166 protein-coding genes are annotated in these 169,568 nt (G+C 49.3%); 10 read left to right on the forward strand and 156 right to left on the reverse strand.

Features of this window, described 5'->3' with window-relative positions; all coding sequences use genetic code 11:
• Nucleotides 1-330: 330 nt before the first annotated feature.
• From KQJ23_RS14240 to KQJ23_RS14255, 4 genes are all read right to left on the reverse strand, one after another.
• On the reverse strand, nt 331-924 hold the full coding sequence (locus KQJ23_RS14240; RefSeq protein WP_216479547.1) for an S-layer homology domain-containing protein: 594 nt from the start codon (nt 922-924) through the stop codon (nt 331-333).
• A 91-nt stretch (nt 925-1,015) separates the two neighbouring features.
• Complete coding sequence (locus KQJ23_RS14245) at nt 1,016-1,915, reverse strand: S-layer homology domain-containing protein (protein ID WP_216479548.1); 900 nt, start codon at nt 1,913-1,915, stop codon at nt 1,016-1,018.
• Nucleotides 1,916-1,984: 69 nt separating this feature from the next.
• Nucleotides 1,985-2,320 (reverse strand): four-helix bundle copper-binding protein, encoded by a 336-nt coding sequence (locus KQJ23_RS14250; protein WP_216479549.1) that lies wholly within the window; start codon nt 2,318-2,320, stop codon nt 1,985-1,987.
• Between the two features lie 123 nt (nt 2,321-2,443).
• Nucleotides 2,444-3,481 (reverse strand): CobW family GTP-binding protein, encoded by a 1,038-nt coding sequence (locus tag KQJ23_RS14255; protein ID WP_216479550.1) that lies wholly within the window; start codon nt 3,479-3,481, stop codon nt 2,444-2,446.
• Between the two features lie 198 nt (nt 3,482-3,679).
• On the opposite strand from KQJ23_RS14255, the gene KQJ23_RS14260 reads away from it, so the two are divergent.
• Nucleotides 3,680-4,189 (forward strand): MogA/MoaB family molybdenum cofactor biosynthesis protein, encoded by a 510-nt coding sequence (locus KQJ23_RS14260; RefSeq protein ID WP_216479685.1) that lies wholly within the window; start codon nt 3,680-3,682, stop codon nt 4,187-4,189.
• 90 nt (nt 4,190-4,279) lie between these two features.
• On the opposite strand, the gene KQJ23_RS14265 is transcribed toward KQJ23_RS14260, so the two are convergent.
• The 10 genes from KQJ23_RS14265 to KQJ23_RS14310 form a co-directional block, all read right to left on the reverse strand.
• Nucleotides 4,280-4,807, reverse strand: a complete 528-nt coding sequence (locus tag KQJ23_RS14265) for a hypothetical protein (RefSeq protein WP_216479551.1) — start codon at nt 4,805-4,807, stop codon at nt 4,280-4,282.
• A gap of 373 nt (nt 4,808-5,180) precedes the next feature.
• Complete coding sequence (locus tag KQJ23_RS14270) at nt 5,181-6,194, reverse strand: acrylyl-CoA reductase family protein (RefSeq protein ID WP_216479552.1); 1,014 nt, start codon at nt 6,192-6,194, stop codon at nt 5,181-5,183.
• A 49-nt stretch (nt 6,195-6,243) separates the two neighbouring features.
• A complete protein-coding gene (locus KQJ23_RS14275; RefSeq protein WP_216479686.1) occupies nt 6,244-8,550 on the reverse strand; it encodes a thiamine pyrophosphate-dependent enzyme in 2,307 nt (768 codons plus the stop codon).
• A gap of 266 nt (nt 8,551-8,816) precedes the next feature.
• The gene (locus KQJ23_RS14280; RefSeq protein WP_216479553.1) at nt 8,817-9,824 is read right to left on the reverse strand and encodes a 2-oxoacid:acceptor oxidoreductase family protein; all 1,008 of its coding nucleotides are present in this window, start codon (nt 9,822-9,824) and stop codon (nt 8,817-8,819) included.
• A 272-nt stretch (nt 9,825-10,096) separates the two neighbouring features.
• Nucleotides 10,097-11,551, reverse strand: a complete 1,455-nt coding sequence (locus KQJ23_RS14285; RefSeq protein ID WP_216479554.1) for a nicotinate phosphoribosyltransferase — start codon at nt 11,549-11,551, stop codon at nt 10,097-10,099.
• Between the two features lie 153 nt (nt 11,552-11,704).
• Nucleotides 11,705-12,484, reverse strand: a complete 780-nt coding sequence (locus tag KQJ23_RS14290) for an NUDIX domain-containing protein (RefSeq protein ID WP_216479555.1) — start codon at nt 12,482-12,484, stop codon at nt 11,705-11,707.
• An 80-nt stretch (nt 12,485-12,564) separates the two neighbouring features.
• Nucleotides 12,565-12,957, reverse strand: a complete 393-nt coding sequence (locus KQJ23_RS14295; protein ID WP_216479556.1) for a PaaI family thioesterase — start codon at nt 12,955-12,957, stop codon at nt 12,565-12,567.
• 145 nt (nt 12,958-13,102) lie between these two features.
• Nucleotides 13,103-13,564 carry a YlbF/YmcA family competence regulator gene (locus tag KQJ23_RS14300; protein ID WP_249529780.1) on the reverse strand — a complete coding sequence of 154 codons (462 nt, stop codon included), beginning with the start codon at nt 13,562-13,564 and terminating at the stop codon, nt 13,103-13,105.
• A 47-nt stretch (nt 13,565-13,611) separates the two neighbouring features.
• A complete protein-coding gene (gene miaB, locus KQJ23_RS14305) occupies nt 13,612-15,195 on the reverse strand; it encodes a tRNA (N6-isopentenyl adenosine(37)-C2)-methylthiotransferase MiaB (RefSeq protein ID WP_216479557.1) in 1,584 nt (527 codons plus the stop codon).
• A gap of 225 nt (nt 15,196-15,420) precedes the next feature.
• A complete protein-coding gene (locus KQJ23_RS14310; RefSeq protein WP_216479558.1) occupies nt 15,421-15,627 on the reverse strand; it encodes a DUF1657 domain-containing protein in 207 nt (68 codons plus the stop codon).
• Between the two features lie 197 nt (nt 15,628-15,824).
• Between KQJ23_RS14310 and KQJ23_RS14315 the strand changes: the two genes are divergently transcribed.
• The 3 genes from KQJ23_RS14315 to spoVAD are packed head-to-tail and all read left to right on the forward strand — an operon-like array spanning nt 15,825 to nt 18,204.
• The gene (locus KQJ23_RS14315) at nt 15,825-16,685 is read left to right on the forward strand and encodes a DUF421 domain-containing protein (RefSeq protein ID WP_216479559.1); all 861 of its coding nucleotides are present in this window, start codon (nt 15,825-15,827) and stop codon (nt 16,683-16,685) included.
• A gap of 14 nt (nt 16,686-16,699) precedes the next feature.
• The gene (gene spoVAC / locus KQJ23_RS14320; protein WP_216479560.1) at nt 16,700-17,185 is read left to right on the forward strand and encodes a stage V sporulation protein AC; all 486 of its coding nucleotides are present in this window, start codon (nt 16,700-16,702) and stop codon (nt 17,183-17,185) included.
• Nucleotides 17,186-17,187: 2 nt separating this feature from the next.
• A complete protein-coding gene (gene spoVAD / locus KQJ23_RS14325) occupies nt 17,188-18,204 on the forward strand; it encodes a stage V sporulation protein AD (protein WP_216479561.1) in 1,017 nt (338 codons plus the stop codon).
• 69 nt (nt 18,205-18,273) lie between these two features.
• Here spoVAD and pduL read toward each other — a convergent pair whose 3' ends face one another.
• From pduL to sucC, 96 genes are all read right to left on the reverse strand, one after another.
• Nucleotides 18,274-18,846, reverse strand: a complete 573-nt coding sequence (pduL, locus tag KQJ23_RS14330) for a phosphate propanoyltransferase (protein ID WP_216479562.1) — start codon at nt 18,844-18,846, stop codon at nt 18,274-18,276.
• A gap of 119 nt (nt 18,847-18,965) precedes the next feature.
• On the reverse strand, nt 18,966-19,832 hold the full coding sequence (locus KQJ23_RS14335) for a 2-oxoacid:ferredoxin oxidoreductase subunit beta (protein WP_216479563.1): 867 nt from the start codon (nt 19,830-19,832) through the stop codon (nt 18,966-18,968).
• The gene (locus tag KQJ23_RS14340; RefSeq protein WP_216479564.1) at nt 19,819-21,594 is read right to left on the reverse strand and encodes a 2-oxoacid:acceptor oxidoreductase subunit alpha; all 1,776 of its coding nucleotides are present in this window, start codon (nt 21,592-21,594) and stop codon (nt 19,819-19,821) included. The genes KQJ23_RS14335 and KQJ23_RS14340 overlap by 14 nt, the downstream gene beginning before the upstream one ends.
• Before the next feature lie 235 nt (nt 21,595-21,829).
• Nucleotides 21,830-22,774 carry a dipeptidase gene (locus tag KQJ23_RS14345; RefSeq protein ID WP_216479565.1) on the reverse strand — a complete coding sequence of 315 codons (945 nt, stop codon included), beginning with the start codon at nt 22,772-22,774 and terminating at the stop codon, nt 21,830-21,832.
• A gap of 116 nt (nt 22,775-22,890) precedes the next feature.
• Nucleotides 22,891-23,151: a stage V sporulation protein S gene (locus KQJ23_RS14350; protein ID WP_006286829.1), complete on the reverse strand. Its 261-nt coding sequence runs from the start codon at nt 23,149-23,151 to the stop codon at nt 22,891-22,893.
• Between the two features lie 106 nt (nt 23,152-23,257).
• Nucleotides 23,258-24,052: a TIGR00282 family metallophosphoesterase gene (locus tag KQJ23_RS14355; protein WP_216479688.1), complete on the reverse strand. Its 795-nt coding sequence runs from the start codon at nt 24,050-24,052 to the stop codon at nt 23,258-23,260.
• Nucleotides 24,053-24,153: 101 nt separating this feature from the next.
• Nucleotides 24,154-25,695 carry a ribonuclease Y gene (gene rny / locus KQJ23_RS14360; protein WP_044478432.1) on the reverse strand — a complete coding sequence of 514 codons (1,542 nt, stop codon included), beginning with the start codon at nt 25,693-25,695 and terminating at the stop codon, nt 24,154-24,156.
• A 248-nt stretch (nt 25,696-25,943) separates the two neighbouring features.
• Nucleotides 25,944-26,837 (reverse strand): regulatory protein RecX, encoded by an 894-nt coding sequence (locus KQJ23_RS14365; RefSeq protein WP_216479566.1) that lies wholly within the window; start codon nt 26,835-26,837, stop codon nt 25,944-25,946.
• Nucleotides 26,838-27,003: 166 nt separating this feature from the next.
• Nucleotides 27,004-28,065, reverse strand: a complete 1,062-nt coding sequence (gene recA, locus KQJ23_RS14370; protein WP_216479567.1) for a recombinase RecA — start codon at nt 28,063-28,065, stop codon at nt 27,004-27,006.
• A gap of 298 nt (nt 28,066-28,363) precedes the next feature.
• Entirely contained in the window at nt 28,364-29,629 is a 1,266-nt protein-coding gene (locus KQJ23_RS14375; protein ID WP_216479568.1) for a competence/damage-inducible protein A, read from the reverse strand.
• Nucleotides 29,630-29,641: 12 nt separating this feature from the next.
• Nucleotides 29,642-30,235, reverse strand: a complete 594-nt coding sequence (pgsA, locus tag KQJ23_RS14380) for a CDP-diacylglycerol--glycerol-3-phosphate 3-phosphatidyltransferase (protein ID WP_216479569.1) — start codon at nt 30,233-30,235, stop codon at nt 29,642-29,644.
• The gene (rimO, locus tag KQJ23_RS14385; RefSeq protein ID WP_216479570.1) at nt 30,232-31,560 is read right to left on the reverse strand and encodes a 30S ribosomal protein S12 methylthiotransferase RimO; all 1,329 of its coding nucleotides are present in this window, start codon (nt 31,558-31,560) and stop codon (nt 30,232-30,234) included. Before rimO ends, pgsA begins: the two co-directional genes overlap by 4 nt.
• 122 nt (nt 31,561-31,682) lie before the next feature.
• Nucleotides 31,683-32,174, reverse strand: coding sequence for a YajQ family cyclic di-GMP-binding protein (locus KQJ23_RS14390; RefSeq protein ID WP_216479571.1), 492 nt, complete (start codon nt 32,172-32,174; stop codon nt 31,683-31,685).
• Between the two features lie 42 nt (nt 32,175-32,216).
• Complete coding sequence (locus KQJ23_RS14395; protein ID WP_430522304.1) at nt 32,217-33,209, reverse strand: RodZ domain-containing protein; 993 nt, start codon at nt 33,207-33,209, stop codon at nt 32,217-32,219.
• A gap of 210 nt (nt 33,210-33,419) precedes the next feature.
• Nucleotides 33,420-34,187: a DUF3388 domain-containing protein gene (locus KQJ23_RS14400; protein WP_216479573.1), complete on the reverse strand. Its 768-nt coding sequence runs from the start codon at nt 34,185-34,187 to the stop codon at nt 33,420-33,422.
• A gap of 210 nt (nt 34,188-34,397) precedes the next feature.
• Nucleotides 34,398-34,652, reverse strand: a complete 255-nt coding sequence (locus tag KQJ23_RS14405; protein WP_216479574.1) for a DUF3243 domain-containing protein — start codon at nt 34,650-34,652, stop codon at nt 34,398-34,400.
• 137 nt (nt 34,653-34,789) lie between these two features.
• Nucleotides 34,790-35,557 carry an elongation factor P 5-aminopentanone reductase gene (gene ymfI / locus KQJ23_RS14410; RefSeq protein ID WP_216479575.1) on the reverse strand — a complete coding sequence of 256 codons (768 nt, stop codon included), beginning with the start codon at nt 35,555-35,557 and terminating at the stop codon, nt 34,790-34,792.
• 1 nt (nt 35,558) lies between these two features.
• Nucleotides 35,559-36,839 carry an EF-P 5-aminopentanol modification-associated protein YfmH gene (gene yfmH / locus KQJ23_RS14415; protein ID WP_216479576.1) on the reverse strand — a complete coding sequence of 427 codons (1,281 nt, stop codon included), beginning with the start codon at nt 36,837-36,839 and terminating at the stop codon, nt 35,559-35,561.
• A 3-nt stretch (nt 36,840-36,842) separates the two neighbouring features.
• A complete protein-coding gene (gene yfmF, locus KQJ23_RS14420) occupies nt 36,843-38,123 on the reverse strand; it encodes an EF-P 5-aminopentanol modification-associated protein YfmF (RefSeq protein WP_216479577.1) in 1,281 nt (426 codons plus the stop codon).
• Nucleotides 38,124-38,250: 127 nt separating this feature from the next.
• Nucleotides 38,251-39,081, reverse strand: coding sequence for a spore cortex-lytic enzyme (sleB, locus tag KQJ23_RS14425; RefSeq protein ID WP_216479578.1), 831 nt, complete (start codon nt 39,079-39,081; stop codon nt 38,251-38,253).
• 186 nt (nt 39,082-39,267) lie between these two features.
• A complete protein-coding gene (locus KQJ23_RS14430; RefSeq protein WP_249529781.1) occupies nt 39,268-41,955 on the reverse strand; it encodes an FtsK/SpoIIIE family DNA translocase in 2,688 nt (895 codons plus the stop codon).
• 71 nt (nt 41,956-42,026) lie between these two features.
• Nucleotides 42,027-42,251: a YlzJ-like family protein gene (locus tag KQJ23_RS14435; protein ID WP_216479579.1), complete on the reverse strand. Its 225-nt coding sequence runs from the start codon at nt 42,249-42,251 to the stop codon at nt 42,027-42,029.
• Complete coding sequence (locus KQJ23_RS14440; protein ID WP_216479580.1) at nt 42,248-43,015, reverse strand: ClpP family protease; 768 nt, start codon at nt 43,013-43,015, stop codon at nt 42,248-42,250. The genes KQJ23_RS14435 and KQJ23_RS14440 overlap by 4 nt, the downstream gene beginning before the upstream one ends.
• 207 nt (nt 43,016-43,222) lie before the next feature.
• On the reverse strand, nt 43,223-44,902 hold the full coding sequence (locus KQJ23_RS14445; RefSeq protein ID WP_216479581.1) for a ribonuclease J: 1,680 nt from the start codon (nt 44,900-44,902) through the stop codon (nt 43,223-43,225).
• 254 nt (nt 44,903-45,156) lie between these two features.
• On the reverse strand, nt 45,157-46,020 hold the full coding sequence (gene dapA, locus KQJ23_RS14450) for a 4-hydroxy-tetrahydrodipicolinate synthase (protein ID WP_216479582.1): 864 nt from the start codon (nt 46,018-46,020) through the stop codon (nt 45,157-45,159).
• Nucleotides 46,021-46,075: 55 nt separating this feature from the next.
• Complete coding sequence (gene dapG / locus KQJ23_RS14455; protein WP_216479583.1) at nt 46,076-47,296, reverse strand: aspartate kinase; 1,221 nt, start codon at nt 47,294-47,296, stop codon at nt 46,076-46,078.
• Nucleotides 47,297-47,419: 123 nt separating this feature from the next.
• Entirely contained in the window at nt 47,420-48,019 is a 600-nt protein-coding gene (locus tag KQJ23_RS14460) for a dipicolinate synthase subunit B (protein WP_216479584.1), read from the reverse strand.
• Nucleotides 48,019-48,915, reverse strand: coding sequence for a dipicolinate synthase subunit DpsA (gene dpsA, locus KQJ23_RS14465; protein WP_216479690.1), 897 nt, complete (start codon nt 48,913-48,915; stop codon nt 48,019-48,021). The genes KQJ23_RS14460 and dpsA overlap by 1 nt, the downstream gene beginning before the upstream one ends.
• 292 nt (nt 48,916-49,207) lie before the next feature.
• Complete coding sequence (gene dut, locus KQJ23_RS14470; protein ID WP_249529782.1) at nt 49,208-49,657, reverse strand: dUTP diphosphatase; 450 nt, start codon at nt 49,655-49,657, stop codon at nt 49,208-49,210.
• Nucleotides 49,647-50,900, reverse strand: a complete 1,254-nt coding sequence (locus KQJ23_RS14475; RefSeq protein ID WP_216479586.1) for a M16 family metallopeptidase — start codon at nt 50,898-50,900, stop codon at nt 49,647-49,649. The genes dut and KQJ23_RS14475 overlap by 11 nt, the downstream gene beginning before the upstream one ends.
• A gap of 117 nt (nt 50,901-51,017) precedes the next feature.
• A complete protein-coding gene (locus tag KQJ23_RS14480; RefSeq protein WP_216479587.1) occupies nt 51,018-52,007 on the reverse strand; it encodes a polysaccharide deacetylase family protein in 990 nt (329 codons plus the stop codon).
• Nucleotides 52,008-52,154: 147 nt separating this feature from the next.
• Complete coding sequence (gene pnp, locus KQJ23_RS14485; protein ID WP_216479588.1) at nt 52,155-54,260, reverse strand: polyribonucleotide nucleotidyltransferase; 2,106 nt, start codon at nt 54,258-54,260, stop codon at nt 52,155-52,157.
• Between the two features lie 268 nt (nt 54,261-54,528).
• Nucleotides 54,529-54,798: a 30S ribosomal protein S15 gene (gene rpsO / locus KQJ23_RS14490; protein ID WP_044478403.1), complete on the reverse strand. Its 270-nt coding sequence runs from the start codon at nt 54,796-54,798 to the stop codon at nt 54,529-54,531.
• 154 nt (nt 54,799-54,952) lie between these two features.
• Nucleotides 54,953-55,903, reverse strand: coding sequence for a bifunctional riboflavin kinase/FAD synthetase (locus tag KQJ23_RS14495; RefSeq protein ID WP_216479589.1), 951 nt, complete (start codon nt 55,901-55,903; stop codon nt 54,953-54,955).
• Between the two features lie 323 nt (nt 55,904-56,226).
• Complete coding sequence (truB, locus tag KQJ23_RS14500; RefSeq protein ID WP_216479590.1) at nt 56,227-57,147, reverse strand: tRNA pseudouridine(55) synthase TruB; 921 nt, start codon at nt 57,145-57,147, stop codon at nt 56,227-56,229.
• Nucleotides 57,144-58,121 carry a DHH family phosphoesterase gene (locus tag KQJ23_RS14505; protein WP_216479591.1) on the reverse strand — a complete coding sequence of 326 codons (978 nt, stop codon included), beginning with the start codon at nt 58,119-58,121 and terminating at the stop codon, nt 57,144-57,146. The genes truB and KQJ23_RS14505 overlap by 4 nt, the downstream gene beginning before the upstream one ends.
• Nucleotides 58,122-58,139: 18 nt before the next feature.
• The gene (rbfA, locus tag KQJ23_RS14510) at nt 58,140-58,493 is read right to left on the reverse strand and encodes a 30S ribosome-binding factor RbfA (protein ID WP_216479592.1); all 354 of its coding nucleotides are present in this window, start codon (nt 58,491-58,493) and stop codon (nt 58,140-58,142) included.
• 15 nt (nt 58,494-58,508) lie between these two features.
• Nucleotides 58,509-61,163: a translation initiation factor IF-2 gene (gene infB, locus KQJ23_RS14515; protein ID WP_216479593.1), complete on the reverse strand. Its 2,655-nt coding sequence runs from the start codon at nt 61,161-61,163 to the stop codon at nt 58,509-58,511.
• Nucleotides 61,156-61,479 carry a L7Ae/L30e/S12e/Gadd45 family ribosomal protein gene (locus tag KQJ23_RS14520; protein WP_216479594.1) on the reverse strand — a complete coding sequence of 108 codons (324 nt, stop codon included), beginning with the start codon at nt 61,477-61,479 and terminating at the stop codon, nt 61,156-61,158. The genes infB and KQJ23_RS14520 overlap by 8 nt, the downstream gene beginning before the upstream one ends.
• Complete coding sequence (rnpM, locus tag KQJ23_RS14525) at nt 61,472-61,789, reverse strand: RNase P modulator RnpM (RefSeq protein WP_216479595.1); 318 nt, start codon at nt 61,787-61,789, stop codon at nt 61,472-61,474. Before rnpM ends, KQJ23_RS14520 begins: the two co-directional genes overlap by 8 nt.
• Nucleotides 61,790-61,843: 54 nt before the next feature.
• Nucleotides 61,844-62,941 (reverse strand): transcription termination factor NusA, encoded by a 1,098-nt coding sequence (nusA, locus tag KQJ23_RS14530; RefSeq protein ID WP_216479596.1) that lies wholly within the window; start codon nt 62,939-62,941, stop codon nt 61,844-61,846.
• 96 nt (nt 62,942-63,037) lie between these two features.
• Nucleotides 63,038-63,499 (reverse strand): ribosome maturation factor RimP, encoded by a 462-nt coding sequence (gene rimP / locus KQJ23_RS14535; RefSeq protein ID WP_216479597.1) that lies wholly within the window; start codon nt 63,497-63,499, stop codon nt 63,038-63,040.
• A 152-nt stretch (nt 63,500-63,651) separates the two neighbouring features.
• A complete protein-coding gene (locus KQJ23_RS14540; RefSeq protein WP_216479598.1) occupies nt 63,652-67,977 on the reverse strand; it encodes a PolC-type DNA polymerase III in 4,326 nt (1,441 codons plus the stop codon).
• 154 nt (nt 67,978-68,131) lie between these two features.
• Nucleotides 68,132-69,583 carry a proline--tRNA ligase gene (proS, locus tag KQJ23_RS14545; RefSeq protein WP_216479599.1) on the reverse strand — a complete coding sequence of 484 codons (1,452 nt, stop codon included), beginning with the start codon at nt 69,581-69,583 and terminating at the stop codon, nt 68,132-68,134.
• Nucleotides 69,584-69,628: 45 nt separating this feature from the next.
• On the reverse strand, nt 69,629-70,903 hold the full coding sequence (gene rseP, locus KQJ23_RS14550; protein ID WP_216479600.1) for an RIP metalloprotease RseP: 1,275 nt from the start codon (nt 70,901-70,903) through the stop codon (nt 69,629-69,631).
• A gap of 168 nt (nt 70,904-71,071) precedes the next feature.
• Nucleotides 71,072-72,211: a 1-deoxy-D-xylulose-5-phosphate reductoisomerase gene (locus KQJ23_RS14555; protein ID WP_216479601.1), complete on the reverse strand. Its 1,140-nt coding sequence runs from the start codon at nt 72,209-72,211 to the stop codon at nt 71,072-71,074.
• 21 nt (nt 72,212-72,232) lie between these two features.
• On the reverse strand, nt 72,233-73,036 hold the full coding sequence (locus tag KQJ23_RS14560) for a phosphatidate cytidylyltransferase (protein ID WP_216479602.1): 804 nt from the start codon (nt 73,034-73,036) through the stop codon (nt 72,233-72,235).
• A gap of 20 nt (nt 73,037-73,056) precedes the next feature.
• Nucleotides 73,057-73,824, reverse strand: coding sequence for an undecaprenyl pyrophosphate synthase (gene uppS, locus KQJ23_RS14565; RefSeq protein ID WP_216479603.1), 768 nt, complete (start codon nt 73,822-73,824; stop codon nt 73,057-73,059).
• A gap of 72 nt (nt 73,825-73,896) precedes the next feature.
• Nucleotides 73,897-74,451, reverse strand: a complete 555-nt coding sequence (frr, locus tag KQJ23_RS14570) for a ribosome recycling factor (protein WP_044478386.1) — start codon at nt 74,449-74,451, stop codon at nt 73,897-73,899.
• A complete protein-coding gene (pyrH, locus tag KQJ23_RS14575) occupies nt 74,452-75,180 on the reverse strand; it encodes a UMP kinase (protein WP_216479604.1) in 729 nt (242 codons plus the stop codon).
• 124 nt (nt 75,181-75,304) lie between these two features.
• A complete protein-coding gene (gene tsf, locus KQJ23_RS14580; RefSeq protein ID WP_216479605.1) occupies nt 75,305-75,955 on the reverse strand; it encodes a translation elongation factor Ts in 651 nt (216 codons plus the stop codon).
• Between the two features lie 119 nt (nt 75,956-76,074).
• Nucleotides 76,075-76,773 carry a 30S ribosomal protein S2 gene (gene rpsB / locus KQJ23_RS14585; RefSeq protein ID WP_044478382.1) on the reverse strand — a complete coding sequence of 233 codons (699 nt, stop codon included), beginning with the start codon at nt 76,771-76,773 and terminating at the stop codon, nt 76,075-76,077.
• 210 nt (nt 76,774-76,983) lie between these two features.
• Nucleotides 76,984-77,583 carry an endolytic transglycosylase MltG gene (locus KQJ23_RS14590; RefSeq protein ID WP_216479606.1) on the reverse strand — a complete coding sequence of 200 codons (600 nt, stop codon included), beginning with the start codon at nt 77,581-77,583 and terminating at the stop codon, nt 76,984-76,986.
• Entirely contained in the window at nt 77,580-78,224 is a 645-nt protein-coding gene (locus KQJ23_RS14595) for a hypothetical protein (protein ID WP_249529783.1), read from the reverse strand. Before KQJ23_RS14595 ends, KQJ23_RS14590 begins: the two co-directional genes overlap by 4 nt.
• Nucleotides 78,225-78,269: 45 nt before the next feature.
• Entirely contained in the window at nt 78,270-78,587 is a 318-nt protein-coding gene (locus KQJ23_RS14600; protein WP_216479607.1) for a hypothetical protein, read from the reverse strand.
• A gap of 32 nt (nt 78,588-78,619) precedes the next feature.
• Nucleotides 78,620-80,029, reverse strand: a complete 1,410-nt coding sequence (locus KQJ23_RS14605) for a flagellar assembly protein A (protein ID WP_216479608.1) — start codon at nt 80,027-80,029, stop codon at nt 78,620-78,622.
• Between the two features lie 44 nt (nt 80,030-80,073).
• Entirely contained in the window at nt 80,074-80,862 is a 789-nt protein-coding gene (locus KQJ23_RS14610; protein ID WP_216479609.1) for a FliA/WhiG family RNA polymerase sigma factor, read from the reverse strand.
• Nucleotides 80,863-80,877: 15 nt separating this feature from the next.
• Nucleotides 80,878-81,297 (reverse strand): hypothetical protein, encoded by a 420-nt coding sequence (locus KQJ23_RS14615; protein ID WP_216479610.1) that lies wholly within the window; start codon nt 81,295-81,297, stop codon nt 80,878-80,880.
• 2 nt (nt 81,298-81,299) lie between these two features.
• Complete coding sequence (locus KQJ23_RS14620) at nt 81,300-81,797, reverse strand: chemotaxis protein CheD (protein ID WP_216479611.1); 498 nt, start codon at nt 81,795-81,797, stop codon at nt 81,300-81,302.
• Nucleotides 81,790-82,416 carry a chemotaxis protein CheC gene (locus KQJ23_RS14625; RefSeq protein WP_216479612.1) on the reverse strand — a complete coding sequence of 209 codons (627 nt, stop codon included), beginning with the start codon at nt 82,414-82,416 and terminating at the stop codon, nt 81,790-81,792. The genes KQJ23_RS14620 and KQJ23_RS14625 overlap by 8 nt, the downstream gene beginning before the upstream one ends.
• A gap of 3 nt (nt 82,417-82,419) precedes the next feature.
• Complete coding sequence (locus KQJ23_RS14630; protein ID WP_216479613.1) at nt 82,420-82,881, reverse strand: chemotaxis protein CheW; 462 nt, start codon at nt 82,879-82,881, stop codon at nt 82,420-82,422.
• Between the two features lie 54 nt (nt 82,882-82,935).
• Nucleotides 82,936-84,996: a chemotaxis protein CheA gene (locus KQJ23_RS14635; RefSeq protein ID WP_216479614.1), complete on the reverse strand. Its 2,061-nt coding sequence runs from the start codon at nt 84,994-84,996 to the stop codon at nt 82,936-82,938.
• A 29-nt stretch (nt 84,997-85,025) separates the two neighbouring features.
• On the reverse strand, nt 85,026-86,429 hold the full coding sequence (locus tag KQJ23_RS14640; RefSeq protein ID WP_216479615.1) for a protein-glutamate methylesterase/protein-glutamine glutaminase: 1,404 nt from the start codon (nt 86,427-86,429) through the stop codon (nt 85,026-85,028).
• 27 nt (nt 86,430-86,456) lie between these two features.
• Nucleotides 86,457-87,347 carry a MinD/ParA family protein gene (locus tag KQJ23_RS14645; protein ID WP_216479616.1) on the reverse strand — a complete coding sequence of 297 codons (891 nt, stop codon included), beginning with the start codon at nt 87,345-87,347 and terminating at the stop codon, nt 86,457-86,459.
• Nucleotides 87,344-88,708: a flagellar biosynthesis GTPase FlhF gene (gene flhF, locus KQJ23_RS14650; RefSeq protein ID WP_216479617.1), complete on the reverse strand. Its 1,365-nt coding sequence runs from the start codon at nt 88,706-88,708 to the stop codon at nt 87,344-87,346. Before flhF ends, KQJ23_RS14645 begins: the two co-directional genes overlap by 4 nt.
• Nucleotides 88,705-90,741 (reverse strand): flagellar biosynthesis protein FlhA, encoded by a 2,037-nt coding sequence (gene flhA / locus KQJ23_RS14655; protein WP_216479618.1) that lies wholly within the window; start codon nt 90,739-90,741, stop codon nt 88,705-88,707. The genes flhF and flhA overlap by 4 nt, the downstream gene beginning before the upstream one ends.
• Before the next feature lie 22 nt (nt 90,742-90,763).
• Nucleotides 90,764-91,822 carry a flagellar biosynthesis protein FlhB gene (flhB, locus tag KQJ23_RS14660; protein WP_216479692.1) on the reverse strand — a complete coding sequence of 353 codons (1,059 nt, stop codon included), beginning with the start codon at nt 91,820-91,822 and terminating at the stop codon, nt 90,764-90,766.
• A gap of 47 nt (nt 91,823-91,869) precedes the next feature.
• A complete protein-coding gene (gene fliR / locus KQJ23_RS14665; protein ID WP_216479619.1) occupies nt 91,870-92,664 on the reverse strand; it encodes a flagellar biosynthetic protein FliR in 795 nt (264 codons plus the stop codon).
• A 9-nt stretch (nt 92,665-92,673) separates the two neighbouring features.
• Nucleotides 92,674-92,943 carry a flagellar biosynthesis protein FliQ gene (fliQ, locus tag KQJ23_RS14670; protein ID WP_216479620.1) on the reverse strand — a complete coding sequence of 90 codons (270 nt, stop codon included), beginning with the start codon at nt 92,941-92,943 and terminating at the stop codon, nt 92,674-92,676.
• A 35-nt stretch (nt 92,944-92,978) separates the two neighbouring features.
• Nucleotides 92,979-93,743, reverse strand: a complete 765-nt coding sequence (fliP, locus tag KQJ23_RS14675) for a flagellar type III secretion system pore protein FliP (protein ID WP_216479621.1) — start codon at nt 93,741-93,743, stop codon at nt 92,979-92,981.
• Nucleotides 93,740-94,237 carry a flagellar biosynthetic protein FliO gene (locus KQJ23_RS14680; protein ID WP_346779403.1) on the reverse strand — a complete coding sequence of 166 codons (498 nt, stop codon included), beginning with the start codon at nt 94,235-94,237 and terminating at the stop codon, nt 93,740-93,742. Before KQJ23_RS14680 ends, fliP begins: the two co-directional genes overlap by 4 nt.
• A 53-nt stretch (nt 94,238-94,290) precedes the next feature.
• Complete coding sequence (locus KQJ23_RS14685; RefSeq protein WP_216479623.1) at nt 94,291-94,656, reverse strand: response regulator; 366 nt, start codon at nt 94,654-94,656, stop codon at nt 94,291-94,293.
• A 26-nt stretch (nt 94,657-94,682) separates the two neighbouring features.
• Nucleotides 94,683-95,918 (reverse strand): flagellar motor switch phosphatase FliY, encoded by a 1,236-nt coding sequence (gene fliY / locus KQJ23_RS14690; RefSeq protein WP_216479624.1) that lies wholly within the window; start codon nt 95,916-95,918, stop codon nt 94,683-94,685.
• Nucleotides 95,908-96,906 (reverse strand): flagellar motor switch protein FliM, encoded by a 999-nt coding sequence (gene fliM, locus KQJ23_RS14695; RefSeq protein WP_216479625.1) that lies wholly within the window; start codon nt 96,904-96,906, stop codon nt 95,908-95,910. The genes fliY and fliM overlap by 11 nt, the downstream gene beginning before the upstream one ends.
• Nucleotides 96,907-96,948: 42 nt before the next feature.
• Nucleotides 96,949-97,422, reverse strand: a complete 474-nt coding sequence (locus KQJ23_RS14700; RefSeq protein ID WP_216479626.1) for a flagellar basal body-associated FliL family protein — start codon at nt 97,420-97,422, stop codon at nt 96,949-96,951.
• Nucleotides 97,419-97,643, reverse strand: coding sequence for a flagellar FlbD family protein (locus KQJ23_RS14705; protein WP_044478357.1), 225 nt, complete (start codon nt 97,641-97,643; stop codon nt 97,419-97,421). The genes KQJ23_RS14700 and KQJ23_RS14705 overlap by 4 nt, the downstream gene beginning before the upstream one ends.
• A gap of 58 nt (nt 97,644-97,701) precedes the next feature.
• The gene (gene flgG, locus KQJ23_RS14710) at nt 97,702-98,523 is read right to left on the reverse strand and encodes a flagellar basal body rod protein FlgG (RefSeq protein ID WP_216479627.1); all 822 of its coding nucleotides are present in this window, start codon (nt 98,521-98,523) and stop codon (nt 97,702-97,704) included.
• Nucleotides 98,524-98,613: 90 nt separating this feature from the next.
• Nucleotides 98,614-99,003: a TIGR02530 family flagellar biosynthesis protein gene (locus tag KQJ23_RS14715; protein ID WP_216479628.1), complete on the reverse strand. Its 390-nt coding sequence runs from the start codon at nt 99,001-99,003 to the stop codon at nt 98,614-98,616.
• Between the two features lie 5 nt (nt 99,004-99,008).
• The gene (locus KQJ23_RS14720) at nt 99,009-99,518 is read right to left on the reverse strand and encodes a flagellar hook assembly protein FlgD (protein ID WP_216479629.1); all 510 of its coding nucleotides are present in this window, start codon (nt 99,516-99,518) and stop codon (nt 99,009-99,011) included.
• 19 nt (nt 99,519-99,537) lie between these two features.
• Nucleotides 99,538-100,950 carry a flagellar hook-length control protein FliK gene (locus KQJ23_RS14725; protein ID WP_216479630.1) on the reverse strand — a complete coding sequence of 471 codons (1,413 nt, stop codon included), beginning with the start codon at nt 100,948-100,950 and terminating at the stop codon, nt 99,538-99,540.
• Nucleotides 100,951-100,982: 32 nt separating this feature from the next.
• Nucleotides 100,983-101,870 carry a MotE family protein gene (locus KQJ23_RS14730; RefSeq protein ID WP_346779404.1) on the reverse strand — a complete coding sequence of 296 codons (888 nt, stop codon included), beginning with the start codon at nt 101,868-101,870 and terminating at the stop codon, nt 100,983-100,985.
• Between the two features lie 114 nt (nt 101,871-101,984).
• Nucleotides 101,985-102,428, reverse strand: coding sequence for a flagellar export protein FliJ (gene fliJ / locus KQJ23_RS14735; protein WP_216479632.1), 444 nt, complete (start codon nt 102,426-102,428; stop codon nt 101,985-101,987).
• A 10-nt stretch (nt 102,429-102,438) separates the two neighbouring features.
• Entirely contained in the window at nt 102,439-103,761 is a 1,323-nt protein-coding gene (fliI, locus tag KQJ23_RS14740) for a flagellar protein export ATPase FliI (protein WP_216479633.1), read from the reverse strand.
• Complete coding sequence (locus tag KQJ23_RS14745) at nt 103,739-104,605, reverse strand: FliH/SctL family protein (protein WP_216479634.1); 867 nt, start codon at nt 104,603-104,605, stop codon at nt 103,739-103,741. The genes fliI and KQJ23_RS14745 overlap by 23 nt, the downstream gene beginning before the upstream one ends.
• Nucleotides 104,598-105,614, reverse strand: coding sequence for a flagellar motor switch protein FliG (fliG, locus tag KQJ23_RS14750; RefSeq protein WP_216479635.1), 1,017 nt, complete (start codon nt 105,612-105,614; stop codon nt 104,598-104,600). The genes KQJ23_RS14745 and fliG overlap by 8 nt, the downstream gene beginning before the upstream one ends.
• Nucleotides 105,615-105,625: 11 nt before the next feature.
• Nucleotides 105,626-107,218, reverse strand: a complete 1,593-nt coding sequence (fliF, locus tag KQJ23_RS14755; RefSeq protein WP_216479636.1) for a flagellar basal-body MS-ring/collar protein FliF — start codon at nt 107,216-107,218, stop codon at nt 105,626-105,628.
• Nucleotides 107,219-107,252: 34 nt separating this feature from the next.
• Nucleotides 107,253-107,567 (reverse strand): flagellar hook-basal body complex protein FliE, encoded by a 315-nt coding sequence (fliE, locus tag KQJ23_RS14760; protein ID WP_216479637.1) that lies wholly within the window; start codon nt 107,565-107,567, stop codon nt 107,253-107,255.
• A gap of 38 nt (nt 107,568-107,605) precedes the next feature.
• A complete protein-coding gene (flgC, locus tag KQJ23_RS14765) occupies nt 107,606-108,061 on the reverse strand; it encodes a flagellar basal body rod protein FlgC (RefSeq protein ID WP_216479638.1) in 456 nt (151 codons plus the stop codon).
• Nucleotides 108,062-108,067: 6 nt separating this feature from the next.
• Nucleotides 108,068-108,475: a flagellar basal body rod protein FlgB gene (flgB, locus tag KQJ23_RS14770; RefSeq protein WP_216479639.1), complete on the reverse strand. Its 408-nt coding sequence runs from the start codon at nt 108,473-108,475 to the stop codon at nt 108,068-108,070.
• A gap of 374 nt (nt 108,476-108,849) precedes the next feature.
• Nucleotides 108,850-110,253: an ATP-dependent protease ATPase subunit HslU gene (hslU, locus tag KQJ23_RS14775; protein WP_216479640.1), complete on the reverse strand. Its 1,404-nt coding sequence runs from the start codon at nt 110,251-110,253 to the stop codon at nt 108,850-108,852.
• A 16-nt stretch (nt 110,254-110,269) separates the two neighbouring features.
• Complete coding sequence (gene hslV / locus KQJ23_RS14780) at nt 110,270-110,809, reverse strand: ATP-dependent protease subunit HslV (RefSeq protein ID WP_044478343.1); 540 nt, start codon at nt 110,807-110,809, stop codon at nt 110,270-110,272.
• 272 nt (nt 110,810-111,081) lie between these two features.
• Nucleotides 111,082-112,401, reverse strand: a complete 1,320-nt coding sequence (gene trmFO, locus KQJ23_RS14785) for a methylenetetrahydrofolate--tRNA-(uracil(54)-C(5))-methyltransferase (FADH(2)-oxidizing) TrmFO (protein WP_216479693.1) — start codon at nt 112,399-112,401, stop codon at nt 111,082-111,084.
• Between the two features lie 29 nt (nt 112,402-112,430).
• Complete coding sequence (topA, locus tag KQJ23_RS14790; RefSeq protein ID WP_216479641.1) at nt 112,431-114,533, reverse strand: type I DNA topoisomerase; 2,103 nt, start codon at nt 114,531-114,533, stop codon at nt 112,431-112,433.
• 89 nt (nt 114,534-114,622) lie between these two features.
• The gene (gene dprA, locus KQJ23_RS14795) at nt 114,623-115,711 is read right to left on the reverse strand and encodes a DNA-processing protein DprA (protein WP_216479642.1); all 1,089 of its coding nucleotides are present in this window, start codon (nt 115,709-115,711) and stop codon (nt 114,623-114,625) included.
• A gap of 123 nt (nt 115,712-115,834) precedes the next feature.
• On the reverse strand, nt 115,835-116,764 hold the full coding sequence (sucD, locus tag KQJ23_RS14800; RefSeq protein WP_216479643.1) for a succinate--CoA ligase subunit alpha: 930 nt from the start codon (nt 116,762-116,764) through the stop codon (nt 115,835-115,837).
• A 52-nt stretch (nt 116,765-116,816) separates the two neighbouring features.
• Nucleotides 116,817-117,977, reverse strand: a complete 1,161-nt coding sequence (gene sucC / locus KQJ23_RS14805; RefSeq protein WP_216479644.1) for an ADP-forming succinate--CoA ligase subunit beta — start codon at nt 117,975-117,977, stop codon at nt 116,817-116,819.
• Nucleotides 117,978-118,867: 890 nt separating this feature from the next.
• Here sucC and KQJ23_RS14810 point away from each other — a divergent pair.
• Nucleotides 118,868-120,457, forward strand: a complete 1,590-nt coding sequence (locus KQJ23_RS14810) for a YifB family Mg chelatase-like AAA ATPase (RefSeq protein WP_216479694.1) — start codon at nt 118,868-118,870, stop codon at nt 120,455-120,457.
• Between the two features lie 36 nt (nt 120,458-120,493).
• Here the strand turns inward: KQJ23_RS14810 and KQJ23_RS14815 are convergent, their stop codons facing one another.
• The 7 genes from KQJ23_RS14815 to rplS all read right to left on the reverse strand — a co-directional run bounded on the left by KQJ23_RS14815 (nt 120,494) and on the right by rplS (nt 126,121).
• Nucleotides 120,494-120,907 (reverse strand): YraN family protein, encoded by a 414-nt coding sequence (locus tag KQJ23_RS14815; protein ID WP_216479645.1) that lies wholly within the window; start codon nt 120,905-120,907, stop codon nt 120,494-120,496.
• The gene (locus tag KQJ23_RS14820; protein WP_216479646.1) at nt 120,904-121,203 is read right to left on the reverse strand and encodes an EscU/YscU/HrcU family type III secretion system export apparatus switch protein; all 300 of its coding nucleotides are present in this window, start codon (nt 121,201-121,203) and stop codon (nt 120,904-120,906) included. The genes KQJ23_RS14815 and KQJ23_RS14820 overlap by 4 nt, the downstream gene beginning before the upstream one ends.
• Nucleotides 121,200-123,206: a flagellar hook-length control protein FliK gene (locus KQJ23_RS14825; RefSeq protein WP_216479647.1), complete on the reverse strand. Its 2,007-nt coding sequence runs from the start codon at nt 123,204-123,206 to the stop codon at nt 121,200-121,202. Before KQJ23_RS14825 ends, KQJ23_RS14820 begins: the two co-directional genes overlap by 4 nt.
• Before the next feature lie 55 nt (nt 123,207-123,261).
• On the reverse strand, nt 123,262-123,879 hold the full coding sequence (rnhB, locus tag KQJ23_RS14830; RefSeq protein ID WP_216479648.1) for a ribonuclease HII: 618 nt from the start codon (nt 123,877-123,879) through the stop codon (nt 123,262-123,264).
• Nucleotides 123,880-124,121: 242 nt separating this feature from the next.
• The gene (gene ylqF, locus KQJ23_RS14835; RefSeq protein WP_216479649.1) at nt 124,122-125,009 is read right to left on the reverse strand and encodes a ribosome biogenesis GTPase YlqF; all 888 of its coding nucleotides are present in this window, start codon (nt 125,007-125,009) and stop codon (nt 124,122-124,124) included.
• A 15-nt stretch (nt 125,010-125,024) separates the two neighbouring features.
• Nucleotides 125,025-125,678: a signal peptidase I gene (gene lepB / locus KQJ23_RS14840; protein WP_216479650.1), complete on the reverse strand. Its 654-nt coding sequence runs from the start codon at nt 125,676-125,678 to the stop codon at nt 125,025-125,027.
• 98 nt (nt 125,679-125,776) lie between these two features.
• A complete protein-coding gene (rplS, locus tag KQJ23_RS14845) occupies nt 125,777-126,121 on the reverse strand; it encodes a 50S ribosomal protein L19 (RefSeq protein ID WP_216479651.1) in 345 nt (114 codons plus the stop codon).
• A gap of 441 nt (nt 126,122-126,562) precedes the next feature.
• On the opposite strand from rplS, the gene KQJ23_RS14850 reads away from it, so the two are divergent.
• Complete coding sequence (locus tag KQJ23_RS14850) at nt 126,563-126,715, forward strand: DUF1540 domain-containing protein (RefSeq protein WP_216479652.1); 153 nt, start codon at nt 126,563-126,565, stop codon at nt 126,713-126,715.
• Nucleotides 126,716-126,855: 140 nt separating this feature from the next.
• Here KQJ23_RS14850 and KQJ23_RS14855 read toward each other — a convergent pair whose 3' ends face one another.
• The 26 genes from KQJ23_RS14855 to KQJ23_RS14980 all read right to left on the reverse strand — a co-directional run bounded on the left by KQJ23_RS14855 (nt 126,856) and on the right by KQJ23_RS14980 (nt 153,945).
• Nucleotides 126,856-129,594 (reverse strand): carbohydrate-binding protein, encoded by a 2,739-nt coding sequence (locus KQJ23_RS14855; RefSeq protein ID WP_216479653.1) that lies wholly within the window; start codon nt 129,592-129,594, stop codon nt 126,856-126,858.
• A gap of 28 nt (nt 129,595-129,622) precedes the next feature.
• Entirely contained in the window at nt 129,623-130,510 is an 888-nt protein-coding gene (locus KQJ23_RS14860) for a carbohydrate ABC transporter permease (protein WP_216479654.1), read from the reverse strand.
• A 9-nt stretch (nt 130,511-130,519) separates the two neighbouring features.
• Nucleotides 130,520-131,410 (reverse strand): ABC transporter permease, encoded by an 891-nt coding sequence (locus KQJ23_RS14865; protein ID WP_430522306.1) that lies wholly within the window; start codon nt 131,408-131,410, stop codon nt 130,520-130,522.
• A gap of 84 nt (nt 131,411-131,494) precedes the next feature.
• Entirely contained in the window at nt 131,495-133,144 is a 1,650-nt protein-coding gene (locus KQJ23_RS14870) for a type 2 periplasmic-binding domain-containing protein (protein WP_216479656.1), read from the reverse strand.
• Between the two features lie 123 nt (nt 133,145-133,267).
• Nucleotides 133,268-134,908: a sensor histidine kinase gene (locus KQJ23_RS14875; protein ID WP_249529784.1), complete on the reverse strand. Its 1,641-nt coding sequence runs from the start codon at nt 134,906-134,908 to the stop codon at nt 133,268-133,270.
• A 6-nt stretch (nt 134,909-134,914) separates the two neighbouring features.
• Complete coding sequence (locus KQJ23_RS14880; protein ID WP_216479657.1) at nt 134,915-135,625, reverse strand: response regulator transcription factor; 711 nt, start codon at nt 135,623-135,625, stop codon at nt 134,915-134,917.
• A 405-nt stretch (nt 135,626-136,030) separates the two neighbouring features.
• Nucleotides 136,031-136,180, reverse strand: a complete 150-nt coding sequence (locus KQJ23_RS14885; RefSeq protein WP_216479658.1) for a hypothetical protein — start codon at nt 136,178-136,180, stop codon at nt 136,031-136,033.
• Between the two features lie 109 nt (nt 136,181-136,289).
• Nucleotides 136,290-137,036: a tRNA (guanosine(37)-N1)-methyltransferase TrmD gene (gene trmD, locus KQJ23_RS14890; RefSeq protein ID WP_216479659.1), complete on the reverse strand. Its 747-nt coding sequence runs from the start codon at nt 137,034-137,036 to the stop codon at nt 136,290-136,292.
• A 1-nt stretch (nt 137,037) separates the two neighbouring features.
• On the reverse strand, nt 137,038-137,556 hold the full coding sequence (rimM, locus tag KQJ23_RS14895; RefSeq protein WP_216479696.1) for a ribosome maturation factor RimM: 519 nt from the start codon (nt 137,554-137,556) through the stop codon (nt 137,038-137,040).
• A 96-nt stretch (nt 137,557-137,652) separates the two neighbouring features.
• Nucleotides 137,653-137,883, reverse strand: a complete 231-nt coding sequence (locus tag KQJ23_RS14900; RefSeq protein WP_044478320.1) for a KH domain-containing protein — start codon at nt 137,881-137,883, stop codon at nt 137,653-137,655.
• Nucleotides 137,884-137,905: 22 nt separating this feature from the next.
• Complete coding sequence (rpsP, locus tag KQJ23_RS14905) at nt 137,906-138,178, reverse strand: 30S ribosomal protein S16 (protein ID WP_044478319.1); 273 nt, start codon at nt 138,176-138,178, stop codon at nt 137,906-137,908.
• Between the two features lie 62 nt (nt 138,179-138,240).
• A complete protein-coding gene (gene ffh / locus KQJ23_RS14910; protein WP_216479660.1) occupies nt 138,241-139,620 on the reverse strand; it encodes a signal recognition particle protein in 1,380 nt (459 codons plus the stop codon).
• Between the two features lie 24 nt (nt 139,621-139,644).
• The gene (locus KQJ23_RS14915) at nt 139,645-139,998 is read right to left on the reverse strand and encodes a putative DNA-binding protein (RefSeq protein ID WP_216479661.1); all 354 of its coding nucleotides are present in this window, start codon (nt 139,996-139,998) and stop codon (nt 139,645-139,647) included.
• A 323-nt stretch (nt 139,999-140,321) separates the two neighbouring features.
• On the reverse strand, nt 140,322-140,966 hold the full coding sequence (gene trhA / locus KQJ23_RS14920) for a PAQR family membrane homeostasis protein TrhA (protein ID WP_216479662.1): 645 nt from the start codon (nt 140,964-140,966) through the stop codon (nt 140,322-140,324).
• Between the two features lie 106 nt (nt 140,967-141,072).
• A complete protein-coding gene (gene ftsY / locus KQJ23_RS14925) occupies nt 141,073-142,074 on the reverse strand; it encodes a signal recognition particle-docking protein FtsY (protein WP_216479663.1) in 1,002 nt (333 codons plus the stop codon).
• A gap of 22 nt (nt 142,075-142,096) precedes the next feature.
• Nucleotides 142,097-145,669 carry a chromosome segregation protein SMC gene (smc, locus tag KQJ23_RS14930; protein WP_216479697.1) on the reverse strand — a complete coding sequence of 1,191 codons (3,573 nt, stop codon included), beginning with the start codon at nt 145,667-145,669 and terminating at the stop codon, nt 142,097-142,099.
• A 159-nt stretch (nt 145,670-145,828) separates the two neighbouring features.
• Nucleotides 145,829-146,530, reverse strand: coding sequence for a ribonuclease III (rnc, locus tag KQJ23_RS14935; protein WP_216479664.1), 702 nt, complete (start codon nt 146,528-146,530; stop codon nt 145,829-145,831).
• A 12-nt stretch (nt 146,531-146,542) separates the two neighbouring features.
• A complete protein-coding gene (fabF, locus tag KQJ23_RS14940) occupies nt 146,543-147,781 on the reverse strand; it encodes a beta-ketoacyl-ACP synthase II (protein WP_216479665.1) in 1,239 nt (412 codons plus the stop codon).
• A gap of 119 nt (nt 147,782-147,900) precedes the next feature.
• Entirely contained in the window at nt 147,901-148,134 is a 234-nt protein-coding gene (locus KQJ23_RS14945) for an acyl carrier protein (protein WP_044478311.1), read from the reverse strand.
• Nucleotides 148,135-148,204: 70 nt separating this feature from the next.
• The gene (gene fabG / locus KQJ23_RS14950; protein ID WP_216479666.1) at nt 148,205-148,954 is read right to left on the reverse strand and encodes a 3-oxoacyl-[acyl-carrier-protein] reductase; all 750 of its coding nucleotides are present in this window, start codon (nt 148,952-148,954) and stop codon (nt 148,205-148,207) included.
• 71 nt (nt 148,955-149,025) lie between these two features.
• Nucleotides 149,026-149,967: an ACP S-malonyltransferase gene (fabD, locus tag KQJ23_RS14955; protein ID WP_216479667.1), complete on the reverse strand. Its 942-nt coding sequence runs from the start codon at nt 149,965-149,967 to the stop codon at nt 149,026-149,028.
• 39 nt (nt 149,968-150,006) lie between these two features.
• A complete protein-coding gene (locus tag KQJ23_RS14960) occupies nt 150,007-150,996 on the reverse strand; it encodes a beta-ketoacyl-ACP synthase III (RefSeq protein ID WP_216479668.1) in 990 nt (329 codons plus the stop codon).
• Entirely contained in the window at nt 150,993-151,991 is a 999-nt protein-coding gene (gene plsX / locus KQJ23_RS14965; RefSeq protein ID WP_216479669.1) for a phosphate acyltransferase PlsX, read from the reverse strand. The genes KQJ23_RS14960 and plsX overlap by 4 nt, the downstream gene beginning before the upstream one ends.
• A gap of 15 nt (nt 151,992-152,006) precedes the next feature.
• Nucleotides 152,007-152,576, reverse strand: a complete 570-nt coding sequence (fapR, locus tag KQJ23_RS14970; RefSeq protein ID WP_216479698.1) for a transcription factor FapR — start codon at nt 152,574-152,576, stop codon at nt 152,007-152,009.
• A 632-nt stretch (nt 152,577-153,208) separates the two neighbouring features.
• On the reverse strand, nt 153,209-153,382 hold the full coding sequence (rpmF, locus tag KQJ23_RS14975) for a 50S ribosomal protein L32 (protein WP_018750828.1): 174 nt from the start codon (nt 153,380-153,382) through the stop codon (nt 153,209-153,211).
• A gap of 47 nt (nt 153,383-153,429) precedes the next feature.
• Nucleotides 153,430-153,945 (reverse strand): YceD family protein, encoded by a 516-nt coding sequence (locus KQJ23_RS14980; RefSeq protein ID WP_216479670.1) that lies wholly within the window; start codon nt 153,943-153,945, stop codon nt 153,430-153,432.
• A gap of 316 nt (nt 153,946-154,261) precedes the next feature.
• Between KQJ23_RS14980 and KQJ23_RS14985 the strand changes: the two genes are divergently transcribed.
• Nucleotides 154,262-155,503, forward strand: coding sequence for a nucleotidyltransferase (locus KQJ23_RS14985; RefSeq protein WP_216479671.1), 1,242 nt, complete (start codon nt 154,262-154,264; stop codon nt 155,501-155,503).
• 50 nt (nt 155,504-155,553) lie between these two features.
• On the opposite strand, the gene KQJ23_RS14990 is transcribed toward KQJ23_RS14985, so the two are convergent.
• Complete coding sequence (locus KQJ23_RS14990; RefSeq protein ID WP_216479672.1) at nt 155,554-156,579, reverse strand: SepM family pheromone-processing serine protease; 1,026 nt, start codon at nt 156,577-156,579, stop codon at nt 155,554-155,556.
• A gap of 139 nt (nt 156,580-156,718) precedes the next feature.
• Between KQJ23_RS14990 and KQJ23_RS14995 the strand changes: the two genes are divergently transcribed.
• Nucleotides 156,719-157,936 (forward strand): nucleoside recognition domain-containing protein, encoded by a 1,218-nt coding sequence (locus KQJ23_RS14995; protein WP_216479673.1) that lies wholly within the window; start codon nt 156,719-156,721, stop codon nt 157,934-157,936.
• A gap of 17 nt (nt 157,937-157,953) precedes the next feature.
• Here the strand turns inward: KQJ23_RS14995 and coaD are convergent, their stop codons facing one another.
• A complete protein-coding gene (gene coaD, locus KQJ23_RS15000) occupies nt 157,954-158,466 on the reverse strand; it encodes a pantetheine-phosphate adenylyltransferase (protein WP_430522305.1) in 513 nt (170 codons plus the stop codon).
• Nucleotides 158,463-159,056: a 16S rRNA (guanine(966)-N(2))-methyltransferase RsmD gene (gene rsmD / locus KQJ23_RS15005; RefSeq protein ID WP_216479675.1), complete on the reverse strand. Its 594-nt coding sequence runs from the start codon at nt 159,054-159,056 to the stop codon at nt 158,463-158,465. The genes coaD and rsmD overlap by 4 nt, the downstream gene beginning before the upstream one ends.
• 602 nt (nt 159,057-159,658) lie before the next feature.
• On the opposite strand from rsmD, the gene KQJ23_RS15010 reads away from it, so the two are divergent.
• Complete coding sequence (locus KQJ23_RS15010; RefSeq protein ID WP_216479676.1) at nt 159,659-160,657, forward strand: CobW family GTP-binding protein; 999 nt, start codon at nt 159,659-159,661, stop codon at nt 160,655-160,657.
• Between the two features lie 197 nt (nt 160,658-160,854).
• On the opposite strand, the gene KQJ23_RS15015 is transcribed toward KQJ23_RS15010, so the two are convergent.
• The 7 genes from KQJ23_RS15015 to KQJ23_RS15045 form a co-directional block, all read right to left on the reverse strand.
• A complete protein-coding gene (locus KQJ23_RS15015; protein ID WP_216479677.1) occupies nt 160,855-161,250 on the reverse strand; it encodes a (2Fe-2S) ferredoxin domain-containing protein in 396 nt (131 codons plus the stop codon).
• Between the two features lie 12 nt (nt 161,251-161,262).
• Entirely contained in the window at nt 161,263-162,288 is a 1,026-nt protein-coding gene (locus KQJ23_RS15020) for an ABC transporter substrate-binding protein (protein ID WP_216479678.1), read from the reverse strand.
• 33 nt (nt 162,289-162,321) lie between these two features.
• Nucleotides 162,322-163,395, reverse strand: coding sequence for a methyltransferase domain-containing protein (locus KQJ23_RS15025; protein ID WP_216479679.1), 1,074 nt, complete (start codon nt 163,393-163,395; stop codon nt 162,322-162,324).
• 15 nt (nt 163,396-163,410) lie between these two features.
• Nucleotides 163,411-164,190, reverse strand: coding sequence for an ABC transporter ATP-binding protein (locus KQJ23_RS15030; protein ID WP_216479680.1), 780 nt, complete (start codon nt 164,188-164,190; stop codon nt 163,411-163,413).
• A complete protein-coding gene (locus KQJ23_RS15035; RefSeq protein ID WP_216479699.1) occupies nt 164,187-165,260 on the reverse strand; it encodes a FecCD family ABC transporter permease in 1,074 nt (357 codons plus the stop codon). The genes KQJ23_RS15030 and KQJ23_RS15035 overlap by 4 nt, the downstream gene beginning before the upstream one ends.
• 5 nt (nt 165,261-165,265) lie before the next feature.
• Nucleotides 165,266-166,009, reverse strand: coding sequence for a class I SAM-dependent methyltransferase (locus KQJ23_RS15040; RefSeq protein WP_216479681.1), 744 nt, complete (start codon nt 166,007-166,009; stop codon nt 165,266-165,268).
• Between the two features lie 217 nt (nt 166,010-166,226).
• Nucleotides 166,227-166,724, reverse strand: a complete 498-nt coding sequence (locus KQJ23_RS15045) for a hypothetical protein (RefSeq protein ID WP_346779405.1) — start codon at nt 166,722-166,724, stop codon at nt 166,227-166,229.
• A 354-nt stretch (nt 166,725-167,078) separates the two neighbouring features.
• Here KQJ23_RS15045 and KQJ23_RS15050 point away from each other — a divergent pair, with 354 nt between their 5' ends.
• A complete protein-coding gene (locus KQJ23_RS15050; RefSeq protein WP_216479682.1) occupies nt 167,079-167,336 on the forward strand; it encodes a type B 50S ribosomal protein L31 in 258 nt (85 codons plus the stop codon).
• A 284-nt stretch (nt 167,337-167,620) separates the two neighbouring features.
• Here KQJ23_RS15050 and KQJ23_RS15055 read toward each other — a convergent pair whose 3' ends face one another.
• The 3 genes from KQJ23_RS15055 to KQJ23_RS23790 all read right to left on the reverse strand — a co-directional run.
• Nucleotides 167,621-168,835 (reverse strand): CynX/NimT family MFS transporter, encoded by a 1,215-nt coding sequence (locus KQJ23_RS15055; protein WP_216479683.1) that lies wholly within the window; start codon nt 168,833-168,835, stop codon nt 167,621-167,623.
• Between the two features lie 83 nt (nt 168,836-168,918).
• Nucleotides 168,919-169,158: a NifU family protein gene (locus KQJ23_RS15060; RefSeq protein WP_216479684.1), complete on the reverse strand. Its 240-nt coding sequence runs from the start codon at nt 169,156-169,158 to the stop codon at nt 168,919-168,921.
• A gap of 287 nt (nt 169,159-169,445) precedes the next feature.
• On the reverse strand, nt 169,446-169,568 hold a 123-nt coding region (locus KQJ23_RS23790; protein WP_249529801.1), incomplete at its 5' end, for a hypothetical protein.

Genomic DNA, 169,568 nt, shown 5'->3' on the forward strand with positions numbered 1-169,568 from the left:
CAGTTATTGCTATGCAGCTTAGGCATAGCTATGTGCAGACTGCAGTGCAGTTGAACCCAAAGGCGAAGTAACCAGGGCATAAGTGTGAAGGGTTGTGAAGAAGCGGAGCGTTCGCCTTTGTGAGCGGATTTCTCCCTTGTTAGAACTTAGTCCAATCAGAGAAATCCGCGAACAACAGCGATCATAGCAACTCTTCACACGTTGCCCCCTCTAACTCGCCCTCGCTGTTACGCATTTTCCTGCAAATATGCCATGCCAATCTATTAACACAAATAGGGCCTCCCCCAGATTAAGTCTTTTTGGGAGGGCCCTATTTTTTTAGGAAAATGCCTATTTGCTCAACTCCAACACCCGAAGCATTCTCATGACCACAACGGCCGCTTGGGCCTTTGTCGCATGAGATTTTGGCGCAAGGCTGGTAGCGGAGACTCCGTTGATAATCTGCAGCTCCAGCAATCTTGCTACCGACTGCCTTGCAAAGACCGACACCTCTGACTGATCCTTGAATCCGGCAAGCATGGAGGCGTCCGAACCGGGACGTTTACCGGCAAAATAAACGGCATTATCCATCATAACCGCCATCTCCTGGCGTGTGATCAACGCCGAAGGATCAAAGATATCAGAGGTTCTCCCTTTGATCAAACCGTGCTCAACCGCCGCTTCAATCTCCCTCGACGACAGGTGATTCGCACCGACATCTGTGAACGTCAATGCCCCCGAGTCCAAATTCAGGCCGAGCGCATGGACCAGCAGCGATGCGAACTCTGCCCGGGTAATCTTCTGGTCTGCCCGGTAAGTCTTGGCCTCCGACGAGCTAACCATCTGCTTGGCAAGAATAGCAGCGACGTCTTTCTTCATCCATACCGGAACCCCGTCCGGAACTCCTGGACTAACCTGATACTTTACAACCCACTGTTTCCGCACACAAAAAGGCCGCCTTCCCGCATAGCAACGGAAAAAGACGGCTTTTTCAAACATCTCGGTTAGAGAACCCTCGCTCTAATTAAGCTGGTATTTATTTGGTTTCCTTCATTTCCTTGATTTCGATACTGTAGCCGCTGGAAATAAAGGTCTCAGTCTGGCTATCTGTAATCACCTGCGGATACATCATATCCGGGTCCGGAGACAGCAGCTCGTAGTGGATGATCGCCTTGCTGTCCTTGGTGAATTCTACCTTGGCTACCCGGATTCCATATCCAGGATTAGGCTGCTCATAACGAGTTAATACAACCTTGTTCACCTGATCATTCACCTTGGTGACAGCGTAGCTGACTCGATTGTTCTGCTGCTGCTCCAATTCCTTCTGCTTCTCTATAAATTGAGCGGCATTATACACCATGCGCGCTGCTTCAATTCTTGTCATTGAAGCTGTTGGATAAAATTTTCCGTTATCATCCAGCTCCGCTATTTTCATCACGAGAAGTCTTTGGATACTTCCGGAATACAGGACATTTCCCTGGTCTGCATCCTTCACATCAATATAAATTTTGATCAGCGGATAGTTGCCCGTGGCGTTAACCGCTTGATCCAGGATGTAGGCGAATTGCTCCTTGGTAAGCTCGGAAGTCCAGCTGAACTTCTCGGGCAGCTTGATTCCATTATCTTCGGCAATTGCCTTGACCTCACTGTACCATGGCTGCTTGAACTGATGATATTTCTTGGATGAAGCATCATCATTTGTTGCTTTAAGACCAAGTGCCTTAATGATCATGTACACGCCTTCAGCTCCGGTCAATTTGCCATGAGGGGCAAACTTATCCTTGCCAACGCCTTGGACGATCCCTTTCTTCTGAAGCGCTTCAGTGATGGTACTGTCTTTGCCTTTCACATCACTGAAAGCTGACGCTGAGGAGGCAAGAAGCAGAGAGCTTGACATCAAAAGAGCCGCTGTAATTTTAAGTTTATTTTTTTTCATTTTTAATCACCTCATCCCCAAGACGCGGCCTTCTCCGAAAAGGTTGCAAATTTTCCCTGACAAGGTTAATCAAGCTGCACCTATCATTTGGCGGCAAGCATCCGCACAACGGCGGCATGCCTCCGCACATTGGCGGCAGTGATCATGACTATGCTTCTCACATTCCTCCGCACATGCATCACAGGCTTTGGCGCACAATGCGCTGATTTCTAGCGCAAAGAGAGTATTCCGCGACAGGGCCTCGGCAGCAAAGGCACAAATATCCGCGCACTCTCGATCCAGTCGAATGCATTCCCGCAGCATAGCAAGCTCATATTCCTTCAGGCTGGATACATAACAATAGTTACACGCATTCATACATGCGAGACATGCTTCAATACATTCACGGTATTTTTCCTGAATCATGGCAGATTCCTCCCGATGTCTTTATTCAGTTCCTAACACTCATTCATGTATAACCGTCTTACCCTAATCCTGAAACGAACAGCAAGCACAAATCAACAGAAGATTGCAATCACTCGCAGGTTTTTATTCCGCATGCTTAATCTCCGCGCCCTCTTGATCCAGCTGTTCCAGAGCGGCCCGGATAAGCTCCTGGTCAAAATGCTCACCAATAAAAACAGCCACATCGGGCACTTGCCCCTGCGGTGTAATCTTCAAATAATCGCTCTCGCGATAAGCATATTGGAACAGAAAACGACTGGATGTATCGGAAAAATGAAGGATTCCCTTGGCCCGGTATACTTCTCTTGGAAGCTCCTTCATGAATCGCTCAAACTGGACGCTATTGACCGCTGCCTTGAAGTAATGCGTGTAGACGGTCACATGACTGTGAGAGTGATGGGTGTGATGATGATCCGGATGATTGCAATGCTCGCCATGAGGATGTTCATGTCCGCATTTGCCATGCTGATGATGATCCGAAGCATGAGGCTCGCCGACAGTCCTGTTCGTTAATAACTCATCCAGGTTCACATTACAGCGTACCGCTTCAAAGATCTTGGCGTGCGGATTCAATTTCATCAGCAGCTCCCTGGCCTCCTTTTGCTGCTCGGCGTTAAGCCGATCCAGCTTATTCATGACCAGCACGGAACCGCAGCGAATTTGCTCCATCATCAGACGATAGGTCTTCCCCTGCTGGGAAGCATACAGCTCCGAAAAATAAGCGGTATCCACAACGGTGATCATCGGTTTAATGTCCAGCTTCAAATAGAGGGAAGCCTCGGTTACTGCATCAAAAATCTCCATCGGATTGGCGGCCCCTGTTGCTTCAATGATTACAAGATCAGGCCGTTCATTCTGGATCAGCTCATAAAGCTCCATGCTGAGGTCTGCCCGAATGCTGCAGCAAATACAACCATCCAGCATTTCGGCCATCGGGACATCAGGACCCACCGCCAGGCCGTCGAGATTCACCTCGCCAATCTCATTCATAATCACCGCAGGCTTTAACCCCTGGTTCTTCCAATAGGATAACAACTTGCCTAATAAAGTCGTTTTGCCGCTTCCCAAAAATCCTGACAATATGTAAACAGGCGTAGCCTGTACATGCAATAATTCCTGCATTGTATTATAACCTCCGTTTTTTCGGCATCCTTTTCCATGAAAGCGAGTTTACACCAATAAGAGGCTTCGCGCAACCTGCAAACACCTAACATTTCTTTCAACCCATTGTGATAAGATAGTTATAGTGAGTGTTCAAAAAGTTAAGTTTTGAACTACCTCTTATATAAGAAAAATTACTTATTGGAGGATTACACCATGATGAGATCGGTTGATGAACATCGGCGGGAAGCGCCCAAGCAAGTGAAGTGCCTGGTCGTGACGGTATCTGACACCCGCGTCGCAGAGAATGATTACAGCGGGCAGCTTACGAAGGAGCTGCTGCATAGCCAAGAATATGAGGTTGTTGATTACAGAATCATTAAGGATGACTATGACGGTATCCGCCAACTGCTGAGAGAAGCCGTATCCAGCCGTAAGGTGGAGGCCATTCTGCTCAATGGCGGCACGGGCATTGCCCCGAGGGATAATACGTTTGAGGCCGTCCGCAGTCTGCTGAACAAGGAGCTTCCGGGTTTTGGCGAAATTTTCCGTTACTTGAGTTATACGGAGGATATCGGCGCCGCGGCGATATTAAGCCGGGCTATTGCCGGCACCATCGGAAATGTCGCTATCTTCTCCATGCCAGGCTCTCAAGGCGCCGTTAAGCTGGCCATGGAAAAGATTATTCTTCCTGAATTAAGGCATGTCATTAGAGAATTGAACAAGTAGCAATCATCGTCCAACAAAGCAATCCCTCTGTCCGGAAACAAACTCTGGTCAGAGGGATTGCGAATGAATCATGTGGAATCGATTGCGTCCTTATCGGGTCATCTGGTCCAGAGCTTGCTCAAAAGCCGCCTTGATATCATAGCTGTAATCGCTCTTATCGGTCCTGCTTGAAGTATACACCAGCGCCGTTTTCCCCCGCTCCGAAATCACCGTTGTCTCCTCTTGCTCCAGTGCTTTATTCCGGCTCTTCCCTCTATATAATTCTGAAATTTGCCGAATTCTTTCCTGTTCACTTGGATAGATGTGAACGATCACGTAATCCTTTGCACTCCCGTTGATAAAATAACTATAGCTCAGATTTCCCTCAAAGCCTTCAGAATAAGTCTCATGAGTCAGGGCGATTCCTCTCCTCCGGCATTCTTCCTTAATTGTCTTCAAAAAAGGCCCGTTCAGCGTTACCCCGCTGCTTCGTTGTCTGAGTTTACCTTCCTTGGCGCTTTTCATGCTGTACTTGTCCATTTCTCTGGCGGCAATTTGCTTAGCTCCCGCCCCACATCCAGAAGCGACCGTTAGGGATAGTACCGTGGCAATCATGATGAGCGTCCATCTTCTCGGCATCCTGATTCCTCCTTTATTTCGATGGGCAATCCATCCAATAATTGGGGTTAGCGTGTGTAATTCTGCTAATATTTATGCCGAGAAAATCATCGCCAAATACAAGAAGAGGCCTGGATCCTGTGCATACGCCCAGAATCAAGCCTCTAACGCTGCTCTATATAGGTTGAATTAATAAGTTTTACGTTCAGAGGGCAACGTGTGGAGTGTTCTTACGACCGCTGTTGTTCGCGGATTTCTCTGATTGAACTAAGTTATTATACGGTAGAAATCCACTCACAAAGGCGAGCGCTGACGCTTTATGCTTCCGAAGCAGCTTTCTTACAGAAAGCTTGTAACACCCCACACTTATGCCCATTATACGCAGTTTTTTAGTTCAATCTATATAATCACTCTTTACAGCAATTACCTGACGGCCAACCGCCTTACTGTCGATCACTTTCGATAAGGCTTCCGGAAGCTGATCAAGCTGATAAACGGAGGTCCACTCCTCCAAGGCTGTTACCGGCTTCCACTCTCCTGCCAGCAGCTCCCACAGGGCCAGGCGCTGCGGCATTGGACAAAATACCGAATCAATACCCAGCAGATTTACCCCCCGCAGGATGAACGGAAATACGGTGGTATCAAAATGCCCTCCGGCAGCCATCCCCGAAACAGCGATGGACCCGCCGTAAGAGACACTTTTCAGTAGATCACCGGTAAAGGCTCCGCCAACCGGATCTACGACGGCAGCCCATTGCTCTTTGCCTAATGCGCCCTTTGCTCCGGAGGCTGCTTCTTCACGGCTAAGCACCTGGCAAGCCCCCAAGCCAAGCAGCTTGTCAGTCAGCGCTGGCTTGCCTGTGACGGCCGTCACCTTGAAGCCGAGCTTAGCCAGTATCGATACCGCCATGCTGCCTACGCCTCCGGTAGCCCCCGCCACCAATACCGGACCGGAGTCCGGGGTCAGGCCATTAGCCAGCAGTCTTTGCACGGACAGAGCTGCCGTGAATCCGGCTGTACCGATCGCCATCGCTTCAAAGGCTGTCAGTCCCGGGGGAAGCGGCACCAGCCAATCGGCAGGAACCCGGGCAATTTCCGAATATCCGCCTTCATGACTAACACCCAATTCATACCCCGTGCAAATTACATTGTCACCGATTTTGTACCGTTCATCGTCAGAGGCGAGCACTTTCCCCGCCAGATCGATTCCCGGAATAAACGGATAGCGCCGAACAATTTTCCCGTCTGGAAGTGAAGCCAGTCCGTCTTTATAATTCACGCTTGAATAGTGAACCTCGATCAATACCTCTCCTGCCGGCAAATCGCTGAGTGCAATCTGCTCGATGCCTGTGCGAAATTCCGATTCATCCTTATGAACACGGAACGCGCGAAAATACTCCTTCTCCACGGTAAATCCTCCTTTTGCTTCTCTTCTACCTTACATGCCCGGCCGAAGACTACAGCAAAGGATGCTCATGTTTGGTCAGCAGGATTTGCCAACGGCGATTCACTTCACGCTCAAATTCATGCAGTGCAGCTTCATTCTCAGGCTTGAGCAAATGACGTGTCTTGCCCATGGTCTTCAGCCAATCAGTCAATGGCACCCGCTTGTCTTTATCCTCTGGATTATAGGTAATGGTTGTCTGACCATGCTCGACCTCATACAGCGGGAAGAAGCAGGAATTCACCGCTGCATCCACGATCTCTGTACCCTGATCATCCTTCGTAATCCAGTTCAGTGGACAGGCTATCAATATTTTACCATAGACCAGTCCTTCGTTCTGTGCGTACCATTGCGCCTTGGCCGCTTTCTTGACCAAATCCTGCGGGTAAGCTTCACTGCCGGTAAATACGTAAGGGATATTGGTAGCCGCCATAATTTGCGGTGTATCCTTGTGATGGAATACCTTTCCCTTCTGTACGGTACCGATATTGGACGTCGAGGTCCGGTGTCCGAGCGGAGTCGAATAAGAGAGCTGTGCTCCGGTATTCATATATCCTTCGTTATCGTACTCGACAATGATCATCCGATGATTCCGCAATGCTGCGCCAATCGCCGGCCCCATCCCGATGTCCATCCCGCCGTCGCCGGTAACCATGACAAACGTAAAGTCATCTTTCAAGCCAAGCTCATCGAGCTCTCCGCGCCGCTTGCGTTCCCAGAACATCTCGACAACACCGGACAGCGTAGCCGCGCCATTCTGGAACAGGTTATGAATATAAGTCGCTTTATGAGAGGAATAAGGATAGCCGGTCGTAACAACCATCGCGCAGCCGGTATGGAACAGGGCAACAATATCTCCCTCGATCCCTTTAAAGAACAGCTCCAAGCCCGAGAAAATGCCGCAGCCCGGACAAGCGCCATGCCCCGGAGCAATCCGCTTCGGCTTCTTCGTCAGCGCCCGCAGCGGCGGGATCCGCACGCCGAGCTTGCCGGTCTCTTCATTTTTTGTCACCGTGATAAGCCCTGTCTTCAGATCCTCGAATTTTAGCGGATTCAGTACCCGAGCTGGCGCCACATCCGGATTTCCCGGCGTATGTCCATAATAATCGAATGGCACTTCAACCCGGCCTTGTTTGGCGGCTTCAATCGCCAGCTCGAACAGATGCATGCCGTCTTCGGCATAGAACTCCTTACCGCCCAGTCCGTACACGCGGCTAATAACCTGGGTAGTATGGTTGCCATGGGTAAACAGCGCAGCCTTGATCTCATTGCTTATATTACCGCCATAAGCGCCGTAAGAGTCTGCCCGGTCTCCGATTGTAACCGCCTTGACATGCTTCAGGGCATCCGCAATTTGTTGTTGCGGGAAGGGACGGATGACATTCGGCGCAATCGATCCGGCCTTGATTCCTTGCCGACGCAGATCATCAACCACGTCCTTGATGATCTCGGAAGCCGAGTTCATCAGGAATACCGCTACTTCGGCATCCTCCATCCGATACGTATCCAGCATGCTGTACTTTCTGCCGGTCAGCGCTGCATACTCATCGGCAATCCGTTCAAATACCGCTTCCGCACGGTACATCGCCTGGGACTGCTGGTATTTGTTATTGATATAATCCGGTTCGTTCATGTAGGGTCCGACCGTAATCGGATTATTACGATCCAGCGTATGCGGGAACCCGGCCGGCGGCCGTTCTCCAACAAACTTGAGCACATCTTCACTGTTGGCAAAAGTATTCACACGCCGCTTTTGATGGGAGGTAAAATAACCGTCCGACGCCACAAGCACCGGCAATCGCACCTCTGGATCCTCAGCCAGCTTGAGCGCAATAATATTCATGTCATAGACCGACTGCGGATCCCGGCACATCAGGATCGGCCAGCCCGTGTTCAAGGCAAAATACAAGTCCGAATGATCACCGTGGATATCCAGCGGCCCGGAGACCGAGCGGCAGACCAGGTTCATGACCATCGGAAATCTGGTGCCGGCCTGTACCGGCATTTGCTCCAGCATATACATATACCCGTTGGCGCTTGTGGCGTTAAATACACGTCCGCCTGCCGTGGAGGCGCCATAACAGATTCCTGCCGAGCTATGCTCGCCATCAGAGGCAATCAGTTTGATATCATGCTGGCCATTTGCCTTCATAAGATCAAGGAATTGCGCTACCTCCGTTGAAGGCGAGATCGGAAAGTATCCCATAATATGATAATTGATTTGACTTGCGGCATAGGCCGCCATTTCGTTGCCTGACTCATATACAACCCGCTGCTCTACTGTTCCATGGGTTAATTCATGCTCTTGATCCAAATTCATCGCCATGATTGGTATACCGCCTTTCTTTTTTCCTAGAAATGTTCCTATTGATTCGTGTTCAAAAAGTTGGGTTTTCAGCACCGAGAAGGTTGTGAGAACCCGAAGAAGGAGGAACGGAGTGTAGGCAAAACCTACATGAGCAAAATGCTTCTAAAGGAAGCATACCTCGTAAGCATCCGCTCGGACTTCTAGAGTGAGCGCAAGATTCGATGTCGAATTAACCTCATGAATTACTTCGTGATCAAAAGATGACTTTTGAACAACCTCTATTGATTCACCAGATCAAACAAATGCGGCACCCGGTACTGTTCGCCGTATCCATCTTCTTCCCGTTCTCCGGACAGCGCGTCCGTCGGACAAGCATGGATGCACTTCAAACAGCCCTTGCAGTATTGATAATCAATGCCCATCAAGAACATTTGAGGACGCCCCTTCTTATCAGGCAGCTCCTCCCAGACAAAGCAATTGTCCGGGCAGACGTTGTCGCACTGGGCACAGTGAATACAGGACTCTGACTTGAAATGAGGAAGCATTCCTGAGCGGGAGATACTCAGATCCTTCAGCATGCTATTGCCCGGATTGATAACCAGACCGCCGATCGGCTGGGTTTCATATCCGAGCACCGGCGTGTCCGACCGAACAAATTCCGGCATCTGGATTCCTTCCGGCAGCTTAAAGGTCTGAATCTCAACCTCTTGATACCCGCGTTCAAAGGTTGCCAAAGCCGGTGCAACGGCTCCGGGGTACTTCTTCTCCAGCGACTTGCGGATGACCGTCTTCATCGTCTCGGGGTCCAGAAATGGACAGAGACGGAACATGGCCCCCAGCATCGCCATATTCACCTTGTTATTCTCTTCCAATGCAATTCCGGTGGCATCAATGACCGCAATCGTTCCGCCAACCAGCTTCAGCTTTTCCTTCAATTCCTCCGGCGTCTTCTTGGAATTAACCAATACGGTGCTGTCCTCGTAAATGCCGCTGATCACATTCACCGTCTTTGAAAGCGCCTCCTGAAAAATAGCTACCATATGCGGGCGCTCTACCGGCGACGTATCGCGGATCGGGGTCTTCAGATCACAAAACCGGATATGCGCCTTGACCGGCGAACCCTTCTTCTCCGATCCATAGGAAGAGAAGCTTACGCCTCCAAGACCGGCCCCCTCCACTCCTGCTTCGGCAAGCATTTTGCCTGCCAAGTTGGCGCCAAGTCCTCCGATCGACTCCAAACGAATTTCAAAAAAACCAAGTTGATTGAGCTTCGGCAGTTGTACCATTAGTCCGACGACTCCCTTCTTCGCTGCTGCGAATGAAATACGATTACACGATTAACATAGTTAAATTAGTCACACAAAAATAACCCTTGATTAATGTTTCAATTTATCACAATCGTGGTGTGACGAATGTAACAAATGTCATATGGACAATCTCAAATCAGGCACGATTGCGCAGATGTCATAAAAATCACAGAATGTCGAATTCTCCGTTTGAAATGGGCTAAAAATCTCGATTCCTGCGCTTTCCCGAGAAATAAAAAAAGCCGGCCGGATTACTCGTCCAGCTGGCTCATATATTCTTCAATCATTCGCTGCTTCAATTCCCAGGCTTCCTGACTCAAATTAACCCGATAGATCTCCGGATTCAGCTTACGCAAATACTCAGGCCAGAACATGTTCAACTGATCCCGATGGTGCTGCCGAATTTCCTGGAGGGCGGGTAATTGATAGACCCGTTCGCCGTCTATAAAGATCGGTCGCAGCATGGAGACAGCCTCATAGCTGCTGACCGTCTTCTTCATGTAAGGGTGCACCGGATCAAACAGACGCAGCTTCTCCCCCTCACGGGCCAATTGCTCATGCGGAAGGCAAATATAATCTGCAATCGCTTTTCCGCTCTCCTTGCTTACAATCCGCAGGACATCCTTCTTGCCCGGCGAAGTCACCTTCTCAGGATTGCCAGAGATCTTGATCGTAGGAGCCATCTCCCCGTCAAGCTCGCGCTCCACCAGCTTGTAAACACCGCCAAGCGCAGGCTGATCTGCTGCGGTGATCAGCTGTGTCCCAATTCCCCAAGTATCAATCTTCGCACCCTGGGCTTTGAGGTTAAAGACTGTATTTTCATCCAGATCATTGGATGCAACGATCTTGACATAAGACAAGCCCGCCTCATCGAGCAACTGCCGGGCCTGAATGGACTGATAAGCCAAATCACCGCTATCAATCCGGATGCTGCCGAGCCGCTTGCCCATCTTCTCCAGCAGCTCTGCGGTTTTAATCGCATGAGGTATCCCGCTATTTAACGTATCATACGTGTCGACCAGCAAGGAGACTTGATCAGGCAAAGCCTTGGCAAACACCTCAAACGCCTCTTGCTCCGATCCGAAGGTTTGCACCCAGGAATGGGCATGGGTACCTTTCGTAGGGATACCGAACATTTTGCCGGCCAGAAGATTCGAAGTAGCATCGAACCCGGCTATATATGCCGCTCTAGAGCCCCAGACCGCAGCATCCGCTTCCTGGGCTCTGCGCGTTCCGAATTCCAGAAGGACATCCTTGTCTGCAACCAGCTTGATTCTCGATGCCTTTGTAGCAATCAATGTCTGATAATTCATGAAATTAAGCAGTGCAGTCTCGATCAGCTGCGTCTCCAGAATCGTCCCTTCCACCCGAATCAGCGGCTCGTTAGGGAAGCAAAGATCGCCCTCCTGCATGGAGAGGATCGTTCCGCGAAACTGGAAGTTTCTCAACAGCTCAATAAATGCGGGATCGTAATTCTCTTCCTGCTCCATTAAGTAGCTCAAATCTTCTTCTGTAAAACGCAAATGCTCCACATATTTAGCAATCCGCTCCAGTCCGGCAAACACGGCATAACCGTTCCCGAACGGAAGCTTCCGGAAGTACGCCTCAAATACCGCCTTGCGGAGATGGGTGCCATGGACCCAATGGGCATACATCATATTAATCTGATATTTGTCTGTATGAAGCGCCAGGCTTTCGCTCTGCATGGTTCTTCTCCTCCTTGACTGAACATGTGCTGTTAAGAAGTATGCTTCCTTTGGAAGCATTTCGCTCATGTAGGTACTGCCTACACTCCGTTCCTTCTTCAGGTTCCCGCAACCTTCCCGGTGCTGAAAAGCTGGCCTTTCGAACTCACAATTTTAAGTATAGATAGATAACTGCGGCGTGAAGTCAGTAAATCTGTACAATTGCGCAGGACGCTGGGAGTACTGATTGGAAAGCATCGGCTTCCCCCCTTCATCCAGCACTTCCTCCAGAATGCCCTGGCGGCTGCGGGTAGATGTGATTTTTCGAATAAAGTTCAATTCGGCAAAATCAGGTACTACCGTCTGGATCACTTGGTAAAGCTCGCCGAGTGTAAATTGCGGAGGAAGAAACTGCTTCGCAATCGTTGTCTGAAGCATCTGCGCCTGAATCCGGCGGTAGGCATCCTCCAGAATTTCGCGATGGTCGAACGCTAGATCCAGTTCTTCCAATGCCTCCTGCATGGTAAACAAACCTACCTCCTGAGCATCATCCGCCGACTGCCGCTTCTCAAGCACCCATTCCTCGACGAGAGCGAAAAAGGCATGAGAGATAATCCAACCGCGGGGATCACGTCCTGGCTTGCTGTAGACCCCCAAATATTCGAGATGATGGCCATCAACTCCGGTTTCTTCCTTCAGCTCACGTCTGGCGGTCTCATATAAAGACTCGTCTTCCTGGGAAAAGCCCCCTGGCAATGCCCATGCGCCGGCAAACGGCCAGCTTCTGCGTCGGATAAGCATCACCTTAAGGTCAAAGCGGGGCAGCGACTTGGTGACCGCCTTTCGCTCCTGCCGGGTCAATGTGAACATCACAATATCTGCCGGAATTCCATCCGGTGTCCGGTACTTTTTCACTTCATTCATCGGCTTCTTCGGCCGCTCTCCACTACTCATCCTTATCACCACATCTGTGAGTTATAAACGCTGCGCAGATCTTCCTCGCAGTCGCTTCCTTCATAAACTGTTGGAATATTTCAGGCTTTCGGCACACGGAACGTTGCCGTCGAGATGCAGCCCAATACTCCTTCGGCATCCCGCACCTCCGCCCTAAGGGTCATTGTACGATAAGTTTCGTGCAATGGAAATGCAGATACCTTCAGTATACCTTTATGCATCGGCGACAAAAACTGGACATTTAAATGCGTCGTGACACCCAGCCTTCCCTTGACGGCTCCTACCAGCGTCCCCATCGACTGATCCATCATTGCCGACAGAACGCCTCCGTGAACGATGCCCATCGAGTTCAAATGGCGTTCGTCAGCGTTCAGCCCGATCTCCACCATCTGCTTGTCCGCCGAAATCAGCTCCATACCCAGGAGCCCCCAGAAGGAGCGCTCCTCCTTATCCATAATTTCTTTCCATTCCATGCGAAGACCTGCCTCCTGTCCGCTACAGGCCCTTTTCATAACTATTGTGTCTGTAGTCTTTTATGTAATATTTAGAGGTTATATTTGATTTGAATTGATTTTCATCAAAAAGGTGCGGAAGAAATCTTCCGCACCGACTTGAAATTCATTCCCCATAACCGGAAGTCGTTGCCGGCTCGCTCCCTGCTTCCACGTTTACCTTCTCCGAGACGGTATCCCGGATCACTGTAATAACGAGCTGCAGCAAGTAATTAATATCGCTCTGACTCTGCTGGAATTCAGTAACCAGCGGGATGCCGTCCAGTTCATCCTGAAGCTCGGCGATCTCCTGCTCGATCTTATCCACCATCGCTTTGTTCTGGAAGCTCTCGAAAGCAACAACCTCTTTCTGCTTCTTCTTGATCGTGGAGATCAGCTGCTGAATCCGCTCATGCTGTTGAATCATATGCTCAGCCTTCTGGAATTGGCGAACCTCCTCGCTTGTTCCTATCAGGCCTGCCAATTCTTTGGCCTTGGTCATAATATCATCACGAATGACCAGGTTGCGTGAATCATACGTTGGAATACCGCAATCCGTAAACTCCTGATGCTGATGTTGCTCTCCCAAAGGAATTCCCTCCTTATTTGATCATACCTGCATGAAAGGACCCGGCACTAGGCCGAAGTTACCGCTTCGGGAATCAGGCTTCCCTTGATGTACCATGTCATCGGATCCGTTATTTTAACCTGGACAAATTGTCCGATCAACTCCGAACCGCCTTCGAAATGAACCAGCTTGTTGCTGCGGGTCCGCCCGGACAAGACGTTGGAATTGTTCTTGCTCTCGCCTTCAACCAGCACCTCAACTACTTGATCCACCATCACATCGTTGCTTTGACGGGAATAATCATTGATCACTTCGTTAAGCTTCTGCAGCCTGACCTTTTTAACTTCCATCGGTACATTGTCGACCATTGCAGCTGCCGGCGTGCCTTCGCGCGGAGAATAAATGAAGGTGTATGCGGAATCAAATCCAACCTCCCGAACAAGCGAAAGTGTCTCTTCAAATTGCTCGTCCGTTTCTCCTGGGAACCCTACGATAATATCCGTAGTCAACACGACGTTCGGAACCGCCTTTTTGATCTTCCGGACAAGCTCCAGGAATACTTCTCTGGAATATTTCCGGCTCATCTTCTTCAATACTTCACTGCTACCCGATTGAACCGGCAAATGAATATGTTCAACCAGATTGCCGCCCTTTCCCAATACCTCCACAAGCCGGTCATCAAAATCCCGCGGGTGGGAGGTCATAAATCTAACGCGCGGAATGTCAATTTTCCGGATATCATCCATCAAATCGGCAAAGGTATAGCTGATATCGGTAAAATCCTTGCCATAAGCGTTCACGTTCTGTCCCAGTAAGGTAATCTCCTTGAACCCTTGACGGGCAAGCTCCCGAACTTCGGCAAGCACGTCATCCGGCCTGCGGCTTCTTTCCTTGCCTCGGGTAAACGGCACAATACAGTACGTACAGAACTTATCGCAGCCATACATAATATTGACCCACGCCCGCATGCCCTCGCGCTTCTTCGGCAGGTTCTCGATAATGTCGCCTTCCTTGGACCAGACCTCGACAACCATTTCCTTGCTGAACAGCGCTTCCTGAATCAAGTGCGGCAGACGATGAATATTGTGAGTTCCGAAGATCATATCCACAAAGCCATGTCTTTGCAGAATCCGGTTGACCACGCCTTCCTCCTGCGACATGCAGCCGCAGACGCCCAGCAGGAGACCTGGCTTCTCGGTCTTTAGATGCTTCAAATGTCCAAGCTCTCCGAATACTTTATCCTCCGCATTTTCGCGGATCGCGCAGGTATTCAAAAGAATAATATCCGCTTCCTTCCGATCCTCGGTCGCACGGTAGCCCATCTGCTCCAGCATTCCTTTGATCGTCTCGGAGTCATGCTCGTTCATTTGGCAGCCAAAGGTATAGACGATATAATGCTTGCCGATCCCGATGCCCTGCATTTCTTCAGGCACCGCATGGTCGTAATGCACCTGCACATCTTCCTTGCCGCGCTGCTTTTCCTTCCGTTGATTCGGCTCCGATAAAATCTGGATATCTCGTCCGCGGATCCGGATCTTCTTCCCATGCTCATCTTCAGAAATGATCTTAGCGTCCTTAAAGTCAAAATACTTGGAGTAATCCTTGTCCTTGGCAGATTTTAAGTCTGCTGGAGGCTGGCTCCCCTTCGTCATGCTGTTCACACCCTTTTATTTCGTAAAATCCCCAGCGATCTGGAATATCCAATAATTAGACATATCAATTAAAAATTATACCATATAACCGCGAGTTCAAAAAGTCAGCTTTTCAGTACCGAAAAGGTTGCGGGAACCTGAAGTTGGAGGAACGGAATGCGCAGCAAAAAGACCCGTTGTTGCCACGGGCCTTCCTTGTGCTTACTTCAATTCTATGCGCAAAATTTAGAAGCCTTTATATTGCGGCTCTTCATTTTCCAACTGCTGAACACGGCTCTCGACTTGCGTAACAATTTGTTGGGCTTGTTCCGCCGCATTGGTGAACAATGTTTTGGCCTCCTGATTCTGCGTGCCTAGAGCAAACTGCTCCAAGCTGGCTTGGGCGCTCTTCAAAGAGGCAAGTGTTGTCTTGACCTGAGATGCTACCGTCATTTTGCTTCACCACCTTTATGAACTGTTGGTCCTTTCCACCACTGACCGAGACATAATGTACCCTAAGCATAATAATGTTATTCATTACATAAATTTACTTTTTGACTTTATAGATAAAAGCTTCTCCCCTTACACATAATTGGATTAATCGGAACAGAAAAACATTTTGCGACGTGGTGATGAAAGGGGCTTTTGTTATGCCGTTATGGCTAGAAGTAGTAGTTCGAACATTGGCTTCAGCCCTAGTGCTGTTTATCTTGACAAGACTGCTCGGCAAGAGGCAAATATCCCAGCTGTCCTTCTTTGAATACGTAACCGGGATTACCATCGGCAGTATTACCGCCTATCTGTCCGTCGATGTCGATAACCACTGGTCGCTCGGCTTAATCTCGATGGGTGTCTGGTTCCTAGTCTCCCTAGGGATCGAGTATTTACAGATCAAGAGTGTGAAGGCCAGGAACTGGATCGATAGCAAATCAACAGTGCTGATTAAGGGCGGCAAAATTCTCGAAGAAAATTTGAAGAAAGAAAAGCTGACCAACGATGAACTGCTGGAACAACTGCGAAAAAAGAGTATTTTCCAAGCGGCCCAGGTAGAATTCGCCGTGATTGAGCCCGACGGAGAGATCAACGCCCTGCTCAAGAAAGAATATCAGCCGATTACCCCCTCCAGCCTGGGCGTTAAGGTCGCTCCTGAGCAAGAACCGCAGACGGTTATCGTTGATGGAAATATCATGGACGAGCCTCTTGCAACAAGCGGGTATTCCCGTCAGTGGCTGCATACCGAGCTGGAGAAGCTGGGTGTATCTCTGGACAATGTCAATATTGCGCAAGTGGACAGTTTTGGCCAGTTGTATGTCGATCTGTACGATGACATGGTTCAGATTCCTGAGCCCCAGGAGAGGGCCTCTCTCTATGCCCAGCTGAAAAAATGCGAAGCCGATCTGGAGCTGTTCGCGCTATCCACCGATGAGGCAGAAGCCAAGCAAATGTACGGCGAATGCTCGGAGAAGCTGCTCACCGTGATCACCCAGATGAAACCGCTGCTCACGCAATAAAGGAGAATAAGACAATGGCAAAAAAGAAAAACAAGAAGTTGACGCCCACGCAGCAGCAGTATCAAAGACTGGCTGCGGATATCGAACCAAAGCGGCCGATAGCAGCCAACTGCCTGAAGGCATTCCTTAGCGGCGGAATCATTTGTCTGCTTGGAGAATGTATCCGGCAAGCATTTGTTCACTTTGGCGGGTTCAGCGACAAAGATGCGGCAGGTCCGATGGTTGCCGTGCTGGTCATTGCGTCCGTTCTGCTGACGAGCTTTGGCGTCTATGACAAGATTGCTCAATGGGCCGGTGCAGGGACCGCTGTACCTGTAACCGGTTTTGCTAATTCTATGGCCTCAAGCGCCATTGAACACCGCCCGGAAGGGCTCGTCCTCGGCGTAGCTGCAGGTATGTTTCAGCTTGCCGGATCGGTAATCGTCTTTGGCACGGTCGCCGCATTTATTATCGGGATCATTTACGCGATTTTCGTTCCCGGTTATGCAGGAGGTCATTAACGATGTTAAAAGGACATCAAAGCTGGCACTTTGCCGGACGTCCCAAAATTATAAGTACCGCAACCGTTGTAGGACCTTTCGAAGGACAGGGGCCTCTGGGCGATGACTTTGATGTCATCCACGGAGATTTGTACATCGGCCAGGACAGCTGGGAGAAAGCCGAGAAAAAGCTACTGGAGGAATCCGCATCCCTGGCGATTCAACACGCAGGATTGACCAAGGAGCAGATCCAGTTTTTCTTCGGCGGGGACTTAATGAACCAGATCATCAGCAGCAGCTTTGCCGCCAGAACACTCGCCATCCCCTACATCGGCGTATTCGGTGCATGCTCCACCTCGATGGAGAGCTTGGCGCTGGCCGCTTACGTTGTTAATTCCGGAGGCGCCAACTACACGTTGGCAGGCACCTGCAGCCATAACGCCAGTGTCGAGAAGCAGTTCCGCTACCCCACCGAATACGGCTCACAGAAGCCCCCTACTGCCCAATTTACGGTTACAGGGTCAGGCTCTGCTGTTGTTTCTCTAGAGGGCCCTGCCGGTTCCCCCGTATTGACATCCGCTACCATGGGGCGCGTGATCGACATGGGGATCACCGACCCGTTCAACATGGGGGCGGCCATGGCTCCGGCAGCCGTCGATACGATTCAGGCACATTTTCGTGATTTACAAATCGAGCCGTCCTATTATGACCTCATCGTCACCGGAGATTTATCCAAGGTTGGTTATGAGATTGCCAATGAACTGCTCGAACGGCACGGCATTCCTATCAAGCAGACGACCTACAAGGATTGCGGCATGATGATCTATGACTATGAGAAGCAAAATGTACAGGCAGGAGCAAGCGGATGCGCATGCTCCGCCGTCGTCACTTACGGGCATTTGCTCCGAAAGCTCCGATCCGGTGAATTGAACCGGATTCTGGTTGTCGCTACCGGCGCCCTACTCTCCCCCTTATCCTTCCAGCAAGGCGAGAGCATCCCTTGTATCGCACATGCAGTCGCCATCGAGCGGGGCGGATAGTCCTAAACCATGACAAAGAGGCACAGGAGCTTTATACTCCTGTGCCTCTTGATATTCCGTGTATCGTTATTAGTCTACGATCTCAGCCGTGTCGCCATTGTTAGCGCCGGCCGCATTTGCTTCATCCGTATCAATGTGCATATCAAGTGCGAAATTATCGGATACGCGGGCAATGACATTCTCCAAGACCAAGCCGCGTTCGCCGCTCAAGCGAACCTTCAGCAGCTGCTTGTCCTTGATGCCCCACTTCTCAGCGTCCGAGGTATGAAAATGAATATGGCGAGCGGCAACAATGACGCCTTCTTGAAGTTCTATTTCGCCAGCAGGGCCTTTGATCTTAACGCCAGGTGTTCCGTCGATATTGCCGGATTCACGAACCGGTGCCTTCACGCCGATTGCAAAGGAATCCGTACGGGAAATCTCCAATTGGGAAGCCGGACGTGCAGGTCCCAAAATACGAACCTTGTCGAATTGCCCCTTAGCACCGATTACCGCTACCGTCTCATTAGCAGCGAATTGGCCCGGTTGGGACAATGGTTTGAATTCGGTCAACTGATAGCCTTGGCCGAACAGTGCCTCAATGTGTTCTTGCGTCAAGTGAATGTGACGCGCTGATACGCCGACTGGTACAATTTTGCTCATTTGTGATAACACTCCTCGTATATTCTCTGTATCGATGACGATTCACATCGTTACTTATTATACACCTATTTTAGCCAAAATGAAAAAGATGTCTGCAAATACAGACATCTTTTCAGGATTTATACAAATTCTGCAACAAGATTGTCAAACTCATTCTTCTCCAGATTCAACGGCTGATGTGCCAGCGGCTCCGCCTTGAATCCATGAATGAGATTCTCGTAGCTCTTCTTCTCCCGGTTCTGATAGATCAGGCCGGTAATCATGCTTCCGGTCTCCATCAGCTTGCCCATCGCCATCGCACGGTTAGCTGGATCATAATCCGGAACCGTATCCAGATTAATAATATGCTCCTTGAACCAATCATAGGTATTAACCTTATTAAAGGTAACGCAGGGGCTGAATACGTTGATCAGCGAGAAGCCCTCATGCTGAATGCCCTGCTCGATCAAGGACGTCAACTGCTTGATATCGCTTGAGAAGGACTGGGCTACAAAGGTTGCTCCTGACGCAATCGCAATCTCCAGGGGGGACAGTGTCGTCTCTACCGCACCCTCCGGCGTGCTCTTGGTCTTAAAGCCTTCACCGCTGCGCGGCGAGGTCTGTCCCTTCGTCAGACCGTAAATCTGGTTATCCATAACAATATAAGTGATATTAATATTCCGGCGAATCGCATGGACAGTGTGTCCCATCCCGATGGCGAACCCATCGCCGTCCCCGCCGGAGGCAATTACAGTCAAGTCACGGTTAGCCAGCTTCACGCCTTGCGCAATCGGAAGCGCACGACCATGAATGCCATGCAAACCGTAAGCGTTAATGTACCCTGAAATCCGGCCAGAGCAGCCTATACCGGAGATAACGGCAAGACTTTCCGGCTCCAGGCCGACATTCGCCGCCGCTCGCTGGATCGCCGCCTGAATCGAGAAATCCCCGCATCCAGGACACCAGTTCGGCTTGATGTTATTACGGAAATCCTTAAATGTTGCCATTCTTCACCAACTCCTCCTGTGCTTTGATCCCGGCCGCTTCTTGGCAGCGTTCGAAAATCTCCGCTGGCAGGAACGGGTTGCCGTCGTATTTCAGAACATTAACAATTTTATCGTGATATCCAACATTCAACTTGATCAGATTCGCCAGTTGACCTGTCGCATTATTTTCCAATACAACGATTTTCTTGGCCTTGGCCATCTGTGCGCGAACCTCTTCAGCCGGAAACGGATGAAGCAGACGAACGGTCATATGGTTGGAGGTAATCCCTTCCCCGTTCAACCGCAGACGAGCCTGGTCGATTGTCCCACCGGTAGAGCCCATACCCACGATCAGCAAATCCGGCTCCGCATGCGGAGCATGCAGATGGATCGGATTTTCAACCTCCAGCTTCGCAAGCTTGCGGAGCCGCTTATCCATCATCTTCTTGCGGTTCACAGGACTTTCCGATGGACGGCCTGATTCATCATGCTCAACCCCGGTCACGTGATGGATGCCATTCTTGTCGCCAGGCAGCACCCGCGGTGAAATGCCGCTTTCGGTAAAGGCATAACGGTTGAACATGCTCTGATCTTCCCGATCCGGGATATCCTTTACGATGTAACCGCGCTCGATCTGAATTTTCTCATAATCCAGCAATTCGCAGGATTGCTTACCCAGAGATAATTGCAGATCGGTCGCAAGAATGACCGGAACCTGATATTTCTCGGCTAAGTTGAAGGCCTGCACAGTATCATAGAAGCACTCTTCAATCGAGCTTGGAGCGAGCACAATCTTTGGAATTTCACCATGTGTTCCGTAGATCAGCGCATGAATGTCGCTTTGCTCCTGCTTTGTAGGAAGTCCTGTACTCGGACCGCCGCGCTGTGTATCCACAATGACGACCGGAATTTCGGTCATACCTGCAAGGCCGATCGCTTCCATCATCAGAGAGAGACCCGGTCCTGCCGAGGCTGTCATGCTGCGCACGCCGGCATAAGAGGAGCCGATGGCCATGGTTACCGCCGCAATCTCATCCTCCGTCTGGATGACGGTGCCGCCAAACTTCGGCAGCTTCTTGATCAAGTACTCCATAATCTCCGAAGCTGGAGTAATCGGGTATGCGCTCATAATCCGGCATCCCGCTGCAACGGCGCCCAGGCCGATCGCATCGTTACCGATCATAAACAGCTTCTGCTTTCCATCCGCAGGCTCCAGCTTGAACTGGTCGAGCGGACCGCCCGCGAGCTCCAGTACATAGTCTGCGCCCCGTTTAACCGCCTCCACGTTCTTCTCCACGATGGCAAGACCCTTGCGTCCGAATTCTTCCTCGACCGCTTTGTTAAACACTTCAAGCGGCAACCCCAGGAGCGCCCAGGAGGCGCCGGAAGCAACCATGTTCTTCATCAGCGAGGTTCCCAGCTCTTCAGCAATGCTGGTAATCGGCACCGCAAACAGCTTGGCGTTTACACCTTCCGGGACAACGGGATTGAACTTGGCATCCGCCACGATTACGCCGTTGCCATGCAGCTCATGCGAATTTAGATCGATCGTCTCCTGATCGAATGCGACCAATATATCCAGATCATCCGAGATCGAGCGGATCGGACTTGTGCTGATCCGGATTTTGTTATTTGTGTGCCCGCCTTTGATTCTTGAAGAAAAGTGACGATAACCATATAGATAATAACCCAGCCGGTTTAAAGCCGTTGAAAAGATTCGATCAGTACTTTCTACTCCTTCTCCCTGCTGCCCACCGATCTTCCAAGACAATTGACTAATCAAGATCGCCCACCCCTTTATTGGATCGCACAAAAATGAAATATAATAAGTGCTGACAGAACGTCCAACCTATGAAAAATATTATTTAAATCGAGACAAATGTGAACATTCTGTTTCAGAGTCATGTCAATTTTATGTCTGAATCAGACAAAAAGCAAGCGTTTTCTACCCTATTACATATAGTAGTTTTCGATGATATCCATATCATGATTGGATGAATTAAAGCGCTTTCTTATTTTCAGGGAAGCCAGCGCATCAAAAAAGCTCTTGCATTCCCGGATAACCAGCCTGTCACAAGCTCCTCCGGATAATATTTTAACAACAGATCGGCCCACTCCTCATATTTACCCGCATGCTCCAATCCCCTAACATGCTGATCAATTCCATCGAAATCAGATCCAAACATAATATGCTTCTCTCCGCCCAAGGCACACACATGATCCAGATGCGGTAAAATATCCATTCGCTCAACGGTCTTTGTCTGCTTCACAAACCAGGGGACAAAGGTGATACCGATCCTCCCATCCAGCGAGACAAGCGCGCGAATCTGATCATCCTGCAGGTTGCGGGAATGAGGGCATACCGTATACGCATTGGAATGGGAAGCAATCAGCGGCGTTCCGGCAGCCTCAGCCATACTCGCAAGCTCCCAGAATCCTTTTACCGATAAATGCGAGACATCCAGAATGATGCCAAGGCGTTGACAGAGGCGGACAAGCTCTCTTCCCGCCGGAGTCAGCCCTCCCCCTCTTGGTTCAAGAATGCCGTCGGCAGCCCAGTTGGCGTAATTCCAGGTGAGTCCCAGCAAGCGCACCCCCCGTTCATAGCAGACTTTTACATAATGCAGATTGCCCTCCAGTCCGTCCGCCCCTTCGATGGATAACAGTGCTCCTATTCTGCCCTGTCTCTCGGCCTCTTCCAGCTCTTGAGCCGTTCTGATCGGCATGATTCCTTGCGCAACAATCTCTGAGGCGTACAGGTCCAATTGATCCAGAATATGACCCATTTGCGGCTTGCCCAGCTTCTCCGACAGATAGATGGCAAAGCACTGCACCCCGACTCCGCCTTGAAGCATTCGCTTCACATTCACATCCAGCCGCTCATCATCGAAAAAATGGAGCTCCCGGTTGAGCTGAAGCTTGCTTAATGCATCACAATGCAAATCTATCATTCTCCGTGCCATGTCAAATCCCTCCATTTTACATTACTGTATACCCCGTTTGTCCTGAAAGAATGCAAAAAAACCTGTCTACATGATCGTAAACAGGCTTCATTATCCTATATAGACTTCGCTGCTGCTTATCTCGGTTCTACGATCAGCTTAATCGCTGTGCGGTCTTCCCCATCAATGACGATATCCGTAAATGCCGGAATACAGATCAGATCGACACCGCTCGGCGCCACAAATCCCCGGGCAATCGCTACCGCTTTAATCGCTTGGTTCAGAGCCCCCGCCCCAATAGCTTGCAGTTCAGCTGCGCCGCGCTCTCTCAAGACGCCAGCAAGCGCACCGGCTACGGAGTTGGGATTGGATTTTGCTGAAACTTTTAATACTTCCATGGCAACTACCTCCTGGGAAAAATGGTTTGCTCGATCCCACTATTAGAAACATATTCGGGAGCGCTCAAATAATTCCTGCTTTTTCCTGTATGGAGGGTTTACCCGTTTATTCCATGATCCACTCATCTTCCATCAATCGAATCTTCTCCAGCTTCCGGGCATGCCCGGTCGCTTCGTCAATATCCACTACACATCCGTGGAACTGCCATTTTCCCTCGCAGACCTGAAAGCGGACCGGCAATTGAGTTGTGAATTTACGCAGCACGGCCGTTCTCTCCATGCCTAAAATCCCTTCCCGAGAACCCACCATTCCAGCATCGGTCAAATACGCCGTTCCTTGCGGAAGAATCGTGTCGTCATTGCTTTGCACATGGGTATGCGTACCCACGACCAGAGATGCCCGACCGTCCAGGTGCCAGCCCATGGCGATTTTCTCCGAGGTCGCTTCGGCATGAAAGTCTACAAGAATGCATTTATGCTTCTTGGATAATGCCGAGACGAGCTCATCCGCCGCACGGAACGGGTCATCAATGGCCGGCAGGAACGTCCGTCCCATCAGGTTAATCAAGGCAAGCTCCTTGCCTCCGGCACGGATAATCGTATGGCCTGTGCCTGGTGTGCCTTCCGGAAAATTGGCCGGACGAACCATACGTGGTTCATCATCAATAAAATCAAAAATCTCTTTGTTATCCCAGGTATGGTTGCCCATCGTCAGTCCATGAATACCCATCTCAAAAAACTCGCGGGCAATCTTGGCCGTAATCCCTCTTCCTGATGCGGCATTCTCACCATTTGCAATAATGATATGAGGATTATATTTCGATTTCAGATGCGGCAAGGTTGCCTTTAATGCCTTTCGTCCTGTATTACCTACAATGTCTCCAATAAACAGTACTTTGATATTGTCTCCTCCTCACTGGCTAGCCTGCAGAAGCTGGCTGCTTGAAGTTCTATTAGACGTGAAAAAGCGGCCCCGCGGGGGGCCACTTTTCAGCATGTCCTTTACTTCGCGTATTCAACCGCCCGTGTCTCACGGATTACGGTAACCTTGATATGCCCCGGATAATCCAGTTCATTTTCAATCGTCTTCGTAATGTCTCTTGCCAGACGGAATGCTTCCGCATCATCAATCTTCTCAGGCTGCACCATTACGCGCACCTCGCGACCTGCTTGGATCGCGAACGATTTCTCGACACCCTCGAATGATTCGGAAATTTCCTCGAGCTTCTCCAAACGGCGAATATACGTCTCCAGCGTCTCGCGGCGTGCTCCCGGTCTTGCGGCCGACAATGCGTCAGCTGCACCGACGAGCATGGCGATCACAGAGGTCGCTTCGCAATCACCATGGTGGGAAGCGATACTGTTGATGACCACCGGATGTTCTTTATACTTCTTAGCTAATTCTACGCCGATTTCGACATGAGATCCTTCCACTTCATGATCAAGCGCCTTACCAATGTCATGCAGCAACCCGGCCCGCTTGGCAAGCGTAATATCCTCGCCCAGCTCTCCGGCCATCAGGCCAGCCAGATATGCTACCTCCATGGAATGCTTCAGCACGTTTTGTCCATAGCTTGTCCGAAATTTGAGTCGTCCCAAAATCTTGATCAGATCCGGATGCAGCGCATGAACACCCACCTCGAAGGTAGCCTGTTCGCCGTATTCCCGAATCCGTTCATCCACCTCGCGCCGGGACTTATCAACCATTTCTTCGATCCGCGCAGGGTGAATACGTCCGTCCGCCACCAGCTTCTCCAGTGCGGTACGGGCAATCTCCCGGCGGATTGGATCAAAGCCCGAAAGAATAACTGCTTCCGGTGTATCATCAATAATGAGGTCAATACCGGTCAGTGTCTCCAGTGCACGGATATTACGGCCTTCACGTCCGATAATCCGGCCCTTCATCTCTTCATTCGGCAAGGTTACTACCGAGACGGTTGTCTCAGCTACATGGTCAGCTGCGCAGCGCTGGATGGCCAACGCAATGATTTCACGGGATTTCTTATCCGCTTCCTCTTTCGCTTGCTGTTCAATGTCCTTGATCATTTGGGCTGTCTCATGGCGAACTTCCTGCTCCACATTGTTGAGAATAATGGTGCGGGCATCCTCCATGCTCAAATTCGAAATTCGTTCAAGCTCTTGAACTTGACTCTTGTAAATCAAGTCGATCTGCTGCTGTGTCTCTTCGATCCGCTTCTCTTTGCCGGCTACTTGCTCTTCTTTACGTTCCAGCGATTCCAATTTTTTATCCAGCGACTCTTCCTTTTGCAACAATCGTCTTTCTTGTCGTTGAATTTCATTCCGACGTTCACGAATGTCTTTATCAGCTTCGTTTCTCAGCTTATGGACTTCGTCCTTAGCTTCAAGAACCGTTTCCTTTTTCAGCGCTTCTGCTTCCTTCTTCGCATTTTCTACAATCTGAGCGGCAGCAGTTTCCGCACTGGAAATTTTAGCTTCTGCAAGAGATTTGCGAATAAAATATCCGATCCCGAACCCAAAGAATAAAGCGGCGGCAACGAGAGCGATCCAGATTCCCTCATGCATCTGTTCACCTCCCCGCTGTTTCCTCCAAGGCATTCCCTGGGATGCTTGCAGTTGTAATTTTCACATTCATCATTATTACAAAAATTCATTAAAGGCTGCACTGCCTTCATGACTGACAAATTGAATCCTTCACGGAGTCATTAATTTGGAAGGAAAAAAGACTCCATTTAAAGTAGATTCATGTTCATTTTATTATTTGTCAAAAGAAATTGTCAAGTAAATGACAGCACTTGTCCGCTTCTGGCGGATTATTCCTCCCATTCTTCGTCATCTGCGCTGTTTAATCCTTCCTGTTCGATGATATTGCGGAGCACCCGCGAGACAAGTGATCCTGAATAACCGCGGCGCATTAAAAAAGCGCCTGTTTTTCGTTTTCGATCCTGGAGTTCTCCTGTGGATGACCGCCATTTCTTCAAAGCCAGCTCATGAGCGCTATTCCGTTCCTCTTCCTCACTGACCATCCCGAGCGCTTCCTCGATTAGCGGCTTCTCGACGCCTTTCTGACGAAGTTCATGTCTTACCCACATTTTCCCCTTGCCCCGGCTACTAACACGCTGCTGGGCCCATTCCTGTGCGTATACAGCATCGTCAATCAGCTTCTCCTCCCGAAGGCGTCTCAGGACCTCCTCGGCAATATCTTTGCCCCAGCCTTTTTCCTCCAGCCGCATCCCGATTTCATAAGAGGTCCTCATCTTGCGGCTCAGCGCAGTCAAGGCATCGGTGTATGCCCGTTGCCGTTCATCAGCCAGGACGATTTCCTCCAGCTCTTCACGGGTAAAGCCAGAGCCTTTCATCATCCGATATTTAATCATTACATCTTCATGAATCTCTAATGCATATGTACCGAAGGAGATCCGGTAGCGGTGCTTCGGCCGCTTCAAAAGACTTACCGATGTAATGATCAGCTCTCCGTCTGCAGGGAACGCATCAATCCCCTTCGCAGATTCCTGAATGGAGGAAGAATCAGAAGAAGAATCATTAAAAGTATCGGAATGCTTCCGGGCCTTGTTCGTGCTTAGCGCTCTGCCTGTATCCCAAAAATCTTCATCGGATATGTCAACAACATCCTGCGCCCGCTCCGATCCGCCTCTACTCCTCGCATCGCGGTAATCGCGTTCACTTGGTTCTCCGTTTCCTTTCATGAGTCATCATCTCCAGTCCTGAACATGCTAAAGCGCTCTGTCCGGGGGAGCATCCCCCGCTCCAGAGCGCCAGAATAAACGATATGTTACTATAAGAGGTTGTTCAAAAAGTCATCTTTTGATCACGCGGTGCTGAAAAGCTGACGTTTTGCACTCGAACTATGAATTATTCTTCATCAAACAGCGCTTGTTCTTCCTGCGCTTCCTCCTCCAGCTCACTGGCCGAGGCAGGGGTCACCGAAGTGGTTAAATTGCTAGCTTCACGAATCTTTTGTTCAATCGTATTGGAAATCTCCGTATGCTCCTTCAGATACTGCTTCGCATTCTCACGTCCTTGGCCAAGGCGCTCTCCCGAGAAGGAATACCATGCCCCGGATTTATCTACGATATCCATCTCAACCCCGATATCGATAATGCTTCCTTCCTTGGAGATTCCCTCACCATACATAATATCGATCTCCGCTTGCTTGAACGGAGGTGCTACCTTGTTCTTTACAACCTTGACTCTCGTACGGTTGCCGACCATGTCATTGCCCATCTTGATCGTCTCAATACGACGCACATCCAGACGAACCGAAGAATAGAACTTCAACGCCCGTCCGCCCGGCGTTGTCTCCGGATTACCGAACATAATACCAACCTTCTCGCGCAATTGGTTGATGAAGATAGCAATCGTCTTCGACTTGCTGATGGCACCGGACAGCTTGCGCAGTGCTTGAGACATCAGGCGCGCCTGCAAGCCTACATGGGAATCCCCCATTTCGCCTTCGATCTCAGCCTTCGGTACAAGGGCCGCAACGGAGTCAATAACGATGATATCCACAGCGCCGCTCCGCACAAGTGCTTCTGCGATTTCCAACGCCTGCTCACCAGTATCCGGCTGGGACAGCAGAAGCTCATCAATATTCACGCCTAACTTGCTGGAATAGAGCGGGTCCAGCGCATGCTCTGCATCGATGAAGGCAGCTTGTCCTCCAGCCTTCTGAACCTCTGCAATGGCATGCAAGGCAACTGTAGTCTTACCGGAGGATTCCGGTCCGTATACTTCAATAATCCGACCGCGAGGAAATCCTCCGATCCCAAGTGCAATATCTAGAGCAATCGATCCGCTCGGCACAACCTCCACTTGCATATGCGTGGACTCTCCAAGCTTCATGATTGAACCTTTTCCGAATTGTTTTTCTATTTGACGAAGCGCCATATCCAGCGCAGCACGACGATCTGACAATCAGCTCACATCCTTCAATATGATAGGTAAAACACGATATCATTTGTTTCTTACGTACTTAATTGTACCTTGTTTTGATAAGTTTGCCAAGCATTTTTTCGAACATACATTCGCAATTTTATTCCCCTGCCTCCAGCACCTCCTCCCGCTAAGAAATTCAAAATCCGCTAATCACAAAAAAAGAACCGCAGCGCTACTGAAACAGTTCGCTACGGTTCTTCCGTACATTTAGTATAACCCGAACCTTCGCCGATTGGCAATGGATAGGGCATTATCGCGGGATGCCCCTGCATCTATGCTACCCCTTTTGCTGCTCCGATTTCAGCCGTCTCCATAGATGGTACAGCACAGTCTTCGCAGACCGAAGCCGGATCGTGTCTCTGTTCCCCTTCAGATTAAGCTCCAGCACCTCGGTATCCCCATCTCTTCTGGAGATGCCGATATATACGAGTCCGACAGGCTTGCGCTCTGAATAGGCCGGGCCGGCCACGCCGGTGACAGAGAGCCCGAAATCCGTATCCACAATCATGCGAACCTGTTCCGCAAGCACCTTGGCGGTCTCCGCGCTAACGGCTCCCGGAGCATGCTCGCCTTCCAGCAGGTCATGAGGGACATTCAGCAGCTTCTCCTTCATCGCATTGGAATAACACACGATCCCCCCGAGGAACACCGTAGCGCTGCCAGGAATACTGGTAATCGTCTGCATCAGCAGCCCGCCGGTGCAGCTCTCTGCCGCACTGACCGTAAGTCCCTGCTCTGTCATCAGATCAACGATTGTCTTCTCAATCGGAACGTCCTCAGTCGCGTACAGATGCTCCGGCAGGCGCCGGGCAATTTCCGACTCCAGACCCTCAAGCCGCTCCAACGCTTCCACTTCCGAGGCCGCTTTGGTCGATAAGCGGATCGTTACCTCGCTCTCCTTCGCATAGGGAGCCAAGGTCGGATCAGTTTGCTGCTCAATCAGATCAAGCAGTCTTGTCTCCAGGCCGGATTCACCAATCCCAGCAAATTTCAGCATCTTGGAGTACAGGGCCCGTTCCTCCGTTAACACATGCTGGAGAATCCAAGGCTTCGCCTGATGCTCGAACATCGGCTTCAATTCCGACGGCGGACCGGGCAGCAAAATATAAAACTTGCTGTCATGGGCAATCGCGTTGCCAACCGCAAGTCCGGTCTCATTGGCAAGCGGAGTAGCTCCGTCAATCACGAGCGCCTGACGGCGGTTGTTCTCTGTCATGGGTACCTTGCGCCCTTGAAAGAACTTCTCTACATTATCCATAGCCACCCGGTCAATGTGCAAACCGCGTCCCAGCACAGCCGCCAAAGCGTCTTTCGTCAGATCGTCCTGTGTTGGTCCAAGGCCGCCTGTGAACAATAGAATATCCGCCCGTTTCGCCGCAGTCTCAATCGCCTCGGATAGTCGGGACAGATTATCCCCCACCACGGTCTGGAAATAAACATCTATCCCGAGTGAAGCAAGCTCCCGGGATAGATACTGGGCATTACTATTTACAATTTGTCCGAGCAATAGCTCGGTCCCTACAGCAATCAGTTCAGCCTTCATATGAAAGTCTCCTTACATTTTCGAAAAGTTCAGTACAGACTTGTTCTTCACGAAATAATCGATCCCCGAGTAGATCGTGATCAGCGCGGCAAGCCAGATCAGGATCACATCAAACGGAATATTCAGCCACACAAACGGGAAATTGTTCAGCAGCAGAGCCGAGATTGCGACAATCTGGGTAATTGTCTTGGCCTTACCCCAATTGCTGGCAGCAATGACCGAGCCCTCCAGAAGGGCAACCTCCCGCAAGCCTGTTACTGCAAACTCCCTCGCTATAATCACGATAGAGATCCATGCATCACATTTGCCCATGGCCGTCAGTGCGATCAGTACCGAAGCCACAAGAAGCTTGTCAGCAAGGGGGTCAAGCAGCTTGCCGAGATTGGTCACCAGGTTATGCTTGCGCGCAATATATCCGTCAATCCCGTCAGTGCTTGCGGCAATAATAAAGATCAAGGCTGCAATCAACTGGTTCAAAGGCAGCGAGTAATCTCCGATCTCAATCGCAAAAGACCACCAGGCAGTATCAATATCAACCAATAAAAAGACCAGCATCAGCGGAATCATAAAGATCCGGGCTAGCGTAATCCGATTTGGCAGGTTCACAGGACTCCCTCCCCGGAAAGATCATATTCATAGGCATGAGTGATGCGAACCTTGACAATGTCCCCGATCTCTGAGCCGGGGCGCGTTACATAGACCTCCCCGTCGATCTCAGGAGCATCATATTGAGAGCGACCGATATATACGTCGCTGCGTCCATCATATTGTTCCAGAAGCACATCCAGCACCTGCCCGATATATTTTCTACTGGTCTCGTCCGCTACCTGACGTTGAACCTCCATCAAAGTATTGGCCCGCCATTCCTTCACATCCTCATCCAACTGATTCGGAAGCCGGGAAGCCGGCGTATCCTCTTCCTTGGAATATGTAAATACCCCTAACCGGTCAAACTTAACCTCCCGGACGAAGTCGCAGAGAGCTGCAAACTCTTCCTCCGTCTCACCGGGAAAACCTACAATCAACGAGGTTCGCAATGACACACCCGGTATTCTGTCCCGGATTCTGGCGATCAATTCCCGGATATCCCGGTTCCGGCCCGGACGGCGCATCCGCTTCAGTACGGCATCTTCACTATGCTGAAGCGGCATATCGATATATTTGCATACTCTCGGGTTATTAGCGATTTCATCGATCAATTCATCGGTGAAAAATCCGGGATACGCATAGTGAAGCCTTACCCAATGAATCCCCTCCACCTGGCTGACCTTATGCAGAAGCTCGGCTAGCTTATACTCACCGTAAAGATCCGTACCATAATTAGTGGAATCCTGAGCGATCAAACTGATCTCCTTCACACCTTGTCCAGCTAGAAGCTCCGCTTCCTCCAGAATCGAATCCATGGATCGGCTGCGGAATTTGCCGCGCATGATCGGAATACTGCAGAAGGTGCAGTTGTTATCACAGCCCTCAGCTATTTTTATATAGGTTGTATAGCTTGCAGTAGTGAGCTTCCGCGGAAGCTTCTCTTCATAATTAAACACCGGATTCCCGACAAAAACAGGTCTCTTCCCCTTTAATGCTTCATCCACGATTTGATTAATATAATGGAAATCACCGGTTCCTACAATTCCGTCAATCTCCGGCATTTCCTCCATTAACTCCTGCTTATACCGCTGAGTCAAGCAACCGGAGACGATTAGCGCCTTCAATCTGCCGGTCTCCTTGAGCTCCGCAAGATCTAGAATCGTATTAACCGATTCTTCCTTCGCAGCATCGATAAAACCGCAGGTATTGACGATAATAACGGTGGCATCCTCTTCACGTTCAACCAATGAATAGCCGCGGGCATCAATCAAACCAGACATAATTTCGGAGTCAACCAGATTTTTCTCGCAGCCAAGTGTAACGATCTTCACTTTTTCTGTCATAGTGATTATCCCCCATAAATTAAAAAACCTAATTAAGTATAATATTTCCGCAGCAACCGTGTCAAAAACATGAAAAAGTCCCGCGCATCCCTTTCGGTGCTGCACGAGACAGAACAATCCTGCTATTTCAAATTTGTAAATTGCAAATCGACCGTCAAATCGGCCTTGCGAAGCAGCTGGATAATTTGCTGCAGATCATCGCGGCTCTTGCCGGTCACCCGGATCTGGTCCCCTTGAATCTGGCTCTTGACCTTCAGCTTGGAATCCCGAATCAGGATGTTGATTTTCTTCGCATTTTCCTGATCAATTCCTTGCTTCAACTGAATCCGCTGACGCACGGTTCCCAGAGAAGCCGGCTCCACCTTGCCATAATCCAGATTTTTGATCGGCAGTCCCCGCTTGATCATCTTGGATTGCAAAATATCGACCACCGCATTCAGCTTGTATTCATCGTCCGAGACGATAACAAGCACGTCCTTCTCCACTTTAAGCTCGCTCTTGCTGTTTTTGAAATCAAACCGACTCGCAATTTCCCGTTCTGTTTGGTCAATCGCATTCGTGAGCTCCTGCATATCCATTTTCGAGACAATATCAAATGAGCTTTCGGAAGCCATTTGTCCAACCGCCTTTCCATAACATATATTGAATCCAGACGCTTACTCGCCTGTAGTATTCGTAGTAGAATTAGCACCGTTTTCTTCATTTCCCTCAGAATCCGGTACTTCGCCCAGATTCAACTGAATTCTTGAAGTGGTCTTACCATCCTCCACAACTTGTTCGGCCACCGTAATCACCGTATTTGGAGAAGCCCCCGACTTGATGAACAAGCCCTCGGCGCCAAGATCGTAATTAAGAACGTCTCCGCTTTCCATGGTGTCATAGAACAGCTTTTCCCCTGATTTGTCCCCTTTGCGCACTTCCACCCAGCTTCTTCCGCTCGCCGTAATTACGACGGGAACCTGTGCATTCGCAGGCGCCTGAACGATAAATTTAGTTGTGCTGCCCTCTTTCCCATCTTGAGCAACAATAATGCTTCCCTGCTCGGTGGAGTTATTCCCTCCCTGGTTGTTGCTGGAACCCGCGTTATCTGTGCCTGTGTCGCCAGGATCAACCGGAGTATCTGTACCTGCATTATTACCTGGATTGCTGTTTGTGTCGTTATTAGCCCCATTTCCGGAATTCCCGCTTCCAACCTCGCTGTTATTCGTAACCCGGGTCGGATCAGGTTGATCATTGTTAGCAATCTCGTCCGACTTGCCCCAGACGGAGAAATACATATATATAACAACCAAAATGAGCACGGCGAACGACCACATGAGTGTCGTTGACAGCCATTTTGAGTTCCGTTCCGCTGCACGTGTGCTCCTGCGCTTCTGCAGAACCGGCTCCATGGTAGGCTCGGGAGCTGGGTCCGGCACATGCTGCCTATGCTCTGTCAGTAATTCGTCGGGATCGATGCCGACCGCTTCGGCATAGGTTTTAATAAAGGCCCGAACATAAAAACTGCCCGGCAACACTTTATAATCTCCTGCTTCGATGGCTTCCAGGTATCTTGTACGTATTTTGGTCAATTCTTGAACATCATCCAGAGTCATTCCTCTGGCTAAGCGGGCTTCTTTAAGTTTTTGGCCCAGATCAGACACTACCATCACCTCCTGTTAATTAATTGACTCGCTGCGGCCCCACAACCTATAAGAGTCCTCTTTTGATCACGAAGTACTTCAAGCGGTTGATTCGACATCGAATCTTGCGTTCACCTTCGAAGTCCGGTACTCATGTAGGGTTTGCCTACACTCCGTTCCTCTTTCTTCAGGTTCTCACAACCTTCTCGGTGCTGAAAAGCTGACTTTTGAACTCGCTTATACATCATCCGTGTACATTGTCGTAAACGTATCATATACGATTAGCTCATCCGGATTGTTACGAAGTTCGATAATAATATCCAGATCATCATATGAATATTCCGTCTCCTTCACGAACACATCCGGATGTTCAATGACAATTGTAGAGGGCATCTTCATAATATCCTGCAATAACTGATAGTGCTTTTCATTCGAACGGATTGTACTGACTATTCCATCAATAATAAATACATTCTGATCATGCATCTCATCGTCGGACAATTGACTTCGGACGGTCTGTCTGAGCAGCGTCGAAGAGACAAAGGTCCAGCGCTTCATCGCGCAGACGCTTCCTGCAATGATCGACTCTGTCTTACCAACCCGAGGCATCCCCCGCAAGCCGATCACCTGATGTCCTTCTCTCTTCATTAATTCACCCAAAAAGTCGACGAGCAATCCCAGCTCATCTCTGGTGAACCGAAAAGTCTTCTTGTCATCTGAATCCCGAACGATATACCGGCCATGACGCACTGCAAGCAAGTCGACGAGACGCGGAGGGCGGAGCGCCGTAACCGTAATGCTGTCAACATTTCTGAGCATCTTGTCAATCAGACCGATCTTCTCATCATCATCACTTTCCAGCAGTAATCCGCGAGTCTGTCCTTCCACGCCGTTAATGGTTAATATATTGACCTCGAGCATACCGAGAGTTGAAGCGATATCTCCCAGCAGTCCGGGACGATTCTTATGTATTCTGTACTCCAGATACCATTGCTTTATATCCATCTACCAAGCACCTTCTTTAGTTCCTAGCTACCAACATTCGACAATTCCAGTCTATTTTCCTGCATACCCGCAAAATTACCTGATCAATCTTGAACAAAGCATGTACAGTCTGAGTATTTGATACGTGTCTTATGATATATAAAATAGAATTGAAAGGCAAGCCGCCCTCTGAAATGGGCGAAAAGCCCCCTGAAAGGGAGCTTTTCCTGGCTAGCTGCTTTGCTTGGACAGCTTCACCATGAGACGAGCGATCGTCTTGCGTTCCTCTTCATCGCCTACATCCCATATTGCCTTCAGTGTCCGGTTCGCCTCATTCTGAGGATCGACCTTCTCATCCAGAAAGCCGCCGATTTCGTAAGCGAGGTTGGCAATCGCCTCTTCGCTCATCCCGATTTTCTCCGCATGCTTGATACGGTCACCGAGAAACTTCTTCCAGGTATCAAAATTTTTGAGTACTGTTGACATGATTAAATCCTCCTTATGGGTTGGCGATTTAAAATCATTAAAGATCAACAGTTGTAATATGTGATTTTAAAGCAGTGCTTATGCGTCTGATGCTAAAGGTGATTTCAGGAATTGAACCTTCACATGCCTCGGATGTACTAAGTCATCCAGCCCCCGTTCGGGCTGATAATCTGTCCTGTAATATATCCGGACTCGGGCAAGGCCAAGAAATAGACGAGCGAAGAGATCTCCTCGGGTGAAGCCAGCCTTCCAGCCGGAATTTCCTCCTCCAATTGCCTAAGTTCTTCCGGATCGAACCGGTCCATCATATCGGTTCGGACCGCACCGGGCGCGACAGCGTTCACCGTCACTCCCGATGGAGCCAGTTCCTTGGCCAAGGCCTTGGTAAAGGCGTTGACTCCGCCTTTTGCGGCGGAGTAGACCACCTCGCAAGAGCCGCCCGTGATTCCCCATACCGAGGAAACATTAATGATTCGCCCGAAGCGTTGGGCGATCATATAAGGCATGAAGGTCTGAGTACACAAATAGACCCCCTTCAGATTGACGGCCATGACATTATCCCACTGTTCTTCATCCGTATCGGACAGCAGTCCATAATGCGATATCCCCGCATTATTCACCAGAATATCCGGTCTCAGCCCATGACCCTCCAGCTTTTCCTTCATCCGGTCAATTTGCTCTTTAGAGCGGAGATCCGCCGACACGGTATACACCTTCGCCCCCAGCTCAATACAGCTTCTGGCGATCTCGTTAGCCGCTTCATGAGAATTCATGTAATGAATGACCACGTTCATACCGACGGAAGCAAACCGAAGCGCAATCTGCGCTCCGATCCCCCTGCTCGCTCCGGTCACCAGTACGGTCATGTCCTTGATATTTTTCTCCTCCCCATGGCCTCCGGTCATATTAAGGACTCACCACCATGGAGACAGCCAGCTGTTCCCAATCAATATGCTCACGCAGACGGGTATTGACTTCCTCCAGGGTAAGCGATTCATAAATCGGAAGCACCTCAAACATATCCCCGCCGCGGAACCGATAACGGGTGAATTCGTGAGCAATATTTTCGGGAGAATTCAACATCCGAAGGAAGCCCCCGATTTTCTTCTTCCGCGTACGCTCGAAATCCTCTTCACGGAAGCCGCTCTGCACGATGGTCTTGATCTCCTCCGTAATGACCTCCAATAGCCGCTCCGGATCCTTGGTATCTCCGCCAATAGCCGAGAACGCATACCGGGGATTGCTGTTGAATTCATGGGAGAAGCTGTCCGAGATCAGTTCTTCGTCATACAGCTTCTGGTAGAGCTTGGAGCTTGCCCCTAGCAGCAGATCCAGCGCCAGCTTCGTGGCCAGATCACGACGCAGTAATTCAGCCCCGCTGTAGCCAACCTGTGTCTCTTTAAATCCAAACAAGCATTTGGGAAGTGACACCGGAAGCTTTGACGTTCTGCGCTTCTCATGAACCTCCTTCGGCTCGTTTTGGAATATGCGCTCTATGTCGCCTTGCGGCTGATAATTCTTCTTCTCCTGGTTTTCTCTGACCCAAGCAAATACCTGTTCAGCATCAACCCCGCCTACAATGAACAGCAGCATATTGCTTGGATGATAAAAAGCATTGTAACAAGTGTACAGTGTTTCTTTCGTAATCGTGGAAATAGACTCCACCGTGCCCGCAATATCGATTCGAACCGGATGCACGGCATACATGGCCTCAATCAATCCGAAATAAACCCGCCAATCCGGATTGTCGCGGTACATGCCGATTTCCTGTCCGATAATTCCTTTCTCCTTATCCACGTTCTGATCCGTAAAATAGGGATTCTGAACAAAGTTGATCAGTGTCTCCAAATTTTCCTTAATCTTTTCGGTCGCCGAGAAGAGATAGACCGTCTGATCGAAGCTGGTAAATGCATTGGCCGAAGCGCCTTGGGAAGCGAACTTGGCGAAAATATCTCCCTCCGGCTCCTCGAACATTTTATGCTCAAGAAAATGAGCAATTCCGTCAGGAACCTCAATTTCCTCTTGCCCTGCTACTTTGAAATGATTGTCAATAGAGCCGTACTTGGTTGAGAACGTCGCGTATATCTTCTGAAATCCCGGCTTTGGCAATACATACACCTGAAGCCCATTATCCAGTGTCTCCCGGTACAGTGTCTCCTGCAAAGAATCATATCGAATGGCTTCCACAGGCTACCCCTCCTTCTTTCCCGTCAAGAAATAGATCGTATCCAATTCAAAGGTTTGTGCCGCCTGTACCACATCCTCCGGAGTAACACGCTCAACCTGACTGAGCAGCTCATCGACCGGACGATCCTTGCCTGAGAGCACCCGGTTAAAGTCATAAGCGATCATCTCGAAAGCCGAGTCCTTCATTTCAAGCAGACTATTCCGAAGCATCGCCTTGGTCTGACTCATTTCCAACTCGCTGATTACTCCCGAGCGCATATCGGATAATTGAGCCTGAATGATCTGCAGTGCCTTCTCATAATTGGCGATTTCAATCCCCGATTGAATCGTCAATAGGCCCTTGTGTCCGTCATAGCGGGAAGCGGCGTAATACGCAAGGCTCTCCTTCTCACGCACATTGATAAACAGCTTCGAGTGCGGATAGCTTCCGAGTATTCCACTGTATAAAAGAGCCGAAGCATAGCGGTCATCCCCATAGGTAATCGGCGTGCGCAGACCCAGATTCAGCTTGCCCTGATTCACATCCAGCTGCTCGCTAACTGTCCGCACCTCTTTAACCACAGGCTCGACTTGTTCATGGGCATAGCTATGAGAAGCAGCCCGATTCAATACGAACGAGCTGCTGACCAGCTCCTGTACTTCAGCAAGCGTGGTATCTCCAACGACGTACAGGTCCAGTCTGGCTTCCTGAAGCCAGTTTTGATAAGCCTGGTAAAGCGAGCTGGCTGTAATGCGATCCAGATCGCTGCGTTCTCCTAACGGATGGAGCCGGTACGGATCGCCCTGGAACATTTCCTCAATGCAGCGCTCCGCCGCATAACGAATCTTGTCATTAATAATCGCTTCCAGCTTCTTGCGCACATTTTCGCGCTCAGCGGCAACATAATTCTCGCGGAAGGCGCCTTCCTCCAAAGCCGGTTTGGTTACGACCTCGCCAAGAAAATTGAAGGTTTGGGCCAGCAGCGGCGCTTCACTGTGCACAAAGGAATCATTAATCGTATCCATCCGGAACTGCACGATCTGATAATTGCCCCGTTTATACACATCAAATCCAAACCCCGCGCCGTACAGATGCTCTAACTGCTCCCGAAACTGCAGCGTCTCCGGATAGGAGGCAGTCCCTCTCCGAAGCACGAACGGCGTAAGGGCCGTAGAGGTTACGGTCTTGCTATCCAACGGAATGCCCGCATACAAAGACACGGCAAATGTCTTGAACCGGTTAGTCGGCAGGACATGAATATTCATATTGCCTACACTACCGCGTTCGAATAACGTTTTGTTCAAAGCTCAAAACCCCTTTTCAAGAGATTGTGCAGATCACTTCTCTCATAAAATTCAGTTCCATTCTATACCAATTCAAAGGAAAGAAGCAACCTAGAGACGGGCGGCTGCTTCTGTTCAAAGAGTACATTTACATGCAGAAAATATGCTTGCCGATCGTTTTGACCTGTGGTCGCGACCAGATCCATTTTGATGTTGCTGTCTCAGGATTAAAATAATACAAACAGCCTCCGGAGGGATCCCATCCATTGAGTGCCTGCTGAACCGCTTTGCGTGCCGTCTCATTCGGCTCAAGCCATATCTGGCCGTCAGCTACGGCTGTGAATGCTCTTGGCTGAAAAATAACGCCTGATACCGTATTGGGAAAGCTGGGGGACTTGACCCGATTCAGAATGACCGCGGCCACAGCTACCTGTCCTTCAAATGGTTCTCCGCGCGCCTCTCCGTAGACCGCGTTAGACATGATCTTCAGATCATTTTCCGACAGTCCCAAGCTGTTCGATGGAGCCAGTGCCTCTGAGCTTCCCCCCTGGTTCTGGTTGCCGGAAGAATTCGAACCTTGGCCGCTCTGATTGCCGCTCTGGTTGCCCGAAGCATGCTCCATTCCCGGCTGCCATTGCTTGGTGGCATTATATAGCTTCAGCTTGGTCTTCGGCCCTGCGTACCCATCAACCTTCAGCCCGAATTCGGATTGGAACCATTTCAAGGAATCTCTCGTCTTGGGCCCAAAAGAGCTGTCCAGTTTACCATAGTAAAAGCCTAAAAACTTCAATCTGCCCTGAAGCTCATAGACATCGCTTCCAAATGCCCCGTATTCAATCACTTGATTACTGAACACCTCAACAGCTTGCTTCGGCTGCTCCGAATTCTTATCTTCATGCCTTAGCTGACTGTTTCCGTATACGATACCGAACAACAACAGCGCTATTCCTGCGGTAATCCATACCTTGATGTTTTTCATCTCGCTATCGCTCTACCCTTCTATTGTGGAATTGACATCATGGATTGACCTTATTATGACAACCCCTGCCGGTTCCTATGCACATAGAATCGCTATCGTGACAGAGCCTTGATATGCACGGAGCGCAAAAAGCCGCATCGCCCGCAGATTGCTCTGCGCTCGATGCGGCCCGCTAGCGAGCTTCCATCAGGAAGTCATTTTATTCATCCGATACTGGTCCATCGTCATCAGAACCTCTCTCGGCTTGCTGCCTTCATACGGACCAACCACGCCTCTGGCCTCCATCGAATCGATGAGCCGCGCTGCCCGGGTGTAACCTACCCGCATTCTCCGCTGCAGGAGCGAGACAGAGGCTTGCTTGGCTTCAAGGACAATCTGGACAGCCTGATCATAGAGCTCGTCCAGCACCTCCTCCTGACCGCCTGATTCCTCTTCGACCTCTGGAACCAGACTCTCGTCATACTCGGCCTGGCCTTGATCCCTTACAAAGTTAACGATCGTCTCGACCTCCTGATCGCTCATAAAAGCACCCTGTACCCGAATCGGCTTCGAAGCCCCCATCGGCATATAGAGCATATCGCCGCGTCCGAGCAGCTTCTCGGCTCCTGCCATATCAAGAATGGTCCGCGAGTCCACCTGCGAGGATACGCCGAATGCGATCCGGGACGGAATATTCGCCTTGATCACACCGGTAATGACATCCACCGAAGGCCGCTGCGTGGCGATAATCAGATGGATTCCCGCCGCCCGGGCCATTTGTGCCAGACGGGCAATGGCATCCTCCACGTCATGAGCGGCAACCATCATCAGGTCGGCAAGCTCGTCTACAATGACGACAATATAAGGAAGCACCGCCTCAGGATTTTCCTTCATCATCTGGTTATAGCCTTCGATGTTGCGCGCTCCTGATTTGGAGAAAAGCTCATAGCGCTTCTCCATCTCCACAACAATCTTCTTGAGCGCCAGCGACGCCCTGCGCGGATCGGTCACAACCGGCGTAAGCAAATGCGGAATGCCGTTGTAGACGTTCAACTCGACCATTTTCGGGTCCACCATCATGAATTTCACTTCATCGGGCTTGGCCTTATACAGAATGCTTGTGATAATTCCGTTAATACAGACCGATTTACCGGAGCCCGTTGCTCCCGCTACGAGCAAATGAGGCATCTTTGCCAGGTTGCCGACAATCGTCTGGCCAGAGATGTCGCGGCCAAAGGCGATCGACAGCTTGGACTCCGCCTCGGTGAAGGTCGAAGTCTCCATCACTTCCCGCATAGTAACCACGGATACTTCAGAGTTCGGAACCTCAATACCGATCGCCGATTTGCCCGGAATCGGCGCCTCCATCCGGATATCCTTCGCTGCCAGCGCAAGGGCAATATCATCGGTCAAATTCACAATGCGGCTAACCTTGACACCGATATCCGGCTGGATCTCATACCTCGTTACCGCAGGGCCTCTTACGACCTCCAGCACACGCGCACGCACACCGAAGCTCTCCAATGTCGCTTCCAGCTTACGAGCCGTCTGCATATAATCGGCCTGATCGCCTGATTTGCCGGCCCCGGAAGGTCTCGACAGCAACCGGAAGGAAGGAAGCTTGTACGGCTTGGGAGCCGGCTTAGGCGGGGCTGGAGGTGCTTCCGCACCAACGCTCTCCGGATTCCCTGCAATCCCCTCCGGTTGCAGCTCCCCATGCTCTCCTGAAGCTCCCATCGGACTCAAATGCTCCGCATTCTCATAATGATTAATGCTCTCACTATCTTGAAACTTCTGTACGACTTCAGTACCGTCCATGCCTTCTGCTCCAACCGATCCCTCCGGACCAGAGAGTTCCTCTCCGTCCTGGTCCTCTTCAGGGCGCCAGCTTTCCTGACGAATATGCTCGAAGAAGTCCCGAATAATCGGGCCGGTATCCGAAGATGTTGCAGGCTCAGAGACCGCGCCGCCGCCTTGATAATCCAGCTCGTTCCAGTTAATCCCGCTGACCGAGGCCATGTCCTCTTCAGGAGGGGCTTCATTAGCCGGTTGCTCTACAGACACAGTATCTTCCTTCTCTCGCTCTCCCTTAAAGCCGAATAATTGGAAAAACACCGGTTTGTTGCGCGGATGACGAACAGAAGGCGCCTCTGCTTCCTCTTCCATCGACCCGGGAATCGGAGTTTCTTCAATTGCCGGTTTTTTAGCGGCTGCTTTACGTACAGGCTTGTCTGCTCCCTTTACCGGAACCGGCCGCAGCATGCGAAGCTTCTTGCCGAATTGCTGTCCCAGACCTCCCACCTTGCCGCGCAGTATTTTTCCAAGTTCAACATAAGAGAGTCCGGTGACAAGCATAAAGCTGATTGCCAGCATGACAATCATGATCAGCCGGGCTCCCGCCAGCCCGAACAAGGAGTAGAGCAAGGCAAACTCCAATCCGCCTATGTATCCGCCGCTTATATTTAATTGAAGCAGGCTAAATCCAGAATCACTTGAGACAGGCGAGAACAAGGCTCCCTGCAAATCCCGATGAATCTGACCCATAATATTCGAAAAGCTTAAAGAACCGACAGGAGCCAGCTTCTGCCCCATCGCCGATACGGTGCTCATCAGAGCAAAGGCAAGGGTCGCCAGCAACAGTCCGCTTCGCCTTGCCGTCCATTTCGATGGCCACTTCCTGCCAATCATCACGGCTAGTCCGATATATATCCCTACTAATGGAATCACAAAATAAAACTTGCCGAGCATGAGTGCGGACATTTTTGACAATGTCCTGCCAACCGCTGCTTCTCCCGACAAGGCAATAATCGATAGCGTGATCAGGATGATTCCATAAATTTCATATTTGAGCATACTTGCTATAGCTGTCTTTTTCTTCTTCCGTTTGCGTGCCAAACAGGAACACCCCCCAGATGAATATTATACCATAATCACCGGAGGGTACCATACGTCCTTCTTCCTCTAATTTACTCAAGCAAGGTGGGAATAAAAGCAATTTGCTTGCCGGGCGCATAAGCGGGATTCAGATAATCATCAAGGCTGCAGCGCAGCAGACGAATTATCGTCGCCCGATTTCCGGGCTCCATTCGTACTTGCATCCATACGCCGCCCAATTCAATTTCATTGTACAACCCGGCTGTCTCCGCTTGTTCCCAATAAGCCTCCTCCGGCAAAATGGTGTAATGGCTCATTGCGTGATCGCTCCTTCCACTCCCTGCCTGGCTGGCCGAGTCAGTTCAATCAAGCTGTTCAGCTTCTTAAGCCCTTCGCCAATTCCCCCAATTGCATCAATCAACCCATGCTTGACGGCATCATTTCCGCCGACGGCCGTGCCGATATCCCGATTCAACTCCCCGGTTTTGAACATCAGTTCCTTGAACATCTGTTCGGAGATATGAGAGTGTGTCGTAACAAAACGGACGACCCGTTCCTGCATCTTCTCAATATATTCGAACGTCTGAGGCACCCCGATGACCAGACCTGTCATCCGAATCGGATGGATCGTCATTGTTGCGCTTTCCGCGATCAAGGAATAATCCGAGGCAACAGCAATCGGAACACCGATACTATGCCCGCCGCCAATGACGACAGTAACCGTAGGCTTGGAAAGCGAAGCGATCATCTCCGCTATTGCCAGCCCGGCCTCCACATCACCGCCTACCGTATTCAGAATAATCATCAGACCCTCAATCCTCGGGTTCTGTTCGGCCGCGACAAGCTGGGGAATGACATGCTCGTACTTGGTCGTTTTGTTCTGCGGGGGCAGCACCAAATGACCTTCGATCTGCCCGATAATGGTCAAGCAGTATACATTGGATTCACCGGGAACCGGAACAGCGGTCTGTCCCAATTGTTGAATCGTCTCCACCACACCTGACTTTTTGTCGGAATCCGGACTTACTGCCGGAGCCTCGGTCTCCTGCATCGTTAGAGAGGAGTGATTTTTCTCGTCCATGATTGAACACTTCCTTCCGGCCTGCAAGGCTTAAAATGTAAACAGCAGCAATGACATGAGTTAGTATGCCGCCCTTCCACCTGCCTCTATTCCAAAAGGTCTCGCAATTCCCTGCGCAAAAAAGCCTCCTCTCCCAGAGGAAACCGTCCAAATAACCGGCTGGGAGAAGAGGCGACTGTGTGCCTTAGCTCTTATATATAAATGGTTCTATACTTCCATGATGATCGGAAGAATCATCGGTCTGCGGCGTGTCTGGTCATACAGGAAGCGTCCAAGCGCATCCTTCACGCTCGTCTTGAGCGAAGCCCATTCATTCACATTTTCGTTCATCAGCTTCTCAAGTGTGCTGGATACGATCCGGTTCGCCTCATCAAGCAGACCTTCCGATTCCCGAACATAGACAAATCCGCGAGAAATAATATCCGGACCCGACACAATTGTGCCGTCCTGCTTGCTCAGCGTAACGACTACCACAAGGATTCCATCCTGGGACAGAAGCTTGCGGTCGCGAAGGACAATATTGCCGACATCGCCGACACCAAGGCCGTCGATCAGAACGTTGCCCGCCGGAACTTTACCGGCCTTGCGGGCTTCCCCGCCTTCAATCTCCACCACATCTCCGATATCGACCAGGAAAATATTGTCGGGGTCTACGCCGACCGATTCGCCAAGCAGAGCATGTCTGCGCAGCATCCGGTATTCCCCGTGAATCGGGATAAAGAATTTCGGCCGCATCAGGTTCAACATCAGCTTCAATTCTTCCTGGCTTCCGTGTCCGGACACATGGACACCGGAATTAGAACCGCTATAGATTACATCCGCACCAAGCCGGAATAACTCATCAATGGTACGACCGATATACTTCTCATTGCCCGGTACAGGCGTTGCAGCAATAATGACGGTATCGCCAGGCAGAATATCAACCTTGCGATGAGTCGAACGCGCCATCCGCGTCAATGCGGACATCGGCTCGCCCTGGCTTCCCGTGCACAGAATAACTACACGATCAGCAGCCATTTTATTAACCTCTTCCGGTTCGATCAAGATACCGTCCGGAACATTCAAATAACCAAGCTCGGAAGCAATGGTAACAACGTTAACCATGCTGCGGCCAATAATCGTCACTTTGCGCCCGGTAGCATATGCAGCATCAATGACTTGTTGAACGCGATGCACATTCGATGCAAAGGTCGCAACCACCACCCGCTGATCTGCTTTACGGAAAATATCATTCAGCACGATGCCTACATTTTTCTCGGAAGGCGTAAAGCCTGGCTTCTCAGCATTGGTACTATCCGATAAAAGGGCGAGAACACCCTTCTTGCCGATTTCACCCATACGGTGCAAATCCGCGAATTGATCATTGACTGGTGTATGATCAAATTTAAAGTCACCGGTATGAACAACATTTCCTTCAGGCGTCTCAATGCACACTCCGACGGAATCCGGAATACTATGGTTTGTCTTGAAGAATGTGGCTTTCATTGTGGTCCCGAGCTGAACCTCGGAATCGGCATGAATCAGAACACGCTTCGTCTCGCCAAGCAGCCCCGCTTCCTTCAGCTTGTTCTCAACAAGCCCTAACGTCAGCTTGGTGCCATAGACCGGCACATTCAAGTTCTTAAGCACATAAGGCAGACCGCCAATGTGGTCCTCATGACCATGCGTCAGCAAGATACCTCTTACCTTGTCACGGTTCTCCGTCAAGTAGGTGATATCCGGAATGACAATGTCAATGCCCAGCATGTCCTCTTCCGGAAATTTGAGTCCGGCATCAATGACCACGATGTCATTGCCGTACTGCACCACATACATGTTCTTTCCGATCTCGGCAACGCCGCCCAGCGCAAAGATCATTAATTTATCATTATTCATTTTTTTGGACAAGTGAATCTAACCCTCCTATTATGTTGGACGAAAGTAAATTGTAAATGGAAATGCACCCGTTCAGTGCAAAGCTAGTTAATTTTTTCAAAATAAAAATACACCGCACCCAGTCACTTGAAACCATTATACATGATTAAATAATTAAAATACAAGTGAAGCGATTTCTTCATCCCGTATCCATACCTTTTGCAACGACAAATAAACCGATGCTTGAAATGCAGCATCGGTTTATGGAAATCAGACCTGTTATTGGGTTACTTGAGCAGACTTAGAATTTTCGCAGCCTCTTGCTCGGTCGGAGGAACCAGCGGAAGACGGACGCTGCCGACCAAATAACCTCGCTCGTTGAGCGCATATTTTACAGCAACGGGATTAGGACATTCGAACAGTCCTTTGAATATAGGAAGCAGCTTATGATGAAGCTTGGCAGCCTTTGTAGCCTCACCGGCAAGCAGCGAGGAGATCATTTCCTTCATCTCGGCCCCGACAAGATGGCTGGCAACACTAACCACGCCATAAGCGCCCACGGCTATGGCTGGCAGAGCCGAAGCATCATCCCCCGTATAAATCGCAAAGCCTTCTGGCGCACCGGCTGCTATGAAGCCGATTTGCTCTACCGATGCACATTCCTTAATCGCAGCAATGTTCGGAATCTGAGCCAGACGAAGAACCGTATCCTTGCTGATACTTACCGCTGTCCGCAGCGGGACATTGTACAGCATCACCGGCAAAGCAGTTGAAGAGGCAATTGCCGCAAAGTGCTGATAAAGCCCTTCCTGATTCGGTCTGTTATAGTAAGGTGCAACCAATAGCACACCGTCTACTCCCAGCTTTTCAGCTTCCTGGGTCAGGTGAATCGAATGAGCCGTTCCATTGCTTCCTGTACCGGCAATAATCTTGCACCGGCCCGCTGCACGTTTGACCGAATAATCGAATAAAGAACATTTCTCTTCATCGGTTAATGTTGGAGACTCCCCTGTCGTACCGCATACGACCAGGCTGTCAGACTTCTGCTCCTCGATCAAATAATCGATGAGTCTCCCTGTCTCTTCCCAGTCGATCTCCCCCTGGGCATTAAAGGGCGTGACCATCGCTGTTATTAATCTTCCGAAATCCACGTCGTCTCCTCCTTAGAATCCTTTTGATATATTAGAGCAGTCGTCAAGCCTCCCGTTACTTGCCAAGCTCAAACTTAGCATGCAGGGCGCGCAACGCCTGTACCATATCTTCTTTATTGACGAGCACCCAGATCGTAGTGTTGGAGTCCGCGGACTGCAAAATTTGAATGTTCTGCTCTGCAAGCGCCTCTACGATTCGAGCCATAATACCGGGTACTCCGTTAATTCCGCCGCCGATGACCGACACCTTGGCGCAGCCGCTTAGCAATGAAGGATTGAATCCGAGCGATCTGAGCACAGCTTCGGCCTTTGAAGCATTGCTGTCAAATACCGTATAGGCAACCCCGGTTGGGGTCACATTAATAAAGTCAACACTAATATCATTCTCTGCCATAGCCTTAAAAACTTTAAGCTGTAAATTGTCGGCAGCACCCGATACGGAATCAACTCGGATCTGAGTCACATTCGCTACATAGGCTATCCCGGTCACATACCGGTCAACAATACCAATCTGTACATCCTTGAAGCCTTCCGGATTAGCGACGAGCGTCCCTTCACTTTGCGAGAAAGTGGAGCGCACCCGTACCGGTGTGCCGGATTGCATGGCGATTTCAACCGCTCGCGGATGAATCACCTTGGCTCCCTGATGAGCCATATTGCAAATTTCAGCATAACTGACGTAATCCAGCGGCTTGGCATCTTCAACGATGCGCGGATCCGCGGTCAGAATGCCGTCCACATCCGTATAGATATCTACCATTTCCGCATGCAAAGCCGCGCCAAGCGCTGTGGCCGATGTATCGCTGCCGCCGCGTCCAAGCGTCGTGAAATCACCGCTTTGGTTCTGTCCTTGAAACCCGGTTACAATAACTACCTGATTATTGTTCAGTTCATCCACCACCCGGCTAGGCACCATATCCAGAATTCTAGCATTGCCGTAATGGCTGTCCGTTCTGAATCCGGCCTGGGCCCCGGTTAACACTACAGAAGAGATCCCTGCTCCCTGCAGCAGGCTGCAAAGCATCGTCGCCGAGATAATTTCTCCGCAAGCAAGCAACAGATCCTGTTCCCGGGACGGAAGTGAGCCTCCTCCTGAAGCAATAAGGTCAAGCAAGGTATCCGTAGCATACGGATCCCCTTTCCGGCCCATGGCCGAGACCACAACAACAAGCCGGTAACCATGATCCAGTTCCCGGCGAATATGTGAGATGACATTCTCCCTGGCTTCCTTGGTCGAGAGAGATGTGCCTCCGAATTTTTGCACTAAAATGCGCATGGGTATTCCTCCAATGTAAGTAGCGGAGCAAGCGTGAAGAACGACAATTACTCTGCTTCGTTTGCCGCAGAAAGACCGACGGCACAATGAATGTGCCGCTTTAGTCCTGCACTCATTTCAAAATTACACTCCATCACGAAAACGTTCAATAATGACTGGCTGCAGTTGTCTTCCTTCAAGCGCCGCATAACAGGTTTCAGGAATAAGCTCCATACGTGCAACCAAAGAATTCGGCTTCTTCTCCGGGCTGTCTTGACCAAACGGCACGAAATAAATGTGCTTGGCAACAATCAGCCTGGCGATATTCGCCATATTAAAGCCCAGTCCATCATTCGTGGAGACGGCGATTACAACAGGACGGCCATTGCGCAGCGTTGCTTTGGCAGCCATCAGCACCGGGCTGTCGGTCACCGCATTCGCCAGCTTGCTGGTCGTCGTCCCTGTGCAGGGGGCAATCGCAAGAACATCCAGACGCTTTGACGGACCAAGCGGTTCAGCGTCGACAATTGAAGAAATAATATCATTCCCCGTAATATCTTTCAACTGTTTTTGCCAATCTTCTGAATTTCCAAACCGGGTATCCGTACTCATGACCGTATTGGAAATGATCGGTACAACTTCAGCACCAGCGTCTACAAACCGTTTCACCTGCGGCATAATCTCCGCCAGCGTACAATGTGATCCCGTAACCGCATAACCAACCGTTTTCCCCTGCCAGTTCACTATTCATCCCCCCGTAGTCGACACTCTTCCAAAAGTGACTGAATAATCGTGTTCGCCATAATAATGCCAGCCGTTTTGGGAGCTACAATACCGGGTAGACCAGGGGCAAGAATTGCCTTGATTCCCCGCTTCTCTGCGAAGCGAAAATCCGTTCCTCCGGGGGCGGAGGCAAGGTCGATAATGACCGCCTCTCGAGACAATCTGGAGATGATTTGTGCTGTGATTATCATAGTCGGTATCGTGTTAAAAATCAAGTCAATTCCGCTGTGATAAACGCTCAAATCCGTTGTCGCAAAAGGCTTCCAGCCCATTTGGACCGCTCTCGCCCTATCCGCTTCCTTGCGTAGTCCCACCTGTACATTTGCTCCCAAACCTTGCAGTGTTTTTGCCAGCGTGAATCCCGTCCTGCCTATTCCCAGAACAATGCAATTCGATCCATGCAGCGTAATCTGCGTGTTCTGGATCGCCATCATAACCGCCCCTTCGGCGGTAGGAATTGAATTATAAATCGCTACCTCGTCGCGTTCCAATAATTCGATCAGACGAAAGGAATATTCGGAAGCCATTCGCTTTAAATATCCTTTTGCCATCCCTGTAAATACCGGCGTTTCTTCTCGAATCTCCGCCAACATCTCCTTCTTCAATTGAATGCTGGCGCTTGAGAAGGGAGCTGGAACTTCCCCTTGTTCATTGCACCCGACAACAGGGAGTACGATGCAGTCCGCCGCTCTAAGCAACTCCGGAGTCAAGGATTCATGTGAAATACCAGTCAGCGGAGGTGTCAGATTCTCGAATCCGACAACGCGCACTGTTGCATCCATCTCGATGCATTTGTGGATGACTTCCACCTGGCGGGCGTCACCCCCTAAAAAGACAATGGTCAGACCGGTTAACATCAAAAGACGGCACTCCTTCCAGGCAATACGTATAAAGCATCTTATGCCATGCAGAGGCAAGTGGTGAGGGGACGCATTGGAAAAAAGCTGATGCTTCGAGAGCGTGCGCGTTGTCCAAACGTTGGTAAGCGGAGAAAAGCGGTATTCGGGTTTCTGCCGTTTCTTAAAATCGGGTTGCCGGAATGTACTTTTGAGGAAGCAACCCGATTTCAAATACGGCCCGTTCCCATGCTTATAGAGGCAGAAAAAAACCGGACAGGGGTGATCTCCCTGTCCGGTTGATGAAAACCTATTATTTAGTGCCTGTATGGCCGAAGCCGCCGGCGCCGCGAACCGTTTCTGATAGCTCGTCCACCTGTGTCAATTCAACTTCCGGGACGATCTGGAACACCATCTGAGCGATCCGTTCATTGCGCGAGATCGTAAATGGCTCCTGTCCCAGATTAATCAGCAGCACCTTAATCTCCCCGCGGTAATCCGCGTCAATGGTTCCCGGTGTATTCAAGCAAGTAATGCCGTGCTTGAAGGCCAGCCCGCTGCGGGGTCTGATTTGCGCTTCAAGTCCTCCCGGCATAGCGATCGCAATGCCTGTAGGAACCAAGGCGCGTTGTCCCGGATGAAGAATCAAATCCTCCATAACAGCCGCGTACAGATCAAAACCGGAAGCCAGCTCCGACATTTTGCGCGGGATCTCAATATCCTCATTTCCGGCAAATCTCTTCAATTGAACGTTATACGACAAGTTCATCTCTCCTTACGCCGGACAGAACCCGGTCCGAAGCTCCTACCATTGCCAGCGCATATGGCTTGCTGAACATATCATGGATCACTTCGGTTACCCGTTCCATCGTAACGGCTTCAATCTGTTCGATCATTTCATCGAGCGTATAATGACGGCCTGTCATCAGCTCATTTTTGCCTAGCCGGTTCATACGGCTTCCCGTGCTCTCCAGACTCAGAATCAGGCTGCCCTTAAGCTGTTCCTTGCCCTTGCGCAGCTCATTCTCGCTCATCCCCTTGCGGGAAATCTCGTGCAGCACCTCCATCGTCAGGTCAAGCACATCCTTGGTCTGCTTTGGCGCCGTTCCTGCATAAACCGTGAATAATCCACTGTCTGCGTGAGAGCTGTGATAGGAATATACCGAATACGCCAAGCCCCGCTTCTCCCGAATCTCCTGGAACAGCCTGGAGCTCATCCCGCCGCCCAGTGCATTGTTAAGCAGCACCATCGCATACTGGTTACGGTGACCGATCGGCAATCCCGGGAAAGAAAGACATAGATGATTCTGCTCCGTCTTTTTGCGGTGGAACTTTAACCCGCTCATAAATTCAGGAGCTTCCAGGCTAGCTGTTTCTCCCTGGCCTTCAAAATCGCCAAAATGCTTCTCCAGCAGATCCACAATCGAATCGTCAATATTTCCGGCGACGGCGATAACGATGTTATCCAACGTGTACCTTTCACCCATATAGCTGCATAACTGCTGCGGTCCCATGGCAAGCAGCTTCTCTTCCGTGCCGAGAATCGGCAAAGCAAGCGGATGAGTTCCATAAGCTGCCTGGGTGATCAGATCATGCACCATATCATCCGGCGTATCCTCGTACATCGAGATCTCTTCCAGAATGACATTTTTCTCACGACCCATCTCTTCCTCATCAAACTTGGAACGAAAGAACATATCCGACAGAATATCGACTGCTATCGGCAAATGTTCATCAAGCACTTTAGCATAGAAGCATGTGTACTCTTTGGACGTAAATGCATTGACATTGCCGCCGATCGCATCAAATTCCTCAGCTATATCTCTGGCGCTGAACCGCTCTGTTCCTTTAAACAGCATGTGCTCAATAAAATGCGATATCCCGCCTTGCTCTGACATTTCGTTCCGCGAACCGGTCTTCACCCAAATGCCGAAAGAAACGGACCGGCAGGTCGGGATCTGCTCCATGACCACCCGAAGGCCGTTCTTTAATTGCAACTTCTTCACCGGTAGGCCTCCTCATTTTAACTCTGCGATTTCCGTAATCGGATTTAATCAAATGAACAAATGCATCCCTATCCTATCAAAAAATAACCTATTCCTCAACCTTTGCGATAGACATGCTCAGGAGGCCTGATCATCCAGGTCCAGTCTATCCGAAGACAGGGTCTCCTCCACGGTTCCCGGCTGGAGCCCCTTACTGCGGATGGTCTTGATGATGCCCTGCAAGGCATCGCGCGTGGAGGCCGTCGGGTGCATCAGAATCAGGCTGCCTGGGCCAACCTTGGCTTCGACTCGGCTGATGATCGTATCGGCCGGCGGCTTCCTCCAGTCTATCGTATCCACCGTCCACAGCACCGTCTTGAGGCCTTGTTCTGCTGCCAGCTTTACCGTTCGATCATTGAAATCGCCTGAGGGCGGCGCGAACCATCGATTTTGAACGCCCAGCGTCTCCTTCAGCAGATCTTTAGTCTTGGAAATTTCCAGCCTGGCCTGCTGATCTCCAAGCTGGCTCATATTTGGATGGGAATAAGCATGATTCTCCAACTGATGACCACGCTTTTGGATCTCTTTGGCAAGCTCCGTATTTTTCTTTAACCAACTGCCATCCAGAAAGAAAGTCGCCTTCACGCCTTCTTGATCCAGCACATCCAGCATCGGAGGGATATACTCGTTCCCCCATGCAACATTGATCATTAATGCTGCCATCGGCTTTAAGCTATTCCCCCTGAAGATCGGCTGTGCGCCCAGATCATTGAGGCTGACCTTTGGCTTAATATCTTTATATATGTAGGTAATTGGAGTACCAGGAGGCTTTACCCTTGCCTGCTGGTAGGTCTGCTCAATATCAACCTCGCGCCCGTTATAACCCGGGATTGCCTTCCATACCCGATCAACAACCGCGTCAATCGGTTCGATCCGACGCTTGGCGGCCTCCTCCGTGATCCGGATCCGTAATTGCTCCTCACCCTGCGTATCGGCGAAGCGGCTGAAAGCATCTCTCCCCGGACCCAAACGGTCTCCATTGACAAAGCTGCGAACTCCGGTTAAATGCCCCACCAGCAAAATAATACCAATGCTTGCCAAGATAATACCGAATTTCTTCCGATTCATGACAGACTCATCCCTTCAGCGGGTTTTGTCCTCATCATATGAAAGCCCGTCCTGAATTATACAGAGACTGGCTTATTTCCCTTTAAAAAATAAAAGAGCCAGAACTTTTCATTCTGTCTCTTTCGTATGAACTGTTAATCGGTCAAATTACGATGGGGATTGTTCCGTTTCGGCTGTCAAGACCGCTTTACGGGACAGATTTACCCGGCCCTGCTGGTCAATTTCTGTGACCTTAACGGTAACGGTATCTCCAATGGCGACTACATCTTCCACTTTGCCAACCCGTTCCGTTGACAGCTGGGAAATATGCACCAAGCCATCCTTACCCGGCAAGATTTCCACAAATGCGCCAAACTTCTCGATCCGTTTTACCGTACCGATATAGATCTCGCCAACAATAACCTCCCGAACAATGCCTTCGATGATCGAACGGGCTTTTTGGTTCATTTCTTCGTTTGCAGAAGCAATGAATACGCGGCCGTCTTGTTCGATGTCGATCTTTACGCCGGTTTCTTCGATGATTTTGTTGATGATTTTGCCGCCGGCACCGATAACGTCACGGATTTTGTCCGGATTGATGTTCATGATCATAATCTTAGGCGCATACTGAGACAACTGCTCCTTCGGCTTCTGGATCACTTCAAGCATCTTGGACAAAATGTGCATGCGTCCTTCCTTCGCTTGAGCCAAAGCGTCGGTCAAGATTTGACGATCAATACCGTCAATTTTAATATCCATCTGGATTGCAGTTACGCCTTCTGAGGTACCTGCCACCTTGAAGTCCATGTCGCCCAAATGATCTTCCATGCCTTGAATATCGGTAAGGATCGATACATGCTCGCCATCCTTAATCAGACCCATAGCCACACCAGCAACCGGAGCCTTGATCGGTACACCCGCATCCATCATGGCAAGCGTGCTCGCACAAATACTTGCCTGGGAAGTCGATCCATTCGATTCCAGCACCTCGGATACGAGACGAATCGTGTACGGGAATTCAGCTTCCGGAGGAATGACCTTAGACAACGCACGCTCACCAAGGGCGCCATGGCCGATTTCGCGGCGGCCCGGAGCACGAAGTGGACGAGCTTCCCCTACGCTGAACGGAGGGAAATTATAGTGATGCATGAAGCGCTTCGATTCTTCCGGATCAATACCGTCAAGAATCTGTACATCGCCCAGCGCGCCAAGCGTACAAATACTAAGCGCTTGAGTCTGACCACGCGTGAACAGACCGGAGCCATGGGTACGCGGCAGCAGGTTGATATCGCACTCAATCGGACGGATCTCGCTCAGCTTGCGTCCATCTGGACGAACCTTATCATGCGTGATCAGGCGCCGAACCTCTTCCTTCACGATATCATGCAGGACTTCCTTCACATCGCCCATGAACTCCGGAGACTCTATGTACTTCTCCTCGAAATAGGCCACTGTCTCATTATTGATAGCATCAATTGCATCCTGACGCGCATGCTTCTCAGCAATACGAACGGCTTCCACCAAGCGGCCAGCAGCATAATCACGAACCTCACGGTTCACATTTTCGTCAACAGCATGAAGCTTGACTGCCATTTTTTCTTTGCCCGCAACTGCTACGAGCTCTTCAATGGCACTCACAATATTCTTGATTTCATCATGACCGAACATGATCGCTTCCAGCATAACCTCTTCCGGAACCTCGTTCGCTTCGGCCTCTACCATCATGATGGCATCCTTCGTACCGGATACAACCACATAAATGTCGCTTTCTTCCTGCTCGCTCAGCGTAGGATTAATGACGAATTCGCCATTGATCCGTCCTACTGCAACGCCGCCAATTGGACCATTAAACGGTACATCCGAAATACTCAGCGCTGCTGAAGTACCGATCATAGCGGCAATCTCAGGCTCGCAATCCTGGTCCACGCTCATTACAAGATTGACGATCTGCACATCGTTCCGGAAGCCTTCCGGGAACAATGGACGAATCGGCCGGTCTGTCAAACGGCTGGCGAGAATCGCCTTTTCACTGGGACGTCCCTCACGCTTTATAAATCCGCCGGGAATTTTCCCTACTGCATAGAGCTTTTCTTCGTAGTTCACAGTCAGCGGAAAGAAATCCAGATCTTTCGGTTCAGAAGATGCGGTTACCGTACAGAGCACCGCCGTATCTCCGTAGCGAACCATTACCGCAGCATTGGCTTGCTTCGCCAAGCGTCCGGTTTCGAGAATGAGGGTTCTCCCCCCCAATTGCATTTTCACATGGTTTTCCATGAAATCCCTCCTTATCACAAGTACAAGTTCGGTACAACTCCCATTATTTCCTGCCTGCATGGATTCATAACCTGCGGAAACAATAGGCTTGTCCGTGCGTTCACAAAAAAAACGTCTGGCGACGTACGATCAAGGAGGCCCTACCGCGTTTGCAGGCAATTTTATACCTTATGCATATTTGTCTTCTTTCAAAAACAACCCGGCATGTCGCCGTCCGCATAGGAGCGAATCGGCGGCAACCAGGCTGCTTCGGTCAAACACATGCAAATTAACGACGCAATCCAAGCTTTTCAATCAAAGCGGAGTAACGTCTTACGTCTTTGTTCTTCAAGTAAGCCAACAGCTTGCGGCGTTGACCAACCATCTTCAGAAGACCGCGACGGGAATGATGGTCCTTCTTGTGCGTACGCAAGTGGTCCGTCAAATTCACGATGTTCTCCGTAAGGATAGCAATTTGCACCTCTGGTGATCCGGTATCGGATTCATGAGTTTTGTGCTCTTCGATCAGTTGTTGTTTACGTTCTTGAGTTAATGCCATCCTGTTCACCTCCTCTTATTCAAATCGCCGTTAGCCTAGTAGCCGGACGGTGAGACCGGTAACCAAGCCAAGGTTGCGTTACATCACACGGAATACTCCGCTTATGCAACGTATATCAGTATATCACAGATATCTATATAAAGTAAATGTCAGTTCAAAAGTCCGAAGCGGTCAATATGTGCTTGGCTGTCACGGCATCCTTGGTGATCTGGCCAATCAGTTCATCCATACCGGAGAACTTCCGTTCCTCCCGGATATACTGAATCAGCTCGATCCGCAGCTCTTCTCCATACAGTTGACCTTCAAAGTCAAGCAGATGAACCTCAAGCGAGGGACGGGTCCCGTTGTCATGAAAGGTCGGCTTAACACCGACATTCATGACTCCCAGCCACTTTTTGTCCTGGTACTCCGCAAGAACTGCGTATACGCCTCTGGCCGGAAGGACATAATGCTCGTCCGGCTGCACATTCGCCGTGGGAAACCCAAGCAGGCGGCCGCGCTTTTCTCCATGCATTACTGTTCCCTTAACCGTATAGGGACGACCAAGCCACTGCTTGGTTAGCTCCATATTTCCATCCTGCAGCGCTCTGCGAATGCCCGAACTGCTGACCTTTTCTTCATGAATCAAGAAAGGCGGGACTGTATTAACTTGAAGCTTGTTCTCGCTAAGCTCCTGTAGCAAATCCGCATGACCTTCTCCGCGGTACCCGAAGCGGAAATCAAAGCCGACTACGGCCGTATGTACATGCAGAGGTACAAGCATGCCGCACACAAAATTTTGCGGGCTGACTCTGGAGAAGGCATCATTGAATTCCACGACGTATAAGTAATCAACGCCCATTCCCTGAAGAACGCGCTCTTTCTCTTGAGGAGGAGTCAGGTAGCCTTCGTAATCCCCTTTTTTCATGACCTCTTTCGGATGGGGGTGAAAGGACATAACCGCTGCAGGCAAGCCTAGTTCCCTGGCCAACTGAACCGCTGTCTTAATGACGCTGGCATGTCCCAGATGTAAACCATCAAATTGACCGATTGCCAGAACCTGTGGTCCGGCAGCCGCAGTTATAGCTGAATCTGTCAAAGGATAAGTTAAGGTTATCGTCTCCATTACATTTCACCTGCAATTCCAGTCTGATTTCTCGTTGCTATATAAGTTGAACTAATGATCATGCGTCGCAGGGCAACGTATGTATATAGGTTGAACTAAAGATTATGCATGCTGGGGCAACATGTGAAGTGTTCTTCCAATCGCTGTTATTCGCGGATTTCTCTGACTGAACTAAGCCATCTTAAGGTAGAAATCCACTCACAAAGGCGAACGCTCCCGCTTCTTCCAGAACATTTCACACCTATGCCCTTTCCACGCAGCTCTTTTAGTTCAACATACATAGTAACTGCACAACAAAATGAATTCAACTTATATAATTGCTTCTATGGCAAAAACACCTTGACCGGGCTTACGGTGCCGGTCTCATCATCGCTTCTGTAAATCCCCATGAAGACCTGATCAGGACTATAGAGTCTCATTAGAGACCCTGGAACTGCCGGCGGCTCAACCGCACTCCGCGACAGGCGTTGTCCCTGCAAAGCTCCCTTAAGCCTGCTTTCATGAACGGTATGAGCGGGAAGATGACGAACGGCTTCGTCCACAGGCAGCAACGCTTCTTGAAGGGTGCCATTTTGTACGCGGACAGCCACTTCTTCCAGCGTCAGACAATGGGATTCGGTAATCCCAGCCGACATCGTCCGCTTCAATTGCTTCATTGCTGCCGGAACCCCCAAAGCGCGTCCGATATCCACGCATAGCGTTCGAATATATGTCCCCTTTGAGCATAATGCACGGAATGTAAGCTCAGGGTGATCCTTCGAACCATCAAAATGAAGGAGCTCCAGCTCGTAAATCGTTACCTCTCTTGGAGCTCTTTCAACCGTAACTCCTTCTCTTGCCAGCTCGTATAGCCGTTTTCCGTTCTGCTTCAGCGCCGAATACATCGGCGGAATCTGAGAACTTGTCCCCATAAAGCGGCCCAGCACTTCCTTGAGCTGTGTTTCAGTTACTTGAACCCGTTCCTGCTCTTCGGTGATCGTGCCGGTTAAGTCCTCGGTATCCGTTGCCACACCCAGAACGAGCGTTGCTTCATATTCCTTGGGAAGCTCCTGCAAATATTCTACCATTCTGGTCGCACGTCCCAAGCAAAGCGGCAGTACGCCGGTCACCGCGGGATCGAGAGTCCCCGTATGTCCTATACGCTTCATCCGCAAAATGCCTCGGGTCTTAGCTACGACATCATGAGAGGTGAAGTCCACAGGCTTATGAATCGGTAAAATACCTTCATAGCTTGTCTTATTCATAGCTCTGCCTTCACCTGCTCGATCACACGGCGAATGACATCGTCCAGCTTTCCTTCAAGACGTGCTCCCGCAGCGCGGACATGTCCGCCGCCCCCAAAATGCTGGGCAACTCGGGCAACGTCGACCTTCCCGGCAGAACGCATGCTAACCTTGACCGCTGTCTCGTCAATGACTTTAAACAAGAGCCCGACTTCTACGCCCTGGATATTGCGAGGGTAATTCACAATCCCCTCCATATCCTCATGAATCGCTCCTGTCGCGCTCAGATCCCCATCATCGACGGTCACCCAGCTGATCTTTCCATCCCCGCTCATTTGCAGACCGTTCAACACCCGGGTCAGCAGCTTGAGCTGAGGAAATGTCATCTGCTCCAAAAATAGTTCGCTGAGGCCTGGGCCATCCACGCCATATTCAAGAAGCTTGGATGCGGTCTCCATGACCTTCGGCGAGGTATTTGAGTAGCGGAAGCCGCCGGTGTCCGTCAACAATCCGGTATACAGAGCCGTTGCCGTAGCAAGGTTCAATTTAATCCCCATGAAGGTAATCAGATCAAAGAGAATTTCAGCGGTCGCAGCCGCCTTTTCCACAATGAGATTGAAGGTGCCAAATCCGTTATTGGTAGGATGATGGTCAATATTCAAAATACGGGCATGCTCTGAAAATAACAGGCTAGTCTTTCCGGTCCGCTTAAAGTCGGCGCAATCGACACAAACAATGTAATCGAAGGTTTCATCAAGCGGCTGCTGGGACAGATCAACGATGTCTTCTGAGTTCTCCAGGATCTCCATACGCTTAGGTATCGGACCTTCATTAACCATAACGTATTTCTTGCCCAGACATGAGAGAAGCCAGCCCACCACAAGGGTAGAACTGACTGCATCTCCGTCCGGCTGTACATGCGACACGACGAGGAATTGATCATGTTCCTTCAGGAATTGTTGCGCCTGAATGAACTCCTGTTCATGAGTCTGCATTGCCGTCTCCTTTAAATTCTAATTTTCCTCTTCATGGGAGATTTCTCCCAGAAGCTTCTCGATTCTGCTTCCATAGGCGATCGACTCGTCGATCTTGAAGATCAGCTCGGGTGTATGACGAAGCCGAATCCGTTTGCCCAGCTCAGTCCGCAAAAAGCCGTTTGCTTTGTCCAGCCCCTTCAGCGAAGCCTGCTTGGCATCCTCATCACCGAAAACACTCAAATATACCTTTGCCTGGGACAAGTCGCTTGTTACTTCGACGCCCGTAATGGTGACAAAGCCGATTCGCGGATCCTTCAGCTCTGTTTGGATCAATACACTGAGTTCCTTCTTGATCTGCTCGCTTACGCGACCGGTACGATTTTTTGCCATGAGAGTCACCCCATCTTATTTGCGTTCCACGGTTTCCATGACGAACGCTTCGACAATGTCGCCTTCTTTAAGGTCATTATAGTTATCCAGGGTAATCCCGCACTCATAACCTTGTGCAACTTCTTTTGCGTCATCCTTAAACCGCTTCAGCGAATCAATTTTGCCTTCATAAATAACGATGCCGTCACGGATCAGACGTGCTTCGGCATTCCGGGAAATCTTGCCTTGTGTAACCATACATCCGGCAATCGTGCCCACCTTGCTGATCTTGAAGGTATTGCGGACTTCCGCATGACCGATCACGGCTTCTTTATATACCGGATCCAGCATTCCCTTCATGGCCTGCTCGATTTCCTCAATCGCATTGTAAATGATGCGATGCAGACGGATATCAACCTTTTCCTGCTCAGCTGTCGTCTTCGTCTGGGTATCCGGACGAACGTTAAATCCGATAATAATCGCATTGGATGCTGCGGCGAGAATAACATCGGATTCGGTAATTGCACCAGCACCGCTGTGGATAATCTTGACGCGCACGCCCTCCACTTCGATTTTCTCCAAGGAGCTCTTGAGTGCTTCAACAGACCCTTGCACGTCAGCCTTGATAATGACATTCAGATCCTTGATCTCGCCTTCCTTAATATGACGGAACAGATCATCAAGCGTTACGCGAGTGTTGGCTCCAAGATCGGATTGTCGCTGAGTAATGGCACGCTTCTCCGCAATAGAACGAGCTTTACGCTCATCCTCGAACACCATGAACGGATCACCGGCTTGCGGAACCTCTGTTAAGCCAGTAATCTCGACAGGTGTAGATGGTCCTGCTTCCTTCAGGCGGCGGCCCTTGTCATTGACCATTGCACGAACCCGTCCGAACGAATTCCCCGCTACGAATGCGTCGCCGACCTTCAAGGTTCCGTGTTGAACCAGAATACGGGCCACAGGACCTCTGCTCTTGTCCAACTCGGCCTCGATAACAGCACCGCGAGCGCGCTTATTCGGATTCGCTTTATATTCGTTCACTTCTGCTACCAGCAGAATCATTTCTAAAAGACCCTCAAGTCCCATTCTCTGTTTCGCTGAAACGTTGACGAAGATCGTATCCCCGCCCCATTCTTCCGGAACAAGACCATATTCTGTCAGCTCCTGCTTCACACGATCAGGATTCGCTTCCGGCTTATCAATCTTGTTCACAGCGACGATAATAGGCAATTCCGCTGCTTTAGCATGGTTAACGGCTTCTACCGTCTGAGGCATTACACCGTCATCGGCAGCAACCACGATAATCGTAATGTCTGTCAGCTGTGCTCCGCGAGCGCGCATAGCTGTAAATGCTTCGTGGCCCGGCGTATCCAGGAAGGTAATCTTCTTGCTGTTGATCTCAACCTGATAAGCGCCGATATGCTGAGTAATGCCGCCGGCTTCTCCGCCGGTAACATTGGTGGAACGGATCGCATCAAGCAACGTGGTTTTCCCGTGGTCGACGTGACCCATAATGGTCACAACCGGAGGACGCTCACGCAGATCAGCTGCATCGTCCACTTCTTCAATCGTCTCAAAACGATCGTCCTCGACCGGAATCTTCACTTCAACCTCTACGCCGAAATCACCGGCAAGCAAGAGGATCGTGTCGATGTCCAGTTCTTGGTTAATCGTAGCCATAACACCGAGGGAAATCAGCTTCTTGATTACTTCACTCGCATCCTTGTGAAGCAATTTAGCTGTCTCACCAACAGTCATCGTTCCGCGAACAATAATCTTCTTCGGCGTATTGTCGATCTTCTCGCGAGGCGGCTGTTGATTGTATCCGCCTCTGCCGCGATTCCCTTTGCCGCCACGGTTATTCTTGTAGCCGCCTTGACGGTTATCGTCGAACGAACGATTCGATTTATTGTAATTGCTGTTGTTGGGGCCTTTGCGGTTACCCTGCTGACCAAAATTGGAATTGGAGTTAGACTGGGTACCTGCACCACCTTGACCGCCTCTGGAGTTTCCGGAGAAGCCTCCTCCTTGACTGGAATTGCCGCTTGTAGATGAATTGCGGTTCGGCTGTGCAGGACGATTGTTGCCCCCGCCAGAACGGTTAGAGGAATCGTTACGTGATCCTTGACCTTGGGACTGCCCTTGGCCCTGGCCTTGACTTCTCCCTTGCTGAGGCCCCCGGTTTGGATTCGACGATTGATTTGGTCTTGGTCTGGAGCCTTGGGATTGCTGTTGTCCGCCGCTAGGACGATTGTTCGATCTTTCCTGTGTAGCTTGAGTGCTGCCAGTGGCAGACGAATGGGTGTTTTGAGTTGTTTTATTCATGCTTACCTGCTTTTCTTGTTGATTTTTGTATTGCGATCTCTGTTGCCCTTCAGGGCTTCGAGTAGGTTCTGGACGAGCCTGATTCCCTTCTCCTGACGTTGATCTAGGCGACTGGCTTCCTCCTGCGGAAGCCGGAGCCGGCGATTTAGCGGGAGCCTCGGTCCGTTTGGCAGCTGCATTGCTCTTAATATCCTTGAAGAATTGTTCTACACGAGTAACGGAGTCATTCTCCATGACACTCATGTGATTATTAACCGGGATATTAAGACGCTTAAGAATCGTGATGATTTCTTTGCTGCTCATATTTAGGGATTTGGCGTATTCATACACCCTGAGCTTATCTTTGTTATCTTGTTTACTCAATATACTCCACCTCCGACGTATTCTCGATTTCTTTGGCAATCATATCGGCAAACCCTTGATCCGTCAGTGCGAGTACGACCCGCTCCGGCTTACCTACGCTGGATCCGAGCCGGTCACGGTCGAATCCGATGATCAATGGGATTTTGTAGGTTCTGCATTTGTCACGGAATTTCTTTATTGTATTCGGCGAAGCGTCGGCCGCTATAACGACAAGTCTTGCTTCCGATGAACGAATTCCTTTCAGAACAAGTTCATCTCCTGTCAACAGCTTTCCCGCTCTAACAGCAAGGCCGAGATGGGATAGCATTTTACTCATGATCGTCATCTCCTTCCCGGTCACGGGTGAGAAGGTACTCTTCCTCCACGGCCAGGAAGTCTCTGGCAAGTTGCTCATAAACCTCGGGACCTACCGGGGAATTCAGGGCCCGGTCGAGAGCTCGATTCTTGTGGGCAAGCTTGAAGCAAGCCACCTGTCCACACAAATAGGCTCCCCGCCCCGACTTTTTGCCGGTCAGATCAATCGATACCTGGCCTTCCGGTGAACGCACTATGCGTATTAGGGATTTCTTCGGCATCATTTGCTGGCATGCTACGCATTTGCGCAGCGGCACTTTTCTAGGCTTCATTTCATAACCCCCGTCCATTCCCTTACGGGCTATTTCAATAAAGCGAATAATCGCTTAATCAATTGAAACAGAGTCTTGAGGCAGTTCTTCTTGGTTGGTCTTCTCTCTGCCGAATTCCTCTTCAGCTTGCGTCTCGCTCTTGATATCAATCTTCCAGCCGGTCAGCTTAGCTGCCAGGCGGGCATTCTGTCCCTTAATACCGATTGCCAGAGAAAGTTGATAGTCCGGAACAATGACGCGAGCCATTTTCTCAGCCTCAAACACTTGAACCTCCAGCACTTTGGATGGGCTCAGTGCATTAGCAACATATTCTTCGATACTGTCCGAATAGCGAACGATATCGATCTTCTCTCCACGCAGTTCATTCACAATGGTCTGTACGCGGGTTCCTTTAGGTCCAACGCAGGAGCCGACCGGGTCCACTTCCGGGTTGCGGGAATATACCGCAATTTTGGAACGGAAGCCTGCTTCGCGAGCTACGGAGCGAATTTCAACCACGCCTTCGAAAATTTCAGGCACTTCAAGCTCGAACAGACGTTTCAGCAGTCCAGGATGTGTACGCGACAGCAGAATCTGAGGACCTTTTGTCGTGTTCTCTACTTTGGTAATATAGGCCTTGATCCGGTCGCCGTGCTTGAACTTCTCGTTCGGCATCAGCTCGTTCAGCGGAAGATGCGCTTCCACTTTACCCAAATCTACAAAAATATTGCGCAGATCCTGACGCTGCACAATACCCGTAACAATGTCTTCTTCTTTTTCAACGAAGGCATTATAGATCAAGCCGCGCTCCGCTTCACGGATGCGCTGTGTCACAACCTGCTTTGCCGTCTGGGCAGCGATACGTCCGAAGTCGCGAGGTGTCACCTCGATCTCAGCCACATCATCAATCAGGAAGCTCGGGTTCAATTCCCGCGCTGCAGGCAGTGAAATCTCGGTACGCGGATCCAATACATCCTCCACAACCATCTTCCGTGCAAACACCTTAATCGCACCGGTATGGCGGTTCATATCAACCCGTACATTCTGTGCTGCGTTAAAATTCCGTTTGTAGCTGGAGATCAATGCTGCTTCAATAGCTTCAAACAGAATATCCTTGCTGATTCCTTTTTCTCTTTCCAACTCATTCATGGCTTCGATAAAATCCATACTCATTTGCCTCGAGTTCCCCCTTTCATAGTGCCAACCCATTCATATAAACCGTGTACTTTTCAGCTTAAAGAGCCTGCTCAGCAACGAGGCTGAACAGCCCTAAAATATAATGGCCAACCGGGCGCTGGCGACTTTACCGTAAGGAACCGTATGAGTCTTCTTGCCGATCTCGATCACGAGCTCTTCACCCGCAAAAGAGAGCAGCCGACCCTCGAACTCCTTCAAGCCATTGACCGGTTCATATGTAGTTACGAATACATCCTTGCCGACCGCCTTTGCAACGTCCTCCGCTTTCTTGAGCGGACGTTCCGCACCGGGCGAGGATACTTCCAGAAAATAAGCTGTAGGAATCGGATCGTTCGCATCAAGCTTCTCGCTCAAAAACTCACTGATCCGGCCGCAGTCATCGATATCGATGCCTCCGTCCTTATCGACGAAAACACGCAAAAACCAATTGCTGCCTTCCTTTACATATTCAATGTCTATCAGCTCAAAGCCGTTTTCCTCCAAATAAGGGTTGACCATATCCTCGACGGCCGCTTTGATCTTCGGTGTGCTCAAGCTTACATTACCTCCATATGGTTGTTTCCTGTATACCAAACAGTAAAGAGTGGGTTTCCCCACTCTTTTAGCAACGGTTCTATCTTCATGATTACCAAAAAAATTATAACATAGTCCGTTAAGACTGACAAGTAAATCCCCTTTACGTCCGCTTAAAACAGCGATAGCTGGTTGCTCTCCGGCAAGCCGCGGAAGCAGCCCATCGAGCCGAGCAATTCAACGATAGTCTTACTCGCCTTTGACTTTTGCTGGAAGTCTTCGATTGACAGGAACTCGCCTTGTTCCTTCGCGGCCGCAATGTTGCGGGCCGCATTGACGCCAATTCCGCCCAAGGCCGAGAATGGCGGGATCAGCGCATCTCCGTCAACGATAAATCTGGTGGCATCGGAACGATACAGATCGATGCTCTTGAACCGGAAGCCGCGCGCGGTCATCTCCAGTGCCATCTCCAGAATCGGAAGCATGTTCTTTTCCTTCGGAAGCGCCTGGAATCCCTTCTGCTCGATCTCGTCAATCTTGCGGTTGATCGCATCGTAGCCCTGACAGAGCAGTTCCAGATCGAAGTCCTCGCCCCGGACCGAGAAGTAAGTCGCATAATATTCAATCGGATAATAGAGCTTGAAGTAGGCGGTACGCACGGCTGAAATAACATAGGCCGCCGCATGCGCCTTCGGAAACATATACTGGATCTTCAGGCAAGAATCAATATACCATTGCGGAACCTTGCACTTCTTCATTTCATCAATCCATTCCTGAGACAACCCCTTGCCCTTACGCACACTCTCCGTAATTTTAAAGGCAAGACCTGCATCCATTCCCGCCTTATAGATCAGGAACAGCATAATATCGTCCCGGCATCCGATAACGGTCTTGATGTTACAGGTTCCGTTCTTGATCAGCTCCTGGGCATTGCCGAGCCATACGCCGGTTCCATGCGACAATCCGGAGATTTGCAGCAAATCCGCAAAGGAGGACGGCTGGGATTCAACCAACATCTGTCTTACGAACTTGGTACCCATTTCGGGTATCCCGTATGTTGCTACCGGAGTGCGGATTTGCCCAGGCGAGACCCCTAGCGATTCCGTAGAGTTGAACATCGACATGACCTTGGGATCATTCATCGGAATGGTCGTCGGATCAACACCCGTTAAATCCTGCAGCATCCGCATCATGGTCGGATCATCATGCCCGAGAATATCAAGCTTGAGCAGGTTCGCATCAAAGGCGTGATAATCGAAGTGCGTGGTCATCCATTCCGCTTCCGTATCATCGGCTGGATATTGCACTGGCGTTATATCTTCTACTTCAATATAATCCGGCACGACGACAATCCCGCCCGGATGCTGGCCCGTGCTCCGCTTGACGCCCGTACAGCCAGCGGCCAGTCGGTTAAGCTCCGCGCCACGCCAATGCTTGTGATGCTCTTCTTCGTATTTCTTGGCAAAACCGAATGCTGTTTTCTCAGCAACTGTACCGATGGTTCCCGCCCGGAACACATTCTTCTCACCGAACATGACCTTGGTAAAGTTATGGGCCTGGGGCTGATATTCACCGGAAAAGTTCAAGTCGATATCGGGAACCTTATCACCTTTAAAGCCAAGGAAGGTCTCGAACGGAATATCCTGTCCTTCCCCCTTCAGCTTCTGTCCGCACTTCGGACAGGGCTTATCAGGCAAGTCGAACCCGCTTGGCACGCTGCCATCCAGAAACCATTCGCTATGCTTACATTCCGGATTCGTACAGATATAATGTGCCGGCAGCGGATTTACTTCGGAAATGCCCAGGAAGGTCGCAACGACCGAGGAGCCTACAGAGCCCCGTGAGCCAACCAGATATCCATCCTGGTTCGACTTTTTTACCAGCCGCTCGGAAATGAGATAGTTCGCAGAGAACCCGTATTTGATAATCGGTTCCAATTCCTTCTCAAGCCGCTTCACGACGACATCGGGAAGCTCCTCCCCGTAGATGGATCTAGCGGTCTCATAGCAAGTGTTCCGGATTTCCTCATCCGCGCCTTCCAGTATCGGCGTGAACAGCTTATCCGGGAACAGTTCTAACTCTTCAAAGCGGTCAGCAAGCTCAGCCGTGTTGGTCACGACAACTTCAAATGCCTTATCTTTGCCCAAAAATTCGAATTCTTCCAGCATCTCGTCTGTCGTCCGGAAATGAGCATCCGGCTTGCGGATATCCTTCAGCGGACTAAATCCGGTAATGCCATGGATCGTAATATCCCTATACAGCTTGTCCCGCGGATCCAGATAATGCACATTGCCCGTAGCAACTACCGGCTTATTTAGCTTAAAGCCAATCTCAACGATTTTGCGCACCGCGGTCTTCAGCTCTTCTACACTGCCCACAAGCCCTTTGTCCAAAAGATGCATGTACATCGTCAGCGGCTGGATTTCCAGCACATCATAGAAATCCGCGATACCCTCTGCTTCTTCCATGGATTTGTTAAGTACGGCCTCGAAAAATTCGCCCTTTTCGCAGCCTGACATAATCAGTAACCCTTCACGCATATCTGCAAGCTTTGATTTCGGAATGCATGCTACCCGCTTGAAGTATTGGGTATGAGACATGGAGACCAGCTTGAACAGATTTTTCTTGCCCGTCATATTCAGTGCATAGATTCCGCTATGAAACGGACGGGCATTGGATAAGTCCTTGCCGACCCGGTCATTGAGCCGCTCCAGGGAGACGATCCCTTCCTGCTTGTCAGCATCTTCAATTAATCCAATCAGGATCTGACCCAGGGCAAGTGTATCGTCGATCGCCCGGTGGTGATTTTCAAGCGACACTTTATATTTGGCAGCAAGCGTATTGAGCCGATGATTTTTCATGCTCGGATACAGCAGACGGGCCATTTCCAGCGTATCCAACACCGGATTAGTCATGGCAGGCCTTCCTAGTTCTTTGAGCTTGGCATTTACAAAGTCAAAGTCAAATCTCGCATTATGCGCCACCAATATCGCATCGCCGATAAAGGTGATGAACTCTTCCAATACCGGTTCTACATCTGGGGCATCCTTGACCATATCGTCATTGATATTCGTCAATTGCTGAATATTATAAGGAATACGCTCATGAGGATTCACAAAGGTGGCATAGCGGTCTATTTCCTTGCCATCCACCATTTTAACGGCAGCAATTTCAATAATTTTGTTCTGGGTCACCGATAAACCGGTGGTCTCGATGTCGAATACGATGAATGTCGCTGTCTTTAATTCCTCAGGACGAGGATTCAGCACAACGGCCACATTGTCATTCACAATATTAGCTTCCACACCATAGATCATTTTGATTCCGTTCTTTTTTGCAGCCTTGGCTGCATCCGGATAGCACTGGATCCCGCCATGATCGGTTACCGCAATGGCCTTGTGCCCCCATTTAGCGGCTTGTTTGACGTAATCTCCAATCGGAGTTACGGCATCCATCGTGCTCATGGTAGTATGCAGATGGAATTCAACACGCTTCTCCTCAGCTTGATCCTTCCGGGAAGGCGGAGCCTGAACCTCGGACAAATCCGAAGGAATCATCACCAGCTCAGGGATTTGCATAAAGCGGTCCATTTCTACCTTGCCCCTTGCTTTGATCCATTTGCCGTTGGCGAGTTGACCCATTACCTTTAAATCTTCCTTATTCTTGGCGAACAGCTTCATTTGCAGGGAATCCGTGAAATCCGTCAAATAGAACATGAACAGCGTGTTGCCATTCCGAAGTTCTTTACGGTCCAGTCCAAAAATAGTACCCTGAACCGTTATTTTCTTCTCTTCATCCTGGATATCCTGAATAGGTACCGCCTGTTCCCTGATATCATAGCCAATTTGCAGTTTGATGACCTCTTCATTATCCACAACTTCTTCCGGCGGGGCCTCCGAGCTCAGGCTATCCATCATCATCCGACTGATCGCTTCCCGATTTTCTTCCTCAATCCGCTGTTGGAACTCTTCAAATGCAGTTGCTGCATCCTCACCGGTCAGCAGCTTTACGCGCAGCGGCAATCCAAAAAAAGTATCGTAATATGCCGTGATCGCCTTATCTATATTTTTTTTCCGAGCCAGCTCCAGTGAAGTCTCATCGGTAAATGTTACCGACACCAAGTCCCCGTCCACTTCATGCGTCGCTCTGGCCATCCAGCCATTGACCGACGGAATCTCACGCTGTACCCACTCCAGAAATAGCTTCCAATATTCCCCAACAATCTCCCCAGGCGAAACCGGGTCCTCATAACGGAATAAGAATGATATCTGGGCAATATGCTCCATCCTATCCTTTATGCGCGTATAAAATGTTCGGTAGACTTGAGCTGGAACTAGCGTGGACTTGCTGAGTGTAATCAACCACGCTTTATTGCTTCGGCTGACCTCAACCGCTTCAATAACCCCATCAAGAAAATACGGATCGATAACTTGGGCCGGAACCTCCGCCTGCTTCATTAACAGTTCAAGCCGTGTTCTCTTCCCCTTAGCGTCAGACATGCTTCTCCCCCCATCGCCGTAGTGGAAATAGAATTTTATAATAGCAAAGCTTCCGGCAGCGAAAGACAGGAATCATCCTGCCGTACTTCCTCTGCCGGAAGCCAATCAACCATTTTTAAACAACCTCTTGAAAACCTTCGTGATCAAAAGCTCCTTAGTAGGCTCTGGCAAAAACAACCGTATGCTTCGCTTCTTCACCGCAGACAAGACAGGTTGTCTTGGTTACTTCAGGCTGGAACGGGATATTACGGCTCGTAGCACCCGTCTCATCCTTCACATGACGCTCGCAGGCCTCAGATCCGCACCATCCGGCTAATGTAAAGCCGCGCTTCTCCTCAATGCTTGCCTTCATTTCATCCAGCGTATCCACGGAATAGAAATGCTCTTCACGGAAAGCCTTGGCACGCTCGTACATTTCCTGATGCACCTGATCCAGCATCGCCTGAACCTCTTCCACTAACCGATCTTGCTCAATAACCTTCTTCTCTCCGGAAATTCGCGATACCAATACGCAAACTCCGTTATCCATATCACGCGGACCGATCTCTAGGCGAACCGGCACCCCACGCATTTCATATTCATTAAACTTCCAACCAGGACGCACGTCGGCACGATCATCGATGCCAACCCGAATCCCATTCTTCTTAAGCTCGGCAAACAGCTCGTCCGCTCTGCCGACCACAGCATCCCGCGTCTTTGGAGGTCCGATAGGAATAATCATTACTTGCTTCGGAGCAACTTTTGGCGGAAGCGCCAGCCCGTGGTCATCGCCATGAACCATAATCAGCGATCCAATCAACCGTGTGCTTACTCCCCATGAAGTGGTATGCACATATTCCTGAACATTGTCCCGGTTCAAATATTGAATATCAAACGCAGAAGCAAAATTAGTACCCAAATAATGAGAGGTTCCTGCTTGGACAGCTCGTCCATCCTTCATCATGGCTTCAATCGAATAGGTATCTACAGCGCCGGCAAATTTCTCCGATGGTGTTTTCTGTCCGACAATGACCGGAATCGCCAAATAATTTTCCACAAAATCACGGTAAATTTCCAGCATCCGCATAGTTTCTTCACGCGCATCCTGTTCATTCTCATGGGCGGTATGGCCTTCCTGCCACAGGAACTCGCTTGTACGCAGGAACGGCAATGTCCGCTTCTCCCAGCGCACCACGTTGGCCCATTGGTTAATCAGTACCGGCAAATCCCGGTATGATTGAATCCATTTTTCATACATATGGCCAATCATTGTCTCCGAGGTAGGACGAATCGCCAGACGTTCCTCCAGCTTCTCGCCAGCAGCTTCCGTCACCCAAGGCAGCTCAGGATTGAAGCCCTCAACATGCTCCTTCTCCTTCTGGAAGAAGCTTTCGGGGATAAATAGAGGAAAGTACGCATTGCGGTGTCCTGTCTCTTTGAAGCGGCGATCCAGTTCAGCTTGAATATGCTCCCAGATCTCATAGCCGTCCGGCTTGAATACGATACATCCCCGTACTGGCGAGTAGTCCATCAAATCCGCTTTTTTAATGACATCGATATACCACCGGGAAAAGTCCTCTCCCTGCGGCGTAATTTCCGTTACAAACTGCTTCTCCTCATTAGCCATAACCTTTCATGTCCTCCCGTTAGTTCAACAACTGAAATATTTCGTTTATCCGATCAAGCGTAAAATATCGTTATAGGTAACTGCAATCATTAGCAAGAACAGCATGGCAAACCCTATAAAGTGTACCAGCCCTTCCCGATTCGGATCTATCGGTTTGCCGCGCAAGGCCTCCACTGCCAGGAAGATCAGCCGGCTGCCGTCCAATGCCGGAATCGGCAATAAGTTGAATATACCAAGATAGAGACTCAGGATCGCTGCCCAATACGTCAGCTGTGCAATGCCTTGCTTCGCAATCTGTCCTGTCACTTCAAAGGTACGAACCGGGCCGCCCAGATCATCCATCGAGAACTGATTGATCAGTTGCTTGAAGCCGAGGAATATCGCCTTGGTCGTGTAGACCATGTTATCCCCAGCTACCGTAAAGGTCTCGCCAAAGGATGCGCTGCGTGTCGGATAAAAGGTAATGATCGAGGTTCCGACCTTTGCATCCCCCTGCTCATCGACCGCTTTAGGGGTCAACGTAATATCGATGGTCTGTGTTCCCCGTTTAACGGTCCAAATCATGGTTTTATCTTTAGAAGCCTTAATCATCTCGATCAGACCGTTGGCATCTGTTCCAACCTTGATTCCATTAACGGTATCAATAATATCGCCTTGACGGACTCCAGCATCCTCGGCAGGCATATTCTGAATGACCTCGCCCACCTCAAGATGACTTGGGTCGGGTTCAGGAATTCCAGCCATTTGGATATGCAAAGCAAATAGTACAAACGCAAGGATAAAATTCATCAAGGGGCCGGCAAAAATAGACAAAGCCCGCTGAGCAACCGTCTTGCTTCCATATTGGCGGTCTCTTGGTGCGATCTGCGTCTCCTTGCCTTTTGCAACTAGCATTGCTTGCGGATGAACCGGATAACGGAGCGTCTCGCCGTCCACATTAAGCGTCACCTGCAGGCGGTCGATCAGATCCTCTTCTACAACCTCGCCGCGAATCACATTTTTACGGCTGTCCAGCCGGTCAAGGAAGATCTTGCGAACCTCATTCCCCTCCAGGCGGAGAGCTACCGTCTGTCCGACACTTAGGTCCACAAGCTCTGGATCCTCACCAGCCATCCGCGCATATCCGCCGAACGGAAGCAGGCGAAGCGTAAATTGCGTCTCCCCTTTTTTATAGGAAAACAGCTTCGGACCGAATCCAATGGCAAATTCACGCACCAGAATACCCGCACGCTTGGCGAAGTAATAATGTCCCCATTCATGTACCGTCACAATAATGAAGAACATAAAAACCGTCAGAAATATGATTCTAAGCAATTCCAATCTAGGCATCCTCCTTTGGGCCGCGGATCGTCCACATGGTTTTAGATTATCATTATTCTCCGAATGTTCACAAGAGAATACAGGGATGGAACTTTCCGGCTGAAAAAAGACTGCTCTTAAAGAGGTTGTTCAAAGAGTCATCTCTTGGTCACGAAGTGATTCAAGGGATTAAATCGATGAAGCAATCTCTCTAGCCCAGCGGTCGGCGGCAAATATCGTATCCAGATCATCCGCCGAATGATTCGTATGTCTGGACAATGTTTCCTCAATCAAGGATTCAATACGCAAAAACGGGATTTCACCGTTCAAAAACCGTGCAACCGCGACTTCATTTGCCGCATTATACACGCTTGGTGCTGTCCCACCTAGTTTACCACATTCATAGGCCATTCTTAAACAAGGATAACGCTCCAAATCCATCTCGCGGAAATGAAGCTGTCCTGCCTCTGACAAGGAAAGGCGCTTAGTCTCCGAAGGCCAGCGCTCTGGATAGGTCAAGGCATATTGAATCGGAACGCGCATGTCCGGATTGCCAAGTTGGGCAATCACGCTGCCGTCACGATATTCAACGAAGGAGTGGACAATACTCTCCGGATGAAGCAGCACACCGATCTGTTCAAAGTCCATTCCAAACAGCCAATGGGCTTCCATAACTTCCAGTCCTTTGTTGACCATCGTCGCGGAATCAATCGTAATCTTCGCCCCCATCGACCAATTCGGATGCTTGAGCGCATCCTCCACCGTCACTTGCTGCAATTGCTCGCGGTTCAAATGACGGAAGGATCCGCCGGAGGCAGTGAGCACAATCCGCTCCACATCGCCAAGACGCTCTCCATTCAAGCACTGAAAGATCGCAGCATGTTCGCTGTCTACCGGCAGCAATGAAACACCCTTTTTACGGGCCAGCTCGGTAACCAGATGACCTGCTGTCACCAATGTTTCTTTGTTGGCCAAGGCAATATGCTTTCCCGCATCAATCGCTGCCAGTGTAGACGGAAGTCCTGCACTGCCTACAATCGCTGTAACCACCGTATCCGCATCGGTCCCCGCTGCCACCTCGGTCAAGCCTTCCTCGCCGTAAAACAGCTCCACTCCAGCCGGAAGAAAAGGACGCAGCGAATCCGCGGCACCCTTGTCCGCTACAGAAGCTTTTTTCGGCTTGAACAGACGGACTTGCTCCAGAAACAACTCAATATTTCTACCGGCAGCCAATCCTTCAACAGAAAATTGTCCAGGATGCTGCTCCAGCACGTCCAGCGTTTGGGTACCAATTGAGCCTGTGGAGCCGATTACCGATATCCTTTTCATCAAGCTCACCTCATCTTGTTATCAGAAAATAGGTAGCAACTGCAAAATATGTACGAACGGAAATACGATAATCCAGCTGTCGCAGCGATCGAGTATTCCGCCGTGGCCGGGCAGCAAAGTGCCTGAATCCTTAATTCCATACACTCTTTTATATCCGGATTGAATCAGGTCGCCCATTTGTCCGACTGCAGCTGCACATAATCCTAACAATAGGGCTTGCCCGATTCCGAGAATACCTCCAGAGAACACGGCAAACAGAATGGCCGCAATTACGGCAGCGACAATGCCTCCAATTGCTCCTTCAATCGTCTTATTCGGGCTAATTGCAGGCCATAGCTTATGCTTGCCGATCCGCCGTCCGGTGAAATAAGCCCCCGCATCACTGCTCCAGATGGCCGCCAGCATCAGGAATGTCCAGAACAGCCCATGTCCGTCTGCCGCGCTCCGTGTAACCGCAAGGTAATGAAAACCGATTCCGATATAGACCATTCCCAAAAACAGCATGGCCATTTGACCGATCGGGATCTGATTTTTACTGATTACGGTAATTACAAGGAACAGGAACATGAGCAGCCAATAGCTGCGCAGGAGATCCAGAGGCATCGCGAGCCCGAGGAGATCCCAAGGGAACACAGTGTAGAGAACACCAAGGTAGCCGATCCAAGCTGTTCCCTGGAAGGGGCGGATGCCGGTCATACGAACGAATTCATAATAACCAATCAGACTCATCAGCAGGACCAATACATGGTACCAGAGTCCGCCCAGCATACAGAGCCCAAGGAAGCCGGCTCCAGCAACGATTCCAGTAATCATCCTTTGTCTCAACTCGCCACTCCTTCCATCCGCTAGGATAATCCGCCATATCTCCGGGTGCGTCTTTGATATTCTGCGACTGCCTCCACAAGCTGCGCGCGTCCGAATTCCGGCCAGTAGAGGTCGGTGAACCACAATTCGCTGTAAGCCGTCTGCCATAACATAAAATTGCTCAGCCTCAGTTCTCCTCCTGTACGGATCAACAAATCCGGATCAGGCAGGTCTCCGCTAAGCAGGGATGAACCCAGCAGTTGCTCGGTAATGTCCTCCGGCGATAAATCGCCTGTTTTCACCTTCTCCGCAATCCCCCGCACGGTTTCCGTAATTTCACGGTGACTTCCATAATTCAATGCAAAATTCAAAATAAGTCCGGTATTCTGCTTTGTCCGTTCCATCGCTTCTTCCATGGCAGCAAAGGTATGGGATGGCAGTTCATCTGTATGTCCCATCATCCGAACCTGGACATTCTTCTCAATCAATTCTTCAAGTTCAAGCGCAAGAAACTCCTGGGGAAGTGACATCAAATAATCTACTTCTTCCTTGGGACGCTTCCAGTTCTCCGTGGAGAAGGCGTAAAGGGTCAACACGGAAATTCCGAGTTCATCAGCCGCCATTGTTGCCCGCTTGACTGCCTTCATTCCGTTTCTGTGGCCAACGATACGCGGAAGACCAAGCTTACGAGCCCATCTTCCATTTCCGTCCATAATGATGGCAACATGCTTCGGTATATTATCAAGGTCGGTTGCCATGGCCTCCGGAGCATTCGCTTTTTTCCGCCAGGACTTAAATAACTTGATCATTATAGTTCCTCCAAGCCGGTGATGAAAAAGAGACAAAACCCCACCGTAAAAGGAGGGGCCGCGTATGATCTCTTAAACTTCCATGATCTCTTTTTCTTTTCCCGCCAGCACTTTTTCGACTTCCGCAACATATTTATCGGTCGTCTTCTGGATATCTTCCTGGTGTCTGCGTGATTCATCTTCAGAGATGTCGGTTTTCTCCAACTTCTTGATATCGTCATTGGCATCCCGACGAATGTTCCGGATAGCCACCTTGGCTTCTTCTCCGAATTTCTTCGTCATCTTCACCAGTTCCACCCTACGCTCCTCTGTTAAAGGAGGGATCGACAGCCGAATCATCGAGCCATCATTAGCCGGAGTAAGTCCCAGATCCGATTTCTGAATCGCACGTTCGATTTCGGACAGCGAGGATTTATCCCAAGGCTGAATCATCAAGGTGCGTGAATCCGGCGTGTTAATGTTGGCAAGCTGATTCACCGGGGTAGGTGAACCGTAATAATCTACCTGGATCCGGTCAAGCAGCGCAGGCGTTGCTCTTCCTGCACGAAGCGTCGCAAGATCTCGTTTAAGTGCCTGGATCGCTTTATCCATGCGCTCTTCAGCATGTTGTTTGATCGTTTGTGGCATTTAATCTACACTCCCTTTGACAATCGTCCCGATTTTCTCACCGAGTACGACACGCTTGATGTTGCCCTGCTCGGTTATATTAAACACGATGAGCGGAATGTTATTGTCCATGCACAGCGAGGAGGCTGTGGAGTCCATTACGCCCAGGTTTTTGTTAAGCACTTCAAGGTAGGTTAACACCTCATATTTCTCGGCGCTAGGATCCAGGAACGGATCTGCCGAGTATACGCCGTCAACCTTGTTCTTCGCCATCAGAATCACTTCGGCTTCGATCTCTGCAGCGCGGAGAGCAGCGGTGGTATCTGTCGAGAAGAACGGATTGCCCGTACCTGCCGCAAAAATAACGACACGGCCCTTTTCCAGATGCCGAATGGCCCGGCGGCGAATATAGGGCTCAGCGATTTGCTGCATCGCAATCGAGGTTTGAACACGAGTCGGAACCTCAATTTGCTCCAGCGCATCCTGCAATGCCAACGAGTTCATTACCGTCGCGAGCATCCCCATATAATCCGCAGTTGCACGATCGATCCCTTTCGCACTGCCGGCAATACCGCGCCAAATGTTGCCGCCCCCACATACGATGGCCACTTCAACCCCAAGACGGGTAACTTCCTTCACCTGCTGGGCAATTGATGAAATCGTGTCGGCATCAATGCCATATCCATTTTGTCCGGAAAGCGACTCTCCGCTGACCTTCAAGACAACGCGTTTAAAGACTGGTTGTTCCAAATTGTATACCTCCACTTTAGACCTCTCTTGACTCCGAAAAGGGGTCTCAGTTTAAAAAAGAAGGAACACGGCGTGTTCCATCTATTCAAACGTTTAGTTTGTTCGTTTGCAGTTAGCTTCTAAATTATTGCTTCACTTGGGACATAACTTCTTCTACGAAGTTGTCCACTTTCTTCTCAAGGCCTTCGCCCAGCTCATAACGAACAAAACGACGGATGGAGATATTTTCGCCAATCGCACTGATTTTTTCATTTACCAGAGCAGAGATAGTCTTGTCTGGGTCCTTAACGAAGGTTTGCTCCAGCAAGCAGAACTCTTCATAGTATTTACCGATGCGGCCTTCAACCATTTTTTCAACGATTTTTTCAGGCTTGCCTTCGTTCAGCGCTTGTGCCTTCAGGATTTCCTTCTCCTTCTCGATTTCATCTTGAGGAACTTCCTCACGACGAACATAACGAGGGCTCATCGCAGCGATATGCATAGCTACGTCACGAGCAAAATCCTTGAATTGATCTGTCTTTGCCACGAAGTCTGTTTCGCAGTTGATTTCAACCAATACGCCGATACGGCCTCCGGCATGAATGTAAGACTCGACAACGCCTTCAGTTGCAACGCGGCCAGCCTTGTTCGCTGCAGCTGCCAGACCTTTCTCGCGAAGGATCTCAGAAGCCTTTGCCAGGTCTCCATTTGCTTCTTCCAACGCTTTTTTACAATCAAGCATCCCTGCGCCTGTTTTTTCACGTAGCTCTTTTACCGCTTTTGCATCTACTGCCATATTGTATTAACCTCCATAATAAGTATAGTCTATTCATCTTAAAAAAAGGGCAGTGAGAGGTTTGACACCTACCAACCACCCTTTTTCATTTAATTCATAACCTATGTCGAGTTACAGCATTAAGCTGTAGTTTGCTCACCTTGGTTAGCTTCGATTACAGCGTCAGCCATTTTGCCGGTTAACAGCTTAACAGCACGGATCGCATCATCGTTGCCTGGAATTACATAGTCGATTTCATCCGGATCGCAGTTCGTATCAACGATACCAACGATAGGGATGCCCAATTTGCGGGCTTCCGCAACCGCAATACGTTCCTTGCGGGGATCGATTACGAACAGAGCGCTTGGAAGACCCTTCATGTTCTTAATCCCGCCGAGGAATTTCTCAAGACGATCTTTCTCTTTACGGAGAATGATAACTTCTTTCTTAGGCAGAACGGCGAAAGTACCGTCTTCTTCCCAAGTTTCCAGTTGCTTGAGGCGGTCGATCCGCTTTTGAATGGTTTGGAAGTTAGTCAGCGTACCGCCGAGCCAACGTTGGTTGATGTAGAATTGACCAGCGCGCTCAGCTTCTTCCTTCACGGAATCTTGAGCTTGCTTCTTCGTGCCAACGAACAGGATAGTTCCGTTGTCTTCAGCTACACTCTTAACGAAGTTATAAGCCTCTTCCACTTTCTTGACCGTCTTTTGCAGGTCAATAATGTAAATACCGTTTCTTTCTGTGAAGATATAACGATCCATTTTCGGATTCCAACGACGTGTTTGGTGTCCGAAGTGAACGCCTGCTTCAAGCAGTTGTTTCATGGAGATTACTGCCATCTTCACGCACCTCCTAGTTTGGTTTTATTTGATGCTTCCTCCGCCGGATTCACCTTCCGTGAAGACTCCTACCTGGAGCACCCTTCCCGAAATCAGCCAGCGTGCGTTATAACACCGTCAATTAATATACCATAACTGAAATAGCGATGCAACAATTGAAATCATGTTGCTTAGTAAACAGAGAAGCCCCTGAAATCAGGAGCTTCTCTGTTAATTATTGCTTGAATTGGATGCTTTAGAAGGCGACAGCTTCTTGATAATCGAGGCATAATCCTCACCGGCAAGGAACTGATAGGTTCCTGCGCGCACCGTATAATTGATCTTCTGGGCATTTGCCTGCTTTAGAAATTCAGCCTTATCGCTAATAACGCCGGCACGCAGCAGCCCGTCAGCAACTCCGGAAAGTGTCGTGCCGCCAGAAATCTTATATTCGATATAAGAGCCTTGATTAGCCAAATCCTCCATTAAACCGGATTCCACACTGCCCGTTCCATCGTTTTCATCTTCTGTGGACGGCGACGACGGAGAAACCGGGGATTCCGGCGAGTCTGGATCTGCTACGGATGGTACGTCCCTATCCGGTTGAAGCTCTGAGCCCAGCTGCTCTTGAGCTTTCCATTCTTCTTTGGTCATTAGCTCTTCATGCTCCCCGACTACCTTCAGATCTAATAACGCTGCCGCGCGTTCAACCTCTTCACGGGTTTGAGCCTTGTTAAAACTGCCTTGGCCAAGCAGCATCAGTTGAAGTAGAAGCGCACCGGCAATGAGCCCAGCACCCAAGCCAAGCATAAAGCTGCGGTTACGGATCATTGCGAGTCCTCCTTCTTAGCAAGCTGAAGGATAAGTTGCACTTCGCCCCGCTGAATTCCGACAGCCTTTGCGATCATATCCAATGACTTTCCTTGAGCATACAGCTCGAACAATTCTGCATATCGCTCACGAACAGTTGGATTATTGATCTCTTGCGGCTCTTCCTCAGGAACAGTCTCTTCAATGATCTCTAGCACAGGAGCAGCCTCGGAAAATGCGTCCCCAATGGCCGCAGAAGGAACGATTGGAGCAATACTGGCCGGTTCGGGCTGTAAATAAGGATTCCCTTCTACGACCTTCGTTGACACTGTATTAACGCTAAGCTCCAGATCTCCTAGCTTTACTCCATTTTCCCGGGAAGCCAGTTCAACCTCATTTAGACGTTGCCGAAGCTCCACAAGCTGTTCCTGTTGAGACAGTTGCTTCGCTGCGAAATCCTGCTTCATTTGGGATACGAGATCAATCAATTCATTATTTTCCTTTTCAATTTCCGCCATATACTGTTCCAGGGTAGCTTCAACTTCTTCGTGTCCGCCTCGTCCAGGCTTGGCCGAATCACTTCGTGCAGGAAGCATGAACGCATAAAGGAGTGCTGCTGCGCCCAACAGAACGATATAGAACCAGGGTTCTCCAAATGACAATACGATCCTCACCTTTGGTGTAATAATATATGTAGTACAACGACGTTACAACGAGAAGTCAATATGCTTTCCCTTAAACGGATGAGCAGCAGGGCGATCCTTGCTCTGTTCTTCCTCTTGTTCCTCGGCATGGGCTTGACCTTGGTGTTGTCCCGACTGCTGGCCCTCTCTCTTGACTGTCGTATTCTGCGCGCTCTCATCGACTCCGGTGCTGCGCTGCCGCTGATGTTCCTGATGCTTCAATTGTTCTGCAGATAACATATTCTGCTCGATGGCCGGACGCTGCTGTGCATCCTGCTGAACCCGGCCCGCTTCCCCGGTTCTCGGGACTGCTATTTGCATCTCGACAGCCTTCAGGTTCATAAAATCACCTCATCGATTGAGCTATTTAGCGGTTAGACATAAGACGACATTCCAATGTCACCTTCACTAAAGTAGAAGGACATTCTCGAAATCGGTTCCTTGACATATTTGGTATATCTTCCGATTGCGATTTTAGAGCCGCCATAGATCATTTTGAGCACCTCAACCCGGGCCCGTCCCGTATCTTCAAGAGCTTTTTCTATCGTGAGAATCCGTTCCTTGATCTCGCCCAATTCCAATTGCTGCGATTTCTTTGTTAATCCTAGCTTGGACCGCATCTCAACCTTATCGGGGGTTAGACGGCCCGTCGATGCAAGCTGATCCAACAATGCAAGCGCCTTCTCACTTTTGTCTAAATTCATCATAGTATCCTTTAACTGAACCCGAAGATCGTTTAATTCATTGCGAAGCTCAGGCAGCACCCCGACTTCAATTGAAGTCATTGTGGACATGGGATTACCGATGATACGAGCCGTAACCTTCTCGCCCGCTTGAATATTCCCTCCGACTATCAGGCCCTTTGTTCCACTGCAAATGACATCCCGGGTTGCACGAATATTGGAATGCATAATGCTTTGGGTAACGATGACATCTTCACCGGCAATGACATTTCCGTCTTGAATAAATGAACTCTTGACTGTCTTACCAGCTTTAACAAGTCCCTTGTTATACCCGATAATTCCTCCGGTAATTTCGATCGAACCTTCGGAATAAAGCTCTGCTCCCTCTACGCCGCCTATAACACGAATATCCCCGGAAGCGTTGACTTTAAAACCTGTCAAGACATTCCCGCGGATGACAACTGTACCGACAAAATCAATGTTCCCAGTACTATAGTCCACATTCCCGTTAACTTCATATACTGGAAAAACATTCAGTTTCCCCTTATCTGTCAGTGTAACCAGCCCATCAATAGCTGCATAAGCTGCATTTTGTTCCGGGTTTAGCACTACGTTCTTACCCAGTTTCAACAGCGCAGGTTTACCAGGTTTATGGGCAATTTGCTCCCCGGTAACGGCTTGCCCTGCTCTGCCCGGAGAAGGAGGCAATAATTCTGCAATCAGTTGCCCCCGTCGAACATTATTCAATCGGTTGACATCTTTAAAATCGACGATGCCATCGTCATTTTCTGTTGGTTTATGATGGTGGTCATCTTCAAGCGGGACGGAATAACGGATCCTTCCGTTCTCGCCATCTTGTGGTTCAACACCTATCGCAATCGGCGTCTTACTATAAAAGTACTCCTTCGGGTTCAAGACAAATCGCCTTACAATATCCTCCTGAATCCCATATTTAACCCCCTGCGCCTGCAAAAAACTTCGAAAAACTTCAGCCGTGCATGAGAAGTTCTCATCTTTCACAATAAATTGTAGATAAGCGATGGTCCGGTCCTCATTTACTGTCACACTTAGAATTTGAGCAAGGTCCTCCAACATTTCCATGAAGTATTCCTCCCTCCACCAGAATGGTCAAAAATAGAAGCTCATTAATCTTCACGCATCAACAGATCTTTATGCTTGTCCAAATTACCCCTGAGTCGCAGAATTGCTTTGGAATGAAGTTGGGAAATGCGTGAAGGCGACAACGCCATAACTTCCGCAATTTCACTAAGTGACAGATCCTCGTAGTACAATAAAGATATCACTGTACGTTCCTTCTCAGTCAGCTTTTCAATGCCTTTAGCTAATGATTCTTTTAAATAGAACTCCTGAACCTTATAATCAGGGTTTTTTGCCTTTTCGTCAACAAGTAAAGTTAGACGGGTCTCCGATTCTTCCTCGCGAATCGGATCCTCCAAAGAGCAAATGGTCATTACAGCTACTTCTTGGAGCATGGATTGAAACTCTTTTTCACTAACATTCAGATAATCACTTATTTCTGCATCGGTGACAGATCTAAGATATTGCTGTTCTAGTTGCTGATAGCCCTCTTCGATCTTTTTGGCCTTCTCTCTTACGGAACGAGGAACCCAATCCCCTTGGCGTAAGCCGTCCAAAATCGCTCCACGAACTCTCCATGAAGCATAGGTTTCAAATTGAAGCCCGCGCTTATAGTCAAACTTCTCCACGGCGTCAATCAGTCCCATTACTCCATTGCTGGCAAGATCATCCTTGGAAACGTTCTTCGGCAGACCTACAGCCAGACGTCCTGAAACATAGTCAACAATATGCAAGTACTTCTCGATCAGTTGTTTCTTCGCCTCTAAATCGCCTTGTTCTTTCCACTGCTCCCAAACATCAGCATAATTCAGAGTGGATGTCTTCCGCTCGTTCAATTGCCTTCACCCTCCCTATTCTTCTGTCAGGTGACGAACAACCTTAACCAGCTCTTCAGGATCCTTGTCGTCAATTTTGGATAATTTAGGTGGATTTAATGGAGCAAACTCAATATTCTGTGAAGTTGAATCCACGGGTTGCTTCAACAGATCATTAAGTTCGTCACTTTGGTCAGGTGTAGTCAGATCCAGATTGTCGCCCTTTCCTTGTGCTTGCAAGATAGCGGAGATAACCTCATCATCTTCACCAGCATTTTGCTCTTTCAGGAATTCAAATACCCATCCTCCGATATAGCTGAGCAAAAACCACACTACAAATGCAATTAGCCCCCGGACAAAGCTGGTCATAAACATGTTGTTTCCGGCAGACACTGCATAAGTGATTAAAAAGCCTATGAAACCGAGTAGAAAATAAATTTTTATTTTACCTGCCATAGCTACAATTCCTTTATACCCATTTGTACACTGCGTATGAACAATATGCCGGTCACACAATCAAGCTCAATCGTACGACCGTAGTTGCCCCCGGTGTCCTCCGCAATCAGAGGAATTCCTAGTTCAGACAGCGCCAGCTTGCAAGACTCCACATTCCGAGGACCGATTCGCATCGAATCCCCAGATCCCGAAAAGGCAAACATTTGAGAGCCGCCTGCCATTTTCGCGACAAGACGACTGGTCACTACACCCAACTCATTCATTCGCCGGACCAGTTCAGGAACGGCAGTATCTGCATACTTGGCAATATTCAGTGCCCCTTCTCTCGCAATCTCTGAGGATGGAAGCATTACATGAGCTAATCCTGCCACTTTAAGCTTAGGGTCAAACAATGTTACCCCGACACACGATCCTAGCCCAGTGGTACGGATCAAGCCTTCCGTATGAGTGATGTTAAGGTCGGCCATCCCAACCTTAACGATCAGATGTTCATCAATCATCCTGTAAAGGTACTCCTAAGGCGGCAAAGATCTTAGCAAAGGACTCGGGGTCTGGAATCAAGAAAAACTGTCCTTCTACCTCATGCTGGCCTTCAATAAAAGTCGTATCAATCAATAACGCTGAATCGCCCATTTCACCGAACTGCAAAAGTCCGTATCCAAGAATAGCTCCGGCCATATCCAGCGCAAGCGCAGGAACGGTTGGCGTCATAGAGAGAGATGTGAAATCCGCCAGTGAAGAAATATAGGAACCAGCAAGTATGTTGCCAATCTCTGAAAGTGCGGACCATTCCATTTCCGAAAACTGATCATCATCCTCTACTTGTATTCCTGCCAGGCGGTGCAGCAGTTTCTTGGCTGCTTCCGGACTAAGGATGAAAAACAGATTTCCCGGCGTATCCCCTTCAACCCGAAAGAAGACGGCCAGAACGACCTTCTCCGCTCCTCCAACTCGTTCGGCAATGGCTTCGAAGGGAAGCATCTGAACCTTGGGAACGGCCATATCAATCGGTTTATCGAGAAGTCTTGAAAGGGCAGTCGCCGCATTGCCCGCACCGATATTACCGACTTCCTTCAGCACATCCATTTTAAATTCTTCAAAGTTCTTAAATAAATCCACAGGTTAGCCCTCTAAGCTTTCCAGTTGAATGATTTCATTCCGATTCAGCACTTCCGAGAGATTAAGCATTACGAGGAGGCGTTCTTCTGAAATTCGCGCAACTCCATGAAGATACTTAGCCTTGACTCCTCCCACAACATCCGGTGGAGAATCGATTGAATCACTATCAAGATCAATAACATCATTTGCTGAATCTACAATAAAGCCAACTTCCATTTCATTAGCTACTACGATGATGATTCGGGTCTGATCTGTGTATTCAGCCTCCGGAAGACCAAATCTTCCCCGCAGGTCGATCACCGGAATGACGACACCGCGAAGATTGATGACGCCCTTCACGAAGGAAAATGTCTTGGGAACACGGGTAATCGGCATCATCCGTTCAATGGTTTGAACCTTATCGACTTCAATTCCGTATTCTTCTGCTCCAAGCTTGAACACGATTACTTTCATTTCTTCTCCCATGAGAGAAACCTCCTTCATATTACCTGGCTATGTGATCAAATCCAAAAATCCAATCTACTTAATAAATGCATTCGGATCGATAATTAATGCGACTTGACCGTCTCCCAAAATCGTTGCTCCCGCCACACCTTGGATCGAAGGGAGGTACTTGCCCAGATTTTTGATGACAATCTCACTTTGGCCAATGAAATCCTCAACAGTCAGCGCAGCTAGACGATCTCCTTTATGGACGACTACAATCTCCGTTTCTTCCTCGGCGCTCTCATCAAATCCAGGTACACTGAACAACTCGCTGAGCGACATTAAAGGAATATGTGTATCTCTGTAAGGAATCATTGTGTACCCATGAACCTTGCGGATCTGGTTGCGCTGAATCAGGCCGGTCTCCACAATGGAGGACAATGGGATGGCATATTTCTCAGTCCCCACCTTAATCAACATCGCCGAGATGATGGACAAGGTCAGTGGAAGCTGAACGGAAAACTTTGTGCCTTGACCAAGCTTTGACTCTATGGATACGACACCGCTAAGCGATTCAATCTTCGTCTTAACGACATCCAAGCCTACGCCTCGACCTGAAATATCGGAAATGATCTCTGCTGTACTAAAGCCTGGTGCGAAGAGCAGCATATACACTTGCTCATCAGTCATACTGGCCGCTTCACTTTCCTTGACCACGCCATTTCTCAGCGCCTTCTGCAGAATCTTATCGCGATCGATTCCCTTTCCGTCATCTTCAATTTCAATGAACACATGATTGCCGCTATGGAAAGCTCTCAGCTTAACGGTGCCCGTCTCCGGTTTGCCGGCAGCAACCCGCTCATCAATATGCTCGACCCCGTGATCGACGGCATTGCGAAGCAAGTGTACCAGCGGATCGCCGATTTCATCAATGACCGTCCGGTCAAGCTCGGTTTCGGCCCCTGTAATAATAAGGTCGATCTTCTTATCCAGCGATTTCGCTAGATCGCGTACCATCCGCGGGAATCTGTTAAATACGGAATCTACCTGAACCATTCGCAGCTTCAGCACAATATTCTGCAGATCGCTGCTGACCCGGCTCATATGCTCCACCGTCTCGGTTAGATCGCTTCGCTTCACTTCATAGGCCAACTGTTCCAGCCTTGAACGGTCAATAAGCAATTCACTGAACAAGTTCATCAATACATCCAAGCGGTCGATGTCCACCCGAATCGTGCGTGAAGGTGCGCTGCCCGCTGCTGGCCGGGCCGCTTCTTTTGCCGGTATTTTTTTGTCCGCGGAGGATGGCGCAGCCGAATCCGCCTTTTTCTCTACCGGAGCTGGCGCACTGGCTGCTGCCGCCTCATTTACTCCGCTGTTAAGCTCTGTAAGTGATTCATGATCAAGCAGGACAACTTCAGCAGAGTCAATCTCAGACAAATTCAAGATCAGGCTCTTCAGCTCAGCTGCTTCCTTCTGGGTTATGTAATATAAGGAGAAGCTGCGATCAAACTTTTCTTGCTCAATTTCCTGCACACTAGGATAAGATTTTACAACTTCACCATAGCGCTCCAGAAGATCAAATACGAGATAGGCCCGCGCAGCCTTAAGCTGACAGTCCTTGCGAATAGTTACTTCAATGTATAGAACTTTATGGCCTTCTGTAATGGATTGATCCAATACAGAAAATTGGAACTCATCGAGATGGATCGCTGATTCATTAAATGAAGCTGATTCCTTCTCTTCTTGTTTCGGTTGCTTGCCGCCTGGCTCTTCACCACGGACAATCGCTTGAAGCGAAGACACAATCGAACTGACATCCGCTTTGCCTTCTCCGCCCTGGGTAATATCCTGTACCATCGATTGAAGCGCGTCTAGACTTTGAAACAGGGTATCAAAGATAAACTCCTGCATTTTCAGCTTCTCATTACGAACCAGATCAAGCACATTTTCCATTTGATGCGTCAACGAGGACAAGTCCTCGAATCCCATGGTTGCCGCCATACCTTTCAACGTATGGGCTGATCTGAAAATCACCTGTACGATCCCTAAATCATCAGGACGATTCTCCAGCTCCAGCATATTTTCATTTAATGATTGCAAGTGATCATTCGACTCATCGATAAACATGGATAAATATTGGTTCATGTCCATGGTGAGGCACCTCCTTCAAGAGATTCCATTTATTTCACAACTTGTACAAGCCTTTTGCCGATTTCATATAATGGCAGCACTTCATTGACACAGCCCAATTCCACTGCCGATCTCGGCATTCCGTAGACAACGCAGGTTTCCTCGCTTTCAGCAATCGTAGAGGTTACTCCGTTGTCATGCAATAGCTTCATCACTTTCGCTCCATCACTGCCCATCCCGGTTAGAAGCACAATATGGCGTTTTAGCGTTCGAAGAGGCAACAATGATTCATACATCACATCAACAGAAGGTCTATGGCCATTTCGTGGCGCTTCAGTGGAAAGGGCGACCTTTAGACTTCCATCTCTTGATGCGGTCACATTCATGTGATATCCGCCGGGAGCAATGTACACTTCTCCCGCCTGCAGAACCATGCCTTCTTCTGCTTCAACCACATTCAGCTTCGTCAAGGTATTCAATCGCTGGGCAAGTGATTTTGTAAAATTCGGGGGCATATGCTGAACGATGATCACCGGCGCTGGAAATGCTTCCGGCAATTGTTCAAGAACAGCCCTCAAAGCTTTAGGTCCGCCGGTAGAAGTACCGATAGCGACCAGATCCGTATAGTCTGTGCGCAATTTCGGCTCGGATGGAACAGCCCTTTGCGGAACACCAGATTTCTCTATCGGTTCCGTTCGTTCCGTAAGTTTGGCTCGAACTGCAGGCTGCTTGTCAACCGTAGATGCCGAATCGGAAACCGCATGACTTTCACGCGATTTTTTAATGGGCGCCACCGTAGGCAAGGTTTCCGCCTTCTTCCGGGCTACCCCGGAATCAATCCGATCTGGAAGAGTCTTACTCCGGGAAGGCAGTATTGTCTTGGCAGGCTTATTACGCAAGTCATCGGATTTTTTAACGGGTTTCGGAAGAGACTTGCCCGAATCAGACCGGGATTTCTCCGTGCTGGCCACTTCCGGCTTTGGAGAAGTCGGCGGGAGGCGCTCCGGCGTCTTGGCTGCAAGTGCAGCTTGCCTTGCCGCTCTTCTCTCCACTGCATTCATAGCCGCTCGCAGCTGTTCTCTAAGCTGCTGTCCTACCTGCTCGATATCATGTGAACTGGTCGATGCGGATGGCTTGCGGATAAAGTCAAATGCACCAAGTTCCAGTGCCATAATCGTCTCCCGCATCCCCTGCTCATTAATACCCGAGAACATAATGACAGGCAGTGGATGCTGCTGCATGATTAGGCCCAAAGCTTCAAGTCCGTTCATTTCAGGCATTTCAACATCCATGGTTACTAAATCCGGCTTATGAGTTCCAATCAAATCAATGGCTTCCCGTCCGTTCTTTGCAGTTCCAATGACTTTAAAGCCCGGCTCGTGCTCGATCAGATCAGAGATAATTCTTCTCATAAAGGCCGAATCGTCAACAACAATCACCTTGTAAGGCATCATTGTTCCACTCCATTTCTTTATTCAGAATCATTTCGCAAGTCTGAGCCATTTGTGCATAAATCCTCTGATTCCTGACAAAGTATCCTTTGAGTGTTTTGGTGGAACGTTTAAAAACTTCATAGCCAGGCTATGGACATCTTTCGCTGCAACGCATCCGGGATACGCAGCAGTAAAGGGAATCTGCTTTTTGACTGCTTGCATGACATGAGAATCGTCACTCATATATCCGAGAGTAGGAATTTCCATCTTCAAAAACTGTTGTGCAACAAGCGAGATTTTATCAGCAACCTGCCTTGCTTCTAATTCATCCGTCACACGATTGATAACCAGCCGGAAGGACACATTCTCTTCCAGGCCATGGACCACTTTAATTAGCGCGTACGCATCTGTGATCGAGGTTGGTTCCGGAGTGGTGACAACCAGACATTCATCCGCAGAAGTAATAAACTTCAGGGTTTCCTTGGACAATCCTGCGCCTGTGTCAAAAATAATAAAGTCCATTTCTCCGGCAATTCGCTCAATTTGAGAAGTAAAGAAATTCAAATCAGATTCGGATAAAGTGAATAAATCCGCCATCCCGGAACCACCGGCAATAAAGGGAAGCCCATTAGTTCCTAATTCAACAATCTCCTGAATATTACGTTCACCCTTTAACAGATGGTATAAATTGTACCTTGATCTAACCCCCATCAGAACATCGATGTTGGCCATTCCAATATCGGCATCAAAGATGAGCACCTTAGAACCCAAAGACTTTAAAGCCAGTGCAAAGTTCAAGGTAAAGTTGGATTTTCCAACGCCTCCTTTCCCGCTAGTAACGGTTATAATTCGGGCTGGGACCGGCTTGTCTGAAGCTGTCGCCTCTGTGTCGATTCGCCTTGATACCAGTTGTCTGAGCGCTTCAGCTTGATCGTTCATGACGATCCAGCCCCCAGAATCATATCCAGCATCAGCTCATGAGTTACCAGCAGAAGATCATCCGGAACATTTTGTCCGTTTGCAATATAAGAGGCCTTCAGTGGGTATTGATGAAGTAAATTGTACATCGGCCCGACACTTGCCGTTTCATCCAGTTTGGTAAAAATCACTTTATCCAACCCATACTTACTGAAGTGCTCTGTAATTTTAATCATATCCTGCGATTTTGACGTCAGGCTGAGTACGAGATAGGTTTCGCTATGCTTCTCGAAATTGAGAAGACTATGAAGCTCGGCGACATGAAGCTCGTTCAAGTAATTTCTACCGGCAGTATCCATCAGAATCAGATCGCAATCCGACAAGCGCTGCAACGCCCGCTGCACATCCCCCGGTGATTGAACCACCTCAAGCGGGACATTTAATATGGATGAATAAGTGCGAAGCTGCTCAATTGCTGAGATCCGGTAGGTGTCAGCCGTAATAAAGCCAACCTTTTTGCGAGCCCGAAAGATTTGGTCAGCGGCAAGCTTGGCAATCGTTGTCGTCTTCCCTACTCCAGTCGGACCTGCAATGTATACTATTTTTGTATCGCTTCGAATCCCATCCCCGATTCTGTCCTCCAAGAAGGAACTCACCGCTTTACGAAGTACCGTCCTTAATTGTTCATCGCTGGCCGTCTTCCCGGAATCAAGCCAATCCTGATATGCGGACTCGATCCAATTATCGATCAACTCCTCATCCAGGTCCTGCTCGGTCAGTCGGTTACGAGTCTGGTGTAACAACTCAGGCATCTCACGGCTTCGATTCTGTTGCTTGGCCAATTGCCCGATCCAGAGCTTCATTTCTCTAAATTCATCCAGCAATCTTTCTTCCGCCGCACTACGCTTGCTATCTTCCATTCTTCCTTCCAATGGAGCAGCCTGCGTATGTGAAGAGACATTCCTAACGGGCTGGCGTCTTTCTTCAAATCCTTTGATTGAAGCAGCGGCGGCAAGAATTGCCTCTCTATCCTCTTCTGGTGAAGTTGTAGGCGGAGTCGGACTCTTCATCGCTTCTGACGCAGCTGCCGCAAACATTTGCGCTGATTTGCGGTAGGCATCCGGAACCGCCGGGCGGATGACGGGTGCAGCTGACGGTGGCTTCATTCCTGAAGCCCTGTTAGCAGAAGCACCCTTTGATGCAGATTTTTCATTTTCTTCTGTAGCTGCAATGACCTCGATCTTTCGCTTGCCGAACATTCCTAAAAACCCGCCAACCTTTAAATCCTTCGTACTGAGAATGACAGCATCTGCGCCAAGCTCACTGCGGATTTTCTCCATAGCATCCGGCATCGTGTCGACGATATAGCGTTTTACTCTCATAGGTTCACCACTCCGACGCTTTGAATTTCTACTGTTGGTTCAAGCTCGCTGTAGGATAGAACCGGAATGTCCTGCATGCTGCGTTCAATGATTTGACGCAGGTACATTCGGATCGTCGGCGATGTCAGCACAATCGGCTGTTGGCCCGATTGCAGCAAGCGGTTAATCTGCTCGGACAGCTTTTGGAACAAGGTCTGTGTGGAGACTGGGTCCAAAGCCAAATAGCTGCCTTGCTCGGTCTGCTGTACACTTTCAGAAATTTTCTTCTCCAGGGATGGTCCTACAGTTATCACCTGCATTGTTTCCCCTTGCTGGGTGAACTGCTGTGTAATTTGTCTCGACAGTGCCTGTCTGACGTATTCTGTTAATACGTCAGGGTCCTTAGTATAAGTCCCGTAGTCGGCTAACGTCTCAAAGATCGTAACCATATCCCGAATCGAAATTTTCTCTCTAAGCAGCTTGGCAAGCACCTTCTGAACATCCCCCACCGAAAGCACCGATGGAATCAGTTCATCAACAAGCACAGCATAGTTCTCTTTGAGGTTGTCGATAAGCGCCTTTGTCTCTTGACGTCCCAACAACTCATGCGCATGCTTCTTAATGAGTTCCGTCAGATGAGTTGCTACTACAGAAGGAGGGTCAACAACGGTGTAACCGGATAATTCAGCCCGATCTTTTGTAGCCTCATCTACCCATAACGCCGGCAAACCAAATGCCGGCTCTTGAGTTTCAATACCCGAAATGGAATCGTCATCAAACCCAGGGCTCATCGCTAAATAGTGATTAAGTAATAATTCACCACCGCCAACGATATTTCCTTTAATTTTTATGACGTATTCGTTCGGTTTTAGTTGAATATTGTCGCGAATACGAATGACCGGAACAACGAGGCCCAATTCAAGTGCACATTGCCTGCGAATCATAATAATTCGGTCTAGCAAGTCCCCTCCTTGACCTGTGTCAGCAAGAGGAATTAAGCCATAGCCAAATTCGAATTCAATAGGGTCAACATGCAGCAAATTAATAACACTCTCTGGACTGCGAACTTCTTCGATCTGTTGTTCCTCCTCTTGAACCTCTTGCTCGAATTGCTTCTTATCCAAATTCTTTTTCATTCGAATTGCCGCAAAGATCAAAAGACCTGAGAAAGGTAGTGTAGTCCAAGGACCGATCGGAGTTAACAATCCTAGTACAGCAATAGTTCCGGCAACTATATAAAGCAGTTTAGGATATGAAAACAGCTGGCCTGTAATATCATCTGCCAGGTTCCCTTCCGAGGACGCCCGCGTTACGATCAGACCCGCAGCCGTAGAAATTAACAGTGCAGGAATCTGGCTTACCAAACCATCACCAATCGTCAAGATGGAATATGTAGAGAGCGAGTCTCCAAAGGACATTCCATGGATTGTCATCCCGATGATAAAGCCGCCAATCAAGTTGATTAGAAGGATAACAATACTTGCAATAGCGTCCCCTTTAACGAATTTACTCGCACCATCCATCGCACCATAGAAATCAGCCTCGCGCTCGATTTTGCTTCGGCGCTCTTTCGCCTGTTGTTCATTGATTAAGCCTGCATTCAGGTCCGCATCAATACTCATTTGCTTCCCTGGCATCGCGTCGAGGGTAAAGCGTGCCGCAACCTCTGCTACGCGTTCTGATCCCTTCGTAATGACAATGAACTGTACTACAACGAGAATCAGGAAGACAACAAAGCCAATGACCGGCTGGCCCCCTGATACCCATGAGCCGAAGGTTGCGACAACATCACCGGCATGAGCTTCGCCCAGAATCAGTTTTGTTGTCGACAGGTTTAATGCCACGCGGAATAATGTCGTAATCAGGAGCAATGCAGGAAAAATCGAAAATTGCAACGCTTCCTTTGTATTCATCGCGACCAGCAAAATCATGAGTGCAATAGAAATGTTAAGTATTAACAGGACATCCAACAGCCAGGTCGGGATCGGAACAATCATAATCAGAACGATGCCGATTATGCCAACCAGGATGAACACATCTTTAAATCTCTTCACCGTTTCTCCTCCGATCCCTTATCTATCTCACTTTTCCTTGAAGCTTATATACATAGGCTAGCACTTCGGCGACCGCCTGGAACAAATCTCCGGGAATACTGTCCCCAATCTCTGTTCTCTGGAATAACGCTCTGGCCAGCGGCTTATTTTCAATCGTAATAACGCCATGCTCCTTCGCAATCTCCTTTATTCGAAGGGCAACAAAGTCCTGACCTTTTGCCACAACCTGAGGAGCATCCATTTTAGAACCGTCATATTTCAGCGCAATAGCAAAGTGAGTCGGGTTCGTAATAATAACATCCGCTTTGGGGATTTCCTGCATCATTCTTTGTAATGCCATTCTGCGTTGTCTCTCACGGATCTTCCCTTTAACTAGAGGGTCGCCCTCCATCTTCTTATATTCATCTTTAATGTCCTGTTTCGACATTTTCAGATTTTTTTCATGCTCGTACCTTTGGTATAAAAAATCCACCACTGCCAGCACCAGAAGGGCGGCAGCAATTTTGATACCGAGATTCATTGTGATGTCTGCGGTGAAATAAAATGCTTGTTCTACAGGGATACGGCTTAAGCCGGCTAACTGATCCTTCTCGCCCCATAACGTTGAATATACGAGGTATCCTATAATAATCAGCTTCATAATAGATTTAAAAAACTCCATCAGAGAGCGCATAGAAAAAATCTGCTTCAACCCTTTAAGCGGATTGAGCTTGCTGAATTTCGGCTTCAAAAGCTCACCAGTAAACAGGAATCCTACTTGAGCGTAATTGGCTACAACCGCCATGACAAATACCGCCAAAAAAATCGGTGCGAGCAACAGCAAAATTTGAATCCCATACTCGCCAAACATCATCATTACATTTTCCGAATTCACGTCCATGGTGAGACGATTCAGGAAAATGTCACTGTATAGAGAGACCAGCTTTTCTTTAAAATAGCCGCCGAACATGAGAAGACTAAAAAATCCGCTGATCAGCACGACAGCTCCCGGTATCTCCTGACTCTTGGCGATTTGTCCCTTCTTTCTTGCATCCTGCCGTTTTTTCGGGGTTGCTTTCTCGGTTTTCTCTCCGGCGAACATTTGCAAATTAAGCTTATACCGATGCGTCACGAACAAACCTCCCGAATCTATGACGGTTGATTCCCTAAGGTTCCGAACAGATTATGAAGCGCACGGAACATCACTTCGAATAAATGCTCGAAAGCATAAACAAAACCGGAAACCAATAGCATCAGCATGGCAAGACCTACAATGATTTTTAAAGGGATGCCGATGACAAAAACATTGAATTGAGGTGCTGTACGAGCCAGAAATCCTAATGCAACATCCGTCAGAAAAAGTGCTGCAATTAGCGGGGCGGCCATTTGGAACGCTAGTACGAAGGACTGTCCAAATGCGCTAACCAGAAACTCCGTAACATTCCCAGAGGCTAACCTTAGAAACACATCATTGTTTAATGGAATCCAGTTATAACTCCGGATAACCGCATCAAGCAAATAGTGATGGCCATTGATACTGAAGAAGATCAGAGTTGCAAAGATATACTTGAAATTACCGATTACCGGTGCTGATGTTCCTGTCATCGGATCAATCACATTAGCGATCCCGAAACCGATTTGAATATCAATGAACGAGCCTGCTGTTTGAATAACCGCGAATATCATATAAGCCACAAAACCCATTAATAATCCAATCAGGACCTCTCGCAAGATCAAAAGAATATACTCCAGATCTGCAGGTACAGGCTGATTTACTCCCTGGATCAATAAAATGAATAAAGAAATGATCCCTGAAATACCGATCTTAAAGGATGTCGGTATATTTCGCGATGAAAAAACAGGCGCAACAACAAAAAATGCGGTCATTCGACAAAAGATAAGCATAAAGACTGAAATACTCTGTACAATCAGCTCTGTCATCATATAATCAGCCTATCCGATGAAATTAGCCAGGTTGTTTAGGATGCCATAAGTAAAATCAACCAGCGTAGATAAAATCCAGGGTCCGAACATCAGCAAAGCAACCAGTACAGCTATAATCTTTGGTACAAAGGCAAGCGTCTGCTCCTGAATCTGGGTTGTAGCTTGAAAGATACTGATGATCAAGCCCACAACCAATGCGATTACCATCATCGGGGCACTCGCCTTCAAAACGGTATAAACGGCTTGTCCGGCCAATCCGATAATAAATTCCGAACTCATCACCGTCATCCCCTTCATCAATATAAGTACAGATATTACGTTATAAAGCTCGCCAATAGCGATTTCACAACCAAGTACCAACCATCCACTAGAACAAACAACAAAATCTTAAACGGTAATGAGATCATTACCGGTGGCAACATCATCATCCCCATAGACATAAGCACACTTGCAACTACAATATCGATGATCAGAAAGGGGATAAATATCATGAAGCCCATTTGAAATGCCGTTTTAAGTTCACTGATGGCATAAGCGGGAACCATAACAGTTAACGGGATATCTTCGTAACTCTCAGGTTTTTCCGTCTTGGTGTAGCTCATAAAAAGCTGTAAATCCTTAGGTCGTGTATGTGAATACATAAACTTCTTCATCGGAACAGCAGCCTTGTCTAAAGCCTCTGTCTGTGAAATTTCACCCTTGATATAGGGTTGAAGAGCCACTTCATTCACAGTTGACAATGTCGGACTCATAACGAAAAGGGTCAAAAACAAAGCCAGACCTATCAGCACTTGGTTGGGTGGCATAGACTGCGTCCCAAGTGAACTCCGTACAAATCCCAGTACGATTACAATCCGGGTAAAGCTCGTCATAAGCACCAGAATAGCCGGCGCTACGCTCAATACAGTAATGATTAGAATCAAGGATAAAGAGCTCGTCCCAGCTTCCGAGCCCGCTCCCCCGCCGATTGAGATGTCTATCCCCGGAATAGGGTCTACTGGGGCAGCCGATGCAGTAGCTACAACAAAAACGCTCATGAAAACCAAAAGCAGAGTTAAAACAAGGATCTTATTCTTCATGAATCCCTCAACCGATCTGTAGATTGTTGTTCCTCATCCTTCAGCAGTGCTTCCATCTGTGACTTGCGGTTAGGCATTTTCTGCAACTGAGAGTGAAACACTTCGTGAAAAGCCGTTTCATCAAGCTCTTCTGACTCTGAAGCAGGCACTTTGCGAATACGGGAGATGAGGCCACTGAACAGCGTGGATATCCCCGCAAACTCGCTCCCTTCACTCTCAAAAGCCTGCTGAACCGCCAGTATCTCTTCCACGTCGGTAATTTTATCAAGTAAGGTGATATTCTCGCCCACGCCTACCAGATAGATTCTATCACCGATTTCTACGACCTGAAGCGACTTGTTCTGTCCCACTCCAACTGCACCAAGGGTACGAATAGCCCCGCCCTGCGTCAGTATCCGGTTTCTCTTGCCCAAGAATTTAATCACTAGAACTATCAAAGCGATGATTAGAGCAAGTGCAAAAATGACCGAAATCAGATTGCTCCAGATATTCACGTCACCGCCTAGATCCAAAGGCCCTTCCTGCTGTGAAAGAAACATAGCCTAGCCTACAATCCCAAGGTTTTGTTAATCGCTTCGATAACTCGGTCAGACGCAAACGGCTTCACGATGAAATCTTTTGCGCCTGCTTGAATCGCATCAATAACCATCGCTTGTTGACCCATCGCAGAACACATAATAACTCTAGCATTCGCATCCATTTTCTTGATCTCTTTCAATGCCGCAATTCCATCCATCTCCGGCATCGTAATATCCATAGTAACAAGATCCGGACGCAACTCTTTAAACTTTTCGACAGCTTGTGCTCCGTCCTGTGCTTCACCAACAACCTCAAATCCGTTTTTTGTCAAAATATCACGGATCATCATTCTCATAAATGCTGCATCGTCCACGATAAGAATTCGGTTAGCCATTGATTAAAAATCCTCCCTAAGGTTCTCTATTGTAATTTTTGAATGCGGTCCCATTGGCTCACTATATCTGTAACCCGAACACCAAAGTTCTCATCGATAACGACAACCTCGCCTTTAGCGATCAACTTATTGTTTACCAATATGTCAACCGGCTCCCCGGCCAGCTTGTCCAACTCGATAATCGAACCCTGTGACAATTCCAGAATATCTTTGATCTGCTTTTGGGTCCTTCCTAATTCTACGGTGACTTTGAGGGGAATGTCCATCAATAAGTTTAAATTATTTGCGTCGGTTTGGCCGAAAGCCGGATTCCCCAAATTTGCGAACTGAACAGGCTGTACATTAATTCCGCGCCCACCGCCATTTCCAAAATGCTGCGGCTCATTATACGGCCGTTCTTGCGGAGGATAATAGTATCCCGGCTGCTGCATTTGCGGCTGATTAGGCTGCTGATACGGTGGTTGCTGATAAGCCTGCTGTTGCATAGGTTCATTTGATGGCTGGAAGGTCGGCGCAGGAGCTTCGTATACCGGGGCTGCTGCGGCTACTTCTTCCGCTGCGCTCTGCGGCTGGCTGTCTGCTGATGCCCCACCAATCAAGCTCTCTACCATTTCTTTTGAAAAGTTAACTGTTAACAGCTGCATGATCGTGGAGTCGATCAGATCCCCGATCGTTAACCGGAACGAAATTTTGATCAATGTCTCGTCTGGAGGCAGACTGTTCGCACCCGAGCCGTCAGACATATCGAGGATGTCAATCCCTGGTGGCGAAATGTTTACAAACCGATTAAAAATCGTAGACATGGAGGTTGCCGATGAGCCCATCATTTGGTTCATTGCTTCTTGAACCGCACTGATGTGAATCTCATTCAATTCCTCCTCCGCAGGATTCCCTTCTCCTCCCAGCATCAAATCCGCAATGACTTGGGCGTCGCGCGTCTTAATAACCAAGGAGTTAACTCCCTCGAACCCGTCCACATATTGAACATGAATAGCTACATGCGGCTTAGGAAATTCCGTTTCGAACTGAGCACGGTTAATGATCGAAACTTTAGGAGTAGTAATATCTACTTTTCTATTCAGCAATGTGGACAATGCAGTAGCTGCACTACCAAAGGTGATGTTTCCGATTTCCCCCAAGGCGTCTTGTTCAAGCGGCGTGAGATAATCAGATACGGTTTTCTCAGCAGGTACAGGATCGGACATAGACTGCTTAAGCAGCGCATCAATCTCTTCCTGTGATAAATAATCTTTACTCGTCAAGTTCCTCAACTCCTTCGCTGACAATTTCATCAATTTGAACGGCAACCCTATCTCTTGTCATCCCTGGACTTCCGATATATTTAAGCCGGTTCCCTACTCTGATGGCAAGCCCATCTTCAACCTGCTTGTTCAGCGAAATCACATCGCCGATTTGCAGTTCCAGAAATTCCTTCACTGAGATCTGAGACTCGCCAAGCTCCGCAACAATCGGCAATTTTGCGCGATTGACGCGATGCTGCAATGCGTCAATTTCTTCGGGAGCGCGATTTTTTTTCTGGGATACAAACCAGTGATGCACGGACAGCTTAGACATAATCGGCTCGATGACGACATGAGGGATACATAGATTAATCATCCCCGAGGTGTCCCCGATCTTCGTGCTCAGCGATATCAATGCAATCGTCTCATTCGGCGATACGATCTGCATAAACTGAGGATTTGTCTCCAAACCCTCCATTCGCGGATTAATATCGATAACCGTCTTCCAAGCCTCTTGTAAGCTTTCAAAAGCTCTACTGAATATACGCTCCATAATAATCGTTTCAATTTCAGTTAAAGAGCCGATTTTTGAAGGGGCTGTCCCTACACCGCCAAGAAGTCTGTCCAGCATGGCAAACGCAACGTTGGGATGTACCTCCAGCACCATTCTGCCTTCAAGAGGTTCAGCCTCAAAGATATTCAAAATCGTCATTTTAGGTATGGAGCGAATAAACTCATCGTAAGGAAGCTGTTCGACCTGCACCACATTAATCTGTACGAATGTCCGAAGCTGTGCCGAGAAATAAGTGGTGAGGAACCTGGCAAAGTTTTCATGGATTCGCGTTAAGCTTCGAATATGATCCTTGGAGAAGCGGACCGCTCTTTTGAAGTCATAAGATCTGATCTTTCTTTGCGTCTCTTCCTTCTTCAATTCCTCGGCATCCATTTCACCGGAGGAAAGTGCGGCCAGCAATGCGTCAATCTCATTTTGCGATAATACATCTACCAAACAACTCACCTCCTTAACAAAAATGGAATGCGACCGATATGTTTATATTGTTGTTATGATGTAATCGGTAATATCGATCTGTACCACTTTTCCTTCTGGAAGTGATTGGTTGATCAGGTTCAGCAGCTTTGAGCTAAGATTGTCTTTGCCTATAGATCCGGTCAAATCTTCCGGATTCGTGTCCGCAAGAGTTTTAATAATGATTGGCTTCACCTTAAAATCCTTAATTTGATCAAAGGATGCTTTAGACGCCTCTTTGTCAAGCTGAAACGCAAAATTGATAACTACGACATAGTTAGGATCCGACAAATTCGTTTTTATTTGATCAATTGTTGCCGTTACCTTCACTAGTTCTTCAGCCGACAGCCTTGGAGGCGAACCTACCTCGGCAACCGAAGCGTTCACTTCTGTTCCTGCTTCGGGACGTGTCATTTGGTTCATTAATAGAAAAGCGGCGAGTACAATCAGCGTGATGGCAAGTAAAATCGTAATTAGCCATGGCACCATTTTTTTCATGACAATTCCTCCGTTTGTTGCACTTTAATGGTTGCAGCGTGGATACCGATCTCGCTATAGTACTCCTTGACCATCGCAATGACTTCTGCTGCTTTTTCCAGAACGATGATACGCTTGCCGGTAATCAGCGTTACGTATGTATCCGGAGTCTCTTCGACAGTTTCGATCATTAGTGCATTAAGCCACATCGGCGAACCGTTCAACCTTGTTACAGAAATCAATACTCTCCCTCCAATCGGGCCAGGGAAGGAAGTTTATCCTTCCCCGTCCCCGTTCATCCTAGCGTTTCAGGTTAACGACTTCCTGAAGAACTTCATCAGAAGTTGTGATAATGCGCGAATTCGCCTGAAAACCACGTTGAGCAACGATCATCTCAGTAAATTCGCCCGTCAGGTCGACGTTGGACATTTCAAGCTGACCGGCCACAATTGCCCCTGTGCCATCTTCGGCGTTATTCGCAGTTGTAGGGACGAGTTCGCCTTCTGCATGAGCGTTCAAAGTCATCCGATACAGATTACCTCCGATTTTCTCTAAGCCCTCTGGATTTGATACCTTGGCAACACCAATTTGAGCGCCTGCTTCAGTTGTACCATCACTCATCTTTTGAACGATCGTGCCGTCGGCAGAGATTGAGAAAGCAGTCACATCTTCTCCGAGCGCCGCAAGAGGCTCTCCGCCCGCGTCACAAACCAATAGGCCGTCAGATGTAACTAATTGTCTGGAAGCATCCAGGTGGAAATCTCCTGCACGAGTGAGGAAAGCTACGTCTTGATCTGGTGACAACTTAACCAGGAAAAAACCGTCCCCGTCAATCCGCAAATCAAGCGGATTATTTGTCGTCATCGCGCTACCGCCGGTATGCAGCGTGTCGATGGATCCGATCGATACACCGAGTCCGATCTGCTTGGCATTAATACCACCGCTCTCTCCTTCCTCAGGTGCAGTTACGCCCGATACTGTCTGGCTCATAATGTCTTTAAACATAACACGTCCAGCCTTAAAGCCGACGGTGTTCACATTCGCGATGTTATTCCCGATTACGTCCAGCTTGGTCTGAAAACCGCGCATTCCTGAAACGCCCGAATACATGGATCTAAGCATCTTTTAATTCCTCCTAAAATAAAATTTGAAGTTGAGGCCGCATCATTCGATCCGCGTCCTCATTGGCTTCCGATACCGGGCCAGCCATAATCATGATGAGATGATGACGGCGCTATCGATTTGCGTGAATACATTGTCTTTCATGCTGCTCCCATCCATCGCAGTCACTACGGTTCGATTGCTTACATTCACAATTAGCGCCATATCTTGAAGTAAAATCAGCGAGTCTTTAGCCCCTTTAGCAGCAGCATGCTCAATCGCAGATTCTATCTTTTGAATCTGTTCCGGCTTCAATTCAATACCTCTCTGCTCTAAACGCTTGACAGCATGATTACTGAAATGAAGCAGCTTGCTCTGAAGGACATCTTTAAATTCAACTGTTGAAGATGTATCCGAGTTCCCCGGACGCTTCCCTGCTGTCGATATACCCGGCTGGATCTTGCCCGGATAAAGGGCTCCGATACGGATCGGTTCGTTCATTTGAATCACTCCCCTTGGCCGCTGCCTGAGAGATCTTCAACCACACCTGCATTTTCTTCCGGTGCGTCTTCAACTTGCTGAATGTCCGAGATTTGGATTTCCTTGCTTCCAACCTTGACATAGTGCACGCCGTTACGAACAATAATGGAATCCACCAGGCCGCTCTCATAAGTTGTAATAACTTCAGAAGTTCCTGTAGATATATCGTAATTCCCTGTTTTCGTCTCTCCTAACCAGCTGACAACTTTGCCAATCAATCCAGAGTTATTCCCCAGAGATTGACTCATTGCCGATAATTGAGAGGAGATGTTAACTAGCTGCTCCACGGATGTGAATTGCGCCATCTGGGCGATCATATCTTTGTTGTCCATGGGAGACAAAGGATCCTGATTCTGCATCTGCGTGATCATCAGCTTGAGAAATGCATCTTTACCTAATTCATTATTGGTTTGCGTAGAAGCATTTGAGCTGGAGTAGTTGGACCAAACAGAGGTCGTATTAATAGATGTAGCCATGTTTGTGTACCTCCTTCCATTAGACTCGTGCGACAAAAGAACTGCCCAATCCAGCTTCACGTGTCCGAACCTCAGTCATCCATTCCGTCCATTCTTCATTCAAATCCTGTACGGAAAGAAGGTCTTCTTCTCGGATTTCGTTACGGCGTCTGTCGCTATGCTGTTGATTCAAGTTGGAAGAATTCCCTTGTTGACGGCCATCCTGATACATATGCGAAGACAAGCCGGCATTTTGCGTCACTTCCAGCTTATTTACTTGCAGACCCTGAGACTGAAGCGCAGAACGCAGTTGGGCCATTTGACCTTCAAGAGATTCCTTTGCAAACAAATGCTCTGTCACGAACTGAGCAACCATATGGCCATTTTGCATCGTGATTTTTATGTCCACTTGACCAAGGTGTTCAGGATAGAGAGAGATTCTTGCTTCGGAAACACCGCCAGCCTTGATAATCTCTAGCTTGTTTACGATAAACTTGCCGACTTCTTCACTGAATTTTTCCACAGGAACCTGGGTTGCCGGAATCTTCAATGCTGCCGCAGAATTATCACGAAGTGCAAGTTGACCGGCTGTTACGATCGTTCCAGACTGAATCCAACCATCGGTCTCAGTTAGGGAACTCTCGGTTACGGCCTGTTTGCTGCCGGCTGCCGGATTTGATTCTTCGACATGCTGTACTACCTGGAGCGGAGCCGTGTCAGTGACAGTCTTTAGGCTATCAGCAGCAAATCGATGATTGGTTATTCCGGTGGTCTGAAGCTGCTTTGCATCCTGATTCGCTAATCCTAGCTGGTTGACCAGCTTCCCTGCAAATTCACTTCCAGCAGTTTGGCGGTTGCGGTCTGCTGTGCCTTTCTCTGCAGACACTCCCGCATTCGTCAGGATGGCTTGAAGAGACTCCAGAATCGATGTCGCTTGCCCGGAGGTCACATTTGTAAGCTCTGGTTGATTCGTACCGCTTCTTTGCGCAAGTTGCATTATCACATCTTGTAATGCAAAACGGATCGTCTGCGGCTGTTCCGCCAAAGTCAGCAATGCTTCGTTGGAAGCATTCTGTTCTGCCACTTGATTGGATGTACTATTGAGGAAAGAAATCGCACTTTGCAACCAGCTTTGAAGCATGTCCAAAAGCTCCCCGCTATAGGAAGATTCCTTGTCAGCTTCCTCCAGCTGTGCAACTAGTCCTTCAAGCAACCCTGCCAAATCTACCTCGGCATTATTCTCAGCATTCTCGGATGAATTAGCCAAGGACAACAAGGTCAGCTGTGCCGCCAAACCGCCTTCTTGAGTTGCCGCTTCTCCGCCAATCATGGTTGATAACGCCAAGCCAAAGGCAGAATCACTTCCTTGCGTGCCCGAGCTTTTGGTTGCCGAACCGGTCCACAAGCCTCCTAGCGCGGAGTTAGAAGATACATTAGATACAGATTGACTCATTTTTTCACCTCCTTTCATAATTCTTCAATGTCTTATTTTGTTACCAGTTGATTCATGATCTTGACGGACAGCTGTTCATCCGCCTTCATCATCTCTTCTAAAATGCTTGATCTTGTTGAATCCCCGACTGCTTTAAGAATTCTTAATGCTTTGTCAGGGCTGATTTTGTAAGTCTGTACAATCAGTTTGGCAGCTGACTCAGCCGGGAGCGACGAGAAAGTTTGACTCAACTGAGTATCCGTTAGACCCGTTGATGCTGACGGTGTAGATCCAGCTTCTTCAGCGGCCTCTTTTTTAAGCCTGGATTGCAAAGCCGCAATCGCCAGATCTTCAGAAGAATTTACATCCTTCAGCATAATTGAAATATCAGCAGCTTTCTGGGCGTCCATTTTCTCAAGAATAGCCGCCTTGCTCTCATTGTTCATCACACTCAGCATTTGAATTGCTTCCTCGGTGGTCAGCTTATCAAAGATCGCCGCGGCTTTGCTTGGACTCATTCCTGCATAGAGCTGCGCCAATTTTTTTACTTCTCTTTGATAAGCTGCTTGAGCTTCGCTCTGTTCAACGGCCGTCTGCTGTTCCTTTTCAGCTTCCAGCTGTTGTTCCAGCTCCTGGGCTTTAGTGGCCTGCTCAGAAACCTGCTTGTTGGCTTCTGCAAGCTGAGCCTCCTGCTCTGCCACCTGTTCTTTCAACTGCTTTAATGTAGCTTCAGTACTTTCCCGCTGCTTCTGCTCTTCCTCTTCCGCACTGATTTCACTATCATCCGTTTCGGTTGAAGCAACTTTAGAAGCAGAATCAGGGATCCAGTTTCTGACGATTGGAATTCTCTCACCGAAATTTATCAGCGATTCACGAAAATTCATATTGAATAAAGCCAGCAATACCCCAAGCAGCACTACAGTAAAGAGAATCGGTGTCATAAAAAACAAGAATCGCGAAAATCCGCCTACCGATTCCTCAATTTCTTCTTCAAAATCATTCTGAGCCATCTTGATTCCTCCTTCGCAAACCTAATGCATTGGCACTGCCTCCGATTACCGGCCTCTCATGGCAAAGCGGACCGTAGCCATTTCATCCAGTTCGTTCTGTTCCCGAAGAAGGCTCTCATGCTGAAATTTATCATTGGCCTTTTCTTTCGCCTTGAGCCATACCTTTTCGTCCAGCATTTTTCCGGTCAATACTGTCTTTTTTTGCTCTACCTTTTGTTCTGCACGCTGTACATCTCCAGTTTTGCGGAGAATACATTCGTTCAGATGCTCGAGATAGCGTTGAAGCTCTTGCAGCTTGATCATCGAAGCGCTGTTTTCCATTTCGTCCTGAAGAGTAAAATAGATTCGCTTCCGCTCTTCGTTCAGCTGCTCCAGTGAGTACTGTTCCATTTGCAGTTCTCCAACTGCCGCAGACAACATCCACTCAGCCTGCGTCTTTTCATTGGTTTTTAAATCGACGACCTTTTGATAGACGTAACGGAATTTCATGCTCTACTGCTCAGCTCCCACCCGAAAATTCTGATATCAAGCGTGCTCGAGATTCCTCGAGAGTAACTTTTTCATTCACTTTTTGCTTGGAAAAGCTATTAATGCTCTGAATTGCATCGATGGCTTCATCAATAGCCGCATTTGATCCATGCTGATAGGCTCCGATGTTGATCAGATCCTCCGATTCCTTATAGACGGCTAGGAGACGCTTGTAATTTTCCGCTGCATCATTCTGATCGTCAGATACGATATCCTTCATCACCCGACTGATGCTGGCCAAAATATCAATCGCCGGAAAGTGTCCTTTGTTCGCTATATTCCGGTTCAACACGATGTGCCCGTCCAGAATCCCCCGCACTGCATCGGCGATCGGCTCATTCATGTCGTCCCCGTCGACGAGCACGGTATAGAAGGCCGTGATTGAGCCTGTCGGACCTGTCCCCGCCCGTTCCATCAGTTTAGGCAACGCCGCAAACACGGAAGGCGTATACCCTCTCATTGCAGGCGGTTCGCCAACGGCGAGCCCGACTTCGCGAAGCGCCATTGCATAGCGCGTGACTGAATCCATCATCAGCATGACATTCAGCCCTCGATCGCGGAAATACTCAGCAATTGAAGTGGCGATAAGCGCCCCCTTCATCCGAATAAGCGCTGGCTGATCAGAGGTTGCCACGATTACGACAGAACGCTCAAGACCCTCCGGTCCCAAATCCCGTTCGATAAAATCCAGCACCTCTCTCCCCCGTTCACCGACCAAAGCGATGACGTTGACATCAGCTGCGGTGTTCCGGGCGATCATTCCCATCAAGGTACTCTTTCCGACACCAGAACCGGCAAATATCCCCACGCGTTGACCTTTGCCGATCGTAAGCAGTCCGTCAATGGCCCGAACCCCGATACTGATTGGCTCCGCTACTCGCGGCCGTGTCAAAGGATTCATGGGTTTATTCGAGGTTGAGTAATGTCCCATTCGCGAAGGCAGCAAGGAGCCATCCAGAGGTTGTCCCAATCCATCGAGCACCTTGCCGAGCAATTCAGAACCAACCTGAACCGTTAAGGGCTTCCCGGTTCCCACCACATCACAGCCTGGACCGATAGAGGTTAACTCGCCTAAAGGCATCAGCAGCACCTTATTATCACGAAACCCCACGACCTCCGCCTGCAGCGGTTGGGTGGATTTCCCCGGATAGATATAACAGACGTCGCCGATACTTGCATCCGGTCCTTCGGATTCAACCATGAGTCCAATCACCTGGGTTACTTTTCCGTTAATTCGCACCGGATCCACTTGTCTTAGATGTTCAATGTATCTATCTGGTTTCATACTCACCATCTCCGCTACTCCATTCGTCACTTTGTCTGGAGATTCGCAGAAGCTCCTTCTTGATTTCCTTAAGCTGAGTATCAACTTTGGCGTCTACGCTGCCGAACGAAGAACGGATTACGCAGCCCTTGTCGTGTACGGCCGGATCGGGAAGAATTTGCAGTTCTGCTTGTGAATCGATCACCAGACTTAATTCTTCTCTAGCTGCCTGCACAAATGAGAATTGAGCTGGAGATACACACAGGGTCAATATGCCTTGTTCTTTTTTACGAGACAAACTTTTTTTGATCAAATCAATGGTGTAATCCGGATTCATCTCCAGTTGCTTGTCGATCACTTTTTCGGCAATCGCACAACTAAGTTCAACCAGGAACGGTTCAGCTTCTTGAATAATTTGATCCTTCTCCACATAGGCCTGCTGGAGTACAGCAGAAGCTTCAGCCATCTTTCCGGAGATTTCATCCTGCAGATCTTCCAGAGCGCGCTGTTTCCCTTCTTCATAGCCTTCATTGAAGGCTTCGGATTTAACAGCTTCGATTAAATGCTCATCCTGCTCCCGCCGTTCATTCCACCAACGTTCTATCTCCGCCTTTGCCTCTTCCAGCATACGTTCTGCCTGTTCCGACGCGATTCTAATCTGGGATTCAGCAAAATCCTTGGCATCAGATAACATTTGGTTTCTTGCTTCTTCAGCGGCTAGATCCTGGGCCGAAGGCTTGTGTACGACTTCAGCCGCCTGGTGCTCCTCCTCATCTGATCGCTGCTCCTCAGGGACATCATATGTCCTTGCCAAATTCAGTTGTTTGAGAACTTCAACCGGCACATACTGGGATACTTTGATCAAATTAGACAATGATGTCATCTCCTCCGCCACGGGCAATGATTATCTCACCGGAATCTTCCAGTCTGCGGATCGTAGCCACAATCCGGGTCTGAGCTTCTTCAACATCACGCAACCGCACAGGCCCCATAAATTCCATTTCTTCCTTGAACGTATCCGACATCCGCTTGGACATATTGCGGAATACAGCGTCGCGGACCTCTTCGCTTGCCACCTTGAGCGCAAGCTGCAAATCGGCATTCTCGACGTCGCGGATAATGCGCTGGATCGAGCGGTTGTCGATATTGACAATATCCTCGAAAACGAACATGCGTTTCTTGATCTCTTCGGCCAATTCCGGATCCTGAATCTCCAGTGAATCGAGAATCGTACGTTCTGTTCCGCGATCGACGCCGTTGAGGATTTGAACAATCGCCTCGAGTCCCCCGGCAGTGGTGTAATCCTGAGTAACCGTCGCCGAGAGCTTTTGCTCCAGCACACGCTCCACCTGAGAAATAACCTCCGGCGATGTGCTGTCCATCATCGCAATTCTTCTCGCCACCTCAGCTTGCTTTTCCTGAGGAAGCGAGGACAGAATTGCCGCTGCTTGTTCGAATTGCAGATAGGACAAGACTAAAGCAATCGTCTGTTCATTCTCATTCTGAATAAAGTTCAGAATCTGGTTAGGATCTGCCTTGCGGGCAAAATCAAATGGTCGAACTTGAAGCGTAGCTGTAAGGCGGTTAATGATATCAATCGCTCTGGATTGACCAAGCGCCTTCTCCAAGATTTCCTTGGCGTAATTGATCCCGCCCTGAGTTATATATTCCTGTGCCAGACAAATTTGGTGAAATTCCGACATGATCATGTCTTTTTCCGTATTGTCTACCTTACGGACATTAGCGATTTCCAAGGTTAGTTGCTCAATTTCATCCTCACGCAAATGCTTAAAAATTTGTGCCGATACTTCAGGTCCAAGCGTTATAAGTAAAATCGCCGCTTTCTGCTTGCCTGATAATATGGGAGTCGTTGATTTTGACAATGCGTTCACCTCTATTCGTCAGCCAGCCAGGTACGGAGCAAATTGACGAATTCGTCCGGCTTTTTCTTGGCCAGCGTCTCTAGCTGTTTGCGCACCTGATTTTCATTTGTAACAGTATCCAGATTAATCGATGGGAATTCCGGAGTAAGCGGCATAGGAATTTCCTCTTCGATTTCTTCATTCTGTTTTCGTCCACGGCGTACCAGTACGACTACGACCCCGGCAATGGCAAGCAACGCTGCTGCAAGAGCTCCCCATACCAGCGGGCTGGAAAGACTGAGTCCAGAAGTTTTTGTATCGTCCTTATGAAAAGCTTGGGACAACACCGAAACTTTTTTAAGCAGTTCATCGTCTGTATAGGTACTACCAGAATCTGCTAGGTAGGAACCAACAATATTAGCCAAGACATTTTCGATTGCTGATTTTGTAGCAGGATCTAAAGTTTCTTGTCCGTTAGGTGGTTCAACAGCAACGTTAATGGTTAAATCTTTAATAACATATGGGCTAGCAATAATATCCTTAGTAATTCGGTTAACTTCATAGTTAACCGTCGAGGAGGATTCCTCTGAGGAAGTCGTAGTGTTGCTATTATCTGCTGCCGGATAATTAGCTACATCCGTTTCACCTGTTCCTGCTACACCGCTATCCGACGTGCCTTGACCGGTATAGCTTTTTTGAATTCGTTCAGCGCTGATTTCAATCCCCTTCATGTTTTCCGTATCCACGGGGGTTACCAGGTTTTCCTTCTGGCTGATCTGATCGAAATTCAGCTTAGACGTAACGAGGACCTCGACGCTATCCTGACCCATCAATCGAGCCAGAAACTGTCTAACGCTTTGCCTCACATCACTTTCGAACTTTTTCTGAAGCGTTAAGTTTTCTTGTACGGCTGTGGTCAGCGAACCGATCTGTCCCTTGCCCTCTCCGGTCGGCAACAGGATGGAATCATCGCTGGAGGAGAGTGATATATTTTCAATCGGCAGATTCGGTACAGAGGTCTTTACTAAGTTGAAATACCCGTCAACCGCTTCCTGATCCGGACGATAACCGGATTTGAAGGTTACAACCACAGAAGCAGAGGCCTTTTCTTTTTCATTAAGACTGGCAAAAACGTTCTCTGCCGGCAAATTGATCAATACTTTTGCATCCTGAATGCCATGCATCCGCTTAAGCAACTGTTCAACCTCGCCGTTCAGAGCGCTTTTGTATTTGACATTAAACTCATTATCAGTCATTCCGATCAAGGATGATCCTTCATTGAAGGCTTCCCATCCGATCGAGCCATTCTGAACAATACCTTGGGAACCTACATCGACCTTCACTCTGGAAGCATCTTTACTCGGAACAGATATGCTCGTCCCATCAGCACCAAGCTTGTAAGCAATTCCGCCGGTTTCAAGATGTTTGATGATCCCGGCCGCATCGGAAGAATCAAGATTTGTAAAAGCTACCTCATACTCAGTTTTCGAGAACTGTATGGTTAGCAATACGATAGCAAGCATTATGATTCCAACCGTGGAAAACAGCATGATTTTCTGCTTATTACTGAATCGGTTCCAGAATTCGGCAGCTTTCGTCCGATACTGGGCTATTCTTTCATTCACAATGTCACCCCATCACAAGCGTCCTGAAAATTCGTTAAATTTGCGTACGCATAATTTCTTGATAAGCCTCTATGACCTTGTTTCTCACTTGCGTAGTCAACTGCAAACTTAACATCGCTTGTTCTGAAGCAATCATGACTTCATCAGCACTGACCTGTCCAAGCAAAAATTTATTGTTCATTACCTGTACATTGCTTTCCTGTGCTGCAACACTATCCAATGCATCGGATAGATAAGCTCCAAAGTTTTTCATGCTTTCAGCAGGAGTCTGAGATACCGCTGTTTTTCCCGAGGTGTTTCCAACAGAACTCACGCTATTTAAAGCATTAAAGTCAATACTTTGAATCAATTTTCACCACTCCCGTCTCTATAGGTTTCGAATATCCGTTACTTACCAATCTGCAATGCTTTGGTGATCATAGCCTTACTGGCATTTAGCGCAGTGACGTTAGCTTCATACGATCTGGAGGCCGACATGACGTCTACCATTTCTTTCAAAACATCAACATTAGGCATATATACATACCCTTCACTGTTTGCATCCGGGTGCGTCGGATTATAAACCGGTTTGAAGTCAGAACTATCTTCCTTAATGGCAGTTACCTTAACCCCACGACTTGCCGTCTTATTACTTCCCAGCGCCTGATTCAAGGTTTCACTAAAGCTGCCGGTATTCAGGGGTGACATCACTACCGTCTTTCGACGATACGGAACCGCTTTACCGTCCACTACCGATGCTCTTGTTGTCTCTGCGTTGGCAATGTTGGAAGACACCACGTCCATACGAAGCCGTTGGGCAGTAAGTGCTGAGGCACTTATACTAAAGCTGTTGCTGATATTCATGTCTCACTATCTCCCTTCCACTGCGACCCGTTTCATCTTAATCTGGTAATTGACCTGTTCTACATATGCGTTGTAACGCAACTGGTTTTCCGCGAGTTGGGTCATTTCACTGTCAATGTCCACGTTATTCAAGTTATTATTCATCGAAGTCGATCGGTCGACGGTGACCGTCGGCCGAGCATTTTGAGCCGAAAGACCTATTTCCATATGTTTTTCGTTTGTTCGCCGCCCAACTAATGAGGGAGTCATGCTGTTCATTTCCGTTTTCAGTAAATTTTCAAATGATACGCTTGACCGTTTGTAATAAGGCGTATCCACATTTGCTATGTTGCCGACGAGCACCTCTTGTCTCAGATTAGCCGCCTGCAGCGCGGTTTCAAGCCGTTGAAACCCGATGCCGTTTAACAATTGCATGCTGCTGCCTCCTCAAAACTACTTACTTCCAATTTCTTTCTGAAAACCTTCCTCTTCTACTTCCACAAGACTTCACAAATCCCTCTTTTTTTCGACAAATAATTACAGAATCATTGTCTTTCGAATGTCCTACTTTTGAAAAAACTAGGAGAATGTCATATATCCTAAGTTTCGTGTAGAATCGACATATTTACAATATGAAAAAAGCACTATCTTTCATGTTTTTAATGATAAAATAGGTACAATTTGTATTTTTTTGCAATTTTAATGAGAAGTTCGTCTGATTATTCTGATAATAAATACACACAAACGACAAAAGACCACAAGACCCGAGAATAATTGGGTCCTATGGCCTCATATTAGCAATTCGTATCCTATAAAATGTATTGACTTAAATCGCGGTCCTTGGCAATATCCCCCAATTTGTCCCGGACATACTCAGGCGTAATGACCATCCGCTCCAAAGTTAATTCTGGGGCCTCGAAAGATAGATCCTCAAGCAATTTCTCCAAGATCGTATGCAGACGGCGGGCTCCGATGTTTTCATTATTAGCATTTACATTGGCTGCAATTGAAGCAATCTCTCGAATCGAGTCTGAAGAAAATTCAATCTCGATATTCTCTGTCCGAAGCAGTTCTGTATATTGCTTAGTGAGCGCATTCTTGGGCTCAGTCAAAATGGAGACGAAATCATCCAGTGACAAACTGCTGAGCTCGACCCGGATCGGAAAGCGCCCTTGAAGCTCGGGAATCAAATCGGATGGCTTCGCAATGTGAAAGGCACCGGCCGCAATGAACAGGATATAGTCTGTTTTCACAGGACCATACTTCGTCATAACTGTAGAACCTTCCACGATCGGAAGGATATCTCTCTGTACGCCCTCGCGGGATACATCAGGACCCGAGCCTTGCCCTTTACTGGCCACCTTGTCAATTTCATCGATGAAAATAATGCCGGACTGCTCTGCACGCTCCACTGCCTCCTGGATTAGATCATCCTGATCAATCAGCTTGGCAGCCTCTTCCTGCGTCAGCACTTTGCGCGCTTCTTTTACCGAGAGCTTGCGCTTCTTCGTGCGCTTCGGCAAAATATTGCCGAACATCTCCTGCATATTCATTCCCATCTGATCATTGCCTTGCCCTGCAAACATATCCATCATCGTCGGGGAATGATCCTCAACCTCGATCTCGACTATATCATTTTCAAGTTGCCCGGACAGCAATTTGAACCGCACCTGCCGACGGCTCTCTGTCACCTGACTGTCTTCCTCTTCCTTGCCTTCTGCAGGAGCATTATTGTCATTCTGATTGCCAAACAGCATCTCGAACGGATTACGATTGTTTTTAGCCTTGTTTCCGGACGGAACTAGAATTTGAACCAGTCGTTCATTCGCCAGTTCCTCGGCCCGATCCTTCACCTTCTCCGTCCGCTCCAGCTTGACTGTACGAATCGCACCCTCCACTAGATCGCGCACCATGGATTCTACATCACGTCCGACATATCCCACCTCAGTGAATTTGGTAGCTTCCACCTTCACAAAAGGAGCTCCCACCAGCTTCGCAAGTCTGCGGGCAATTTCCGTCTTCCCTACACCTGTAGGGCCAATCATTAATATATTTTTAGGTACAATCTCGTCTTGAACCTCATCGCTGAGCAAACTGCGGCGATAACGGTTCCGGAGTGCAACAGCAACCGATTTCTTCGCCTGCTTCTGTCCTACAATATACTTGTCGAGCTCAGCTACGATCTGTCTGGGCGTCAAATTAGCGTTTTGCATTGCAGCATCCCTCCGGTCATAGTTCTTCAACTATAATATTGCTGTTCGTATAGACACAAATTTCAGAAGCCACTTTGAGTGCTTCATAAGCAATCTCTTTAGCTTCCATCTGGGTATGCCGCTTCAAGGCTCTGGCAGCCGACAGTGCAAAATTGCCGCCTGATCCGATAGCCAGCACTTCATCATCAGGCTCAATGATTTCTCCGCCCCCCGAAATAAGCAACATTCCAGAACGATCCATAACGATCATCAATGCCTCCAGCTTTCGGAGCACCCGATCCTGTCGCCAATCCTTGGCTAATTCGACAGCTGCGCGTTGCAGGTTGCCGTGATGTTCCTCCAGCTTAGCCTCAAATTTCTCGAACAAGGTGATCGCATCTGCAACAGAGCCTGCAAATCCTGCTATAACCTGTCCTCGATATAATCTGCGAACCTTCTTGGCTGTTTGTTTCATGACAACACTCTCGCCGAAGGTAACCTGTCCGTCCCCCGCAATAGCACATTTGCCATTCTGGCGAACAGCACAGATTGTCGTGGCATGAAAACTAGGAATCATCGTACCGCTTCCTTCCTTTTTGATTAGCTCGCTGAATTACCGTATATTTATAGAGGTTATTCAAAAAGTCATCTTTTGATCACACGAAGTAATTCAAGAGGTAAATTCGACATCGAATCTTTCGTTCACCCTAAAACTCCAAGCGAATGCTTACGAGGTATGCTTCCTTTGGAAGCATTTCGCTCATGTAGGGTCTGCCTACACTCCGCTCCTCCTTCTTCGGGTTCTCGCAACCTTCTCGGTGCTGATAAGTTGACTTATTGAACTCGCACTTATAGTCCTTCCGTATCAATAAAAGACCTCAGACTGTCCAGCGCCCGATGCGCCAGCGCTTCATTCTTCTCCGCCTTCTTCCGGAATCTGGTATCCAGCTTTGGAAACAGGCCGAAATTCGCATTCATGGGTTGAAAATGCTCCACATCCGCATTCGTAACATATCTCGCCATGCTTCCGAGCGTCGTATCTTCCGGAAATACAATCCCTTCCCGTTCATGATAAGCTTGAGCAGCGTTAATTCCTGCGATCAAGCCGGAAGCAGCAGACTCTACATACCCTTCCACACCGGTCATTTGGCCTGCAAAGAAAAGAGTCGGACGTTCCTTGAGCTGATAAGTTGGAGACAGCAGCTTTGGAGAATTGATAAAGGTATTCCGGTGCATGACCCCGTACCGGACAAATTCGGCATTTTCAAGTCCGGGAATCATTGAAAATACTCGCTTTTGTTCTCCCCACTTCAGATGAGTCTGGAAGCCGACCAAATTGTACAAGGTTCCCGCGGCATTATCCTGACGCAATTGCACTACCGCATGAGGAAGTGTTCCGGTATGCGGATTGACCAAGCCAACCGGCTTCATCGGTCCGAACAGCGCCGTCTGCTTGCCGCGCCGCATCATAATCTCTATCGGCATGCAGCCCTCAAAATAAATCTCTTTCTCAAATTCCTTGAGCTGTGCGACCTCGGCCGTAATTAGAGCCTCGTAAAAGGCATCGAACTCTTCCTCGCTCATCGGACAATTCAGATAAGCCGCTTCGCCCTTATCATAGCGAGAAGCCAGGTACACTTTACTCATATCGATGGAATCCTTCTCCACAATCGGAGCAGCCGCATCGTAGAAATAGAAATAATCCTCACCCGTTAATTTCCGGATTTGCTCCGATAACGCCGGAGACGTCAGAGGACCGGTTGCAATAACTACAATTCCATCTTCAGGAATCTGGGTGAGTTCTTCATTTACAACCTCTACAAGCGGGTGCTCATGAAGAGAAGTGGTGATCTCGCCGGAAAACCCGTCACGGTCGACAGCAAGCGCTCCTCCGGCAGGCACCGCATTGCGGTCAGCCGAGCCGAGGACCAGAGAATTCAACATTCTCATCTCTTCCTTCAGCACACCCACCGCATTGGTAAGCCCGTTGGCCCGCAGCGAGTTGCTGCATACGAGCTCGGCAAATTTATCAGTATGATGGGCCGGTGTCTTTACGACCGGCCGCATTTCATATAACTTCACCGGAACGCCTCGGCTGGCAAGCTGCCATGCGGCTTCACTGCCAGCCAGACCCGCTCCGATGACAGTTACCTTCTTCGTGTCTGTCAATGTCTTATCCTCCCAGATCTTGCTGTCACTCAATCTTCAATGCTATCGTCATCCTGATCTTCGATCTGCTCCGTAAAGTCGCAAGCCGTACATTGCAGCTTGCCCCCCTGCTTTTTGCGCTTCTCGACAAGCAAGGAGCCGCAATTAGGACAAGGCTTCGGAGAGGGCTTATCCCATGACACAAAGTCGCATTCCGGGTATTTGTCGCAGCCATAAAAAATTCTGCCCTTTTTACTGCGCCGTTCAACCACATGCCCTTCCTTACACTTTGGACAGATTACACCAATATCCTTGATGATCGGCTTCGTATTCCGGCAATCCGGAAATCCGGAGCATGCCAGGAACTTCCCGAAACGGCCCAGCTTATATACCATAGGCTTGCCGCATTTTTCACACAATTCATCGGAGACCTCGTCTTCAATCTCGACTTCCTTCATTTCTTCTTCAGCAACACGGAGACGCTTCTCGAATGATTCATAAAATTCGCCCAGCACCCGGACCCAGTCCTCAGATCCTTCCTCCACATGGTCAAGGTCTTCCTCCATATGAGCCGTAAATTCTACATTAAGAATCTCCGGAAAAAACTGTTCCGTCTGTTCAATAAGAAGCTCGCCCAATTCAGTAGGCATAAACTTCTTCTCCTCGATCGCCACGTAGCCGCGTTTCTGGATCGTCTCCAGTGTCGGCGCATACGTACTTGGCCGTCCGATCCCGAGTTCCTCCAGTGTCTTGACCAGACGAGCTTCCGTATATCGGGGCGGCGGCTGGGTAAAGTGCTGCTTCGGCTCGATCTCATCCACCTTCAGAGCTTCGCCTTCCTGCATTGGCGGGAGAAACTTATCGTCTTCAGTCGTGCCGTCATCATTGCCTTCTACATACACTTTCATGAAGCCATGGAAGCGGATTTTGGATCCGACAGCCCGGAAGACCGCTTCGCCCGCGTTGATATCCACCGACATCGTATCCAATACGGCAGAGGACATCTGACTGGCCATGAAACGCTCCCAGACCAGCTTGTAGAGCCGGTATTGATCGCGGCTGGTGAACGCCTTAACCGATTCCGGATCCCGCAGTGCCGAGGTGGGACGGATCGCTTCGTGGGCATCCTGCGCACTGGCCGCCTTTTTGGAATATTGACGCGGCGTCTCGGGAGCAAAGGCCTCTCCGAATTTTCCCAGAATATATTCCTTCGCTTCCTCCTGTGCAGAGGCGGCGATACGCGTCGAGTCGGTACGCATATACGTAATAAGACCAACGGTACCTTCCTTGCCGAGATCTACACCCTCATACAGTTGCTGGGCAACCGACATTGTCTTGGCAGCACGGAAATTCAGCTTGCGGGCCGCTTCCTGCTGCAGCGAACTGGTCGTAAACGGCGCAGCAGGATGACGGAGGCGTTCTTTCTCCTTCACTTCTGCTACGCTGAAAGAAGCGTCTCCGATCGATTTCAGGATATCCTGAACCTGATCCTCGCTCTTCAATTCCAGCTTCTGACCTTTAAATTGATGGAATTTCGCTTCAAAGGCAGTATCCCCGGTCTTCAGCTTCGCCGTAATAGTCCAGTATTCTTCCGGTGTAAATTCGGAAATCTCGTTCTCACGGTCCAATATAATCTTGAGTGCTACCGATTGGACCCGTCCAAACGACATTCCTTTTTTGATTTTCTTCCATAATAACGGGCTCACCTTATAACCGACAAGGCGGTCCAGAATCCGTCTGGCCTGCTGGGCATTAACGAGATCCATATTGATTTTACGCGGGGTCTTGAAAGCATCCTTTACAGCTTGCTTTGTAATTTCATTAAATACGACCCGGCAGCTTTCCGTCTGGTCCAGATCCAGTACATGAGCCAAGTGCCAAGCGATTGCTTCACCTTCACGATCGGGGTCAGCCGCCAGATAAATTTTCTTTACCTTCTTACTGGCATCCTTTAACTCTTTTAATACAGAACCCTTTCCGCGGATCGTAATATACTTCGGACTGAAGTCATTCTCTACTTCAACCCCAATTTGGCTTTTGGGCAAATCGCGAACATGTCCCATTGAGGCTTTCACGATGTATTTGCTCCCTAAGTATTTGCCAATCGTTTTCGCCTTGGCAGGCGACTCCACGATGACGAGTGAATCCGCCACAGGTTCATCCTCCTCTCAGACATCACAACACTTAAATAAAATACACAGTATATAGTCACTTGAACAAGCCACTCTCAGTTAGGAATGGACTATATAATCTTATAAACAGAACCAGGTAATTGAACTACCGCTTTTTTCATGATTAAAGATAACAGAACTGAATGTAAATGTCCAAACTCCCACGCGGTCTGTTCCCTTAGCCTGTCAAAAGTAAAGTCCTCCTGCTCCAGCATATGGTATATTTTGCGCTCCTCATTTGTCAACTCGTTTATTGTAAGGAGAGGTCGGCTTTTCGTATCAGTGCCCTTTAATTCCTGCTCATATTCCTCTAAAATATCGGAGGGCTCAGTCACTATTTTCGCTCCTTGCTTCAGAAGTCCCAGCGTCCCTCTGCTTTTGGGTGAAGTAATCGGTCCCGGCACAGCAAATACATCCCTGCCTGCCTCAAGCGCCTGATCCGCGGTGATTAGGGAGCCGCTTCGAACGTCGGCTTCCACGACTACCGTCCCGCGGGAAATACCGGCAATGATCCGGTTTCGTTGGGGAAACAGCCCCGGGTGGCTCTTCGTCCCTATTGGATATTCGGACAGCAGCAGACCACGCTCTGCAATCATCCGGCAAAGCCCGCTGTGCTCTGAGGGATAGACGGTGTCAATCGCCGTACCCAGCACCGCAATGGTGGATCCGTTACAACGAATCGCAGCTTCATGACAAATCCCGTCGATTCCGCGCGCCAAACCGCTGACAATAACCGCACCTTTGGTACATAAGGCTTCCGTAAGATCCTCTGCCACCCTGCGTCCATAAGCGGTCGGAATGCGTGTCCCGATCATCGCAATTGTTATGCCGTTCAATAGCTCCGTATTCCCGATAGCGTACAAAACCCAAGGCGGTTTTACCGTTTCCTTCATTAATATAGGATATTCGGGATCAAAAATCGTGATCGGCTGAACACCGCTTCTCTCCATTAGTGTTAACCTTGTCTTGATCCACGCTTCATCGAACTCATCCGCCAGCCGGAGCGCAAGCTCGGATTCCACCCCGCACTCCATCCAGTCCCCGGCTTGAAAATGACACGCTTCTGTCCATTGCTTCTCCTTACGAAGAATACCTTCAATTCGCTTCCACCCCAATCCGGGGAACTCATGCAATCCAATCAGCATACTCCGTCGATCCACGGAAATCACATCCTTCCCTCAACTTTGCACAACGCAAAAAAAGCAACCCTCATTTCCCGCAGGAATCTGAAGGTTGCTTACCTTTGAACTGATTATATCAAAAGATATGCGCGTTGCAATAGCCTATCTGGCTTGACAGGTTTGCAGGATCCCTTTTTCCTCCAGCACGCGAACCAGTGTCGAGCCCATTTCTGAAGGAGTCGGGGCTACCGTGATCCCGCATTCCTCCAGCTTTTCAATCTTCTCCTTGGCCGTGCCCTTGCCTCCGGAAATGATCGCTCCCGCATGACCCATCCGTTTACCTGCCGGAGCTGTTGCCCCGCCAATAAATCCGACAACCGGCTTGGTCATATGATCCCGGATCCATTCCGCAGCCTCTTCTTCGGCCGTACCGCCGATTTCACCGATCATGATGACCGCATGGGTATCCTCGTCCTCATTAAAACGCTGCAGAATATCGATAAATTCCGAGCCCTTCACCGGATCTCCGCCAATGCCTACCGCCGAGGATTGACCGATCCCACGGGTCGTTAACTGGTGAACTGCCTCATAAGTCAGCGTTCCGCTGCGGGATACGACGCCCACATGCCCAGGAAGGTGGATGTAGCCTGGCATAATGCCAATTTTGCACTCTCCAGGTGTAATCACCCCTGGACAGTTCGGCCCGATCAGCACCGTTTTCTTTCCTTCCATATACCGCTTAACTTTGACCATATCAAGCACCGGGATGCCTTCCGTAATGCAGATTACGAGTTCCAACTCGGCTTCAACCGCCTCCAGAATCGAGTCTGCTGCTGCTGCAGGGGGCACATAAATTACACTTGCTGTAGCGCCCGTTGCCTCCTTCGCCTCACAAACTGTGTTAAATACAGGCAGACTAACGGTCTCCCCGCTTTCCAGCGCGATATCCACCTGGGTTCCGCCTTTTCCCGGCGAGGTGCCGCCGACCATTTGCGTACCGTAATCCAAAGCCCCTTTGGCATGAAATAATGCCGTTTTACCTGTAATTCCTTGAGTAATAACCCGGGTATGTTTACCGATCAATATACTCATCTAAAAAATACCTCCCCTAATATAGAACAGGTGATATGGTTATATTCAACGATCAGGATACTAAAGCGACGATCTTCTGCGCACCATCAGCCATGGAATCCGCAGATACAATCGCAAGCCCTGATTCCCCCAATATTTTCTTGCCAAGCTCGACATTGGTTCCTTCCAGTCGCACTACCAGCGGACGGTCAAGCTCTACTTGCTTGGCGGCTTCGACGATCCCGGAAGCGATCACATCGCATTTCATGATTCCGCCGAAAATGTTGACGAAGATTCCTTTCACCTTCGAGTCGGATAAAATAATTTTAAACGCTTCGGTAACCTTCTCTGCTGTTGCGCCGCCCCCAACATCCAGGAAATTGGCCGGGTCTCCGCCATAATATTTAATAATGTCCATCGTAGACATCGCGAGGCCCGCTCCGTTCACCATGCAACCGATGTTGCCGTCTAGTGCGATATAGCTCAAATCATACTTCGAGGCTTCAATCTCCTTGACATCCTCCTCTTCCAAATCGCGCAGCGCCGCGATTTCAGGATGGCGGTACAAGGCATTGGCGTCAAAATTCAGCTTGGCATCCAGCGCCATGACCTTCCCGTCTCCGGTTACAACCAACGGATTAATCTCCGCGATAGAGCAATCCTTATCCACAAATGCTTCATAAAGAGCCAGCATGAACCGGGCCGCTTCCTGGATAAGCTCTTTCGGAATGTTTATGGCAAAAGCCAATCTGCGAGCCTGGAAGGCTTGAAGTCCGATAGCGGGATCTATGATCTCTTTGATGATTTTCTCAGGGGTATGCGCGGCAACTTCCTCGATTTCGGTGCCGCCTTCCTCTGATACCATCATGACGACTCGTCCCGTTCCGCGATCTACAACCACGCCCACATAGTATTCCTTCTTAATATCGCATCCTTGTTCGATCAGCAGACGCTTAACCTCTTTCCCTTCCGGCCCAGTCTGATGCGTGACCAGTACTTTGCCAAGAATGTCATCCGCGTATGTACGGACCTCCTCCAAGCTCTTTGCAACCTTGACGCCGCCAGCCTTTCCGCGGCCTCCGGCATGGATTTGAGCTTTGACAACCACAACGGGACTGTTCAGCGCCTCAGCGGCAGCTACCGCTTCATCTACAGAAAATGCGACTCGTCCCTCCGGAACGGCAACTCCATACTGCTTAAGCACTTCTTTTCCTTGATATTCATGGATATTCATACTTGGAATCCTCCTGTCACAGGCGGTATTAGAGGTAACGCACTATTTTAAGAGGCAATTCAAAAAGCTCAACTTTTTGAACACGCATCTTAGTAAAACTCAACCTATTGTACCATGTTTTTAAAACGCTTTCCTTAAAAAGTTCATGATTTATACACAACTTTTTAATATGGATATTATCTCATTTTGAGAACGATTAAACAAAAAACAACTTCCAATTCTAGAAATGGCCATCTCTTGCTAAAATAGTCGTATTTTCAGTAAAAATAAGGAATGGAGGTGATTTCCATTTCAATTTAATCTGGAAAATAGAATATTTATTAATATCAATTAGGTATCGCTTTCATGACTTTGCAGCCCTTATGCCGCTAAGGAAATAATTTATTTCCTTGTGCGCTTGTAACTTGATTTTCTGAAATACATCATATATAGAGTATAGAGCCATAGAGCGTGTTCAAATATAGAGCTTGTTCAAAAAATCAACTTTTAATCAAGAAACGCCTGCTTCATATGCGCTGCACGTCGTTGGATCACTTTCCATATCTGCCATCAACCCTTTCCCCTTCAAATCTACTAGCTAGGTGTACAAAATGTCCCTTACATTCCCATATCATCAGAAATTAGCTCTAAGAAGACGTATTGTCCGTAAAACGGGGAAGGAGGGATCAGGAGAGTCGTTCGGCATCGAATAGCTCTCTTTGAACCACTTCGTGATCAAAAGATGACTTTTTGAAATATCCTCCTTTAATCTCTGGATGGATTGACAACCAACTCAGAAGCAACTAGGATACCAGTAGAGAATGATTAGAAAATCGTGGAAATAAGGAAGCACCTTTTCCCGTTGAAGCGGCAAAGCCGAATGAATTCAATGGAAGAAGGTGTTTTTTGTGTTGTATAGCAAAGTGTCCAGCGCATGTCTGTACGGTATTGATGGAGTTATGATTGAAGTTGAGGTCGATCTGGCGAGCGGTATTCCCCAGACCAGCGTAGTAGGACTTCCGGATTCGGCTATCCGGGAAGCGGTTGAACGGGTACGGTCCGCGATAAAAAACTGCGGATTTACCTTTCCCATGCAGCGGATAACTATCAACCTTGCGCCTGCCGATATTCGCAAGGAAGGTACTGCGTTTGATCTGGCTATCGCCATCGGCTTGCTTGCCGCAAGCGGACAAGTTCAATTGCCCGGCTTGGACCGGCTCCTGATCATTGGCGAGCTGGCGCTTGACGGCGCGCTTCGCCCTGTTCCAGGCGTCCTTGCCATGGTCGACCTGGCAAGACGGAACGGATTTCATGCCGTGCTTGTGCCTGAAGGCAACGTCGAGGAAGCGCTGCTGCTGGAGGGGATGACCATTTATGGCCTTCAGCATTTGAAGCAGCTTTTGCCGGAGAGTGGATCAGACCCTAGCAAGCAGGATCAAGCATCATGCACCGGCCCCGCAGCATTGGAACGCTTGATCTGTCAATCGAGCCGGGACGCCTCGACTCCTGTTGCAGAAACCGCGAACACAGCCGAGGATTACTGTGATGTGTTAGGGCAGCATCATGTCAAACGGGCACTTACAATTGCTGCTGCAGGGATGCATAATCTGCTGCTTATAGGACCTCCGGGCACTGGCAAGACGATGCTCATTCGCAGGCTTCCCGGCATCCTTCCCGCACTTACTCCCGAAGAATCGCTGGAGGTCACGAAAATTTACAGCGCGGCTGGCCTGTTACGCCAGCATACCGGCGGACTATTGACCACACGGCCATTCCGCTCGCCGCACCATACAATTTCCGCAGGCGGACTGATCGGCGGGGGAAGCATTCCCAAGCCTGGAGAGGTCAGCCTTGCTCATCGAGGGGTGCTGTTTCTGGATGAACTGCCCGAATTCTCCCGAACAGCTCTTGAGGTGCTGAGACAACCGCTGGAGGAAAGGAGGGTTACAATTAGCCGTTCCCGCGCAGCATTTACCTTCCCAGCTCATTTTCTATTAACAATTAGTCTTAACCCCTGCCCTTGCGGCTTTTTTGGGAGCGAGCCCCCTCAGCAGCTCTGCACGTGCTCTCCTTATCGAATTGCGCAGTATCGGGAGAAAATCTCGGGGCCATTGCTTGACCGGATCGATATGCATGTGGAGGTTCCAAGACCGCCGAAATGGCAGCACGACCCCCGACCGCTCTCTTCTAATGAGATGCGACTGGAGGTCGAGAAAGCCGTGAGCATTCAGTTAGAACGTTATGCAGGGTCGCCTTACCGCCGAAATGGCGAGCTTAGCGGCGCGGCTCTGCGGCGGACTGCACGAATACTGCCGGAAGCAGAGCAATTATTGCAGACTTCTTTTGGCGCACTCGGGCTCAGTATGCGAGCCTATGACCGTATCATCAAGCTGTCGCGAACAATCGCCGATTTGGCGGCTTCCAGCGATATCAGAGCCGAGCATATTGCAGAAGCGATCCAGTACCGTTGTCTGGACCGCCGCAGTCCAAGCGCCTCTTGAAAGAGTTGGGCTAACACTAGTATTGCTGGGTAAATATTAAAATGAAGCTATGTAGTGCTCCAGGGATTCAACCTTCATGTCCGGACCCAGCACAATTCCGATCAGATCAAATCTCACATTGGAAGTGCTGGCTTCGTGCTGGAGTAAATAGACAGCAGCCGTATCCCGGACCTGCCGGATTTTGCGCGGGGTCATCGATTCAGCCGGAGTTCCGAAGCCCATGCTTCGACTGCTTCGGCTGCGGACCTCCACAATGACGAGCATTCCGTTCTTTTCGGCAATAATATCAAGCTCACCGCTACGGCAACGCCAATTCCGCTCCACAATGAGGTAGCCTTCTTTAAGCAAATATTGGGCCGCATGCTCCTCGGCATTCCTCCCGCGAAGCTTGCGGCCATCTTTGATTGAACTTTCTGCCCCATCTCTCGGGTCCAACGTCCCGCCGCTCATTTCAATCTGCCTCCTGCATCCCGATCCGCACGGTAAATAAAGCTCAGTATTTCAGCTACCAAATTATAAAGCTCCGGCGGAATCTGCCGGTCCAGGTCCAGCTTGGACAATACCTCCACCAATGCAGCATCCTCCTGAACCGGAATTTCATGCTCGCGAGCCAGATCCAGGATACGGTCTGCAAGATAACCGGTTCCTTTGGCCGCTAGTACAGGAGCATCGTGTTGTGCAGGATCATATTTTAGCGCAACCGCCTTCTTGAGTGAGGAGTTCCTCTTCTTGTCCTGCTCGCTCATATGCGGTAATCGACTCCTTTGTACGGGCTGGGAGCATAGGTCATGGATCGGCCTAATTCAAGACTAGAGCCTTCAGCTTCCATGGATGTGATAAGCAGCTCTGTCTTCAGGGAGAGCAACTGATAGCCCGCTCCATTCAGCGCCTGCTCGACTTCCTCATTTTTCGTCTCCAGATAGGCGCCCACCGTTTCATTCTCGGCAAGGATTCTTAAGATCACCTTCCGGTCAGCAACCTGCACATCGACCATGAGCTGTCCTAATGCCTTCATTTGCAGATCAAACCACAATCGGCAATTCGCCGCATCCAGTTCTCCCTTGCGTCCGCGCCGGGCTTCAATCTGGACGGAAGCTGTCTCTTCGCCGTTCGGACCGGTAAAGGGCAGGAACATCGTTACCTGCGCAAATGGCGCGGTCCGATCTGTGGTGAGCAGCAGTTGCTGTCCAGTCAGCTGCTGTACGATTTGCCGGGCCGCTTCTCTGAGCGGCTCGGGCAGTTGATCTGCTGCGGCAGCTTGCAGCAGCAGGCCTTTTAGTGTGTCACGGACGGCGGCGGCCTCTTCCCCGCCAACGTCCGTGAATGCCAGCGCTGCAGCAGCCGCAGGCTGCACTTGCGCTGGCAAGGGCTCGGCAGCGGCTTGCGCTTGCTGCGCTGCCGCGGTGGCGACGGCGGGCTGTGCAGCCGCCGTCGTTGTTGCCTGCTGCTGCGCCTGCGGCGGCAGCGAGGCACCCGGCGCAGCCTGGCCCGTGGCCTGCTGCGCCTGAGGCGCGCCAGCGGCCTTGCCATCGGCGGCCGCTGCGCGCAGCACCTGCTGCTCGTGCTCCGCACCGAGCAGCTTCAGCACGCGCCCCACCCACGACTCCGTCTGGGGTTGGGGGCGCGCTGCTTGCGAAGCTGCCGCAGGCGCTTCGCCATCCATGGCCGCCGATGCCATGCCGGCGGCCATGGGCCCTTCTGCAGCGGCCTGCTTGCCGGCAGCCGCTGTAGCAGCCGCGCCGCCCTCCGTAAGCGCGGCGCCCTTCAGCTCCGTGAGCACCTGCTGCAGCTTCTGCAGCAGCTCACGGCCATCTCCCTTGGCCGCTGCGGCCATCTGGCGGCCGCCGCCTTCCGGCAGAGCAGTCCCTTCTGCCGGAACCGGAGTTGCAGCGGCCTGTCTTGGGGCGGCAAGAGGCGCTGCCTCTTCCTGCATCTGTGACAGACCGGAACCCGAAGCCGCCGTCATCATCCCCGGCGCTGGCTGATTCCCCATGTTTCCGGCAACTTGACCGTCAACAACTCTTCCCGCATTAGCGTTTACAGCGCCTTCCCCTTGCGCAAGAGGGCTGCCCGCAGGATTCGCAGCGGTTCCTTGAGCTAATGCAGTCCCTGACGCCGGGCCTTGTTGACCTTCGGCTCCCTGTGCATTCATCCGGCTAAGCAAAGACGTAATTTGCTCCTCCAAGGAGGATAACAGCACATGAAGCTGGGGACCAAACACGGCTTGGTGCAGTCCGGAGACCGTCTCCGCTGTGAGCGGCAATGACCGGCTTAAAGCAATCCCTGCGGACTGAATCCACTCGGATAAATTCACCGATGCCGGCTTTTGAGCATTTAACGCGGACAGCTGGGCCAGATTCTCCTTGGTCAACGGAATCCCCGCAGACTGCATCATCTGCAGGAGTTCCCGGTTTGCTGGAGTGTTATCCAGCCCTAAGGCTTCCAACGCCTTGGAAAGCCCGGCTCCGGTTAACTCTCCATTCATCGCGCCTTGAATCGGCTTTAGCCGCATCATTCCGTCTTCCGCCTGCGGCTGCACCTGAAGGAGCGTTGTCTGTCCTGGCTGGAGAGGAGTCTCAAGAGCTGCGTGAAGCTTGACGCCTTGCACGTTAAGTACGGCTTCCTGTCCGTCTTCGGAGACACTAAGCACGGTCCCGCGTACAACCTGCCCGGATTTCAACTCCAGCGTTTTGGGCGCTCCGGGCTTATTTTCCCCTGCCATCGCCCGTATAATCGGTCCAATACTCATGCTCTCCCCCCTAGTCACTACGATATATAAAACCCGCCGGCAATAGGCGGGTCACTTAGAACAAAGTCTGTTCCTCAACAAACAGGTTTGTCATAAAGCTCTTCCGATGCATCGGAGTAGGTCCCAACGCCTGAATCTGCTCGCGATGAAACTTCGTCGCATAACCCTTATGTGTGCCGATTCCGTATTCCGGGTACAGAGCATCCCATTCCCCTTTGCACAATCTGTCACGCGTGACCTTCGCCACGATGGAAGCCGCCGCAATCGACTGGCTTGTCGCATCTCCCTTGATCAAGGAAGCCTGGGGAATTTCCACATCAATTCGTTCCGCATCGATCAGCAGAAAGTCCGGCGCAAGAGAAAGCTGCTGGACGGCTTGCTTCATAGCCAGCCTGGTGGCCTGTTTAATATTTATCCGGTCAATCGTCTCAGCATCTGCATGGCCGATACCCACAGCCAAAGCTTTACTCATAATGATGTCATATAACTTCTCGCGCTTCTTCTCACTTAGCTTCTTGGAGTCATTGACTCCCTCCAGCACCAGCCTGTGAGGCAAAATTACAGCTGCGGCCACAACGTCGCCAAATAGGCATCCCCGGCCAACCTCGTCTATACCGGCAATATACCGGTACTGCTGCCAGTACTCCCGCTCATGAAATAACAAATCGTTCATAATGCCTCACACTCCCAACTCTCTCTACAAGCTAACTTATCACAGATGTCAATATCAAGTCATTTGGCATTCCGGCAATACAACAACAGTCTTTTCAGAACAAGTCCACTCGTTATCGGCTCTATAGTATATGTATCGGCATTCTGCATCCGTTTTTGTAAGCTTTGCGTAAAAAAACAAGACAGAGTCAGCTCCTTTGGCTGACTCTGTCTCCAAGCTCATTATTCTTATAGAATCCGCACTTACAGCAGTGCCGGTTTATTCAGATGAAACGGCGCTTCAAGCGTATATCTCCCAAGTTTGCCCGCTCTCAGCTCTCTAAGGAAAATTCCGGAGGCCTTCTCCAGATCTACACGTCCTCCGCTTACAATACATCCCCGTTTCCGCCCGATTGCCTCCATTACGGCCACGATCTCATCCGGGTTGTCGGGATCCTGAGGCTGCTCTTTCAGGTCAAAGCGCTCACTGAGCGCCTCCCAATAATACTGAACCAGATATTTCACGCCAAAGAACGCGATATCCTCAAGATTCAGAATTTCTTCCCGTATAGCGCCGGTTACCGCAAGCCGGTAACCCACATTTTGATCCTCAAACTTCGGCCACAGAATCCCGGGTGTATCGAGCAGTTCCAGATCCGTGCCGATCTTAATCCATTGCTGTGCCTTGGTCACGCCTGGACGATCTCCGGTCGCTGCAATATTTTTACCGGCCATCCGGTTGATCAGCGTCGACTTCCCGACATTGGGAATACCAACGATTAAAGCCCTTATCGCGCGCGGGTTCATTCCCTTCGCAATCTGCCGTTCAATCTTCTCCCGCATTAACTCCTTTGCCTTAACAGGAATCTCTTTGATTCCTTGTCCGCTGGCAGCATCCACCTGTACGGCAACATGACCTTCCTGACGGAAATATTCGATCCACTCTCTCGTCACCGAAGGGTCTGCCAGATCCGCTTTATTAAGCACGATCAGACGAGGCTTTCCCTGTAAAATATCATCAATCATCGGATTTCGGCTCGACAGGGGGAGTCTGGCATCGATCAGCTCAATGACTAAGTCCAGCAGCTTAAGCTTTTCTTCAATTTGCCGCCTTGCCCTGGTCATATGTCCGGGAAACCATTGTATTGTCATGATTGCATATCACCTCTAGTTCCCGTAATTATGTTTTACGAATTCAAAATCCTGCATCGGCCAAAATACGAGATCCGCACGGCCAATAATATCGCTATAAGGAACAAACCCGATTCTCCGGCTGTCTGTACTGTCGGGACGATTGTCACCCATGACAAACACATAGCCTTCCGGCACAGTTCCGTCAGGAACAAGTTCATTCGGGAAATTGGACGTGGGATTGTTTTGTCTGCTGTTATACAACTCGTTGTTGGCGTGTTTCTCGTCCAGCACGTCCTGGATGTATGCTTCTTCAATGGCTTCACCGTTAATCTTCACGGTATCGCCGTCCACCTCGACGGTATCTCCAGGCACACCGATAACACGCTTAATGAAGTCGCGCCCTTCAGTAGGCACATGGAATACCACGACCTCGCCAAACTTTGGATCCCGTATATCATAAATGATTTTATTGACGATAATCCGCTCACCGGTATGAAAATTCGGCTGCATGGAAGGACCGTCCACAATAAAAGGGGCAAAGAAAAGCCAGCGGATCACGAGCACTAAAGCGACAGCGATCACGATAGCCTTCAGCCATTCCAAAGCCTCGCTCTTTCCTTGCTTGGGCGGGTTCTCAGGGGATTCTTCCGGCCGGACCGGTTGTTCAGACTCCGATAAATGCTCCATGTTTCCTGACCTCGCTTTGTCATAATATATGTATCAATACTTATTTTTAAAAACAGCAAAGGGGCTTGTCAAACAAGCCCCTTTTGTTCGTTAATGAATTAACGACGTACTTCTTTAATTCTCGCTGCTTTACCGCGAAGTTCACGAAGATAGTACAGCTTCGCACGACGCACTTTACCACGGCGAGCCACTTCGATTCTATCGATTTTCGGGGAATGAAGCGGGAAAGTTCTTTCCACGCCTACACCGTTAGAAATTTTACGAACTGTAAAAGTTTCGCTGATTCCTCCGCCACGACGCTTAATTACAACACCTTCGAACAACTGGATACGTTCACGAGTTCCTTCGATAACCTTAACGTGTACTTTCAAAGTATCACCAGGACGAAAGCTCGGAATATCCTTACGAAGTTGTTCTTGCGTAATCGCTTGAACGATATTCATCTAGGACTCCCTCCTTCCACTCAGGTGTTCATGCCTCTTCCGGAAAACCTCTGTTTTCCCTCATCATCCGCAGCGGACCACCGAATTCACAACAAAAGTAATAATATCATATTTACGGGCTCATCGCAAGAAATATCGCACGGTCTCCAAGCCATAATCCTTCCACTTCTAAAATTGCAAAGGGGGAGCAAGTTTAACTTGTGGAAAAGGATGATCAAGGCATGAAAAACATCCCTTCATATTATATAAACAATAGCCCCTGTTTTTATTCTAAGGTCGTTCAGTCCTTGATTGTCATCCCATAAATTTGGTATTATTGATACGTATACACAGCGCAAAAAACCCCGACAATTCGAGGCTAGCTTTTCGGACAAGCACCACCTTGTCCAGGCTTTTTGTTCTGCACTGTGTCCTACTTCAATTGAAAGGAGGTTATCACTCATGGCAAAGGATGTTCTCTGCGAAGTGAATTCCTGTCGTTTCTGGGACAGCGGCAATAAATGCGCTGCTTCCTCCATCTACATCGTTGCTCACAAGGAAGCTAAAACTTCCGACGCAACAGATTGCAAAACTTTTGAACATAAGGATAACTAATCTCTGCCGGGAAGGGACAGCCGATGTTCCTTCTCTTTTTTGTATCTTACCAGAAGTGAGAATGATTATCAAGCCCTCTTTTCTTCTTAAAACAGGACCGATACAAGTAAAGTTCCTGCATCGGTCCAGCATTCTCTTTTCTACTTCCTTAATAGAGACTTTAATTGAAAATCAAGCCCGCCGGAGCGATTTCCCGAAGTGTCGACTGTCTTAATGGTTAAGCTATAGTTGTTTTTGTCTGACACGCCGGACAGCACAGCCGTTTGCTTTCCCCGTTCGATCTCAAGCGCACTCCCGATCTTTCGGCCGCCTTGAAACACCTGAATTAGTACTTTTTTTGCGTCCAGATCATAGGGACCATCCCAATATAATCTAATTTGCCGCCCATCCGAAATCGCACGCACATTTTCAACCTCGCCCGGAGGAACATGGTCTATCACCGGCTCCGGTTCCGGATCAGGCGCAGTGAACACGGAATGATCTCCGAAGGTGTACTTGTCGACATTAAACAGCCAATCTGGGCCTTTAAACAGGAAATAGACAATATGTTTGCCCGTCACCTGCGCGGTTAATTCCGTAGAGAAGATCCGGAAGTTTTGCCAGCCTCCAGTTCCTGAAATCGTGACATTGGCAATAACCGGTCCATTGACGCTGTCGATTCTTACCTCTACATCGCCTCCCGCCGTATCACTTGCTGCGTTGATATGAAGCTCCTTCGGACTGACGCTCCTGAAATCAATATAATTATACATCGCGTAAGGCTGATTCGGGCCGAACAGGCCTGCTAAGTAAGTCTGACCGCCCCCTGACTCGGTTCCGAGCGAATCGGCGCTGTTATAATGCTCTGCCTCGAGCTTCCCATAAGCATCTCTGGCATTCCCTTTCACCGTCGTGAAGTTGAACCAGTCCAGATTGCACGGAAAATCAGCCCCTTCCTTTCCGCGGAATACAAGATACACATCATGTATGCCGGTAGCAAGTGTCTCATCGACTACCGCCATGAGATTCATCCACTGCTTCCAGTCCCCTCTAGAAGGGATCTGGATTTCGCTGGCCAAAGGACCGGTCAAGCTGTCCAGGCGAATCTCGATCTTGCCGCCCTGATGACCGCTGGCTGCATGCACGGTTACACCCGCTGCGCCGCTGCCGAAGTCGATTCCGCGATATAAGACATACGCTCCGTTCTTAATGTGATCGAGATAACCGGATTCAGCCTGCAGGCTCACCCCTTCGCTGTCATCGAAATGCTCCGCCTGCAATTTGGCATAGGCATCCGTCCTCGAGGGATCGCTTTCGGTAAATTTGAACCAGTTCAGGTTGAACAGGTAGTCGTCCTGCGTCTTTTCAAATACCAGGTATACGTCGTGAACACCGGTTACCTTCGCCGGATTCCCCTGGTTATCCTTCAGCCTGGTCACGCTATCGATAAAGTTGTTCCATCCGCCCGTTCCTTCTACATGCACTGTCCCGACAGAAGGACCGTCCAAACGGTCCAGCCGAATCTCGATCTTGCCGCCCCCGGTTCCGCTAGCCGCGCGGGCAATAAAGCCTGCCGCTCCTTTCTTGCCAAAGTCGATGTTCTTATAGGCAGCATAATGTCCGGCCTGAATCCCTCCCAGCTGCAGAGAGCCTTCTGCACTCCCTTCAAGTACAAAACCGTTCCCGATGTTGTATTTCTCCGCCTCAACTTTATCGTAAGCATTTCTCAAGACATATTTCATTATGGATTTTTGGGGCTGGAGCACATTCAGTATTTGCACCGCATTGGATGCCGTCCAGGAATCATAGATACCGGAGATTTTTTGTCCTACCCAATTCCCGTCGACGATTCCGTCCCCATTCCGGTGGCTCCATGCCATTTCAGCATTAAAGGCAAGCCACTCCTCCAGCTGTCTGCCGAACTGACGGTGCATCCCGGATACCTTTTTTCCTTCCAGTGCGGTTAACAGATAGCCCAGATTTCGAACAAGAATCGTCTTGCCGCCCTTCAGGTCGCCGTTCGGACCTTCATAATTAAGCAGCTTGTTCTCATCCACTTGATGCTCCTTGGCGAACTTGGCGGCTTTCACCGCATCATCCAGGTAGACTGAATCGCCTGTTGCCCGATAAAGACCGACCGCTGCTCCGATAAATGTCCCCTGATTATAATGCGTCGCATCCGGAACTCCTCCGCGTACCGGTTCAATCCGGTCGAACACTCTCCCGTTCCCATCCGTCAGCACTGTTTTTCCCCAACGAAAAATTTGCGAAGCAGCATCTAAATAATGCTTATCCTTAGTAATCTCGTACAAGAATACGGCGGCCTGAGCTGCCGGGAAATTGATACAGGCATTTTTGGTAATATGCTCGCTGTTCAGCCACCAGATGCCCCCGCCGAACTCATCATCCCACTGTGTATCGTATACGAAATCAAAATAGTATTCGGCTTTTTCCAAATAGCGTATATTTTTAGTAATCTCATACGCTCTTGCACTGGCCATCGCCCACCACATAATATCATCGTTGAACGGATTGTCCGTCCAATCCTCTCCATACTTGGCAACGGCTCCTTCAAAAACATCGTCGATCTGCTGACGCAGCTGTTTTTTGAGTTCTTTGTCCGAGGTGTGAAGATAAGCATCCATCACCATCTCCCACAGCTCCGCTTCGACCCAGAACCCTTGATAAGCATCGCCCCGATTAGAGCTGGCCCAGAAATGTTTGGCTTCAGCGTCCCAAAAGTACTGATTGAATGCCCTGATGGCGGTATCTCCGTCAGAAGCTCTGAAAGCATTTGCCGGGGAAGCCGCAGCTCCAAAGAATGCAGTGAAAACGAGCGTAAATGCCAGAAGCACCGGAGTTCCTCTGAAAACTAGCCTTTTACCGTTTTTCCTGTTCATCGTTAACCTCCTTTGTTGGCATTCTTTTTTATTCCTTAACCGAACCAAGCACGATTCCGTGAATCAGGTAACGCTGCAGGAAAGGGTAAATCAGCATAATCGGAATCATGGACACAAGGATTTTTGCCGAGTTCAATGTGGTATTTGATATTTTGTTGTACTGCTGGAGCTGCTCGACCGTCAGATTCTGCATCTGATCTCTCGTCAGGCTGAGTTGCTGAAGATAGGTTTGCAACGGGATTTTGTTGCTGTCATTGATCAGCACGATCCCGTCAAAAAAGTTGTTCCAATGCCCGACGATGACGAAGAGCATGATCGTTGCCAGACTGGGCAAGGATACGGGCAGAAAGATTTTGAATAAAATTTTAAGCGGTCCGGCGCCGTCCATAAATGCCGCTTCCTCCAGCTCCTTCGGAATGCCCTTGAAAAAATTCATCAGCAGAATAACATTAAATACAGGAACCGCCCCGGGGAGCACAAGCGCCCAGATTGTGTTGATCAGCTTCAATTCACTGATGACCATATACCACGGAACAATCCCCCCGCTGAACAGCATCGTGAAAATGATGATCCACATATAGATATTTCTGGACCGGAATTGACCAACGCTTCTGGACAAAGGATAGGCCATCAGGATCGTCAGCAGCATATTGATGCCGCCGCCCAGGACAACCCGTTCCACAGAGATCAGAAAGGCGCGCCAAAATTTGGAGTCATTCAAAATTTTTTCGTAAGAAGAAAAATTGATGTCGATAGGGATAAAATTGACTTCGCCCGCATTAACGGCAGCGCTACTGCTGATCGAAATCATGATCGTATTGAGCATTGGCGCCAGAGACAAAAAGGCGATAACAATCAGCAAGACCGTGATCACAACATTAACCATTCGCGATGCTAAGGTATGAGACTGTACCATAAAGTCCTCCTAGAAAATCCTGTACCCGGCGTATTTGGACGCCAGCTTGTAGGAGATGATGATAAGCACGAAGCTGATCACGGATTTCATTAATCCGATCGCGGTAGCGAACGAATATTGCATATTGATTAGCCCCATCCGGTAGACGAATGTATCAATAATATCGCCGGTCTCATAGACCAGCGGATTATACATGTTGAACACCTGATCAAATCCCGCGTTCAAAACATTCCCCAGACTAAGCGTACCCAGCAGAATAATGGTCGGAAAGATGCCAGGCAGCGTAATGTTGAGCATCTGCTGCCAGCGGTTGGCCCCGTCGAGCGCAGCCGATTCGTATAGAGCAGGATTAATGGCCGTGAGCGCTGCAAGATAGATGATGGTTCCATAGCCAAATTCCTTCCAGGTATCCGTTATAATCAGCAACGGACGGAACCACGTATTGCTGGCCAGGAACATAATCCGCTCCATTCCCAGAAGCTCCAGAAAATTATTGACCATCCCGTCATAGGAAAAAATCATGGTCAGCATCGTCCCCAGAACAACCCAAGACATGAAGTGAGGCAAATAAACAATCGTCTGCACCGTGCTTTTGAACAATTTAAGCCGCACCTCATGAAGCAGCAAAGCGAAAATGATCGGTACAAGCAGGCCCAGTATAATTTTCCCGACCGCAATAACCAAGGTATTCACAAAAATTTGCTTGCTGTCGGGCAGTTGAAACATGTAGGTGAAGTTATCAAGTCCAATCCAGGGGGATCCGCTGATCCCCTTAGCTGGAATGAATCTTTGAAACGCCATAAGCACACCGAACATAGGAATAATCGAGAAAATAAACAGCATGATCATGCCCGGGACCAACATCAAATGATAAGTCATTCCATCCAGCCGTTTACGCATCCGGCTCTTGCGCAGCGACACTTGAGGCTTCATGTCTAAGCCAACTTCAGTCCGATTCATGTTCATCACATCCTGCGCTTAAAATTACTTGTTATTAATCTCGGCCATGATCTCGTCTCCGCCGGTCTTATGCCATGTTTCAACGAATTTGTCAAAATCGTTCAGCGGCGCTTCCCCCATAATAATCTTCAGGATCATCTCCTCTTCCATCTTCTTCAGATTAGCCCACTTCATTTTCATCGTTTCCGTCGTACCGTAGAAGGCAGCCGGAATGACTTCCAGATTGGGGTTATTGGCTTCCCTTTGGCCCTCGATCCGCGATAAATATTCTCCGTAGGTATTGACGTCGATGTTGTTGCCGTTCTTCTTAAAATCTTGATAGGCATGCAGCGACACCAGACGGTCCGCTTGAATCTTGCTGTCGTCCCCAGCTTCATCAGCCTGGATGATATCGTCATAATATCGTTTCAACACATCGTTATAATCAATTTGCATCGGAATTTGTGTCGGCTCATTGTTCCATCTGCTGTTATCCGTCATTCCTTCATCCGCATGCTCCTTTTTGTATTGGACAGCATCGTCGGTGAGGGAGTACAAGAAATCGGTTGTCAGATTGATTGATTTCATAATGGCTTCGGGATGAGCGTAATCTTTCTTTACCACGGTAAAGCTTCCTGCCGGATCCTGCCGGATCGTCTTGAACTTTCCGTTCTCATCGACCGGTGCGGATACTGCAATCCAGACCGCCTCGGGATTCTGTTTGATCGTATCCTTGTAGTTCGTATATCCGATCCACCAAGGGTTGAACAGCATACCTGCCTCTCCTTTAATGACGAGAGCTTCCTTTTCTTCATTGGACCGTACGGCAAACTGCTTATCGATTAAGCCTTCCTTGTATCGCTGGGCTAAGTCTCCAAGCGCATTCTTCATCTCCGGCTGAACGGAGCCGTATATCGCGTTTCCTTCATTATCCTTGATCCAAAAGCCTGGAAAAGCATCATGAGCGGCAAATACAGGCGAAAAATTCATCGCATTCTGATCCATGACGAAACCGACGGTCTTTCCTGTCCCGGAAACATCCTGTTCTATAAAGGTTTTGGCCAAATCCCAAACCTCTTCCAGCGTGGTAGGAGTTGGAGCCCCCACTTTATCCATCCAATCCTTACGGATCCACAGCAGCTGATGCTGATTGCCGATATTGGTATGGGGCAGAGCCATAATTTTTCCGTCAAAAGTAACCTGATCCATCAGCAAACTGCCGTATGTGCCGTATATCTCCTTCATACCGGGAGAAGCCGTTTTGTTATAAACCTCAGTCAAATCGGCAATCAAATCATTATCTACCAATTGATTCAGAATATCTCGTCCTACAGTCATTACGTCGGGCAGATCCCCTGTCGTCATGGATAGCGACAGCTTCTGGTCCATATCATCGGTCTCCCAGGCAAGTCTGGCTCTTACGTTGACTCTGCTCTCAACATAGCGGGTCGCCATATTGTTCTCAATGGTATCTCCCTCCGGAAGATTGTCGACATGGTTGGTGTTGCGCCCAATAGTGAATTCAACCGGAGTTTCATATTTCCCATAGGGATCAAACTTTTGCGCATCATCAATTACTGCCGTGTCCGCACTATTCCCTCCACTGCCGCTGCTATTCCCGTCTCCGCATCCGCTAAGCGCAAGCAAACTGAGACTCATCGTCAGCGCAAAAGCGATCTTCCATCTTTTCTTCATTCTTGAACCCCCTTAACTGGTTATGCTCCAATTGTATTCGCTTACAAATTCTGTTTCTATGTAACGTTTTTTTGATTTATAGCAGAATTTGCATGGGTTTTGAATCATACCAAGAGGCGTGTTCTATGGATGGTAAGGGAGCGTAATGATTACGGAAGTTCCCTCCTGCAATGTACTGATCAATTCCAGACCGTAAGCCTTTCCGTAATACAGCTTGATGCGCTCGTTCACATTTCTGACGCCATAGCCGCTGCTTTCTTCGGTCGGCAGTTTTTGCAGCTGGGCCGGTGACATTCCAACACCGTTGTCATCTACTCTCATTTTCAGCTCTCCCCGCTCCAAATAGACGAAGATTATCAGTTGATGCTCCTTCTCTCCGGCCTCAGCAAAGCCGTGCTTGATTGCATTTTCCACAATCGGCTGCAGGATGAAATGGATAATCCGAACATTCTCCAGCTGCGGATCCACCCGGTACTCCACTTCGAAGCTTCCGTCATGCAAAATAAGCTGCAAATCAAGATAAGCCCTTATATTCTCAAGCTCATCCTTGATGGTGACCTGATTCTTTCCTTTATTGAGCGCCGTTCGGTAAAACTTCGCCAGAGTTCCCACCATATAGCTGGTTTCAATATCCTGCTTTTTTAAGGCTCGCCAATTCATAAATGATAAGGTGTTGTATAGAAAATGCGGATTAATCTGAGCGATTAACCGGTTGTATTCACTTTCCTTCTTGGCGATCTCAGCCTCGTATACCTGGTTGATCAAGCTGTTGATGCGGCGCAGCATCCTTCCGATGCCATTCGCGAGCTCCCCGAATTCATCTTTGGAATGGCTCTGGATAATAATGCCCAGATTATTTTGCTCCACCTTGTCGACTTTGTTTTTAAGATGCACAATCCTGCGGGTGAAGCTGCTGGAGAAAATATAAATCAGACAGAAAGTAATCAGCAGGCTTACCAGGATCACGACGAAAGTAATTTTAAAAATCGTCAGCGCATTTTTATAAGCATTCGTATGGGAAACCGTATATTCCAACGTCCAATCGTTATTTTCCAGTGCTTGCTTCAGCCCGGTTTGCTTGCCGGATTTGACTACTAGGGGCATTTCCGGATAAATCAGTTCATTCTTTCCATTTTTTATCGTGGCTGAGATATGATCGGACAAACGGCCTATACTGGAGAAGATGCTGTCATAATTGATGGTGATGACCATAAAATTGCTTTTCTTCTGATTACCGATCAATTGCTGCTGCAAAAAAACCTGCCGGTCATAAACGATCCAACGCTTGCTGTAGCCTTCGTCAAACCAAGGCTTGCTCTTCAATTCGCTTAAGGGCCGTATATTTTCGCGGACGCCAAGCAGGTCTCCGGAGGTGTAAAAATTAATTTCTTCGATGTCCGCATCCATGAACTTGATTTGCGAGATCAAGGGGTCCACGACATCTCTGAAATCTAAATACATATTAAAATAATTGTTCTGGTAGTTTTTCAGAAACACCCTTGAGAATTCCCGGTTTAAAACGATAAATTCGCTCAGCATGTTATAACGGTTAATTTTGTAGTCGAGAATATTGGAGGTTTGATTCAAGCTGGACCTGGCTTCACTGTTCATTTCATTCATCTGGGTAAGGTAGGATTGAAAAAAAGAAAGCAGCCCCAACAACAAGATCGGAATAAGCGCAATGATCAAATGAGACAGCAGCAGCTTGTCGCGAAATTTCAGGTCGTTGAATTTATCCTTAAACACACGGATCAGCATCGGCATCTCAGGTCAACTCTTTCGGTACTGAGCCGGACTGACTCCGTATTTATTTTTGAATAGCTTGCAGAAATAAGAGGGGTTCTCGATCCCGACATATTCAGCAATATCATTTATTTTCATATTGGACTGTGTCAGTAGATGATTGGCCTTGCGCAGTCGATAATCCGTCAAGTATTTCGAGAAGTTTTCTCCCGTTTCTTTCTTGAACAAAATACTCAAGTAGCCGGGTGAAAGATACACCTCATTTGCCGCTTCAGACAAGGAGACGTCCCGCTGGAAATTGTTCTTGATAAACTCCTTCACTTGCTGAATGACTTTGGACTCCTGGGTGACTTGATCCGGCTCTTGATAGGCCTTTTCCTGGGTAATTTCCTCCATGACCTCCAGAAATTCATCCAGAACCAGCGGCTTCAGCAAATAATTAATCACTCCGAGCTTCATGGCACTGCGCGCATACTCGAACTCCCCATAACCGCTGCAAATGACGATTTTCAAGTTCTCCTGAGACTTTCGCGCCATTTTGCACAGTTCGATTCCGTTCATTAAGGGCATCTTGACATCGGTAAACAAAATATCGATAGCCGTTCTGTTCAGGATTTTTTCGGCTGCCGATCCATTCTCCGCCTCCAGCACCCGGCAAGGGAATTGATATTGATCAATTAATTGTTTGATTCCCTCGCGTTCCGTATGTTCATCATCGACTACCAGCACATTCATCATCCTGCTTCCTCCTCGATTAAATCCTGGTTAAATGAACTTGGGACGCCGCCCTGTAACAGATCCGAAGTCAGGGACGGTTTGATAGACATATCGTTGTTATTCAGTAAAACGCTTTCAATTCTTTTATATAGTATATTAATATGATGTCATTATGTAAATAAGACAAAATAATTAGGTCTTGGTATACAAACATGCTTATCCCACTTGCAAGAAGGGCAGATTTATTACTTTATGTCCTTGCCTTTCCAGCAATAATAATAGAAATGCGGCAATATACCATGATATATCATTCACAAGGAGAATAAATAAGCCATAGCGGCCAATCCCACTGAATAGCTGCGCTAAATATGTTTCCTAACAACAATACAAGGCACGAACCTGGTTATCAGATTCGTGCCTCGTTATTTAGTGCCTATTGCTATAGAAGTTTAAAATATCATCCACAGTAATCAGGCGTTCTTCCTCCTCCTGAATTGCTGTATCTTTGGAATGTTGCTGCCGGCCATCCAGTGTGGCCTGCACTTGCTCCATTTCGGAGCTGTACTCCACATCCATCTATGCTTCCTCCTTGCTGCCTTGAAATCATGCCTAATTTTATTACCCAACTTTGCATGATATGCAACAACATAAAGAAAGTTGACAGCTTTCTATGCTTTTACCGAAATTAATGCTCCTCGTTCACTTGCAGCTCCGCTAACCATTTCTGCTCTTTTGGCGAAAGTTCCATCCGCTCCAGCAGATCAGGGCGTCTAAGCCATGTTCTTCGCAACGCTTCCCGCCGCCGCCAGTCCTCGATGTTGGCATGATGACCGCTGAGTAAAATATCCGGCACCTTCCAGCCCCGAAATTCTACCGGTCGGGTGTAATGCGGGTACTCCAGCAGTCCTGTGCTGAATGAATCCGTTACCGCGCTTAACTCATTGCCGAGCACGCCGGGCAGAAGCCGTGTGATACTGTCAATGACGACCATGGCCGGAAGCTCCCCTCCGGTCAGCACGTAATCGCCAATGGACAGCTCGTCCGTCACCAGATGCTCGCGAATCCGCTCATCATATCCCTCATAGTGTCCGCAAATAAAAATCAGATGTTCTTCACGCGCAAGTTCCTCTGCTTTACGCTGTGTAAAGGTCTCTCCTTGCGGGCACATCAAGATAATCCGAGGGACCGTGCCTTGCTCCGTCCGGTCCAGCAAATCCTCAACCGCGCGAAAAATCGGGTCTGGCTTTAGTACCATCCCGCCGCCGCCGCCATACGGCGTATCATCAACTGTCCCATGCTTATTGCCTGCATATTGACGGAAATTAACGGCTGACAGCGACACAATGCCCTTTTCCTGAGCCTTGCCTAAGATACTGCTCGTAAATACGCCCTCAAACATTTCCGGAAACAGCGTCAGCACATCCATCCGCATGCTACAACAGCCCTTCCATCAAGTGGATCTTGACCAGCTTGGATTCAACATCGACATCCAGCACCACATCATCGATGACAGGAATAAGCAGTTCTTGACGATTCGGCATCTTTACAACCCAAACATCATTTGCCCCGGGACGCAAGATATCTTGAATGACGCCAAGCTCCTTTCCCTCGTCATCAACCACATTGCAGCCGATAATTTCATGGAAATAGTATTCGTTTTCCGGTAATTCTACACTTTCCTCTTTAGATACCTTTACCTCATATCCCTTGTATTTCTCAACATCGTTAATATTATTGAATTCAGCTAATTGGACGATATACATCTGTTTATAAGGTCTTGAAGCAGCTACGGTAACCGTAATCTGCTCACCATGCTCCGGATGTATAATAAGCAGCTTCGCCTTTGGCGCAAAGCGCACCTCCGGGAAATCGGTCTGGAGCCAAATTTTCAGCTCACCGCGAATTCCATGCGTATTAACAATTTTTCCAACTGACAATAATGAATCTGACATAGTTACCTCCCAAATACTCTCTAGCTCCGTTTCATTCAGCTTCAGCATGTACGAAAACGGGCTAGGATAATCCTCCTAGCCCGCTTTCGTATATCTTTAAGACATGATATCCACGGTAACCCGCTTATCCATCTTAACGGCTGCCGATGTCACAACCGTGCGAAGCGCTTTGGCGATTCTTCCCTGCTTACCGATGACCTTCCCTACATCATCAGGATGTACGGTCAGTTCATATACAATCAGGTGATCCTTCTCCACAGTCTTCACACGGACATCGTCCGGATGATCAACAAGAGCCTTCGCAATAACGCCGACTAATTGTTCCATTAGAGACCCTCCGAATCAGCAATTATTTCTGAAGCTTGGACTCATGAAATTTCTTCATAACGCCTGCTTTGCTGAGCAAGTTGCGAACGGTATCAGATGCTTGTGCACCGTCTTGCAGCCATTTCAACGCTTTCTCTTCGTCGATGTTCACTACTGCCGGTTGTGCAACCGGATTGTAGTAACCAATCTCCTCGATAAAACGGCCGTCACGCGGGGAACGGGAATTCGACACCACGATACGATAGAAAGGAGCTTTATGAGCACCCATGCGTTTCAAACGAATACGAACTGCCACGAAATTCACCTCCTTTAAAGAATCAAACTATCATTTATTTCATCCGGTATGCACCAGAAGGCTTACCGGAACGGAAATTTCATTCCTTTGCCCGCCTTTTTGGTGAGCTGCTTCATCATCTTGTTGCCTTTGCCCTTAGGCCCCATCATATCCGAGAACTGCTTCATCATCCGGCGCATTTCATCAAACTGCTTGATCAGCCGGTTCACATCAGCCAGCGTCGTTCCGCTGCCAGCTGCAATCCGCTTGCGGCGGCTATGATTGATCATATCCGGATTCTGCTTCTCTTCCTTGGTCATGGAATGCACGATCGCTTCAACGCGGCCCATTTGCTTCTCGTCGACCTTAACGTCTTTCATCTGCTTCATCTTGCCCATGCCAGGGATCATATCCATGATCTGGTCAATCGGCCCAAGCTTTTTCACCTGTTCCATCTGCTCCAGGAAATCATCGAACGTGAACTCTGCATTCCGCATTTTGCGTTCCATTTCCTTGGCTTTCTCGGCGTCGATATTCGATTGGGCCTTCTCAATCAGAGAGAGCATATCCCCCATCCCGAGAATCCGGGAAGCCATCCGCTCCGGATGGAACGGCTCCAGAGCATCAATCTTCTCACCGAGCGCGGCGAACTTGATCGGACAGCCCGTAACGGCCTTGACGGATAACGCAGCACCCCCGCGTGTATCTCCGTCCAGCTTCGTCAGAACAACGCCGGTCAGCGTCAACTGCTGATTAAAGCTCTCCGCAACATTAACCGCATCCTGCCCTGTCATCGCATCGACAACCAGCAGCACCTCATCCGGATTGGTTACTTCATGGATTTGCCGTAATTCCTCCATCAGCGCTTCATCAACATGCAGGCGGCCTGCCGTATCGATCAAGAGATAATCATTGCCGTTATCCTTCGCATGCTGCAAAGCCTGACGTGCAATTTCTACCGGACTATTGCCCTCAGGAAGGGTAAAGACCGGAACCTTGATCTGTTCGCCTAATACTTGAAGCTGCTTGATCGCTGCCGGACGATAGATATCTCCGGCGACTAGAAGCGGACGATGATTGCCCTTCAGCAAAAGCTTGGCCAGCTTAGCCGAAGTCGTTGTCTTACCGGCACCTTGCAAGCCTGCCATCATGACAACAGTCGGCGGACGGTTGCTCTTCGCCAGCTTGGCTTGGCTGCCGCCCATCAGCTCCGTCATTTCCTTGTTTACGATGTCGATGATGACCATGCCTGGTGTAAAGCTGTCCATCACTTCACTGCCTATGGCCTTTTCCTTTACCTTGGCGATGAATTCCTTGACCACTTTAAAGTTAACGTCAGCTTCCAGCAGGGCCAGACGCACTTCGCGCATCGCTTCGCTAACATCTTCTTCGGACACCTTGCCTTTTCCGCGCAGCTTGCTGAATACGTTCTGCAATCTGCTCGTCAAGCCTTCAAATGCCATGATCGGATCACCTCCATTGCTTCGTTATAGTTCTACTGCCTTGCGCAGCAGCTCCATTGCCTTTTCTTTATGTAACCCAGTCATTCCACTATCTTGTATCAATTGCCCCACAGAGGTCAACAATTCACTGCGCGCCTCTTCCTTGCGCAGCAAACCCAGCTTGTCCTCGTAATTCTCCAGCATCTCTTCCGCCCGCTTGATGTGCTCGTACACCGCTTGCCGGCTAATACTGAATTCGGAAGCAATCTCGCCCAAGGAGAAGTCATCCAGGAAATAATATCTCATAAACGTCTGCTGCTTCTCAGTAAGCAGCTTCTCATAAAAGTCAAACAACAGGTTGATGCGGTTTGTCTTCTCAAGCCGATTTTCTTGACTCATCTGGGCACCCCCTCCGTCAAGGAAAAACACTTTACAACGTATCAACGTTCCTTATCATATCGAAATGGGGTATCAATGTCAAGCATTTTCCCTTAACAGGCTGCAAGAAGAGAGCGCATGTCGTGGCGGGCAACGTGTAAAGTGTGCTTGCGATTGCTGTTGTGTACGAATATCACTGATCGGACTAAGCTCCGGCAAGGGAAAAATCCGTTCACAAAGTTACAGCTACATAAAAAAGCCGCCTTGCTGCCGATTTCTCCGTAGTCAGAAACTTGGTTCACCGGAGAAATCCGCTAACAAAAGCAGCTTATACAATCGCTAGATCAATGCGGAAGCAGGTACAGCAGGATCGCGAAGAAGTGTGTAACACTTCCTCCAAGAACAAACAGATGCCAGACCGCATGATGGTACGGGAATGCCCGCCATACATAAAATACGGTTCCCAGCGTGTACATAAGCCCGCCTGTAATCAGCAGCGTAATGCCTGTGGCCGGAATCGCCGCACTTAGCGGGCCCCAGGCGATTACAATTAGCCAGCCCATCACGACGTAGAAGATCGTGGACATGAACAGGAACCTTTTTGTGAAAAAGGCCTTGAACAGTACGCCAAACAACGCAATTCCCCATACGATGCCGAACAGGCTCCAGCCAAGCGGTCCGCGAACAGCCACCAGCATAAATGGAGTGTATGTTCCTGCGATATAGATATAAATGGAGGAGTGGTCGAAGATCTCAAACAGATCCTTCACTTTGCCTTCTTTGAAACTGTGAACCAGCGTCGAGCTCATATAAAGCAGCAGCATGCTTACACCATAAATCGTAAAGCTGACCACATGCCAGGCCGTACCTTTGATACTAGAAAAGACAATCAGCAGCACTAGTGCAGCAACACTGAGCAGTGCGCCGATTCCATGAGTGATGGCATTGGCGACTTCTTCTCGCCGCGGGTAAGTATGTGTGTTGGCCATCCTCTACACCTCCTTTAAAAACGAACTTGTTAAAAATGTATGCTCTTGCGCCCATACGCGTGACGGTTATTCCCATAAAGAGGTTTTTTGAACCCGCACGTAAAGGCTACTCCGTCTCCTCGGCTTCCTCGGGATCTTCAGCAATAAGTCCTGCGAATAACCCATGCACAAACTGCTCCGAATCGAACTTTTGCAGGTCTTCCATTTTCTCGCCGAGACCAACCAGCTTCACCGGCAAGCTCAGCTCCTGACGGATTGCAATAACAATACCGCCCTTCGCCGTACCGTCCAGCTTAGTCAGCACCAGCCCGGTGACGCCGCTCTTTTCGCCGAAGAGCTTGGCCTGGCTAAGCGCATTCTGACCAGTTGTAGCATCCAGTACCATCAAGACCTCATGCGGTGCGCCAGGAATTTCCCGTTGAATGACACGGAAAATCTTGTTCAACTCCTCCATCAGATTCGATTTGTTCTGCAGTCTGCCTGCGGTATCACAAAGCAGTATATCTGCTCCTCGCTGCTTGGCGGCCTGAACGGCGTCGTACATTACCGCTGCCGGATCAGCTCCAGCCTGCTGCTTGATCACTTCGACCCCGACGCGGGTGCCCCATACTTCCAGTTGTTCAATCGCACCGGCACGGAACGTATCCCCTGCGGCCATGATGACCTTTTTCCCCTGCTGCTTGAAATGATGGGCCAGCTTGCCGATCGTTGTGGTCTTGCCAACCCCGTTCACCCCGACAAACAAAATCACCGTGATTCCATCCGGGCTCATCGCGATTTCATTGTCTTCATCTCCGCGCAGCAGCTCCACCAGCTTCTCCGACAGAATCGGCTGCAGCTCCGCCGGATCCTCGATCCGCTGCTTTCTTACTTCGTCGCGCAGCTCTTTAACCAGCTTCATTACTGTATTCACGCCGACATCCGCACCGATCAAAATCTCTTCGAGCTCCTCGAAGAATTCCTCATCAATCTTCTTGCGGCGGGTGATCAAGTCGCTGACCTTTTCGACGAAGCCTTTGCGGCTTTTCTCCAGGCCGTCCTTAAACTGCTTGGTCACCGTCTCTGTTTTCGTAGCAATACTCTCTCTCAGTTTTTTAAAAAAGCTCATGGCTTCCCTCCTGAAATATCCCTTAGGCGATTTCCATCGTCTCTTCGTCCTCCAGCTTGACGGACACGAGCTTGGATACACCGCCTTCCTCCATCGTTACGCCGTACAGTACATCGGCTTCCTCCATCGTCCCTTTGCGGTGCGTGACCACGATAAACTGGGTCTGCTCGGAGAACTCGCGCAAATATTGAGCAAAACGCGTCACATTGGCTTCATCAAGCGCCGCCTCGACCTCATCGAGCACACAGAAAGGCACCGGCTTCACCTGCAAAATAGCAAACAACAGCGCCATAGCTGTAAGCGCCCGTTCTCCACCTGACAGCAGCTGCAAATTCTGCAGCTTCTTGCCTGGCGGCTGGGCCACCACATCGATCCCGGTCTCCAGCAGGTTTTCCGGATCGATCAGGATCAAATCCGCACGGCCGCCGCCGAACAGCTTGGTGAAGACGATCGAGAATTCCCGGCGAATGGCATCGAAGGTCGTCTTAAAGCGTTTGGACATTTCATCGTCCATTTCCTTAATCACCTGATAAAGCGTCGTCTTGGCTTCAACAAGGTCGTTCTTCTGCTCGCTAAGGAACTCGTAGCGTTCATTTACTCGCTGATATTCCTCAATTGCCCCCAGATTCACCTCGCCAAGCATCGTGATCTGGCGTTTCAGCTCTCGGACATCGTTCTGTGTCTGCGGAACATCCTCCGGCACTTGATAGAGGACCTTAGCCCGTTCATAGCTAAGCTCGTAATCATCCGCCAGCTTCCGAAGAATATTGTCAAGCTCCACGTCAAGGCGGTTGGCCTGAATCTCGGTCTGACGAAGCTGCTCCTCAACCGCTCTTAGTGCGATGCGCTGCTCCTTGGTCTCGCTTTCGCCTTCCTCAAGCTTGCGGACCAGGGAAGCACGGGAAGCCCGTTCCAGTTCCAATTGTTCGCCGGCACGCTCCTTCTTGAGCTTGAAATCATTCAAGTCTTCCCGCTGCGTGACGCTTTGCTCTTCATTTTGTTTAAGATCCGCCTCAATGGACTGCATAATGGCGCGATTTTGTTCCAGCTCGCGTCTCATGATCGTGCAATCTTCCTCGGAGCGGCGAAGCTGCTCACGAACCGAGAAGCATTCCTGATCGAGCTTGCCCTCCTTGACCTTGAGTTCGGTCAATGTATCCTGCAGCTCTTCCTTCGCCGATTCATTCGCCTTGCGGGCAAATTCAGCTGCATGAATCGACTGGTGAACCTGCTGCTCCTCCTGCTCAAGCTGTACCAGCTTCTGCTCGGCTTCAGCCTTGGCCTTATCAAGGTTCTCCAACTCTTTCAGATAGTGTCCCTTTTCCTGGCCATACAATTCGAACTGCTCGGACACGTGACGCCATTCGTGATTGAGCTGCTTCAGATCGCCTGCCACCGTCTGCTCCTCCGCACGCTTGCGGTCACCCGCTTCACGCAGGCCTTCCAGTCCGCTTTCTGCGCTCTGGAGCTGCTCCCGCACGTCGGCAAGTCCCTTCTGCAGCTTGTCCAGCATAGATTCGCTCTCGGCGATGTCTGCCGCAAGCTGCTCCAACTGGCGCTTTCTTCCCAGCAGGTTGCTGTTCTTGCGATGCTGGCTGCCTCCGGTCATCGAACCGCCGGCATTGACCACATCGCCTTCCAGTGTTACGATCCGGAAACGGTATTGGCAGCGTGCCGCCATTTTATTTGCCCGTTCCAAATCCGTAGCAAACACGACATTCCCCAGCAAACTGCCGACAATATCACCATAGCGCGCTTCAAAACCGACCAGGTCGGCTCCGATGCCCACAAAGCCATCGGCATCCTCCAGCTGACGCTTATCAGCCGGCGAGATTTGACGCGGTCGTATAACGTCCAGCGGCAAGAATGTAGCGCGTCCCAGCTGACGCTGCTTCAGAAATGCGATAGCCTGGCGCGAGACGCCTTCATTCTCCATCACGATATGCTGCATAGCCGCGCCAAGCGCAGTTTCCACAGCGATCTCCAGCTTCTCGGGAACGGTGATCAATTCGGCAACCGCACCATGCACGCCGTGAAGCGCAGATTTGCGGGCTGCCTTAAGCACCTCCTTAACCCCAAGTGCAAAGCCGTCGAAATCATCATCCATTTCCTTCATCGTGTCTCTTCGGGAAATCAGCGCTTCACGCTTTTGCTCCCACTTGCGGATCCCGTTTCGGCTCTCTTCCACCAGCTTCTCGAGGGATTGAACCCGCTCGCTCTCGGAGATATATTTCCCGCGCAGGGCAGATATCTCCTCACCGAGTCCGGCAAGTGCTTGCTCAAGCTCCGCCTTCTTCCCCTTCAAGCGTTCCAGCTCTTCCTGCCATTTGACCCCTTCTTCTTCAGAACGGGTCATCCGGCGCTGTACATCATCCTTCTGCTGCTCGGCATAACGGACTTCGTTGCGGGTCTGGGCCATCAGGTTCATAATCTCCAGAAGCTGACCCTTCAGTCCTTCCTCCTGGGCCTGACTGATCCCGCCTGTTACCCCGGCTAATTTAGCCTCCTCCGCAGAAAGTTGGGTCCGCAGCTCGTTCAACTGCTTCTCGGCAGCTGCAACCTTGGCCGCAAGCTCCTCCATCTCCGATGCACGCTGAGCATAGCGCTGTTCACTGACCTCCAGGGACTGCCGCAGCTGTTCCCGGTTTTGCACCAGGTTTCTGGCGCGCTCCTTGAGCAGTTCGCCATAGCCTTCATTCTTCTCATAGCTTTCGCTAAATTCAAGCAATTGACCTTGCAGCTGCTCAATCTTATCCTCAATCTGGCGAAGAGCAAGTCTGTCGCTCTCCAGCCCGGCATCATGCGCAGACACTACCGTTGACAAGGCGGTCTGATCTTCCTTCAGCCGGTTCAGCTTCGTATTGGCATCGCTCCAGCTCGTATGAATCTGTTCAATTTGATGGACATAGAGCGATATTTCTTTATTTTTCAACTGCTCTCGGAGCTCTTTATATTTCAACGCTTTTTCGGATTGATCCTTCAACGGGCCGATTTGGTCCTCCAGTTCACTGACCAGATCGTGAATACGCAGCAGGTTTTGTTCCGTCTCGTCAAGCTTTCGGCGTGCTTCTCGCTTGCGGCTTTTGTATTTGACAATACCGGATGCCTCTTCAAAGATGCCCCGGCGATCCTCGGAACGGGTGCTTAGAATTTCCTCGATCCGTCCTTGTCCGATAATCGAATAAGCTTCCTTGCCGATCCCGGTATCCATGAACAGCTCCGTAATATCCTTCAGCCGGCAAGACTGCTTGTTGATCAAATATTCGCTGTCCCCGCTGCGGTGCACCCTCCGGGTTACCGTAACCTCATTGAAATCCAGCGGAAGCACATGATCACTATTATCCAGTGTCAAGGATACCTCGCTATAGTTAACCGCTTTGCGGGCATCGCTGCCGGCGAAGATAATATCCTCCATCTTGCCGCCGCGCAAGCTCTTGGCACTCTGCTCTCCCAGAACCCAGCGGATTCCGTCGGAGATATTGCTCTTGCCGCTTCCGTTAGGTCCAACCACGGCGGTAATACCGCGGACGAATTCCATTTCCGTCTTGTCGGCAAACGATTTAAAGCCTGATAGCTCGATCCGTTTCAAAAACATACCTTCACGATCACCTCTAGCCCCTATTGTATCATATTGGAAGGCTCGTCGGACAGGCACAGAAGTCACAAGCCATTGTAATGAAACTGTCCTTCTCCCCATAAAAAAGGGCTGACCGTAACGATGCCGGCCAGCCCTATGCTTATCTACCCTATAAGACTATTCCAATTGGCTCTGCTTCAACCGTTCCAGCGCAACAGCAGCAGCCTGCTGCTCCGCTTCTTTCTTGGAACGGCCACTTCCGCGGCCAAGCCCTTCACCTTCCATGAACACCTCAGAGACAAATTCCCGTTCGTGCGCCGGTCCCCGCTCTTCAATGATGCGGTACTCCAACGCCCCCATATTATGATGCTGGGTCAGCTCCTGCAGCTCGGTCTTGTAATCGGTCGTCTGCAATTTGCCGTCGAAGGTGATCTGGGTGAATACAAAGCTGTGCAGGAACTTCGTCACTGCCTCCAGCCCCTGGTCCAGGTACAGGGATCCGATGAACGATTCGAACACATCGGCCAGCAAGGCCGGGCGCGTTCTGCCGCCTGTCAGTTCCTCTCCTTTACCAAGAAGCACATATTTGCCGAACTCCAGGCTCTCCGCAAACCGGACAAGAGAAGGCTCACAGACAATCGCTGCACGCAGCTTCGTCAATTCGCCTTCAGGACGATCAGGAAAGATCTGGTACAGATGCTCGGATACCGTTAATTCAAGCACCGCATCTCCGAGAAATTCCAACCGTTCATTATCCTCCTGTTGACTGAACCGATGTTCGTTGACATAGGAAGCATGGGTAAATGCTTGCTTAAGCAATTGCTTGTTCCGGAATGCCAGTTGAAGTTTTTGTTGTAGTTGCTTCAAATCCTCACTCAACAGACTGTCCCCTTATGCTTCGAATTTCTTCAAAATAAGTGTTGCATTGTGTCCGCCAAAACCGAAGGAATTGGACATGGCCACCTTCACATCAGCTTCCCGAGCAACATTCGGCACATAATCCAGATCGCATTCAGGATCAGGATGCTCCAGGTTAATCGTTGGCGGAATTTTTCCGTTATTCAGTATCAAGGCACAGATTACAGCCTCCACACCACCAGCCGCACCGAGCAGATGACCCGTCATCGACTTGGTCGAGCTAACAGCAAGTTTGTAAGCATGGTCGCCAAACGCATTCTTGATTGCAATGGTCTCTGACCGGTCACCGACCGGTGTCGAGGTTCCGTGCGCATTAATATAGTCCACTTCAGCCGGATCGATGCCGGCATCGCGTATCGCCATCTTCATACAGCGTTCCGGACCGTTCGGGTCAGGTTCTGTCATGTGATGGGCGTCTGCGCTGAGACCGTATCCGATCACTTCGCCGTAAATCTTTGCTCCGCGCTTCTGCGCATGCTCAAGCGATTCCAGAATCATAATGCCCGAGCCCTCGCCCATGACAAATCCGTCACGCTCGCTGTCAAACGGACGACTCGCCTTCTCAGGCTCGTCATTGCGGGTAGACATAGCCCGCATCGAGCAGAAGCCGGCCATTCCCATCGGACGGATCGTTGCTTCCGCGCCTCCGCAAATCATTACATCGGCATCGCCGCGTTGAATCAGCTTGTACGAGTCACCGATGGAGTGAGTTCCGGTCGCGCACGCAGTCACCGCCGTACTGTTCGGCCCCTTGGCCCCAAACAGGATCGATACATGGCCGGAAGCCATGTTCGCGATCATCATCGGAATAAAGAACGGGCTGACCCGTTTCGGTCCCTTTTGCACCAGAACATCGTGCTGATCCTCCCAAGTGCCAAGTCCGCCGATTCCCGATCCGATCATCACGCCTACCCGGTCGGGATCAGCATCTTCGCCAATTTGAAGGCCGCTGTCTTTAATCGCATTGGTCGCAGCCGCTACCGCAAACTGAACGAAACGGTCCATCTTTCTGGCTTCCTTACGTTCCACATAATCTTCCGGATTGAAATCCTTTACGGAAGCTGCAATCCGGGTCGGATACTCGCTGACATCAAAGGCTTCAACGAGTGACACGCCGGATTTGCCTTGAATCAAATTATTCCAGAATGCGTCCAGCTCATACCCCAATGCTGTTACTGCACCCATTCCCGTTACTACTACTCTATGCTTCAACACATTCACCTCTTATAGACTTCATGTGTAATATCGTTCAAATTGACACCGGCCAATCTCCAAAGATGAGGAGAAGTCCCGCCTGCTTGATAAGAAGGTACGGGACTTTGTAGATGACTTTAGGTATGAGATTGTATGTAGCTTACAACTTCACCTACGGTCGTAATCTTCTCTGCATCTTCGTCTGAAATTTCCAGGTCGAATTCGTCTTCGAGTTCCATGACCAATTCCACGACATCGAGGGAGTCAGCACCCAAATCATCTTTAAAAGAAGCTTCAAGCGTCACTTCAGCCTCATCAGCTCCAAGGCGATCCACTACGATGCGTTTTACGCGATCCAATACATCGGACATTTCCGGTTCACCTCCTCTTTGGTATTATACGAGAATTAATTCTAAAATGCCATAGACCCCTGGAAGCAAGTCACATGTACATTCCGCCGTCTACGTGCAGCGTCTGACCGGTCATATAGGATGCCGCATCAGAAGCCAGGAATACGACCACCTTGGCAACTTCTTCAGTCTTGCCAAGACGCGCAAGCGGGATGCTTCCCAGCATGCCTTCCTTGATTTCTGCCGGAAGCTGGTCCGTCATATCGGTCTCAATAAAGCCGGGAGCGATACAATTGACCGTAATTCCGCGGGAAGCCAGTTCACGGGCTGAAGACTTAGTCAGACCGATGACACCGGCCTTTGCAGCAACATAGTTCGCCTGCCCGGCATTCCCTAGAACACCCACAACCGAAGAAATGTTGATGATCCGCCCGCTGCGTTGCTTCATCATAGGGCGGGTAACAGCCTTGATGCCGTTGAAGACCCCTTTCAGGTTCGTCTCGATCACTTGATCGAACTCTTCCTCTTTCATCCGCATAATCAGATTGTCTCTTGTTATGCCGGCGTTATTCACCAGAATGTCGATCCGGCCCCAGGCCTCTTGCACGCCCTTGACCATCGCTTCAAACTGTTCGCTGCTACCGACATGTCCTTGAACTGCATAGGCATTGACGCCCAGCGCCTCGATTTCGGATACAACCTGAGCGGCAGCAGCCTCGTTCCCGGCGAAATTCACCGCTACATTAGCCCCCGCTTCCGCCAGTGCCAGCGCGATGCTTCTGCCGATGCCGCGGGAAGCCCCCGTTACAAGGGCCGTTTGTCCCTCAAGCAATTTTGCCATCTTCTTGTTCATCTCCTTTCCTGGAATTCACTCACACTTATACCTTTTCCACGTAGCTTCTTCAGTTCAACTTACACAGTTGCCAGTTCCGCAACCGTCTGCTCCAGGCTTTCCAAGCTGCTGACGTTAAACAGCCGGACCGATTTGTCGATCTTCTTGATCAAGCCGGTCAGCACGCTGCCTGGTCCAATCTCTATAAAAGTATCCACGCCTTGCTCGATTAACCAGGCTACACTGTCCTCCCACAATACCGGGCTGTAGACTTGACGGACAAGCAGGGAAGAAATTTCGGAAGCCTCTAGCACCGGCCGGGCCGTTACATTGGCAACCACCGGGGTAGCCCCGTCATGAAAAGTGACCTCAGACAGCTTAGCCTCCAGCCGTTCGGATGCCGGCTTCATCAGTGATGAATGGAACGGTCCGCTAACCTCCAGCGGAATCGCCCGTTTGGCACCGGTCTCTTTGACTCTGGCCGCCACCTGCTCAATTCCCTCTTTTGCACCGGATACGACGATTTGTCCCGGACAATTGATGTTAGCCAGCTCAGCAACAGCGCCGCTGCCTGATATCTCACCGCACAGTGCAGCCAGAGCTTCACGTTCTGCACCCAACACAGCTGCCATTGCGCCTTGTCCTCCAGGCACAGCCTGCTCCATGAACTGGCCGCGGGCCCGGACAATCTTGACCGCATCCTCAAAAGAAAGCACGCCAGAAGCCGCCAAGGCACTGTATTCCCCAAGACTATGCCCGGCCATGTAATCAGGCTTGATTCCTTTCACTGCGAAAGCTTCATACAATGCATAGCTTGTGGTCAGCAGCGCAGGCTGTGTATTGGCCGTCTGCTTCAATTCGGATTCTGGGCCTTCAAATACAAGGTCTGTCAGCGAAAAGCCCAAGGCTTCGTTCGCTTCTTCAAATCTGGACCGGGCATCCGGAAGCTGATCGTAAAGATCCTTCCCCATTCCGACCGTTTGGGAGCCTTGCCCCGGAAATACAAATGCGATTTTCCCCATTCCTTTAGCAACTCCTTGCTACACTCAGATTCATGTCATTTACCACACAAGCACGGAAGCTCCCCAAGTCAGCCCGCCGCCAAAGCCTACGAGCAGAATCGTGTCTCCCTCTTTCATCCGTCCTTCTTCCGCCGCTTCTACCAGCGCAAGCGGAATCGACGCTGCCGAGGTGTTCGCGTACTTATCAACATTGATCACGCATTTCTCCTCAGGCAAATCGAGACGCTGCATAGCGGATTGAATAATCCGGATATTCGCCTGATGCGGAACGAACAGATCGATATCCTCTTTGCCCTTTCCGGCCTTGCGCAGAACCTCTTCGGTTGCCGTCCCCATTACACGGACCGCAAACTTGAACACCTCGCGTCCGTTCATGTAAATAAAATGCTTCTTATCCTGAATGGTCTCTTCCGACGCCGGCAGACGAGAGCCGCCGGCCTCCAGCTTGAGCAGGCTTCCGCCCGAACCTTCCGCTCCGAGATCAAAGGAAAGGAAGCCTCTGCCTTCCGAAACCTCGCCCAGTACGACAGCGCCAGCGCCGTCTCCGAAGAGCACGCAGGTGTTGCGGTCCGTATAATCCGTAATCCGGGACAACGTGTCTGCTCCAATGACGAGCGCGTTATTGTACATTCCCGTCTGCAGCATGCCATTGGCAGTAGCCATCCCATAGACGAATCCGGAGCAGGCCGCGGACAAATCAAATGCCGCCGCCTTCTTCGCTCCCAGCTTATCTTGCAAAATACAAGCGGTGGAAGGGAAGAAGGTATCCGGAGTTATCGTGGCTACGATAATCAACTCCAGATCCTCAGCCGTCATCCCCGCCGATTTCAGCGCCTGAACAGCCGCCTCGTAAGCCAGGTCTGATGTGGCCTGCTCCGGGGCCGCGATGTGGCGCTCACGGATCCCTGTACGCGACACGATCCATTCGTCGTTTGTCTCTACTATTTTCTCCATATCTGCATTTGTCAAAATTCGTTCAGGCACATATTTACCATACCCGACAATGCCGATTGGCCGAATTGTATTCATTGTTCCACCTGCTCTCTGCTGATTTCTTCCGCTATACTGTCATTGAGCTTCGCTTTAACCGCTTCACGCGCTTGTCTAACCGCATTCATGAAGGCTTCCCCGTCAGATGAACCATGAGCCTTGAGCACAAGACCCCCAAGTCCAAGCAGGGGTGCACCGCCATGCGCCTTATAATCCATCATTTGCTTCAATCCTCGCATAGAAGGCATTAGTACTGCGGCCGCGAGCTTGTTCTTGAGCGATTTAGTGAACTCCTGCTTGAGCAAAGAGAAGAGCGCGCCAGCCGTTCCTTCCAGCGATTTCAGCAAAATATTACCGGCAAAGCCGTCACACACCAGTACATCACAAGCACCTGTCAGCACATCGCGCGCCTCCACATTGCCTACGAAGTTAATCGGCAGTGCTTCCAGAAGCGGATAGGCCGCCTTTGTAAGCTCATTCCCCTTGCCCGGCTCTGTTCCGACATTCAGAAGACCTACGCGGGGATTATCCAGTCCATGCACCTTGCGGCGATAAATGCTGCCCATCACAGCAAATTGGGCAAGATATTCAGGCTTGGAATCCATATTCGCTCCCAGATCGAGCGCCAGCACACCCCGCCCATCCAGCGTAGGAATCATCGGAGCCAGCGCGGGACGCTTGATGCCCTCCATCCGGCCTACCACGAACAGTCCTGTTGTCATGAGCGCCCCCGTATTACCTGCCGAAATCATCGCATCTGCCAGGCCTTCATGAACCAATCTCCCGGCAACGACCATCGAAGCGTCCTTTTTGCGTTTAACCGCTCTTGTCGGTTCATCCTCAGCCTCGATAACCTCTTCGGCATGATGAAGCGTAATGTTTGCCGGAGCTTCCTTCAACAAAGGCTCCAGCTCTGCCTTCCGGCCTACCAGAATAAGCTCAATATCGCTCCATTCCTTGGCCGCCGCAATCGCTCCCTCCACCGTGCTCTTCGGGGCGTGATCTCCGCCCATCGCATCAATTGCGATCCGCATGCAAGTTTCCTCCCTCTACCCTTGGTTGTCATCCCCGGTGGACCGGTAAATGACAAAGTTTCCTTGGAACACCATCTCTTCGCCCACATACGTGAACACTTCAACCTTGGCCTTTCCCTTCAGCTCCGGCGTCTGACGCACATAAGCTTTGGCGATGCACTTCTCCCCCAGATGCACGGAACGGATAAAGCGAATGTCCGCAGAAAAAGTAAGGGCGATCTCATCATTAATAACAGCCACGGCCAGCGAGTTCGCTTGGGCAAACACATGATGGCCCCGGGCAATTCCAGTCCGGGAGAAGACATGCTCCTCGCGGATTTCAAAAATCGATATCCCGCTTCGATCCAGCTGCAGGTCGACGACCTCCCCGATCACTTCATGAAGCGGAAGCGATCTGACCTGATCGTATGAGCGTTCAGCCATCAGCTTTATCCGCTCCCTGAGCTCGGGAATCCCAAGCTCCAGACGGTCAAGCCGAATGGTCTGTATGCTTACCTTGAGATGACGCGTCAATTCCTGATCTGTCATAAACGGATTATCTTCGATCAGCTTCACCAGTTGCTGCTGGCGTTCTTTCTTCGGCACGCGTTCGATGGACAACACCCCCTGAACAACCAGGTTTATATCTAAGGATACTCTGAGATATCATTAATTTAGAACCAGGTACTAAATCCAAGTATAAAACATCTTCCTCCAAAAAGAAAGAGACTCTTCCCCATTCATCACCCGAATCGCAGCGAATCATAAAGTGCAAGTTCAAAACGCCAGCTGTTTAGCACCGAGAAGGTTGCATACCCGAAGAAGGAGGAACGGAGTGTAGGCAGCACCTACATGAGTACCGGACTTCTAGGGAGAACGCAAGATTCGATGTCGAAACAACCACCTGAAACACTTCGTGATCAAAAGATGACTTTTTGAACTACCTCTTTTCAATGAATGTTCAAAACGTCAGCTTTTTAGCACCGAGAAGGTTGCGTGAACCCGAAGAAGGAGGAACGGAGTGTAGGCAGACCCTACATGAGCGAAATGCTTCCAAAGGAAGCATACCTCGTAAGCATTCGCTTGGAGTTTTAGGGTGAACGCAAGATTCGATGTCGAATCAACCACCTAAAACACTTCGTGATCAAAAGATGACTTTTTGAACTACCTCATAAATGGCAAAAAAAATAGTATCTCAAAAGAATGAGATACTATTCGTGGTTCCTAGATTGATTATCTTATTGGTTGATAATTTCTCTAGATTTGTATGTTCCGCATACTTTACATACGTGGTGAGCAAGCTTCAATTCTCCGCATTGTTCACATTTTACCATGCCCGGCACAGCCAATTTGAAATGCGTACGACGTTTGTCGCGGCGCGTTTTGGACGTTCTCCGTTGAGGTACTGCCATGGTTCCCACCTCCTTAATCAGATCAAACCGTTCACTTCAAGCTTTGTTTACTTTTTGAAAAAATCGCCGAGCGAGGCCAGACGAGGATCAATTCTCTCCGTATTGCAGCCGCAATCCCGCTCATTCCGATCGGTTCCGCAAATTGGGCAAAGCCCTTTGCAATCATCACTGCAGATCACAGCGTAAGGCAAGTTCAGAAGCAGGGCCTCCTCGATATACGGCACCAGATTAAGCTGGTCCTCCGCTACATAGGTAACCTCTTCTTCTCCATCCTCCGGTTCGCTGTCCGAATGATCGCTTTGCTTGAAGCTCTCTTCAAATGGAATATCAACTTTGTGGCTCACGGGCTTCAGGCATCTGGAACAGAACATGTCCAGCTGGCCTGCAAGGTTTCCGGTTACGCGGACGACTCCTCCCTCGGAAGAGACAGCCCGCAGGTCGGCCTTCAGCGGCCCCGCGCCGGCGATATCCTTGCGTCCCTTGATCACATGGCTTATATCCAGCTCCTGATGGAGATCCACCGGTCGATCGGATGAAGCCAATTGTCGAAGTTGCAAAATCATGAAATATCACTCCAAACAAACAAAAATTATTATACCGATTCCGAGCAAGTTTTGTCAACAGCCGTAAGGCGTTTAGTTTGCCATTTGACCTATATTCAACCGTAATTTCCCGACAAAAACCATTCCTATGGTATATTCTATATTTAAGAGTGTAGGCAAAACCTACATGAGCGAAATGCTTCCAAAGGAAGCATACCTCGTAAGCATCCGCTTGGACTTCTAGGGTGAACGCAAGATTCGATGTCGAATGACCTTCTTGAATTACTTCGTGATCAAAAGTTGACTTTTGAACTACCTCTAAAAGGGTGATGAATACATGAAAACCGTTGGACTAATCGTAGAATATAACCCGCTTCATAACGGACATGCCTACCACTTCGCCGAGGCAAAGCGGCTGTCGGGGGCGGATGCCGCGGTAGCCGTCATGAGCGGCAACTTCTTGCAGCGCGGCGAGCCGGCCATCGTAGACAAGTGGGCCCGCGCAGAGATGGCGCTCGCGCTCGGCGTCGATCTTGTGCTGGAGCTGCCGGTCGCCTATGCACTGCAGCCGGCGGAATGGTTCGCCTATGGCGCCGCCGCGCTGCTCGACGCCACCGGCGTCGTGACGCATCTGTGCTTCGGCAGCGAAGCGGGGGCGCTGGAGACGCTGAAGCCGCTCGCAGAGCGTCTGGCGGACGAGAGCGCCGACATGAAGGCGGCGGTAGCCGAGGAGCTTGCCTCCGGGGCGAGCTATCCCGCCGCCTACGCAGCCGCAGCCGCGCGCACCTGCGCCGGCGCGGGCCTCCCTGCCGCCGTAGCGCGCGAGCTGTTGATGCAGCCCAACAATAGCCTGGGGCTGCACTACCTGATCGCGCTGCGGCGGCTACAGAGCGGCATAGCACCGCTTACGGTGCAGCGCCATGCCGCGGGGTACCACGATGCCGCGCCGCAGGCTGCGGACATCGCCAGCGCTACCGCCGTGCGCTCGCTGCTGTCGGGCGGCGGCCTCGCGGCCGCTGCGCCCTACATGCCGCCGAGCACGGCGCAAATCCTGGCCCGCGAATTCGCCGCGGGCCGCGGGCCGGTCAGCTGGGAGAGCTTCGCGCCCCAGCTGTTCCACCAGTTGCTGCTGGCTTCGCCCCAGCAGCTCTCCGGTCTGTATGACATGACCGAAGGACTGGAATACCGCATCAAGCAAGCTCTACCCAAGCTAACCTCACCGAGCGTTAAGCAGTTGCTCGATCAGATCAAGACAAAGCGCTATACCCGTACCAAGCTTCAGCGCACTCTTGCCCATATGCTTTTGCAGCATGACCGGAGCAGGCTTACGGAGTCATCTCTGTCTGCGGGACCTGAATACCTGCGCGTGTTGGGTTTCAGTGATTCAGGCCGCGAGCTGCTTCGTAAAATGAAAAAAACGGCTCGGCTGCCCGTGCTGACCAGAGTCGCAGGAATGACAGGAGGCCAACTAGAGCTTGATCTACAGGCGGCTGCCGCATATGCCAACAGCTATAGTCCTCGAACTACAGAAGGTTTGCTGAGAGAATACCGCCAGCCGCCAATTCGCTTCCGTCTTTAATTTTTGGAGACAGCGAGACATGAGGGGCGGCTGTTCGGCCCTAGGCACCCTTATGCCGCTGGCTCCAAACCTTCCAGATAATCCAGCGCATCCTGCACCGATTTAACCGGAACGAGCTTCATCTCGCTTTTAATCTCGTCGGCCTTGGCCTTTGCCTCTTTATAATTGCCCTCCGGGACGAAAAAAATATCCGCATCCCGCCGATCCGAGGCAACAATTTTAAACTGTACGCCTCCGATTGGGCCGACGGTGCCATCCTCGGACATCGTTCCCGTGCCGGCGATCCGGTAGCCTTTACTCAGATCGCCAGGGGTCAACTGATTATAGATCTCCAGCGTAAACATCAGACCTGCGGAAGGACCACCGATTCGAGTATCTGCGAACTGAACCTCTTTATCCGAATCCTTAGGCTCGATTTTCCGGACCTCACCCACCGTCACGCCCAAGCCGGCCCTGATATTGCCATTTTCCTCGGTGATCTTCACCAGTTCAACCTTCTGGGTAGTTATTTTACCGCCCCGATCATACGTAAGCTCTACCTGATCGCCCGGAGCCATCCCCTTCAGAAGACCGGACAAATCCTCGAACTTGCCAATCGGGCTGCCATTAATCTCCTTGAGTATATCGCCCGGGTGAAAGTCGCCCTTCGGTGTAATCACATCAGAAAATCCGACAATGAATACATATTCGGGAACTACCTCATATTCGATACCGGCTTGCCGGTATGCGGACATAATCGCACTGGATTGGGAAGTGCTCATGTAGTATCTCTGCTGGGTTTGATACTCTTCGTCATTTCTATCGGCTTCCTTGCGGACAATCTCCGCATGAGACTTGAATTGGGCCGATACAAGCAGCGCCAAATTGGCATAGCTCACGGATACCGTAGTCAGCATAAAGGTGCCATGTTCCTCTGTATCGCCTCCGGCGATCTTAACCATCGGCTTCACTTCCTCCGCCGTGCCCGGCTGGTTAACCATATAAGGTGTGGGCATATATACAACCACATAGACCAGAATAGCTAGGGAAATTACATATAAGCCCGCCTTGATTACGGGCGATCGGGTTCTGCGCATTTCCTGTCCTCCTCTGTTACTACGCTTGCTGTTGAAGAGTCATGCTTGCCCCAGCTTCAGCATATATTCGGTATAGCTAAGAACTTGTACTTTTCAGATTACCGTCGACCCATTTCTAGAGCTAAGGAAGGTGAATGCCTTGCCCAGCAAATCCTCAACGGCCGGTCGTCTCAGCTCTACGCTGCTGTTCGGGCTGGCCGCCGTCATTCTTGTGATCTGTATCGTATACGCCCCCAGTGAAGCCTTCAAAGCCTCTGGTCAAGGATTGGCTATCTGGTGGCGCATCGTCTTTCCTGCCTTGCTTCCTTTTCTCGTGCTGACCGAAATCGTCCTGGCAAGCGGATTTGTTCGAGGCCTTGGTGTGCTCCTGGAGCCGTTCACCCGTCGAATCCTCGGGTTGCCCGGCTTGGCGGGCTATGTAATTCCCTTAGGATTGATCGCCGGATTCCCTGCAGCCGCGGCAACTGCAGCTTCATTATATCAGCAAGGAAAAGTAACCTCTAAAGAAGCGGAACGAATGGCCGCAGCAGCACATTTCGGAAGCCCGATGCTGCTGACCGTTGTCATCGGCACGGGCTTCATCGGCTCACCGGCTCTCGGCCTCCTGCTTCTAGGGATCCATTGGCTTGCAGGATTTGGTACAGCAGTTACTCTGAGGAGAGGCGGAACCATTCCCGACAGCTCCAGCAGATTTCGTTCTTCCTCTACGCCTTCCGTAAACAAAGGAATCCTGCATCTTGTCTTCTCGGAAATGAGACGGGCGCAAGAGGAAGATGGGCGCAGCTTCGGAAAGCTCCTGGGGGATGCCGTAAGTAAAAGCGTTCAGACGTTAATGAACATCGGCGGCTACATACTGATATTTGCCGTCGTCATTCACGTCTTGACCCGCGCATGGCCCTCTTTCCTGTCACAAGCCCTTCTGTCGGGCCTGTTGGAGCTTCATTTAGGGACCTATACCGCAGCAAAAATGGCCCTTCCACCATCCTTACTTGCTGCCTGGATTTCCGCGTTGCTGGGCTGGGGAGGGCTTTGTGCGTTGCTTCAGGTTCGCTCGATTCTTTATCCCGCGGGAATCGGCATTCGGAGCTTTATTCTCTACCGAATGATCCATGCGGCCTATGCCTGTCTGCTTGCCTTGCTGCTCTGGAAGCCGGTGATGCGCTGGTTCCCCGGTACACTGCCTGCAGCCTCAGGGATTAGTACGGCTTCCGTTAATTCCGACATCATTGGCTATACACTCCTGCCAACCTGGGAGCAGATAGGCGATGTGCTCCGGCTTCAATCGTTACTGCTGGCCGCCATACTGGCAGGAAGCATCTGCATAGCTCTTTTGCTTCGCAGGCGCAAAGTCCGCTGATTTCATGAATGTCAGGCTTAGCCTTGCTGCTTCTGATATTTCGCTATTAATGCCTGCTCAACCTCAGACGGCACAAGATCAGACACATCTCCGTTGAAGCAGGCAATTTCTTTTACCACACTGGAACTAAGATAAGAATACTTCGGGTTGGTCATCATGAAGATCGTCTCGACCTCGCTGTTCAGCTTATGATTGGTCGAAGCCAGCTGAAGCTCGTATTCAAAATCGGTTACAGAACGGATTCCGCGGACAATGACATGTGCCTGCTTGTAGTCCATATAATTGACCAGCAGATCACGAAAGCTATCGATCTCCACATTCGGTAGATGACTCGTCGAGGCGGCTAGCAGTTCCTTGCGTTCCTCCACCGTGAATAACGGCTTCTTGCTCAAATTATTCAGTACGGCCACGATCAACTTGTCAAACTGACGGGAAGCTCGCTGGATAATATCCATATGGCCCTTCGTCACAGGATCAAAGCTCCCAGGATACACCGCAACCCGCGGTGTTGGAAAAGGTTGTTCCATCATTCTCCTCCTTGCCCGGCATCTTGCCGGACCGTGTCTTCTTTGTCAAAGCTGTAAATGGAGACGGCAATTTCACCATATAGTGCTTTGCGCAGCTCGATAAAAGAACCCGGTCTTTCCGGATATGTATAGGAAGATTCATATTCAAGCACTATTTTTGCGCCGGTATTCAACAGATTCAGGCTGTCCATCATATCCATCAGCTTGTCTCCATGCTTCAACCGGTATGGCGGATCCAGAAAGACAAGATCGAACGAAGCACCGCGCTTGGCAAGCGCCTTAAGCGCCCGCTCCGCATCATTCTTGTATACCTCGGCCTGCTGCTCAAAGCCGGTTGCCTTTAAATTGGCACGGATCACTTCGATGCTCTTGTATTCCAAATCAACGAATACACCCTTGTCCATCCCTCGGCTCAACGCTTCAATTCCCAAGCCTCCGCTTCCAGCGAACAGATCCAATGCCTGTCCTCCGTCAAAATAAGGCCCGATCATACTGAAAACAGCCTCCTTGACTTTATCTGTAGTCGGTCTTGTTCCCATGCCGGGAACCGACTTCAACGTTCTCCCACGGGCCTGGCCTGATATTACTCTCATTGTCTGCACACCTTCTTTGCTGAAATGCCTGTCGATATCGTACCACAATCACATAAGGATTGAAAAATGCAATCTGCACAAGTTTTTCATCGCATCATGTATAATCCTGGCTGGAAGGGACACAATGGAGCTATCGACATCACAAATGTCGTAGACAACCGCGGAGAAGACTTACGTTTCCCCATAAGCTCTTCGTCCGGTTTCTCCTCTCCCATGATGGGACTCTCGAAAGGGAGTCCCGATTTTTTATTGTTACAGTTTATAGAAACTGCATTAAATGGGACTTTAAGAATGGTACAGAGTAATAGCAAATAATATAGCACAGGCGTTTTCGATAAGTTTGGGACCAATTGGGGACCAGATTTTCAATCAACGTAATCGTCTCACGTCACCTGCCGATTGGGATCGCTTTGGGAGAATAATAGTGGATTCTGTAGTGTCCCGCTGTCCTAAATAGCATTTCCTCGACAGTTCGCATTCTAAAAATCTACTTTACTACTCCTTCTATATGTGAAGAATTTGACAGTCCTTTTATTTGATCCTATAATTAATAGTAATAATTACGATCAAATACTATGGTCACAAACGAAGGAGTGAACAATATGTCTATATTACAAGATCCCCGTATTCCCGTTACAGTATTGACCGGTTTTCTGGGAGCGGGAAAGACAACCCTGCTAAATCATGTATTAACTGCGGAGCATGGCCAGAAAATCGCGGTCATTGTCAACGAGTTTGGAGAAGTTGGCATTGACAACCAATTGGTTGTCGGTGCGGACGAAGAAATCTTTGAAATGAACAACGGCTGTATTTGTTGTACGGTCCGAGGTGACCTCATCCGTATTCTGGCCGATTTGAAGGATGCCAAGCTCGGAAAGGGAATTCGCCGCAAAGCCGATTTTGACCGCGTGCTGATCGAAACCACTGGCCTTGCCGACCCTGCTCCGGTAGCCCAAACATTTTTCGTCGATGACGAAGTGGCCGATTTCTATAAGCTGGACGCGATCGTAACGGTAGTGGACGCCAAGCATGCCGGACAACACCTGGATGAAGGCCACGAAGCCCAGGAACAAGTTGCCTTTGCGGACGTCCTGCTGCTAAACAAGACCGATCTTGTCCAGGAAGAAGAACTCGCCCAGTTGGAGCAGCGCCTGCATGCGATGAACCAGACGGCGAAGATTTACCGCACACAACAATCCCAGATTGATATCGATCGAATTCTAGGCATCAGCGCCTTTGATTTGGATAAAAAGCTGGAGATTGAACCTGATTTTTTGGAAGAGGAGCACCATGAGCACGATGACGAAGTTGCGTCCGTCTTCTTCCGTGAGTCTCGTCCCCTCGATTTGAAGAAGGTGGAGCGTTTTATTAATGAATGGCTGGTCGAACATGGAGTGGATACATTCCGTTATAAAGGCATTCTGAATATCAAAGGCTCTAAAAAAAGAGTCGTCTTCCAAGGCATTCACATGCTCTTTGCCGCTTATCCGGATCGCGATTGGAAACCGGATGAGACGCCTTTTAGCGAATTCGTTGTCATCGGACGTAATCTGGATGAGAATTGGTTTCACAAGCAATTTGCCGCCTGCGTAGCTGACTAAGAGAGAAATTTTTATTCTAAATTAAGAAGGGGGTATCCCGAAAGTCATCGTAGATGACTGAAGGACACCCCCTTTAATAGTCGAGTTCCACCTAAATAATCACTTTTGGGAATAGGCTCTTCCCCTCCGTTTTTCAGCTTAGTTTTGGGCTGCAAATTCTTCCATCATGACGAAGGTAACAAGAATCGGAACAGTATTCATGATGAACATTCCCCTTCTCCCCACGAAAGACCGCGGCCTTGCTTGTCTTGCCCGGCAACCGAAATGCCCGTAGCCACGAAACGTTGTTCGAAGGAATAAACGATTCGCTCCTTCAGTCGGCTTCTGGCGGCATGCCGGCGAACAAGTTCCCTACCCAGCTCAGGGGTGATATCTTTGTACCATATCCCTTCCGGGTAAGCAATTACAACGCAGGCGTCAGAGCACCGTCCATTACAGCGCGTACGTGTTGTATGAATTTGCCGGTCCGCTCCGCGTAAGATAATTTCGTCCCTGATCGCCTCCGTCACTTCTTCGGCCTGTCTCTTCATGCAACTGCCACCGTTGCAAATGAGGAAGTGGCAAAACGTCTCTTGCAAATTCCATGTTGTCATGACATCCTCCTGTTACGGATTTACTTTATCCGGATACAAACCTGCGGCAAGCGTTTGTAAAGCGATTGGTGCGCGAATGCCTTCGGCGGCGGCTGAGAGAGGTAAGACAACGAACCGCTCATTTTGGATCGCCTTCACGTCAGCCAGCGAAGCCATACCCATCAATCGTTCTTTTTTCTGCTCCTTTGTCTCATCCCCATAGTCGACGATGACGATCACATCCGGGTCCCGGTTTACGACCTCTTCCCAGCTTACTTCCGCCCACCCCTTATCGATGTCGTCGAAAATATTTTTCCCGCCTACTTGGTTGATCAGGCTGGTCAAATACGTATTGGCCGCCGTAAACGCCTTCTCTTCGCCACTGTCATAAACGAAAATTTTAAGCGGCTGATCTACTGGACCAATCTGCGTCTGAATATTTTCCAGATCGCTACGAATCCCGTCTACGAGTGCTTCGGCACGTTCTTCCACACGGAAAATTTTTCCGATATTCAAAATATCCTGATACACGTCCTCAAGCGTCGGCTTCGGCTTGTTGGAAGATTCCTGAATATAAGTACCTACACCCTGATCGGCCAGTTCCGCACGTGAACCCAGCGTTTCCTCTGTAAACGCGCTTTGCCAGCCCGCATAGGCAAAATCAGGAGAAGCAGCCAGAAAGATCTCCTTCGACGGGTATTTATCCGATAAAACCGGAATACTCTCATATTTTTCTTTATATTCAGGCAGGATGCTGTCATCCAGATAAGCAGTCCCCGCCATCGATGCTTCCAGTCCAAGCGCCAGCATCACCTCGGTCGCATGCTGATTAAGCGTCACAGCCCTTTTGGGCGCTTCAGAAAATCTCAGGGTTTCCCCCATATTCTCGATTTCTACAGATTCTGCAGATGCTTCTCCGGCTTCCGACTTCGATATCGGCGGACTCTCCTGCGGTGAAGAGGAAACTGAAGAGCTGCCGTTGCCCGCGCACGCGGACAGAATAACCGTTAGCAAAATGGCTGTCAGGGTAAACTTCCAAGTGATCAATGCTTTTTTCATAAATATCTCCCTCGCATAACTTGTATTTGTAATTTATTGTTTTTGGGCAATCAGCGTCACCGTGGCAGGAGCGCCGGACGACTCTGCAGTCATCGCACCAGCAAACGGGTACCCGCCATTTCCCCAAATATCCTGGCGGTACAGCTGTATGGACTTTCCTGCCGCTAACGCCTCCTCTATCGCTTCCGTCGCCCCGAGACTCGCAGCCGTCTGCTTTATTCCGGAAGGAAGTGCTGTTGACCAGGGCTCCGACAAACCGAAATTCCAAACGGCACGAGTTACCTCAAACCCTGTCGAGGCCAGCAGCAGCGCGATTTCCTTAGGGGTAAATAGCGCAAATTCACGTTCGATACGGTAGCGAGAGGACATCGTACCCTCAAGGTAAGTCTCGTAATCGATCGTGCAGCGAAAAAGCTGCCTGGACAAAGAAGTTTCACCTTCAACGATTTGGGAGACCCACTTATTCAGCTGTAACTGCTTCCGTTGACGTGTCTTCCAACCGGCGCCGCCTGGCGGCAGATGCACATCCACTGCAATCCAGCCTCCATGATCCAGGTAATCATACAGGGTACTTAGCAAGGCTATATGCTCCTCCATCAGTGTGAAGTGCTGCAGGAAGCCATCGGGACACAGCACATGAGTAAAAGTCTCTTGAGCATGAAAATCCAGCGCATTCTGCTCTACTAATCTCAATCGCTGTTCTGCTTCGTTTTTAAAAATTCTCTTTCGCTTCGTTTCAGCTATCTTGAGCATCTGCGGGCTCCAATCCATCCCCACGTACCGCTCAGTAAGGACGGCAAGCTCAGCGGCCAGACGGCCCGTACCGACGCCGAGTTCCAATACTCTAGCCGGTTGCGGCGACTTGTCCAGCCAGCTACGATAAAAAGAGATGCCTGCCTTCCCGGCAAACTGGTCATAATATTGTGCTTCCGCTTCCTCGTATTTTGGACCCGGCTGCCGTTCATGCCGTAAGCCCTGAATACCACAGCGTGAGCACACTGTTCCCGCCAACGCTGTCATGGAGATCCCCGCCGGCACACCATTCCTGGAGTCCCCGTTCCATTCGTCATACATATAACCGCAATAACTGCAACGGGTAAAGCTCATGAATCCCCCTCCTTCTCATACGCTCGCTACTGTCTCCGGCAAGTAGACAATCGAGGGCTTTCCTGTGGTTGGATGGCGAAAAATTTGCGTTTTCACCCCATATACCCTCTCCAGCAGCTTTGGTCTCAACACCTCGTCTGGACTCCCCGACGCTATAATCCGGCCCTTCTCCAACATATAAATACGGTCGCAGTAACAAGCAGCGATATTTAAATCATGAAGCGCAGCGAACGAGGTCAACTTCAATGTCTTGACCAGTTCCATCATTTGTAGCTGGTAACGTATATCTAAATGGTTGGTAGGTTCGTCCAAAATTAAAAACTCGGCCTCCTGGGCCAACGCACGGGCAATCAACACACGTTGCTTTTCGCCCCCTGACAGAGTGGAGAAACTACTGGCCGCAGCATGCCCCATGCCTACCCGCCTTAAGGCCAGGCTAGCAATTTCATAATCCCGGGCAGAATCTGTTTCCAGCATGCGCTTATGGGGAGCCCGTCCCATCATAACGATATCCATGACTGTAAAGTCAAAAGCGGGATTCGATTCCTGACTGACGACCGCTATTTGCCGTGCTGTCTCTTTTTGCGTCAAACGAAATAAATCTTGCCCATTCAGGAATATCTCACCCTGCTCGGGCTTTAATACACGATACATATTTTTGAGCAATGTCGACTTCCCGCTGCCGTTTGGACCGATCAGACCGACAAACTCGCCATCTCGAAGCTCTAGGGAAATAGCCTCGATCAATTTTTTCTCATGTATGCTGAAAGAAAGCTCCTCTACTTTAACGTTCATTCTCGCCCACCTCCGAAAGAATACGAACTGCGGCGCAGCAGCCAGATAAAAAATGGACCGCCGCATAATGCAGTTACGATGCCGATCGGCAATTCCTCCGGGGCCAGGACGAGTCTGGCGAGGACATCTGCCCACACAATAAAGATGGCTCCCATGAACAGGCTAACCGGCAGCACCCTGCGATGATCTGAACCGACCAGCAGCCTGACAATATGCGGAACCATCAGCCCCACAAATCCGATAGCGCCGCTGATGGCAACAAGAGTCCCCGTCAAAAGAGCAAGGGTCAGTATCAGGATGATGCGGAAACGCTGAATGTTCACCCCCAAGGTGACGGCCGTATCATCCCCCATCAACAGCGAATTCAATGATCGATAAGAAAAGGACAAAAGTGCGGTTCCCCCAATCACGACCAGCGTCGGGAGCGACAGATAGGCCCACTTTGCTCCCGCAAGGCTCCCCATCATCCAGTACATAGCCGTCCGGATGCCTTCCTCCCTGGGCGCCATCGTGACGATAAAGTTAGTAGCTGCCGACATCATCATAGAGATCGCGATACCGGCCAACAGCAGCCTGGTTGTAGAAATCTGTCCTCTTACGCGGGCCAGCAGAAATACCAGTCCCATGGTAACCAGCGATCCGCCAAAGGCCGCGAGAGACAGTGCATATTGCCCTAAATAGGAAAAGGCTCCGAACAGAATCACCAGCGTGGCTCCTACGGATGCCCCAGATGAAACGCCAAGGATGTACGGTTCAGCCAGCGAATTGCGCATGAGAGCCTGTGCGGCGACGCCAGCAACGGATAACCCCGCTCCAACGACAACACCGAGAAGCACTCTGGGAAAACGAATATCCCACACGATATGGCCTTGTGCCGGACTCCAGATTTCTTCTATTCTTTCGGAGAAGCCCGGCAAATGTGAGAACACGATTTTCCAGACTGTTGCCGGAGCGATGGCTACCGGGCCCAGCATCACTGCAATTGTCACCGACGCCAATAGTAAAGCTGACAGCACGATTATAATACCGGTAAAACGAAGCCTGTTATTGAGAGCATCAAGTTGCGTCATATTATTCATTGAGTCCGTTCCCCTAGCAAAATCATTCGCGGAGAACACCGCTCATCGTATGATTCTCCACCATAGCCACCATACACCTTGTCCAGCACGAGCCCCGCATCCTGAAGCATAGCTCCCAAAACTTCCAGCGAATAGAGCTTGACACGTTCCGTGTATGTGCGCGGATGGCTCCCCGCTTTCTCGATAACAATTTCCTTGTTTACAAAGCTATTTTGAACCCATCGGCGCTCCGAGATAAGCATGTCATTTTCTTTCCGCTGCGAAAAAGGAACGAAAGTATCTTGGATATATTTTGCGTTTATTACATCTATGACAAAACGCCCTCCTGGCTTCAGTCCCCTCCTGATTTGCATCAGGACATTGAACTGCTCGTCATCCGTCTCGAAATAACCGAAGGAAGTAAACAGATTAACAACCGCGTCGAAGCATTCTGTAAACGTGCCGTCTTCAGGCAAAGCGCGCATGTCCCCTTCTACCCAGCGTACATGTCTATCCAAGTCAGCTTCCTTCGCCTTTCGCAGCAGTACCGGAGAAAGATCTACGCCCGTGACATGGTAACCGGCATCGGCCAGCGCCAATGCATATCTTCCTGCTCCGCAGCAAAGATCGAGAATCTGGCTACCCAGGGGTAGTTTCAGCCATCCCATGATCATTTTGACGAAGTAATTCGCTTCCTGTTGATTCCGGTGCTTATAAATAAGCAAATAATCCTCACCAAAGCTTTTCTCATACCATTTCATCGATCCGCTCCTCTCCACCAATTCCATTTACACATTTTTATTTTAATCGTAAAAATTACTATTAAAATATATCCGTTATTATAATTGTAATTTTTACGATTATCAAGCAAATCTTAGTACCCATTATTTGCGAAGAAATTTTACTGGGGAGCTTTCAATACGAATGGAACAGAAAAATGCGGCGCTTTAACGGCACCGCACTTCAATCTACTCGTCGTCATTCGTCGATTCGTCTATGACCTCCAGTTCTCTTTCCGCCTCTTGTAGCTTTCATAGGATCCGGTATCCCTACTCCAGCACCGTATTGTGGGCTGGGTGACGCCGCGGCATCGGGCTTTCGGCCTAGCTCTGCCCGCCCAAACAGCTCAGAACACCGCTGCATAAGCAAACAAAAGGAACGATTATGCCCAATAAAAAAAGAAGAAAGATCATACCGATTTCGTGACGGCTCAAAGGTTACAAGCAAGCGATGTCTCATCTGATGCATTGCAAATTGAACGAATCGGTCTGCTTTCTCGGACCTGAACATGGTGATATAAGCATAGAGAGAGTGATCTTCCGCTTCGTCCAAAGGACTGACACCCGCACAAGAGAACTCCGTTTGGATATGCATTCGTTTGAGACAGGCAAGGGCCGCAAATATCTCCGCATCGACTTCGATGTTGCCAAGCCATAACGTTTGCTTGGCAACATCGAAGTCGCTTGGGACTTCCAAGCCAGCTTGCCAGTTCCGTAACCCTCCGCCGCCACTGGTCTTCAGAATGAGTGCTGATTACCTTTCCCTCTCCGCTTTTCGCGCTAGGATATGTCACATAAACTCCCTCCGACTCTTAAAGAATAGATGCCCTGGAATAATCCTTCGCCGATTAAAAAACTTGGTCAAGAGTGAAATCTGCCTGGCTTCAGGACGCACCCCTTTCTTCGGCATTTTCTCAGCTATTGCAGCAAATTTTCTAGGTCAGATATCCTTCCTTGACAATCGTAATTTTTATCATTTACAATTGAATTGTATCGTAATTTTTACGATTTTAAAGTCGGTAACTTATATATTCTGGAAGGAGATTAAACAATGAGAAAAGATATTCATCCAAAATACAATAAGGTTATATTCTATGACGCCTCGTCAGGCTACAAATTTTTGTCGGGTTCGACTCGCTCCTCTAATGAAATGATGGAATGGGAAGACGGAGAGGTTTATCCAGTAATTAGGGTTGATATCAGTTCTGCCTCCCATCCTTTTTTTACAGGAAAACAAAAATTTCATGATGTTGGCGGAAGAGTCGAAAGATTCAAACAGCGGCTTGCTTCTAAAAATCAAGAGGGCTGATCTTACCGATATGTATCGCAAACGATTTAATAAAGCGCCATGATTACATGAATGCTCACCCAGGAATTAGGACTTTCTAATATCTGAGTGAGCTTTTTTGTCCTGGCCCTCTTCCATCCGGTTCTGGGTTTGGTGAAAGCATCCTACCGAATCAACCAGGTTAGACCGTGTTAAGCCATTGTTGTATATACATTATTGACATTTACCAAAGTGACATAAATTACTTTATTTTGTGCAATTTCAATAGTCGCATCAAAAATTAACTATTTATGCTTTGTATTATTTTAGGCTGAACCCACAAATCGGCTTCTTGCAGCACCTATTCCAAAAATAAACAGTAATACAGAAGCGCCTACTAATATGAAAAGCGGCAGGGTCCAACTATTTGTTGCATCATGAAGAAATCCAATCAGTGCGGGGCCAACGGCAGCTAGGAGATATCCGATAGATTGTGCCATACCAGACAATTCCGCCGCTTGATGGGCATCTTCGGTACGCAGGCCGAAGAACATCATTGATAATCCAAAAGCAAAGCCTCCACCAATTCCGAGGATTATAATCCACAAAAGAATTATACTAGGACTTCCATAAATTAATCCGAGTGTTCCAATCAATAGCAGAATTGTTGCGATAACTACTAACGAACGTTGACTAGACATACGTCCGGCGATAACCGGAACAATAAAAGTAAATGGCAGCAGAGCTAATTGCATAATTGAGAGATACCAGCCTGAATGACTTGAATCGTTTCCTTGATGGTTCAGGATTTCAGGCAACCATGCAATTAGCACATAAAATATCATGGATTGTATCCCCATAAACAAGGTTACTTGCCAAGCTAGTGGAGAACGCCATACATTTACGTTTTTATTGATCACATGACTATTACTTGAAACAGAAGCTTGTTTCGTTCGATTTTTTAGTTGTGGTAACCAAAGGAAGATGGATAAAATGCTTAGAATGCCCCAAAGTCCCAGAGCCCCTTGCCATTTTAGGCCTGCCCCAACCGCTAGCGGAATACTTATGCCAGAAGCGATCGCTCCGCATAGATTCATTGAAATCGAATATATACCAGTCATCGAACCAATTCGATTTGGAAAATCCCGTTTAATTAAACTTGGCAATAATACATTACAGACTGCGATTGCAAACCCTAGAATAGCTGTTCCGATATAAAGACTAGCCGCGCCAAATAAGGAACGTAAGGTAATACCAACGGTCAAAATAATGAGGGATAATAAAATGATAATTTCTATCCCGTACTTACGTCCTAATTTGGGTACAAACGGTGATAATAAAGCAAAAGCAAGAAGTGGCACAGTCGTAATTAGACCTGCTAATGTATTCGAAATATGAGTATCATCTCGAATGAGACTTGCTAATGGACCAACTGATGTTAAAGGCGCACGTAAATTAGCTGCAATGATAATGATGCCCAGAACAATCAGGCATGAGGTAGCAACCTGTTTTTCCTGAACCTTCTTGATTTGATTCTCCATTTTCTCCTCCAAAGAATTATTCTCTTTTATGGTATAGTTACTGAAAAAGAGCCCCCGACGGGCTCCTTTCCGACTACACTCTTCTAGAACACTTGTATAACTTCCTTAATGCTCTCGATTTCATCAAGAACTGCACGCTCAATAGCAGCCTTTAACGTAATCGTAGCACTCGGGCAACCATTGCAAGCTCCCAGAAATCTCAATTTGGCTATACCGCCAGCAACCTCGATCAGCTCAGCGTCTCCACCGTCACGCAATAAGAAAGGACGTAGTTTAAAAAGCACTTCCGATACTTCATCAAACAGTATTTGATTCTCTTCCATTTTGACAACTCCTCTCGTCATTTTTTCTAAAAGTCAACAAGCGATTTTTAATCTGGATAGAGTAAATCGTTCTTTGCTTTTTGTCTAAGAGTAGTCTCTTGATCCGAAAGTTCCTTTAGAAGTGAATACACTGAATCTATGGGTATCATCACCCCCGTACTTGCGCTTAATGCTAATAGTGTATTGAGAAGGATTTGAATCTTCCGCTTTTCTCGGGCTATTTGAGTTAGCTCAGAGATGCCCGATTCCTTTTTTTTCATTTAAGAACACCCCGTACATCTAATGAATCAACCGATGCTACCTTCCATTTCGAATTTAATCAGTCGATTCATTTCAACGGCATACTCCATTGGCAGCTCTTTCGTGAACGGCTCGATGAAGCCCATGACGATCATCTGTGTTGCTTCCGC

The sequence above is a fragment of the Paenibacillus brevis genome (assembly GCF_018919145.1).
GTDB classification, from domain to species: domain Bacteria; phylum Bacillota; class Bacilli; order Paenibacillales; family Paenibacillaceae; genus Fontibacillus; species Fontibacillus brevis.

Bases quoted from the DNA above. Each gene is read 5' to 3' on its own strand.
- KQJ23_RS14245 (WP_216479548.1), bottom strand. From the start codon at position 1,915: ATGAAAAAAAATAAACTTAAAATTACAGCGGCTCTTTTGATGTCAAGC.
- KQJ23_RS14250 (WP_216479549.1), bottom strand. From the start codon at position 2,320: ATGATTCAGGAAAAATACCGTGAATGTATTGAAGCATGTCTCGCATGT.
- KQJ23_RS14255 (WP_216479550.1), bottom strand. From the start codon at position 3,481: ATGCAGGAATTATTGCATGTACAGGCTACGCCTGTTTACATATTGTCA.
- KQJ23_RS14260 (WP_216479685.1), top strand. From the start codon at position 3,680: ATGAGATCGGTTGATGAACATCGGCGGGAAGCGCCCAAGCAAGTGAAG.
- KQJ23_RS14265 (WP_216479551.1), bottom strand. From the start codon at position 4,807: ATGCCGAGAAGATGGACGCTCATCATGATTGCCACGGTACTATCCCTA.
- KQJ23_RS14275 (WP_216479686.1), bottom strand. From the start codon at position 8,550: ATGAATTTGGATCAAGAGCATGAATTAACCCATGGAACAGTAGAGCAG.
- KQJ23_RS14280 (WP_216479553.1), bottom strand. From the start codon at position 9,824: ATGGTACAACTGCCGAAGCTCAATCAACTTGGTTTTTTTGAAATTCGT.
- KQJ23_RS14285 (WP_216479554.1), bottom strand. From the start codon at position 11,551: ATGCAGAGCGAAAGCCTGGCGCTTCATACAGACAAATATCAGATTAAT.
- KQJ23_RS14290 (WP_216479555.1), bottom strand. From the start codon at position 12,484: ATGAGTAGTGGAGAGCGGCCGAAGAAGCCGATGAATGAAGTGAAAAAG.
- KQJ23_RS14295 (WP_216479556.1), bottom strand. From the start codon at position 12,957: ATGGAATGGAAAGAAATTATGGATAAGGAGGAGCGCTCCTTCTGGGGG.
- miaB (WP_216479557.1), bottom strand. From the start codon at position 15,195: ATGACGAAGGGGAGCCAGCCTCCAGCAGACTTAAAATCTGCCAAGGAC.
- KQJ23_RS14310 (WP_216479558.1), bottom strand. From the start codon at position 15,627: ATGACGGTAGCATCTCAGGTCAAGACAACACTTGCCTCTTTGAAGAGC.
- KQJ23_RS14315 (WP_216479559.1), top strand. From the start codon at position 15,825: ATGCCGTTATGGCTAGAAGTAGTAGTTCGAACATTGGCTTCAGCCCTA.
- spoVAC (WP_216479560.1), top strand. From the start codon at position 16,700: ATGGCAAAAAAGAAAAACAAGAAGTTGACGCCCACGCAGCAGCAGTAT.
- spoVAD (WP_216479561.1), top strand. From the start codon at position 17,188: ATGTTAAAAGGACATCAAAGCTGGCACTTTGCCGGACGTCCCAAAATT.
- pduL (WP_216479562.1), bottom strand. From the start codon at position 18,846: ATGAGCAAAATTGTACCAGTCGGCGTATCAGCGCGTCACATTCACTTG.
- KQJ23_RS14335 (WP_216479563.1), bottom strand. From the start codon at position 19,832: ATGGCAACATTTAAGGATTTCCGTAATAACATCAAGCCGAACTGGTGT.
- KQJ23_RS14345 (WP_216479565.1), bottom strand. From the start codon at position 22,774: ATGGCACGGAGAATGATAGATTTGCATTGTGATGCATTAAGCAAGCTT.
- KQJ23_RS14350 (WP_006286829.1), bottom strand. From the start codon at position 23,151: ATGGAAGTATTAAAAGTTTCAGCAAAATCCAATCCCAACTCCGTAGCC.
- rny (WP_044478432.1), bottom strand. From the start codon at position 25,695: ATGCATGAGGGAATCTGGATCGCTCTCGTTGCCGCCGCTTTATTCTTT.
- KQJ23_RS14365 (WP_216479566.1), bottom strand. From the start codon at position 26,837: ATGAAAGGAAACGGAGAACCAAGTGAACGCGATTACCGCGATGCGAGG.
- KQJ23_RS14375 (WP_216479568.1), bottom strand. From the start codon at position 29,629: ATGAAGGCTGAACTGATTGCTGTAGGGACCGAGCTATTGCTCGGACAA.
- rimO (WP_216479570.1), bottom strand. From the start codon at position 31,560: ATGACAGAAAAAGTGAAGATCGTTACACTTGGCTGCGAGAAAAATCTG.
- KQJ23_RS14390 (WP_216479571.1), bottom strand. From the start codon at position 32,174: ATGGCTTCCGAAAGCTCATTTGATATTGTCTCGAAAATGGATATGCAG.
- KQJ23_RS14395 (WP_430522304.1), bottom strand. From the start codon at position 33,209: ATGGTAGTGTCTGATCTGGGCCAAAAACTTAAAGAAGCCCGCTTAGCC.
- KQJ23_RS14400 (WP_216479573.1), bottom strand. From the start codon at position 34,187: ATGGATATAAAGCAATGGTATCTGGAGTACAGAATACATAAGAATCGT.
- KQJ23_RS14405 (WP_216479574.1), bottom strand. From the start codon at position 34,652: ATGTCAACAGTACTCAAAAATTTTGATACCTGGAAGAAGTTTCTCGGT.
- ymfI (WP_216479575.1), bottom strand. From the start codon at position 35,557: ATGACCGGAGGCCATGGGGAGGAGAAAAATATCAAGGACATGACCGTA.
- sleB (WP_216479578.1), bottom strand. From the start codon at position 39,081: ATGAAAAACATCAAGGTATGGATTACCGCAGGAATAGCGCTGTTGTTG.
- KQJ23_RS14435 (WP_216479579.1), bottom strand. From the start codon at position 42,251: ATGAGCCATTACACCATTTTGCCGGAGGAGGCTTATTGGGAACAAGCG.
- KQJ23_RS14440 (WP_216479580.1), bottom strand. From the start codon at position 43,015: ATGGACGAGAAAAATCACTCCTCTCTAACGATGCAGGAGACCGAGGCT.
- dapG (WP_216479583.1), bottom strand. From the start codon at position 47,296: ATGCGCATTTTAGTGCAAAAATTCGGAGGCACATCTCTCTCGACCAAG.
- dpsA (WP_216479690.1), bottom strand. From the start codon at position 48,915: ATGTTAACCGGTCTGACCATTGTCTTTTTAGGGGGTGACGCCCGCCAG.
- KQJ23_RS14480 (WP_216479587.1), bottom strand. From the start codon at position 52,007: ATGAATCGGAAGAAATTCGGTATTATCTTGGCAAGCATTGGTATTATT.
- pnp (WP_216479588.1), bottom strand. From the start codon at position 54,260: ATGGAAAACCATGTGAAAATGCAATTGGGGGGGAGAACCCTCATTCTC.
- rpsO (WP_044478403.1), bottom strand. From the start codon at position 54,798: ATGGCATTAACTCAAGAACGTAAACAACAACTGATCGAAGAGCACAAA.
- KQJ23_RS14495 (WP_216479589.1), bottom strand. From the start codon at position 55,903: ATGGAGACGATAACCTTAACTTATCCTTTGACAGATTCAGCTATAACT.
- truB (WP_216479590.1), bottom strand. From the start codon at position 57,147: ATGAATAAGACAAGCTATGAAGGTATTTTACCGATTCATAAGCCTGTG.
- KQJ23_RS14505 (WP_216479591.1), bottom strand. From the start codon at position 58,121: ATGCAGACTCATGAACAGGAGTTCATTCAGGCGCAACAATTCCTGAAG.
- rbfA (WP_216479592.1), bottom strand. From the start codon at position 58,493: ATGGCAAAAAATCGTACCGGTCGCGTAAGCGAGCAGATCAAGAAGGAA.
- KQJ23_RS14520 (WP_216479594.1), bottom strand. From the start codon at position 61,479: ATGAGTAAAATGCTATCCCATCTCGGCCTTGCTGTTAGAGCGGGAAAG.
- rnpM (WP_216479595.1), bottom strand. From the start codon at position 61,789: ATGAAGCCTAGAAAAGTGCCGCTGCGCAAATGCGTAGCATGCCAGCAA.
- nusA (WP_216479596.1), bottom strand. From the start codon at position 62,941: ATGAGTATGGATTTTATCGAAGCCATGAATGAGTTGGAAAGAGAAAAA.
- KQJ23_RS14540 (WP_216479598.1), bottom strand. From the start codon at position 67,977: ATGTCTGACGCTAAGGGGAAGAGAACACGGCTTGAACTGTTAATGAAG.
- proS (WP_216479599.1), bottom strand. From the start codon at position 69,583: ATGGCTAATGAGGAGAAGCAGTTTGTAACGGAAATTACGCCGCAGGGA.
- KQJ23_RS14555 (WP_216479601.1), bottom strand. From the start codon at position 72,211: ATGAAAAGGATATCGGTAATCGGCTCCACAGGCTCAATTGGTACCCAA.
- uppS (WP_216479603.1), bottom strand. From the start codon at position 73,824: ATGATCAAGTTATTTAAGTCCTGGCGGAAAAAAGCGAATGCTCCGGAG.
- frr (WP_044478386.1), bottom strand. From the start codon at position 74,451: ATGCCACAAACGATCAAACAACATGCTGAAGAGCGCATGGATAAAGCG.
- tsf (WP_216479605.1), bottom strand. From the start codon at position 75,955: ATGGCAGTAGATGCAAAAGCGGTAAAAGAGCTACGTGAAAAAACAGGC.
- rpsB (WP_044478382.1), bottom strand. From the start codon at position 76,773: ATGGCAGTAATCTCCATGAAACAACTGCTTGAAGCAGGCGTTCACTTC.
- KQJ23_RS14590 (WP_216479606.1), bottom strand. From the start codon at position 77,583: ATGATCCGTAACCGCAGCTTTATGCTTGGCTTGGGTGCTGGGCTCATT.
- KQJ23_RS14600 (WP_216479607.1), bottom strand. From the start codon at position 78,587: ATGAACCTGAAGGCTGTCGAGATGCAAATAGCAGTCCCGAGAACCGGG.
- KQJ23_RS14605 (WP_216479608.1), bottom strand. From the start codon at position 80,029: ATGGAAATGTTGGAGGACCTTGCTCAAATTCTAAGTGTGACAGTAAAT.
- KQJ23_RS14615 (WP_216479610.1), bottom strand. From the start codon at position 81,297: ATGGCAGGTAAAATAAAAATTTATTTTCTACTCGGTTTCATAGGCTTT.
- KQJ23_RS14620 (WP_216479611.1), bottom strand. From the start codon at position 81,797: ATGATTGATGAACATCTGATCGTTAAGGTTGGGATGGCCGACCTTAAC.
- KQJ23_RS14630 (WP_216479613.1), bottom strand. From the start codon at position 82,881: ATGGGAGAAGAAATGAAAGTAATCGTGTTCAAGCTTGGAGCAGAAGAA.
- KQJ23_RS14635 (WP_216479614.1), bottom strand. From the start codon at position 84,996: ATGGACATGAACCAATATTTATCCATGTTTATCGATGAGTCGAATGAT.
- KQJ23_RS14640 (WP_216479615.1), bottom strand. From the start codon at position 86,429: ATGATGCCTTACAAGGTGATTGTTGTTGACGATTCGGCCTTTATGAGA.
- KQJ23_RS14645 (WP_216479616.1), bottom strand. From the start codon at position 87,347: ATGAACGATCAAGCTGAAGCGCTCAGACAACTGGTATCAAGGCGAATC.
- flhF (WP_216479617.1), bottom strand. From the start codon at position 88,708: ATGAGAGTAAAACGCTATATCGTCGACACGATGCCGGATGCTATGGAG.
- flhB (WP_216479692.1), bottom strand. From the start codon at position 91,822: ATGTTCGCCGGAGAGAAAACCGAGAAAGCAACCCCGAAAAAACGGCAG.
- fliR (WP_216479619.1), bottom strand. From the start codon at position 92,664: ATGATGACAGAGCTGATTGTACAGAGTATTTCAGTCTTTATGCTTATC.
- fliQ (WP_216479620.1), bottom strand. From the start codon at position 92,943: ATGAGTTCGGAATTTATTATCGGATTGGCCGGACAAGCCGTTTATACC.
- fliP (WP_216479621.1), bottom strand. From the start codon at position 93,743: ATGAAGAATAAGATCCTTGTTTTAACTCTGCTTTTGGTTTTCATGAGC.
- KQJ23_RS14685 (WP_216479623.1), bottom strand. From the start codon at position 94,656: ATGGCTAACCGAATTCTTATCGTGGACGATGCAGCATTTATGAGAATG.
- KQJ23_RS14700 (WP_216479626.1), bottom strand. From the start codon at position 97,422: ATGAAAAAAATGGTGCCATGGCTAATTACGATTTTACTTGCCATCACG.
- flgG (WP_216479627.1), bottom strand. From the start codon at position 98,523: ATGCTTAGATCCATGTATTCGGGCGTTTCAGGAATGCGCGGTTTTCAG.
- KQJ23_RS14715 (WP_216479628.1), bottom strand. From the start codon at position 99,003: ATGAACGAACCGATCCGTATCGGAGCCCTTTATCCGGGCAAGATCCAG.
- KQJ23_RS14720 (WP_216479629.1), bottom strand. From the start codon at position 99,518: ATGGCTACATCTATTAATACGACCTCTGTTTGGTCCAACTACTCCAGC.
- KQJ23_RS14725 (WP_216479630.1), bottom strand. From the start codon at position 100,950: ATGAGTCAATCTGTATCTAATGTATCTTCTAACTCCGCGCTAGGAGGC.
- KQJ23_RS14730 (WP_346779404.1), bottom strand. From the start codon at position 101,870: ATGACACCGATTCTCTTTACTGTAGTGCTGCTTGGGGTATTGCTGGCT.
- fliJ (WP_216479632.1), bottom strand. From the start codon at position 102,428: ATGAAATTCCGTTACGTCTATCAAAAGGTCGTCGATTTAAAAACCAAT.
- fliI (WP_216479633.1), bottom strand. From the start codon at position 103,761: ATGGTGAGTATGAAACCAGATAGATACATTGAACATCTAAGACAAGTG.
- flgC (WP_216479638.1), bottom strand. From the start codon at position 108,061: ATGAATATCAGCAACAGCTTTAGTATAAGTGCCTCAGCACTTACTGCC.
- flgB (WP_216479639.1), bottom strand. From the start codon at position 108,475: ATGCAATTGTTAAACGGCATCGGGTTTCAACGGCTTGAAACCGCGCTG.
- hslU (WP_216479640.1), bottom strand. From the start codon at position 110,253: ATGCAAAACGCTAATTTGACGCCCAGACAGATCGTAGCTGAGCTCGAC.
- hslV (WP_044478343.1), bottom strand. From the start codon at position 110,809: ATGATTCCTAGTTTTCATGCCACGACAATCTGTGCTGTTCGCCAGAAT.
- sucD (WP_216479643.1), bottom strand. From the start codon at position 116,764: ATGAGTATATTGATCGGTAAACATACCCGGGTTATTACTCAAGGAATT.
- sucC (WP_216479644.1), bottom strand. From the start codon at position 117,977: ATGAATATCCATGAATATCAAGGAAAAGAAGTGCTTAAGCAGTATGGA.
- KQJ23_RS14815 (WP_216479645.1), bottom strand. From the start codon at position 120,907: ATGAGCGGCGGGACGTTGGACCCGAGAGATGGGGCAGAAAGTTCAATC.
- KQJ23_RS14820 (WP_216479646.1), bottom strand. From the start codon at position 121,203: ATGAGCGAGCAGGACAAGAAGAGGAACTCCTCACTCAAGAAGGCGGTT.
- KQJ23_RS14825 (WP_216479647.1), bottom strand. From the start codon at position 123,206: ATGAGTATTGGACCGATTATACGGGCGATGGCAGGGGAAAATAAGCCC.
- rnhB (WP_216479648.1), bottom strand. From the start codon at position 123,879: ATGAACGATTTGTTATTTCATGAGCGGGAGTACTGGCAGCAGTACCGG.
- ylqF (WP_216479649.1), bottom strand. From the start codon at position 125,009: ATGACAATACAATGGTTTCCCGGACATATGACCAGGGCAAGGCGGCAA.
- lepB (WP_216479650.1), bottom strand. From the start codon at position 125,678: ATGGAGCATTTATCGGAGTCTGAACAACCGGTCCGGCCGGAAGAATCC.
- rplS (WP_216479651.1), bottom strand. From the start codon at position 126,121: ATGAATATCGTTCAAGCGATTACGCAAGAACAACTTCGTAAGGATATT.
- KQJ23_RS14850 (WP_216479652.1), top strand. From the start codon at position 126,563: ATGGCAAAGGATGTTCTCTGCGAAGTGAATTCCTGTCGTTTCTGGGAC.
- KQJ23_RS14855 (WP_216479653.1), bottom strand. From the start codon at position 129,594: ATGAACAGGAAAAACGGTAAAAGGCTAGTTTTCAGAGGAACTCCGGTG.
- KQJ23_RS14860 (WP_216479654.1), bottom strand. From the start codon at position 130,510: ATGGTACAGTCTCATACCTTAGCATCGCGAATGGTTAATGTTGTGATC.
- KQJ23_RS14865 (WP_430522306.1), bottom strand. From the start codon at position 131,410: ATGCGTAAACGGCTGGATGGAATGACTTATCATTTGATGTTGGTCCCG.
- KQJ23_RS14870 (WP_216479656.1), bottom strand. From the start codon at position 133,144: ATGAAGAAAAGATGGAAGATCGCTTTTGCGCTGACGATGAGTCTCAGT.
- KQJ23_RS14875 (WP_249529784.1), bottom strand. From the start codon at position 134,908: ATGCCGATGCTGATCCGTGTGTTTAAGGATAAATTCAACGACCTGAAA.
- KQJ23_RS14880 (WP_216479657.1), bottom strand. From the start codon at position 135,625: ATGATGAATGTGCTGGTAGTCGATGATGAACATACGGAACGCGAGGGA.
- KQJ23_RS14885 (WP_216479658.1), bottom strand. From the start codon at position 136,180: ATGGATGTGGAGTACAGCTCCGAAATGGAGCAAGTGCAGGCCACACTG.
- trmD (WP_216479659.1), bottom strand. From the start codon at position 137,036: ATGCGGATGGATGTGCTGACGCTGTTTCCGGAAATGTTTGAGGGCGTA.
- rimM (WP_216479696.1), bottom strand. From the start codon at position 137,556: ATGTCAGATTCATTATTGTCAGTTGGAAAAATTGTTAATACGCATGGA.
- KQJ23_RS14900 (WP_044478320.1), bottom strand. From the start codon at position 137,883: ATGGAACAATTAGTCGGCGTTATTGCGAAGGCTCTTGTTGATCATCCG.
- ffh (WP_216479660.1), bottom strand. From the start codon at position 139,620: ATGGCATTTGAAGGCTTGACGAGCAGATTGCAGAACGTATTCAGCAAG.
- KQJ23_RS14915 (WP_216479661.1), bottom strand. From the start codon at position 139,998: ATGAGTCAAGAAAATCGGCTTGAGAAGACAAACCGCATCAACCTGTTG.
- trhA (WP_216479662.1), bottom strand. From the start codon at position 140,966: ATGGCCAACACACATACTTACCCGCGGCGAGAAGAAGTCGCCAATGCC.
- ftsY (WP_216479663.1), bottom strand. From the start codon at position 142,074: ATGAGCTTTTTTAAAAAACTGAGAGAGAGTATTGCTACGAAAACAGAG.
- smc (WP_216479697.1), bottom strand. From the start codon at position 145,669: ATGTTTTTGAAACGGATCGAGCTATCAGGCTTTAAATCGTTTGCCGAC.
- KQJ23_RS14945 (WP_044478311.1), bottom strand. From the start codon at position 148,134: ATGTCCGATGTATTGGATCGCGTAAAACGCATCGTAGTGGATCGCCTT.
- fabG (WP_216479666.1), bottom strand. From the start codon at position 148,954: ATGGCAAAATTGCTTGAGGGACAAACGGCCCTTGTAACGGGGGCTTCC.
- fabD (WP_216479667.1), bottom strand. From the start codon at position 149,967: ATGGGGAAAATCGCATTTGTATTTCCGGGGCAAGGCTCCCAAACGGTC.
- KQJ23_RS14960 (WP_216479668.1), bottom strand. From the start codon at position 150,996: ATGAATACAATTCGGCCAATCGGCATTGTCGGGTATGGTAAATATGTG.
- plsX (WP_216479669.1), bottom strand. From the start codon at position 151,991: ATGCGGATCGCAATTGATGCGATGGGCGGAGATCACGCCCCGAAGAGC.
- rpmF (WP_018750828.1), bottom strand. From the start codon at position 153,382: ATGGCAGTACCTCAACGGAGAACGTCCAAAACGCGCCGCGACAAACGT.
- KQJ23_RS14980 (WP_216479670.1), bottom strand. From the start codon at position 153,945: ATGATTTTGCAACTTCGACAATTGGCTTCATCCGATCGACCGGTGGAT.
- KQJ23_RS14985 (WP_216479671.1), top strand. From the start codon at position 154,262: ATGAAAACCGTTGGACTAATCGTAGAATATAACCCGCTTCATAACGGA.
- KQJ23_RS14990 (WP_216479672.1), bottom strand. From the start codon at position 156,579: ATGCGCAGAACCCGATCGCCCGTAATCAAGGCGGGCTTATATGTAATT.
- coaD (WP_430522305.1), bottom strand. From the start codon at position 158,466: ATGATGGAACAACCTTTTCCAACACCGCGGGTTGCGGTGTATCCTGGG.
- rsmD (WP_216479675.1), bottom strand. From the start codon at position 159,056: ATGAGAGTAATATCAGGCCAGGCCCGTGGGAGAACGTTGAAGTCGGTT.
- KQJ23_RS15010 (WP_216479676.1), top strand. From the start codon at position 159,659: ATGTCTATATTACAAGATCCCCGTATTCCCGTTACAGTATTGACCGGT.
- KQJ23_RS15015 (WP_216479677.1), bottom strand. From the start codon at position 161,250: ATGACAACATGGAATTTGCAAGAGACGTTTTGCCACTTCCTCATTTGC.
- KQJ23_RS15020 (WP_216479678.1), bottom strand. From the start codon at position 162,288: ATGAAAAAAGCATTGATCACTTGGAAGTTTACCCTGACAGCCATTTTG.
- KQJ23_RS15025 (WP_216479679.1), bottom strand. From the start codon at position 163,395: ATGAGCTTTACCCGTTGCAGTTATTGCGGTTATATGTATGACGAATGG.
- KQJ23_RS15030 (WP_216479680.1), bottom strand. From the start codon at position 164,190: ATGAACGTTAAAGTAGAGGAGCTTTCTTTCAGCATACATGAGAAAAAA.
- KQJ23_RS15035 (WP_216479699.1), bottom strand. From the start codon at position 165,260: ATGACGCAACTTGATGCTCTCAATAACAGGCTTCGTTTTACCGGTATT.
- KQJ23_RS15040 (WP_216479681.1), bottom strand. From the start codon at position 166,009: ATGAAATGGTATGAGAAAAGCTTTGGTGAGGATTATTTGCTTATTTAT.
- KQJ23_RS15050 (WP_216479682.1), top strand. From the start codon at position 167,079: ATGAGAAAAGATATTCATCCAAAATACAATAAGGTTATATTCTATGAC.
- KQJ23_RS15055 (WP_216479683.1), bottom strand. From the start codon at position 168,835: ATGGAGAATCAAATCAAGAAGGTTCAGGAAAAACAGGTTGCTACCTCA.
- KQJ23_RS15060 (WP_216479684.1), bottom strand. From the start codon at position 169,158: ATGGAAGAGAATCAAATACTGTTTGATGAAGTATCGGAAGTGCTTTTT.